We start from the raw sequence: 230,686 nt of genomic DNA, 5'->3' as shown, positions 1-230,686 counted from the left end.
TTTGAAATCTGTAGAGGCAGGTGCTGACATTATTGATACAGCAATTTCTCCATTTGCAATGGGAACATCACAGCCGGCTACAGAGGTTATGGTTGAGACATTTAAGGGAACAGAGTATGACACAGGCTTAGATCAGACATTACTTTCTGAAATCGCTGATTACTTCAGACCTATTCGCGATGAAGCGTTAGACAGTGGTCTGCTCAATCCAAAGAACCTTGGTGTAAATATCAAGACTCTTCTTTACCAGGTGCCAGGCGGTATGCTTTCAAACCTGACATCACAGCTTGCTGAGCAGGGAGCAGAAGACAAGTTCTATGATGTATTGGAAGAAGTACCACGTGTACGTAAAGATCTTGGTGAGCCACCACTTGTAACACCTTCTTCACAGATTGTTGGTACACAGGCTGTATTCAATGTATTGATGGGTGAACGTTATAAGATGGCTACAAAAGAAACAAAAGATGTTCTTGCTGGAAAATATGGAAAGACTGCAAAACCGGTTAATCCAGAAGTACAGAAGAAAGTTATCGGAGAGGATGCGGAAATCATTACATGCCGTCCGGCAGATTTGATTCCTGATGAGCTTGATACACTTCGTAAAGAGTGTGCACAGTACATTCAGCAGGACGAAGATGTATTGACATATGCATTATTCCCACAGGTAGCTATTGATTTCTTTAAATACAGAGAAGCACAGCAGACAAAAGTAGATGCAACAGTTGCAGATACAGAAAATGGAGCATATCCAGTATAAGAATAAGTAAAATATCAGGGTCGCTTTCGGTTCGAAAGGGACCCTTTTTCTTTGAAGAAAATATAGGTGATACAGACAAATATTTTAATTGGTAAAAAAGCAAAGAAATATGTTATAATAAAAATAATGTGGTTCAGGCTTGATATAATATCATATTAGAATAGATTTGCCTGAAAAGAGAATGAAAGAGAGGTAATTGAAATGAATCAGGTTGCAGATAGAATTGCAAATTTCCAAGAGCTTATGAAGAAGCATAAAATAGACATATATGTTGTTCCGACAGCAGATTATCATCAGAGCGAATATGTGGGGGATTATTTTAAAGAACGTGAATTTTTAACTGGCTTTACCGGATCAGCAGGAACTGCAGTTGTGACAAAAAATAGTACATACTTGTGGACTGATGGACGTTATTTCTTACAGGCAGCTACACAGTTAAAAGGGACAGGAGTTCAACTGATGAAGATGGGAGAACCAGAAGTTCCTACAATCGAGGAGTTTTTAAAAGCAAAATTAAAAGAAAATGAAGTTCTCGGATTTGACGGAAGAACCATTGGGCAGCAAGAAGGTGAACATTTTGCAGAAATCGTAGAAGAAAAGAACGGAAACATTATATATGAATATGATTTGGTAGGAGAACTTTGGAGTAATCGACCAGAGATGTCAAAGAAACCAGCGTTTTTACTTCCATTGAATTATGCAGGTGAAAGTGTAGAATCAAAACTTACAAGAATACGTAAGGTGATGAAAGAACATAATGCAACAATGCAGATTCTTGCAAGTCTGGATGATATTGACTGGATGCTTAATATGCGTGGTGACGATGTAGAGTATTCTCCACTGCTGTTAAGTTATGCAATTGTTAAAATGGACGAAGTGGAATTATATGTAGATGCGGAAAAATTAGATGAGGAATTAAAAATGCATTTACAAGATAATCATGTAAAAGTATATGCATATGATTCTGTTTATCAGAGAGTGAAGGAAATATCTGAAAGCGAGACTGTAATGGTAGATCCAAGACAGGTGAATTATGCTTTGTTTAATAACATTCCAAAAGAAGTTAAAGTTGTAAAAGAAGAAAATCCAATTATTCTAATGAAGGCGGTTAAGAACGATATAGAAGTTGAGAATATTCGAAATGCACATATAAAAGATGGCGTGGCTCATACAAAATACATGTATTGGCTGAAAAAACATGTTGGAAAAGAAAAGATTACAGAAATTAGTGCTTCAGATAAACTGGCAGCCTTTCGTGCAGAGCAGGAAGGATATTTGTGGCCAAGTTTTGGACCAATCAGTGCATATAAAGAGCATGGTGCAATCGTTCATTATTCTGCAACAGAGGAAACTGATGTGGAATTAAGACCAGAAGGATTGCTGCTTAGTGATACAGGCGGAAACTATTGGGAAGGCTCTACAGATATTACGAGAACAATAGCTCTTGGAGAGGTGTCAGCTGAGGAAAAGCGTCATTTCACAACAGTGGCAATTAGTATGCTGAAATTGGCTGGAACTACATTTTTGTATGGTTGTACAGGAATGAATCTTGATTGTATTGCACGTGAACCATTCTGGCGTCAACATTTAAACTATAACCATGGAACAGGACATGGTGTTGGATATTTAGCAAACATTCATGAGGAACCACAGCGCTTCCAATGGAAGTTTAATCAAGATAACAATCATCCGTTAGAAGAGCACATGGTGATTACAGATGAGCCGGGATTGTATATTGAAGGCTCTCATGGTGTGCGAATTGAAAATGAATTGCTGGTAAAGAAAGATGTGTCAAATGAATATGGTCAGTTTATGAAATTTGAGATGTTGACTTTTGTTCCAATCGATCTGGATGCAATTGATGCTACAATTATGACAACTGAAGAAAAAGAACTGTTAAATGCATATCATAAAGACGTTTATAGTACAGTTTCTCCATATTTAAATGATGAAGAAAAAGAATGGCTTAAGCTTTATACAAGAGAAGTTTAAATAATTAACATGAAAGAAAAAGAGGATTTCAAAGTGGTCGAAAACAGTACAAATGAATTGCAGATGAGAATAGAGGAAAAATATCGAGATCTCAGTAAAGGACAGAAACGTGTGGCGGAATATGTGCTGGATAATTATGATAAAGCAGTATTTTTGACTGCTGCGAGATTAGGAGAAGTAGTAGGCGTCAGCGAATCTACGGTGGTGCGTTTTGCAACACAGCTTGGATATAAAGGGTATCCGGAATTTCAAAAAGCATTAGAAGAACTGGTGAGGAACAGATTGAATTCTATTCAACGAATGAAAGTGACATATGGAAGAATTAGTCAGTCTCAAATTTTGGAAACGGTGCTTCAATCAGATATTGAAAAAATAAAACAGACATTGAATGGGATTGATCACTTAGCCTTCAATCAAGCGATTGATACTATTTTAAATGCAAGAAAAATATATGTGCTCGGGATTCGAAGTTGTGCACCATTGGCAGCTTTTATGAGTTTCTATTTGAATTTGCTTTGTGATAATGTAATTGCGGTAAATACAAACAGCTCAAGTGAGATTTTTGAACAACTGATTCGAATTGGAGAAGAAGATGTGATTATAGGGATCAGTTTTCCTAGATATTCTCAAAGAACATTGAAAGCATTGGAATTTGCCAGTAAACGCAAAGCAAAAATTATTACATTGACGGACAGTGTCCATTCACCGATAAATATATATTCTTCATGTAATCTGATTGCACGAAGCGATATGGCATCAATCGTAGATTCTTTGGTAGCACCATTGAGTGTGGTGAATGCATTAATAGTTGCATTATGTATGAAAAAACAGGAAGAAGTAATAGGAACACTTGAGACATTAGAACAGATTTGGGGTGAATACCAGGTTTACAGCGGAGATGAACTGAATCGCATCGAGGATAATTCTGAAGTGTAAGAGTACCTGTTAAATGTGGTATTCAAAGAAATATAGAAGATAGGATAATGGAAGTATATGAGTAAAGTAATAGTTATAGGAGGAGGAGCAGCCGGAACTGTTGCGGCAATTTTTGCAGCAAGAAACGGACATCGGGTAGAACTCTTTGAGAAAAATGAAAAAATTGGAAAAAAGTTATTCATAACTGGAAAAGGCCGCTGTAATGTAACAAATGCAGGAGATATGGATGCGTTATTTGATGCAGTAAAGAGTAATCCCAAATTTTTATACAGTGCTTTTTATAGCTTTACCAATGAACAGGCAATGGATTTCTTTGAAGAATTAGGCGTTCGATTAAAAGTGGAAAGAGGAAACAGAGTATTTCCTCAGTCAGATCATTCGTCTGATATTATTAATGCATTGAAGCATGAATTAGAGCGATTAGGTGTAGAAATACATTTATGTACTGAAGTAAAAGATGTACTGGTGGAACATGAAAAGTTTACAGGTATTGTTTTGAAAAATAGAAAGAAAGTTTCTGGAGATGCCTGCGTTGTTGCAACAGGAGGAATTTCTTATGCATCTACAGGGTCTACGGGAGATGGATATCGTTTTGCAGAAAAAACAGGGCATAAGGTAACGGAATTATATCCATCACTTGTGCCTATGGAAGTAAAAGAATGGTATGCAAAAGAATTGCAAGGATTATCGCTTCGAAATATCCAAGGGACAATTTTAGATGGCAATAAGAAATTATATGAGGAATTTGGCGAGATGCTATTTACACATTATGGCGTAAGTGGTCCGATCATTATCAGTGCAAGTAGTGTCGTCGGGAAAAAATTGCAAGATAAAGAACTTACACTGAAGATTGATTTAAAACCGGCACTAAGCAGAGAACAACTAGACCAGAGAGTTTTGAGGGACTTTGAAGAAAATAAAAATAAACAATTTAAAAACGCAGTAGATAAGTTGTTTCCGGCAAAACTTAAACCTATTATGATAGAGCTAAGTGGAATTTCGCCAGAGAAGAAAGTAAATGAAATTTCAAAGGAAGAGAGACTTTGCTTTGTTGATCTGATAAAGAATTTTAAAATGACATTAACGGGATTGCGTAGTTATAATGAAGCAATTATCACAAAAGGCGGAGTGAGCGTGAAGGATATTGATCCTGGAACGATGGAATCGAAAAAAATTTCAGGATTATATTATGCAGGAGAGGTATTAGACCTTGACGCATTGACAGGTGGATTTAATTTACAGATTGCCTGGTCCACAGGATATTTAGCGGGAATTTCGATACAATAAATATTAAGAAAGAGGAAGCAGAAATGGGATATAATGTAGCAATTGACGGCCCGGCAGGAGCAGGAAAGAGTACGATTGCAAAGCTCGTTGCAAAAGAAAAAGGATATATTTATGTAGATACAGGTGCAATGTACAGAGGGCTTGCAATTCACTTTATAAAAAAGAAAATTAAGGCTGAGGATATTAAAGGAATCGTTGAAGCCTGCAAAGATGCAGAAGTAAGTATCGCTTATGAAAACGGTGTACAGCAGATTTATCTCAATGGGGAAAATGTAACAACTATGCTTAGGACAGAAGAAGTTGGTAATATGGCTTCTAAAACATCGGCAATTCCGGCAGTACGTGAGAAATTATTAGAGCTTCAAAGAACACTGGCAAGAGAAAAAGATGTTATTATGGATGGACGTGATATTGGTACAAATATTCTTCCGAATGCAGATGTGAAAATTTATCTGACAGCGAGTGTTGAAACAAGAGCAACACGCAGGTACAAAGAACTTCTGGAAAAAGGGGAAACCTGTGTGTATGAAGAAATCGCGCAAGACATCAAAGAACGTGATGAACGCGATATGAATCGTGAGATTGCTCCATTAAAACAAGCGGAAGATGCAATTTTGGTAGATAGTTCAGAAATGACAATTGATGAAGTCGTAAAAACTATCTGCAGCTATTGCAAATAGGAGGAACGTATGGAAGTTATTCGTGCAAAAACAGCAGGATTTTGTTTTGGTGTAAAACGTGCAGTGGATACCGTATATGAACAACTAGAAAATGCTTCGGAATTTACAACGATATACACATACGGTCCGATCATTCATAATGAAGAAGTTGTAAAAGATATGAAACAAAAAGGAGTTATCGTACTTCAAAGTGAAGCAGAACTGGATGCATTGACAGAAGGAACGGTTATTATCCGTTCGCACGGAGTGGAGAAAGCAATTTATGACAAGTTAAATGCGAAAGGAATCAAGATTGTAGATGCAACCTGCCCTTTTGTGAAAAAGATTCATAATATTGTACAAAAAGAAAGCACAAAAGGAAATTATATAATTATAGTAGGAAACCCACAGCATCCGGAAGTAGAGGGGATTCGTGGCTGGGCCGGTACAAAAGTAGCAGTAGTACAAACGAAAGAAGATATAGAAAAGTTGATAATTCCGGAAAATGAAAAGGTCTGTGTTGTTTCTCAAACGACATTTAATTACAATAAATTTAAAGAATTAGTTGAAATTATTTTAAAAAAGAGTTATGATGTAAGTGTTTTAAATACAATCTGTAATGCTACAAAGGAGCGCCAGACAGAGGCACAATGCATTGCAGAAGAGGTGGATGCTATGATTGTGATTGGTGATAAACATAGTTCCAATACCCAGAAGTTATTTGAAATATGCAAAAACGCATGTAAAGATACGTACTACATACAGACACTTGACGATTTGGATATGAATCAATTAGGGTCAGTGGAAACAGTAGGTATTACAGCAGGGGCATCCACGCCCAACAATATAATTGAGGAGGTTCAAAATAATGTCAGAATTATCTTTTGAACAAATGTTAGATGAGTCATTCAAAACAATTCATAATGGAGAGGTTGTAGAGGGTACAGTTATCGATGTGAAACCTGAAGAGATTATCCTTAATATCGGATATAAAGCCGATGGTATTATTACAAAGAGCGAGTACTCTAATGATCAGTCTGTAGACTTAACTGAAGCAGTAAAAGTTGGAGATGCTATGACTGTAAAGGTTTTAAAAGTAAATGACGGTGAAGGTCAGGTGTTACTGACATATAAGAGACTTGCAGCTGAAAAAGGTAACGAAAGATTAAAAGAAGCTTTTGAGAACAAAGAGGTATTAAAAGCAACTGTAACACAGATCCTTGGTGGTGGACTTTGTGCAGAAGTTGAAGGTGCAAGAGTATTTATCCCAGCAAGTCTGGTATCTGATTCTTATGAAAAAGATTTGAGCAAATACGATGGACAGGAAATCGAGTTCGTGATCAGTGAGTTCAATCCAAGAAGAAACCGTGTTATCGGTGATAGAAGACAGCTTCTTGTTGCAGAGAGAGCTGAAAAACAGAAAGAACTTTTTGCAAAACTGAATGTTGGTGATGTAGTAGAAGGAACAGTTAAAAATGTAACTGATTTCGGTGCATTTATCGACCTTGGTGGTGTTGATGGTTTACTCCATATTTCAGAGATGTCTTGGGGAAGAGTTGAGAACCCTAAGAAAGTATTCCATGTAGGAGATACAGTAAAAGTTCTTATTAAAGATATCAATGATACTAAGATTGCACTTAGCCTGAAATTCCCAGAGACAAATCCATGGGCTGATGCTTCAGAAAAATTTGCAGTAGGTTCAGTAGTAACAGGTAAAGTTGCTCGTATGACAGACTTCGGAGCATTTGTTGAGTTGACACCAGGTGTTGATGCATTACTTCATGTATCACAGATTTCAAGAGCACATGTTGAAAAACCTTCAGATGTTCTTGCAGTTGGACAGGAGATAACAGCTAAAGTCGTTGATTTGAATGAAGCAGATAAGAAAATCAGCCTTAGCATGAAAGCACTTGAGAGTGCTGATGATTCTCAGGAAGAGACAGAAGAATAATTTTAGTTGTAAAAAGATATATACAATAGAAGAGGTCTGCTAGATCTTTTCGAATTCTTTGAAGAACGTAAAGGACCGGCATCCGTTAGGAGCTGGTCTTTTTTAATGCAAAAATGATGAAAAATTCACAATCTAAAAATAAACGAAAGCAGCTTTATGTACGTCAAAAGATACAAAGACTTATCAAAATATACTGGATTTTGTATACATAATTTAGTAAAATTGTGATTAACGTAAGGGAAAGGAGAAAAAAGAATGGGATTGTTAACATTTAAAGGTGGAATTCATCCAAATGATGGTAAAAGTCTTGCAAAAGATCAGCCAATTAAAGACGTGATTCCAACAGGAAAGATGATTTATCCATTGTCTCAGCATATAGGTGCTCCGGCAACTGCAGTTGTCGCAAAGGGAGATGCTGTGTTAAAGGGGCAGAAGATTGCGGAAGCAGGTGGATTTGTTTCAGCGCCAATCTATTCATCTGTATCAGGTAAAGTGCTTGCATTAGAAAAACATTTGAACCCAACCGGAAACAGCGTGGATTGTATTGTGATTGAAAATGATGGTGAATATAATGAAGTGGAATATTCTTGTCCAAAAGCATTAGGAGAAATGTCAAAAGAAGAAATTCTCGATAAAATTGGCGAAGCAGGAATCGTAGGTATGGGAGGTGCAGGTTTCCCAACACGTGTTAAATTGTCACCGAAGGAACCAGATAAAATTGAATATATTATAGCAAACTGTGCAGAATGTGAGCCGTATATTACGGCAGATTACAGAAGAATGCTTGAGAATACAGAAGAACTAGTAAGTGGTATGCGTGTTGTATTGTCATTGTTTGAGAATGCAAAAGGAATTTTTGGTGTAGAAGATAATAAAAAAGACTGTATTGAAAAATTACAGGAAGCGATTAAAGATGAACCTCGTATGGAAGTGCGCATTTTGCAGACAAAATATCCACAAGGGGCAGAGCGTCAGCTTATTTATGCTCTGACAAAGCGGGCAATTAATTCATCAATGCTGCCAGCTGATGCAGGATGCATTGTAGATAATGTGGAAACATTGGTAGGAATCCATAATGCGGTTATAAATGGAAAACCTTTAATGGAACGAATTGTGACTGTCAGTGGAGATGCTGTGGTACATCCGGGAAACTTTAAAGTATTATTAGGAACAAATCATCAGGAAGTAATCGAGGCAGCAGGTGGCTTTAGCTGTTCACCTGAGAAAGTGATTTCCGGTGGTCCGATGATGGGATTTGCAATGATTTCTCTGGATACTCCAATTACAAAGACATCGTCTTCTATTCTGGCATTTGAGAAAGATGTTGTTGCAACAAGTCCTGAATCAGCATGTATTAACTGTGGCCGCTGTGTAGAAGTCTGTCCTAGTCGGATTATACCATCCAGATTGGCAGATTTTGCTCAGCGATTCAATGAAGAAGCATTTTTGAAATGGAATGGACTTGAATGTGTAGAATGTGGCTCTTGCAGTTATGTGTGTCCGGCAAAACGTCAATTGAAACAATCCATTGGTGCGATGAGAAAAATTGCACTTGCTAATAAGAGAAAAAAATAGAGAGGTGAAAGACAGTGAATGAACAGTTAAAAGTATCATCTTCTCCGCACATTAGGGATAAGGTGACGACCGGCAATATTATGCTGATGGTAGTGATCGCACTGTTACCAGCAACTTTTTTCGGAATTTATAATTTCCGTCATGAACATGCATGGGTACTTGTGGTTGTTACAACTTTAACGGCGGTAGCTACAGAGTATATTTATGAACGATTAATGCATAAAAACATTACAATCAAAGATTTCAGCGCAGTTGTAACCGGATTACTACTTGCATTAAACCTTCCACCTACACTTCCTGTATGGATGGGAGCCTTAGGCTCAATATTTGCGATCCTGGTTGTAAAGCAGCTTTTCGGCGGGCTTGGCCAGAACTTTATGAACCCGGCACTAGGAGCCAGATGTTTTCTTTTGATTTCTTTTACAGGAAAGATGACGTATTTTGTATACGATGGTGTAACAGGAGCTACTCCGCTAGCTGAATTGAAGGCAGGAGAAACTGTTAATACAATGAATATGCTTATAGGAAATATTCGTGGAACAATCGGAGAGACATCTGTACTTGCAATCATGATCGGTGCAATGTTTTTGATTCTTCTTGGAATTATTGATCTTAGAATTCCGGGTACTTATATTGTAACATTTGTGATTTTCATTTCGATTTTTGGTGGACATGGTTTTGATCCGCAGTTTATCACAGCACATCTTTGTGGTGGTGGTTTGATGCTTGGAGCCTGGTTTATGGCTACCGATTATGTTACATCACCGATTACAAAAAGCGGACAGATAGTATATGGTATCTGTCTAGGTGTGCTGACTGGATTATTCCGTTTGTTCGGAGGATCTGCAGAAGGAGTTTCTTATGCGATTATTATCAGTAACCTTTTAGTCCCATTGATTGAAAAGGTTACTCTTCCAAAACCATTCGGTAAAGGAGGAGAAAAATAATGAATAAGATTATAAAAAATACAGGGATTTTGATGGCAATCACATTGGTTGCAGGAGCACTTTTGGGTCTGGTATATGAAGTTACAAAAACACCAATTGCACAGGCTCAGGAAGATGCAAAACAAGAAGCCTACAGAACAGTTCTTGCAGATGCAGATACATTTGTAAATGAAGAAGGTTTTAAAGAAAGTAAAGCTCAGAAAATTTTGAAAAAAGCAGGCTATGACAGCGATGATATTTCAGAAGTTGTTGTCGGACAGGATCGTTTAGGAGAAACTGTAGGATATGTTATTACTGTTACATCCCATGAAGGCTATGGCGGAGATATTCAGATTTCAGTTGGTATTGAGACAGATGGAACAGTAAAAGGTATTGAGATGCTCTCTATCAGTGAAACAGCAGGTCTTGGTATGAAAGCGACAGAGGCTGATTTTAAAGATCAGTTTAAAGATAAAAAGGTTGAAAAATTCTCTTATACAAAATCAGGAGAAGAAGGAGATGATAAAATTGATGCATTAAGTGGTGCAACAATTACAACAAATGCAGTAACAAATGCAGTAGATTCTGCGTTGGCGTATTTTCAAGAAGAGTTAGGAGGTAGTGTAAATGAATAAATATACAGAACGTTTATATAACGGACTAATCAAAGAAAACCCTACCTTCGTGTTAATGCTTGGTATGTGTCCGACATTGGCGGTTACAACATCTGCTATTAATGGTGTTGGTATGGGACTTTCAACAACAGTTGTATTGGTGTTATCTAATATGTTGATCTCCATGCTTCGTAAAATCATTCCGGATTCGGTGAGAATGCCGGCGTTTATCGTGGTAGTTGCTTCTTTCGTAACAATTGTACAGTTTCTTCTCGAAGGATTTGTTCCAAGTCTTTATGACTCATTAGGGTTATATATCCCTCTGATCGTTGTAAACTGTATTATTCTTGGAAGAGCAGAAAGCTATGCTTCAAAGAATCCGGTTCTTCCATCAATTTTTGATGGACTTGGTATGGGACTTGGCTTTACACTTGGTTTAACATCAATTGGTATTGTCAGAGAATTAATCGGTGCCGGAACACTTTTTAATTATCAGATACTTCCGGATTCTTATCAGCCAATCACAATTTTTATTCTTGCACCGGGGGCATTTTTTGTTCTGGCATGTCTGACAGCGTTGCAAAATGTAATGAAGAAAAAAGCGATTGCAAAAGGTGATCCAATTGCAGCAAAAATCGGATGTGGCGCAGGTTGTGAATCTTGTGGAAAGCGTTTGGAGTGTGGCGGTAGTACTACAATAGAGACAGATAAGAAAGAGGAGGAACAGAAATGAAAGAATTATTGTTAATTGCAGTAGGTTCTGCATTTGTAAACAATGTCGTATTGAGTCAGTTCCTTGGAATTTGTCCGTTCCTCGGTGTTTCAAAGAACACAAAGACTGCGGCAGGTATGGGAGGTGCCGTTATCTTTGTTATTACAATATCTTCCTTTGTTACTGGTTTGATCTACAAATTTATTCTTATTCCGACAGGCTTTGAATATTTACAGACAATCGTATTTATTTTAGTTATTGCAGCTCTGGTTCAGTTTGTAGAAATGTTTTTGAAGAAGGTTATGCCTCCACTATATAACGCACTTGGAGTATTTCTTCCATTGATTACAACAAACTGTGCGGTTTTAGGTGTTGCGTTGACAAATGTGCAGAAATCTTATTCAATTTTAGAAGGTGTTGTAAATGGAATTGCAACAGCATTTGGATTCCTTGTCTCAATTGTGTTGATGGCAGGTATTCGTGAAAAAATTGAATACAATGATATTCCGGAAGCATTTAAAGGAACACCAATCGTGCTTGTAACTGCAGGATTGATGGCGATAGCATTTTTTGGCTTCTCAGGATTGATTTAGGAGGGGAAATATGATTACAGGTATTATACTGGCGGCCGTTATTGTCGGCGGAACAGGATTGTTCATCGGTGTTTTCCTTGGAGTGTCTGGGAAAAAATTTGCCGTTGAAGTAGATGAACGTGAAGAAGCAATTCTCGGTGTACTTCCGGGAAATAACTGCGGTGGTTGCGGGTATGCAGGATGTTCAGGTCTTGCAGCAGCAATTGTAGCAGGAGAGGCAGAAGTAAGCGGATGTCCTGTTGGTGGTTCTTTGGTTGCAGCTAAGATAGGTGAAATCATGGGGGTTTCAGCAGACGGACAGGAAAAAATGACAGCATTTGTAAAATGCGCGGGAACTTGCGAGAAAGCACAAGATGAGTATGAGTATCATGGAGTGAGAGACTGTGTTATGGTTAATATGATGCAGGATGCCGGACCGAAAGGCTGTGATTACGGATGTCTTGGGTTTGGAAACTGTGTGAAGGCATGTCCATTTGATGCAATCCATATTGTAAATGGAATTGCAGTGGTAGATAAAGAAAAATGTAAGGCATGTGGAAAATGTATTGTTGCATGTCCAAAAAAATTGATTGAACTTATTCCATACAAACAGCAGACATTTGTACAGTGCAATTCTAATGATAAAGGAAAAGCTTTGATGGATGTCTGTGCAGTAGGGTGTATTGGATGTAAGCTGTGTGAGAAAAACTGTGAAGCAGGAGCTATAACAGTTACAAACTTTCTGGCACATATTGATGCGTCTAAATGCACTAATTGCGGGGTTTGTGCAGATAAATGTCCACGAAAAATCATTGTTCCGAGAAAAATTCCGGTATCTTAATAGTTTTGTAATTAAAATAATAGAAATAAAAAAGTCTTTGCCGTATAAGGTAAAGACTTTTTTATTTCTATTATTCCACTGTAAGAAGTTCGTAATCAGATGTGATAAAAATAGCTTTTACGTTATCTAACTGTTTGATTAATTTAGAGGCATCTTCGTAGCCAAGAGCATAGCAGGTCGTACTAAGGGCATCGCCGTCTACAGAGTTGTCAGAAATAATAGTTACTTGATAAAGATCATTTTGACATGGATAACCGGTAGAAGTATCCAGTATATGATGATAAATGGTGTCGCCTTCTTTGAAATAGCGTTCATAATTACCGGAAGATACAACGGACCCATCTGTAATTTCAAGTTGTGTAATGGGTTCATTTTGTTTGTCAAAAGGTTTTTGGATTCCGATATGAAAAGGCTGTCCATCGCAACGATTGCCTACTGCCAAAATATTTCCTCCTAGATTAATCAAGGCGTGATGGACGTTCATGCTGAGTAAATATTCCTTTAAACGATCAGCAATATATCCTTTGGCAATTCCCCCTAAGTCAATTTGTGCTTCTGAATCTAATAATGTTACAGAGTTGCCATTGAGGACAATATTTTGATACCCCACATGAGTTAATGCATTGGAAATATCTTCGCTGTTTGGTATTGTTCCACTATGTTCACCATTAAAGTCCCAAAGTTTACTGGCAGGAGCAATCGTAATATCAAATTTCCCATTTGAAAGTTTACAGTAATATAAAGCAGTTTTTAGAATATCGATGGTATCATCAGATACATTGACAGGATTTCCATGTGCGGAATTAATCTGAGCAATTTCACTTGTTGGAATTTCTGTGCTGAATTTATTTTCATATTCCTGACACATTTCTTTGCAGTTTTCTAACACATCGGGGGTGGCATCCCATGCCTGGATTTGAATGACGGTATCAAAATAAACACCAGATACTTGAATGAGTTCATCTTTTTTTTGAGAAGTACAACCAAAAATCGAACAAAAAGTAAAAAAAGTAAGTAACAATGCGATATATTTTTTCATATGCACCTCAAATTCTATTTCGTTATTGTATAATATAAAAAATACACTTTATTATAACGGAAAACAGAAAGTTATACAATCGAACATGTGGTTGCATTTCTGAAAATGCTGTGCTATGATGGTATGCAAGAGGTAGAATATGAAGAAAAAAGATTGGATATTGATTACTGTGATTCTTGCGATTGCAGGGATTTTTTTTGTCCTACATATAACAAGCGGCAGGACAGTACAGGGAAAAGCAGAAGTATATGTGGCCGGCAATATATATGGTACTTATGATCTTTCCAAGGAACAAAAGATTGTTATACAAGATTCGAATGTGCTAGTGATAAAAGACGGGAGGGCACAGATGGAAAGTGCAGATTGTCCAGATCAGATATGTGTAAGGCAGAAAGCTATTTCGAAAGAAGGAGAAAGCATTATTTGTCTGCCTAATAAAGTAGTGGTGTCGATTGTTGGTGGAGAAGAGAAAGAATTAGATGCTGTAACGAACTAGAAGGAGGCTGGCAATATGAAGAACAGAGTGGCTTATTTTGGTGTTTTTACGGCACTTGCTTTGATGTTTAGTTACATTGAAACTATGATACCTATTCAATTTGGAGTTCCCGGTATTAAATTGGGGTTTGCTAATATAATGATCGTAATTATGCTTTATAAAAGCAGTGCTAAGGAGGCTTTATTACTTTCAATTGTTAGAATTATGCTCTCAGGTTTTTTATTTGGTAATTTATCAAGTATTTTATATAGCATTGCCGGAGGTGTATTAAGTCTGGAAATTATGACGCTGTTAAAGAAGCAAGGCGGCTTTAGTGTAATTGGAGTCAGTGTAGCTGGCGGTGTGAGTCATAATGTAGGTCAGCTCATTGTTGCTATGCTGGTGGTTGAGACATATCAAGTGGGATATTATTTCCCTGTGTTACTTGTGGCAGGTGTTTTAACCGGATTGGGAATAGGAGTTGTATCACAAGAAGTTTTAAAGCGTATCAGGAACATTTGTTTTGAATAGAGGGAAAAGGAGTTCTATTTATATGATTTCTTATATAAGAGGAGAATTGGCAGCAGTTGAGAAAGATAAAATAGTGGTAGATGTGAATGGTGTGGGATGGGGAATTTATATGCCGGAACAGACAATGGGACGTTTACCGTCAATTGGCGAAGAAGTAAAAATTCATACCTATTTGAATGTGCGTGAAGATGCAATGCAGTTATATGGATTTTGCACGAGAGACGATTTAGAAATTTTTAAATTAGTTATTGGAGTAAGTGGCATAGGACCGAAAGGCGGATTAAATATTTTATCAAGTTTATCAGCGGATGATCTTCGATTTGCAGTGCTGTCCGGGGATGCAAAAGCGATATCAGCAGCACCTGGAATTGGGAAGAAGACAGCTGAAAAGTTGATCATTGAATTGAAAGACAAATTGAATTTAGAAGAAGTATTAGAAAACAAGGCAAATGGGGATGATTTTCAGGAGTCAAATACATCAGGCGGTACAAGTGAGATCCAATCAGAAGCGGTTCAGGCATTGGTTGCGCTTGGGTATGGAAGTACGGAAAGTCTTCGGGCAGTCAAGAAAGTATCAGCAAAATGCGAGACAGTTGAGGATGTGTTGAAGGCGGCACTCAAAAATTTGTTTTAGAACGACTGATGTTATTATGTTACCAAAGCACATATAGGCACTGGTCAAAATCTAAATACCGGCAAAGGTAATGACAGAGGGATAATATGGGAAAACGAATTATTACAACGGAAAATCTGGAAGAAGATATAAAAATAGAAAATAATTTGAGACCACAGTATTTGAAAGACTATATTGGTCAGGAAAAAGCAAAGAAAACACTGGAGATCTATATTAAAGCAGCAAAAGAACGTGGAGATGCCCTAGATCATGTGTTATTTTATGGTCCTCCGGGACTTGGAAAGACAACACTTGCTGGTATTATTGCAAATGAAATGGGTGTCAATATAAAGATTACATCTGGTCCTGCTATCGAAAAACCTGGAGAGATGGCAGCAATTCTGAATAATCTGCAAGAAAATGATATTTTATTTGTTGATGAGATTCATAGATTAAATCGGCAGGTTGAAGAAGTTCTTTATCCGGCAATGGAAGATTATGCAATTGATATCATGATCGGAAAAGGAGCGTCAGCAAGATCTATCCGATTAGATCTTCCTAAATTTACATTGGTAGGTGCAACGACAAGAGCAGGAATGCTAACAGCACCCTTGAGAGATCGTTTTGGAGTCATTCATCATCTGGAATTATATACAGAAGAAGAATTAACGACGATCATATTGCGTTCAGCAAAGGTGCTGGAAGTTGAAATAGAAGAAAGCGGAGCTGTGGAGTTGGCAAAGCGTTCAAGAGGAACTCCACGTCTTGCTAATCGTTTATTAAAACGAGTACGAGATTTTGCACAAGTAAAATATGATGGAGTGATCACAGAGGAAGTGGCAAATTATGCACTGAATTTGTTGGATGTTGATACGTATGGACTGGATCATATAGACAGAATGATCTTACTTACAATGATTGAAAAATTCCAAGGCGGACCGGTAGGACTTGAAACTCTGGCTGCATCTATAGCAGAAGATGCGGGAACGCTGGAAGATGTATATGAACCATATCTCTTGAAAAATGGATTTATACAGAGAACTCCGAGAGGAAGAGTTGTGACGGAGTTGGCATATAAACATCTTGGAATTGAGATATAATTTAAAAAATGGTTGGTTTTTGTGTTTATATAGTTTATAATAGCAATGAAGAAACGCAAGGAGGAAGCTATGAGTTCAGCAAAACATTTTACAGAAGTTTTAATAGGTGGAAAAGTATATACGTTAAGTGGATTTGAGGGAGAAGAGTATTTACAAAAAGTATCTTCTTATCTGAACCATAAAATTACAGAATGCACTAACAGTGAAGGATATCGAAAACAGAGTGCAGATACAAGAAATGTGCTCCTTGCTCTGAATATTGCAGATGATTATTTTAAAGCAAAAAAACAGGGCGATTCACTGGAGAGTGATATTGAACTGAAAGATAAAGAGATGTATGATTTAAAACATGAGTTGATTTCTGTTCAGATTAAGCTGGAGAATGCAGAAAAAGAACTGGCGAAGATGAAAGAAGAGAATAATGATCTGCAGATGCAGATTGTAAAATTGGAAACTGAGATGAAGAATCACAGAAAGTAAAATATAGTAGGCTGTCTGGTTCAGACAGCCTATTTAATATATCAACCATATATTGATATAGAAAAGGGAGTCTATATGAATTTAAAGTATGATTTAAATAAAAATCAAGACAGAAAAATAGAAATTCTTGCACCGGCGGGTTCCTACGAAAGCTTTCATGCTGCGATTGTGGCCGGAGCGGATGCAGTCTATGCCGGCGGACCTAAGTTTGGTGCAAGGGCATTTGCGGAGAATTTTACGGAAGATCAGCTTTTAAATGCGATTGATTATGCACATTTACATCAGAGGAAATTTTACCTTACAGTAAATACATTGTTGAAGGACTATGAAATTGAACAGCTTCCGGAATATCTGGAACCGCTTTATCAAAGAGGGCTGGATGCAGTAATTGTTCAGGATATGGGAGTTTTAAATGTAGTGCGGCAATATTTCCCGGATATGGACATACATGCAAGTACACAAATGACTGTTACAGGAGTAAATGGGGCACAATTTTTAAAAGAAAACGGGGCAGTGCGTGTTGTTCCGGCAAGAGAAATTTCATTGGAAGAAGTTCGTAATATAAAATCTGTAACAGGCATGGAGATGGAATGTTTTGTGCATGGAGCATTGTGCTATTGCTATTCCGGACAGTGTTTGCTTAGCAGTCTGATCGGAGGGCGGAGCGGAAATAGGGGGCAATGTGCTCAACCTTGCAGACTTCCTTATACAGTAGATGGAGAAAAAGGATATCTGCTTAGTTTGAAAGATATTTGTACTTTGGATATCATTCCGGATTTGATCGAGTCGGGAATTGATTCTTTTAAAATTGAAGGTCGAATGAAACGTCCGGAGTATGTTGCCGGTGTAACATCAATATATCGTAAATATGTAGATTTATATTTGAAAAATCCTCAAAAACCATATTGGGTGGATGATAAAGACAAAGAGATGTTAATGGATTTGTTTAACCGAGGCGGATTTCATACCGGATATTATAAACAGAAAAATGGCCGTAATATGATTACGATTCAAAAGCCAAATCATATCGGTGTTAAGGTTGGGACTGTGCTTTCTCAAAAAGGAAGAGAAGTTCAGATGAGAGCTCTGACAGATATAGCTGCAGGAGATTTGATTGAATTTAAAAATGAGGCACAGCGTTATACTACAGGAAAATCTTGTAAGCAGGGAGAAGTGATTACAATTCTTGCGCCAAAAGGAATAAGATTGTCTGTGGGTGAAGTTTTATATCGTGTTCAGAGTCCGGAATTACTGAATACTTTAGAGACATCGTATTCAGAAGGAAAGGTGATTGAAAAACTTTATGGATACATTTCACTGGAAGCAGGAAAAGCAGCAAAATTAGTAGTTTGTAAAGACGAATATAGCGTAGAAGTAGAATCGGGACAACAAGTTGAAGCAGCAAGCAGCCGTCCGCTCGATGAAGAGAGAATTAAAAAACAGCTACAGAAAACAGGAAATACGGAATTTGAGTTTGACGTGTTAGATGTCGAATTACATGGAGAAGTCTTTCTACCGATGCAGCAACTTAATGAAATGAGACGAAAAGCGTTAGAAGAATTAGAAAAAAAGATACAGGATTCTTTTCATAGAAAAACAGCCGAGAAGAAAGTTTTACAAGAAGAAATATTGGATACAGCATCGGTGAAACTCAGCAAGAAAGAGAATAAGCTGTCTGTTTTGGTTGAGACACAAGAACAATTAGAAGCAGTTTTAGAAAATGATAATTCAGTTGCATGTATCTATGTTGACAGTAATCTTGATAAAACAGGATTAGATGCGGAACTATGGAAAGGAATATCGGATAGGATTCATAAAAAGAATATAGAAGTATTTTTAGCAATGCCACGTATTTTTCGAAATCAGACGATTGATATTTTTGAGCAGGCATATGACAGTATTTTGACAAGATGCTTTGATGGAATGTTGATTCGAAGCATGGAAGAATATCAGTTTTTAAAATCAAAAAATTATTCGGGCAACATTCGTTTGGATTATAATTTATATATTATGAATAGATTTGCAAAGCAATTCTGGAAAAAGCAGGGTGTTATTTATGGTACAATACCGGTTGAATTAAATAAAAGCGAAATTGTTAACTTAGATTCAAAACAAGATGAGATGATTGTATACGGGTATATTCCGGCAATGGTGACAGCCCAGTGCGTGACATCTACGGTTCACGGGTGTAAAAAAGATTGTAAGATCACGATGTTAAAGGATCGATATCAGAATGAATTTCCGGTTAAAAATCAGTGTAGAGATTGTTATAATGTAATTTATAATACAGCTCCACTCTATCTGATAGATCTGAAAGAAGATTTGGAAGAATTAAATGCAGAAAGGTATCGCATTCAGTTTTCAATAGAAAACAAAGATGAAGTAAAGCAAATTCTGGAGCAATGTCACAGTATGTTTGGTGATCAAAAGGAAGATATGTTTATACAAAAGGAATCTATTACGAGAGGACACTTCAGAAGAGGGATTTCTTGATGGTTTTAGAGAAGATTGTTATTAGGCAGGTGGAAAAGTGGATAATATTATAATAGAACTTTCAAAATATATTATTATATTTTTGATGACTGCATATACATTTTCGTGCTTTTCTATCTTTGTACAAGAATACGAAGAGAGCGAAAGACACATTCTGATTCGTCAGAATATATTAATGTTTTTAATACATTTTATGGCTTATATGGTCATGTATTTAAAAACAGGAGAACAAAAGCTAATTGTTTTTTACGGATGTCAGGTTGTATATTTTATTGCAGTAATTGTATTGTATCGGATTATTTATCCGAAGGTGTCCAGTTTGATTGTAAATAATATGTGTATGTTGATCAGTATTGGATTGATTATGATTACAAGACTGGAGTTTGCGGATGCGGTAAAACAGTTTATTTATGCAATTGTAGGTGCAGTGATTGGACTTGTTGTTCCGGTTATTATTCGTAAGATGGAGACATTGATAGATTGGACATATATATATGCGGGTGTAGGATTTGCACTTTTGTGTCTTGTTGCAGTGTTTGCTGCAACTTCCGGGGGTGCAAAATTAGGATTTACGATTGCAGGATTTGGAGTGCAGCCATCAGAATTTGTAAAAATATTGTTTGTGTTTTTTGTTGCAGCGAGTTTGCAGAAATCAACAGATTTTAAAAATGTTTTAATTACAACAGCAATTGCGGCAGCACATGTACTTATTTTAGTTTTATCAACAGATTTGGGAGCGGCACTGATTTTCTTTGTCGTATATCTGGTTATGCTGTATGTGGCAACAAGACAACCACTGTATGCAATAGCAGGAGTAGGTGCAGGAAGTGTTGCGGCTGTGCTGGGCTATCGTTTGTTCGCACATATTAAAGTACGAGTATCTGTGTGGAAGGATCCGTTCGCTTCATATAACGAGGGCGGGTATCAGGTAGCACAGTCATTATTTGCGATTGGTACTGGCAGCTGGTTTGGAATGGGATTGATGCAGGGAAGTCCGGATTTGATACCGGTAGCAGAATCTGACTTTATATTCGCAGCAATTGCCGAGGAGATGGGACTGATTTATGCGTTATGTCTGATTTTGATTTGTGTAAGCTGTTATGTTATGTTTTTGAATATTGCAATGGAAATTAGAAATCAATTTTATAAATTGGTTGCACTGGGATTGGGAACCTGCTACATTTTCCAGGTGTTTCTGATGATTGGAGGAGTAACAAAATTTATTCCTTCTACAGGTGTCACTCTGCCATTGGTAAGTTATGGCGGGAGCTCAATGTTAAGTACAATGATTATGTTTGGAATCATACAAGGTTTGTACATAGTCAGAGAAGATGAAGTTGAAAAAAGAGAATTAAAAAGAGCAAGAAAAGAGAGAGTAGTAAGAAATGAAACGGGAAGAACGTCCAAAAAGAACAAAACAAAATTCGAAGAAGTCCCGAAACAAAGAATTCGCTAGAGTTACGTATATTTTTGTATTGTTGTTCCTTGCGTTGATGGGATATCTTGTTTATTTTAATCTTGTGCGTGCACAGAAAATTGTGAACAACCCACACAATGAACGACAGAACAATTTTGCACAACAGGTAGTCAGAGGTAATATTACAGATAAGGATGGAGTTGTGCTTGCAGAAACGCAAACAGATGAAGCGGGAAATGAATCAAGAGTGTATCCATATGGAGATGTGTTTGCACATGTTATAGGGTATGACTCCAGTCTTGGAAAAACCGGACTGGAATCAGTAGAAAATTTTGAACTTTTAACATCGAACGCATTTTTCTTAGAGAAGATAAGAAATGAGTTTCAGGATACAAAAAATATCGGAGATACGGTTGTAACAACGTTGGATGCCCAACTTCAACAAGCGGCATATGATGCACTTGCAGATAATAAAGGTGCGGTAGTTGTTTTGGATCCGGCTACAGGAAAGATACTGGCAATGGTGTCAAAACCGACTTTTGATCCGAATCAGATTGAAACAGAGTGGGATTATTTGAATTCGGATAGTGATAATAGTCCGCTTTTAAATCGTGTGACGCAGGGAGCATATGCTCCGGGATCAACATTTAAAATTGTAACAGCATTAGAGTTTATGCGAGAAAATCCAGATTATGCAAATTATACATATGATTGTCAGGGAGCTATTACTTGGGGAGATACTACAATTCATTGTTTTGCAAGTACTGTTCATGGGCTGGAAGATTTAAGAAGCTCTTTTGCAAATTCATGTAATTCCTCTTTTGCAAATATAGGGTTGTCATTAAATAAAACATCTTATAGACAAACAGCGGAGGAATTATTGTTTAATAAAAAACTTCCGTCGGTATTGGATTATTCCAAGAGTTCTTTTATGGTGGATGAGAATACAGGAGAAGCTGAGATAATGATGACAGCTATGGGGCAGGGAAACACCCTGGTCAGTCCTTATCACATGGCACTTATCACATCAGCAGTGGCGAATGGAGGAACACTGATGCGCCCATATCTGGTCGATAAAGTGACGAACCATACTGGTAATGAAATTAGTAAAAATGTACCAAAGAGTTATAAAAAGCTTATGACTTCAGATGAAGCGGCTCAGCTTAAAGAATATATGCGTGCGGTAGTAGAAGAAGGAACGGGAATGGATTTAAATTATGGTTCCTATACGGTTGCCGGAAAAACCGGAACAGCAGAGTACAGTATGGATGATGGTGAAAAAACCCATTCTTGGTTTGTTGGTTTTACCAATGTAGATAATCCAGAGTTGGTGATCAGTGTTATTATCGAAGGATATGATGGAAACAGTGGTGCAAAAGCAGTGCCGATAGCAAAGCAGATTTTGGATTCATATTATAACAGATAATGAAAGAGCAGGGAAAAGAATGCAGATTAGATGTTTTTGTGACTTATATGTTAGTGAACGATTTGAAAAAAAGAAGAATCAAGTGCTGAAAAAATTAATGGAAAGGAAATTTCAAACACCTTTTTACTTGATTACATTGGCACAGGGAGAACAGAATCATCTTGATATATATTCTTCTCTGCTGTTACAACAAGGAATTTATGATGATGAGACAATATTTATTGTCGGAATAGCCGAAGATTATACATCGGCAATGAATCTTGTTGAATGTATCACACAGGATACAGTTGAGAAAACCGGTGGTGTAGAGATTAGGTCGTATATATTAGAACAACAAAGAAGGTTTGAAGAAAGCAGAGGGTGAAAAATGCTCCATGTAATCTTGTTTATATTAAAGTTAATAGGGTACTTGATATTGGGAATTATAGTATTACTTGCTTTAATACTTACCGCAGTACTATTATCACCATTTTGTTATCAAGTGAGAGGCAAGTGCAATAAAGAAATAAAAAATCTTGATGTGCATGGTTCATTTACTTATTTGTTTCATCTGATTTCAGGGGAGATAAATTATAAAAAAGAGCAGTTTACCTGGAAAATACGTATTGCCTGGATACAAAAAAGTAACATTACCGAAATGGTAGATGTGAAAAAAGAAGATGTAAAGAAGATCGATATACCACAATCAGACAATGATAAAATATTGACTGCTATGGAAGAAAAAGAGGTAGAACAACCAATCCACAAGCCGAAGGCCGTAGTTCCAGAAACAAAGAAAGAGCATGTGCAAGAAGAGACTACTTCAGAAAAAAAAGCTGAAATCAAGTCAAAAAAAGAAAAAAAATCAAGTCTTTATGAAAGAGCAGTCTCTAAATTGCGGACACTTAGGTGTACAGTTCAAAAGGTTTGTGGTAAGATAAAATTACTTATTCAAAAAAAGAATACCTTAGTGGCATTTATAACAGAAGAAACACACGTGGCAGCATTAAAAAAGCTTATTTGTGAATTAAAGAAATTGCTGAAAAAATATTGTCCTAAAAAGGTAGAGGGAGATATCCATTTTGGGTTTGAAGAGCCTGATTTGACAGGAAAAGTTTTAGCAGTGCTTGGAATGATATACCCGTTGATTGGAGAACATTTAAATATCAGTCCGGATTTTGAAAAGACAGCTTTGGATGGGAGATTATTTATAAAAGGAAAAATCAGAATCTCAAGTATCGTAAAGATGGCATGGAATCTTATTTGGACAAAAAATGTCAGAATAACAATTGGAGATATTAGGAAATTCAGTTTTGATGAAGGAGGAGTACAAAATGGCTGATACAAATAATTTTAAAGATACAGTAGGTGCTTTGTTTAAAGGGATGGATGGAGTAGTATCTTCAAAGACAGTGGTAGGAGAGGCAATTCATACAGATGGAGTGACAATACTTCCACTCTTAGATGTTTCTTTTGGACTTGGTGCCGGTGCATTTGATAATGATAAGAAAGAAAGAACCGGTGGAGGAATTGGTGGAAAAATAACACCAAGTGCTGTGCTGGTGATTAAAGATGGAACAACACGATTGGTAAATATTAAGAATCAAGATACGGTAACAAAATTGCTTGATATGGTGCCTGGGATTTTAGATAAATTTACAACAAGAAAAGAAGACACTGTAACGGAAGAAGATGTTGCAGAAATGTTGGATGATGCAGAATAAAGACGGAAAGAACTGCATAAGCATAAATAAGAAGTGGATATGATAGATGGAATAGAATGAAACGAGTGATAGGGTTTGCATTTTTTTGTGCAGCAATAGGGATGATAATCTCATGGCTGATACCAGAGACTTTGTTTTTTCGTATAATGCTGTTTCTTGGATTTGTGATAGTAGGATACATATTATTCTGCAAATAAGAAACTAAAAAGGGGCATTGAACCGTTTGGTCATATGCGTGATATTAAAAAGAAAAGACTCAATATTCAAAGAGAATACTGAGTCTTTTTTAATCCGTGTCTGTAAAGCGGTCATTTACAACCCGCTCTGTCTGAAAACGATACTTAAATTAAGCACGTTCTACGCGTCCTGATTTCAGGCATGATGTACATACGTACATTTTTTTAGCTCCGCCTTCAGTCTGAACTCTAACAGACTTTACATTTGATTTCCACATTTTTGGTGATTTTCTATGAGAGTGACTTACGTTGTTTCCGAAGTGAGCACCCTTTTCACAAATAGCACATTTAGCCATCACAAACACCTCCTAACAATTTGAAATAGTCTATAATTAGACTCACAACACTGATATTCTAGCAGAAAGCTTCAATGAATGCAAGCGTTTTTTTGAATTAGTAATATTTATTTTTAATTTTCTCTATATTTTTTAAAGAAAGATGGTTCACAGAATATAGTTTTCATGCTAATATAATCATATCTGTATTAAAAAGTATAGGTTTGAAATCCATTTGAAATTGGAGGTATATAGAAATGAAAGGTAGTATGAGTACAGATCTGGGGATTATTACAATCAACCCGGAAGTAATTGCGAAGTATGCAGGTTCCGTTGCAGTAGAGTGCTTTGGAGTTGTAGGTATGGCAGCGGTGAATATGAAAGACGGTCTTGTAAAATTATTAAAAAGAGAGAGTCTGACTCATGGGATTCAGATTGAAATATCAGATGAGAACAGTTTAACTTTGAATTTTCATGTGATTGTTGCTTATGGTGTAAATATTCTGTCTGTGTCAGATAATTTGATGAATAATGTAAAATATAAAGTAGAAGAGTTCACCGGTATGACAGTCGATAAAATTAACATCTTCGTTGAAGGTGTCAGAGTGATTGATTAAGGAGGATATTGATCGTGGCAACGAATTCGATAAATGCAGAGCTGCTTACAAAGATGTTTCTTGCAGGAGCAGCAAATCTGGAAGCTAAAAAAGAATATATTAATGAATTGAATGTATTCCCGGTTCCAGACGGAGATACAGGTACAAATATGACACTTACAATTATGTCAGCTGCAAAAGAAGTACAAAGTTTGGAGTCTGCAGATATGACAGCACTTGCGAAAGCAATTTCGTCCGGTTCATTAAGAGGAGCAAGAGGAAACTCTGGAGTTATTCTTTCTCAGCTTCTTCGCGGATTTACAAAAGAAATTAAAGAACATAAAGAAGTAGATGTGCAGGCATTGGCATCAGCGTGTGAACGTGCAACAGCAACTGCTTATAAAGCGGTTATGAAGCCAAAAGAAGGGACAATTCTGACAGTGGCAAAAGGGGCGTCAGAGAAAGCCCGTGAGATGGCCGAGACAACGGACGATTTGGAAGTATTCATTCCGGAAGTTATTGCATATGCAAAAGAAGTTCTTTCTAAAACACCTGAGATGCTTCCAGTATTAAAAGAAGCAGGAGTTGTGGATTCTGGCGGACAAGGTCTTCTTGAAGTGTTGAATGGTGCATATGATGCTTTCCAGGGTAAAGAGATTGATTATAGTGCAATTGAATCCAGTGCAGGAACAACGATGGTTAAGCCGGATGCACAGGCACAGGCAGATATCAAATTTGGATATTGTACAGAATTTATAATTATGACAGAAAAACCATTTACAGAGAAAGATGAGCATGAATTTAAGGCTTTTCTGGAATCTATAGGTGATTCAATTGTATGTGTGGCAGATGAAGATATTGTTAAAATCCATGTGCATACAAATGATCCGGGACTGGCAATTCAGCGAGCCCTTACTTATGGACAGCTTTCGCGTATGAAGATTGATAATATGAGAGAAGAACATCAGGAAAAATTAATCCGTGATGCAGAAAAACTTGCAGCAGAGCAGGCAAAAAAAGAGCCACGTAAAGATGTGGGATTTATTGCTGTATCTATCGGTGAAGGAATGAATGAGATTTTCCGTGAGCTGGGAGTTGATTATATTATTGAAGGCGGTCAGACAATGAACCCAAGTACAGAAGATATGTTGACTGCAATTGATCAGGTCAATGCAGATCATATCTTCATTCTTCCGAATAATAAGAATATCATTCTTGCAGCAAATCAGGCGCAGGCACTTACAGAGGATAAAGATATTATCGTAGTTCCAACAAAGACAGTTCCTCAAGGAATTACAGCAATCATTAACTATGTGCCTGAAGAGGATGCAAAGGCTAATGAAGAGATGATGAAAGAAGAAATTCAGAATGTTAAGACGGGGCAGGTGACTTATGCAGTCCGTGATACACACATCGATGATAAGGAAATTCACGAAGGAGATATCATGGGTATCGGGGATGCAGGAATCCTTTCAGTAGGGCAGTCTGTAGAAGCAACAACAAAAGAAATGTTGTCGTTAATGGCAGATGAAGACAGCGAATTGATCAGTATTTATTACGGACAAGATATTCAGGAAGAAGATGCAGAGAAACTTGCATCTGAAATTGAAGAATTATATCCAGAAGCAGATGTGGATCTTCATTGTGGAGGACAGCCAATTTATTATTATGTGCTGTCAGTAGAGTAAAAAGTAAGACAGCTCTATAAAACAGAGATAAAAAGAGATTTAATGGCAGATCGGTTTTCTATATGAAGACTGATCTGTTTTAAAATATAAGGTGATATAAAAGATGAATGAGACAGCAAGGATCAGTACCCTGAAAGGAATTGGAGAGAAGACAGAAAAGATATTTCAAAAAGCAGGAATCTATACAATTGGAGATTTGATCAGATATTTTCCAAGAGGTTATGATGTGTATGAAGAGCCCGTGCCGATCAGTGAACTGGAAGAAGGAAAAACAATGACTGTTACCGGGAGCATTTATGGGAGAATCCAGGTGGGCGGAAGTCCCAAGATGCAGATTACAACAGTATATTTAAAAGATATTACAGGAACACTAAAGGTTATATGGTTTCGTATGCCATTTTTGCGAAATACATTGTCAAAAGCAGGGGTAATTACGCTTCGAGGGCGTGTTATCCGAAAAAAAGAAGGGCTTGTAATGGAACATCCGGAAGTGTTTTGCCCTGCATCCAAATATGAGCTGAAACAAGATACGCTTCAGCCGATTTATCCATTAGTTACCGGGCTTACTAATCACGCAGTGATGAAAGCAGTCAGGCAGGTGTTGGAAGAGTGTGATGTGGGAGAGGGAATCTTGCCAAAAGATATGGTGAGGGAATATCAGTTTTCTGATTACCGCCGGGCAATTTATGGGATTCATTTTCCGAAAGATAAAGAAGAATTTTATCATGCGAGAAAACGACTTGTCTTTGAGGAATTTATGCTGTTTATTCTTTCACTTCGTATGCTGAAAGAAAGCGAGGAACGTGCTTTAAATCCGTATTGTTTTCGCGAGCAACCGCAAATCGAGAAATTTTTAAGCAGTCTGCCATTTGAACTTACGAATGCACAAAAAACAGTCTGGAGAGAAATAAAAAATGATATAGCAGGAGTCCATGTGATGTCGAGACTTGTGCAAGGGGATGTAGGTTCTGGAAAAACTATTGTTGCATTGCTCGCAATGATGTATACAGGACTAAATGGATATCAGGCTGCGATGATGGCACCAACAGAGGTTTTGGCAAGACAACATTTTGAAAACATCAATCATATGCTGCAGGAATATGAGATTCCATTGAAAGTGGGGCTTTTGACAGGGTCTATGACAGCCAGACAAAAAAGAATGGTTTATGAAGAAGTTGAATCAGGTGGCATTCAGTTGGTTATAGGCACACATGCATTAATCCAGGAAAAGGTGATTTACAAAAATCTGGCCCTGGTCGTGACAGATGAACAGCATCGTTTTGGGGTAAAACAACGTGAAACTTTAGCAAATAAAGGTGTAAGTCCACATATTCTTGTGATGAGTGCGACACCGATTCCAAGAACTTTGGCAATTATATTGTATGGGGATTTAGATATTTCTGTAATAAACGAGCTCCCGAAAAATAGACTTCCGATAAAAAATTGTGTCGTTGATACGGGCTATCGCAATACAGCGTATCGGTTTATAAAAAATCAGATAGCACAGGGAAGACAATGTTATGTGATTTGTCCTATGGTTGAAGAAAGTGAGACACTTGAAGTAGAAAATGTTACAGATTACACGGAAAATTTGCAGGAGATATTGGGTGTAAACATTAAGGTACAATGTCTTCATGGTAAAATGAAGCAGTCTTTGAAAGATGAAATTATGGAAGCATTTTCAAAAAATGAAATTCAAGTATTGGTCTCAACAACTGTAATTGAAGTCGGAATCGATGTGCCGAATTCGACAGTCATGCTGATTGAGAATGCAGAGCGATTTGGACTGGCACAGTTACACCAGTTGCGTGGTCGAGTTGGAAGAGGAAAGTATCAATCATACTGTATTTTTATGAGTGCGTCAAAATCCAAAGAGACAAAAGAACGCTTGGATATTTTAAATAAATCAAATGATGGATTTTTTATAGCGAGTGAAGACTTGAGGCTTAGAGGTCCCGGAGATTTATTCGGAATCAGGCAGAGCGGTATTCTTGATTTTAAGCTTGGGGATGTCTTTCAGGACTCGCAGGTGCTTCAACAGGCAAGTGAAGTTGCAAATCTGATTCTGGAAGAAGATCCACAACTTGAAAAAGAAAAATATCAATCTTTAAAACAAGAAGTTCAAAAAATCATTCAGGGAGGAATGCTTGAGACAACACTGTAATAAAAAGATTTGAGTGTAGAAATTAAAACAGGTAAAAATTCCCAGTGTAAAAGTTTGAATCCTTCATATACTATGAGTGTAACAACACAGTTACAACAAAAAACGTAACGAAAAGAGAGTTACAAAAAGACGCAAAAGGAGGAAACAAACATGGCAAATCGTTCATCAAACAGAGCAGCTGTGCCAGAAGCGAAAGGTGCATTAGACAAATTTAAATATGAGGTAGCAAGTGAACTTGGAGTTCCGTTGTCAGATGGATACAACGGAGATCTGACATCAAAACAGAATGGTTCTGTTGGCGGATATATGGTTAAAAAGATGATCGAGCAGCAGGAAAAACAGATGGCAGGTAAATAACAACCATAGAAAATATGAAGAAAAGGCACTTAGGAATTGACCTAGGTGCTTTTTTCTGCTAAAATTCACCATGTTAGACAGGAGGAGTCTTATGAGAGTAATAGCAGGAAGTGCAAAACGATTACAATTAAAAACACTGGATGGGATGGAGACGAGACCGACGACGGATCGAATTAAAGAAACATTGTTTAATATGATATCCCCATATATTTATGACAGCATATTTTTAGATTTGTTCAGTGGAAGTGGAGGAATCGGGATAGAGGCGCTTAGCAGAGGTGCGAAAGAAGCGGTATTTGTGGAAAAGAATCCTCGTGCGATGGAATGCATTAAAGAAAATTTGAAATATACAAAATTAGATAAGAAAGCAATGACTATGACAAAGGATGTCATGACAGCTTTATATCAGTTGGAAGGTGAAAAAACTTTCGATTATATTTTTATGGATCCGCCATATGATCAGGAACTGGAGAAGAAGGTACTGTCTTATTTATCTGAATCAAATCTGGTTTATGAAGATACTGTAATTATTGTAGAAGCTTCATTGGATACAGATTTTTCTTATCTGGAACAGATGGGATTTCGGATGATTAAAACAAAAGAATATAAAACAAACAAACATGTCTTTATAGAAAAAGAGGGGAAACAAGAAATATGTTAAGAGCAATATATCCGGGAAGCTTTGATCCGGTTACAAATGGACATCTGGACGTGATTAGAAGATCTAGCAAAATGGTTGACGAATTGATTGTCGGAGTGCTGAATAATAATGCTAAAATGCCGTTGTTTTCTGTCGAAGAACGTGTTAGAATGTTAGAGGAAGTGACAAAAGATATACCAAATGTTCGGATTTATCCTTTTGATGGGTTGTTAATTGATTTTGCTGCCAAGATGGAGGCAGGGGTTGTAATTCGTGGCTTGCGTGCAATCACAGATTTTGAATATGAGTTACAGATGTCCCAGACGAATCACAAACTGAATCCGGACGTTGAGACCATATTTTTGACGACTAGTATAGAATATTCATATTTAAGTTCTACAACTGTAAAAGAAATTGCTTCTTATGGTGGAGATATTACACAGTTTGTGCCGGAAGCGGTAGTTGGAAAGCTTGAACAGAAGATGAAAGAAAAAAGGAGAGTATAATCATGAGCAGTCGTATTGAACAGATTATTGAAGAGATTGAAGAGTACATAGACAGAGATTGTAAATATCAGCCATTGTCTACTACTAAAATTATTGTTAACAAAGAGCATTTAGATGAATTGTTAAGAGAGCTTCGTATGAAAACACCAGATGAGATCAAACGCTATCAGAAGATTATCGCTAATCGAGATGCTATTCTGGCAGATGCACAGGCAAAAGCTGATGCTATGATCGAAGAAGCACAGGTACAGACAACAGAACTTGTAAGTGAACATGAGATTATGCAGCAGGCATATGCACAGGCAAACGAGATTGTAACACAGGCTACTGCACAGGCACAGGAGATTGTTGATAATGCAACATCTGATGCAAATGCAATTCGTATGGGAGCAATTCAATATACTGATGATCTCCTTTCTAATGCTGAGAACATTATTGGACATACTTTAGATAGCTATTCTACAAAATATGATGGACTGATTAATTCATTGCAGGAGTGTTATGATGTAGTGCGTTCAAATCGTGCAGAACTTGTACAGGATGATGGACTTGTTCCGGAAGATGTAGATGCATAGAAGTGCTCATAGTGATTTAAAATAGAGAGATCAGTATGAATTAAATTTTACAATAAAGCATACATAGAATACTGGCGGTCACTGCGGCTGCCAGTTTTTGTTTTGTGTAGGAATATATGGACAGACCGGTATCATGAAGCATACAATTAGTTTGGGCAACAGAGCAGAAACCGCCAAAGGCTGTGAGTCCTACACACAGAATATATCGTGTTTGGAATGAGAACGGAAGATTCGCAAGGAGTTTGAGTCCGTTTGTAATTTCAAGAGAAGAAAAGATTATCTGGAAAACAGGGGAACGGAATGGAATTTGCAGACAAAGTGTTAGCAAGACAGAAAAAAATATGATATATCCGCCTATTTTTAGAAGTGATTCAAAGCTATCAAGAACTGCAAGGTCAAAGGCCTCTATAGACCAGACTGGTTTGTGGAATGGAAAATGCTTATTTAAAGGTGTAAAATGATAGCGTTTACGTTCGAAAATACTGATGAGGTATGATGAGAAAAATAAAATAAAGAGCGTAGGGAACAAAAGTTTCTCTTGGTTTAATGTTTTAAGTACAAGATAATTCATAATAAAAGAAGGGCTTGTGTTGTTACAGAAAGACAACAAATAGCGGCCCTCTTCTTGTGAGATGAGCCCATCACGTACAAAGTCCGCAACTGTTTTCGCACCGAGAGGATAACCACACAAAAATCCAACCAGAATACAATAACTGGAAGGTTTGGATACACCGAATATATAAGAAATAAAACTGCCAAACATGTTTGTGATGTAGCAGATATTTTTTGTGGATAAAAGAAACGTGCTCAATAAGAGAAAAGGAAACAAAGTAGGAATAATAATGTGAAACCAGAGCAGGAGTCCGTTTGAGGCACCAAGTAAAACTGGCTTTGGGAAAATAAGCATAAATATAAATATGATAACAGTGGAAATACCAAGAAAAGTTTTTTGCATAAAGACTACTCCATTTTGATGACCTAAGAGAAAGTGGGTTGGTAAAGATATATGAAACAACTTGATTTTTTATGATTCCTGTGACACAATGAAATATGATATGATTATTGTATATACTGTAAAAAACAGTGAAAATAAAGACACGAGGAATGCAATAGAATGATAAAATTACCGGAAAAATTTGAGAATAAAATGAAAGAATTACTGCAGGATGAATATGACAAATATTTGCAGTGTTATGATGAACCGCGCTATTATGGACTGCGTGTGAATACAAATAAAATATCAGTAGAAGATTTTTTGAAGATTGCGCCATGGCCATTAACACCGGTTCCATGGATAGCGAATGGATTTTATTATGATGGGGATAAAATACAGCCATCGAAACATCCATATTATTTTGCCGGATTGTATTATCTTCAGGAGCCAAGTGCAATGACGCCTGCAAGCCGTATTCCGGTTGAACCGGGAGAACGTGTTCTGGATGTATGTGCTGCTCCCGGTGGGAAAGCTACAGAATTAGGAGCAAAATTAAAAGGAGAGGGTGTACTGATTGCCAATGATATCAGCAATTCAAGAGCAAGGGGGTTGCTTAAAAATCTGGAACTGTTTGGTATTGGAAATATGATGGTGATCAGTGAGGAACCGGGAAAACTTGTGGAATATTTTCCGGAGTATTTTGACAAAATACTGATTGACGCACCATGTTCCGGAGAGGGAATGTTCCGAAAAGATAAAAAGATGGTAAAGGCGTGGGAAGAACATGGGCCGGAATTCTTCTCTAAATTGCAAAGAGGTATAATTACACAGGCAGCAGCGATGTTGAAGCCGGGTGGAATGATATTATATTCAACTTGTACTTTTGATCCATTGGAAAACGAGAAAACAGTAGAATACCTGCTTGAGACATGTCCTGAGTTTAAAATTTGTGAAATGGAGGGATATGAGGGATTCTGTGAAGGAATTCCGAAATACGTTGAAGATCATAGTGAAGAATACCGTAAAACAGTTCGTATTTTCCCACATAAGATGCAAGGAGAAGGTCATTATCTTGCTTTAGTAAAGAAAGGTGATGACAATACAGAAAGAAAAAATGAAAAACCAGCAAAATCTAAAAGTGGGGCGAAAAAACTTCCGGAAGAATTGGAACAGTTTTTAAAAGAGCTGGCGTGGGATGTTGACAAATCTCGATTGGATATTCGCGAGGAGCGTGTTTACTATATGCCAGAGAATCTTCCGATGTTAAAAGGAGTGCGTTTTCTTCGTTCAGGACTTTTATTAGGAGAAGTGAAAAAGAACCGTTTTGAGCCAAGTCAGGCACTTGCAATGTGTTTAAAAAAGGAGGAATATCCACGCATATTAGATTTGCCGGTGTCGGACGACAGAGTAATAAAATATTTAAAAGGGGAAACACTGGATGTAGAAGATATTACTTCAAGGAAAGAAAAAGGATGGTATCTTGTATGTGTGGATGGTTATCCGTTAGGCTTTGGAAAACTTGCAAACCAGACGTTGAAGAATAAATATCTTCCGGGTTGGCGTTGGATGTCATAATAAGGAACACTTTTAAAGGCCGGTGTTAAGCATTTAAAGTAGGAGAAGAAAGATGAAAATTAGATTGGATAAGTATCTTGCTGATATGGGGAAAGGTACACGAAGTGAAGTAAAGAAAGCAATCAGTAAAGGACTTGTCCGGGTAAATAATGTGATTGTCAAAAAACCGGAAACAAAGTTGGATACAGATTCAGACCATGTTCTGTTTGACGGAGTTTTGGTGGGATATGCACAGCATGAATATTATATGTTGAATAAACCGGCCGGTGTGATTTCAGCAACGGAAGATAAACGTGAAAAAACAGTAATTGATTTAATTATAGAAAAGAAGAGAAAAGATCTTTTCCCTGTCGGAAGACTTGATCGAGATACAGAAGGATTGTTGCTTATTTCAAATGATGGTGAACTTGCACATAGACTTTTGTCACCATCAAAGCATGTGGATAAAGTGTATTATGCAAAAATTGATGGTGAGGTAACAATTGAAGATGTAGAGGCATTTCAACAAGGGGTTGACATAGGGGAAGAAAAATTGACTCGTCCTGCAAAGCTTCGGGTTTTAAAATCAGGAACACAGTCAGAAATTGAGCTTACGATATGTGAAGGTAAGTTTCATCAAGTAAAGAGAATGTTTCAAGCAGTAGGAAAAGAAGTAGTATATTTGAAACGTCTTCAGATGGGAACATTGATTTTAGACGAATCATTGAAGCCAGGAGAATATCGTGAATTGACAGAACAGGAGATTGCAGATTTATGTTTTTACCAATAAGTAAAGAAGATATGAAGAAGAGAGGATGGAAGCAGGTAGACTTCGTATATATAATTGGAGATGCCTATGTGGACCATCCTTCTTTTGGTCATGCAATTATAAGCAGAATATTGGAATCCAGGGGATATAAAGTGGGAATTATATCACAACCAGACTGGAAAGACAAAAATAGTGTAACAATTTTTGGAGAACCAAGACTTGGTTTCCTTGTGTCGGCGGGAAATATGGATTCTATGGTAAACCATTATTCTGTTTCGAAAAAAAGAAGACCGTCTGATGCGTATACACCAGGAGGTGTGATGGGAAAGCGACCAGACTATGCGGCTGTTGTATATGGCAATCTGATTCGTCAGACTTATAAGAATACACCAATCATTCTGGGTGGAATCGAGGCAAGTTTGCGCCGACTGGCACATTATGATTATTGGTCAGATAAAGTAAAGCGTTCTGTTCTTTTGGATTCAGGAGCAGATATGATTTCTTATGGAATGGGCGAGCGCTCTATTGTAGAGATTGCAGATGCATTGAATGCAGGGATCGAAATACAGGATCTTACGTATTTAGACGGAACGGTTGTAAAAGTGAAAGACCTTGATTCTATATATGATGCTGAGATTTTACCTGGTTTTGAGGAAATAAAGGAAAGTAAAGAAACTTATGCCAAAAGTTTCTACAAGCAATATTGCAATACGGATCCTTTTTCTGGAAAAAGATTGGTTGAACCATATAACGAACATTTATATGTAGTGCAGAATCCACCGGCAAAACCACTTACACAGATTGAAATGGATGATGTGTATGCACTGCCTTATATGAGAACCTTTCATCCGTCATATAAAAAAGATGGCGGGATTCCTGCAGCAAAGGAAATACAATTTAGTCTGATCAGTAACAGAGGGTGCTTTGGAGGATGCAGCTTCTGTGCATTGACATTCCATCAGGGACGTATTATACAGACACGTAGTAAAGAATCGCTGGTCCAGGAGGCAAAATTATGTATTCAGGAACCGGAGTTTAAAGGATATATTCACGATGTTGGTGGGCCAACAGCGAATTTTAGACAACCTGCATGTAAAAAGCAATTAAAATATGGGGCATGTACAAATAAGCAATGCTTGTTTCCGGAACCATGCAAGAATTTAGTTGCAGATCATAAAGAATATATTGATATATTGCGTACATTGAGAAGTCTGCCAAAAGTGAAAAAGGTATTTATTCGTTCTGGTATTCGATTTGATTATTTACTTGCAGATAAAGATCCGGCATTTCTAAAAGAACTCTGCGAATATCATGTTAGTGGACAACTAAAAGTTGCTCCGGAGCATGTTTCAGATGCGGTGTTGCAGAAGATGGGAAAACCGAAAAATTCAGTATATGAGACATTTACAAAGAAATTTTACAAGATGAATGAACAGCTGGGGAAAAAACAATATCTCGTACCATATTTGATGTCTTCTCACCCGGGTTCGACATTGAAAGAGGCGGTGGAACTTGCGGAGTATTGCAGAGATTTAGGTTATATGCCGGAACAGGTGCAGGATTTTTATCCAACTCCATCAACAATATCGACATGTATGTATTATACAGGATTGGATCCAAGGACAATGGAAGCAGTTTATGTACCGAAGAATCCACATGAAAAAGCAATGCAAAGAGCACTAATACAATATCGCAATCCAGCAAATTACAATCTTGTAAAAGAGGCGTTGGTTAAGTCAGGAAGAACAGATCTGATAGGATTTGAAGAACAGTGTCTGATACGACCTAGACAATTTGCAAAAGAAAAGCAGGATGCAGAGCCAAAACGTAAAGGCACAAACACAAAAAAGCAAAAAGCAGGGACTCGTACAAATTCAAAAAATAGAGTGGATTCCAAAAACAACAGAGTACGATCTGGAAAGCGAAACAAAACAGAGAAGAGACGATAGGAGGTTGAATATGAAAATAGCAATCGTTACAGGAGCTTCTTCTGGAATGGGAAGAGAATTTGCAAAACAAATTACACATTTCTATAAAAATCTAGATGAAATTTGGATAATTGCCAGACGAAAAGAACGGCTGGAAGAATTAGAAAAAACATTGCTGGTGCCAGTGAGAATATTTTGTGGGGATTTGCTTCATCCTCCGGTTTATCATGAATTAAGGACAGCGTTAGAGGAAGAAAAACCAGATATACGTATGCTGGTAAACGCGGCCGGATTCGGGAAAAGTGGACTAATAGAAGATATTTTAAAGGAAGATCAAAAAGTGCAATTAAAGATGATCGACCTGAATTGTATTGCGTTATCAAGAATGACATTTTTGTGTCTGGAATATATGAAAGAAGGAAGCAGGATTATTAATATGGCTTCTGCGGCAGCATTTTGCCCACAACCAGCGTTTGTTGTGTATGCTGCTACAAAATCCTATGTTTTGAGTTTTTCGAGAGGATTAAACCGAGAACTGAGATCACGCAATATTTACGTAACGGCAGTATGTCCCGGACCTGTAGACACAGAGTTTTTTGAAGTATCAGGCGAACTGGAAAATGTATTGAAAAAACTAACTCTTGTAAAAGCCACAAATGTAGTCAAAAAAGCACTGCAGGATTCAAGAAAGAAAAAAGAAGTTTCTGTTTATGGAATAGCAATGAAATGCGCCAGGGCAGGGGCAAAAGTAATTCCACATTCTGTGATATTAAAAGGAATGACGAGAAAGAAGTAAGGAGATAATATTACAAATGAAGAAAAGAAAAAAAGGTTCTCCGGGATATCTGGATTACAAAAAAAGAATGGAGATTCTTCGTGCAGTGATTTATTTTTCAATCGTTGCAGCAATCATATTATTGGGATACAGCCAGACCCATACGAAGAAGAATTTACTTACAGTGGTTGGGATTGTAGGATGTCTGCCGGCTTGTAAAGTGTTGGTCGGAGTGATTACAAGATGGCCATATCATTCTATTTCTATGGATAAGGCAAAAGAGATTACTCAGAAAGCATCTCTTCTTACTTTAGCATTTGATCTTGTTGTGACAAGTACAGAAAAAATTATGCCAATCGAGTGTGTTGTTATTTCAGGAAATAAAATATTTGGATATGTTTCCGATTCAAAAGTAGATTTGAATTATGCGGCGAAGCATATCAAAACCATTTTGAATCAAAATCAATATGAAGGATTAACAGTAAAATTGTTCGACCAGTATTCTGCATTCCTGGCAAGAGCAGAAGGCCTTAATAATATTCAGGCGGTTGAGAAAGATGATATGAAAGAGTATGAAGAGGGCATAAAAAATATTATTTTAAATATTTCTCTATAAAAGTAGATAAAGAAAAGGATACATTATGCAAGAATTACATGTGACAGAGAATGAAGCGGGGCAACGGTTGGATAAACTATTGGCTAAATTTTTAAATCAGGCTCCAAAAAGTTTTCTATACAAAATGATGAGAAAAAAGAATATTGTTTTGAACGGAAAAAAATGTACAGGAAATGAGAAACTGAAACAAGGTGACAGTATAAAATTATTTTTTTCAGATGAGACAATAGAGAAGTTTTCAGCAGGAACTTATGTAACGCCAAAGAAAGAAAAAATAAATATGCTTCCGATTATATATGAAGATGAACAGGTATTGCTTATGAATAAACCAGTAGGTGTATTATCGCAGAAAGCGAAAGATTCAGATGTATCTGCAGTTGAGATATTGATAAATTATTTAATGGAAACAGACCAGCTTTCCAAAGAGCAGTTTAGAACCTTTCATCCATCCATCTGCAATCGTCTGGATCGGAATACAAGCGGAATTCTGGTGGCAGGAAAAACATTACCGGCACTTCAGGAGATGAATCGTTTCTTTAAAGAGCGTACAATTGCAAAATATTATCGGTGTCTTGTAAAAGGCAGAGTAATAAAAAACGAAGATTATATCAAAGGATATTTGGTAAAAGACCAGAAAACAAACAAGGTAAGTATAACAAAGAAAGAGACCGGAGAAGGTATTTTAATAGAAACAGAATATTGTGTCATTCAGAGTAATGACGAAGTGAGTTTGCTGGAAGTGCATCTTATTACCGGAAAGACACATCAGATTCGAGCACATCTTGCATCCATAGGGCATCCTATTATTGGAGATTACAAGTATGGAGATAAGCAGATTAATGAGATGTATCGACAAGCATATGGACTAAAATCTCAGCTTTTACATGCATACCGATTGGAAATGCCGTCGTCGGATGGAAGTCTGGCATATTTAAATGATAAAAAATTTGTCGCAAAGCTTCCGGATCAATTTATTAAAATCTGTAAGGATAAGGGTGTGTTATAATGGGAACATGGAATTCCAGAGGACTTAGAGGATCTACGCTGGAGGATTTGATAAACCGGACCAATGAGCAGTATGAAGAATTGGGACTTGCATTGATCCAGAAGATTCCAACACCAATTACTCCGGTACAGATAGATAAAGAACATCGGCATATCACACTGGCATATTTTGATAAAATCAGTACAGTAGATTATATCGGTGCAGTGCAGGGGATTCCTGTCTGTTTTGATGCAAAAGAATGTAGTGCGGATACATTTCCGCTGCAGAATGTACACGAACATCAGATTTCCTTTATGGAAAAATATGAAAAGCAGGGAGGAATTTCATTTCTAATCATATATTATACGGCGAAAGATGTGCTGTATTATATGAGATTTGAAGAAATAAAAAAGTTTTGGGAGCGTGCAATGCATGGGGGACGAAAGAGCTTCCGGTTTGATGAGCTGGATTCCCAATATATTATTCAACAGAAAAACAGGGCGTTTATTCCGTATTTAAATTATGTTCAAAAGGATTTAGATACAAGGGATTGACATTCAGAAAGAAAATTCGTATAATAACGTAAGATTTTAGTGTTTTAGCACGATAAAGTGAAGGGGCAAAGAATTATGGAACAGAAATTACATACACCGGAAGGTGTCAGAGACATCTACAATTCAGAATGCAAGAAAAAACTGGCAGTTCAAGATAAACTACATCAGCTTTTGCATTTATACGGATATCAGGATATTCAGACACCTACATTTGAATATTTCGATGTATTCCGAAAAGAAATCGGTACAATTGATTCCAGAGAATTATATAAATTTTTTGATCGCGAGGGTAATACACTTGCGCTTCGTCCGGATATGACACCATCTATTGCAAGGGCGGTTGCAACATTATTTGAAACAGACCGTGTGCCTTTGCGTCTCTGTTATGTAGGTAATACATTTATCAATCGTACAAGTTATCAGGGAAGGCTGAAAGAAAATACACAGCTTGGAGCAGAGCTGATCGGAGATGATTCTATCGAAGCAGATGCAGAGATGATTGCGATGGTTGTAGATGGAATGAAACAGATAGGGCTTTCTGAGTTTCAAGTGAGTATCGGACATGTTGATTTTTTGAAAAGCCTGATGGATGAGACAAAATTGTCGGAAGAAATTAAAGAAGAATTATATTCATTGATCTTGAATCGTAATTTCTTTGGAGTAGAGGAAGTACTTGCAGAAAATCATGTGAGTAAAAAACTCCGTGATGAATTTCAAGTATTGCCTGAATTAATGGGTGGAGTAGAAGTATTGAAAAAAGCATCTGCTGTAGCTACAGACAATAAAGCAAAAAAAGCAGTTGCACGTATGCTTAAAATTTACAAGATCCTTGCTTTTTATGGAGTGGAAGATCATATTACATTTGATATGAGTATGTGTGGTAATTATGGGTATTACACCGGAGTTGTATTTAAGGCATATACATATGGAACCGGAGATGCAGTTGTAAGTGGTGGACGTTATGATCATTTGATTGAAAAGTTTGGAAAGCAGACACCATCGATTGGATTTGCAATTATTATTGATGAGCTGATGAGTGCACTTAGTCGTCAGAAAATTGCGGTTGAAACAGAAAAGACAAATCTTATTGTATATACAGACACCACATTAAAATGGGCCGTTTCTCTTGCAAAAGAATTCCGTCTCAGAGGAAAATGTATGGAATTAATAAAAAGAGAAGAACTGGAATCAAAAGAAGTTTATGTGGAGTATGGAAGACAGATGCATGCAGTTAGTTTAATGTATCTGAATGAAAACAGAACGATTACAATGGTGAACCTGCGGAGCGGGAAAGAACGAGTAATTGATGTAGCAAAGAGGACAAAAACAGAATCAAATTAAGAAATAGAGGGAACACAGATGAGATATTTAACATTTGCTCTGACAAAAGGACGACTTGCAAAGAAAACATTAGAGATGTTAGAAAGTCTTGGAATCACTTGTGAAGAAATGAAAGATAAGGATTCCAGAAAATTGATTTTTGTCAATGAAGAGTTGAAACTTAAGTTCTTCCTTGCGAAGGGACCGGATGTTCCGACTTATGTAGAATACGGAGCGGCCGATATCGGAGTGGTCGGAAAAGATACGATCGTGGAAGAAGGGCGTAAAGTACATGAAGTGCTGGATCTTGGTTTTGGAAAATGCAAGATGTGCGTATGTGGTTACGAAAGCGCACGAGAATTGTTGCAGCATCATGAGCTGATCCGTGTTGCCACAAAGTATCCTAATATTGCAAAGGATTATTTTTATAATAAAAAACATCAGACAGTTGAAATTGTAAAAATGAATGGCTCTATTGAACTGGCACCAATTGTTGGACTTTCTGAAGTAATTGTAGATATTGTTGAAACCGGAACTACGTTGAAAGAGAATGGCTTGGTCGTGTTAGAGGAAGTGTGCCCACTTTCTGCAAGAATGATCGTTAATCCGGTAAGCATGCGTATGGAGAACGAAAGAATTAATGAATTGATTACAAATTTACGTAATCTCTTACAGGAGGAGAAAAATGCGAATTGAGAAATTAGACGAAAATACAAAGAAAAATCTTCTGGAAGATCTTTTGAAACGTAGTCCGAACAGTTATGGTTCTTATGAAGCAAGTGTGCAGGAAATCCTGGATACAGTCAAAGAAAAAAGAGATGCTGCCTTATTTGAATATACTGAGAAATTTGATAAAGCAGTGATTAACGCACAGAATATTCAAGTGACTGAAGAAGAGATAAAGGAAGCTTATGAATGTGTAGATGAAGAGTTACTTAGAATCATAAGAAGGGCATTAAAAAATATTGAATCTTACCATGCAAAACAAATGCAGTATAGTTGGTTTGACAGCAAACCGGATGGAACAATACTTGGACAGAAAGTTACGGCTCTTCAACGTGTCGGAGTTTATGTTCCGGGTGGAAAGGCAGTTTATCCATCTTCTGTTTTGATGAATATTATGCCTGCAAAAGTTGCCGGAGTTGAAGAAATCATTATGGTGACACCTCCCGGAAAAGACGGAAAGGTAAATCCTACAACACTGGTTGCTGCAAAAGAGGCAGGAGCAACAGCAGTTTATAAGGTTGGTGGAGCACAGGCAATTGCAGCACTTGCGTATGGAACAGAGAGTATACCAAAGGTAGATAAGATTGTCGGACCAGGTAATATTTACGTCGCACTTGCAAAGAAGGCGGTATATGGACATGTAAGTATTGATTCTATTGCCGGACCAAGCGAGATTCTTGTTTTGGCGGATGAGACTGCAAATCCACGTTATGTCGCAGCAGATCTGCTCTCTCAGGCAGAACATGACGAACTGGCTTCTGCAATTCTTGTGACAACAAGTAGTGAACTTGCAGAAAAAGTATCAGCAGAGACGGACAAATTTATCCAGGAGTTATCCAGAGGTGAGATTATTCAGAAATCACTGGATAATTATGGGCATATTTTAGTTGCAGATACAATGGAAGATGCAATTGATGCTGCAAATGAGATTGCTTCAGAACATTTAGAGATTATGACAGCAAATCCATTTGATGCTATGACAAAGATTCGCAATGCCGGGGCTATTTTTATCGGAGAATACAGCAGTGAACCTTTGGGAGATTATTTCGCAGGGCCAAATCACATCTTGCCAACAAATGGAACTGCAAAATTCTTCTCTCCATTGTCAGTGGATGATTTTTTAAAGAAATCCAGCATCATTTCTTATTCAAGAAATGCGTTAAGTGAGATTCATGAAGATATTGAAAAATTTGCAGAAGCAGAGCAACTGACAGCACATGCAAATTCTATTAAAGTAAGATTTGAATAAAAGAGCTGATATTATTATTGTTAATAGAAATTAGTAGATAAGGAGATTATCTCAGTGGAAAAAAGAATCGGAAATTGTATAAGAAAAACAAAAGAAACAGATATTGCAATTACAATTAATTTAGATGGACAGGGAAAGAATCAAATTGATACAGGTATTCCGTTTTTTGATCATATGTTAAATGGATTCGCAAGACATGGCCTGTTTGATTTGGATGTAAAGGTAATTGGTGATCTCGAGTTGGATTGCCATCATACTGTAGAAGATACAGGTATTGTGTTAGGACAGGCAATCGCAGAAGCTTTGGGAGATAAAGCAGGCATTAAACGTTATGGTTCATTCCTGCTTCCAATGGATGAGACACTTGCACTTTGCGCAATTGACCTTTCAGGGCGTCCATATCTGAATTTCCAGGCGGAATTTCCGACAGAGCATATTGGTGGATTAGATACTGAGATGATCAAAGAATTCTTTTATGCCGTAAGTTACAGTGCAGCTATGAATCTGCATTTGAAAATTATGGATGGTGGAAACAGTCATCATATGGCAGAGGCTTTATTCAAAGCATTCGGAAAAGCGTTGGATGCAGCAACTATGGAAGAGCCTCGCATGAAAGACGTCTGGTCTACAAAAGGCAGCTTATAAGTTACTGCTTGGAGAGATCCAATAACAGTAACACTTATAAAGGAGTGGTAACATAACATGAGTTATAAGAGACTGACCCCATGTATTTTGATCGATGGGGGTAAAGCAGTTCGCTGGTTTGATGACAAAACAGTGATCGCAGAAGACGTAGTAGAATTGGCAAGGCAGTATAGCGAGCATGGTGCGGATGAGCTGCTTATATTTGATCTGTCCAATTTAGATGAAGAGCACGATATGACGATCGATCTGATGAAAAAGATAAATCGCGTCATTGGAATTCCGATGGTGGTTGGCGGGAATATTTCCCGACAGGAAGATGTGAAAAAAATTCTGTATGCGGGTGCAAAACGTGCAATGTTAAATATGTCAAAACCAATATCGGTAGAATTATTAAAAGAAGTGTCACAAAGGTTTGGCAAACATCGCATTGCTGTATCTATGAATGATTTTGATCAGCTATTTAAGCACCAGCATCTGATTGATGAATCGGCTTCAGAATTGGTATTTATGCATCGTTTGGATCTTGCATCTGTAGAGAATATTACAGATATACCATGTGTTGTTGTGACAGACACAATGGAACAGTCGGAAATTGTGAAAATATTAAAGTCGCAGGGTGTAAAGGGAGTGTCTGGTAAATTCATCAGTCAGCAGGATATGGATTTTAATCAGTTTAAAAATGTCTGTTTAGAAGAAGGAATACAGATGACTTCCTTTGAAAGTATGATGGATTTTTCAGAATTAAAATTAAATTCAGATGGTTTAATCCCAGTTATTGTTCAGGATCATCAGACAAATGAAGTGCTGATGCTTGCATACATGGATAAGGAAGCATTTGAGCATACGATGATGACCGGCAAAATGACATATTTTAGCCGGAGCAGGAAAGCACAGTGGGTAAAAGGAGAAACTTCAGGACATTACCAGTATGTAAAATCTTTAAAAGCAGATTGTGATAACGATACTCTTTTAGCAAGAGTACATCAGATTGGAGCAGCGTGTCATACTGGAAACAGAACTTGTTTCTTTAAGCCGATCGTAGGAAATGATGTCGAGCAAAAGAATCCACTTCAGATTTTTGAGGCAGTATATAATACGATTGTGGACAGAAAGAAAAATCCAAAAGAAGGTTCTTATACGAATTATCTTTTTGATAAAGGGCTGGATAAGATTTTAAAGAAAGTTGGAGAAGAGGCAACAGAGATTGTAATCGCTGCAAAGAATCCAAATCAGGAAGAAGTCAAGTATGAAATTTCTGATTTCTTATATCATATGATGGTGCTGATGGTTGAACGCGGGATCACATGGGAAGATATTACAAAAGAACTTTCTGAAAGATAGAAAAACGATTTGGACAGATAGTTCTAGTGAGCAAAAAAAAGACATAGTATGCAGTAGGGAATACTGTATGCTATGTCTTTTTTGGAGGTGTTATTTATGCCCGGTGAAACGGAAGAACGCAGAAAACAATTATTACACCAGGTGAGAGGAGTAAAGCAATATCAGGGATGGGATATTCCGGCAATACATCCGAGATATAGAAATAGCTATCAATCACTTTATGCAAAAGAAGAACGAACAGAAAAAAGTACTTTTCAGCTGAGATGCGTCATTGCAATTATATGTTTTGCCGGATTTGTATGGATGAAACAAGAGGATGTAAAGATTATAAGTGTAAATAGCACTCAGATTGTTAATCAGATTGGAAAAACGTTTTTACACAATTCTTTTATTGGACAGTAAAATAACAATTTGCTCAATCATAGTAAATTGGAAATAGAGGTTGCAAATTTCTCAACTAAAAGCTATGATTAAACAAGTGACTTTTACAAAAAATAAAAGGAGGAATTCATGAGAAAACTAGCATTAGATGATGAGATATTAATGAAAATCGAGAAGCCTGCCCGTTATATCGGAGGGGAAGTGAACTCGGTTATGAAAGATAAAGAGAATATAGATGTGCGCTTTGCCATGTGTTTTCCGGATGTATACGAAATCGGAATGTCACATCTGGGCATACAGATTTTGTATGATATGTTTAATCGTAGAGAAGATGTCTGGTGTGAACGTGTGTATTCGCCATGGACAGATCTTGATAAGATTATGAGAGAAGAACAGATTCCGTTATTCGCACTGGAATCTCAGGAACCTGTTAAAAATTTTGATTTTCTTGGAATTACAATTCAGTTTGAAATGTGTTATACAAATATTTTGCAGGTATTAGAATTGAGTCAGATTCCGCTTCATAGTACAGAACGAACAGAGGAAGATCCTATTGTGATTGGAGGCGGTCCGTGTGCTTACAATCCGGAACCACTTGCAGATTTCTTTGATTTATTTTATATAGGTGAGGGAGAAACAGTATATGATGAACTGTTAGATACATATAAAAAATGCAAGTCAGAAGGAAAGAGCAGAAAAGAATTTTTGGAAATGGCAGCCGGGATTGAAGGAATTTATGTGCCACAGTTCTATGCGCCGGAATATAACGAGGATGGGACCTTAAAAGCATTTCATAGAATAAATGAACATGCACCTGCAAAAGTGAGAAAACAGGTTGTTATGGATGTGACAGATACAACATATCCAATGAAGCCTGTTGTTCCATATATAAAAGCTACACAGGACAGAGTGGTTCTTGAAATCCAGCGTGGATGTATCAGAGGGTGTCGTTTCTGCCAGGCAGGTATGATTTACAGACCGGTTCGCGAACGTAATGTAGAGACATTAAAAGAATATGCAAGAACAATGTTAGATAGCACCGGACATGAAGAAATTTCACTGAGTTCGTTGAGCTCCAGTGATTATTCACAGCTAGAAGAACTGGTTAATTTCTTGATTGAGGAATTTCCGGGAAAAGGAATTAATATCTCACTTCCGTCACTTCGAATTGATGCATTTTCATTAGATGTTATGAGCAAGGTTCAGGATATCCGAAAGAGCAGTCTGACATTTGCACCGGAGGCTGGTTCTCAACGCATGAGAAATGTTATCAATAAAGGACTGACAGAAGATGATATTATCAATGGTGCAGGAGAGGCATTTGAAGGCGGCTGGACAAAAGTAAAGCTTTATTTTATGCTTGGTCTTCCTGGAGAGACGGAAGAAGATATGAAAGAAATCGCACATTTGTCAGAGCGGGTAGCAAGACGTTATTATGAGATTCCGAAAGAAGAACGTCATGGTAAATGCCAGATTACTGCAAGTTCTTCATTCTTTGTACCAAAGCCGTTTACGCCATTCCAGTGGGCACAAATGTGTACAGCAGAGGAATATATTGAACGTGCACATATAGTACGACATGAATTTCAGGAACAGTTGAACCGTAAGAGTTTGAAATACAACTGGCATGAAGCAGATTTGACTGTGTTGGAAGGCGTATTTGCAAGAGGTGATAGAAAAACAGCAAAAGTATTAGAGGAAGCGTATCGTTTAGGCTGTTTGTATGATTCTTGGTCAGAAAGCTTTAACAATGAGTTATGGATGCAGGCTTTTGAGAATACTGGAATCGATCCGGCATTTTATAATTTGCGTAAACGTGAGATGGGCGAATTATTCCCTTGGGATTTCATTGATATAGGTGTGACGAGAAAGTTCTTAGAAAGAGAATGGAATCGTGCCATGAATGGAGAGGTAACACCGAACTGCCGTCAGCAGTGTTCAGGCTGCGGGGCAGCACAGTTTGGAGGAGGTGTCTGTTATGAAGGCAAGAATTAAATTTAAAAAATATGGTGCACTTCGTTTTATCGGACATCTGGATGTTATGCGCTATTTTCAGAAAGTTATGCGCCGTGCACAAATTCCAATTGCATTTACGGGAGGTTATAGTCCACATATGATCATGTCATTTGCAAGCCCACTTGGAATCGGATTGACTAGTGAGGGAGAGTATTTTGACATTGAACTTACAGAGCCAATTGAAAGTGAAAAGGCTGTACGTCAGATGAATGAAGTTGGTGTAGAAGGAATTGAAGTGCTTAGTTTTCGTCAGATTGCAGAAGAAAAGAAAGCCACCGGTATGGCAATCGTTGCAGCAGCAGATTATCTGGTAGGACTTAGAAAAGGATTGTTTCCGGATAATTTAGAAGAACTGGTTCAAAATTTTATAGCGCAGGATCAGATTGAAGTTTTAAAACAAACGAAGAGAAGCGAAAAAGTCGTAGATATTCGACCGATGATCTATCAGATGAAAATGCAAAACAATTGTTCGGATTGTTTCGAGAGTCTGACAGATACCCGTGTGGTTGCACTTCAACTTGCGGCAGGAAGTGTAGAAAACCTGAAACCTGATTTGGTTATGTCTGCATTTTTGAATTTTGCAGAAATCAAAGATTCCGATGTAATGTGTGCATATCATCGAATGGAAATGTATGCAAATACAGCAGAAGAGGGACAACCGCGGAATCTGGTTTCCTTAGAGAACCTTGGAGAAGAAATTGTAGGAAAGTAGTGAAGAAGATGGAACGAAAAATTCTCATGACAAGAGAAGATGGAATTGTTTGGACATATTTTCAAGAGAATGATGAAATAATTGAAATTCATTGCAATGATATGGAGCAGGCAGAGCAACAAACTCCTGTGCTGGGAAATATTTATATTGGTAAGGTGCAGAATATTGTAGCCAATATCGGAGCGGCTTTCATTGATATTGGAGGCGTAAACTGCTATTACGATATGAGTCAGGCTGAGAATGCATTATTTACAAATAAAATCGGAAAGAAACCTTTGTGCATCGGAGATGAGCTTGTGGTTCAGATAAGCCGGGAGGCAGTAAAAACAAAGGCACCTACAGTAAGCAGTAATCTGAATTTTACAGGCAGATACGCAGTTTTGACATCGGGCAACACAAGAATCGGAGTATCTGCAAAGCTGGCAAAAGCAGAACGTGAAGAGTACAGGCGAAAGCTTGGAGATCTTGCAAATGAAGAATATGGGATTATTGTGCGGACGAATGCAAAAGATGTTCCATTTGATATTGTTCTAGATGAGATTGAGCAGTTGAAGAAACGATATGAATCAATTAAAGAGCATGCAGTACATAGAACCTGTTATTCTTGCTTAGAGATGGCTATGCAGCCGTATTTGTCAGGACTTAAAAATGTGTATACGAATGGTTTGTCAGAAATTCAGGTGGAATGCAAAGATTTGTATGAAGAAGTGCAGTCATATTTTGAAAAAGAACAGCCGGAATTGTTAGAAATATTACATTTTTATGAAAACGATAAGTTGTCGCTTTCAAGTTTATATAATTTGCATACAATCAGAGACAGGGCGATGAATGAACGTGTTTGGCTTAAGCATGGCGGATATCTTGTGATACAGCCAACAGAGGCACTGACAGTGATTGATGTGAATTCAGGAAAATGTGTTTCGAAGAAAAAGACGCCGGAAACTTATTTGAAATTAAATCTGGAGGCAGCGCAAGAGATTGCAAAACAGCTTCGACTTCGAAATATTTCAGGAATTATACTAGTTGATTTTATAAATATGGATGACGATGAATTGATGCAGCAGTTGATTAAAGAAATGCGTATTCTGTGTGGCAAGGATCCTGTTCAGACGACAGTGGTAGATGTAACAGAATTACAGCTTATGGAAATAACAAGAAAAAAAGTGCGAAAACCATTATATGAATGTTGGAGAAAAAGATGAGTAAGAAAGAATTAAAAACAAACGCAATGCGTTTGTTAGACCGATTAAAAATCCCATATGAATATGAAACTTATGAATGCGATGAATTTGTCAGTGGCGTGCAGACAGCAGAACAAATCGGACTGCCACATGAACAGGTATACAAGACATTGGTTACAACTGGTAAGAGCGGGGAGCATTATGTTTTTGTGATTCCAATAGAAAAAGAATTAAATCTCAAAGAGGCAGCAAAGGCGGTACATGAAAAATCAGTTGAAATGCTGCATGTAAAAGACATTACTAAAGTGACAGGATATGTTCGCGGCGGATGTACTGCAATTGGCATGAAAAAGCAGTTTCCGACAGTGATAGACAGTTCAGCAAGGAGTCTGGAAGAAATCTATGTAAGTGGTGGGAAAATCGGAATGCAGTTAAAACTTGCACCCGAAAATTTGAAAAAAGCCGCAAATGCAGAGTTCGCAGATATTATTTTTCATTAAAAAGTGGATTTACAACTTTGAATTTAGCAGTTATAATGTTGAATTGCGGATGCACCTTGCATTCATGAAGAAGTAAACCAATGCTTCCGAACAGGACAGGATGATAAAGTGTTGTAAGTATGTATACAACAGTACGTTGGAGGATTGAAAATGAAAAAAGTAGTAAAATTTGGTGGAAGTTCACTGGCAAGCGCAGAACAGTTTAAGAAAGTCGGAAAGATTATTCGTGCAGATGAATCAAGAAAATTTGTGGTTCCGTCTGCACCAGGAAAAAGATTTTCAAATGATATAAAAGTAACAGACATGTTATATAGCTGTTATGGAGCGGCAATCCGAGAGAAAAAATTTGTAAATCAATTAGACGATATTCGTGCACGATATCAGGAAATCATAGAAGGACTGGATCTGACATTATCTTTAGATAAAGAGTTTGAAACGATCCGTGAAGATTTTGGGAAGAAAATCGGCAGAGAGTATGCAGCATCAAGAGGCGAATTTTTAAATGGTAAGATTATGGCAGCATATCTCGGATTTGAATTTGTTGATGCAGCAGAAGTAATTCGGTTTAACGAAGATGGAACCTTTGATGACGACACTACAAATGAATTGCTTGCAGAAAGACTGAAAGAATCAAAAGGGGCTGTAATCCCTGGATTTTACGGAGCAACTGAAGCTGGAAGAATTGTTACATTTTCAAGAGGCGGTTCTGATATTACAGGTTCACTTGTTGCACTGGCTGTTTCGGCAGATTTGTATGAGAACTGGACGGATGTATCAGGATGCTTGATCGCAGACCCAAGAATTGTAAAAAATCCAAAGCCAATTGATACAATTACATACAAAGAACTTAGAGAGTTGTCATATATGGGAGCAAGTGTATTACATGAAGATGCTATTTTCCCAGTAAGAAAAGCTGGAATCCCTATCAATATTCGTAATACAAACGCACCGGAAGATAAAGGTACACTGATTGTAGAGGGAACATGCAGACAGCCTAAATATACAATTACAGGAATTGCTGGTACAGATGGTTTTGCTTCTGTGACAATTGAAAAAGCAATGATGAACTCAGAAATTGGATTTTGTCGTAAGGTGTTGCAAGTGTTTGAAGATAATGATATTTCTATCGAGCATATGCCATCAGGAATCGATACAATGACAATTTTTGTACACAAAGATGAATTTGAAGAGAAAGAACAGAAAGTGCTCTCAGAGATTCATAAGGCAGTTAAACCAGATCACATTGAGTTAGAATCAGATTTGGCATTGATTGCAATTGTTGGACGTGGTATGCGTGCAACACGCGGAACAGCAGGACGTATTTTTTCTGCATTAGCACATGCACATATCAATGTAAAGATGATTGATCAGGGCTCAAGCGAGCTTAACATCATCGTCGGTGTAAGACATGATGATTTTAAAAATGCGATTCGTGCTTTATATGAGATTTTCGTTGAAACACGAATTTAATACAATTAAGGTGGGATATTGAGAAATGAATATTTTGTTCTTTTTGAAGCCGAAGAATGACGTAGCATATATTTATGACTACTGTACGCTTCGGCAGGTATTGGAAACGATGGAATTTCACAAATATGCAAGTATTCCAATGCTGAATAAAGAAGGCGAATATGTTGGTACAATGACAGAAGGGGATCTTCTTTGGGGAATTAAGAACTATACTGATTTGAATGTAAAAAAATCAGAAACAATCTTTATTAAGGATTTTCCACGCAGGGCAGATTATGATGTAGTGCGTGCAGATTCTGATATGGAAGATTTGATAAAGAAAGCAATGAATCAAAATTTTGTTCCGGTTGTAGATGACCAGAATAAATTCATAGGAATTATAACAAGAAAGAGCATCATCGAGTATTGTTTTGAAAATATGAAGCAGATAGAAGAAACTAACTAAAAACGGAAGAATTTTTGATGAAAAATCTAAAGAATTTTACAGAACACTAGAAAAGAATTGACAGAGATTGTGAAAATAGTGTATATTAATATCGTTGTCATATAAGCGACAACGATATATGCTGCCTTGGCGCAGTCGGTAGCGCGTCGCCTTGGTAAGGCGGAGGTCGGGGGTTCAAGTCCCCTAGGCAGCTTTGAACTTAGCCCCGGAAACACTGATATATGCGGTGTTTCCGGGGCTTTTCATGCTATTATAATTTTTCGGAATCTAAAATGATTGTAAACGGGCCATCATTTATGAGAGAAATCTTCATGTCTGCACCAAAACTTCCAGTTTCTACGATGTCAACTTGTTCCTTGCACTTGGAGATAATATATTCGTAGAGTGCGTTTGCTTTGTCTGGATTGCCTGCATCTACAAAACTCGGGCGATTGCCTTTTTTACAATTTGCATAAAGGGTAAATTGTGAAATTAAAAGAAGTTCTCCGTTGACATCTGCTAAGGATAGGTTTGTCTTTCCGTTTTCATCTTCAAAAATACGAAGTCCAATCAGCTTGTGGATCAGTTTGTCGGCAATTTCTTCGGTGTCTGATTCGGCTACACCAATTAAAACCATAAAGCCCTTTCCAATCTGTCCAATGACCTTGCCATCAACAGAAACAGAAGATTCGGTAACTCTTTGTATTACAAATTTCATTTTAATAAATCCTCCTTTGGTAAAAGTAAAGCAATGAATATATTTTATCGTGTGCTGTGAAAAAAGTCTATAAAAACATGAAACATTTTGTTGCAAAATATAATTTGTAAGTAAGTAAAATACTAAGCGATTGTCCTAAAAATAAAAGGCTTTTGTAAGCCAGAAAGATATGGTGAGCATATGGAACATTTCGAACGAAACCAACTTATTCCTCTTCGTGATGCATTAAATTCTTTGATGAAATTTGTAAGGGAAATACCGAGTGTCGGAATTCCGCAATTTTATTGTTTTCTGGATTACATGAAGAACAATATTGAAATCTATTTATACGCCCCGATGGATGCAAATGAATGGGAAACGTTATTTTTGCGTTTAAAAGACATCTTGATCCGGGATTGGCGAGAAGCCAATCATAGCGTATGGGGAATTCCTGCTTTTGATTTATTAATAGGTGAACGTGAAAATAAAACAGAACTTTGTTTAGAATTCCTTCAATTAGTGTCGGTTATAGACGGGTTTTTCTGAAAATCATCTTGCTGTCATATCTGATTTATGGTAAAATCAATTGCAGATTTTACGATAGTAGGAGGCAACTATGGAGAACGAAACTGTTTCAAAAAACTTTATAGAACAGGAAATAGATAAAGACCTGGCGGAAGGTGTATATGATCATGTGTGTACACGATTCCCACCGGAGCCGAATGGATATTTGCATATTGGACATGCAAAATCTATTTTGCTGAACTATGGATTGGCGCAGGAATATGATGGGGAATTTCACATGCGTTTTGACGATACGAATCCGACAAAAGAGAAGATGGAATTCGTAGATTCAATCAAAGAAGATATCAAATGGCTGGGAGCTGACTGGAAGCAACATTTATATTTTGCATCAGACTATTTTGATCAGATGTATGATTGTGCAGTGAAATTGATAAAAAAGGGAAAAGCATATGTGTGTGATTTGACAGCGGAAGAGATTCGTCAGTATAGAGGAACTTTAACTGAAGCTGGAAAAGAAAGTCCATACCGCAACAGAAGTGTAGAAGAGAATCTTCAGTTGTTTGAAGAGATGCGAGATGGTAAGTATGAGGATGGAACAAAAGTACTTCGTGCTAAGATCGACATGGCATCACCAAATATTAACATGAGAGACCCTGTTATTTATCGTGTTGCACATATGACGCATCACAATACAGGAGATAAGTGGTGTATTTATCCGATGTACGATTTTGCACATCCAATTGAGGATGCAATCGAAGGAATCACACATTCTATTTGTACATTGGAGTTTGAAGATCACAGACCATTGTATGATTGGGTAGTAAGAGAATGTGAATTTACTATGCCGCCAAGACAGATTGAGTTTGCAAAATTATATCTGACAAATGTAGTGACTGGTAAGCGTTATATTAAGAAACTGGTAGAAGACAAGATTGTAGATGGTTGGGATGATCCACGTCTTGTGTCCATTGCAGCACTTAGAAGAAGAGGATTCACACCGGAATCAATTAAGATGTTTATTGAAATGTGCGGAATTTCAAAGGCACAGAGTTCGGTTGATTATGCAATGTTAGAGTATTGTATCCGTGAAGATTTGAAGTTGAAAAAATCTCGAATGATGGCAGTATTAGATCCTATCAAACTGGTTATCGATAATTATCCAGAAGGACAGATTGAATATCTGGACGTACCTAACAATCTTGAAAATGAGGAGCTCGGAACAAGAAAAGTACCATTCTGTCGTGAACTTTACATTGAACGAGATGACTTTATGGAAGAACCACCGAAGAAATATTTCCGACTCTTCCCAGATAATGAAGTCCGCCTGATGTCAGCATATTTTGTTAAATGTGTTGGATATGAGAAGGATGAAGATGGTAATGTTACAGTTGTACATTGTACGTATGATCCGGAAACAAAGAGTGGAAGCGGCTTTACAGGAAGAAAAGTAAAAGGAACAATTCACTGGGTAGCAGCACCAACAGCTCAAAAAGCAGAAGTGAGATTGTATGAGAATCTTGTTGATGAAGAGAAAGGTGTATACAACAAAGAAGATGGTTCTTTGAACTTGAATCCAAATTCATTGACAATTTTGAAAGAATGTTATGTAGAACCAAGCTTTCAGGATGCGAAAGCATATGATAGCTTCCAGTTTGTACGAACAGGTTACTTTTGTATTGATGCGAAGGATTCAACAACAGAGAATCTGGTGTTTAACCGCATTGTTTCATTGAAGAGTTCGTTTAAACTTCCAAAGAAATAAGGTCTATGAATGAATTAACAATTAGCTTACAGCCAAAATCAGGCAAGCCATTATATGAACAGATTTATTCGTATATCAAAGAGGATATTCAGAACGGACGTATGAAGAGTAGCGAGAAACTGCCTTCAACAAGGGCGTTGTGTAAATATTTAGAAGTAAGTAGAAGCACAGTGGAACTGGCATATGAACAATTACTTTCAGAAGGATATGTGAAGGCAGTACCTTATAAGGGATATTATGTAACAGATATTAAAGGATTATATCAGATTAAGAATAGTTCGAGAGAATATCAGGAGAAAGAACAGTCACAAAAGCGACAGTATTTGTATGATTTTACTCCTAATGGAGTAGATTTGAGAGGATTCCCTTATAATGCATGGAGAAAATTATCAAAGGAATGTTTGGCAGACGATAAAGCGGAAATGTTTCGGCTGGGAAACCCGCAGGGGGAATCGGGATTGAGAAATGCGATCTGTAATTATCTACATCAGGCGAGAGGAGTTAATTGCTCGCCTGATCAGATTATAGTAGGTGCAGGAAACGATTATCTATATATGGTTCTTACAACAATAATGGGAAATCACCACAAAATTGCGTTTGAGAATCCGACTTATAAACGAGACTATCAGTTGTTTTATAATTTATCATATGAGACATGCACGGTAGATATAGATGAGCAGGGGATGGATGTCTCAAAACTAGAACAGTCGAATGCTAATATCGCATTTGTTATGCCATCCCATCAATATCCACTTGGAATTGTTATGCCGGTAAAACGTAGACTAGAGCTCCTTCGATGGGCAGAAAAGAAAGCAGACAGGTATATTATAGAGGATGATTATGACAGTGAATTCCGTTATAAGGGGAAGCCTATCCCGGCATTACAAGGATATGATAATCATGAAAAAGTAATTTATGTGGGAACCTTTTCAAAATCTATAGCACCTGCAATACGTGTAAGTTATATTGTATTACCTCGCGTATTACTTCAACAATATTGGGAGAAAAGTGGATTTTTAAATTCAACTGTTTCAAAAGTGGATCAGTTTATATTGCAAAAATTCATTGAAGAAGGATATTATGAGCGGCATTTAAACAAGACAAGGGCTCTATACAAAGGGCGTCATGACAGATTGCTTGCATCATTAAAATGTCTAAGAACGCAGTTTGATATTTCGGGAGAAAATGCAGGTGTGCATTTGTTGCTACATTGTAAGAATAAAATGTCGGAGACAGAGTTGATTCAAAGAGCAGCAGATAAAGATGTGAAAGTGTACGGATTGTCAGAATACTATGTTAAACAACAGATGCAAAAACCGGCTACGATTCTTCTTGGATATGCAAATATGCAGGAGAAATGTATCGTTGAGGCAGTGCGATTGTTAAAAGAGGCATGGATAGAAAAAGACGCATAAAGTAAGTTTTCTTCTTACTTTATGCGTCTTTTTTTCGTAATTTAAAGGCTTTCATCTCTTTTTAAAGAAACATATTCCCGTTCTTTCACTGGCTGAAGATCGTTGTCTAAATCAAAATCGTCTTCTTCAAAAATATCATCTTCTGTATGCTCATGTGAAAAGTACTTTTTGAAAGCATAAACGGAAACACCAATACCTATTCCGGCGAGCAGACATCTAGAAAGCAATTTTATAAATTTATTCATGGTTTTGATCCCCTTTCAATCAGAAATAATCTTGAATCTTAATGTATTTTAATACTTTTTGGGGTAAAATACAATTCTTTCTTGGATTTTCTGTATAAGAGAATTTGCCCAAGCTCAAAAATCGTGCTATAATATGCGGTATTATATAAGGCAGATGAACTTAACAGGAGGAGAATAATGAATCATCCAGCGGTGAAAAAAGCGAAAAATAAAATACTAGAAATTGTCTTCAGCCGTACAGCATTAGTTTTATTATTGATTTTATTACAACTAGGAGCAATGTTTGTACTGTCTACAATTCTGCGGGATTATGCGGTATATGTGTATTCATTAGAGCTGATTGCTCAGATCTTAATTGTCGTATATATCATAAATGATAAAACATGTCCGGAATTTACATGCACATGGATGCTATTGATTTTAATCTTTCCTGTATTTGGATGTTTGTTTTATGTTTATGTAAAACTTGAACTTGGAACGAGGATGTTTGGCAAACGGTTGTGTGATGTTCAGATGGAAACCTGGCCGTATTTGAAACAACAAAAGGAAATTGTAGAAGAATTGCAGGTTAGTAAGCCAGCCAACGCAAATCTTGCCAGATATATGGCGAATCAGCTGCATTACCCAACATATCGCAATACAAAAGCAATGTATTTTAGTTGCGGAGAAGAAAAATTTCCGGAGCTTTTAAAACAGTTGAAAATGGCTCAAAAATATATTTTTTTAGAGTATTTTATTGTCGCGGAAGGATATATGTGGGAATCAATACTTGAGATTTTGAAGCAGAAAGTGGCAGAGGGCGTAGAAGTTCGTTTTATGTATGATGGTATGTGCAGCATTTCTCTGCTTCCATACAAATATCCGGAGGAAATCCAACGCTATGGTATTAAATGTAAAATGTTTAGTCCAATCCGACCGGTTTTGTCAACCGTACAGAATAACCGTGATCATCGTAAGATTTGTGTTATTGATGGAAAGGTAGGATTTACAGGCGGAATTAACCTTGCAGATGAGTATATAAATAAAAAAGAACGTTTTGGCTATTGGAAAGATACAGCTGTCATGCTTCAAGGTGATGCGGTGCAGAGTTTGACAATGATGTTTTTACAGATGTGGAATGCAACGGAGCTGCTTCCGGAACAGTATGAATCATATTTGACAGACATGTCAACAGAACTGAAAAGAGAATTAGGGTTTGTTATTCCATATGCAGATAGTCCATATGATCATGAAAATGTTGGTGAAGAAGTTTATTGCCATATTTTAAATCATGCCAAGAAATATGTGCATATTATGACGCCATATCTAATACTGGATCGCGAAATGCTGGATGCTTTATGCCGCGCTGCAAAAAGTGAAATCGATGTAAAAATTATTATGCCACATATTCCGGATAAGTGGTATGCATTTGCGGTGGCAAAGACATACTATGAAGAACTTATCGAAGCCGGAGTGAAAATATATGAGTTTACGCCAGGTTTTGTACATGCAAAAATATTTGTGTCCGATGATGATACAGCAACAGTTGGAACGATTAACTTGGATTATCGTAGTTTGTTTCTTCATTTTGAGTGCGGGACATTTATTTATAATAATCCAATCGTACATGATGTGGAGGCAGATTTCCAAAAGACATTGACGCAATGCGAAAGGGTATCAGTTGCAGATGTTAAAAAAATAAGTCCGTTTATGTTTATTTGTGGACGAGTATTGCGGTTAATTGCACCATTAATGTAAAAACCAGCAAAATTTCGTAAAAAAGATTTTACTTTGTTTGAAAAATATAGTATAATTCATTAGGTGGCTCATTAATAAGAGTACCTAATAAGAATTAAAAAGTTCAAATACGCAGGAGGATTTGATATGGTTAAAGCAGTGGTTGGAGCGAACTGGGGCGATGAAGGAAAAGGTAAGATTACCGATATGCTCGGAAAAGAATCAGATATTATCGTTCGTTTTCAGGGAGGAGCTAATGCAGGACATACAATCGTGAATGATTATGGAAAGTTTGCTCTGCATACTCTGCCTTCAGGTGTGTTTTATGATCATACAACAAGTATTATTGGTAATGGAGTAGCATTGGATATTCCAAAATTATTTGGAGAGATTCAGTCTGTAGTGGAAAAAGGAGTTCCGGCTCCAAAGATTCTTGTATCAGATCGTGCACAGATTGTGATGTCTTATCATAAACTGTTTGATGCTTACGAGGAAGAACGTCTGGCAGGAAAATCATTTGGATCTACAAAATCAGGAATTGCACCTTTCTATTCAGATAAGTATGCTAAGATTGGTTTTCAGGTAAGTGAATTGTTTGATGATGATTTGCTTAAAGAAAAAGTTGTTCGAATCGCAGAACAGAAAAATGTATTGTTGGAGCACTTGTATCATAAACCATTATTGAATCCAGATGATTTATATAACGAATTGATGGAATATAAGAAAATGGTAGAACCATATGTATGTAATGTATCGTTGTTCCTTCATAATGCAATTAAAGAAGGAAAGAATATTCTTCTTGAAGGACAGCTGGGATCATTGAAAGATCCAGATCATGGAATTTACCCAATGGTTACATCATCTTCTACACTGGCTGCATATGGTGCAATCGGTGCAGGAATTCCACCATATGAAATCAAACAGATTATCACTGTATGTAAAGCATATTCGAGTGCTGTAGGAGCAGGTGCTTTTGTAAGTGAAATTTTCGGTGATGAAGCAGATGAATTGAGAAAGCGCGGCGGAGATGGCGGTGAATTTGGAGCTACTACAGGTCGTCCAAGACGTATGGGATGGTTTGACTGTGTTGCTTCTAAATATGGATGCAGAATGCAGGGAACAACAGATGTTGCATTTACAGTTTTAGATGTACTTGGATATCTTGAAGAAATTCCGGTATGCGTTGGATATGAGATTAACGGAGAAGTGACAACAGAATTTCCTGTAACACATTTGCTTGAGAAAGCAAAACCTGTATACAAAGTACTTCCAGGTTGGAAAGAAGATATTCGTGGTATCAAAAAATATGAGGATCTTCCGGAAAACTGCCGTAAATACATTGAATTTATTGAGGAGCAGATTGGATATCCGATTACTATGGTCAGCAACGGACCAGGACGAGATGATATTATTTATAGAAATAAATAAGAATGCAAAAAAGTGTCAGAAGTTTTTCTGGCACTTTTTTTGCGGGGAAAATGCAGATTGATATTCTTATAAAAAATAATTTCCGGCATATTTTTATTGTTCGGCTAATATAATGATAGAGCTGAAGTAAAAAGGAGGAGATGTTGATATGCAGCAAAACAGCATGAAAATTAAACAAAAGCAAAAAGTCATTTCAACAGAAGAATATTTAATGAAAAAGGGATTGCTTTACCAAAATCGCTCAGAAGAGCAAATAAAATCCATAACAATACCTCAAAATTGTATTGTTATGGAATTGGAAATGCTATATGTGTAAAAAATCATTTTTCAGGAGAATCATCGGAATGCTTTGCTAAACGATAAATTAGAATATAAGCATATAATAAAATAGGTAAAATAATTGTGGAAGCAATAGCTGCCTTTAATAAATCTGATGTATAAGCTGAGTCAATCATTGCGAATACTAATGTACAGATATAAAGTCCTGCTAAGAGGATGGCACCTATCAGAGCAAATACCCGAGTTAATTTATGCATAGAATCAATCCTTTCTAAAAAGTACTGTAAGCATTATAGCTGAATTATCAAAAAAATACAAACGATTTTTGGGTATTATGAAGAACCTTTGAACGATAAAAGAAATATTTTAGTTGCAAATCATTGTGAATTGACATAGAATATTAAAAGATGAATTATTACTTAGATAAAGGAGTTAAATACGATGAGCGATAAAAGTTTATTAGAACAGTGGAGAGCTACTGCATATGATCAGAGCTTAAGCAAAACAGAATTGGAAAATTTCTGGAGTAAATATTTTACAATTGAGAAAGATATTTATGTAGAACTTTTAAAGAATCCAGACGAAGAGGTTCGTGGAACTTTAAAAGAAGTGGCAGCAAAATATGGACAGGATGTTATGACAATGGTTGGATTCTTGGATGGAATCAATGACAGTTTAAAAGTTGCCAATCCAATTGAGACAATGACAGAAGATACAGAAATTAATTTAGTATTTGATAAAGAATTACTTTATAAGAATATGATTGATGCAAAAGCAGACTGGCTGTATGGATTGCCACAGTGGGATGATATTTTTGATGAAGAAACAAAGAAGCGTCTTTACAGAGAACAGAAACAGTCAGGAACTATCCGTAAAGAGAAAAAAATTGGAAGAAATGATCCATGTCCATGTGGAAGTGGAAAAAAATATAAAAAATGTTGTGGACGTAATATCTAATTGTGCATAATATGATGTGAATCAAGACATAATAAGAGGGAGTTCAAAAAAAGGAGGAACTTTTATTATGCCAGATTTAAGATGTACCGTACAGACATGTGTACACAACCAACAATTTTTATGTGACCTGGATAGTATTGAAGTTGGAGGTCGTAATGCCAAAACAGTAGGTGAAACTTGTTGTGGTAGTTTTCAGGAACGGACAGGTGATTCGTATTCCAATTCCAGTGTGACAGGTCAGGCTTCAGATTTGACAAAGGTTGACTGTAAGGCGACAGAGTGTACGTATAACGAACATCGTGCCTGCCATGCAGGGAAAATCAGTGTAGAGGGAAGTAATGCATGTGATTGTGATGGAACAGAATGTGCGACATTTACATGCGATTGCTAAAATGATAAGTATGATTAATCCAGGAAGAAATTCCTGGATTTTTTATCTCCGTCGAGAAGACCACCACCTCTTCAGGTGGTGAGTAATGGTATATTTGATGTTATACTTTTGTTGACGTAATATCTTTGCCGCGTTATAATCTTCTTAATGCATAAAAATGAAGATTTCATGAAAGAAAGGGTGGCAATACGCTATGGACCAGTCAGCTGAGAAAGATAAAAATGTCACAAAAAAAGACGATAAAGTGAACGGAAAAGAAAAGAAAAAGTCTGTTGAGAACAGCGGGTACTATATTAATAGACCTAAATTTGGAAACAATGGACCTTCAAAATTGAAACAACAATTTAGTCAGGGGCTAACCCTGCTGTTGGTAGTTATAGTTTGCCTTTTGATATATTTTGCACTTTTACGATTGGAAAGGATTTCAAATGTTATTCATCTTGTTTTGGAAATACTTAAGCCTATAATATATGGGTTTGCGATTGCGTATCTTTTAAACCCAATTGTAAAAAAAGTAGATGAATATTTGATTCCATATATCAATAAACATTTTCCAAATAGTAAAAAAGCAACGCAGATTTCAAGAGGTACAGGTATATTTGTTGCGGTTGTTTTGTTGATTTCAATTATTACAGCACTGTGCAATATGATGCTCCCGGAATTATATAAGAGTATCTGGAATATGGTGTCCACGGTTCCAAGCCAGTTGAATACAGCAGTTAATCAAATTACAAAGATGATGTCAAAAGATACTACTACCGGACAGCTTTTTACAAATGTACTCATGCAGGCGACGGATTTTATTCAGAATTGGATGAAGACAGATTTATTAGAACAAGTTAATGTTGTAATGTCTAACCTGACAGTTGGAGTGATTAATGTTGTAAAAGAATTGTTTAACGGAATTATTGGAATCATCATTTCTGTTTATGTGCTTTGGGGAAAAGAAGTATTTTCCCAGCAGGCAAAAAAGATAATTTACGCGATTTTTAAACCAAATTCTGCGAATATGATCTTGCATCTGACAATTAAAAGTAATGAAATCTTTGGCGGGTTTATTATTGGGAAGATTATTGACTCCATTATTATTGGGATATTGTGTTTTATTGGTCTGAGTATATTAAAGATGCCATACACATTGCTTGTCAGTGTGATTGTAGGTGTGACAAATGTAATTCCGTTTTTTGGTCCATATATAGGGGCAATACCGAGTGCGATTTTGATCACTCTTTCAGATCCGATAAAGGGTCTGTACTTTTTGATTTTTATTTTGATTTTACAACAGATAGATGGAAATATTATCGGACCTAAAATTATCGGAAATTCGACAGGTTTGTCAGCTTTCTGGGTTGTGTTTTCGATTTTGTTAGGAGGAGGTTTGTTTGGAATACCGGGAATGATTCTTGGTGTGCCTACATTTGCAGTATTGTCTTATATTGTGACAATGCTTATAAATCATAATCTGGAGAAAAAGAATCTGCCGATAGAGGCATCGTGTTATGACGAGTTGAGTTATGTGGACACAGACGGGACATACGTTCATTCTGACAGAAATGAATTTAAAAAAGATAAAGGGGAATAGAAATGCCAATTCGAGTACAAAATGATTTACCGGTAAAAGAAATACTGGAACAGGAAAATATATTTGTAATGGATGAATATCGTGCGGCACATCAGCAGATACGTCCAATCAGCATCGGACTTTTGAATTTGATGCCATTAAAGGAGGATACGGAACTTCAGATACTGCGGTCATTGTCTAATACGCCGTTGCAGGTCGACGTGACATTTGTGAGAGTTAGCAGCCATGTTTCTAAAAATACTTCAACCAGCCATATTTATAAATTTTATGAGTCATTTGAAAGTATTAAGAATAAAAAATTTGATGGATTTATTATTACAGGGGCACCGGTAGAACAGATGCCGTTTGAAGAGGTTGACTACTGGGAAGAATTAAAAGAAATTATGGAGTGGACGAAAACAAATGTCACATCAACACTTCACTTATGCTGGGGAGCACAGGCTGGAATTTATTATCACTATGGGATTGATAAAGTGATGTTATCGGAAAAGAAGTTTGGTGTGTTCCCACATCATGTACGTGATCGTAAGATTCCGCTGGTGCGTGGGTTTGATGATATATTTTATGCACCACATTCCAGACATACGGAGGTTCCTTTAAAAGAACTGGAGGCCGATGATCGTATTAGAATCCTTGCTGATTCAGATGAGGCAGGTGTTTTCTTGTGTATGGCAGAAGAAGGAAAGCAGGTTTTTGTTATGGGACATCCTGAATATGATCGTATGACATTGGATACAGAGTATAAGCGAGACTGCGCAAAAGGATTGGATATCCAGATACCGGTCAACTATTATCCGAATAATAATCCGGATAATAAACCAAATTTGTTGTGGAGATCTCACGCAAATACTTTATATAGTAACTGGTTGAATTATTACGTATATCAGGTAACTCCATATAACCTGTATGGAGCACCGAATTTTAGCTGAGAGTGTACATAAACAAGGTAGAGTACTACGAGGAAAATATAATGGAAGATACATATTTTTCAGATAAAGTAAATGCATTAAAAACAGGTGTATTTGCCACGCTGAATCAAAAGAAAGCAGAACTTATCCAGAGAGGAAGAAAAGTGTATAACTTATCGGTCGGAACACCTGATTTTCCACCGGCACCGCATATTATGAAAGCAATGGAGGATGCATGCAAGAATCCGGAGAATTATAAATATTCGTTGGAAGACCGGCCGGAATTGTTAGAGGCACTTCAATTTCATTATAAACGTCGGTTTAATGTGAATGTTGAAAAAGATGAAATTACTTCAGTAAATGGTTCACAAGAAGGTATGGCACATATAGGAATGGTTTTGTGTAATCCGGGAGATACAATCCTTGTGCCAAATCCAGGGTATCCATTGTTTGAAACAAGTGGAATGATGGCTGATGCAAAGATAGAGTATTATCCGATAAAAGAGGAAAATGGATATCTGCCAGACTTGGATGCAATATCGGAAGAGGTACTTGCACGGACAAAATATATGATTGTATCATATCCGTTAAATCCGGTATGTGTATGTGCACCGGATGAATTTTATGAACGCCTGATAATATTTGCGAAAGAGCATGACATTATTATCATTCATGATAATGCTTATTCCGATATTATTTATACACGAAAACAAGGACGATCCTTTTTATCGTTTGATGGTGCAAAAGAGGTGGGAGTGGAGTTTTATTCCTTGTCAAAGTCTTTTAATCTGACAGGAGCAAGAATCTCTTTTGTGGTAGGAAATAAGCAGATTATAAATAAATTAAAGATTTTTCGTTCACAGATAGATTATGGGGTGTTTCTTCCTGTTCAATATGCAGCAATCGCGGCATTGACAGGACCACTTGATGTGGTAGAAGAACAACGTCAGGAGTATGAAAAGCGAAATAAAATGCTTTGTGGTGGTTTGCGCTCAATTGGGTGGGAGGTACCGGATAGTCAAGGCACGATGTTTGTGTGGGCAAGAATTCCGGAAAAATATAAATCATCTGTTGAATTTTGCTTGGATTTAATGGAGAAAACAGGCGTTATTGTTACACCTGGAAATGCTTTTGGCAGTAGAGGGGAAGGTTATGTGAGAATGGCTTTGGTAGTTGGAGAAGAAACGATTTCAGAGTTATTATCAGTGTTGGAAGAATCAAATATATTTTCAAAACAGATATAAAATATTTACAAGAAAGTATTTAATACGTTAGATGGGAGAATGGCAGTATGCAGCGAATTGCAAAATTTCATAAAGTAAGTGAAGAAAGATTCATAAATGACTGGAAGGATACTTTTGAGGAAACAAGTGAAGCAGAGATTAAAAAAATCTATGAGGATATCTTGTTACCTAAAAGAGCAACTGCAGGTTCGGCAGGATACGATTTCTACGCACCGATGGATATTTGTATTCAGCCAGGCGAGACAATAAAGATTCCAACAGGAGTTCGGGTTGAGATGGAACCAAATTGGGTTTTGAAATGTTATCCTAGAAGTGGGCTTGGATTCAAATTCCGTTTACAGTTAAATAATACGGTTGGCATTATTGATAGTGATTATTTTTATTCGGATAATGAAGGACATATTTTTGCAAAGCTTACGAATGATACAAATGAAGGTAAGATAGTACGGATTTTGGCGGGAAATGGTTTTATGCAGGGAATATTTGTTGAATATGGAATTACAGTAGATGATGATGTAACAGATATTCGAAATGGTGGATTTGGAAGTACTACAAAATAGAAAATAGATCGACTGTTGCAAAAAAAGTAATGCAACAGTCGATTTTTTAATTTTTATTGATTTTCATATAACTTCTTCCGGTGATTGTACGATTGAAAATAAGAAAACATGCGACGATGATACAACCGATAATAAAACCTATAATATTAAAACAAGCTGTCATAGTTAAAAGGATTAAACGCATGAATTTTAATGCATAACCAAGTTCGTAATTGGGCTGGGTGTAGTCTGCTACAGCAACAAAAGCCATGTATAGCATTACTTCAGAATTAAACCAGCCGGATTGTACTGAAAATTCTCCCATTACGATACCGGCAATCACACTAAGTGGGGTGCTTAGCATACTGGGCGTATTTAAGGCTGCAAGCCGTAAGCCATCAATCGATAATTCTAAGATTAAAAATTGATAAAAGAGGGCAATATTTACAGTATCTTGTACCACGACAAAGGAAAAAATATCAGGGAGCAACTCTAAATTTTGCATAAATAACAAAAATACAGGAGTTAAAAATACAGTTCCAAAAGAAATCAATGCACGTGAAAATTTCAGATAGATACCGGTGATTTTTGGAAAATAGTAATCATTTGCTTCTTCTACCATATCAAAGACAGAAGTTGGCAAAATCATTGCCGAAGGAGAATTGTCGACTAGAATTACAACTTTTCCTTCTAAAATACAGGCGGCAGCGGTATCAGGACGTTCAGAGAACTTAAATTTTGGAAAAGGGTTAAACCATTTCCGTCTGAACATTGCTTCTGCAAGGCTTTGCTGATTCATGCGAAGATCATCTACTTGCATATTTTGGAGGATGTTTTTGATTTCTTTAAGTAAGGGCTGGTTAACCCGGTCTTTCATATAGCAAATTGCAATATCTGTCCGAGAAGTCTGACCACCCTCTGTAATTTCCATAATAAGATGGGGATCGCGGATTCTTCTTCTGATTAAAGCTGTGTTAAATACAATTGTTTCAACAAAACCATCACGTGAGCCGCGAAGAGATTTGTCCTTTTCTGGTTCGCCAACATTCCTAGAAGGGTATGTCCTGCAATCAATTGCAAAGCAGAAAGAATATCCTTCTACAAATAAACATGTTATTCCTGAAAGAACATCCCTTATAATTTCATCGTAATCCTGTATGATGTCTATTTCTGCGTGTGGAATAAAGCATTCTGCAAATAATGTAGCATCAGAGGGTAGTTCATCTGCTTTTAATTTGTATAAAGAATCCAGTATTTTTAACAGAGTTTCATCTTTAGTAAAACCATCAATAAAATAGAAGACTGCTTGTTTGTCTGCGATTTTGATACTGCGGCGGATTATATCAAAACTTTCATGGATTGGAAGTGCTGTATCCATATATTTAATGTTTTCATTAAATGATGAAGTCATTTGCCCTTGAAATTTAGTAATCATAATATAAGCCTCTTTCTTTTGATTCATTACAATAATTATAGAATCCCCTCAGCACAAAAGAATTATTCGCTGTCTTTACATTTTGTAAAAGGTCTGTTATGCTTTATGAGAAGGATATTAAGAAGTATTAAAAAATCATGCTAAAAAAATAATTTACATATTGACATTTCAGGTGAAGTGTGATAAATTAATATCTGCATGAGGCAAAAGAAAGAAGAGTATCCACTCTCACCATAGCACAAGTGAGTGACTATTGGTTTGATATTGATGATTTTATCTTTTGAAAGATAGATGTATTGATTCGAGTGGAGCAGATTCACTCGATTTTTTTTGTTTCAGAAATATGTTTCGCAAACAAACAACCTAAAGGAAATTCATTTGACGGAGGTATACGACAATTAGCGATTTAATGATTAACGAACAGATTAGAGACAGAGAGGTTCGTCTGATTAGTGAAGACGGAGAACAGCTGGGAGTCATGTCAGCAAGAGAAGCTTTTAAGCTTGCACAGGAAGCAGAACTTGATCTTGTCAAGATTGCACCAACAGCAAAGCCACCGGTATGTAAGATTATCGATTATGGAAAATACAAATATGAGCTGACAAGAAAAGAAAAAGAAGCAAAGAAAAAACAGAAGACTGTTGAAGTTAAAGAAGTGCGTTTGTCACCGAATATCGATACAAATGATTTGAATACAAAGGTGAATAATGCGAAGAAATTCATCACAAAAGGAAATAAAGTAAAGGTTACACTTCGTTTCCGAGGAAGAGAGATGGCACATGTACAGCAGAGCAAGCATATTCTTGATGATTTTGCAGCTATGCTTGAGGATGTAGCAACAGTCGAGAAGCCGGCAAAGATGGAAGGTCGGAACATGAGCATGGTTTTAACTATAAAACGTTAAAAATAAAAAACAGAAGCAACGATAAAGGAGGAAATCATCATGCCAAAAATTAAAACAAATAGAGCGGCAGCAAAACGTTTCAAAGCAACAGGAACAGGAAAACTGAAAAGAAATAAAGCTTACAAGAGCCATATCTTAACAAAGAAGACAACTAAGAGAAAAAGAAATCTTAGAAAGTCTACAATCACAGATGCAACAAACGTAAAGAACATGAAGAAAGTTTTACCATATCTGTAAGATTTGAAAGTATTGAAGGAGGATTAAGAAATGGCACGTATTAAAGGCGGAATGAACGCAAAAAAGAAACACAATAGAACATTAAAACTTGCTAAAGGATATAGAGGAGCACGTTCAAAACAGTACAGAGTTGCAAAACAGTCTGTAATGAGAGCTCTTACATCTGCATACGCAGGAAGAAAACAGCGCAAACGTCAGATGAGACAGCTGTGGATCGCTCGTATCAATGCAGCAGCAAGAATGAATGGTCTTTCATACAGCAAATTTATGTATGGACTGAAACTTGCAGGTGTTGAGATGAACAGAAAAATGCTTGCTGAGCTTGCAGTAAACGATAAAGAAGGATTTGCAACACTTGCAGAAGTTGCTAAATCTAAACTTGCTTAATTTTAACCAGAATAAAAAAGAAAGGGTTCGATTTTCGATCCCTTTCTTTTTTTATTCTGGTTTTGATAATTGCTCTACAAGCTGAAAGATAAGAGTTTGATTGCTTTTGTCTAAACGTTCATATGCACGACATAATTGATAATTTCGCTCCGACATCTGCTTGTATTCCAGTTGATATTCCATGGTGTGACGGGCATCTGAATAACAAAGTATGTAGTCAATAGATACATCAAAAAATTTTGACAGATCAATTAAAATATCTGCTGGGAGAGAAGATGTTCCGTTTTCTATCCGGCTGATAGTTTGTTGAGAAACATTTAGCTTTGCAGCCAATTCTTCTTGAAGTATATTTCGTTCTTTTCGAAGTTCTTTTACACGATTCTGCACAATTTTACACTCCTTCATGTTATACTATCTATTTTATCCAATATTTTCCATTGTGCTATCCGATATAAGAGTATAAACATACTCATAGTTAATGTATAAAGAACAAATATAGGATTAATATACTACGAATCAAGAAACAAATGTTAAAATACAAACGGGTGATGAAAATGTTAAATAATACAATTGGAAAGAATATAAGACGAGTACGTGAAATAAATGATATGAACCAGGAAGAAGTTGCGGCACAATTGAATATTCGCCGGCAGACGTTATCTGCATACGAGACGGGCCGTTCTGTTCCTAATATTTATATTTTGCTGGAACTTGCATCGTTTTTTAGAGTATCAATTGAAGATTTGACAAGAAATGTAAAGTTATAGGTTGTCGGTTATTATGATATGATGTCAGTCTTGTAATGCATATAGAAAATGATGTATAATATAAAAGAGTTTAGTTTATTTAGTATCCGTAGAAAAAGATATGATTGTTTGTGGATACAAAATTTATAAGTTCAAGACAGATGAGGAGGCCGAAATAAGATGGAAGAAGTGACATGGTTTTTTGAAGATGAAGATGGCAAATGTGTGGCAAGTGTGCAATTGGGAATTGATGATATGAGATACGCTGTTCAATATTTGAAAAATGATGTAGAGAATGGAAGATATATACTTGGATATACAAAGGCTGATGGTAAAAGAAGAGTTTTTAAAGGTTCTCGACAAATTGTGAATCATATGTCTGATGACAAAAAAGAAATAATTCCGAATGAAGTAGTAGAAACAGAAGTGGAAAACATGAATAATAAAATAGTTGAATGAAAAAATGAGCAGAGAAAAAACTCTGCCCCTTTTTTTGCCCCTTTTTGCTAAATTGAGTAATAAAAAATCCCGAAAACACTGCAATTATCAGCATTTTTCGGGATAAGTTAAATGCGGAAGATGGGACTTGAACCCACACAAGCGCAATGCTTACAAGATCCTTAGTCTTGCTCGTCTGCCAGTTCCGACACTTCCGCATATGGTAAATAAGTACATGTAAAACAAATAATCTATGAAATAGATGCGGAAGATGGGACTTGAACCCACACGATCGCATTGATCACAAGATCCTTAGTCTTGCTCGTCTGCCAGTTCCGACACTTCCGCTTGTTTTGTTTTCGTAGCTGTACTCACGCCACGAATAGTATAATACAATGAGTTGAGAAGAATGTCAACACATTTTTTGATTTTTTTAAATTTTTTGAAAAATTTTTGAAATTACAAAAATAAGGAAATGTTCAATTGCTAATGAATATAATAATACTGTGGGAAAATAAAAAATAAAAAAATAAAGGAAATTTGAAAGTTTTGTCGAATATAATATTATGGAGAGTATACAAAGGAGGAGATCATGTATTATTCGGAAGAGCTAATAGAAGAAATCAGAATGAAAAACGATATAGTAGATGTCATTTCCAATTATGTACGACTTCAGAAGAAAGGAAGTTCTTATTTTGGACTTTGCCCGTTTCACAATGAAAAGTCCCCGTCTTTTTCTGTAAGCAGAGACAAGCAGATGTATTATTGCTTTGGTTGTGGGGCTGGCGGGACAGTATTTACATTTCTTATGGAATATGAGAATTATTCTTTCCTTGAAGCTGTTCAATATCTTGCAGAGCGTGTAGGAGTAGAACTGCCTAAAGAGGAATATTCAAAAGAAGCAAAGGAACGAGCTGATTTGAAAGCAACTTTGTTGGAAATCAATAAGATTGCTGCACAATATTATTATGTTCAGTTAAAATCTGAACGAGGTGCAGTTGCTTATGATTATTTGACGGATAGAGGACTTTCAAAAGAGACCATAAAATCTTTTGGGCTTGGATTTGCAACAAAGTATAGTAATGATCTGTACAATTATCTTAAACGTAAAGGCTATAGTGAAGAATTGATCCGCCAGGCAGGGCTGATTAATATTGATGAAAAAAATGGAGTTTATGATAAGTTTTGGAATCGTGTTATGTTTCCAATCATGGATGCAAATAGTCGAGTAATTGGATTTGGTGGCCGGGTTATGGGAGATGCAAAGCCAAAATATTTAAATTCCCCAGAAACAGCTGTTTTTGATAAAAGCAGAAATTTGTATGGATTGAACCGAGCACGTACATCGAGAAAATCATATTTCCTTGTTTGTGAAGGTTATATGGATGTTATTTCACTTCATCAGGCAGGATTTACGAATGCAGTTGCGTCTTTAGGAACTGCGTTGACATCAGGACATGCTTCATTGATCAAACGATATGTAAGTGAAGTATATCTTACATATGATAGCGATGATGCCGGTACGCGCGCTGCACTTCGGGCAGTACCGATTATGAGAGAAGCTGGGATTGCAGCAAAAGTTATCCGAATGGATCCATATAAGGATCCAGATGAATTTATTAAAAATTTAGGTGCAGAGGAGTTTGAAAAAAGGATTGAAAATGCCAGGAACGGCTTTATGTTCAGTTTGGAAATATTGTCAAAAAATTATGATATGGAATCTCCAGAAGAAAAAACAGCCTTTTTTCAGGAAACAGCAAAACGCTTAATAGAGTTTGAGGATGAGCTGGAGCGTAATAACTATATAGAAGCTGTTGCAAAAGTATATCGTGTAAATCCAGACAGTCTTCAAAAACTTGTCACAAAGACGGCAATTAAAGAAGGTTTGGCAAGTCCTACGAAGCGACCTAAAAATTTGAATCAAAATAAAGATTCAGTATTAAAAAAGGAAGACGGGAATAAGAGAGCACAGAAGATTTTGCTTACATGGTTGATTGACCAGCCTAAGTTGTTCCAGATAATTGAGGAGTATGTTACTCCGGAGGATTTTACAGAAACAATTTATCAAAAAGTAGCCGAATTATTATATGAGCAATATCATTTAGGAGAATTAAATCCGGCAAGGATATTGAATCATTTTACGGAAGAGGAAGAACATAGGGAAGTGGCGGCATTGTTTAATACTCGTATACGGGAGTTAACTACCGAGGAAGAAAAAGATCGTGCCATAAAAGAAACAATAATAAAAGTTAAGAATAACAGTATTGATCATCAAACAATGAATTTAAATCCAACAGATATGGTTGGATTACAGCGACTTATGGAGTCGAAGAGAAAGCTTCAGAACATTGGAAAGTTGCATATTTCTCTAGATTAAGGATAAAATAAAACAAGATATCTGTATGACGATGCAGATAGAGGAAGGAAGGACACATGGAAGATATTACACAGAAATTTTTAGAGCGCCTGAAAGAATTGGTTGCCCTAGGCAAGAAAAAGAAAAGTATTCTTGAAATTCAAGAAATCAATGATTTTTTCCGTGATATGGATTTGTCAACGGAACAAATGGAAAAGGTTTTTGAATATCTTGAAGCGAACAACATTGACGTATTACGTATTAATTCGGATGATGACGATGATGTGGATTTGGATGCGATCATGTCGGATGAAGAAGATGTAGATGTCGAGAATATTGATCTTTCAGTTCCGGATGGAGTTAGTGTAGAGGATCCTGTTCGTATGTATTTAAAGGAAATCGGTAAAGTACCGCTCTTAAGTGCTGAACGAGAGATTGAGCTGGCACAGCGCATGGAAGAAGGCGATGAAGAAGCCAAAAAAGAGCTTGCTGAGGCGAACCTTCGTCTGGTTGTCAGCATTGCAAAGAGATATGTAGGACGAGGAATGTTATTTTTAGATTTGATCCAGGAAGGTAATCTTGGTTTGATCAAAGCGGTTGAAAAATTTGATTACCACAAAGGTTATAAATTCAGTACTTATGCTACATGGTGGATTCGTCAGGCTATAACACGTGCTATTGCAGATCAGGCAAGAACAATCCGAATTCCTGTTCATATGGTAGAGACAATTAATAAATTGATTCGTGTGTCACGTCAATTACTTCAGGAACTTGGTCGTGAACCAACGCCGGAAGAGATTGCAAAAGAACTGGACATGCCGGTAGATCGTGTGCGAGAGATATTAAAAATATCTCAGGAACCAGTTTCTTTAGAAACACCTATCGGAGAAGAAGAAGACAGTCATTTAGGAGATTTTATTCAGGATGACAATGTTCCTGTTCCGGCAGAAGCAGCAGCTCAGACTTTATTAAAAGAACAGTTAGATGAAGTGCTTGATACTTTGACTGAAAGAGAACAGAAAGTTTTAAGACTTCGTTTTGGGATGAATGACGGACGTGCAAGAACATTGGAAGAAGTAGGAAAAGAATTTGATGTAACACGTGAACGTATTCGTCAAATTGAAGCGAAGGCACTTCGTAAACTTCGTCATCCAAGCAGAAGTAGAAAACTTCGTGATTATTTAGATTAAGAGGATATCATATGGAATTATCAAAGAGACTGCAGGCGGTTGCAGATCTGGTAACACCAGGATATACAATTGCGGATGTAGGCACAGACCATGCCTACATCCCAATTTATCTTGTGGAAAAAGGAATTGTTCAAAGAGCGGTGGCTATGGATATTAATGAAGGTCCGTTGGATCGTGCAACAGAACATATTAAAGAAAATAAATTGGAAAATCAGATACAAACACGTTTGTCTAATGGATTGCAACATTTACAAAAGGGTGAAGTGGACACAGTCATTCTTGCAGGAATGGGCGGAAATTTGATGATTAATATTTTAAATGAGGATTTTAATAAAACAAATTCCTTGAAAGAATGCATCCTGCAGCCACAATCAGAAGTGTTTAAAGTGAGAACCTTTCTTTTAGAGAAAGGCTTTTTATTCATAGAAGAGAATATGGTTTTAGATGATGGGAAATATTATCCGATGATGAAAGTAATTCCACCTGAAAAAATAGAAGAAATAAAACCAGCATTTTGGTCAGAGATAGAAATACGTTATGGAAAACTACTGCTGGAAGAAAAAAATCCAATTTTAAAGCAATTTCTCGAACGAGAGTCTGGCATTAGAAAAGATATTTTAAGTAAGTTAGAACAAGTAGAAGGCATACATATTTCTGAGCGAAAAGCAGAATTAAATCAAGAACTTTTCCAAATCGAGGAGGGGTTGAAATACTATGCAATGTAAAGAAATCATAGAAGCAATAGAAGAAAACTATCCGAAAGAGGCTGCATTAAATTTTGATAATGTAGGACTACAGGCAGGACGTAGTACAAAAAAAGTATCAAAAATACTTTTAGCTTTAGACGCTACTACTCCAGTGATAGAACTTGCAGAAAAACAAGATGTTGATATGTTGATCACACATCATCCGTTGATTTTTTCACCGTTAAAATCTATTACGGATCAAGATTTTGTCGGGAAGAGGATTTTACGTCTAATTCAGGATGACATAGCATATTATGCAATGCATACAAATTATGATGTACTGGGGATGGCAGATCTGTCAGAAGAAATATTGCAATTAAAAGAAACAGAAGTTTTAGATGTTACAGGAGAATTTTTCGGGATTTCACAGGGTATCGGTCGTGTCGGATTATTAGAATCAACTATGAGTTTAAGGTCTTTTTGCGATTATGTGAAGGAAAAATTAGTGCTTAGTAATATAAAAGTATTTGGAGATTTAGACAAGGAAATCACGAAAGTCGCAATTTCTCCGGGATCTGGAAAGAGTGAGATAGCAGTAGCATTAAAACATAATGTTGATGTGCTTGTTACAGGAGATATAGGGCACCACGAAGGCTTAGATGCTATGGAACAGGGACTTGCGATTATCGATGCAGGTCATTATGGAACAGAATATATCTTTGTAGATGATATGAAAAAATATTTATCACAGCGATGTCCGGGAGTTGAAATTATAACAGAACCTATATCACATCCATTTCAAGTTGTATAGGTGTGAGCAGGAGAAAGGTGAGTGCAAGATGGAAGAAAGAATGTGTAAAGTAACAGTTGATGATAAAGTTATTGAATATAAGGAAGGTACAAAATATCAGACAATAGCACGGGATTTTCAAAAGTATTATGACCATCAAATTGTACTGGCTGTTATAGGAGATAATCGCTTGCAAGAGTTGAGTAAAGCAGTGGAGGAAGACGTAAAACTAAGCTTTATTACAACTGCAGATAAAGCCGGGTTTGAAACTTATAAACGAAGCATGTGTTTTCTACTTGTAAAAGCGGTTCACGATATAGGAGGTCATGATAAGGTTGAGCGCGTTCGAATACATTTTTCAGTAAGTAAGGGATATTATTGTACAGTAGATGGTGAAATTACGATTAATGATGAGTTTTTAACTTGTGTTGATGCTCGAATGCATGAGATGGCAGAGCAGAAGATTCAAATAAAAAAGAAGGCGATACCAACTTCAAAAGCGATAGAACTGTTTCATAAACATAAAATGTATGATAAGGAGCAGTTGTTTGAATATCGTAGAGTATCTACAGTGAATATCTATAGTATTAATGAATTTGAAGATTATTATTATGGATATATGGTACCGGATACCGGATATTTAAGAAATTTTTCACTTCATTTATATGGGAAAGGATTTGTGATTCAATTTCCGACTATAAGCGACTCAGCGTATGTTCCTAAATTTGAACCTCGTGAAAAGTTATTTAAAGTTCAGAATGAGTCTATTGAATGGGGAGATTTACAGGGAATCGATACAGTTGGAGCTTTAAATGATATGATTACAAAGCATGATATGCGTGAAATCGTACTTGTTCAAGAAGCATATCAGGAACGTAAAATCGGAGAAATCGCAGAGCAGATTGCAGAACATCCAGAAATAAAGTTTGTGCTGATAGCAGGGCCATCTTCTTCCGGAAAGACGACATTTTCCCATCGCCTGTCCATTCAACTTAAAGTGAATGGACTTACGCCGCATCCGATTGCAGTAGACAATTATTTTGTAAATCGTGAAAATACTCCAAAAGATAAAGATGGTAATTATAATTTTGAATGCTTAGAAGCAATTGATGTAAAAAAGTTTAATGAAGATATGACAGCACTTTTAAATGGAGAAAAAGTATATCTTCCGATTTTTGATTTCAAGACAGGAATGCGTAACTATTCAACAATACCGAAAAAATTAGGTGAGAATGATATTTTAGTAATAGAAGGAATCCACTGCCTAAATCCAAAATTAACAGAAAATCTGAATGATAATAATAAATTTAAAATTTATATTAGTGCACTTACACAGTTGAATATAGATGAACACAATCGTATTCCATCAACAGATGGAAGATTGATACGTCGTATTGTAAGAGATGCTGAAACACGTGGAACTTCGGCCACTAAAACAATTGCAATGTGGAATTCAGTCAGAAAAGGAGAAGAGGAAAATATTTTTCCATTTCAGGAAGAAGCGGATGTGATGTTTAATTCATCCCTTGTGTATGAATTAGCCGTGCTTAAGCAATATGTAGAACCATTATTGTTTGGAGTTGATAAACATGCTCCTGAATATATTGAAGCGAAAAGATTATTAAAGTTTTTCGATTATTTTATAGGAATAAGCAATGAAAATGTTCCGACGAATTCATTGCTACGAGAATTTATCGGAGGCGGCTGTTTCCGTGTATAAATCAAAAAAACGAGTCTAAGTAATTTTTTCGTTGAGAAAATTGCCTGGACTCGTTTTTGGTATTAAATATGCAGTTGTTTAACAATCTTCTCAACTGAGATAAAATTTTTTGATTCCATCCAGACGGCTATGCATGTTTTGCAAAAGTAAATCTGCGATTGTTATGGCAGCCATGGATTCTACTACAACGACAGCCCGAGGAACAATAATCGGGTCATGTCTTCCTTTGATAACTAATTCTGTATTCTTCTTGTTGTCAGTGACTGTCTGTTGCGGTTGTGCAATAGAAGGAGTAGGTTTTATAGCAGTGCGGAAAATTAAAGTATCCCCATCACTCATACCGCCTAATACACCACCAGAATGATTGGTTTTTTTATGGATTTCGTTATCTTTCACATAAAAAGCATCATTATTTGTGCTTCCATTTAATTCTGCAACATGAAACCCGTCTCCAATTTCAAAAGCCTTTACGGCACCAATGGAGAATATTGCTTGTGCAAGGCAGGAATCGAGTTTATCAAAAACAGGTTCGCCGATTCCAACAGGAAGTCCCTCAACGCAACATTCAATAATACCACCGGCAGAATCTGAATTTTCAAGCATCTTATCAAGATATTCAGAGGCGTGTTTGGCAATCTCATTATTAGGCATATATAATTTGTTTTCATTAATTTCATTGTAATGATAGTCTGATTCATCAACACAGATAGGACCGATAGATTTTGCATAAGTGCAAATATGTATACCAAGTTCATCTAGTAAAGCAGATGCTACAGCACCGGCAGCAACACGTCCAATAGTCTCTCTTCCGGAAGAACGGCCTCCACCGCGATAATCGCGAAAGCCATATTTCTGTGTAAATGTATAGTCGGCATGTCCCGGTCGATATACAGAGGCAATATTACTGTAATCGCGAGAACGTTGGTCTTGATTACGTACCATCAAAGAGATTGGCGTACCAGTTGTATATCCTTCAAATACACCTGATAATATTTCAACCTGGTCTGTTTCCTGTCTCATAGTTGTGTATTTGCTTTGTCCTGGTTTTCTGCGATTTAGAAAAGCCTGTATATCAGATTCTTGAAGTTTCAGTCCGGCAGGACATCCATCAATTACAACCCCGATTGCTGCGCCATGAGATTCACCCCAGGTAGAAACTTGAAATAAACGTCCATATATTGAGCCACTCATATAAAATCTCCTCCTTATGTTTGTGGAATATTTCATTAAAAAACATATAGCTTATTATATAAGAAGAAAAATGAACATGCAATTACTAATTGAGATGAAATTTTTAAGAAAATTTGAATTTTGATAAAACCTCAAGATTTCACTGTACAATTGCAGAAATTCATAATATAATTGAGCCTAGATGTTGATTGATAAAAGGGGAGATACAACATGAAACAAAAAAAGATAACTAAAAGTGATAAAGAAAAGATAATCAACAATACTGATTTTAAAGAAACAGATGAATTCACAGAAGTTCAGGATGATGCATTTGAAGAAGTAGACGATGATTTGGAAAATGATGATGATGCATTTGAAGAGGTCGATGAAAGTGCAGAAACCGAGGAGAATGATTTTACAGAAGCAGATGTTCAGGGTGAAGAAGTTTCTGAAGAGGTAGAAAATGATAATATAGAAGAATGGGATGCTGAATCAGAAAATGAAGATTTATTTACATCCCAAGATGACTTCACAAGTGAGATTATAAATTTGGATGATAAGACAGATAAGGAAAAAAATAAAAAAGGGAAAAAATTATTGTGGATAACACTGGGATCAATAGCAGGTGTGATTGCAATTGTTTATTTGGGAATATCGATTTTCTTTATGTCGCATTATTATATAAATACCGAGATTAACGGTCATGATTTTTCTATGAAAACAGCAGCAGATGTTGAAAAATATATGAAGGATCAAGTGAAAAATTACAGTTTAACAGTGCTGGAGATGGAGCAGGCAGTCGATATCATTGAAGGTGATACGATCGATCTGGAGTATAAAGCATCCGATGAAGCCGAAGCTGCAATTAAAGACCAGAATGCTTTTTTATGGCCAACTGGTATTTTTTCTAAGAAATCTTGTCAGATTGAACTGGAGGTTTCATATGATGAGAGCAAATTGCAACAGGAGATTCAGAATCTGCAAACAGTAACGCGTGAACAAATAGAGCCTAAATCAGCATATCCTAAATTTGATGGGAATCAATTTGTAATTGAGCCGGAAGAAATAGGAACAGCGGTAGACAGAGATGTATTGAATGAAAAGATCAATCAATATATTACAGAGTTTAAGTCAGAGCTTGATATGGAAAAAGAAGGGTGTTATAAGAGACCTGTTTATACTTCTAATTCAAAAGAGGTAAAAGCGGCTTGCGATGAGATGAACAAGTACTTGCAGGCAAGTATTACATATACAATGACAGAGAATGTAGTTGTTGATAAATCTGTTATTAATAGCTGGGTAACAGTAGATGATAATATGAAAGTTTCTTTTAATGAGAATGCAGTCAGAGACTGGTTAACAGCATTCGGAGATAAATATGATACAGTAGGAGCTACTAGAACAATTACGACGCCTACAGGAAAAACAGTAGAAGTTTCTGGCGGAACATATGGCTGGTCAATTGATGAAGATACTGAATTTACAGCATTGACAAACAGTATTAAGAATGGAGAAGTTGTTACAAAAGAACCGGCATATTATCAGACTGCAGCATCACATAGTGCACAAGACTGGGGGGATACTTATGCAGAAGTAGATATTTCAGCACAGCATATGTGGTATATTTCAGGGGGTTCTGTTGTGTTGGAGACAGATGTCGTTACCGGGGAGCCGATTCCGGAAAAAGAAACAACCTTGGGAGTATATGATATTTTGGAGAAATCTTTAAATAAAACATTGGTTGGAGAAGATAATCCGGTTACCGGAAAGCCAATTTATGAGACACCGGTATCGTATTGGATGCGTGTCACGTGGAGTGGTATTGGTTTTCATGATGCGATATGGCAGCCTGCTTTTGGAGGAACACTCTATCGGGATGGATTAGGTTCACATGGATGTATTAACATGCCGCTTGATATGGCAGCAGCATTATATAATGTAATATCAGTGGGGACTCCGGTAATTGTTCATAATTAGGGAACTTATACATTTAAAGTTGTATTTCATGTTCATTTAGAATTATATAAGAAAAAGTAAAATAGGACAGCTTCTTTGAAAACAGCTGTCCTATTTTAGAAAGAGGAGATTATGTACGAGTTATTAAAAAAAGATGGGAAAGCAAAACGCGGTCGTTTTCATACAGTACATGGGACAATTGAAACACCGGTATTTATGAATGTAGGAACAGCAGCAGCAATTAAGGGGGCAGTGTCTACAGACGATTTGCGCCAGATAAAAACGCAGGTAGAATTATCTAATACCTATCATTTACATGTGCGCCCAGGAGATGAAGTTGTAAAGAAATTAGGTGGTTTACATCAGTTTATGAACTGGGACAAACCGATTTTGACAGATTCGGGCGGATTTCAGGTATTTTCTCTGGCAGATTTAAGAAAGATTAAAGAAGAGGGGGTGCATTTCCATTCCCATATCGATGGACGTAAAATTTTCATGGGACCTGAGCAGAGTATGCAGATTCAGTCCAATCTTGCATCTACTATAGCAATGGCATTTGACGAGTGTCCATCAAGTGTTGCAGATCGTAGATACATGGAAAATTCTGTTGCACGTACAACACGCTGGTTGAAACGATGCAAGGATGAAATGGAAAGACTAAATTCATTGCCGGATACAATCAACAAGCAACAGTTGCTGTTTGGAATAAACCAAGGCGGCGTATACGAAGATATTCGAGTTGAACACGCAAAACAGATTTCAAAACTGAATTTACCTGGATATGCGGTAGGCGGTCTGGCAGTGGGTGAAAGCCACGAAGAGATGTATCGCATTTTAGATGCAGTTGTTCCGGTATTGCCTGAAAATAAACCAACATATTTGATGGGGGTTGGAACACCGGCTAATATATTAGAAGCAGTTGACAGAGGGGTTGATTTCTTTGACTGTGTATATCCAAGCCGTAATGGACGTCATGGGCATGTTTATACGAATCATGGCAAGTTGAATTTGTTTAATGCGAAATTTGAACTTGATAATCGTCCGATAGAAGAAGGATGTCAGTGTCCGGCATGCAGAAGCTATAGCAGGGCATATATTCGTCATCTTTTGAAAGCAAAAGAAATGCTAGGTATGCGACTTTGTGTACTACATAATTTGTATTTTTATAACACAATGATGGAAGAAATAAGAGATGCTATTGATGCAGGAGAGTATCAGGCATACAAAAAGCGCAAATTAGATAATATGTCACAACCATTAGACTAAAAATATAAAAAATTATAAAAAGGCAAAGAAAAAACAAAAATTAACTTGAAGAATAGTTGATTTATGTGTATAGTAATAGTATTGCTTTTTAATATAGGAGGATATATCATGCAAGGAATTGGAATTATTTTAATTTATGTTGTAATTCTTGGTGCAATGTGGTTCTTACTTATGAGACCTCAGAAAAAAGAACAGAAGAGAATTCAGGCAATGCTTTCAACAATGGAAGTCGGAGATACAGTTTTAACAACAAGTGGTTTTTATGGTGTTATTATTGATATCTCAGAAGAGGATGTGATTGTAGAATTCGGTAACAATAAAAACTGCCGTATTCCAATGCAGAAAGCTGCAATTGCACAGCTTGAGAAGCCAGGAACATCTACAGAAGCATAAGTTAAAGGGGTGAAAAGTTAAGCTTTTCATCCTTTTTTTGTTACAGAAATTTATCGAATATTCACTTTTTATTGCTTCTTTTTTATAATTATGCAACACTTTTACGAATTAAAGGGTTGAAACGAAAGCAAAAATACGTTATTATAAGTACATTCGAGCAATTAAATGTAGAATATATGATCCGTGACAAACGGATAAACCATTTTATTTATGGAAGGGTGAAACAATATGAAACTGAAAATTGGTGTGATTAAAGGAGACGGTATCGGACCGGAAGTTGTAAATGAAGCAATGAAAGTGTTAGATAAAGTCGGTGTTGTATACGGACATGAATTTGACTATACACAACTTTTAATGGGAGGAGCATCGATTGATACATACGGAGTTCCGCTGACGGATGAGACAATTGAACTTGCAAAGAATAGTGATGCAGTATTACTTGGATCTATAGGTGGAGATGCTAAGACATCACCTTGGTACAAACTAGAGCCATCTAAACGACCAGAAGCAGGTCTGCTAAAGATTAGAAAAGCATTGAATCTGTTTGCAAATCTAAGACCGGCGGTGTTATACGACGAATTAAAAGGAGCCTGTCCTTTAAAAGAAGAAATTACAGAGGGCGGCTTTGATATGATGATTATGCGTGAACTGACTGGTGGCTTGTATTTTGGAGAACGTTCGACAAAAGAGAAAGATGGTGTTTTAACAGCGACAGATTCTCTGACATATACAGAAGATGAAATACGACGTATTGCAAAGCGTGGTTTTGATATTGCGATGAAACGTCGTAAAAAAGTTACGAGTGTAGATAAGGCAAATGTGTTGGATTCATCCAGATTGTGGCGTAAAGTTGTAGAAGAAGTTGCAAGAGACTATCCGGAAGTAACTTTAGAACACATGCTTGTAGATAATTGTGCAATGCAACTTGTGAAAAACCCACGCCAGTTTGATGTTATTTTAACAGAGAATATGTTTGGAGATATTCTTTCAGATGAAGCAAGTATGGTGACTGGTTCCATAGGAATGCTTGCCTCAGCAAGTCTGAATGAAACAAAATTTGGAATGTATGAACCAAGCGGCGGATCAGCACCTGATATTGCAGGAAAAGGAATTGCCAATCCAATCGCAACGATTCTTTCAGCAGCAATGATGCTTCGTTTTTCATTTGATCTGGATCAAGAAGCGGATGCTATTGAAAATGCTGTAGAGAACGTATTAAAAGACGGATATCGTACAATTGATATTATATCAGAAGGAAAAGTACAGATTGGAACAGCAGAAATGGGAGATAAAATCTGTTCATATATTACAAAATAGATAAAAGTCATAAAAAGAGAGGATGAATTGTCATGAGAAGTGATACAGTAACAAAAGGTATGCAGCAGGCACCACATCGTTCTTTGTTTAACGCACTTGGATTAACGAAGGAAGAATTAGAACGACCATTGATCGGAGTTGTAAGTTCTTATAATGAGATTGTTCCGGGACATATGAATTTGGATAAGATTACAGAAGCTGTAAAATTAGGAGTTGCAATGGCTGGCGGTACGCCAATTATGGTTCCTGCAATTGCAGTATGCGACGGAATTGCTATGGGACATATCGGTATGAAATATTCTCTGGTAACAAGAGATCTGATAGCAGATTCGACAGAAGCACTTGCAATGGCACACCAGTTTGATGGTTTGGTTATGATTCCAAACTGTGATAAAAACGTGCCAGGATTACTTATGGCAGCTGCAAGAGTAAATATTCCTACTATTTTTGTAAGTGGAGGACCAATGCTTGCAGGTCATGTAAAGGGCGAAAAAAGAAGTTTGTCAAGTATGTTCGAAGCAGTCGGTTCTTATGCAGCAGGCAAGATGACAGAAGAAGATGTCTGTGAATTTGAAAATAAAGTTTGTCCGACATGCGGATCATGTTCAGGAATGTATACAGCAAACAGTATGAACTGTCTAACAGAAGTTCTTGGTATGGGGCTTCCTGGAAATGGAACAATCCCAGCAGTCTATTCTGCAAGAATCCAGCTTGCAAAACATGCAGGAATGCAGGTGATGGAACTTGTGAGAAATAATATCCGACCAAGAGATATTATGACAGAAGATGCAATTTTGAATGCATTGACAGTAGATATGGCGTTGGGTTGCTCTACAAATAGCATGCTTCATATTCCTGCAATCGCACATGAGATTGGAATGGATTTTGAGATTGATTTTGCAAATGGAATCAGCGAGAAAACACCAAATCTTTGTCATCTTGCACCGGCAGGTCCGACATATATGGAAGACTTAAATGAAGCAGGCGGTGTTCCTGCGGTGATGAATGAATTAAATAAAAAAGGACTTCTTCATACAGATTGTTTAACAGTCACAGGAAAAACAGTTGGAGAGAATATTGCCGGAGCAGTAAATAGAAATCCAGAAGTTATACGCCCAATTGATAATCCATATACTCCAACAGGAGGTTTAGCAGTTTTAAAAGGTAATCTTGCACCGGATGGAAGTGTTGTGAAACGATCCGCAGTGGTTGATGAAATGTTGGTACATGAAGGGCCGGCAAGAGTATTTGATTGTGAAGATGATGCTATCGCAGCAATCAAAGGAGGTAAAATTAAAGCTGGTGATGTTGTTGTGATTCGTTATGAAGGACCAAAGGGTGGTCCGGGAATGCGTGAAATGTTGAATCCTACATCTGCAATTGCAGGAATGGGATTAGGTTCCTCAGTAGCACTGATCACAGATGGCCGTTTCAGTGGGGCTTCCAGAGGCGCTTCCATTGGGCATGTATCTCCGGAAGCAGCAGTTGGCGGACCAATTGCATTGGTAGAAGAAGGAGATATTATTAAAATCAATATCCCTGAGCTTTCTATTCAGCTTGATGTATCGGAAGAAGAACTTGCTGAAAGAAAATCAAAATGGGTTCCAAGAGAACCAAAAGTGAAAACAGGTTATCTTGCAAGGTATGCATCTATGGTTACATCCGGAAACCGAGGAGCAATTTTGGAAGTACCAAAAAATAATTAGGAGGTGCCTTAGGGTGCAGTTGACAGGATCAGAAATAGTAATTGAATGTTTAAAAGAACAAGGCGTAGATACTGTATTTGGTTATCCGGGCGGAGCAATTCTTAATGTGTATGATGCATTATATAAACATCGTTCAGAAATACGTCATATCTTAACATCACATGAACAAGGTGCTTCGCATGCAGCAGATGGATATGCAAGAGCTACGGGGAAAGTTGGAGTGTGTCTGGCTACCAGCGGACCTGGGGCTACCAATCTGGTAACAGGAATAGCAACTGCTTATATGGATTCAGTACCGTTAGTGGCTATTACATGTAATGTAGGGGTATCTTTGCTTGGTAAGGACAGTTTTCAGGAAATTGACATTACGGGTATTACAATGCCAATTACAAAGCATAATTATATTGTAAAAGATGTAAATGATTTGGCAGATACCATTCGGAAAGCTTTTGATATTGCAAGAAGTGGCAGACCGGGTCCAGTGCTGATTGATATTCCAAAAGACGTCACAGCAGAGAAAACAGAATACATAAAAACAGAGCCTGTAATGGCAAAAAAATCTGCTATAGAAATTAAAGAGGAAGATATTGATTTAGCAGTCTCAATGATTGAAAAGTCTGAAAAACCATTTATTTTTGTAGGTGGTGGAGCAGTGATCTCTAATGCCAATCAAGAATTGATGGAATTTGTAGATTTGGTGGATGCGCCTGTTACAGATTCATTAATGGGAAAAGGAGCATTTCCGGGAACTGATGAACGTTATTCAGGAATGCTTGGAATGCATGGAACAAAAGCATCAAATTATGGTGTAAGCGAATGCGATTTATTGGTTGTAATAGGGGCACGTTTTTCAGATCGTGTAACAGGAAACACGGCAAAATTTGCAAAAAATGCAAAAATTCTTCAGATTGATATCGATCCTGCAGAGATGAATAAAAATGTATTGATTACTGCAGGAGTTGTAGGAGACATTGCAGAAGTATTAAGTAAAATAAACAGCAAATTAAAACAGCAATCCCATACGGAGTGGATTAAAAAAATCAAAGATTATAAGCAAAAATATCCGTTAAAATATCATGAAGCCGGACTGACAGGACCATTTATAATAGAAGAAATTTATCGCCAGACAAATGGGGAGGCAATCATTACAACAGAAGTAGGACAGCATCAGATGTGGGCAGCCCAGTATTATAAATACAGCGAACCTAGAACGCTTCTTACATCGGGGGGCTTAGGGACAATGGGATATGGTCTTGGCGCATCATTAGGAGCCAAGATGGGATGTCCGGACAAGAATGTTATAAATATTGCCGGGGATGGATGTTTCCGTATGAATATGAATGAAATTGCTACAGCAGTAAGACATCAGATCCCAATTATTGAGGTAGTTATTAATAATCATGTTTTGGGTATGGTTCGTCAGTGGCAAAATTTATTTTATGAAGAGCGTTACTCGGCAACAGTGTTAAATGATAGCGTTGACTTTGTAAAATTAGCAGAAGCGATGGGTGCAAAAGGAATTTGTGCAACATCAAGAGAAGAATTCAAATCAGCTTTCGAAGAGGCATTAAAAGCAAATGTACCAGTATTGATTGATTGTCAGATTGACTGTGACGATAAGGTATGGCCGATGGTTGCACCAGGAAAAGCAATCAGTGATGCAATTGACGAAGATGATATGAAATAGAAATAAAAGCAGAAATAGGAGGAACAAAAAATGAGCAGAGTGTATAACTTTTCAGCCGGACCGGCTGTGCTTCCAGAGGAAGTGCTTCAGGCAGCAGCAGATGAAATGATGGATTATAAGGGAACAGGAATGTCCGTTATGGAGATGAGCCATCGCTCGAAACCATTTGAAGAAATCATTACAGAAGCAGAAGCAGACCTGCGAGATTTGATGGGAATTCCAGATAATTATAAAGTGTTATTCCTGCAGGGTGGAGCTTCACAGCAATTTGCTGCAATTCCGATGAACCTGATGAAAAATGGTGTGGCAGATTACATCATTACAGGACAGTGGGCAAAAAAAGCAGCACAGGAAGCAGAAAAATATGGAAAGGTAAACAGAATTGCTTCATCTGAAGATAAAGTGTTTTCTTACATACCTGATTGCTCGGATCTTCCAATCGATGATAATGCAGATTATGTATATATCTGTGAAAATAATACGATTTATGGAACTAAGTATAAGGAACTACCAAATACAAAGGGAAAAATTTTAGTAGCTGATGTTTCCTCCTGCTTTTTATCAGAACCGGTAGATGTGACAAAATATGGTGTTATTTACGGAGGAGTTCAGAAAAATATCGGACCAGCAGGAACGGTTATTGTTATTATCCGTGAAGACCTGATCCGTGATGACGTGCTTCCGGGTACACCTACAATGTTAAAATACAAAACACAGGCTGATGCAAAATCTTTGTATAATACACCGCCGGCATATGGCATTTATATTTGTGGTAAAGTATTCAAATGGCTTAAGAAAATGGGCGGTCTTGAAGCGATGAAAGAAAGAAATGAAAAGAAAGCGAAATTGCTTTATGATTTTCTGGATCAGAGTCAATTATTTAAGGGGACAGTTGTTAAAAAAGATCGTTCCTTGATGAATGTTCCTTTTGTAACAGGAAATGAAGAATTAGATGCTAAATTTGTAAAAGAAGCAAAAGCAGCCGGACTTGAAAATCTGAAAGGACATAGAACTGTCGGTGGTATGCGTGCCAGCATTTATAATGCAATGCCATATGAAGGCGTTGAAGCACTCGTTGCATTTATGAAAAAATTTGAGGAGGAGAACTTATAAGATGTATAATTATCATTGCTTAAATCCAATCGCACAGATTGGTTTAGATATTTTTAATGAAGCTTATCAGAAAACAGATGCAGTTGATAGTGCAGATGCAATTTTAGTCCGTAGTGCAGCAATGCATGATATGGAGTTCTCAACATCCTTAAAAGCTATTGCACGTGCAGGTGCAGGAGTGAATAATATTCCCTTAGATAAATGTGCAGAAAAAGGTATTGTTGTTTTCAACACACCAGGTGCAAACGCAAATGGCGTAAAGGAGCTTGTGATTGCAGGTATGTTGCTTGCATCCAGAGATGTTATCGGTGGAGTTGACTGGGTAAAAGAACATGAAACAGATGCAGATTTGGCAAAAGCAGCTGAAAAGGCAAAAAAAGCATTTGCAGGAACGGAGATACAGGGTAAGAAACTTGGTGTGATCGGTCTTGGAGCAATTGGGGTATTGGTTGCCAATGTAGCAGTACATCTTGGGATGGACGTGTATGGGTATGATCCATATGTTTCCGTAGATTCTGCATGGAAGCTTTCAAGAAATATTCATCATGCAAAGACAGTAGATGAAATATATAAAGAATGCGATTATATTACAATTCATGTTCCGGCTTTAGATAGCACGAAAGGGATGATCAATAGTGATGCTATTCAGTTGATGAAAGAAAATGTTGTTGTATTGAATTTTGCAAGAGATGTCCTGGTAGATACAAAAGCAATGATTAAAGCGTTGGAAGAAGGAAAAGTGAGACGCTATGTAACAGATTTTCCAATTCCGGAAATTGCAGGAGTAAAAGGAGCAATTGTAATTCCACATCTTGGAGCATCTACAGAGGAATCAGAAGATAATTGTGCTGTTATGGCAGCAAAAGAATTGCGTGATTATCTGGAAAATGGAAATATTACTCATTCTGTTAATTATCCAGATTGTAATATGGGAACAAAAGAAGAGAGTGGACACCGCATTACTATTCTTCATAAAAATATTCCAAATATGTTAGGTCAGTTTACAGCATTGCTTGCACAGGAAAATATGAATATTTCTCAGATGACTAACAAGAGTAGAAAAGAGTATGCATACGTTATGATTGATGTTGAAGCAGAAGTAACGCAGGAACTGGAAGAAAAATTGAATGCTATCGAAGGTGTTTTGAAGGTTAGAGTGATTAAATAATATCAACTTAATAAGAATAAAATTATAGGCAGAAGTATAACGGGGTACTTAGACGATGTTATACTTCTGCATTTTTATGCATTAAAGTGTTGACAAATATTGCATGATTGTATACAATTATACAAGAATGTAAATATACAAGAATACTTGCATTGGAAAGTAAACACATTACGGCTCCATCAGAATACAACAAAAGTTGCGTCTTGATGAAACTGTAATGACGTAAATGATTTATGAATTGGAGGAAAGCACAGATGGAAAATAGAAAAGTATTTATGAATAAGCAGACAAATCTTTTGGAACTAGAAGAACATATGTATCCGCTCGTGGATGTGGAAACACCAAATGTATTCCGCAATTTATTTCATTATGATGAGATTCCTAAGATTGCATTTAATGATCGTATTGTTCCTCATCATATGCCGGAAGAAATCTGGATTACAGATACTACATTTCGTGACGGACAGCAATCGAGAGCACCTTATACAACAGAACAGATTGTAACAATTTATGATTATTTTCATCGTTTAGGTGGACCGCAGGGAAAGATTCGTCAAAGTGAATTTTTCCTTTACAGTAAAAAAGACCGTGATGCAGTTTACAAATGTCTTGAAAAAGGATATAAATTCCCAGAAGTTACAAGTTGGATCCGTGCAAGCAAAAAAGATTTTCAACTGGTTAAAGATATTGGCTTGAAAGAAACAGGAATTTTGGTAAGTTGTTCAGATTATCATATTTTTTATAAGTTAAAAATGACACGACGTGAAGCATTGGAACATTATTTATCAGTTGTGCGTGAATGTATGGAAACAGGAGTGCGTCCGAGATGTCATTTGGAAGATATTACAAGATCTGACATTTATGGTTTTGTTATTCCTTTCTGTTTAGAATTGATGAAACTGATGGAAGAATATCAGATTCCGGTTAAGATTCGTGTGTGCGATACAATGGGATACGGAGTGAATTTCCCGGGTGCAGTAATCCCACGATCTATTCCAGGAATTATTTATGGATTGATGGTACATGCCGGCGTTCCAAGTGAGCTGATTGAGTTCCATGGACATAATGATTTCTATAAAGCAGTTAATAATTCAACTACTGCATGGCTTTATGGAGCATCCGGAGTAAACTGTTCATTATTTGGAATTGGCGAACGTACAGGAAATACCCCATTGGAAGCAATGGTATTTGAGTATGCACAATTACGCGGTACATTAGATGGTATGGATACAAGAGTGATAACAGAATTGGCTGATTACTATGAAAAAGAAATTGGGTATAAAGTCCCATCAAGAACACCATTTGTAGGAAAGAACTTCAATGTAACAAGAGCCGGAATCCATGCAGATGGAATGTTGAAAAACGAAGAAATTTATAACATATTTGATACAGATAAATTTTTGGGAAGACCTGCATTGGTTTCTGTATCAAATACTTCCGGAGTAGCTGGGATTGCGTATTGGATCAATGCTTATTATAAATTGCCAAAAGAGAGACAGGTCGACAAAACATCTATGCTTGTAACAACATTAAAATCATGGGTTGACAAACAATATGAAGAAGGTCGAGTTACGGTCTTGACAGATGAGGAATTAGTTGACAAAATAGATAGTATATGTGAGAAATTACATATTATATTGTAACTTGGGAGGCAACAAATAAGAATGGAAGATTATCAGGATCATTCCCTAAGCAGTCGTGTATTCCAGAAGATCCGAGAAGATATTATAAAAGGGAAATATCAGGAGCATGATGAATTAAGAGAAAATACCATCGGCAAAGAACTTGGGGTTAGTCGTACGCCGGTACGTGAAGCATTAAGACAGTTAGAATTAGAAGGACTTGTTACGATTGTTCCAAATAAAGGTGCATACGTGACAGGAATTTCAACAAAAGATGTAATGGATATTTATGCAATACGCTCTATGTTGGAAGGGTTGTGTGCACGTTGGGCAACGGAAAATATTACAGAAGAGCAATTGGATGAATTAGAAGAAATTGTATTACTTTCTGAATTTCATACAAAGAAAGAAGGAAGAAGTAATGCAGAGCAGGTGACGGTATTAGATGGAAGATTTCATACAGTGCTTTATGAGGCAAGCGGAAGTAGAATCTTAAGTCGTACAATGATTGATTTTCATAAATTTGTACAGCGCGCCAGAAAATCTTCGGTTATTTCTGAAGAACGTGCCAGAAAATCGATTCGAGAACATAAACAAATTTTGCGTGCGATTAAAGATAAAGATACAGATTTAGCGGAACAGTTGGCAAATGAACATATTATGCATGTGATTCAGAATTTAAAAAAACAAGGATATAACGAAACAGAATAGCTCTGGTTCAAAAAATAAAATGTTTGAAAAAAGAAAACATAGGAGGACGAAAAAATGGCAAAAATCAAAATGGCAACACCTATCGTTGAAATGGATGGAGATGAAATGACAAGAATTCTCTGGAAGATGATTAAAGAGAATTTGCTGGAACCATTTATTGAACTGAATACAGAATACTATGATCTTGGTCTGGAACATAGAAATGAAACAAATGATCAGGTGACGATTGATTCCGCAATTGCGACAAAAAAATATAAGGTTGCTGTAAAATGTGCTACAATTACTCCAAACGCAGCTCGTATGGATGAATATGATCTTAAAGAAATGTGGAAGAGCCCAAATGGAACAATTCGTGCAATTTTGGATGGAACTGTTTTTCGTGCACCAATCGTTGTGAAAGGAATCGAACCTTGTGTAAAAAATTGGAAAAAACCAATCACAATTGCAAGACACGCATATGGAGATGTATATAAGGGATCTGAAATGAAAATTCCTGCTGCCGGAAAAGTAGAATTGGTTTATACAACAGAAGACGGCACACAGACAAAAGAACTCGTACATGAGTTTGACGGACCGGGTATTGTACAGGGTATGCACAATATTAATTCCTCTATCGAAAGTTTTGCAAGAAGCTGTTTCAACTACGCATTAGATACAAAACAAGATTTATGGTTTGCGACAAAAGATACAATTTCTAAGAAATATGACCACACATTTAAAGATATTTTCCAGGAAATTTATGATGCTGAGTACGATGGAAAATTTAAAGAAGCTGGAATTGAGTATTTCTACACACTGATTGATGATGCAGTTGCACGTGTAATGAAATCAGAAGGCGGTTATATCTGGGCATGTAAGAATTATGATGGAGATGTTATGAGTGATATGGTTTCTTCTGCATTTGGTTCCCTTGCAATGATGACATCTGTACTTGTTTCTCCGGATGGATACTATGAATATGAAGCTGCTCATGGTACAGTACAGCGTCATTACTACAAACATCTGAAGGGCGAAGAGACATCTACAAACTCTGTAGCAACTATTTTTGCATGGACAGGAGCACTTAGAAAACGTGGTGAGATGGATGGAAATGCAGAATTGATGGAATTTGCAGATCGTCTTGACAAGGCAACAATTGATACAATTGAAGCAGGAGAGATGACAAAAGATCTTGCACTTATTACTACAATAGAAAATCCAACAGTTCTCAATAGTGAAGAATTTATTAAAGCAATTGCAAAAAGATTATAAATATATGAAAGACACCCAATCCGATGTGAGAGGGTGTCTTTTTATATATTAGGAAAGTGCTTTCCTAATATATAAAAATCGCTCCGCTAAGGATGCGCACTGCGGCGTACAATGTAGGTGTCGCAAGCGACCGCCGCAGGCGCAAGAATGTGCAAAGCACATTCTTTGTTACTGAAAGATATCTATTCTTCGGCTAAATCAGCCCATTGTTCATAAAGCGTTTCTAATTCTTCTTCATTTGAAGATTTTTCAACAGCAAGCTCCTGGCATTTTACAGAATTAGAATAAATATCTTCTTGTGTCATCAATTCGTCAATTTCCTGATTTCGTTTTTCTAAAACAGCAATACGTTCTTCTGTCTTTTTTAAATCATTTTTACGCTTTCGCTCACGAGCCTGTGCTTCTTTCTGCTCTTGCCAACTTAACTTTTGACCAAAAGGCTCCTGAGATTCAGAAGAAGTGTTTGGATTAGTAACTTTTGAGTTGGCAGAAGTTTCCGGAGAAACAGGGGCATATTTTGCAGTTAATTCCTCTTTCTTCTCAAGATAATAGTCATAGTTTCCAATGTAATTAACAAATGTCTGGTTTACCAATTCCAAAATACGTGAAGCAGTCTGATTAATAAAATAACGATCATGAGAAACGTATAAGATTGTTCCGGTATAATCATTTAAGGCCTGCTCAAGAATTTCCTTTGAAGTGATATCCAAATGGTTTGTAGGCTCATCAAGAATCAAAAAGTTTGCTTCGGAGAGCATTAATTTGGCAAGCGAAACACGACCTTTTTCACCACCACTTAAATCACGGATGAGTTTAAATACATCATCTGCAGTAAACTGAAAAGCAGCTAAAGTGTTTCGAATCTGAGTATTTGTTAGTGATGGATAGTCATCAGAAATTTCTTCAAAAATGGTCTTATTATCATGAAGTACGTGGTGCTCCTGGTCATAGTATCCGATCTTTACTTTAGAACCTAAAGTAAAAGCACCTTCATCGGCATCCAATACCTGATTTAAAATTTTTAATAAAGTTGTTTTTCCGGTTCCATTATCTCCGATGATTGCAACATGCTCACCACGTTTGATTTCAAATGAAATATCGGAAAACAGGGTTTGTGTCTCGAATCTTTTTGTTAAATGTTCAACTGTTAAAACATCATTACCACTGATACAAGATGGATTCAGTTCAAAATGCATTTCCTGTGTGGAATCCATCGGTTTGTCAATACGTTCTATTTTGTCAAGCATTTTTTCACGGCTTTCAGCACGCTTGATAGATTTTTCTCGATTAAAAGATTTTAATTTTTCAATTACTGCCTCTTGGTGTTTGATTTCTCTTTGTTGATTTAAATATTCTTTCATCTGTGCATCGCGTAACTGACGTTTTTTTTCGGCGTAATCCTTATAATTACCATTATACATACGAAGATGCCCTTGATCTATTTCAACAACCTTAGTTACGACTCTGTTTAAGAAAAAACGGTCGTGTGATACGATGAATACAGCTCCCGGGTAATTTAACAGATATGTTTCTAACCAGGATATAGAATTTAAATCCAAATGGTTGGTCGGTTCATCTAATAATAGGACATCAGGTTTGGTTAACAGAAGTTTGCCTAAGGAAACACGCGTTTTCTGTCCACCTGATAGCGTGTTGGCTTCTTTTGAAAACTCATTTTCTTGAAAACCAAGTCCTTTTAACACCCCTATGATTTCACTTTCATATGCATATCCGTTTTTGGATTCAAATTCAGACATCAAACGGTTGTAAGTATTCAAGCGAGTCTGTAATTCATCACCGGATAAGCCTTTTAATTCGTGTTCAATTGTACGAATTTGTTCTTCGAGTCTTATAATGTCAGCTTTTGCAGTTTTTAATTCTTCGTAAATACTATTTCCACTGATTAGATTTTGTTGCTGTGCAAGATAGCCAATTGTTTTCCCTTTTGTAAGAATAATATTCCCGCTATCTGTTGGCTCTTCGCCAATGATCATTTTTAAAATAGTTGATTTTCCGGCACCATTCACACCGACAAAAGCAACCTTTTCTCTATCTTCAATATGGAAAGAACCATCTTTTACAATGATACGTTCTCCGAAAGATTTATTTAAATTATGACATGCAAGTATCATATATACATCCTCCTATATTTAAGCATATCGTATTTATTATATCGAAATTTAGATAAAATACAACTAAAGAATTTAGGTTTTACAAAAAAATTCAGATAAAATAGTGTGAAAACCGTCAAAATATAAAAAAATTTTAGATAAATTACAAAAAAAGTATGTCAAAAGTTTGACTTTGTTAAAATAAAACTTTATAATAGATATAGTTTATATTTGGAGGACGATAAGTGTGGAGTCAAGAGGAATATCAAAGGCTGTTATTGGGAGACTTCCAAGATATTACAGATATCTTGGTGAACTCAATGAAGCCGGAGTAGAAAGAATATCATCAAGTGATTTAAGTAAAAAAATGCATGTAACAGCATCACAGATTCGCCAGGATTTGAATAATTTTGGTGGATTTGGCCAACAGGGATATGGTTATAATGTAAAGTATCTTCGCACGGAGATTGGCAAGATACTGGGATTGGACCAGAGTCACAATATGGTAATTATTGGAGCAGGTAATTTAGGACAGGCACTTGCAAATTATGCATCTTTTGCAAGAAACGGATTTATTTTAAAAGGAATCTTTGATGTGAATCCTGAATTGAAAGGAAAAGTGATCAGAGACATTCCAATTCGAATGATGGATGAATTAGAGACAGTTCTTCAGGAAGAGAATATTGATATTGCGGCACTCACAATTCCAAAAACAAAAGCGGTTGAAGTATCTGATATTCTGGTACGTAATGGTATTAAAGCAATTTGGAATTTTGCACATACAGATTTGAATCTTCCGAAAGATGTGATTGTAGAAAGTGTCCATTTATCTGATAGCTTGATGAAGTTGTCCTATAATATTACCCGATACAAAGAAGAACACGGGGAAGATTAGAAGTATCATAACGTGCAAAAGGGTTGTTTAATGCTTTTGCACGTTATTTGTATTTACGCGAGCAACGAGCCAAAGTCCGTGCTTGCACGAGACCTTGGCGACTGCCGCGATAACTTGAGAAACTCGCGAAGCGTGTTTCTCATAGTTTGGAGAAAATTATTTTATTTCGTGCTTTGAGAAAGGATGAGTAAAAATGAGATATTTGCCTACTGGAAATTGGATGCAAAAAGCTGACGCACACACGATTCATGAAATAGGAATTCCATCTCTGGTGCTAATGGAGAGAGCTGCATTGGGAATTGCTGAGGTTATAAAATCGAAAGTTCAGAAGAATAAAAAGATACTGATAGTTTGTGGCTCCGGAAATAATGGAGGAGACGGATTTGCAATCGCAAGATTGTTACATGATGAGAATTATTCCGTAGTAATTGCATTTGTTGGGAAAACAGAGTCAATGAGTGATGAATGTAAACAACAATATTGTATTTGTAAAAATATTGGGATATCGATAGAGACAGAAATTCCGGCGGGAGAGTATGGAGTGATAGTAGACGCAATTTTTGGTGTTGGACTTTGCCGGGAGATAAGCGGTAAATATGCTTCTGTGATAGAGTGTTTAAATGCAATGGAAGGATATAAAGTTGCGGTGGATATACCCTCGGGAGTCAGTTCTTTGGACGGAAAAATTTTAGGTATAGCGTTTAAAGCGGACTTGACGGTTTCTGTACAATGTGAGAAACTAGGAACTGTTCTGTATCCGGGAAAAGATTTTGCAGGAGAAGTAGTTGTAAAATCAATCGGTATCAATACAGAACTTTATCAAAATAATACAGAAATATGTTATACACTGGAACCGGATGATCTTTGCACATGTCTGCCGAAACGTGTGGCAAATTCACATAAAGGAACATATGGGAAAGTGCTTATGATTACCGGGAGTGAGGGAATGGCCGGAGCAGCATATTTAAGTGCAAAAGCAGCATATGTAAGCGGAGCAGGACTTGTTCAGATATATACTGCCAAAGAAAACAGAAGCATTCTTCAACAACTGCTGCCAGAAGCAATTATCTCCACTTATACAGAATATTCTGAAGAGGGATTGAAACAATTATTAAATTGGGCGGATGTTGTATGTATCGGATGTGGACTTGGTCAGGGAAAAACAGCAGATAAATTATTACAAGGGGTATTTCAATTCTGTAAAGTCCCATGTATTATTGATGCAGATGGAATCAATCTTTTATCTGAAAAGATGGAATTGCTTGAAAAAAGTACATTTCCGATAGCATTAACTCCACACATGAAGGAAATGACGAGACTTTTAAAGTGCTCGGTCGCAAAATTAAATGCAGATCGTATGAATATATTGACTGATTTTGTGAAACGGTATCCTGTTGTTTGTGCGTTGAAAGACGCTCGTACGCTTGTAGCAAAAGAGAATCATCCTTTATTTGTAAATACTGCAGGAAATAGTGCGATGGCAAAAGCAGGTTCGGGAGATGTTCTTGCTGGAGTGATCACAGGGCTTACAGCACAACATATGAATTTGTATGATAGTGTTGTGTCAGGAGTGTATCTTCATGCAAACGGAGGAGATTATGCAAAAAAAAGCTGTGGCGTTTACAGTGTACTGGCCCAAGATTTGATTTCAGGAATAAAAGATGTACTAAAGCAGGTAGAACAGTAACATTTGATATGGAGGAATAGAATATGAAACAATATACACGTGTGTATGCAAAAATTGATCTGGATGCAATTGCATATAACATGGAACAAATGAAGGAGCGAATCGGAACAGGAGCAAAGTTGGTTGCGGTTATTAAAACAGATGGATATGGACATGGTGCGATTCCGATTGCCAGAATGTTCGAATCAGTAGATTATGTATGGGGTTATGCGACAGCTAGTCTTGATGAAGCTGCTCTCTTGCGTAAGGCTGGAATTTGTAAGCCAATCCTTGTATTAGGGTGTGTATTTCCAGATCAATATGAGGATATGATCCGTTACGAAGTACGTCCTGCTACATATACAGAAGAAATGGCAATAGAAATATCAAAACAGGCTGTTAAATTAAATAAAACGGCATATTTGCATATTAAAATCGATACAGGAATGGGACGTATTGGTTTTGCAGTATCGGATGAAACGGCAGATATTGTTGAACAGATAAGTAAATTACCAAACATAAAAATTGAAGGAATGTTCACGCATTTTGCGAAGGCAGATGAAAAAGATAAAAGCTATACATATCAACAACATGAGAAATTTGTTTGGATGAAACAAGCACTGGAAGAGAGAAATCTGGAAATTCCATATATTGATTGTGATAATAGTGCTGGAATTATAGATTTTCCAAATATGAAGCACAATCTGGCAAGAGCAGGAATCTCTTTGTATGGAATGTATCCATCTGATGAGGTAAATAAAGATGCAATTTCATTAAAACCGGCATTAGAATTAATCAGTCATATTTCTTTTGTGAAAAATGTAGAAGCTGGTACTTCAATCAGTTACGGAGGCACATTTGTGGCACCAAAAGCAATGCGAATAGCTACAATACCTGTCGGATATGGAGATGGGTATCCACGTTCTCTTTCAAACAAAGGAGCTGTTTTGATTCATGGAAAACGTGCTCGTATTCTGGGAAGAGTTTGTATGGATCAGTTTTTAGTAGATGTTACTGATATCCCGGAAGCAAAATTTATGGATGAAGTTGTGCTGGTAGGGAAAGATCGGACAGAAACTATAACAATAGACGAGTTAGCAGAGCTTAGTGGAAGATTTAACTATGAATTTATATGCTGCCTTGGAAAACGAATCCCAAGAGTTTATATTCAGGATGGGAAAATAGTAGAACAGATTGATTATTTTGCATAGCAAAACTTAAAGTGAATACAATTACACAAAGAATTCTCGTTCCTGCTTTTAGAATAACTATAAAAAAAGCGGACATACTAATATTAAAATATGATGAGAATCGGAGTGTGGAAAATTTGGTTGTAAAGCGTGGAGATATTTACTATGCAGACCTAAGTCCGATTATCGGTTCGGAACAAGGTGGCGTACGCCCGGTCCTGATCATTCAAAATGATGTTGGAAATCGTCACAGTCCGACTATAATCTGTGCTGCTATTACATCACGTATGAATAAAGCAAAATTACCGACGCATATTGAAATTAGTTCAGGAAGATACCATTTAGTAAAAGATTCTGTTATATTGCTGGAACAGATTCGAACAATAGATAAGCAACGACTTCGGGAATATGTATGCCATGTAGACAGTAGAATGATGGGAAAGGTTAACCATGCAATTCAAATCAGTCTTGGTCTGGATACATAAACACTTTACAGATAAACCAAATAGTGGTAGTATAAACAAGATAATGTGTCATGTTGCCTAAGCAATTTGTCACACCGGAAAAGAAAAAAGAAGAGGAGAATGAGAAATGTCAGGACATTCTAAATTTGCGAATATTAAACACAAAAAAGAAAAAAATGATGCAGCAAAAGGAAAAATCTTTACTAAGATTGGTCGTGAACTTGCTGTAGCCGTTAAGGAAGGTGGCGGACCTGACCCGACTAGTAACAGTAGACTTCGTGATGTGATCGCTAAGGCAAAATCAAATAACATGCCGAATGATACGATTGAAAGAAATATTAAAAAAGCAGCTGGTGAAGGTTCAGGCGATAATTATGAACATATTACATATGAAGGATATGGACCGAACGGAACAGCAATTATTGTCAGAACACTGACAGATAATAAGAACAGAACAGCTTCTAATGTCAGAAATGCATTTACAAAGGGAAGCGGTAACGTAGGAACACCGGGATGTGTGTCTTTCATGTTTGATGAAAAAGGACAGATTATTGTTGATAAAGAAGAATGCGATATGGATGCAGATGAATTGATGATGCTTGCACTTGATTCAGGAGCAGAAGATTTCGTGGATAATGACGATAGCTATGAAATTCTTACAACTCCTGAAGATTTCAGTGATGTTCGTCTGAAATTAGAAGAAGCAGGAATTGCTATGGTGAATGCTGAAGTGACAATGATTCCGCAGACATATGTTGAACTGACTAAAGAGGAAGACCTTAAAAATATTCAGAAAACATTAGATCTTCTTGAAGAAGATGACGATGTACAGGATGTATATCACAACTGGGATGAGTAATATGAATGAGGGTACTGTATCGAAGGATATAGTATCCTTTTTGCTTGTCATATATTAAAAATGATATGTGAATAATGAGAATAGGTATATTTTAATAAATTCACTCCATACTATATAGAAAATGTAAGGAGGAATTTGGGGTAATGGACATATCTTTAAAAAATACATCTAAAGAAAATAAAGAAAGCAGGGAAGAAATCCGTGAAGAAATAAAGGAAACCGGAACACTTTGCTTAGAAAATGATAAACATCATCACAAAATCCAGATGATTACAATTATTGGAGAAATTGAAGGGCATGAGGCATTATCTGGAAATACAAAGTCTACTAAATATGAGCACATTATTCCCAGACTGGCACAAGTAGAGGATGATGAAGAAACAGAGGGGGTTCTTATTTTATTAAATACATTAGGGGGTGATGTTGAAGCAGGACTTGCAATTGCAGAAATGATTGCATCTCTTAGTAAACCGTCGGTATCTCTGGTACTTGGTGGAAGTCACTCCATAGGAGGCCCGCTTGCAGTTTCAGCAGATTATTCATTTATTGTACCAAGTGGAACAATGATCGTTCATCCGGTTCGTTCCAATGGAATGTTTATCGGAGTCTATCAAAGCTACCGAAATATGGAGCGTACACAAGACCGCATAACCAGCTTTATTTCAAAACATTCAAATATAAGTCAGGCAAGACTGGAAGAACTGATGCTTGATCCGACTCAACTTGTAAAAGATGTCGGAACTATGCTGGAAGGCCCGGATGCGGTGAAAGAAGGAATGATCAATGAAGTTGGCGGAATCAGTCAGGCATTGAATAAACTACATGAAATGATTGAAGAACAAAAAAAATAATGTTATACTATATTGAGTATGTTTAACACCAAGGGGGATGTATCATGGCTGCAAAGTCAACCAAGAAACGAAAGACAACAACCAAAAAACCAACTAAAAAACAGCAGCAGGAGAATGCTGCAATTCGCGATGAAATATGTATTTTATGCGTACTTGCTGTATGTATTTTGCTATTGATCAGCAACTTCGGCATTGGAGGTATGGTCGGAGAAGCTGTATCATCTGTGTTGTTTGGCTTATTTGGCTGGATTGCATATTTAATCCCTGTGCTTATATTTAGCGTGGTCGCTTTTCTAATCTCAAACAGAGGAAACAGCCACGCGTACATAAAAAGTATTGCATTATTTGTGCTCGTTGTATTGCTTGCAACATTGCTTGAACTTATTATGAATCCATACGACGCAACAGCAGGGCTTATGACATATTACCACCAGTCAAGTGTGAATCGAACAGCAGGGGGACTGTTTGGTGGATTTATAATGAAATTATTGTGTCCGCTTATCGGGAAAGCAGGAACCTATGTTGTTGTGATAGTTCTGGCAATTGTATGTGTTATCTTAATTACAGAAAAATCATTACTTCAGCCACTGGGGCGAAAGAGTAAAGTAGTATATGAGGATGCTAAGAAATTAAAAGAAACAACAGCTATAAAGTCAGCACAGAAAAGAGCAGCACAAAGGAAAGAAAAGACGGCAAGATTAGAAGCACAAACAAAAGAACAGCAAAGTACTGTATCGAAACCGACACAAAAACGCAACAAAAAAGTATCAGGTGTTTCGTTTGCTACAACATTGTTGGAAACACCTATACGTGGGAAGTCACCGGAACTTAAGGAATTAATCCCAGAAGAACCAGTAGAAGATATGACTATCAAACCATTGGATGAGATGCCGGAGCTTACAATAGAATCTCCATTTGATGATGTAGATGTGCCGGATATAAGCGAACCTGTTCCAGAGATAGAACCGATGGCTTGTAAAGAAGAAATTGCACCGATAGAATCTGTGTCTATATCAGAAGAACCGGAAGAGGCAGATATGACTGAAACAACAACTAAACAGACACGGAAACACTCATCACCGGAAGAAAAGGCGGCGGTAACAAAAGAGACAGAATCTGTGGAAGCAGCTGTTCAGGCACAAAATACAGCACCTGTTAAGAAGTATCTCACGCCACCATTAGACTTATTAAAAAAGGGAAAAGCATCCGGAGGCGATTCAAATGCACATTTGCGTGCCACTGCAATGAAGTTAGAGCAGACACTTTTGAATTTCGGAGTGAAGGTTCATGTGACAAATGCCAGTTGCGGTCCGGCTGTGACAAGATATGAACTTCAGCCAGAGCAAGGTGTTAAAGTCAGCAAGATCGTTGGGCTTGCAGATGATATTAAATTAAATTTGGCAGTGTCAGATCTTCGAATTGAAGCCCCGATTCCTGGAAAAGCAGCAGTCGGGATTGAAGTGCCAAATGAGGAAAATACAGCAGTAATGCTCCGAGATCTTTTAGAAGCACCTGAATTTCAGAAAAGTAAAGCAAAACTTGCATTTGCTGTAGGTAAAGATATTGCAGGAAAAGTAATTGTAGCCGATATTGCAAAAATGCCTCATTTACTTGTGGCAGGTGCAACGGGTTCTGGAAAATCCGTGTGTATCAATACAATTATTATGAGTCTTATTTACAAAGCAGACCCGGAAGATGTCAAATTGATCATGGTTGATCCAAAGGTTGTAGAATTAAATGTTTATAATGGAATTCCACATTTGCTTATTCCGGTAGTGACAGATCCTCGTAAAGCGGCAGGAGCTTTAAATTGGGCAGTTGCAGAGATGATGAAACGATATCAATTGTTTGCAGAATATAATGTACGTGATTTGAAAGGCTTTAATGAAAAAGTTTCAAATCTCGAACCAGCTGAAAATAATCCAAAAAAAATGGCTCAGATTGTTATTATTGTCGACGAGTTAGCAGATTTGATGATGGTAGCTCCAAAAGATGTAGAGGGTGCAATCTGTCGTTTGGCTCAGTTGGCACGTGCTGCTGGTATACATTTAATTCTGGCAACGCAAAGACCATCTGTAAATGTTATCACAGGATTGATTAAAGCCAATATGCCATCACGTATAGCATTTGCGGTATCTTCGGGTGTAGATTCTCGAACGATTATAGACATGAATGGAGCAGAAAAGCTTCTTGGAAAAGGAGATATGCTCTTTTATCCGACCGGTTATCCAAAACCAGTACGTGTACAAGGTTCCTTTGTTTCTGATAAAGAAGTTCAGCAGGTTGTAGATTACCTGATCAATCAGAATGGCGGGGCAAATTATAGTAGTGACTTAGAAGAACATCTAAGTAATGATAATTCCGTAGAACTTTCCGGTAGTACAGTCTTTTCCGGAAATCCTTCAGAAACGGAAGATAATCGGGATCATTATTTTGCGGATGCAGGCTTCTTCATCATAGAAAAAGAAAAGGCATCGATTGGAATGCTACAGAGAATGTTCAAAATAGGATTTAATCGAGCCGCAAGAATTATGGATCAGCTTGCAGAAGCACAGGTGGTAGGACCCGAAGAAGGTACAAAACCGAGGAAGGTATTGATGACCAAAGAAGAATTTGAGGAGTATTTAGGAACAGGTAAGAAGGAGGACTAGCAATGAAAACAGATATTCAAATTGCACAGGAGGCACAGATGCTGCCAATTAAAGAGGTGGCAGCAAACGCAGGTATTGCAGAGGATGATTTAGAATTTTACGGAAAATATAAAGCAAAGCTTTCAGAAGATTTCTGGGATAAGATTAAAGATAATCCGGATGGAAAACTGGTATTGGTAACAGCAATTAATCCAACTCCTGCAGGAGAGGGAAAAACAACAACATCTGTTGGATTAGGACAGGCATTTGCCAAGTTAGATAAAAAAGCAATTATTGCACTGCGTGAACCATCTCTCGGACCTTGTTTCGGAATTAAGGGGGGAGCAGCAGGTGGCGGTTATGCACAGGTTGTTCCGATGGAAGATTTGAACTTACATTTCACAGGAGATTTTCATGCAATTACATCTGCTAATAATCTGCTTGCTGCAATGTTAGATAATCATATCCAGCAGGGAAATATTCTTCAGATCGACCCACGACAGGTTGTATGGAAACGTTGTGTTGATATGAATGACAGAGTATTGCGTAATATTGTTGTAGGTCTTGGGAACAAGATGGATGGAATGGTTCGTGAAGATCATTTTGTTATTACAGTAGCTTCTGAAATTATGGCAATCCTTTGTCTCGCTGATGACCTTCAGGATTTAAAACGCAGACTTGGAAGAATCATCGTTGCATACAATTTTAACGGGGATCCTGTTACTGCAGATGATTTACAGGCGACAGGCGCAATGACTGCATTACTCAAAGATGCAATCAAACCAAACTTGATTCAGACATTAGAACACACTCCGGCCTTAGTCCATGGAGGTCCATTTGCTAATATCGCACATGGCTGTAACAGTGTGCGTGCAACAAAGATGGCTTTAAAAATGGCAGATATTGCAATCACAGAAGCTGGATTCGGCGCGGATCTCGGCGCTGAAAAATTCATGGATATCAAATGCAGAAAAGCAGGCTTAAAACCAGATGCTGTTGTTTTAGTTGCAACAGTACGAGCATTGAAGTATAATGGTGGAGTTGCCAAAGCTGATTTGGCAGAAGAGAATCTGGATGCACTGAAAAAAGGAATCGTGAATTTAGAGAAACACATTGAAAATATACAGAAATTCGGAGTACCTGTAATAGTTACACTGAATTCATTTATAACAGATACAGATGCTGAAAATGAATATATTCGTCAGTTCTGCGAAGAAAGAGGCTGTGAATTCGCACTTTCAGAAGTATGGGAAAAGGGCGGAGAAGGCGGAATTGCACTTGCAGAAAAGGTGCTGAATACATTGGAAAATAAAGAAAGCCATTTCCATACACTTTATGAAGATGAATTGTCTTTGAAAGAAAAAATCGAGAAAATTTCAAAAGAAATTTATGGCGCAGACGGTGTGGTTTATGAGCTGGCAGCACAAAAACAGATTACAAAAATAGAAGCAATGGGATTTGGCAAACTTCCAATATGTATGGCGAAAAATCAATATTCATTCTCAGATGACGCAAAGAAGCTGGGAAGACCAGAAAACTTTGATATTCATATTCGTGAAGTTTATGTTGATGCAGGAGCAGGATTTGTTGTTGCACTGACAGGTTCAGTTATGACTATGCCTGGACTTCCAAAAGTGCCCGCTGCCAACAATATCGATGTGTCTGAAGATGGAAAAATTACAGGACTGTTTTAAGGAGAAACAAAAACAATGCAGTTAATCGATGGAAAAAAGATTTCAAAAGAAATTAAGGATGAATTAAAAGAAGAAGTAGCCGTATTAAAGGCAAATGGAAAAGAAGTATGTCTTGCTGTTGTTCAGGTTGGGAACGACCCGGCTTCTTCAGTTTATGTAAATAATAAAAAGAAAGCCTGTGCTTATATTGGTATCGAATCAGAAAGCTATGAACTGGCAGAAGAGACAACAGAAGAAGAGTTATTGCTTTTAATTGAACGTTTGAATAAAGAAGAACATGTAAATGGAATACTGGTTCAGTTGCCACTTCCGGCACATATTGACGAAGATAAGATCATACGTGCTATTTCTCCGGATAAGGACGTAGATGGATTTCATCCAGTCAGCGTAGGTCGTCTGTGGATTGGAGAAAAAGGATTTTTATCTTGTACTCCGGCAGGTATTATTCAGTTATTAAAACGTTCCGGGATTACAATAGATGGAAAAGAATGTGTGATTGTCGGACGTAGTAATATCGTAGGAAAACCGATGGCTGCATTACTTTTGAGAGAAAACGGAACAGTTACAGTTACACATTCACATACAAATAATTTAAAAGATATTACAAAAAGAGCTGATATTTTGATTGTTGCAATCGGCAGAAAGCAATTTATAACAGCAGACTATGTAAAAGAGGGTGCAGTTGTTATCGATGTGGGTATGCATCGTGATGAGAATAATAAGCTTTGCGGAGACGTTGCGTTTGACGAAGTAGCAGAGCATACATCTGCAATTACCCCGGTTCCGGGCGGTGTAGGACCGATGACAATTGCAATGCTAATGAACAACTGTGTAGAAACAGTAAGAAAATAGGAGGAACCATTTATGAAATGTGCAAATTGTGGTGCAGATATTCCAGCTGGAATGCTTATATGTCCTGACTGTGGCACAGAAGTTCAGATGGTTCCGGATTATAATCCTTTAGATGATGTACTTACGCGTGAAGTAAAAGGTTCTGTAGAGGATGTGACACGCCCGTTGCCTAATAGCAGTGGTCAGGTATATCAGCAAAGAAATCGTTCAAGACAACAACCACAGAATTCAACGCGTGTATTGAGTCAGGGAGAGTTAGACCGTATCCGTTCAAATCAGATGCGGACATCTCAAAAAAGTAATTATCGTGGGAGAGATGCAGTTGGAGAAGAGAGAATCAGACCAACAGGACGCGATACAAGGACACAACAGACGAATTATAGAACACCGGATGAAAGACGACGTCAAAAAGCATTACGAATGCAGCAGGCAAAAAAGAAACGTCGAAATACGATGATCGTTATTATGGTTATTTTAGCTGCAGTTGGAATTAGTGGGATTCTTCTTTATCAGAATTCTTATTCGGGAACTTTAAACAAAGCAGAGAAAGCTTATCAGTCTAGCGAATATAGTAAAGCCATTCGGTATTACAATCTTGCAATTGCAAAAGATAATACGCGTGCGACAGCATATGTAGGACTATCAAAAGTCTATATTGCCCAGGATGAATTGGATAAAGCTGAAAACATGTTCTTAAATGCGATTGATTCACAGCCGGAAAATGCAGATTTGTATGAGGCTCTTGCACAATTTTATATCAAGACGGATCAGGCAGATAAAATTTCAGGTACTTTGGACGGCAGTAGCAAAAATATTTTAAAAGAAATGAGTGATTATGTTTCTGATATGCCGGAATTTAGTCTGGAAGAAGGAACATATACAGAAGTGCAACAGGTTTCCTTGTCTGGAAATGGGAAAATTTATTATACAACAGACGGAAATGAACCGACAACTGACAGTAAGTTATATACCGAGCCGATTCTGATTGAAGATGGTACGGTTGTTATAAAAGCAATTTGTGTAAATAAAAAGGGAATCCCTAGTCTGGTTGCAACAAAAACATATCAGGTTGAGATTCCAATTGAAGATGCACCAGCTGTTACACCATCTACCGGACAATATACTTCTGCAACGCAGATTAGTATTACAGTTCCGGAAGGATATACAGCATATTATACGATGGATAATACAACACCAACAACAGCATCAACGCAATACACCGGTCCGATCGACATGCCGGAGGGACAGACAATTTTTTCGGCGATTCTTGTCAACAAGAATGGAAAAACAACACAGGTCACGAAAAGAAATTATGTATTGAATTTACAATGATATAAAAAGAAATCTGCTGGATAAAAAAAAGAATCCTTCAGATTTCTTTTTATGTTTTTTAGTTTAAAAAGAGTAAAAATCGAATTATCCGCATAAACACAGGGATTTTAAGCAATATGAAACAAAAAATAAAAGAATTTTACCACTAATTTACTACGAATGAAAGAACCTTGATACGACAGAGAAAACAGCATAAATAAAGGCAAAATTGGCATTTCATACAGAATATGAGATGTCTTTTTTGTTGCTGTAATACAGTATAACTATTCTTTTTCTGCTTGATTATTAATCATTTTTTAGGACATGAATTGTCAAGAGCTTGTTGCGTAGCAATGTTTACACTCTTGATAATTTATGGAATAAAAAATATTCTGACAGATACTAGAAAAGTGATGACTACTCAATTTTCTAATGATATAATATGATAAATAATAATAGATAAACTTGAAGTGATTAAGGAAGTGTATGCCATGAAAAAATTTTTGAAAATAATGTTAATCATAATTGGAGCGATTTCTTTGATTTTTGTAGCTCTGATAGGGATTGGGTTATTTGTTGATGTTGAATATGATGACCATATTGAAAATGGTCGTTATACTTATGTTCCGGAAGAAGAAAATAAAGATAATGAATACGTGGAATTTACGATAAATGATTATGATAAAAATAATGCCAAGCTTGTATATTATGACACGATTGAAGAAGCTATTCAACTTTCCACTTTGAATGCTGAAAATGAGGAACTTTCGGTTCCTGCTGATTTTCTTAATCATGTTGATGAAACCTTGCATATATGGCAAGGCAAAAAATATGATACGATTTTCTATCGGGCTGGAAATGATAACGATGATATTCAAGGCTTAGTAATGTCTCGTTGTAAAAAGCAGATACAGAATGGGCATACACAATACGCATTTATAAATGCTACACCGGTTACAACGAAACGAGATAGAATTTTGTTAGATGATATTACAGAGCTTATTCACTCTTCTTTGAAATTAAGTGATTTCCAACAAGACTTAAACCCCGATTATCCAAGCAAGCGTTTTGTTTACGGCTATGCACATGATAAAGAAATCTATTCATTGGAAGTAGAAGGACAAAAACCGGACGGTGTAATTGAAATCAATGTATATGACAGAGTCATGTATCTATGGTATTACAATGACTTACAAAGTAACAAAAGAGGTGACTGTTTAAGCTATTCGGTAGATGTACCTAAATAAAATGACATTTTTACATAATACTATATTATTAGTTAGGCAGACGGAGTGATCCAGACACGGTGGCAGGAAAATCTTTCAGATTTTTCTGCCATGTCTTGCAAGTGGCTGGTTTACTTCGTCTGTGAGCGAGCCTGTGGCGAGCGAAGATTAAGCCCCCGTTATCTAACAAGGGGGGCACAAAAAACAAAAGACACTATACACTAACAGGCGGAAAACGCTGTATTTACAAGGCAAAACCGCATTTTATAAGATGTGATATAAAAAGTATCTATTTCACAAAAGAAAAACAATAAATTTAAACATTATAATATTTTAATTTTTGTGGTAATGATATGCAAACTTTTTAGGAGGGAAGATATGGATTGTAAAATGACTGATATTATTGCTATTATTTCAAGTATCATTGCTATTGGTTATTCAATTTATTCCATAATTACTAAAAGTTATATTCGTCAATACAACCTTGAAAAATTTGAACATTTTTCTTTAAATCAGAAGAAAGTTTGTATTGTTTTCAATTTTATTATGACACTTATAATTGGGATAAGTGGGGTGTATATATTGCTATTATACTTATTCTAATGGGATTGAAAGCATTTATGTAGCAAATAGCAAAATTTTATAAGTGAAACGAGGTACTCTATGGAAAAAAAGGAACTTATCAAACTATATTTACAAAATGTGGATAAAATGTTTGGATATGCCAACATGAACGCATATATTGATGAGCGATTAAAGAAGTATACGAAATACTGTCAAAGTAAAAAGCCAGAAGAACAGATTATTATATGGCTGAAATTATTGCATAAAAATTTCGGAAAAAAGATTGTTTATTTAGGAAGTTACTTAGCATTACAAGAAAAGGATATGAGCTATTTAAATAATGCGTTCAATTCGGCAGTAACATGGGGACAACTCACAATAACAAACAGCGGTTGCGACCATTCCATTCACGCTTGGAATATTTTACCACATATATTCTGTGCAAACCGCTTTCGTGACATTGAAAAAATATTTCCAAAAGAAAACGGACTTAGTAAGAATGGGTTAAAGTCTGCATGCAGTATCACAAATTTAGTGATGTATCTGTATTATCAAGAACCTATGTGGAAACAATATGTGATTGATGAAAGTAAAGAATTTCTTCAAAATAAACATACAGCAGAAGAAAAAGCTGTGATAAACGGTTTCCTTGCACTAATAGAAAAAAATTGGGAAAAATTCTCATTGGAATTGGCTAATCTCTGTAAAGCACATAGAAAATCAAAAGATTATGGAGAAAATCCATTTACAAGAAAAATTTCCTTTTTTGCATTTGGATTGTATAACTTTGCAAGATACTTGTATAGAGAAGAAGTTAAAAATATTACACTTCCTCAAAATGAATTTTTATTTGAGGATTTTAGAATTTATCAAGAAAGCACTAGTTGTCAAATAGGACAACCGTTTTGCATTTTTGAAGAACCGTTATTATTGTTGAATGATTTTGAAAAAATTGATTTACCGATTATGTATTTAACAGCAGGTAAAAAAAGAGTTTTGGATATTGAAAATTATAGGCAAGAAGTGGTAAAGAAAATACAAGCACTTCATAGCAATCAGAGCAGTTAGTCTTAGGATTGACTGCTTTTTCTATACGGATTTTTAATGATAGGCAATTATCAGTAAATGGTAGTTGCCTTTTTTGATTGGAGGAATTAAAGAATGAATGATAAAAACTTTATTGAAGAATTAAGACAAAAGCGTGAGGAATACGGAGTAACACAAACAAGGCTTGCTGTTGCTTGCGGTATCAGCCGTGAATATTACAATCGCATTGAAAAAGGGAAACAGCCATTGAATGACGAATTAAAAGGAGTCATAGAAAAACAGATTGAGCGTTTCAATCCACAAGAACCACTATTCCTGTTGATTGATTACTTCCGTGTTCGCTTTCCTACTACGGACGCATTGGCGATTATCCGTGATGTATTACAACTAAAACCCGATTATATGCTTTATGAAGATTATGGAAAATACGGATATGAAAGCAAATATGTTTTAGGCGACATCAATGTCATGTGTTCCATGCAAGAGCATTTAGGTGTTTTATTGGAACTGAAAGGCAGAGGCTGTCGTCAAATGGAAAGTTATCTATTGGCACAGGAACGCTCATGGTATGACTTCATGCTTGATTGTTTAACGGCAGGTGGTAAGATGAAACGGCTTGACTTGGCAATCAATGATAAAGCAGGAATATTGGATATTCCAAAGTTAAAGGAAAAATACAAGGCTGGCGAATGTATCTCCTACTTTCGTATGCAGAAAGATTACAGCGGTACGGAAAAATGTGGTAGCGATTTACCAAAGAATACAGGAGAAACCTTATATCTCGGTTCAACAAGCAGTGAATTATATATGTGTGCTTATCAGAAAAATTATGAGCAGTATGTCAAGAATAGCATAGAAGTTGAAGATACGGAGATTAAGAACCGCTTTGAAATACGCATGAAGAATGAACGAGCCTATTATGCGGTTGTAGATTTACTGACTTATCGGGACGCTGAACGCACTGCTTTTTCTATCATCAATCATTATGTCCGCTTTGTTGACAGAGAGGACGACAAGCCAAAAAATCAATGGAAAACAAATGATGATTGGGCATGGTTTGTAGGGGAAAACAGAGAACCGATACGCTTAACTACAAAGCCAGAACCTTATACTTTACAAAAAGCGTTGCATTGGTTACAAAGACAGGTTGCACCAACCATAAAAATGGTACAGGCATTAGACAGAGAAAATCATACAACGATACTAAAAGATATGATTGAACAGGCAGAACTTAAAGACAAGCATAAACACTTATTACAATTAGAAAAATCAACCATAGAAGAACGAATAGATACCGCTATTCCACAAGAGAATGACGATGTTTTAGAAAAGCAATAATTTATTTTATGGAGAAAGTTAAAGACAAGTTTAAAGCTAAATGCTACAATGTAAATATAGGTTATATAGATATAAAATATTTAAGTATTAAATGAGGTATAAATAATATGAAACAAATAATATTTATTTTTTGTATGATATTGATGTTAAGTTTCTGTGGGTGTACGAATGTTGGCTCAAATAGAAATGAGTATATGTCTAATTGGTTTAAATCGGAACAAGAAATATCAGATAATATGATGAAACAAATTATAGATTTATACAATGAAGGCAATGTAAAAGAATTTGAAAAATTGTTTTCACAAAACAGTAAAAAAGACATAGAGGATATAAATAAACAAATTTCTTCTTTCTTCGAATTTATTGATGGAGATATACAAGAATATTCTGGTGATTGTGCATCATCTAGTGAAAATAATAATGGAAATAAACGAATTGAATTAGACGGAATGTATCATATATCAACTTCTAAAAATGAATATTATTTGAATTTTTATATGGTCTATAAAGCTGATGATGTTCCCTCAGATATAGGACTATCCAAAATTGAAATTGCGACTGAACAAACTGTAAGCAGGGAAAACTTTATGTGGGATACATCAGAAAACGGAATATTTGTCGTGCGGGAATAAACATAGAATGATATGTTTGAAAGATAAACCAAAACAAAGTTGTGACACATACTTCCTCCTACTTTTTGTTTTTTAGCCATTTAGTTTAATCTGTTTTAATGAGTTATAAATAGAGATACCGTTATTTAAAAGAAAGAATAACGGTATTTTTTAATGCAATGGAAATTTTCAGATTTAGTCAACAAAGAGCTTTTTTCATTCCCTATGTTTATTAAAAGAAGAAAAACAAATTTTTTACAGAAATCTGCAACAAAACAGCTACTTGCGTACAGATATGGTGCGAGAAAAGGAAATCTAACTATTTTTGAAATGGGGTCATAAAATTTTTACTCGGTGTACAGACACGAAGATTAAAAAGAAATTGAAATTATTTTGAAAAATCTGCAACAAAACAAGGTTTCTATTCCTTATATGGAGTGAAGTTGAGGAAATCTAAACTTTTTTTGAAAATAGGTCATTAAATTTTGGCTTGCTGTCCCTATATGAAGTGAAAGACGAAAAAAGTTTTGAAAAAAATGTCGGAAAATCGAGTTAAGCGGACAGTATTATGCAGAAAGAGGAAATCACACTTTATTTCTTGATTTGTATTCAAACAGGCATTAGCTGTTGAGTGTTGATGCGGAAAGAGAAAATTATTTTATCCTCAACTTAACAATTTAAGGTTTCCGTTCCCTATATGGCGTAGAAAGAAAAAAGTTTAAGAAATGTGATACAAATAACGCTATTCTGTCCTGATATGGAGTGAAGAAAATATTTCATTCTATTGTTGGCAGTAACAGTATGGTTTGGGTAGTTAGGGTGTGAAAAGAAAAATAATCTTTTTTCATCACCAGCTTAACAAATGTACGTTTGCTATACAGATAGTAGTGAAAAAAGAAAAAATGTTTGAATTTTGGTTACATTTCCTCTCTTTTCCAACGCGGTATATAGGAGAGATGATTTTCTTCTTTCGTGTTCTTTGACAACTGAATAAAGCAGTCTGATACATTAGACAGACAGCGAGCCGTTGGAGCTGATACGCCATGACCTTTTCCCTTTAAAGCGAGCGGAAACTGTCAGCGTCCATGTAAAAGATTTATCCTCTTTTATCGCCATGACCTGTCCTGTCTGATAATGATACTCCCGTACAGCCACAGCTTGAGCGTTCAGAGCGTCGCACGCAATGGGTACGGCTACATAAGAACTATGCAGAGGTGGAACTCCTGTGGGCTATGATAAAAGCCGTCAGACTGTTTAAAAATCAAAAAAGAAAGGAGGTGCAGTTTTATGTATGATTTAAATACACCATTATGGGAACGCTACCTTATGACGATTGAGGAAGCGTCCAGTTATTTCCGTATCGGAGAGAACAAACTCCGCCGTATTGCAAGTGAATATAAAGACGAGTGTGTTGTGATGAACGGAAACCGTATGCTGATTAAGAAAAAGAAATTTGAACATATGATTGATAAATTGGAAGAAATCTAATGCAAAAGAGCTTTGTGCATGATATGATACTTATATGTCGTAACAAGGCTCTTTCAGTTTTGAAAGGAGTTTTGAAAGATGTCAGAAAAAAGACGGGATAACAAAGGTCGCATTTTAAGGACTGGAGAGAGCCAAAGGGCAGACGGCAGATATATGTATAAATATGTTAATCGTGCAGGCGAAACAAAGGTTGTGTATTCATGGAAACTGGTGGCTACGGACAGAGTACCGAAAGGAAAGCGTGATGATTTATCTCTTAGGGAAAAGGAACGGGAGATACAGCGTGATTTAGAGGACGGAATAGACACCAAAGGAAAGAAAATGACATTGTGTGAACTATATGCCAAAAAGACGGCACAGAGAATCAATGTCAAGAAGAATACACTAGCAGGGCGAAAATATCTCATGGACGCATTGAAACAGGACAAGCTGGGTTCACGAAGCATAGACAGCATTAAACCGTCAGACGCAAAAGAATGGGCGGTCAGAATGAAAGAAAAGGGCTACGGCTTCAAAACCATTAGTAACTATAAGCGTTCCTTAAAGGCTTCTTTCTATATGGCAATCGAGGACGATTATGTAAGGAAGAACCCTTTTGATTTTCAGTTAAGCGAGGTTATTGATGATGACAGCGAAAGCAGACAGGCATTGAGTGAGGAACAGGAAGAAAAACTGCTGTCCTTTCTCCAGTATGATACGGTGTATCAGAAATATTATGATGATGTGCTGATACTGTTAAAAACAGGCTTACGAATATCTGAATTGTGTGGACTTACTGTACAGGACTTAGATTTTGAAAATCATACACTCAATATCGACCACCAGTTATTACGCAATCAAGAGGGATATTATATAGAAACGCCAAAAACAAAGTGTGGCATACGAAAAGTTCCTATGAGCGAAGAAGCAGGAAAAGCATTTCAAAGAGTGTTGAAACGCAAAAAAACTGGAAAAGGGATTGTAATTGACGGTTACCGCAATTTCCTGTTTCTTAATCAGAAAGGTATGCCTATGACAGCTTGTTACTATACTTCTACATTGAGAAATATAGTAAAGAAATACAATAAGTACCATGATGAACCCTTACCGAAGATAACCCCGCATATATTAAGACATACGTTTTGTACACGATTAGCACAGAAAAACATGAACCCAAAGAACCTGCAATACATTATGGGACATTCCAGCATAATGATAACGCTGAACCTGTACGCCCATGCTTCACAGACAGGAGCAAACATGGAAATGCGAAGTCTGATAGCCTAGTAATTTACTACGAAATTTACTACGATAAAAAGACAAGATATGCAGATTTATGAGTGGTTATAAGAAGTATCTGCCAAAAAGAAAACACCGATAAAGCCTGTAAAATAGGGATATATCGGTGTTATAAGAACTTATGAAAAGATAATTAGAAATTTATTTTATGTTTAATTGAAAAACAGTAAAAGTAGCATGCATTTGAAACCTGATTTTTAGAACGGCAATTTTGAAAAAATCCAGTGTATTTATTACCAAAAATATAGAAAAAATTTTGGTGATAATTCTTCGCCTAATTTCCCAGATTGCCTTGTTTGAAAAGATTAACAGTGCTATAATATAAACATGTTAAAAAAATAACACATTGAAGGAGATGTAGTATAATGAGTCGATTTACATTACCAAGAGACATTTATCACGGAAAAGGATGTCTGGAAGAACTGAAAAATTTGAAAGGAACAAAAGCAATCCTCGTTGTAGGTGGTGGCTCTATGAAACGTCAGGGATTTCTTGACAGAGCAGTGAACTACTTAAAAGAGGCAGGAATGGAAGTAGAATTATTCGAAGGTGTTGAGCCAGATCCATCTGTAGAGACTGTTATGAAAGGTGCTGAAGCAATGCGTGCATTCCAGCCAGACTGGATTGTTGCAATGGGTGGAGGTTCACCAATCGATGCAGCAAAAGCAATGTGGGCATTTTATGAATATCCAGAAATTACTTTTGAAGATTTGATTACTCCATTTAGTTTTCCAGAATTAAGACAGAAAGCAAAATTCTGTGCAATTCCATCTACATCTGGAACAGCAACAGAGGTAACAGCATTTTCAGTAATCACAAACTATCAGACAGGTGTAAAATATCCACTTGCTGACTTTAATATCACTCCAGATGTTGCAATCGTAGACCCAGATCTTGTTGCAGGACTTCCTGTAAAACAGGTTGCATACACAGGTATGGATGCTTTAACACATGCTATTGAAGCATATGTATCAACATTGAATTGCCCATTCACAGATCCTCTTGCGCTGCAGGCAATTGAGATGGTTTTGGAATATCTTCCAGCATCATACAACTGCAATATGGTAGCAAGAGAGCAGATGCACTATGCACAGTGCCTTGCTGGTATGGCATTCTCAAATGCATTGCTTGGTATTGTACATTCTATGGCACACAAAACAGGAGCAGCATTCTCAACAGGTCATATTCCACATGGTTGTGCAAATGCTATTTATCTGCCATACGTTATCAAATACAATGCAAAAGATCCTGTAGCAGCTTCACGTTATGCTGAAATCGCACGCAGAATGGGACTGGAAGGTGTTTCAGAGCAGGCGTTGATCAATAGCCTTTGCAACAAAATTGATGAATTCAACGTAAAATTGAATATTCCAAAGACATTGAAAGAATTTGGAATCAACGAAGACGAATTCAAAGAAAAAGTTGCCAAGATTGCAGAGCTTGCAGTTGGTGATGCATGTACAGGTTCTAACCCACGTGCAATCGATCCTGCAAATATGGAAAAATTGTTAACATGCACATATTATGGTACAGAGGTAGATTTCTAATTTAATTTGCAAAAAAGGGGCGGGTGTCAGTAGAGCATCGGTCCCTTTTTTGTTGTGTGGTTGAAATCTTCACTTGCCAAGCTGAACCATATAGCGTATTATAGTTAAAGGGCGTTTTTTATTTCCGAACTAGGTATTGAGTTAGAAATGAAAGAGGAATAAGAGAAACCTAAATAAAAGGAGGAAGATCATGTATAAAATTTTAAAAGCAGAAAAACTGGCTGATAAGATTTTTTTGATGGATGTACATGCACCACGTGTTGCAAGTCACTGTCAGCCGGGACAGTTTGTTATCGTAAAGATGGATGATAAAGGAGAGAGAATTCCACTTACTATTTGCGATTATGATCGTGAAGCCGGAACAATCACAATTGTATTTCAGGAAGTTGGAGCATCTACGATAAAGATGGCTGATCTGAAAGAAGGAGACAGCTTCCGTGACTTTGTCGGACCACTTGGATGTCCATCAGAATTTGTTCATGAAGATCTCGAAGAATTAAAGAAGAAAAAAATCGTTTTTGTAGCTGGAGGTGTTGGTGCCGCACCTGTTTATCCACAGGTAAAATGGTTACATGCTCGTGGAATTGAAGCAGATGTTATCCTTGGTGCAAAGACAAAAGATATGGTAATTCTTGAAAAGGAACTGGAAGCAGTTGCTGGTAATTTATATGTAACAACAGACGATGGCTCTTACGGACGTTCCGGAATGGTTACAGCTACATTAGAAGATTTGGTTAGCAAAGAAGGAAAAACATATGATTTGTGTGTCGCAATCGGACCAATGATCATGATGAAATTTGTTTGTCTGTTAACTAAAAAATTAGAGATTCCTACAATTGTCAGCATGAACCCAATCATGGTTGATGGTACAGGAATGTGTGGAGCTTGCCGTCTTCAGGTCGGCGATGAAATTAAATTCGCATGTGTAGATGGACCAGAGTTTGATGGACATCTTGTAGATTTCGATCAGGCAATGAAGAGAAGTCAGATGTATAAGACAGAAGAGGGGCGTGCGATTCTGAAACTGCAGGAAGGTGATACACATCACGGTGGCTGCGGAAATTGCGGAGGTGACAACTAATGGCAGATGTATTAAAGAAAGTTCCTGTAAGAGAACAGGATCCAAAAGTACGTGCAACTAATTTTGAAGAAGTATGTCTTGGATACAATAAAGAAGAGGCAATGGAAGAAGCTGCTCGTTGTATTAACTGTAAAAATGCAAAATGTATTCAGGGATGTCCTGTATCTATCAATATTCCAGGATTTATTCATGAGGTAAAAGAAGGTAATATTGAAGAGGCTTATAAGATTATCGGACAGTCTTCAGCATTACCTGCTATTTGCGGACGTGTATGTCCACAGGAATCACAGTGTGAAGGAAAATGTATCCGTGGCATCAAAGGTGAGCCAATTTCTATCGGTAAACTGGAGAGATTTGTTGCAGATTATGCTTTGGAGCATGATATTAAACCAGTTGGAGCAGAAGAAAAGAACGGACATAAAGTTGCTGTTATCGGTTCAGGTCCTTCAGGACTTACATGTGCCGGCGACCTTGCAAAACTTGGTTACGATGTAACTGTATTTGAAGCACTTCACGAACTCGGTGGAGTATTGGTATATGGAATTCCAGAATTCCGTCTGCCAAAACAGAAAGTTGTAGCAAAAGAGATTGAAAAAGTAAAAGAGCTTGGAGTTAAATTTGAGACAAACGTTGTAATCGGAAAATCTACAACAATTGATATGTTGATAGAAGATGAAGGATTTGAAGCTGTATTTATCGGTTCAGGTGCAGGTCTTCCAAAATTTATGGGTATTCCTGGTGAAAATGCAAATGGCGTATTCTCTGCTAATGAATATTTGACAAGAAGTAACCTGATGAAAGCTTTTGATGATTCTTATGACACACCAATTTCAGCCGGACACAAAGTAGCTGTTGTAGGTGGTGGTAACGTTGCTATGGATGCTGCAAGAACAGCACTTCGTCTTGGTGCAGAAGTACATGTTGTATATCGTCGTAGTGAAGAAGAACTTCCAGCACGAGTAGAAGAAGTGCATCATGCAAAAGAAGAGGGAATTATTTTTGATTTGCTGAGAAATCCAAAAGAAATCAAAGTAGATGAGAACGGTAACGTAACTGGAATGACAGTTGTTAAAATGGAACTTGGAGAGCCGGATGCATCAGGAAGAAGACGTCCTGTTGAAGTTGCAGGTTCTGAATATGACATTGATGTAGACACAGTGATCATGTCACTTGGTACATCACCAAACCCATTGATTTCTTCTACAACTGAAGGGCTGGAGATTAATAAATGGAAATGTATCGTAGCAGAAGAAGAAACTGGAAAAACATCTAAAGAGGGTGTATATGCCGGTGGAGATGCTGTTACTGGTGCAGCTACAGTTATCCTTGCAATGGGTGCCGGTAAAGCAGCTGCAAAGGGTATTGACGAATATCTTAGCAATAAATAATTTAGAGAGAGTAATTTTGCACTGAATAATTTTAGATGCAATGCATAAAATAATTATGAGGATATAGGTTTTTCCTATATCCTCGTTTTTTGGACATTAGGGGATTTATATGAAGATCACATTGATTACAGTTGGAAAAATAAAAGAAAAGTATTTGAAAGATGCAATTTCAGAATATAGTAAACGTTTGAGTCGTTATTGCAAATTAGAAATCATAGAAGTTGCTGATGAAAAAACTCCTGATAACGCAAGTCAGATTGTTGAAGATGGAATTCGTGATAAAGAAGGAGAACGTATCTTAAAATATGTGAAAGAAGATGCATTTGTTGTTACTTTAGAAATCAAGGGAAGACTCTTGACCTCTGAAGAACTGGCTGATAAAATTGAAACTCTGGGTATTCAAGGGATCAGCCATATCATATTTATTATCGGTGGTTCAATAGGCCTTGGGAATGAGGTGCTAAAACGTTCAAACTATGCGTTGAGTTTTTCTAAAATGACATTTCCACACCAACTGATGCGTGTAATTTTACTGGAACAGATATATCGGAGTTATAGAATAATAAATCATGAACCATACCATAAGTAAGTCATTTAATAGATAAAAAATATAAGCAAAAGAAGAGGATTTTAAAACATGCAAGAAGCAACACAAGATATACAGGAAGAAGGCATGACATTCTTAGAAACTGTCACAGAAAAATTGAAACAGAAATTAGCACAGATTTATGAAACTCTTTTGGATGGACAAAAAGAGATAGATCAGATGCAAGAATATTTCTGGGATAATTATACAGAGATGGACGAATATGGTTATGAGTATTATGATAACCAACAGGCGTTACTGCAACAGGTAAATGCAAATCAGAATACATTGTCAATGAAACATCGACTTGAGTCTTTGTTAGATTCACCTTTTTTCGGACGTGTTGATTTTCTGTATGATGGAGATGAAGAACCCGAATCATTTTATATTGGCATTGCAAATTTTGCAGAAGACACTGGAAGGCAGCCTCTTATTTATGACTGGAGAGCACCGGTAAGCAGTTTATTTTATGATTATGATAAAGGCAATGCTTCTTATGAAGCACCGGCTGGAATAATTACAGGTGAAATTACAGCAAAAGGACAATATAAAATAAAAAAAGGTAAAATTATATATGCTTTTGAAAGTGATATGCTGATCGATGATGAAATTTTAAAACAAGAATTAGGAAGCAATGGCGATGTTCAATTAAAAAGCATTATTAGAACAATACAAAAAGAACAAAATGAGATTATCAGGAACACCAAGGATCAAATATTGATCATTCAGGGGGCAGCGGGAAGTGGAAAAACATCTATTGCTTTACACAGAATTGCTTATCTGCTATATCATGATCGTAAAAATTTAAAATCATCAAACATTTTAATTTTATCTCCCAATAGTGTGTTTTCTGATTATATTTCACATATTCTTCCAGAACTTGGTGAAGAGAATATTCAGGAAATGAGTTTTGATATTTTTGCTTACAAAGAATTAAAAGAATTTGTCTATGATTGCGAAGATCGCTATCATCAATTGGAACGGCAGTTACATGATTGTCCATCAAGTGAGATTCATCGTTACAGATACAAACAGTCTTTTGATTTTATCGGACAGATGGAAGGTTTTCTTGCTGTATTAGAAGATCGTTTGATTGATTTTCATGATATTGAATGGCGTGGATACCATAAGTCAGAAGAAGATTTAATCCAATTGTTTTATTTCAAATTTCAAGACACTCCGATTTTGGTAAGAATGGATGCAATTAAAGAATATTTTATTGATGAGATTGAAACCAGTATGGGACGTGATCTTAAGGAAGATGAACACATTTATTTTGATGAACTTTTTGATAAAATGTATCAGACAAAAGATTTGTATATTATTTATAATTGGTTTTTAGAAGATATAGATTCTCCAGTGTTACCAAAAGTGTCGTATGAACGTCGCATACTGAAATATGAAGATGTATATCCGATGCTCTATTTAAAATATCGACTCTATGGAAAGAAACAGCATCACCGTATTAAACATGTGGTGATTGATGAAATGCAGGATTATTCTTATTTACAGTATACAATTTTACAAACAATGTTTGATTGCAAGATGACGATACTTGGAGATAAGGCACAATCTATGGATGAACAAACACAAGATGTTCTTACTTTCCTGCCGAAAATATTTGGAAAACAAGTTCGGAAAATTATTATGAATAAGAGTTATCGAAATACAGTTGAAATTGCAAAGTATGCAGCAGGACTGACAGGTATTTGTGATTTGGAACTGTTTGACCGTCATGGAAAAGATGTAGTAGAAAAAACTTTTCTATCAGGAGAATCTGTAATTTCTGAAATTTTGAAAAATATTAATTTGGATAAATATGAAACAGCAGCGGTTTTAGCCAGAACAGAGGAGGAAGCTTTTGAATTATATAGTTTATTAAAAAGAAAAGATGAAAATGTTTCTTATATGGATCGAGATACATCTGTTTTTCAGAAAGGGCTGACGATCACCACATACTACCTTGCAAAAGGATTAGAGTTTGATCAAGTTTTCACTGTTCGTTCGGATATTGAAACAAATATGTCAAAACAGGCAGATTATATTTGTGCGACAAGAGCGTTACATGAGTTATATACGTATACCTTGGAAAATAATAAATAAAAAATCTTTGTTCATTCATAGAAAAGAAAGTTCTCTCATAGATTTTTTATAAAAAAGAATACGTGATCGTGTATATGAGAGCAAAGCAGAAGCAAGATCAGTTAAAGAATAAGATTACTTCTGTTACAGGAATGCCCGATGAGGTTATTTTAGGCGCATCGGTTATAAATATACTTGGATATCATAAGTTATATATAGAAAACTATCGTGGAATCCTTGAATATACTTCTTGCCTGATACGTATTCAGACAAAACAGGCACAAATACGTGTTGTTGGAAAAAAATTAAAAATAGAATATTATACAAATTTAGAAATGAAAATCACAGGAGATATTTGTTCGATAGAATTTTGTAAATAAGGAGTTTTCTATTGATACATTCAATCATTCAATATCTTCAAGGGTATTTGACTTTATGCGTGGAAGGAGACTCAGCAGAGCGCTTTTTGAATCTATGTTCTTATCATAAAATATATATTTGGAATGTAACTATTCATGACAATGTTTATGAATTACAAATAAGAATTAAAGATTTTCGAAAAATCCGCCCGATTGCCCGAAAAACGCATACACATGTAAAAATAAAAAATCGTTTTGGGTTTCCGTTCTTTATATATTCTCATAAAGTAAGGGGGTTCTTTCTTGTTGGAATTATTTTTTGTATCTGTTTGTTAAAAGAATGCTCCGCCAGAATATGGGATGTGCATTTCAGCGGAAATCAAGAACAGACTGCGGAATCACTAATGGATTTTTTGCAGACAATTTCTATATACCCTGGAATGCGTAAAGAAAAAATTGATTGTTTTGAAGTAAATAAAGCACTTCGTGAACAATATCCTGAGATTGTATGGGTGTCTACTTCACTAGATGGAAGTATTCTTCAAATTAAGATTAAAGAAAATGAAATGCGAAGAAATGACTTACCTTCATTGGAAGACGCAAAAGGGATAGACTTGATCGCAACTTGTGATGGAGTTATAACACAAATTATAACAAGAAAAGGAATTCCACTTGTACATGTCGGAGATCAAGTGAAAAAAGGAGATATCCTGGTATCTGGGAAATTGGAAATAAAGAATGATTCCCAGGAAATTATCCGTTATCAATATGAACATTCTGATGCGGATGTTTTTGCAGATACAATACAAGTATATACGGATAAAATTCCCAGGAAGTATAAGCAAAAACAGTATAATAAAAAAGAACAACGATTGACTGTCTTTTTTAGGATAAAATCCTGCTCTATTGAAATCGGAAGCCTGAGAAATTCCTTTTCGAATGTTGAAAAGGAATCAGTGGAATATCAGATTCAATTTGGTGAAAATTTTAAATTGCCGATTTATTATGGATATGCGAAGGCTAAGGGGTATCATTTTATACCCCAAAATTATTCAAAAGAAGAATTAAAAACAAAATTGAATTTGAATTTTGAACAATTTCTCCAAAAATTGGAAGAAAAGGGTATTCAAATAACAGGAAAAAGTGTTAATATACATTTATATGACGCTTTTGCATCGGCAGATGGAGCATTATATTTAAATCAGAAAATCACACAACCTGTCGAGACAGAAATGATGGAAATTGAAAGGAACGAACCGGAATGAGCTTATCGGAATTAAATATTGATATCCCGGCTGAACACGAAAAAAATGTGTTCGGCCAGTTTGATGTATTTGCGAAAAAAATAGAACGTACATTTCATGTAACATTGATCTTGCGAGATGGCATGATTAAAATTCTTGGTGAACAGTCACTGGCGCAGAAAGCATATCGTGTACTTAGCCAGCTTACAGAATTATCCCGCAGAGGAAATACAATCACAGAGCAAAATGTAAATTATGCAATTTCACTTGTGTTTGAGGGACAGGAAGAAGAAATTGTAGAAATAGATAAAGATTTAATTTGTCATACATTACAGGGAAAACCAATCAAACCAAAGACACTTGGTCAGAAAAAATATGTAGATGCGATACGGAATGGAATGATTACCTTCGGATTAGGACCGGCAGGAACTGGAAAAACGTATTTAGCAATGGCAATGGCAATCACTGCATTTAAGAATAATGAGGTGAGTCGGATTATTTTAACAAGACCTGCGATTGAAGCAGGAGAAAAGCTTGGATTCCTTCCAGGTGATCTGCAGAGCAAGATCGATCCATATCTACGCCCGTTATATGATGCATTATATCAGATTATGGGAGCCGAAAGCTTTATTAAAAATCAGGAAAAGGGATTGATTGAAGTGGCCCCACTCGCATATATGAGAGGACGTACTTTGGATAATGCGTTTATCATTCTGGATGAAGCACAAAACACAACACCTGCCCAGATGAAAATGTTTCTTACGCGAATCGGGTTTGGCTCCAAGGTTGTTATTACCGGAGACTCTTCGCAGAAGGATTTACCGGCAGGAAGTGTGTCTGGATTGGATGTTGCGGTAAAGGTAGTCAAAGACATTGAAGATATCAGCATTTGTACTTTGACAAGTAAAGATGTTGTGCGCCATCCACTTGTACAACGTATTGTAAAAGCGTATGAAGCATACGAAAATAAAAGTACTCGTTCGGGGAAAACAAATGCAAAAAGGAGAAAATCATGAGTTTATATATAGAAGATGAGAGCAGTATTACACTTCCGATTGAGACGGAATCAATTGCAAATCTTGTGGTAGAAGCAGCATTGGATTATATTCAGTGTCCGTTTGAAGCAGAAGTAAACTTGTTACTGACAGATGATGAAGCAATTCATGAAATGAATCAGGAATTTAGACAGGTAGACCGCTCTACAGATGTATTGTCTTTTCCAATGTTAGAATATGCAAATCCAGGTGATTTTTCAGAAATTGAAGAACAAGAAGATGCATTCAACCCAGAGACAGGAGAATTGATGCTTGGAGATATTGTGATTTCAAAAGAACATGTTCTTGCACAGGCAGAAGCTTATGCACATTCTCCAAAGCGGGAGTTTGCTTTTCTTATTGCACATAGTATGCTTCATCTATTTGGGTTCGATCACATGGAAGAGGAAGAACGTATGATAATGGAAGCAAAGCAGCGGGAAATTATGGAAAAAGTACAAATATTACGCTAACTGACGGAGGGGATGATGACGGATTTACAAAGTAATAAAAAAACAAAGAAAAAAGATGATTTTTTGATGCAGGGAGCAATATTGGCAATTGCAATGTTTCTTACAAAAATCATCGGAGTTGTATATAGAATTCCATTGACAAATATTCTGGGAGATGAAGGAAACGGATTCTATGGCTATGCATTTGAGGTTTATGCGATGGCCTTGATGCTTTCAACATTTAGTCTTCCTGTTGCAGTTTCAAAGTTAGTTTCGGCAAGACTTGCAATGCATCAGAAACGAAATGCGTTTCGAGTGTTTCTCGGAGCGTTGGCATTTTCAATTGTCGTAGGACTGGTTATCTCACTTTTAATCTTTTTTGGAGCAGGGGCAATTTCTACGCATATGATGGAATCTCCGCTCAGTGTATATGCACTTCGAGTATTGGCAGTAGGTCTTTTTATTGTTGCTGTTCTTGGTGTTCTTCGAGGCTATTTCCAGGGACTCGGCACTATGGTCCCAACTGCGATTTCGCAGATCATTGAGCAGATTATCAATGCAATCGTAAGTATTGCAGGGGCAAAAGTACTGTTTGATGTTGGGGCAGCAGCAGGTAAAAAATCAGGAGAAGAATTACTTGGTCCGGCATATGGAGCTGCCGGTGGAACTCTTGGAACAGTAGTGGGTGCATTTGCAGCGTTATTATTCTTGCTTTTTGCGATTTTCTTATATCGAAATAATATTCGTAGACAGTTAAAAAGTGATACTACTCGTAGAAAAGAAAGTTATAAGCGTATAATTAAAATCCTGTTAATTACAATTGCACCGATTATTTTCAGTACCGCAATTTATAATATCAATCAGATTTTAGATCTGACAATATTCAATAAGGTTATGGCAGCACAAGGCTTTACAGAGAAAGAGTATATGGCTTTACAGGGAATTTATACCGGAAAGTATAATACATTGATTAATGTGCCGCTTGCAATGGCAAATGGATTGGCTGCTTCAATTATTCCGAGTATGACAACAGCCGTTGCAGTGCATGACAAAAACCAGATTCATGAAAAAATCAGTCAATCGATTCGATTTACAATGATTATTGCAATTCCATGTGTTATTGGATTTATTGTACTTGGGTCTCCGCTTATGGTTCTTTTGTATAATGATACAAGCAAAACACCTGCAACATTGCTCGCTATTGGCTCGATTACGGTTGTCTTGTATTGCTGGTCAACTGTTTCAAACTCAATTTTACAAGGTCTTGATAAGTTATCTGAACCTGCTAAAAATGCAGGGATTTCATTGGTTGTACATTTGATCGCATTATTTATTATGTTAGTTGTATTAAAATGGAATATCTATGCGTTAGTAGGAAGTAATATTGTTTTTGCAATTTGTATGTGCCTGCTCAATGCACGTGCAATTCATAAAGCATGTGATTATCGGCAGGAAATTGATAATACATTTGTCAAACCATTGATTGCAGCATTGATTATGGGTGCAGTTACGTATCTTGTACATTTCGTTTTTGATCTTTTGGTTGGAGGGCGTTTTGCTGCAACATGTATTGCAATTTTATTTGCAGTGATTGTTTATGCATTTGCATTATTAAAACTCGGGACATTGTCAAATGATGATATCCGGGCATTACCACAGGGAGATAAGATTTTACATATTTGTAAAAAATTCCACCTGCTTCCAAAATATAGAATGTTATAAATTTAACTGAATAAGAAATAAAAAGAAGCCAATACTATATAAAAAAGGAGAGATCCTATGAGAAAATATTTTATTGGCTTTTTTTCTGCTATTTTAATAGTATTTAGTGTAATTACAGTAGGATATCAATTGACTTATAAGTATACGAATACGAAAGCTCAACAGAGTAAGGAACAGATGCTGACAGAGCATATTGAAAAATCAGGAAGCATCAGCACAAAAGGGGATGCTGTAAAAAATAACGGGTATTATATTTCATCCCTGCAAGGATATGTTGTCGTATATTGTGATGACCATAAAACAGTATATGAAGTAACAGATATTTCAATAAATTCACTGCCTAAAGACATACAGGAAAAAGTAATGAATTCAATGTATATTGAAAGTACAGAGGAGTTATATCAATTTTTAGAAAACTATTCAAGCTGAGACTAGAGAGACTAGAGAATTTTAACAGACGGGTAGACGAAATAAAAAAAATAGTGTAGTATAGTTATGTTTATGAGAAATTTACATGGAAAAGTAAAGTGAGGAATTACAATGGATGAGCGAAAGATAGCAAGGATTAATGAATTATATAGAAAATCAAAAGCAGAAGGACTGACAGAATCTGAGAAAAAAGAACAGAAACTTTTACGACAGGAGTATCTGGAGAGTATCCGCGGTAACCTGCGCAGTCAGTTAAATAATATCGATATCAAGGAAAAAGACGGAAGTATCACAAACCTTGGTGAAAAATACGGAAGAAAAATTGGAAACTAGGAAGGGTGTTTGAATTATGTTAAATGGACTTCCAGGGGATCCGGTTATGTTGTTGAGCGTCGTAAATACAAAATTACGAGATCATTATCACAATCTAAATGTGTTGTGTGACGATATGAACGTTACAAAAGAAGAGATAGAATCAAAATTAAATGCGATTGATTATTTCTATGATAGTAACCGTAATCAATTTGTTTAATGATAGGACAAAGGCAGGTTTGCGAAAAGTTATTTCGTAAGCCTGTCGTTTTATATATGATAAGTTTTATATATTTTATATATTAGAAAAGCAGTTGAAAAAAACCATTTTGTAACGTATAATATAATATCGTCTTAATATTGAAAGGAACATTGGAAAACGATGGAATATAATAATAATAAAGAAATAGAAAAAATATTAGAAGAGATTGATATAAGTGAAGAAGCACCAATTGAAGAGCCTATACGCCAGTATTATTTTATCAAAAAAGGAAGAGCGTATGTCACCAGGCTGAGTGAGAAATTAGGTCGTCCTCTTTATGTCTGTGTAAACACTTTTGGTTGTCAGATGAATGCAAAGGACTCTGAAAAATTGCTCGGTATTCTTGAACAGATGGGCTATAAAGAAGAAACAGATGAAAATAAGGCAGATTTTGTTATTTATAATACATGTACTGTTCGTGAAAATGCGAATCTGCGTGTTTATGGACGTCTTGGACAGCTTAACCGCATCAAAAAGAAGAATCCGCATATGATGATCGGATTATGCGGATGTATGATGCAGGAACCGGAAGTTGTAGAAAAGTTAAAGAAGAGTTACAGATTTGTTGATCTGATCTTTGGAACTCATAATATTTATAAATTTGCAGAACTAATCGTAACATGCTTTGAATCAGAACGTATGGTGATTGATATCTGGAAGGATACGGATAAAATTGTTGAAGATTTGCCGACAGATCGCAAGTATCCATTTAAATCTGGTGTGAATATTATGTTTGGCTGTAACAATTTCTGCAGCTATTGTATTGTACCTTATGTGCGTGGACGAGAAAGAAGCCGTAATCCGAAAGACATTATCCGAGAGATAGAGAAGCTGGTTGCTGATGGAGTAGTAGAAGTCATGCTTCTTGGACAAAATGTAAATTCATATGGAAAAAACCTGGATGAGCCAATGACATTTGCTCAACTTTTACAGGAGATTGAAAAGATAGAAGGGCTTGAACGTATCCGTTTTATGACCTCTCATCCAAAGGATTTATCAGATGAACTTATTGAAGTAATGGCACATTCAAAAAAAATCTGTAAACACCTTCATTTACCGGTTCAATCAGGAAGTACAGATGTCTTAAAGAAGATGAATAGAAGGTATACAAAAGAACAGTATTTATTACTGGTAGAGAAAATCAAAAAGGCAATTCCGGATATTTCACTTACAACAGATATTATTGTTGGATTTCCGGGAGAGACAGAAGAAGATTTTCAGGAAACGTTGGATGTAGTGCGCAAAGTGCGCTATGACAGTGCCTTTACATTCCAATATTCAAAGCGTACAGGAACTCCTGCTGCCGTACTTGAAGACCAGATTTCACCGGAGGTCATGAAAGATCGTTTTGATCGTCTGTTAAAAGAAGTCCAGACAATCTCAGCAGAAGTGTGCAGTGTACATAAAGGAACGATACAGCGTGTTCTTGTTGAAACCAAAAATGATCATGACGAGCATCTGGTGACAGGTCGTATGAGCAACAATCTGCTTGTTCATTTTCCGGGAGATGCTTCATTGATTGGAAAATTAGTTGATGTTGAACTCAAAGAATGTCATGGATTTTATTATATGGGAGAAATCGTTTCTTAAGAAAAAATTTTTCGGGCAATATTTTTACCAAAAACGTCCAAACTATGTAGCAAAACTATATAGGAGGACGTTTTTGTATGAAAAGATTAAAAGAATATACTGGATTGTGGGCTTTAGGCGGTATGTTATATTATGGAATAGAAGTGGTTTTTCGAGGCTTTTCACATTGGTCTATGTTTGTACTGGGAGGAATCTGCATGATGTTTTGTGGGCAGCAGGGAATGTGGACAAAGTGGGAGGACCCGTTATGGATGCAGGTAGTAAGGTGTTCAATCTTTGTTACAGCAGGAGAATTTATTACAGGAATTATTGTAAATAAATGGCTGAAGCTGAATGTATGGGATTATTCGGATCAGCCGTTTCATCTTCTTGGACAAATTTGTTTTGCATTCATTATTTTATTTTCCGGGTTATGCGTGATAGCTATTTATTTATCAGCGTATTTTTTACACTTTATTTGTGGTGAAAAAAAACCACATATCCATGTTTTATAAAAAGTCGAAAAATGCTATAATAAATTGGACTTCTTTTGAGATATATTAATTTGAATTGAAAGGATGGCGTAATAAGTGGCTGAAATGACACCGATGATGCAGCAATATATGGAGACAAAGTCTCAATATCCGGACTGCATTTTATTTTATAGATTAGGTGATTTCTATGAGATGTTTTTTGATGATGCATTGACTGCATCCAAAGAATTAGAAATCACATTGACAGGAAAGAATTGTGGGATGGAAGAACGTGCACCAATGTGTGGGGTTCCTTATCACGCAGTAGATGGATATTTGACAAAATTAGTATCTAAAGGATATAAAGTAGCAATCTGTGAGCAGGTTGAAGATCCAAAACAGGCGAAAGGCATTGTGAAGCGTGAAGTAGTGCGAATTGTAACACCTGGAACTATTTTGGATGCAGCCGCAATTGATGAGAGCAAGAATAATTATATTATGTGTATTGTATACATTGCGGATCGCTATGGATTGTCAGTTGCAGATGTAACTACCGGAGATTATTTTGTGACAGAACTGCCGGACGGACAAAAATTAAAAGATGAAATTTTTAAATTTATGCCGTCAGAAATTATTTGCAATGAATCATTCTATATGAGTGGAATGGATCTTGAAGATATGAAAAATCGACTTGGAATTACAATTTATTCATTGGAATCATGGTATTTTGATGATGAAATTTGTAAATCTAAATTAATGGAACATTTCAAGGTATCTTCGCTGCAAGGACTTGGGCTTGCGGATTATGATTGTGGAGTGATCAGTGCGGGGGCACTGCTTCAATATTTATTGGAAACACAAAAAAATGATCTGTCCCATATGACACATATCACACCGTATACGACCGGAAAATATATGATGCTGGATAGTTCTACAAGACGGAATCTGGAGTTGTGTGAAACTTTACGTGAGAAACAAAAAAGAGGTTCCTTATTATGGGTATTGGATAAAACCAAAACAGCTATGGGGGCTAGAACATTACGAAAATATATTGAACAACCGTTGATTGAGCGTACCGAAATAGAACGTCGTCTGGATGCTGTTACAGAATTAAAAGAAGAGGCTATTTCCAGAGAAGAGATCAGAGAGTATTTATCTCCTGTATATGACTTAGAAAGATTGATTACAAGAATTACGTATGGCTCAGCCAATCCACGAGATCTCACTGCTTTTTCAACATCATTGGAAATGCTGCCGGCTATCCATTATATATTAGAAGATATGAAATCCGACTTATTATGTGAGATTTGTAAAGAAATGGATACGCTGGAGGATTTATGCTCCCTTGTAAAATCAGCAATTGCACAAGAACCACCAATTGCTATGAAAGAAGGAAATATTATACGTGATGGCTACAGCGAGGAAGTAGATACGCTTCGTCGTGCAAAATCGGATGGAAAAACATGGCTTGCGAAACTGGAAGAGCAGGAACGTGAAAAGACAGGAATTAAAAACCTAAAGATTAAATATAACAAAGTGTTTGGATATTATTTGGAAGTAACAAATTCTTATAAAGAGCTTGTGCCGGAATATTATACCCGTAAACAGACACTGGCAAATTCGGAAAGATATATTACACCTGAATTAAAAGAACTGGAAGACACTATTTTAGGTGCAGAAGATAAACTCTATGCACTGGAATATGAATTATATTGTACTGTTCGAGATACGATTGCAGGAGAAGTTATCCGAATTCAGAAAACAGCGAAAGCCGTTGCAGCATTGGATGTGTTTACATCACTTGCACTTGTTGCAGAACGCAATAACTATATTCGCCCTACAATCAATGTTCAGGGAAAAATAGATATTAAAGATGGGCGACACCCAGTTGTAGAGCAGATGATTCCAAATGGTTCGTTTATTTGCAATGACACAGTGCTGGATGATAAAAAACAGAGGATTTCTATTATTACTGGTCCGAACATGGCCGGAAAATCTACATATATGAGACAAGTTGCCCTTATTGTGCTGATGGCACAACTTGGTTCTTATGTGCCTGCTTCCAAAGCAAACATTGGACTTGTGGATCGTATTTTTACCCGTGTCGGAGCCTCAGATGATCTTGCATCAGGACAAAGCACATTTATGGTAGAGATGACAGAAGTAGCTAATATTTTACGAAATGCTACAAGTAAGAGTCTGCTTGTATTGGATGAAATCGGTCGAGGAACAAGTACATTTGACGGCCTTTCCATTGCCTGGGCTGTTGTGGAATATATCAGTGATGCAAAATTACTTGGTGCGAAAACATTATTTGCAACACATTATCATGAGCTAACAGAGTTAGAAGGAAAAATCAACAATGTAAACAATTATTGTATCGCGGTGAAAGAAAAGGGTGATGATATCGTATTTTTGCGAAAAATTGTGAAAGGCGGAGCAGACAAGAGTTATGGTATTCAGGTAGCAAAACTGGCAGGAGTTCCGGATATTGTAATCAATCGAGCAAAAGAAATCGTAGAGGAACTGGCGGATGAAGATATTACTTCACGTGTCAGCGAAATTGCTTCCAGAGAGGCTGAAGCAAAGAAAAAAACAAAGTCTAAAAAATATGATGAAGTAGATATTGCACAGTTTTCTTTATTTGACACAGTAAAAGACGATGATGTTCTTGAAGAACTGAAAGCTATTGATGTAGGTAATCTGACTCCAATAGATGCCTTAAATACCATTTACAGACTTCAGAACAAATTAAAAAATCGCTGGTAAAAGGAGTACATAATGCAGCATATTCAAGTATTAGATCAGGTTACAATTGATAAAATTGCCGCTGGAGAAGTGATTGAACGACCGGCTTCTATTGTGAAAGAACTTGTAGAAAATGCGATTGATGCCGGAGCAACACATGTTACAATTGAGATCGAAGAAGGAGGGATTTCTTTAATCCGTATTACCGACGATGGAAGTGGTATTATGAAAGAAGATATCCGCAATGCATTTTTGCGTCATTCTACAAGTAAGATCCGTAATGTGGAGGATTTGCTTCACATTACATCTCTTGGATTTAGAGGAGAGGCATTATCCAGCATTGCGGCAGTTACAAAGGTGGAAGTAATCACAAAAACAAAAGAGGCTATACTTGGAACAAGATATGTAATTGAAGGTGGACAAGAGCTTTCATTAGAGGAAGCCGGATCTTCTGACGGAACAACTTTTATAATAAGACAGTTATTCTATAATGTCCCTGCACGACGCAAATTTTTAAAAACTGCAATGACAGAAGCAGGACATGTACAAGATTTGTTAATACGATTGGCATTATCTCATCCGGAAGTTGCATTTCGATTTTTAAATAATAATCAAGAGAAACTTAGAACTTCCGGAAGCGGAAAATTAAAGGATGTAATCTATAATATTTATGGACGTGATGTTGCATCTAATTTATTGGAATTAGATTATTGGCAAGGAGGCATTCATATTACAGGTTATCTTGGGAAACCTCTGATTACAAGAGGAAACCGTAATTTTGAGACATTTTTTGTGAATGGACGTTATGTAAAAAGTACGATGATCTCAAGAGCTGTTGAGGATGCGTATAAAGATTTTATGATGCAGCATAAATTTCCATTTGTAGTATTGCATTTTCAGGTGGATACAGAAACAGTAGACGTAAATGTGCATCCGACAAAGATGGAACTTCGTTTTCAGAATCAACAAGAAGTATATAAAACCGTATTTGAGGCAATACATAGACAATTATTAGAACCGGAATTGATTCCACAGGTGGAAGTTCCAGAACCACTGACATCACCTGTTCAAGAAAAAAAGAAGACTCCGTCACCGGATCTTAAGCTCGTAAGACGAGTAATGCCATCCGATTCAAAGGAAGCTGCAGCTTCGATTACGACAACACCGATAGATTCTGCAGCACCGACCGCATCAGAACAGGTGAAAGAGGAACCCCATAACGAAGATTATTTTATCCGTAAAATGAGAGAACGTGTTATGTCTTATCATAATCGGAATTCTTCGGCGGAGGTGAAAGATCAGAAAAAGATTTTCAGACCAGAGGAACAGAAAAAAAGAATACAGACTTCAGTTCATGAAGCTACAACATATAAGGTAAATGAGACACCGGTAATCCAGAAACCAAAGCAGCTGGATTTATTTGAAGAAAAGTTATTAAAACGGGAAACCCGGGCAGAATACCGGCTGATAGGACAAATATTTGATACATACTGGCTTGTTCAATTTCAGGATAATCTTTATATTATAGACCAGCATGCCGCGCATGAACGTGTTTTATATGAACGGACTTTAAAAGAAATGAAAAATAGGGAGTTTACATCACAGTATTTAAGTCCTCCGATCATACTGACACTTTCTATGCAGGAAGCAGAGCTGCTTAAGACACATAAGGAACGTTTTGAGCGGATAGGTTTTGAAATCGAGCCGTTCGGGGGCGAGGAATATGCGATACGTGCGGTTCCCGCAAATTTATTTAGCATTGCAAAGAAAGAGCTTTTTATGGAAATGCTGGACAATCTGGCAGATGGTCTTAGCACCAATATGACACCAGATATCATTGATGAAAAAGTAGCATCGATGTCATGTAAGGCGGCTGTAAAAGGAAATAACAGATTATCAGCACAAGAAGTTGACGCATTGATCGGTGAACTATTAGAATTGGAGAATCCATATCATTGTCCACATGGTCGTCCGACGATTATTGCAATGTCAAAAAAAGAGTTGGAGAAAAAATTCAAGAGGATTGTATAATATGAAAAAACCTTTAGTTATTTTAACAGGACCAACGGCTGTTGGAAAAACAAAAGCATCTATCGGTCTTGCAAAAGCAATTGGCGGAGAAATTATTTCTGCTGATTCCATGCAGGTCTATAAGCAAATGGATATTGGTTCAGCAAAAATAAAGCCTTCAGAAATGGAAGAAATTCCACATTATCTTTTAGATATCTTAGAGCCGGATGAAGAATTTCATGTTGTTCTTTTTCAGCAGATGGCAAAACAGGCAATACAGAAAATCTATGAGAAAGGGAAAATACCAATCATTGTAGGAGGAACTGGCTTTTATATTCAGGCGGTTTTATATGATATTGATTTTTCGGAAAACGAAAAAGATACGTCTTATCGAGAAGAACTGGAAAAACTGGCACAAACAAAAGGTGCAGAATATCTTCATGACCGTTTACGGGAAGTTGATGAAAAATCGGCACAGGACATTCACGCCAATAACGTAAAACGTGTCATTCGTGCATTAGAATATTTTCATCAAACCGGAGAAAAAATATCAGAGCATAATGAAGAACAACGAAAAAAAGTATCTCCATATAATTTCTCTTATTTTGTATTGAACGATGAGAGAGAACATTTATATGAGAGAATTAATCTTCGTGTGGATCAGATGATAAATGAAGGTCTGGTAAGAGAAGTACAGTCTTTAAAAGAAAAAGGTTATACAAGAGATATGGTTTCCATGCAAGGTCTTGGATATAAAGAAATGTTAGATTACTTAGACAATAAGTGCTCGTTGGAAGAGGCTGTTGAAATTATCAAGCGGGATACAAGACATTTTGCAAAGCGACAAATCACATGGTTTAAGAGAGAATCTGATGTTACGTGGATTGATAAAAAAGAATATGATTATAACGAAGAAAGAATTCTAAAAGCAATGCTTCAGGAATTGAAAGAAAGAGGAATTATAAATGAATACAATAATGGATGAAATGTATCAAAATTTAGGAATATCAAAAGCGGTGCTTGATGCCGGAAATAGAATCGAGCAAGAGTTGAAACCACGATTTGCAAATTTTGACAAGGTAGCAGAATATAATCAATTAAAGGTTCTTCATGCGATGCAAAAAAATCGTGTCAATGAAGGCTGCTTTCACTATGCAAGCGGATATGGATACAACGACCAGGGACGTGACACTTTAGAGCAGGTTTATGCTGATACGTTCCATACAGAAGCAGCATTAGTTCGTCCACAAATCACTTGTGGAACACATGCACTTGCACTTGCACTATCCGCAAATTTACGTCCGGGAGACGAACTCCTCTCTCCAGTTGGAAAACCTTATGATACTTTGGAAGAGGTAATTGGAATTCGTCCATCAAAAGGTTCTCTTGCTGAATACGGAATTACATATCGTCAGGTTGAGCTTTTGGAAGACGGTTATTTTGATTATCCGGCCATTGAGAAAGCAATCAATGAGAAAACAAAACTGATTACTATTCAACGTTCAAAAGGCTATCAGACACGTCCTAGTTATTCGGTAGAAAAAATCGGTGAATTGATTGCATTTGTAAAAAAGATTAAACCAGACGTAATTTGTATGGTTGATAACTGTTATGGGGAATTTGTCGAGACGATTGAACCAAGTGATGTTGGAGCAGACATGATAGTTGGTTCTTTGATCAAAAATCCGGGTGGTGGACTTGCACCAATCGGTGGATATGTGGCAGGACGCAGTGATCTGATCGAAAACTGTGCGTATCGTCTTACTTCACCGGGACTTGGAAAAGAAGTTGGAGCATCGCTTGGTGTAATGCAGTCATTTTATCAAGGATTTTTCCTGGCACCAACCGTTGTAAGCAGTGCCATCAAAGGAGCTGTATTTGCTGCGAATATATATGAACGTCTTGATTTTGGCGTTATTCCGAACGGCCGGGAATCCAGACATGATATTATTCAGGCAGTTGAATTAGGAACAGCGGATGGCGTGATCGCATTTTGCAAGGGAATCCAGGCCGCTGCACCAGTGGACAGTTTTGTAACACCGGTGCCATGGGCAATGCCTGGATACGACAGTGATGTGATTATGGCAGCAGGAGCATTTGTGCAAGGGTCTTCAATCGAATTAAGCGCGGATGGTCCTATTAAACCACCATATGCGGTATATTTTCAGGGCGGTCTTACATGGCCACATGCAAAGTTGGGGATTTTACAATCTTTGCAGCAACTTGTATCGGCAGGCATTGTAACAGAAGAACAATTAAAAAATTTGTAGTCAGAGGATAGATTAATGAGAGATGTCGCAGTAATCGGGGGTGGGGCAGCCGGAATGATGGCTGCAATCACTGCCGCACGTGAGGGAGCAAAGGTAACCATTCTGGAACATAAAGACCGAATTGGAAAAAAGATTTTATCAACCGGAAATGGGCGTTGTAATTTTACAAATACTTATCAGACACCTGCATGCTATCGTTCAGATAACAGAGATTTTGCATGGAATATCATTCAAAAATTTAATGTAGAAAAAACAATTTCATTTTTTAAAGAACTTGGGATTTATCCAAAGGATAGAAATGGCTATTTATATCCGTATTCTGATCAGGCGGCTGCCATACTGGAAGTATTACAGATAGAAGTTGCAAAATTAGATATTTGTGTCATGACAGAAATAAATGTTCTGGATATTCAACCAGTAAAAAGAGGAATTCGCATTACTACCGATAAAAAAACAATCACCGCAGACAGTGTTATTCTTGCTTGTGGATCAAAGGCAGCACCGGTGACAGGATCAGATGGTTCTGGATATCAATTAGCAAAACTACTTGGTCATAGAATCGTTCCGGTGCTTCCGGCACTTGTTCAGCTTCGATGTGCAGAGAAATTTTATAAAAGTATTTCAGGGGTGAGGGTTCAAGGAACTGTTGAAATTTATGCTGATGACATTTTCCTTGCATCGGATACAGGGGAAATCCAGTTGACGAATTATGGTATTTCCGGTATTCCTGTATTTCAGGTGAGTCGTTATGCGGCAAAGGCCCTATATCAAAAACAGTTAGTTACAGCTGTTTTGAATTTTATGCCGGATATGAATAAAGATGAATTTTTATCATTTTTACAAGAACGAATTACTTTATGCCCACACAAAACACTAGATGAGTTTTTTACCGGAATATTCCCTAAAAAGCTTTGTGAACTGTGGATTCGGCTTTCACGGTTGCCAAAAGAAATGAGAGTGGCTGACTTGTCCGGAGAACAACTTGAAAAATTAGTACTGTTGATCCAGCATTTACGAACACATATTATAGAGACAAATGCATTCGAACAGGCACAGATTTGTTGTGGAGGTGTTGATACGACGGAGATTAATCCTGATACTTTGGAATCAAACTATGTCCCGGGAATTTATTTCGCAGGAGAGCTTCTTGATGTGGATGGGATCTGTGGAGGATATAATTTACAATGGGCATGGTCAAGTGGATTTGTCGCAGGGAAGGAGGCAGTAGGAAATGCTTCGAATTAATCAGTTGAAATTAGCCCCTGATCATACAGAACAGGAGTTAAAAAAAGTATTGCTTATGACATTGCATTTAAAAGAAGAGGAATTGTTAGAATATCATATTCATAAACGTTCTATTGATGCAAGAAAAAAGCCGACTATTTTTTATTCATATGCCATTGATTTTCAAGTGAAAAATGAAGAACGTATTTTAAAAAAAGCAAAGAATAAAGTTCAAAAAGTTTCTCAAAAATCATATGGATTTCCAAAAGCCGGAACAATGAAGTTACGACATCGGCCAATTATAGTTGGAGCTGGTCCGGCGGGGCTTTTCTGTGCGTATTCATTGGCTTTGCAAGGATATCAACCAATCTTGGTTGAACGTGGGGCTCCAGTAGAAGAAAGAATGCAGGATGTAGAAAAATTCTGGAATACAGGAATTCTAAATCCAAAATCAAATGTCCAATTTGGTGAGGGCGGCGCAGGAACTTTTTCTGATGGGAAACTCAACACACTTGTCAAGGATAAATTTGGCAGAAATAATTTCGTTTTAGAAACATTTGTGAAGTTTGGAGCCGATCCAGCAATTCTTTATGAACAAAAGCCTCATATTGGAACGGATGTATTGGCTTGCGTTGTCTCAAATATGCGGCGTGAAATCCTTTCACTTGGTGGTGAAGTACGTTTCCATGCACAGGTAACAGATTTTATTTTTGATGGGTCCAAAAAAAGTGACAGACACTTAAAACAAATCATAATAAATAATTCTGAGAAAATAGATTGTGATGCTTTGATCCTTGCGATTGGACATAGTGCAAGAGATACTTTTCAGGTTTTATATGATGAAGGGATTCCTATGCAGGCAAAATCATTTGCTGTAGGTGTTCGTATTGAACATCCGCAAAAAATGATTCAGGAAGCACAATATGGAAAAGAAATGGCAGATTTATTTCCGGCAGCAGCATATAAATTGACGACACAATTAGAAAACAAAAGAGGCGTTTATACATTTTGTATGTGCCCCGGAGGATATGTTGTAAATGCCTCATCAGAGGATGGGAAACTTGCAGTAAATGGAATGAGTTATCATGATCGTTTAGGAGAAAATGCAAATAGTGCGGTAATTGTGACGGTTACACCACAGGATTATAAATCCGATTCGCCACTTGCCGGAATAGCGTTTCAAAGAAATCTGGAAGAACGTGCATATCAAATTGGTCAGGGAAATATCCCGGTACAGTGCTATAAAGATTTTTGTGACAATATACCAACAGAAAAACTTGGTGATATACGTCCACAGATGAAAGGAAATTATCGTTTAGCTAATGTCCGTGCTATTTTCCCGGATGAACTTGCCAAATCAATTGAACAGGGAATTTTAAATATGGATCATAAAATTCACGGGTTTGCAAGAGAAGATGCATTGTTGTCCGGTGTAGAGAGCAGAACATCATCACCGGTTAAAATTTTACGGGAAGAGTCCTTTGAGAGCACTTGTAAAGGCATTTATCCATGTGGAGAAGGTGCAGGATATGCGGGGGGTATTACTTCTGCAGCAATGGATGGAATGAAAGTAGCGGAGGCAATTATAAAAAAATTTGAGCCGTTTTCATCATAAGACGTTACAAAATTTTCACAATTTTTAATTTGGTGAAACTATACATCATTATTTTTTTGTGCTAAAATGAGTCGGTGTATATTATAATTTGTATCATCGGTAGAAAATACCATGGGAAAAATTAAAGAATTAAACACAGAAGAGCGCCCTTATGAAAAGTGTGAAAGATTTGGAGCAAAACATTTAACCAATATTGAATTACTGGCGGTTCTGCTTCGAACCGGAACGAAAGGGGAAAATTCGCTTCAGCTTGCTAAAAAAATATTATATCCAGATTCATTTAAAGGTGGAATTTTAAATATCCATCGATGGTCATATGAGCAGTTGATTCATATGAAGGGAATCGGGAGAGTAAAGGCAATACAAATTTTGTGTTTATCTGAATTGGCAAAACGTCTTTCAAAAGCTTCGGCAGAAGAAGAATTAAACTTTAATTCTCCTGAATCTATTGCTAGATATTACATGGAAGATTTGCGTCATGAGAAGCAGGAATATATGAAATTATTACTGCTTAATACTAAGACAAAATTAATTGGCGAGACAATTATTTCAAAAGGGACAGTCAATGCAGCTATTATTTCTCCAAGGGAATTATTTATAGAAGCATTGCAAAAAGGTGCCGTTTCTATTATATTGCTTCATAATCATCCAAGTGGAGATCCGACACCGAGCAAAGAGGATATTATCATTACAAAGCAGATACAAAAAGCAGGGGAACTGTTAGGTGTGAATCTGTTAGATCATATCATTATTGGAAATAATTGTTACGTCAGTATGCGCGAGAAAAAACTTTTTTAATTTAAATTTAGGGGAAGGATAAATAATGGCCGGAAATATTTACGGACTGGATTTGGGCACTTACGAAATAAAAGTATATGATGAAAGAAAAGATGAAATCTGGAAAGAAAAAAGTGCAATTGCAACTAAAAATCAAACGGAGATATTTGCAGTGGGAGATGAAGCATACGCTATGTATGAGAAAGCACCTCAAAATATCGAGGTACTATTTCCTATGCAGGGAGGCGTAATTGCTCGTTTTTATGACATGCAGAATCTTTTAGAGAATCTTTTAAGAAAAAGACAATTTTTCGGAAGTGAATATGTGATTGCAATTCCAACTGATATTACAGAAGTTGAAAAAAGAGCTTTTTACGATTTAGTGTATCATTCTTCTGCGCGAGCCAAGTCGGTTTCAGTTGTAGAGCGTGGAATTGCAGATGCAATAGGTTGTAAAATAGATGTATATCAGACAGGCGGGGTTATGATATTAAACATGGGTGGAGGAACGATGGAATTAAGTGTTCTTGCATACGGTGGTATTGTGATGAATCGTCTGTTAAAGTTTGGAGGAGAACAATTTGATCAGGAAATCATTAATTTAGTAAGACGAAACCGCGATTTTCTGATAGGAAGAAAAACTGCTGAGCAATTACGTAGGACATTCGGAATATTTAGTGAAGATACTGAATCTAAAATGCAGATTACCGGAAGAAATTTAATCCTTGGACTTCCACAGCGTACAGATATCTCCATAGGGTTAGTAAGAGCTGCTCTAAAAGAACAGATGGATGATTGTGTTGATGCAATTCAGACAATGATACAACGAATTCCGCCGGATGTTCTCAGAGAATTGAAAAAAAACGGGATTTATCTTACCGGTGGGATGGCGAATTTAAGAGGAATTGCAGAATATCTTGAAGAAAGCGTTGGCGTGCGCGTGTCTACAGTAGATTATCCGGAATTGTGTAGCATGAACGGACTAAGAGAGATTATTCAGGACAAAAAGAGATATGGACGCTTGACATATTCAATGTTAGACAAAGGGTATAGGTGGTTAGAATAATTATGAAGAAAGCAAAAAAAAATTCTCATAAAAATCGATATTGGCTGTTTGGATTGGCCTTGGTATGTATTTTACTTATGGTACTGTCTACATTTGCGGACAAAGTACGCGGACCTTTTAAAGTTATGGCGAATGTCACGGTGATTCCGATGCAGCAGGGAATCAACCATATCGGTGGATGGCTTGGTGACATGAATGACAATTTTAAAACACTAAAAGAGGTTCAGGCAGAGAACAAAAAGCTAAAAGAACAGGTGAATGATCTCATTACAGAAAATAATAATCTGCAAGAAGATAAATATGAATTGGAACGTTTGCAGGCACTTTATAAACTTGATCAGAATTACGCTGAATATGAAAAAGTGGGAGCACATGTTATTGGAAAAGATTCTGGAAATTGGTTCAGTACATTTACAATAGATAAAGGAAGCAAGGATGGAATTGAGAAAAATATGAATGTAATTGCCGGAACCGGTCTTGTCGGTATTGTTACAGAAACAGGTCCGACATGGTCAAAGGTCCGTGCGATAATAGATGATTCTAGCAACGTAAGTGCTATGGTTTTATCTACATCTGACCGATGCATTGTAGAAGGAGATCTTTCTTTAATGAGTGATGGTAAAATACGATTTGAACAGATGGAAAATAACGATAATACAATTAATGTAGGAGAACAGATCGTTACATCGTATATAAGCGACAAATACTTGCAGGGAATTTTGATCGGTTATGTAAGTGAAGTGAATGTAGATTCTAATAATCTGACTCGTTCCGGGTATATTACTCCGGCGGTTGATTTTAAAAATCTTCAAGAAGTTCTTGTGATTACAACAAAGAAATCATCTATTACAGAAAATAAGTAAAGGGGCAGGCAATATGAAAAAAAATAAAATTAAACGATTTATTGTAATGGTCGTCATTTTATTTATATCTTATCTTTTACAGTGTACAGTGTTTCAAAAACTAACACTTGCGTCCATAAAACCGAATCTGCTGCTAATTATAACAGCATCTATCGGGTTTATGCGCGGACCAAAAGAAGGCATGTTCCTTGGATTTTTCTCCGGATTATTGATTGATATTCAATTTGGTACAATGCTTGGATTTTACGCATTGACCTATCTTATTGTTGGATATATTAATGGAATGTTTCAGAAAATGTATTATGATGACAATATTAAGCTGCCACTTTGCCTGATTGCAGGAAGTGAACTTTTCTATGGTATTACAGTTTATTTATTTATGTTTATGTTGCGTAGTGAATTTAATTTCTTATATTATTTAAACCATATAATTATTCCGGAACTTATTTATACTATAGCCATTACTATTGGCTTATATCCATTGATACTTTTTATAAACCATAAATTAGAAGCAGAAGAAAAAAGGAGTGCAAGTAAGTTTGTTTAAGCGATTCATAAAGCGTATAAAAGAAAAGGGACATCAGTTAGTAGAGTCCAGATTATTTATATTGATTCTGTTATTTATTATACTTTCTGCGGTTCTTGTTGGTAGACTATTTTATCTTCAAATTGTAAAAGGCGAGTATTATCTCAGCAACTATAAACTTCAGATTCGAAAAACAAGAGAGATTGCAGGTACACGTGGAAACATCTATGACAGAAATGGAAATTTACTTGCATATAATGAACTTGCATATTCTGTTACTCTGGAGGATGATATTCCATCTGACGAGAATCGAAATACGACATTAAACCAGACATTGGAAAATGTAATCAATATTGTTGAAGCACATGGAGATTCTGTTATCAGTGATTTTGGAATTGTTTTGGATTCAGCCGGAAACTATCAGTTCTCAAAGACAGATGAAACTTCAAGACTTCGTTTTATTGCAGATGTCTATGGCAAAACATATGTAGATGACTTGACTGAAAAGCAAAAGAATGCAACACCGGATGATTTAATGCACTATCTTTGTACAGACGATATTTATGGATATGGTATTGATGATACGAGTGAGGATAAGGCTCACATACTAAAATTGGTAAATTTGCGTTATGCAATCAATTTGAATAGTTTTCAAAAGTATATTCCAACTGTTCTTGCTTCAGACGTCAGTGATGAGACTGCGGCAGCAATCATGGAAAATCTGGATATATTAGAAGGCGTAAATATAGAAGAAGAATCCTTACGTCGATATACTGACAGCAAATATTTTGCATCTATTATTGGATATACAGGAAAGATATCACAGGATGAATATGATTCTTTAGATAAAAAATCAAAAAAGAAATATTCATTATCTGACATCGTTGGTAAATCAGGACTGGAGCAGACACTTGACCAGACATTGCAGGGTGCAAAAGGAAGCAAAACTTTTTACGTGGACAGTGTAGGAAAAGTAACCGATGTTGTAAGTTATAAAGAACCAGGTGCAGGAAATGACGTTTATTTGACGATAGATAAGGACTTGCAAGAAGAAACGTATCAGCTGCTTGAAGAAAAAATAGCGGGTATTGTATTGTCAAAACTTCGTAATGTTATGAATTATGACCCTAGTACAGTAGACGATTCCAAAGAAATCATTATTCCGGTAGATGATGCCTATAATGCTTTTATTGCAAATGAAATTATTGATGAAGCTCATTTTTCAGCAGCCAATGCAGGGCAGACAGAACAGGAAGTATACGCTGTGTTTGCAGCGAAAAAAACGTCTGCTATTGAAAGTATTATAAATGAATTAAATGGTGGAACAGCATATAAAGATCTTCCGGATGAAATGAAAGCATATGAAGATTATATAGAACAAGTACTGCGAGATAAGTCAGGCATTCTTGTCGCAGATTCAATTGATACATCAGATGAAACATATCAGGCATGGGCAAAACAGGAAACAATCACACTAAATCAATATTTGAACTATGCGATTTCAAAAAACTGGGTTGATAGTTCAAAGCTTAGCAATTATATTTCGTCTGAAAAATATTCAGATGCATCTGAGGTGTATCAGGCAATTTTAAGATATTTACAAGATTATTTGAGTTCAGATATAAATTTCGACAAACTTCTCTATAAATATCTTATAAAATCAAGTGGAATCAGCGGAGCGCAGATTTGTGCAATCGTATATGAACAGGGAGTACTTCCTATGGATGAAGCTGCTTATAATGGTTTGCGTTCAGGAACAGTTGATTCGTATTCTTGGTTGTATAGTAAAATTCAAAATCTGGAGATTACTCCGGGTCAGCTGGCGCTAGAACCATGTACAGGTTCTGCGGTGGTGAGTGATCCCAATACCGGTGAAGTCTTGGCATGTGTATCTTATCCGGGATATGATAACAATCGCCTGGCTAACACAATGGATTCAGTTTATTATAATCAGTTGGTAACCGGACTTTCCAGACCATTTTATAATAATGCAACTCAGGAAAAAACAGCACCGGGATCTACTTATAAGATGGTTTCTTCTATTGCAGGACTGACGGAAGGCGTAATAACCGGAAGCACATACTTAAATTGTTCCGGAATTTTTGACAAGGTAACACCAAGTCCGAAATGTTGGGCATATCCAAATGCACATGGAGAACTGACAATCGTCGATGCACTTAAAGTGTCATGTAATAACTTTTTTTATGAAGTCGGATATGAACTGGGAACAGATGCAGAAGGAAATTATGACAGTGATCTTGGAGTAGAAAAGCTTGCAAAATATGCAAAAGAATTTGGACTTGGCGAAACAAGTGGATTGGAAATACCAGAGTCGGAACCGCAGATTTCGGACCAATATGCTGTACAGTCTGCAATCGGACAAGGTACAAACAACTATACAGTAAGTCAGTTGAATCGTTATGTTGCGACAGTAGCAAATCGAGGAACAGTATATAAGCTTACATTAATAGATAAAACAACAGATTCAAATGGAAAAATTATTAAAGAATGTGAACCAACTGTTGTGAATACCATGGATGAGATATCGTCTAATTCCTGGGATCTTGTACATCAAGGAATGATTAGTATGGTACAATATGATGCAACATTTAGCGGACTTGATTTTTCGATGGCTGGAAAAACAGGTACAGCACAGCAAAGTAACGTACATCCTGACCATGCACTATTTGTCGGATTTGCTCCGGCAGAAAAACCTGAAATTGCACTTGCTGTTCGTATTGCGAATGGATACAGTTCTTCTTATGCGGCAGAAATCGGCAGAGATATTGTGCGTGCAAAGTTTAACTTGACAGATAAGGGAGAACTGGTTACAGGACATGCTGCAGGTCTCGGAACAGCGATAGCGGGAGATTAAGAAATAAATTGCAGGAGGATTGACAAGAATGGGTGAGGTAATTGTCATTACATCAGGAAAAGGCGGTGTTGGTAAAACAACAACGACAGCAAATATCGGAATAGGACTTGCATCAAAGGGCAAGAAGGTTGTAGTCATTGATACAGACCTGGGGCTTCGGAATCTTGATGTTGTCATGGGCTTGGAAAATCGTATTGTATATAATCTGGTAGATGTGATTTCAGGTGGATGTAGGATGAAGCAGGCATTGATCAAGGACAAGCGTTTTCCAGAGTTATATTTACTTCCTTCGGCACAGACAAAAGATAAGTCAGCGGTGTCACCAGAACAAATGCGAAAGCTGATCAGTGAATTAAAGATGGAATTTGATTACATTTTACTTGATTGTCCTGCAGGAATTGAACAAGGATTTAAAAATGCAATTGCAGGTGCTAACAGCGCAATTGTTGTAACCACTCCGGAAGTTTCCGCTATTCGTGATGCAGATCGTATCATAGGTCTTCTCGAAGCGGAGGGAATTGCAAAAAAAGAATTACTGATCAACAAGCTTCGCGTTGACATGGTACGAAGAGGCGATATGATGTCAGTTGAAGACGTGACAGAAATTCTGGCAATTCCGCTTCTAGGAGTAATTCCGGATGATGAGCAGGTTGTAATTGCAACAAATCAGGGGGAAGCTGTAATTGGAGAGTCCGGTGTTGCGGGACAGGCATATAGTAATATTTGTCAGCGAATTTTAGGTGAAGAGATACCAATACCGGATTTTAACAGACCAGAAGGAATCCTTTCCCGCTTTAAACATATGTTTGTAAAAAATTAGGAGGCTGCAATATATGAGTGTGCCATCTGTTGAGATTGCAAAAGAAAGAGTACGGTCATTAGTTGTAGCCGATAGAATGAAATGTACACCTGATATAGTAGAGAAAATGTCAAATGATATATATATTGCAATTTCTAAATATATTGATATTAAACCTGAACAGTTAGATATCGAAATTTCAAGATCAGATATACATATAAAACTATAGGAGAAAAAAAGTGAAATTTTTTATTAAAAAGCTTAAACAGCAATATCATATACAAGATTATAATTTTATTTTAATTGCACTTGTTCTTGCAATATCTATTGTTGGAATTTTTGTTGTAGGAAGCGCAAAAGACTCATATCAATTTAAACAACTCCTTGGAGTACTTATTGGATTTGTTGCGATGGTGATTGTTTCATTGATTGATTATGAGTGGATATTAAAATTTTACTGGCTATTATACATCGTTAATTTAGTATTACTTGTAGCAGTGCTTTTATTCGGTGTTGATGTAAATGGTGCAACCAGATGGTTGAATTTAGGATTTATTCAATTTCAGCCATCTGATCTGACTAAAATTTTAATGATTTTATTCTATGCACAATTTTTAAAGAAACGACATCGGGTAATCAATGATAAGTGGACAATCATCCAGGGCGTTGCACTTATCCTTCCGTCTTTAGTATTGATTTACAAGCAACCTAATTTATCAAATACCATATGTCTGGGTTTATTGTTCTGTGTATTGATGTTTGTAGGCGGCTTGAGTTACAAATTTATAGGAACAGTATTGGCAATCGTAGTTCCAATAGCAGTGATTTTGTTTGTGATTGTTATACAGCCAAATCAACCGCTTCTTCATGGATATCAGCAAAACCGAATTCTTGCATGGTTGGAACCAGAAAAATATGAATCGGATGAAGCATATCAGCAGTTAAATTCTGTTATGGCAATTGGGTCAGGACAACTAACAGGTAAAGGCTATAACAGCGATGCGACAACCTCTGTTAAAAATGGAAATTTTATTTTAGAGCCTCAAACAGATTTTATTTTTGCAATTATTGGTGAAGAATTAGGATTTGTGGGTTGTTGTAGCGTCATTATTTTGCTATTATTAATAGTAATCAGTTGTATTTCTGTTGGAATGAGGACGAAAGACATAAGTGGAAAGCTCATTTGTTCCGGAGTAGCTGCATTGATTGGTATCCAAAGTTTTATTAATATCAGTGTAGCAACAATGCTATTCCCAAATACCGGAATTTCGCTTCCGTTTGTCAGCTACGGACAGACCTCAGTCGTCTGTTTCTATATAGGAATCGGACTTGTTCTTAATGTTGGACTTCAACAGAATAAATACCAGTAAGAGGAGTGAACTTGTAATGAATATCGGATTAGTAGCACATGATGCAAAAAAGAAACTTATGCAGAATTTCTGTATTGCATACAGAGGAATATTGAGTAAACATAATTTGTATGCAACGGAAACAACAGGTACGTTGGTTGAAAATGTTACAAACCTAACAATCCATAAATATCTTCCTGGACATTTAGGCGGAAAACAGATGTTAGGGGCGCAGATTGAACATAATGATATGGATTTACTTATTTTCTTTAGAGATCCATTAACATCACGTTCTCATGAACCGGATGTCAACGATATTGTAAAGTTGTGCGATATCTATAACATACCAATTGCAACAAACATTGCCACTGCAGAGGCTTTGATTCTTGCATTAGACAGAGGAGATTTGGATTGGCGTGAAATGTACAAATAAAAACAAAAAACAGACACAGAATTCTTATGATGCAGCAAGACGAAGAAAGGCATTGCGAAAAAGAAGACGAAGACAACAGCAGGTAGTAACCGTATTGGTTATTCTTATTTTATGTCTGACGGCTATAGGAATTGCATATTTAATCCATTCAGGATCTAAGAAAGATTATGTAATTGATTATGAGACGAAAAATTATAATAAAAGCCTATATAAAGGAGATACATTTGCAAAAGATTTATGTGTAACTTCAAACAATGTTTCATTGGAAGGCTATTCAGACGACGCTTCTTTGGGGGCTGCCGGTTTATTCGATATTAAAAATAATACAGTACTTTATGCCGACAATATTCATACACAGTTATATCCGGCTAGTACAACAAAAGTTATGACTGCTTATGTTGCTCTTAAATATGGAAATCTCGATGATATTGTTACAATAAGCGAAAATGCTGTGAATTTAGAAGCAGATGCACAAGTTTGCGGATTTGAAGCAGGTGATCAGGTATCAATGTATGATTTAATGAATGGTCTGTTACTTTATTCAGGCAATGATGCGGCATTGGCAATAGCAGAGCACGTTGGTGGAAGTGTAGAAGCTTTTGTTCAGAAAATGAATGAAGAGGCGAAGGCTTTAGGAGCAACTAATACAAATTTTGTTAATCCACATGGGCTTCATGATCCACAACAGTATACAACAGCTTATGACCTTTATTTAATGTTTAATGCATGCTCGAAGAATCCAACATTTATTGATATTATTTCCCAGAAATCATATTCTGCAACGATTACATCTGCTGATGGAGATCAGTGGACAACAGAGTGGATTCCTACTAATTATTATTCGGCCGGAGAAGCAACTCCGCCAGAGGGTGTGAATGTACTTGGAGGTAAAACAGGTACAACTGACGAAGCAGGATCTTGTGTTATTTTATATAATCAGGATATGGATTCGAATCCTTACATATCTGTAATAATGGGTGCAGATACAAAGACAATTCTTTACGATGATATGACAGCACTACTTGCTGCAGGGGTTGGAACTAAATCAGCAGAAAATTAATTTAAATACAGAAAAGATGCGGAATTATATTTAATCCGCATCTTTTTTAATGTAATATTCAAAAATATTATTCTGATGTATTTTCTATTCTTCCATACAGACTAATCAGATAGAGCCCGCATAATCCTACGAGCGTATAAATAATACGAGAAAGCCAGCTCATATTTCCAAATAAAAATGCAACCAAGTCAAAACGGAAAATTCCGATTAATAACCAGTTTAGTGCGCCAATGATTACAAGCGTCAAAGACGTGTTATCAAACCATTTCATTTAAATTCCTCCTTTTCCAATCAATACTCTTATTATTTGTTGAAACGCTGGAAATATACATAAAAAAATGTTATACTAGACAAGTTAATGAAGAATAAATTTACAGGATTTCATTTGAGGAGTCTGAATTGAAACGAAAAGTAAAGAAAACAATTAATATCCGACATTATAAAAATAAACAGGAAATGAATATAGGAATTGTTCTTTTTGCGTTTATTTTTATTTATCTTGTTGTTACAATTTTTACATATGCAACCGCAAAAAGAATATCTGTATATGAAGTACGCGAGGGAAGTATCGTAAAAGATAATTCCTATACCGGACTTGTGCTTAGAAAAGAGCAAGTATTTTATGCAGATGCAAGTGGTTATGTGAATTATTTTCAAGATGAAAATTCCAAGCTTCGAAAAGGTAATAATATTTATGTATTATCCCATAATAAGTTAAATATTCCAAGTGGAAATGATACAGAAGGCACCACGCTTACAAATGAAGAGCAAAATAATCTTATTTACAAAATACAGGACTTTAATGAAAGCTATACAAATGGACATTTTTCATCTGTTTATTCATTAAAAACAGAAATTAATTCGGCATTGCATGGTGCTGCGAATCAGTCAAAAACCTCACAGTTAGATGCAGTAATTGCCGGAAATTCAGATGTTATTGCTACATATCCAAGTGATTCAGATGGAATACTTGTTTTAAATGTAGATGGTTACGAAAATTTAACAGAAGATACTCTTAACAATAAAAATTTTGACAGAAGTAATTATGAGTCTACACAATTGACAGATCAGACAAAAATAAAGGCTGGTGATCCCGTATATAAAGTTGTTACAGACGAAAATTGGGATGTTTATATACAACTAGATAAAAAAACAGCAGCCAGTCTTGCAGGCATTCAGTATGTCAAAACGAGGATTAATAAGAATAATGATACCATTTTGGCAGATTTAGCAATTGTCAGAAAAGGGGACGACTATTATGGGCATTTGACTTATGATAGTGCAATGATTCAATATTCTAGTAGTAGATTTTTATCTGTAGAATTGATTCTGGATGATCAGAGTGGGTTGAAAATACCTAAAAGTGCAGCGATTGAAAAATTATTTTACACAATTCCAGGCGAGTACCTGACGACAAGCGGAAACAGTTCTTCACAGGGAGTGATGATACAAGATGGTGACTCTGTAAAATATCAAACGGTAGATATTTATTATACAGAAGCGGATGGAACTGTTTATCTAAATCCGGAAGCATTTGAATCTGGAACAGTTCTGATTAAGACAGGGGAGTCCGGAACTCAGGAAACATATTCATTAGGTGATCAAAGAGCTTTAAAAGGAGTCTTTTGTATTAATAAAGGATATGCCGTATTTAAGACAATTCAAATCCTTTGCGAAAACGATGATTATTATATCATTCAAGAAGGTACAGCTTATGGCTTGAGTAATTATGATCATATTGTTCAAGACGGGCACTCTGTTACAGAAAATGAAGTAGTATTTCAGTAAAAAAGATATATGGAGGTTTTCATAATGTTGAAAGAACAATTAAATGAAGTAGAACAAAATATCCAACAGGCTTGTGACAAAGTTTCACGCTCACGAGAGGACGTAACTTTGATCGCAGTAAGTAAAACAAAGCCTGTTTCAGTGCTTCAGGAAGCATATAACTTGGGAGTACGAGTGTTTGGTGAAAACAAAGTTCAAGAATTAACTGAAAAATACGAGGCACTGCCAAAGGATATTCACTGGCACATGATTGGACATTTACAGACTAATAAAGTAAAGTATATCATTGATAAAGTTGACTTGATTCATTCTGTGGATTCTATGAAGCTTGCAGAGACAATTGAAAAAGAAGCTGCAAAAAAGAATTTGATTGCAAATATTCTAGTAGAGGTCAATGTAGCAGAAGAGGAAAGTAAATTCGGGCTGAAAATGGAAGAGGTAATTCCTTTTATAGAAAAAATTTCTGCTTTTCCACATGTTCGAGTATGTGGCCTGATGACAATTGCGCCTTTTGTAGAAAATTCTGAAGAAAATCGTGAAATTTTCACGAATTTACGCAAATTATCTGTTGACATTAATGCAAAAAACATTGATAATGTTAATGTGAGCATACTTTCTATGGGAATGACCAATGATTATGCTGTTGCAATTGAAGAAGGTGCCACAATGGTTCGCGTTGGAACAGGGATTTTTGGTGCAAGAAATTATAATATATAAGAATATAAAGAAAGTAATGTATAAAAATATGTTGTGTATATCGCACAAGAAGGAGTGTAAACATGGGAGTGTTTGATAAGTTTCTGGACATCATGAAATTAAATGATGATTATGATGATGATTTCTATGATGAGGATGAGATGTATGACGATGACTATGAAGAAGAAAAACCTCATCGTTCATTCTTCGGGAAGAAACATACTAATAAAGAACCTGAATTTGAAGATTTTGATGCAGGAGAAGATATCGAGAATAAATTTACACCTGCAACAAGCAGTAAAGTAACACCGATGCGTCAGCCTGCATCCAGACGTGGAGCAAGCATGGAGGTTTGTGTAGTAAAACCTACTTCAGTAGATGATTCCAGAGAGATTACAGAGACTTTACTTGCAGGACGTACTGTTATCTTGAATTTAGAAGGTCTGGATCTTGAGATCGCACAGAGAATTATTGATTTTATTTCCGGTGCTACTTTTGCAATCAGTGGAAATCTTCAGAAAATTTCAAATTATATTTTTCTTGTAACACCTACGAATGTTGATATTACAGGTGATTTACAGGATTTACTTAGCGGTTCTATGGAGACATCCGCTGTGAGAGGCAGATTTTAATAAGGCAGAACAAGATGCAAAAAGAAGAACAGCTTCTGGAAAAGCATTTTATTGATTTATCCAGACAGGCATATCATCGTAATATTATTACATATTCAGATTTTTTGAATTTGAATGAACAGAATATTTTACATTCGATTCCGAAAGACAGGCTTTACACGGGGGTTATAGTTTTTGGAGGATATGATTTCGCAGAGCGTCAGATGGCAGCATTTATACCTGATGCTCTTTCTTTGCGTGATATTAAAGATTTAGATATTTTTCGATCAGAAATATCGGTCCTACATATTTCTCCTTTAAATAAGAAATACAGTGAAGCTCTGAGTCATAGAGATTATCTGGGAGCTATTTTAAATTTGGGAATAGAACGAGGGATGATTGGAGATATTCTTATTACTGATTCCGAGGCAATTGTATTTGTAAAGATGCAGATGCAGGAGTTTTTAACAGAAAATATAACTCGCATCCGTCATACTTCAGTATTAGCAACAATTGATGAATTAACGGATTTTCACTACAGCCCACGATATGAAGAAATAAAAGGCACTGTGGCATCAGTGCGTTTGGACAGTCTTTTATCGGTCGCATTTTCGTCTTCCAGAAGTAAATTATCAGGTCTTATAGAAGGTGGAAAAGTTTTTGTAAACGGGCGTTTGATTACTTCTAATGCATATCAAGTAAAAGAGCATGATATTATTTCTGTTCGAGGGATGGGAAAATTTGAGTTTATAGAAACACTTGCTTTTACAAAGAAAAAAAGAATTTATGTCTTAATACATAAATATGTATAGTTTAGGAGCTTGTATTATGCAGAATAAAAATAAAACTTTTCAAAGCTATATGTATGCTGTGCTCTGGTGTGTAATAGCTATTTTTATTGATCAGATTACAAAATGGCTTGTAGTACACAATTTAAAGGGAAAAGACAGTATTACAATAATTCCAAACGTTTTTGAGTTGCATTATCTTGAAAATCGGGGTGCAGCATTTGGAATGTTGCAGAACAAACAGATTATATTTTTAATCGGTGCAAGTATTGTTTTAATTGCAATCGGTTATTTGTATGGGAAAATACCGCATACGTCACGTTATTTTTGGCTTCGTTTTTGTGCAGTTTTAGTTTGTGCGGGTGCAATAGGGAATATGATTGATCGAATTCGACTCAATTATGTTATTGATTTTTTCTATTTTAGTTTAATCGATTTTCCAATTTTTAATGTAGCGGATTGTTATGTTGTAGTAGCTTGTGTACTCTTTGCAATTCTTGTTTTATTTTATTACAAAGATGAAGATTTTGCATGGGTAAGCAGAAAATAAAAAATAATTAGAGTTTATATAAAGATGGCATTACGTTTTGTAATGTCACTTTCTGTATTTACAGAATTATTGTAGTAGATTGGAGATGAAGAAGTATGGAAAAATTGTTCTTTACAATTGAAAAGGGCGGAGAACGTATCGATAAATATTTGTCAGAACAGCTTGAAGATATGACTCGTTCACATATCCAAAAATTAATCAAGGAAAATATGGTGCGGGTAAATGGAATGACTGTGAAATCAAATTTTAAACTTTCAGCTTCTGATCAGATTGAAGTAGAAATCCCAGAATTGAAAGAACCGGATATCCTTCCGGAAAATATTCCGTTGGATATTTTATATGAAGATCAGGATATCCTTGTAGTAAATAAACCAAAAGGTATGGTAGTACATCCCGCACCAGGACATTATACCGGAACGCTGGTGAATGCAATCATGTACCATTGTAAGGATAATTTATCAGGAATTAACGGAGTTATGCGTCCTGGTATTGTTCATAGGATAGATATGGATACAACCGGTTCTTTATTGATATGCAAAAATGATCGTGCTCATCAGGCTCTTGCAAAGCAGCTTAAAGAACATTCTATTACAAGAAAATATCACGCTATTGTTCATGGAAGATTAAAAGAAGATGAGGGAACCATTGATAAACCGATCGGTCGCCATCCAATTGACCGAAAAAAAATGAGTGTTCACTGTACCAATGGAAGAGAAGCAGTTACGCATTATCGTGTTTTGAAAAGATTTCAGCAATTTACTTATATTGAATGCCAGTTGGAAACCGGACGAACACATCAGATACGCGTGCATATGTCCAGTATCGGACATCCGATTCTAGGGGATCAGGTATATGGTCCTGCGAAATGTCCTTATAAATTGCAGGGACAGACATTACATGCAAAGGTACTTGGAATCACGCATCCAACAACTGGTAAATATATGGAATTTGATGCACCACTACCAGATTATTTTCAGGGTTTACTTGAAAAAATGCATTAGAACGAATATAATAAAGAGTATAGATGAGTTCGTGCATCAATACAGCGTAAAGGAGCGTGGCTAGTATGAAAACAAATACGATTATTACAATTGGAAGACAGTATGGAAGCGCTGGAAGAGAGATTGGTTATAAGATTGCTGAGGATTTCGGAATCAAACTTTATGATAAAGAAATGCTCGCCAGAGCAGCAAAGGAAAGCGGTATCTGTGAAGAGATTTTTGAAACTCACGATGAGAAGCCAACAAACAGCTTTCTCTATTCACTCGTAATGGATACATATTCTATGGGGTATGCTGGAAGCGCATATAATGATATGCCGCTCAATCATAAAGTATTCCTTGCACAGTTCGATACGATTAAGAAGATTGCAGACGAAGGTCCTTGCATTTTGGTTGGTCGTTGCGCAGATTATGCGTTGGAATCTTATGATAATGTAGTCAGCATATTTATTCATGCAGATATGGAGGCAAGAATTTCCCGTATTAGTCGAATTTATGATTTACCTGCCAATAAAGCAAAGGATCGTATCGTAAAGACAGACAAGAAGAGAGCAAGTTATTATAACTATTATACAAACAAGCGTTGGGGCGATGCGGATAGTTATGAATTATGCTTGAACAGCTCAAAGCTTGGCATAGAAGGAACAGCTAAAGCAATCGAACAATATGTACTGTTTAAGGAAGGTGTTTCTGATAAACAAATCTAATTTTATAATGTAAAGAATATTAAATTCAAGTCGAGCAGCCGCGAGACTTGGCGCGTGATTCTGGTCAGCGTAAGCTGACACATTCTTTACAGAATCACTGCGCATCCTCGCGGAGCGTTTATCTCAGTCGGAGATTGTACTCCCACTGAGATAAATTTGCTGTTACTCACCACCTAAAAGAGGTGGGAGTCTTCTCGACTGAGATAATAAAAGTGGAAGATAGGATAGCAGATGCTCCAGTTTCTTCCACTTTTATATTATTCTTCTCGTAATTTTACAGCTGATGCGGCTTGTCGGCGTCTATCCTCATCAATTGCTGCATAATGCTTTTTAGTAGTGTTTACATCTTTATGTCCTAAAACATCTGCAACAAGATAAATATCTCCGGTTTCTCTGTATAATGCAGTGCCATAAGTGCTTCGCAATTTATGAGGGGTAATTTTTTTGTTAGGAGTTATCTGGCGGGCATATTTTTTAACCATATTTTCAACAGCCTGGACCCCCATACGTTTTCTCTGAGTAGACAGAAATAGTGCATTTTCATTACCCGGAAGAGGGATTACGGTTTTTCTTGTTGTATACAGATAGTTCTTTAATGCATATTCGACTTCTTTACCAAAATATACAATCATTTGATTACCGCCTTTGCGGAGGACTTTAACTCCGTTATTCTTAAAATCTACGTCTTGTATATCTAAGCCAACGCATTCAGAAACACGAATACCTGTTCCTAATAATAATGTAATAATGGCCAGATCTCGATTTTTGGTCTTTTCATAGTAGGCTTTTTTCTGCCCACTTAATTTGTCACCGCCGTGTTCAACAAAATCGAGTAAAAGTGCAATTTCATCTGTATCAAGCCGAACAATTGCCTTCTCGTGTAATTTTGGCATATCTACGAACAATGTCGGATTTTTAGAAATCATTTGATGTTTAAAATAATAACTATAAAAACTTCGTAAAGCTGACATTTTACGTGAAAGTCCATTTTCAGTATTCGTAATCTGTTTTTCTTCGTCATTTTTATAAACTTTTAGAAACTCAAGATATTCTTCAATGTCTACAGGCTCTAATCGCTCCAAATCGGACGTTTCAAACTGGTCGACGGAGTAATTCTTATATAGTGGATTATTTTCCATTAAAAAGCGGAAAAACACGCGTATATCATATGCATAAGATATTCTTGTCTTAGCAGACGTGGTTGGTTCAATTGCCCGGAAATAATCTTTGGCAAAAGAAGGAAGCGTTTTTAATATTTCACGCAGTCTCAATGTATTATCGATATAAGTTTGTTCGTGATAAGATTTTTCAGCAGTGTTTTCAATAAAAGTTGGTGTATTTTGATTTTCAAGTTCTGATTCTTTCATAATGTTTAAACCCCCTTATTGATAGTAATATAGTTAGAATATAACATATTAAGTATATTTTGTCTATATCTATTGGAAAAATCGGTATTTGTCGTATAGATTGAATTCTATTGAAAAAGTACTCTCTTTTGAAAAAATAAAAAAACATAAGGAAAATACGTTCTGGTTTTGATGTGTATTTCCTTATGTTCTTAAATTAATTCTAAGTTAAGCAAATAACTTTTGTGCACTATAATTAATTGCAATTTTATCTGGAAACAATTTGAATACAATCTGGATCTACATTAGTCAAAGTGTCGCAGATGATAATCAGTTTGTTACCAGAATAGATTTGATTACTCTGCAGATGGTTTAATTCTCTCAGTTCTTTAATATATCTATCTATACTGTAACTTTCAGGTTTATACTGTTCGGCAATACTCCATAATGTATCACTTTCGCGAATCGTAATACTTTTATAGACTACCGGTGTACTTGAAATGGTTGTATTCGAATCTTTTGCCGATGTAATTACACTTCCAAATCCGGCCCAGGATACAGCAATCAATAAGAATGCTGTCATAACTGATAACATATTACCTTTTAATTTTCTAGAATGTTTCCTTTTATTCGTATGTTCTTTTCTCATATTACTGCACTCTCCTATTTATCAAAGCTATACAGAACGTTTGTTCTTGCTATAAATATAGTATACGACACGAACATATGTTTGTCAATGAAGCTTGCTATAATATTCGAACATATTTTCGCAACAAATGTTTGCTATTTCACTTTTCCTATGATACTATAAAAATAGTAAAACAGCCGGGAGGGGATTCGTATGGCACAGGGAAAAATCAGTAAAAAACAAGAAGAAATTTTAGAATATATCAAATCACAGATTCTGGAGCGTGGGTTTCCACCTGCAGTTCGTGAAATTTGCGAGGCGGTTCATTTAAAGTCTACGTCTTCAGTACACTCACATCTTGAGACATTGGAGAAGAACGGATACATACATAGAGATCCGACGAAACCACGTGCAATTGAAATTTTAGATGATACATTTAATTTAACAAGACGTGAGATGGTCAATGTACCGATAATTGGTCGTGTTGCCGCAGGTGAGCCATTACTTGCACAGCAGAATATTGAGAATTACTTTCCGATACCGGCAGAGATGATGCCTAATAAACAGACTTTTCTGTTACAAGTACAAGGGGAAAGTATGATTAATGCAGGAATCTTAAATGGTGATTATATCCTTGTACAACAGCAACAGACAGCGGATAATGGAGATAAGGTAGTTGCATTAATAGATGATGGTGCTACAGTGAAGACATTCTATCGTGAAGAGGGAATCATTCGTTTGCAACCAGAGAATGATTTTATGGATCCAATTATCGTGAAGGACTGTATCATTCTTGGTAAAGTGATTGGCGTGTTCCGATTTTTCAAGTAATGTATGAACGATTTTCAATAAGATACATAGAATAATTTATTGTTTATGAGAATAAAAATAACAGGTGTAACCATGAAATTAAAAGTATTCTTGGTCAACCTGTTATTTTTATTTATACAAAAACTTTTTGCTTCAGAGTGTATCCTTTCGCAAACATGATTTTTCTGTTTTTCGTAAAAATCGTTATCCTCTGTTTTAAGCAATATTTGCTTGTTTCAGACGATTAGTAATCTAAATAAAATCGGAATTTTATTTAGTTTGGAACTTGTTGTTGCTATCATAAATCGTTGAATTCCTCGATTAAAGAGGCTCATGATTTAGATTTTAATAACCCATTGCTTTAACAATATCATCGTCTTTTAGCTCAACACCGACTCTTATTTTTTCGATAAGATCTCGCTGCCAATCTTCTAGTTCGTCCACTCTCCATTCACTGATCTCTTGTGCAACGAAGCAGCGTTCCCTATCCCATATACTTTCTTGCTTATCCTTGTCTGTATATGGGATAGATCTGTAATATGTTTTCTCACTAAATTCATACTTTACATTGAAATATAGATATCGGAAATATTCTGTGTAATGTATTTCTTTTGGGATTTCTGCACCATAATATTTGCCGTTTACTTCTTTGTAATGATATAGCTTCTGTTCAGAAAGCCGTATGTCAAATAACTCTTCGATAGTTTTATCTTTGTCTTCCGGGTGTTCTTTAAAGTGCCTTTCCTGCCACTCATCAAATAGATCAAAAGTATATGGTTGTTCGAATAGTCTTGATGTTTCTTTGCCACATATTTTTTCGCCAAAGAAATCTGCGCCACTTCTAAAACGCTCTATAATCCTTTTGTCCCTATTTGTTAAGGGCTTATTCTCCTGTATTTGTTGCTTGAATCTATGTGCCATAGACAGTTTAAGACTCCATTTTGTATATTCTGTATGTTCTTTTTCTGTCCATTCCGATTCAGGCTTTTTGGATTTTATGACATCCGGTTTAAAATTTTTCATAATATATCCGGCATAGTCTGCGACCGGAATTGTTTTAGGTATTTCGTTATTTATAATTATATTTCCTCCACTTGCATTAAAAAAGCGCATTACCGGTTTTGCCAGTAATACGCTTCGTTTTGTTGGTTGGTTTGCTACAGAATAATTGTTTTTACAAATTATAGAAAAATGCTAGTTACTTCTGTACAGAGTGGATTTTATAACTCATCAAAAGCGATTTCTTTTCCATCTCTCCAGATTCTTTCTAAATCATAGAAAAGACGATTTTCACGATCAAATATATGAACGATAACATCGCCGAAATCAAGAAGTACCCAGTTACCATTGCTGTATCCTTCTCGTTGTTTTAAGGAATATCCTGCTTTGTGAAGTTCTTCCTCTACATTATCAACCAATGCCTGAACCTGGCTGGAGTTTGTACCATTTGCAATGATAAAATAGTCTGCTAAAACAGAGATTCCTTCCAGGTTGATGATTTTGATATCTTCAGCTTTTTTTTCATCTAAAGCATGATATGCGATTTTTACCATTTTTTTTGCCTGTTCCATTGTCTTCCTCCCTTTAACGCATTATTTTGAATAATACTCATATGTTTTTGCTGTCATTGGATCGATAGGTCTTTTTTGCCATTTTAAGTATTCTAATGTATTTTTGGCGCATAAACTTACTGCATGGTCAATGTCAATAAATGCTTCTTTTCTCACTTCAGTAAGCCCAGGGATCATTTTTCTGCCAGGTTCAATATAATCAGATAAATAAATTATTTTGTCCAACATACTCATATTTGGGCGTCCGGTAGTATGATAAAGAATGGCGTTAATTACACGTTCATTATCTACCTTATATTTTTCTTTGGCAAGGTAGGCTCCGAGTTTTGCGTGAATTAAAGGAAGAACTTGTAATTCCGCCTCAGATAATTCGATTTTGTATTTTTTACATAGCTCTACCTGTTCTTCAGGGGAAGTGAATTTCCCACAATCATGCAGTAGCCCGGCAAGCATGGCTTCTTGAATATCTTGTTCGTAACGCATTGCCATGGCAGCTGCGGTATACATAACACCCTTTGTATGACGATAACGATCAGGTTTTAATTTCTTTTCTAATTTTTCACTTATCTTGTCTAAATCCATTTTTGTTTTTTCCCTTTGTATCATACAATCTGTTTGATTTAATGTATTCATCTACGGCATCAGGAACCATGAAGTGTACGCTCAATCCTTTTGCTGCACGTCTTCGTATAACCGTTGAAGAGATTTCCAGAAGAGGAGCCTGTAATAATTGTATTTTGGCTCCATATATTTGTTTCAAATAATTGATCTGCATACGCATATCTTCTATATCCTTGTCGTCACGCATAGCGGCTAAAATTGTACAAGTGGGAAATATTTCCTCAAAATATCTCCAGTGCTCGATTGCAAACAATGAATCTGCTCCAAGAATAAAGTAAAAATCATCTTCCGGATATAATTCATTTAATTCTTGCATTGTCTTATAGGTATAAGAGTGCGAGTTTTCATTTGCTTCATGCAAACAAATTTTAAAATAAGGTATATTTTGAATTGCACGGCGAACCATTTCTATACGATGTCGTAATGCGTCTTTCATGTCTTCAGCTTTTTTGTGTGGTGGATTTCCGTTTGGAAGAAACCATATTTCATCCAGTCCAAAATCTTCATAGGCAAATTCGCCAAGCAGTAAATGTCCAATGTGAATTGGATCAAAGGTTCCACCCATAATTCCTATTTTCATCCGTTATCACCTATGGTAAAACAATTTTTTTCTTGTTGTCTTTTCCTTCTTTATAAAGAACAATTTTCTTTCCGATTACCTGTACAATTTGAGAGTGTGTACGTTCAGCGACCATCTCAGCTAATTCACGTGGATCATCTGCACAGTTCTGTAAAACACTGATTTTAATCAATTCTCTGGCTTCTAAAGCTTCTGAAATTGCCTGCGTAAGTCCAGGGTTCATACTGGATTTACCAATCTGAAAAATCGGATCAATTGTCATAGCAAGACCTTTTAAATAAGCTCTCTGTTTTGATGTCATTTTTATTCTCCTATTAATTTTAGTATATCAATTACGGGTTTCTTTTATTTGTAATAGTCAAATTGCAGACCATACATTTTTACAGTATCGCCCTCTTCTATTCCGGCAGCTTCAAGTTTTTCAAGGATACCGGTATCTTTCAAGAAACGTTGGAAGAATGCAAAACCTTTCTCTGAATCTAAGTTCGTATATCCAAGCATTTTTTCAATTTTAGGTCCTTCAACCACATACATATCATCCACTTTTTCGACAGTGTATGGAAGTTCTTCATAAATAAGTTCATCTTCTGGGAAGAATTCCTGCTCAAAAACAACAGTTTCAGTTCCAATCTTCTGAAGTTCCTCGCTTACATAATACAACAATTCCTGAATACCTTTTCCGGATACTCCGGAAATCGGAAATACTTTGATTCCCTTTGGTTCAAATTCTGCTTTTAAAAGTTCAACAGGGTCTTCATCTTCTGAGTAGATTAAATCTGTTTTGTTTGCTGCAATTACCTGTGGGCGTTTTGCAATTTCAGGATTATAAGCTTCTAATTCTGCATTGATTTTATAAATATCTTCAATTGGATCACGACCTTCAATTCCGGCAGCATCAACAACGTGGATCATCATTTTTGTACGTTCGATATGACGTAAAAATTCATGTCCTAACCCGACACCTTCGGAAGCACCTTCGATTAGACCAGGAATATCTGCCATAACAAATCCCTTTCCGTTTGGAAGGTCAACCACTCCGAGATTCGGATTTAATGTTGTGAAATGATAATTCGCTATCTTAGGATCAGCATTTGTTACTCTAGAAAGAAGAGTTGATTTTCCAACATTAGGAAATCCAATCAATCCAACATCTGCGATTACTTTTAATTCTAATGTTACTTCCATTTCCATAGCAGGCTGCCCTGGCTGTGCATATTTAGGAACCTGCATTGTAGCTGTTGCAAAATGCTGATTACCGAGTCCGCCTTTTCCGCCTTTTAAGATAATCTGGCGACGATTTTCACCTGACATATCTGCAACAACCTTACCTGTATTTGCTTCTTTGATTACGGTTCCTTCTGGAACTTTTAATACAACATCTTTACCATCTTTTCCGTGGCAACGGCGTTTTCCACCTTCTTCACCATCACCGGCTGCAAATTTTCTTTTATGACGATAATCATAAAGCGTGTTTAATCCTTCATCTACTTCAAAAATTAAATCTCCGCCTTTTCCGCCATCGCCGCCGTCTGGGCCACCATTTGCTACATATAATTCGCGTCGGAAACTTACATGACCATTGCCGCCTTTTCCGGAGCGAATCATAATTTTTGCTCTATCTGCAAACATCGCGATCACCTCTCTTATTTTTTTGTTATTTAGTATCAGTGTAACATACTTATATATAGTATCTGCAAGAAAATACTTTTTGAATATAAAAAGATTTCTGGCAGAGAAAAAAGGCAGGAAATACTTCCTGCCTTCATGAACTGATGATTATTCAGCTACTGGATAGATAGAAACCTGTTTCTTATCTCTTCCTTTTCTTTCAAATCTAACAACACCGTCAACCAGTGCGAAGAGAGTATCATCTCCTCCACGTCCAACATTCACACCTGGGTGAATCTTAGTTCCGCGCTGTCTGTACAGGATGTTACCAGCTTTTACAAACTGTCCGTCAGCTCTTTTGGCACCTAATCTCTTAGCCTCGGAGTCACGACCGTTCTTTGTAGAACCTACTCCTTTTTTATGAGCAAAAAACTGAAGGTTTAATTTCATCATGGTAGTTACACCTCCTCGAAAATAATATCAATATATGGCTTATAACTGTCATCTTCTTCCATGCTCTGTAAACCGAGAACCATGGATTTCATCAACAGTTGAGCATCATGTCCAGGAGTTTTTGTAAAACGAAATTCGATATTACCTGCATCTTCATCGCTAACACAACTTGTTTCATCCTCTGTAAAGGATTCAATTGAGTTTAATGTATTAATAATTAATACTGATGCAGCGGCGCATACGATATCATGACCATATTCATCATATCCTGCATGTCCAATCACATCAAATCCTGTATATGTCTGCTTTTCATCCACATAAATAGTTACATTAATCATAATTAAGCGTTGATCTTTTCGATCTTAACTGCTGTAAACTGCTGTCTGTGACCGTTTTTCTTATGGTATCCAGTCTTTCTCTTATACTTGTAAACAACAACTTTTTTTGCTTTTCCGTCTCCGATTACGGATGCAGTAACGGATGCTCCGTTTACAGTTGGGTTACCAACAACCAGTTTATCATTGTTTACTGCAAGTACCTGGTCGAATGTATAAGTTTCTCCAGCCTCTACACCAAGTTTCTCTACTTTAATGATATCGCCTTCGGCTACTTTGTACTGTTTACCACCTGTTGCTATAATCGCGTACATATGGCACCTCCTATTATCATTACTCGCCAGCTACGGTGTCTGTAAATACAGCTCTTAAACCTCGCTGTGCGGCATACTCATAGAATATAACATTCTCTTTATCATTTGTCAATACTTCTTTTTGAAAAAGTTTGTTTTGTTTTTTAGTAGCAGTTCAGATGAAATGGTGAACCGCTGCATTTTTGAATTTGTTTTACTGGCTTAAAAGTTTTCCGGCTTTTGTTCGGATGCGTTGAAGTGCATTATCAATCGTTTTTGGACTTTTATCAAGTAAATTTGCAATATCCCGATAATTTGTTCCCAGCATATGTAAATATAGTACCCGATTTTCCAAATCACTTAAGTTCTCTTTTAATTCCTCGATAAATGCTTCTGAAGATTCTTTCCCAAAATAAAGTGTTTCTGGATTATTTTCAACTTCAGGTTCAATCGTATCAATTAACGGAAGCGCTTTCTCGTCTTCATGATTTCCTTCATCATAAAGAGAAACATAGGAATTTAACGGGATATGTTTTTTCCTTTTTGATGATGCGATTGCAGAATACATTTGACGCGATACACATAGTTCTGCAAAACCGGAAAAGGACTGTCCGGCTTCAGAGTCAAAATCCCGAACAGCTTTGATCAATCCAATCATCCCTTCCTGGATAAGATCATCGTTATCGCCTCCAATCAAATACATTGCCCTTGCTTTTCGGCGGACCATCGATTTATATTTAATCATAAGATAATCCATAATCTCATCTTCACCATTTCTCAAACGGCGGATTAATTGTTCATCTGGAATCTTATTATATGTATTCATGAAACCAGTTATCCTTTCAAACTAATTTAGTCTCTGGCGAACAATTTCGTAGGCAAGTACACCTGCTGCCACAGATGCATTTAAGGAGTCGATTTCACCTTTCATTGGAATGCTTGCAATAAAGTCACATTTTTCTTTTACAAGTCTTCCAACACCCTCTCCTTCATTTCCAATAACAAGACCGATTGGTCCTTTTAAATTTAAACGGTACATGGATTCACCGCCCATATCTGCACATACGAACCAGAGTCCTTTTTCTTTTAATTCTTCCATTGTTTTTGCAAGATTTGTAACCTTTGCAACAGGAGTATAATTCAAAGCACCGGCAGAGGTCTTGGCAACTGTTGCAGTAAGTCCGACAGCCCTGCGTTTTGGAATAATAACACCATGCGCTCCGGCTAAATTTGCAGTACGTATAATCGCACCAAGATTATGCGGGTCTTCGATATTATCTAATAAAATAAGAAATGGATCTTCCCCTTTTTCTTCAGCCAGTTTTAACATGTCTTCCACTTCAGAATATTCATAGGCAGCTGCATATGCAATTACACCTTGATGTTTGCCTGTTGTAGAAATTTGGTTTAAACGATCCTTATTAACAAAGTTAATAATTGTGTCGTGTTTTTTAGCCTCTCTTATAATTGTACGTATAGGTCCGTCCTGACATCCATCTAAGACGAATACCTTATCAATCGGTTTGCCTGAGCGAAAAGCTTCCAGTACAGCATTTCTTCCTTCTACGACCAGAGTATGTTCACGATGGTCTCTGTCAAATTCTTTTTCGATTTTTTCTGACATGATCTTCTCCTTACTTTTCTTAATTTTCCAAACTGTCTAATCCTATTTTAATCAGTTCCATTAAGCGTGCATATCTCTTTTTCAGGTAAAGATAACCGACGAGTGCTTCAAATCCTGTTGCACGACGATAGTCGGTGATTGATTGATTTTTGGCCGGAGAAACAGATTTTGCATTTCTCCCCCTTCTGTAGACAGCATGCTCTTCTTCGTTTAAATGCTCCTGCATTGTACGCATCATCAACGACTGTGTTGAAGCCTGTACAAGATGACTGGTCTCTTCATGTAATTTATTTACTTGTTTGTTTCCGTTGTTAATAATCATACTTTTGATGATTAAATCATAAACACAGTCACCGATATATGCTAAAACAAGAGGTGAATATTGATTCACATCCACCTCTTTTAATTGGAGCACATTTTCAATACAATCGCGAAAATCCATTGTTATGCTCTTTTCCATTTTACACCTTCTCTTGTATCTTCTAAAATGATTCCTTTAGCTAAAAGTTCATCACGAATTTCATCTGCTCTGCCAAAATTACGTTCTTTTCTGGCTGCCTGACGTTCCTGGATCAATGCTTCAATATCGGCATCTAAAAGCTCTTCTTTTTTCTCAACTACAACACCAAGTACATCTGCAAGTTTTACGATCAACTCATATAAAGCCGAAACATATGCTTTTGAACTATCACCATTTGCAGTTGTATTTGCATATTTTACAAGATCAAAGATTGCTGCAATTGCATCAGCAGTATTAAAGTCATCATCCATTGCTTTTTCAAAGGCTGCGACATAGTTTTGAGTTTTTGTAAGTGCATCATCTTCAATGTCTGTAAGTGTCTCTGTCTTTGCATTATCGGCCAGGAATTTTAAGTTGTCAGTGGCAGTGATAATTCGATCCAATCCGCTTTTTGCAGCTTCCATTAGATCACTGCTGAAGTTCAATGGACTTCTGTAATGCGCACTTAACATAAAGAAGCGAAGTACCTGTAAATCATATTTTTCGCTGATTTCTCTAACTGTAAAAAAGTTGCCAAGTGATTTTGACATTTTTCTATTATCGATATTTAAAAATGCATTGTGCAGCCAATATTTTGCGAATTCTTTTCCATTTGCAGCCTCACTCTGAGCAATTTCATTTTCATGATGTGGGAATACAAGGTCTTCTCCACCGGCATGAATATCAATCTGTTCTCCTAAATATTTTTTCGACATTTCAGAACACTCAATATGCCATCCAGGTCTTCCCTCACTCCAAGGAGATTCCCATGCAGGCTCTCCCTCTTTTTTTGGTTTCCACAAAACAAAATCCAATGGGTCTTCTTTTTCATCTTCTCCGCTTACCAGAAGGGAACGATTACCTGAACGAAGATCATCTAAATTTTTATGTGATAATTTTCCATATTCTTTGAACTGACGTGTACGATAATATACAGTTCCGTTCTTTTCATAAGCATATCCTTTGTCAATCAGAGACTGGATCATCTCAACCATACCGCCAATTTCTTCTGTTGCAAGAGGATTTTTGGTAGCAGGTTTTACATTCATGCCATCCATATCTTTTTTACATTCAGCAATATATCTTTGTGAAATTTCCTCGGCTGTGACACCCTCTTCGTTTGCCTTTTTGATAATCTTATCATCGACATCTGTAAAGTTTGATACAAAGTTCACGTCAAATCCTTTATATTCAAAATATCTTCTGACTGTGTCAAATACGATCATAGGACGTGCATTTCCGATATGGATAAAGTTGTATACGGTTGGACCGCAGACATACATCTTAACTTTCCCTTCTTCTAATGGCACGAATTCTTCTTTTTGTTTTGACATCGTGTTATACAGTTTCATTTATATTTCCTCCTTGTTACTTTAACAGATACTACTGTATCTGAAATATCTATTGTTTTTTAATTTTTACAGTTTTGCTCTACACATTTTTTTAAGCGTTCTTCCATTGCAAGAAGCTGTTCGTGTAGTTGAAAATTGGCAATCTGCAATTCTCGGATATCATTGAGGACTGGATCTGGAAGATGTACCTGATCCAATTCTTCACAAGGTACTTTTTTGTCATCTCTTCGGACAATACGGCCAGGGACTCCGACTACTGTACAGTTTGGTGGAACTTCTTCTAATACGACAGATCCGGCACCGATTTTTGAATTCTCTCCAATAGTAAAGGATCCAAGTACTTTGGCCCCGGCACTGACCATTACATTATCTTTTAAAGTTGGGTGTCTTTTGCCTTTTTCTTTTCCGGTACCGCCCAGAGTAACTCCTTGATAAAGAGTAATATTATCTCCGAGAATTGCTGTTTCACCAATGATAACACCGCTTCCGTGATCAATAAACAATCCTTTTCCGATTGTTGCTCCTGGGTGTATCTCGATACCTGTTTTGCGAACAGCTCTCTGCGAAACCCATCTTGCCATAAAATAATGTTTTTTCATATATAGCTTATGTGCGACTCGATAACTCAGCATAACTTTAAAGCTTGGATACAGCAAGACTTCCAAATTTGATTTGATTGCTGGGTCACGATCTTTTACAACATTAATTTCTTCTTTAATGTAGGATATCATTCCCATAATTCTTTCCTCACTTTCATACAGAGTGTTTTCTTATATAGACGAAAAGAGTACTTCCCTAAATATATAAACAAGAAAGAATCCTGCTTGCAGGATTCTCCGCCTGCGACGGGTCGCTTCAGCGACATAATTCCTCTCCGCCGCAGTGCGATCCTGCCCGGAGGGCTTTTTTATGTTATAGGAACATTACGGAGTAATTTCCTATAACATAAAAAACTTCATCTCTAAACAAGAGACGAAGTTTATCCGCGGTTCCACTCTATTAAAAGAATTAATTCTTTCACTTATAACGTATAACGTCCGTTACCCGTATTTTGCTACTTGATTCACAAAATCAGCTCCCGAATGCACTTCACAAGGTTTCCTCTAAAACTGCTTTCAGCCGACGACAGTTTCTCTCTGATGAGTTAATTGCTTGTTACTCTTTCCGTTCTTTGCTTTTTATCTCTATACCGATACATTATATATTATGCAAAATTCTGAATTTTGTCAACAGATTCTCTTTAAACAACTTCATTTAAATAGATTCGATTAAGTGGTTTCAGCTTTCTTAGTTCTTCCGCCAAATGGTCTGTAAGTATTACATTTTCTTCTTTCGCAACTTCTTCGAGTGTTTTATAGCCAAATATGAAACTTGTCAATGCACCAATCGTTAAAACTCCTTCTGAATCTTCCGTTTCTTTTACATGGAGCACATTTTGCATATCAGAGCTATTTAAATCGTTATATATTTCCCATACCTTGCTGTTTTGGGGAAGGATATAATCCAGAATGGCAAAAGAGCAATGTAGTTGTTTGCCGGATTTTACTTTTAATGTCTTTAAAAACTGTTCAAGGTGTAAAATTCGAACCATAATGGTTGGCTTTTTTTCTTGAGTATCAATCAATGAAGCATAAATTTTTACATTACCGGAAATATTTTTCTCGGTTTTTAACTGGGCGACAGATTGATCCATTGCACTTTCGTATCCAGGAAGAAAAAACGGTTCCATAATTTCTAATCCGTCTTCCATCATATAAGTAAATATGCCAATCAATTTATCTTCTTCAAAAACCATTCGGATGCCACCAAGTTCACTTTGGCGTTCTAATAAAAGCGATTGATAATATGCGCTGTCTCGTAATGTACAGATTTGCCAGTTCTTCTTTATGTTTTCGGTGTAGAAAGCAGAAATCCTTTCACAATCAAAAAAAGTCGCCTCTACGCTTTTGTATCTATCTATATTCTTAACATCTGTCAGTGTTGTATGATTCTGATCATAAACAAAGCGAAAATCATATGGCGTGTAAATAGATTCTGCAGCAGGCATTAAAAATGTAAAAGGCTCTTTGCGTTTGTACATATCTGATAAACTTTGGCGTAAGAGAGTGCCCATATATCCTTTTTTTCGGTGAAGTGGTTTTGTTGCAACACCAACAATGTAAGATCCTTGGAATTGTGTATCTTCAAGTTTTAAGGTATATGGGTTTAAATGTAGCATGGAACAAATTTCCTGGTCATTTTCAATCACATATATTTCATTGTCTTTCGCTTTCATAAAGTAATAATAATCCAAAAATTCTTTGGAATCTTCATTGAAAATCTGTTCCCATAAAGTTCTTGTCAGATTATGCTCATTTGATTTTAGCTTTTTTATTTTCATAACCTTTTTACTGCTCCTTGTGACATCCCTGGCAATTGGTACATGCTTTGTCAAAAGTTACATCATAGCTGCTATAGTTTGTTAATTTCTCCAGTGCACAGATTGCCTGAGAAGAAATGCCCTCCCCGCTTCCGGTAAAACCAAGGCCCTCTTCTGTCGTTGCTTTAACATTTATCTGCTCTACCGTTATATTTAAAGCCTCTGCAATGTTTTCACGCATCTGGTCAATAAATGGTCGCATCTTAGGCTTTTGTGCAATGATAGTTGCATCAATATTTTCTATAATGTATTGATTTTCATCTAATAATTTTGCAACATGCTCCAATAATTTTATACTGGAGATTCCTTTGTATTTATCATCGGAATCCGGAAAATGTTTTCCAATATCTCCGAGTGCGGCAGCACCAAGAAGTGCGTCCATAATTGCATGTAAAAGGACATCTGCATCAGAATGACCAAGCAGCCCTTTTTCATAAGGAATTTTAACCCCGCCTAATATCAAATCTCTGTTTTCCACTAATTTGTGAACATCATAACCCATCCCTACTCGCATTTTTTATTTCTCCTCGTAATCTGATTCTGTATTATCCTCTTTGCTATCTTGTTTGAGTTCTTTCATACCTGCTTCCAGTTCGGCCGGTGATGGCATTGGTGCAGTGCGGCTTTGGGTGAGTACGCGTTGTCTGCGCTGTTCCATTTTTTTCAATGCAGCTTCGGCAGCTTCCTCACGTTTTTGCTCCTCCTGCTCGGCTTTTTTTGATGAAACCATTCTTTTGATGATCCAGATAGTATAACCGGCTCCAATGATAGCAAAGATGATTCCCATAAAAAGTTTAAATGCCAAATCGCTTGGGTGTGCAGCAAGTGTTTCCCTAATAAGATTAACACCGATAAATGCTAAATACATTCCCAGCATAAGTCTTAGAATATAGTTTGTCTTTTTGTTCATATCTCTATCCTCCGTTTTTCCATATCTGATATTTGGGATATGGCAATACATTTAAAGCTATTGTATCATGTAACATACTTTTTCGGCAATATAAACACGAAATGGTTCGGAATTTTGTTTCAAATTAAAAAAGGAATGGAAAAGAAAAAGACCTAGCACAATGCTAAGTCTTTTAAGTAGCGGAAACTGGATTTGAACCAGCGACACCACGGGTATGAACCGTGTGCTCTAGCCAACTGAGCTATTCCGCCATGGTATGTATATATTGAAACTCTATGGGACCTACAGGGCTCGAACCTGTGACCCTCTGCTTGTAAGGCAGATGCTCTCCCAGCTGAGCTAAGATCCCAAGAAACAATACTTGGCAAGTTCCAAAGAACTCACTAGGCTAGTATAACAACAATATTGTAAACTGTCAACATGTTTTAGCCAAATAGCGGAAACTGGATTTGAACCAGCGACACCACGGGTATGAACCGTGTGCTCTAGCCAACTGAGCTATTCCGCCATATATCTTACTGATAATCATTAAGGTTATGGGACCTACAGGGCTCGAACCTGTGACCCTCTGCTTGTAAGGCAGATGCTCTCCCAGCTGAGCTAAGATCCCTTATTATCAGTGATTGGTGCGTTTTTCTCGCAACCGACTTCGTTAGTATACAATTATATCCAGTAAATGTCAACACCTTTTTATAATTTTTTTGATTTTTCTAAAAGTATCTATATTTTCTACAATTTATATGCTTTATATATAGAAACGGGATGTATCTGACCCCTATTTATCAGATACATCCCTTGTTCTAAGTTGTACAATTTAAGGTTTTATTATATAAAATATTATTTAAAATATTTTACACCGGATTCAAATATCTTGAGGTCCTGTTCTCCATAAATATTAATAGCAACAGAATCTCCACGACGTTCGGAATGAGCCATTTTACCAAGTACTCTTCCATCTGGACTTGTAATTCCTTCAATCGCATAGTAGGAGCCATTTACATTCCATTCTTCATCCATACTGATATTTCCTTCTGGATCACAATACTGTGTAGCTACCTGTCCGTTTGCAAAAAGTTTTTCAATCCACTCATCATTTGCTACAAAACGACCTTCACCATGAGATGCCGGGTTAGTATATACACCGCCTAATTGTGCATTCTGAAGCCATGGTGATTTATTTGTAACAACTTTTGTATATACCATTTTAGAAATGTGGCGACCGATTGTGTTATATGTTAATGTTGGTGAATCTTCATTCTGTCCGACAATCTGTCCATATGGTACAAGACCAAGTTTGATCAATGCCTGGAATCCATTACAAATTCCAAGAGCAAGTCCATCACGTTCGTTAAGCAATTTTTCTACGGCTTCTTTGATTTTTGCATTCTGGAATGCAGTTGCAAAGAATTTTGCAGATCCATCCGGCTCGTCTCCGGCACTGAATCCACCTGGGAACATAATCATCTGAGCCTGAGAAATAGCCTTCTCAAATTCATCTACAGATTCACGAATTCCCGTTGCATCTAAGTTTTTAAATACTTTTGTAATAACCTTAGCACCGGCTCTTTCAAAAGCTTTTTTGCTATCATATTCACAGTTTGTTCCCGGGAAAACAGGAATAAACACAGTTGGCTGTGCAAGTTTATGGCTGCAAATATGAATATCAGATGTATTGAACAGGCGTTCCTTAATCTTTTCATCACTGCTTGCAGCAGATTTTGTAGCAAATACTTTTTCTAAAGGCTCTTCCCATGCTGCTTTGGCTTCTGCAAGAGTAATTTCGGCATCACCATATTTAAACAGTTTATTTTCGCTTACTCCACCGATTACTGTATAATCTACAGTTAATTTATTCAATTTGTCAGCATCTACTTCTGCTACAAGATCTCCGAAAGCAGGGGCAAAGGCATCAACGGCAGAGAGCTCTGAATTCAATTCTACTCCAAGACCATTACCAAATGCCATTTTACTTACAGCAGAGATGATTCCGTGACGATCAAGTGCATATGCAGATACAATAGCTCCATTATGGATATCCTCTGCAAATTTACCATATTGATCCATAATCTGCTCATATACAGGTAAATCATATTTGTTACGTTCTGCCTTGACAAGAATTAATTTATTGCCTGCTTTTTTCAACTCAGGTGTGATAATATCTTTTTCTGTTGCCATATCTACAGCGAATGATACAAGTGTTGGTGGTACATCAATATCCTGGAATGTTCCTGACATACTGTCTTTACCACCAATTGATGGAAGCCCAAATCCAAGCTGTGCATCATATGCTCCGAGAAGTGCAGCGAATGGCTGGCTCCATCTCTTAGGATCTTCTGTCATACGACGGAAATATTCCTGGAATGTAAAACGAATTTTTTTGTAATCTCCTCCGGCTGCTACAATCTTTGCAATAGATTCTACAACAGCATAAATAGCTCCATGGTAAGGACTCCAGCTTGAAAGATACGGGTCAAATCCGAAACTCATCATAGATACTGCATCTGTTGTTCCATTTAAAACAGGAACTTTAGCAACCATAGCTTGTGTCTCTGTCATCTGATATTTTCCACCGTGTGGCATAAATACAGAGCCTGCTCCGATAGAACCGTCAAACATTTCGACAAGTCCTTTCTGCGAACATACATTTAAATCTTTTAAAACGTCAAGCCATTTTGCTTTTACATCAGTTACTTCCTGTTTCTGGAAAACAGATTCTTCAAGTGATGGGATATCCACTGCTACATTTGTTTCCTGATGTGCGCCGTTTGTATCCAAAAATGCGCGTGAAAGATTAACGATTTCTTTTCCTTTCCATGTAAGAACAAGTCTTGGACTTTCTGTTACGACAGCAACTTCTGTAGCCTCAAGGTTTTCTTCTTTTGCATATGCCAGGAATTCTTCAACGGCTTTTGGATCAACAACAACGGCCATACGTTCCTGCGATTCGGAAATCGCAATTTCTGTTCCGTCTAAGCCGGCATATTTTTTAGGAACTTTATCTAAATCTACTCTAAGACCATCTGCCAATTCGCCGATTGCAACAGAAACACCACCGGCACCAAAATCGTTACATTTTTTAATTAATTTACTAACTTCTTCTCGGCGGAATAAGCGTTGGATTTTACGTTCTGTTGGTGGATTACCTTTCTGGACTTCTGCTCCACATGTTTCAATAGACTGCTCTGTATGTACTTTGGAAGAGCCTGTTGCACCACCACATCCATCACGACCTGTGCGTCCGCCAAGTAAGATGATGATATCACCTGGGTCAGATGTTTCACGAATAACAGCGCGTCTTGGAGCAGCTCCCAGTACAGCTCCGATCTCCATACGTTTTGCAACATAATTTGGATGATAGATTTCTTTTACGGCACCTGTTGCAAGACCAATCTGATTTCCATACGAACTATATCCTTTTGCAGCACCACGAACGAGTTTTTTCTGTGGAAGTTTACCTTTTAATGTCTCTTTGACAGAGACTGTCGGATCAGCGGCACCTGTTACACGCATAGCCTGATACACATAAGTACGTCCTGAAAGAGGATCACGGATCGCACCGCCAAGACAAGTTGCAGCACCACCAAATGGTTCAATTTCTGTAGGGTGATTGTGAGTCTCGTTTTTGAAGTTGATCAGCCATTCTTCTTCTACACCATCTACTTTTATTGGAACAACGATACTACATGCGTTAATCTCATCTGATTCTTCCTGATCCTGTAATTTACCTTCTTTTTTGAGTTTACGCATTGCCATTAATGCAAGATCCATCAGACACACAAACTTATCTTCACGACCTGCAAAAATTTCACTATGATCATTTAAGTATTGTTTATAAGTATTTTCAATAGGTTCTCTGAGATCTCCATCATCAAAACTTACTGATTTTAACTCTGTAGAAAATGTTGTATGACGACAATGGTCAGACCAGTATGTATCCAGAACACGGATTTCTGTCATGGAAGGATCTCTTTTTTCTTCATTTGCATAATATCCCTGAATATGCTGGAAATCTTTAAATGTCATAGCTAAACCAAGTGAATCATACAATGCTTTCAATTCCTCTTCTGGCATTTCTTTAAATCCATCAAAAATTTTCACATCAGCAGGCTCATCAAAGACAGTGACAAGTGTTTCTGGTTTGTCGAAACCAGTTTCACGAGAATCTACAGGGTTGATGCAGTGATGCTTGATGGCATCTAATTCTGCGTCTGTTATATCTCCTTCAATAACATAAGTTATTGCAGTTCTTACAACCGGACGCTCATCTTCTTTAATGAATTGCAGACACTGTTCTGCTGAATCAGCTCGCTGATCAAACTGACCTGGAAGAGATTCTACAGAAAATGCAGTTTCATTTTCTTTCATAGGAAATGTTTCATTATATAAAATATCAACAGGGGCTTCTGCAAATACGCCATGACAAGCTTTTTCAAAAGTTTCATCAGAAACATTCTCTATATCATAACGGATCAGAACACGAACACCTGTCACATCAGGTACTCCAAGATAATGTTTGATCTCATGACGCAACTCTTTTGCCTGTACTGCAAAATCAGCCTTTTTTTCAACATATACACGTTTTACATTACTCATATTGGTTCTCCTTTGCATGTAATCTATTTTCTACATGTCACTTTTCATTTCTATGTTACAATCCTATCACAAATCAGATAATAAGTGAAATTAATATAACTAAACTCATTGATAAGTTTTGCTTAAATTTGCACGGTTCTTCTAATTGCTTTTTTATAATTTTTACTTTATAATATAAGTATCTTTTATTAGGAGGACTAATTAATGATGGATATTAATTACGAATTGTATAAAGTATTTTATCATGTCGCGTCTACATTAAATTTTTCAGAGGCTTCAAAACAATTATTCATTTCACAATCAGCCGTCAGTCAATCTATAAAAACACTGGAGAAGAAATTAGATCAGACATTATTTATTCGTAGTACTAAGCGTGTACAATTAACACCAGAGGGCGAGATACTTCTCAGACATATTGAACCTGCGATGAATCTAATCCGACGTGGTGAGGCACAGTTGATGGATGCAGCATCTACCGGAGGACAGATTCGAATTGGTGCAAGTGATACAATCTGCCGTTATTTTCTTGTTCCGTATTTAAAAAAATTCCACCAGGATTTTCCAAATGCACATTTAAAGGTAATCAATCAAACATCTATTAAATGTGTAGAACTATTAGAAACGGGGCAGGTTGATCTGATTGTTGTCAATTATCCAAATAAATATTTAAGTAATGTCTCATCGATTAAGAAGATTCAGAAGTTCCATGATGTGTTTATTGCGAATCATTCTTTTGATTATTTAAAAGAGAAGAAACTTTCATATCAGGAGTTGTCAAAATATCCTATTTTAATGTTGGATAAACAAAGTACAACAAGCGAATTTTTACATCGATTATTCCAGCAGCATCATTTGGATCTTGTTCCGGAAATTGAACTTACAAGTAATGATCTTTTAATAGATCTTGCAAGGATCGGCCTTGGAATTGCATTTATTCCTGATTATTGTCTGTCCAGACAATCAGAAGATTTATTTGTCGTAGAAACTGAAGAATCACTGCCTGAACGTGAGCTTGTGATCGCATATAATGAGCAAGTTCCATTATCCAATGCGGCAGTAGAGTTTTTAAATTACTTTAATTAGAAAATTTTAATAAAAAAGAATGAAACAACTTTTGGATAAGCTGCTTCATTCTTTTTTATTAAATCATAGTTTGCTAAATGTTTCTTTTCGGATTACTCGCCTACAACTGCAATTCTCATTGTATTACTTACACCGTTTCTACCCTTCTCAACGTTAGGTGAAGGAATTCCTGCTGTCAATACAACAACATCTCCCGGCTCAACATATTTTTTTACAAGTGCAAGTTCAATTGCTCCTGTAGTAATATCTTCTGTTGTATCAAATTCTAAAGATTTCAATGGTTCTACGCCCCAGTAAATAGCCATTCTACGCATTGTACGCTCATTTGGTGTGACACCTAAAATTCTCTGCTTTGGACGAAGATTAGAAACAACTCTTGTTGTAGCACCTGAAACAGATGGTGTAATGATGCATTTTGCATTCAGATTTGATGCAGCAAGTACTGAAGAGTACCCAATTGCACCGGAAATACCAGTTTTCAAATGATTTCCAGACTGTCCAAGAAGCAGATCATAATCCAAGTGTTTTTCGGTGCTTTCGATAATGTGAACCATCATCTGTAAAGCTTCAATAGGATATTTTCCTGCTGCTGTCTCACCGGAAAGCATTACTGCGTCTGTTCCATCATATACAGCATTTGCAACATCTGTAACCTCAGCTCTTGTTGGACGTGGATTACGGATCATAGAATCTAACATCTGTGTTGCAGTGATAACTGTTTTGAAGTTATCATTACATTTATTGATCATCATTTTCTGAAGATATGGAACTTCTTCTGCTGGAATTTCTACCCCAAGATCACCACGAGCAACCATGATACCATCTGCTGCACGTATAATCTCATCAATATTTTCGATACCTTCTGAATTTTCAATCTTAGCAATGATTGGAATATATGGCGCATTGATAGATTTCAGATAAGCTCGAATCTCTAAAATACATTCTGCATTACGAACGAAGGATGCTGCAATAAAGTCAATATCCTGGCTGACACCAAATTTGATATCTTCTTTATCTTTTTCTGTGATGGCAGGAAGTCTTACTGGCACGTTAGGAACGTTCACTCCTTTACGTTCGCCGAGGTCACCACCATTAATTACTTTACAACGGATATCTTTTCCGGATTTTTCAATAACTTCCAATCCGATCAGACCATCGTCGATTAAAATAACTTTGCCGGCATCAACATCTTCAGCCAGTCCTTTGTAAGTAATAGATACACGATTCTCATCACCAATGATATCTTCTGTTGTGAGAGTAAATTCCATACCAGTTTCCAGATGTACTTTTTTACCATCTTTGAGAACGCCGGTACGGATTTCTGGTCCTTTTGTATCAAGTAAAATTGCAACATTTGCGTGTTCTTCTTCACGAATCTGCTTTAATAAGTCCATACGACCTTTATGTTCTTCATAATCTCCATGTGAAAAATTGAAACGAGCCACATTCATTCCATTTTTAACCAATCCACGCATAATCTCCGGATTGTTTGTATTAGGCCCCATTGTGCATACTACTTTTGTCTTCTTCATCTTTTCAATCTCCTTATAACACTATCTTTATTTCACATGTTCGTGTGTGAACAAATGATCCTGGCAATATTCGTAATTGCCATTACATTTTGAACAGAATCTGAATTCCAGATTCGGATCATCCAATTCTGTTCTGCCACATACTGCGCAACGATGTCTTGCCCCATTTGAATAAGTCATATGCGGGCGGGACTGTTTTTGATACTTTTTCTTTCGCATCTGCTGTTTCGGTGAATATCCTTTTTTGGTAGAAAGGAAAAATACAACAAAGTTTAATAATGATGCTGCGATTGCTACTTTTGAAATGAAATTTCCGGCAATAAAACCATATAGAATAAATACAGCATATAAAATAGCCATCCATTTCATCTTAATAGGAATAATAAAATAAAGTAACAGTTCCATATCCGGATAACTTACTGCAAATGCAAGAAAAATTGACATGTTAATATAGTATGTGCTGAAAAGCCCTCCATATCCTATCATGCCTGTGCCTGCAATAAAGTATAATGCAAATGCACCAATTACAGTAAATAAAATCCCAGAAAAAATATATACATTATACCGAAACGTTCCCCATGCCCGTTCCAGCGCAGTACCGAGAGAATAATATAAAAGTACAATAAAAATGATAGAAATCAAACTTCCGCTTGGGGGAACAAGTACCCAGGATATCACTCTCCAGACTTGTCCTTTCAAGATAAAGTATGGCTCTAGTGTAAGCCATTTAAACAAACCAGGCAAAAAATAATAAATTCCAAAACCGATAATGTATGCTCCAATTAAATACATCGTCAAGTTTGGAATTGCAAATCGTCCGAATTTCTTTTCTAATTTATCTAACCAATTCAAATGTACATCTCCTTTATGGATTATTTTCGTTCATATAACAAGATTGTACTTAAATACGTACAAATCCGATACGTGTATTGTACATTCCCAACGTGCGTTTGTCAAACAAAAGTATGTGAAGATTCTGTAAATAAGATAGGATTGAGAAAATTTTGTCAATTTTTTCTTTGGGAAATTGTTTTCGAAGGAAAACGTACAGCATAATGACGATTGTGTTTTTAAAAATCCTGTCGTATAATGTATGGTAGTGTTATTTTGCTTACACTATTTTAATAAGAAGTAACAGCTATAAAAATATAAGAAAGAGGATAATTATGAGTTTGAACAAATTATATACTTTGGGGATTGACATCGGTTCTACAACTGTTAAAATTGCAGTTCTTGATCAAGATAATGAAGTATTATTCTCTGATTATGAACGACATTTTGCTAATATTCAGGAAACATTATCTGATCTGCTTGGGAGAGCTCTTTATAAGTTGGGTCCAATACAGGTGTCCCCTGTCATTACCGGTTCCGGTGGACTATCGCTCGCTAAACATTTAGGAGTACCTTTTGTACAAGAGGTAATTGCTGTTTCAACGGCATTACAGGACTATGCTCCGCAAACAGATGTTGCTATCGAATTAGGTGGCGAGGATGCGAAAATCATATATTTTGAAGGCGGTAATGTAGAACAGCGTATGAATGGAGTCTGCGCCGGTGGAACAGGTTCCTTTATTGACCAAATGGCATCTCTGTTACAGACAGATGCTACCGGATTAAACGAATATGCTAAAAATTACCATGCATTATATTCAATTGCTGCTCGTTGTGGAGTATTTGCCAAAACAGATATCCAGCCACTGATCAATGAAGGGGCTTCCAAGGAAGACCTTGCAGCTTCTATTTTTCAGGCAGTAGTCAATCAGACAATCAGTGGACTTGCCTGTGGTAAACCAATTCGTGGTCACGTTGCTTTCTTGGGCGGACCATTACATTTCTTGTCAGAATTAAAAGAGGCATTTATCCGCACACTGAAGTTGGATGATGAACACATTATCGCACCTAAGCATTCGCATTTATTTGCTGCTATCGGTTCTGCATTGAATTCAAAGAAAGATGTGAAGGTATCTCTTCGTGAAATGCAGGAACGACTTGCCGCTAAAATCCAAATGGAATTTGAAGTGGATCGTATGGAACCACTGTTTGCATCAAAGGCTGAATACGATGCATTTATTTCAAGACATAATCAGCATCAAGTGCCAATGAAAGATCTTGCTTCATATAAAGGAAAGGTATTTTTAGGTATCGATGCAGGTTCAACAACTACAAAAGCCGCTTTGGTCGGTGACGATGGAACGCTTTTGTATTCTTTTTATCATAATAATGATGGAGACCCACTCGGAACAACGATTTCTGCTATTAAAGATATATATAGCCAGTTGCCGGAAGATGTAGAAATTGTACACTCCTGCTCTACCGGATATGGTGAAGCGTTGATTAAAGAAGCACTTCTCTTAGATGAGGGAGAGGTAGAAACCGTTTCACACTATTACGCAGCATCATTTTTTGAACCGGATGTTGACTGTATTCTTGATATCGGTGGTCAGGATATGAAATGTATCAAAATTAAAAATCAGACCGTTGATAGCGTACAATTAAACGAAGCGTGTTCTTCAGGATGTGGTTCATTTATCGAAACATTTGCAAAATCATTGAATTATTCAGTGGAAGATTTTGCACAGGAAGCATTATATGCACATAATCCAATTGATTTAGGAACACGTTGTACAGTATTTATGAATTCAAAAGTAAAGCAGGCTCAAAAAGAAGGCGCAGAAGTATCTGATATTTCGGCAGGTCTTGCATATTCGGTTATAAAAAATGCGTTGTTTAAAGTAATTAAAGTATCGGATGCATCAGAACTCGGAAAACATATTGTTGTACAGGGTGGAACATTTTACAATAATGCTGTATTAAGAAGTTTTGAAAAAATTGCAAATTGTGAAGCTATCCGTCCGGATATTGCCGGAATCATGGGAGCTTTTGGAGCTGCGCTTATTGCTCGTGAACGTTATGTTGAATGTGAAGGTACGACAATGCTTTCTATTGAGGATATTGAGGCCTTGGAGTATTCTACTACTATGACAAAATGTAAAGGATGTACAAATAACTGTCGTCTGACAATCAATCATTTCAGTGGCGGTCGTAAATTTATTACCGGAAACCGTTGTGAACGTGGTCTCGGAAAAGAAAAGGTAAAAAATAAATTACCAAACTTGTTTGAATATAAGATGCAACGTTATTTTGGATATACTCCGTTAAAAGCAAATGCAGCTGTGCATGGAGTGATTGGTATCCCTCGTGTTTTAAATATGTATGAGAACTATCCGTTCTGGTTTACATTGTTTACAAAACTTGGATTTTCTGTACTGCTCTCTCCTGCTTCTACAAGAAAAATATATGAATTAGGTATTGAATCCATTCCAAGTGAATCAGAATGTTATCCTGCAAAGCTTGCACATGGGCATGTACAATGGCTGATCAATCAGGGCGTAACGTATATTTTCTATCCGTCTATTCCATATGAAAGAAAAGAATTTGCTGATGCGAATAACCATTATAACTGTCCGATCGTAACATCGTATCCGGAAAATATTAAGAATAATATGGATCCAATCGTTCAGGGAGAGGTAGATTTTATTCATCCATTTTTAAGTCTGGAAAGCGAAGAAACTGTTGCATATAGAATGGTTGAGGAGCTTGGAGAAAAATTTTCAATTGATGAAAAAGAAATACGTGCAGCAGTTCATGATGCATGGGAGGAACTTGCAGCCTGCCGCAATGATATGCGAAAAAAAGGAGAAGAGACGATACAGTTCTTAAAGGAAACAGGAAACAGAGGAATTGTGCTTGCAGGTCGTCCATACCATATAGACCCGGAGGTTAATCATGGTATTCCAGAACTGATTAATTCTTATAATATGGCTGTTTTAACAGAGGACTCTATTTCACATTTGAATCCCGTAGAACGCCCGTTAAATGTAATGGATCAGTGGATGTATCATTCTCGTTTATATGCAGCTGCAAATTATGTAAAAACAGTAGATAATCTGGATTTGATCCAGCTTAATTCATTCGGTTGTGGATTGGATGCAGTAACAACGGATCAAGTTGCAGAAATTTTAACAAATTCAGATAAAATTTATACTTCCTTAAAAATTGATGAAGTAAACAACTTAGGTGCTGCAAGAATCCGTATTCGTTCTCTACTTGCTGCAATTCGTGTTCGCGAACAGAGAAATACAAAACGCGATATTAAGCCGGCATCAATCGATAAAGTTACATTTACAAAAGAAATGCGAGCAACATATACAATCCTTTGTCCACAGATGTCTCCGATTCATTTCGAGATTGTTGAGCCTGCATTTAAAGCAGCAGGTTATAAATTGGAAGTGCTTCCAAATGATAATAAACAGGCTGTAGATGTTGGCTTGAAATATGTAAATAATGATGCATGTTATCCATCACTTATGGTAGTAGGACAAATTATGGATGCTATTTTATCTGGAAAATATGATACCGATCATCTTGCAGTGATCATAAGTCAGACAGGTGGAGGATGTCGAGCTTCCAACTATATTGGATTTATCCGTCGTGCCTTAAAAAAAGCCGGATATGCAAATATTCCGGTTATCTCTATCAACTTAAGCGGACTGGAGGCAAATCCTGGATTTAAGATTACTCCTTCTCTTGCTCTTCGCGGAATTTATGGAGTTGTATTTGGTGATATTTTCATGAAATGTGTATATCGCATGCGTCCTTATGAAGCTGTGCCAGGCACAACAGATGCAATACATAAAAAATGGGCAGAAGTTTGTAAGAAATTTGTCTCAGAAGGATATCCTTCAAGAAGAAAATTCAAACAACTTTGCCGCAGTATTATAGAAGATTTTGATAACATTGAAACTTTAGATGTGAAAAAACCTCGTGTAGGAGTTGTTGGCGAGATTCTTGTTAAATTCCTTCCTGCTGCAAATAATCATCTTGTTGAATTACTTGAGGCAGAAGGCGCTGAGGCAGTTGTCCCGGACTTGCTGGATTTCTTACAGTATTGTTTTTATAATCAGAATTTTAAAGCATCACACCTTGGATTTAAGAAATCCAAAGCACGAATTGCAAATATAGGAATTAAAGTATTAGAATGGTTTAGGCTTCCGGCAACCGAAGCGTTTAAAGCAAGTAAGCATTTTAATCCACCGGCTCGTATTGAAGAGTTGGCAAATATGGCATCCGACATCGTATCTATTGGAAATCAAACTGGTGAGGGGTGGTTCTTAACAGGAGAAATGTTAGAACTGATACACAGTGGAGCTGGAAATATCGTTTGTACGCAGCCATTTGCATGTCTTCCAAATCATGTAGTTGGAAAAGGTGTAATTAAAGAACTTCGTAGATTATATCCGCAGTCCAACATTGTTGCGATTGATTATGACCCAGGTGCAAGTGAGGTAAATCAGTTGAACAGAATTAAATTGATGTTATCGACAGCAAATAAAAACTTAGAAAAAGAACAGGCATAAAAGATAGGAAGTTTCCCGAAATATAGTGGAAACTTCCTATTTTTTATTTCAATATTTAGAATTTGCGAAGCTCATCATTTTCATCATTTTGAGTGTTTATAATTTTTTTAATAATTGCATAATAGCCGAAATTATCGTTTACCTGAATATATACTCTGTCGTTTAGTTTATGTCCTAAAATTGCTTTTCCAAGAGGAGAATCAATACTGATCAATCCTTGAATTGAACTGCCTCGTACAGAAGTGACAAGTCTGTAGGTCTCTATTTCGTCATCATCTTCCATGTATAATTCTACAGTATTATTAATTCCGACTTCATCATCTTTTGAACTGTCATCGACAATAATGGCCGTTTTCAGCATCCTTTCCAGATAACGAATTCTGCTTTCGTTTTTATTTTTATCTTTTTTAGCAGCATGATACTCAAAATTTTCACTCAAATCGCCATGGGCACGAGCCTCTTTTACTGCTTCAATGGCTTCTTTTCTGACAACTAATTTTCTGTATTCAATTTCTTCCTCTATTTTTTTAACATCGCTTTTAGTTAATTTATCACGCATTTTAGATTCTCTCCTTATTTTTATCCTGCCAAAAGGCGGCTACAGTGTCAGTCACATGATTCAACTGACATAATTGGTACTGTTTCCATTCACGCGGAAATATAGCTTGATATCGATAGTCTAAAAATCTTACATCAAGTAATACAATAACTCCTTTGTCTGATTCTGTACGGATTACACGTCCTGCAGATTGCAATACTTTATTCATTCCCGGATATAAGTAAGCAAAATCAAATCCCGACATTTTTTTTGCATCAAAATATTGTTTCAATAATTCTCTTTCATTACATACCTGGGGCAGTCCGGTTCCAACAATAATTGCTCCGATTAAGCGATCTTCAGCTAGATCAATTCCCTCCGAAAAAATTCCTCCCATCACACAAAAACCAATTAAGGTTCTATCGTTCTGGCTTTCAAAACAATTCAAAAACTCTTCACGTTCAATTTCATTCATATACTGTGATTGAAGAATGCATTCTACAGAATTATTTATCGAAGATGCAGGAAGATTAACAAACTGTTCGTAAACCTCTTCTAACATGCGATAAGAAGGGAAAAATACCATGTAATTTCCTTGTTGGACAGATACAATATTTTGAATATATCGTGCGATTTTCTGATACATTTCAGGTCCACGCAATGTATATTTAGTACTCACATCCTCTGCCAATAAGAGAAGTTTATTTTTTTCTGGAAATGTAGATTTTGCATAAATTGCGTAATCATCGGGATTGACACTAAGTAAGTTTTTGTAATAAAAAACAGGTAAAAATGTTGCCGAAAAATAAATTGTACTGTTCCCATATTCTAAAAAGCGTTGTAGATTCGCTGCCGGATTTACACAAAATAATTTTAATTTAAAACGACCGTCTGGTTCCATTTCCGTATAGATTAAATAATTTTCATCCAAAATATCATGGATATTAATGAATGAACGAATCTGAAAATAAAAATCAAGAAGTGCATCTTTTTTTTCAGGAGAAGGCTGTTCATCAAAATAGTTTTCTATTTCTCCTAGAATATTTAAGCACTTTAAGGCAATGTGTGAAACATTATCTATCACTTGATATGTTTCACATTCACGTTTTAATGCCAAGAGTTGTTTATTACATTCATCCAGACGTTTTGCAAGTTTCGGGGCGTCACTTCGGAATATTTTTTTCATAGATAAAAAATCTTCTTTGTAAAGTGTAGCGCTATACATTTCCCGACCGCGCTCAACAAGGTTATGTGCTTCGTCAATTAAGAACAAATACTCTCCTGTTCCACCTTCTGAGAAAAAACGTTTTAAATGAGCGTCTGGATCAAACACATAATTATAGTCACAAATAATTGCATCCATCCATTCACTGACATCAAGTGACATCTCAAATGGGCATACATGGTATTTTCTTGCCTGTTCTTCTATAACTTCTCTCGTACATTCATCTCTTGTACTGATTAATTCAAATACAGCATCATTTACACGGTCAAAATGTCCTTTTGCATAAGGACATTCCTCAGGATTACAAATTGTTTCTTCGCATAAACAAATTTTTTCTTTTGCATTAATTGTGACAGATTTCCATCTTAATCCGTTCTTGCGAAGTATATAAAAAGCTTGCTCCGCTACGGTTTTTGTGATTGTTTTTGCTGTCAGATAAAATATTTTTTCTCCCAGTCCTTCGCCTATTGCACGAATAGCTGGGAAAATTGTAGCCATAGTTTTTCCGATTCCGGTTGGGGCCTGGATAAACAAATTTTTTTTGCGAAGTATCGTACGATATACAGAAGATACCACTTCATGTTGTCCTTCTCTATATGAAAATGGAAATTCTGTTTTTTGAATTGTACGATTACGTTCTTTTTTCCATTGAATTTGAAATTTTGCCCATTTTTCATATGCGTGAATTAATTCGTTAAACCATTTTTCAAGATCATCAAACAAAAAATTTTGCTTAAAACGTTTTATTTCTTCTGTTTCCAAGTGACAATATGTCATTTGCACATCAATATTCGTCAAATGTTGTTGTGTGGCATAGATATAGGCGTAACACTTTGCCTGAGCAAGGTGGACGCCTATCGGTTCTGTTATATGAGATAAATCGCGTATAGTTCCTTTTATTTCGTCTATGCAGATTCCAGAATCATTTTCAATAATACCATCTGCCCTTCCTTCAATCAAAAGTAAAAAGTCTGTACAAACAACTTCTGTTTTTAATGCTACTTCGGCATGATAATCTGCTCCCATTCTGCGTTGAATTTTCCGATGCAATCTGCTCCCTTGCAACATTGCATCCCTCTCCAGACTGCCAGATGTCCGATTGTCTATATCACCCGTCCGCAATATGAATTCTACTAGATTGCGGACGGAAATCTTTATGATAGGTTCTTCCATTATAATTATCTACTCTTCTGCTTTTTCTGTTCTTGCAATCTCTGAAATTGTTTTTGTGAGTCCTGCAATTCCTTGTAAATCTGATGGAATAATAATTTTTGTGGATTTACCGTCTGCTGCTTTTGCAAATGCCTCCAGACTCTTTAATGTTAAAACGGCATCATCAGCTCCGGCTGCCTTGATAAATTCAATACCTTCTGCTGTAGCTTTTTGTACAGAGCGAATTGCTTCGGCCTGACCTTCTGCCTCTTTGATCCGTTTCTGCTTTTCTGCCTCAGCTTTTAAGATTGCAGCTTGTTTTGCAGCTTCTGCCTCCAGAATAACAGATTCTTTTTCACCTTCTGCAACAAGAATTGTAGATTTCTTTTCACCTTCAGCACGCAGGATGGCTTCTCTTCGTTCACGCTCCGCTTTCATTTGTTTTTCCATAGCATCCTGAATAGCTTTAGGAGGCATGATATTCTTTAATTCTACTCTGTTTACTTTAATTCCCCATTCATCCGTAGCAATATCAAGTATTGTACGCATTTTTGTATTGATTGTCTCACGGGATGTTAAGGTTTCATCTAATTCTAAATCTCCAATAATGTTACGCAAGGTTGTAGCGGTCAGGTTCTCGATTGCCGCGATTGGATTCTCTACTCCGTATGCGTATTTTTTGGGATCTGTAATTTGGAAAAAGACAACCGTATCAATCTGCATTGTTACATTATCTTTCGTAATAACCGCTTGCGGTTCAAAATCAACAACTTGCTCTTTTAAAGAAACTCTCCTTGCTACTCGATCTAAAATTGGCATTTTGAAATGAATACCCACACTCCATGTTTCTTTATATCCACCAAGACGCTCAAGAACGTAGGCATGAGCCTGGGGAACAATCTTGACACATGAAATAAGTACGAAAAGTACAATAATTAAAATGATGATAAGTACTAAAAATCCAAACATTTTTATCCCTCCTGATATTTTTCAACAATTAATTTTACACCTGAAATTTCAACCACTTTTGCAAAATCTCCCGGATTTAAAATTTCTCCGGTATTTTTTGTACGTGCGGTCCATTCTAAACCATTAACGACAGCTGCACCCGTTTCTTCTAAATTATCTACTTTTTTTGTGATTTTAACCACTTTTCCAATTATTTGTTCATAATTGGTTTTTTCATGATGACAATTTATGTATTTCATAGCAAATGGTCTTGTAAATAATAATAAGATAAAGGATACAATTAAAAAGGATATAATCTGACACCATAAATTTAAACCTGCCAGACATATAATTAACGCTACTAAAGTTCCTCCTGCCATCCAGATCGTTGTAAGTCCGACAGTAATAATCTCAATGATTAAAAATACAATCAACAATCCAAGCCATATAAAAATCTCTTCTTTCATTTTACTCCCTTCTCTCTTATTCTGGTATATTGATCATAAGTATCATATTAATGATATCTTATTCTGTTAGTTCTAATTATACAATACTTTTATTATAAATGCATCGATTTTTCTTTTTCTCTACATTGTAGGGAAATTTTTTTGAATGGATTTGTACATTTTTACGAATAGTAAAATAATTCAATTGACTTTTATTGTTAAATATGCTAAAATAAACAAGTATTGTTCAAAGATAAGAACAAACATACTACTATTTTTTAAATTTTTATGGAGGGTCAGGCAATGACAGGTACAGTAAAATGGTTTAATAACCAAAAAGGGTACGGATTCATCTCAGATGCTGAAGGAAATGACGTATTCGTTCACTATTCAGGATTAGTTATGGATGGGTTCAAATCTTTAGAAGAAGGTCAGGCTGTTGAATTTGATGTAACAGAAGGCGCTAAAGGACCACAGGCTACAAACGTAGTAAAACTTTAATCAGATTTTTTTATGTACCTTTTAATTATATAAATTTATGACGAGATTTAATATTTATAATTTTTAAAAGCAAATAACAAAATGAGATTAATAAAAGAGCATCTTTCACGATGCTCTTTTTTGGTACGACTTGATTAACATAACGGATATTTATCTGTCAGTTTGGCAACCATTGCTTTTGCTTTTTCTACATTATCTTCGCTTTCTACTACAAGTGCAATAATTTCAGCAATCTTATCCATATCTTCTTCCAACATACCACGAGTTGTAACAGCTGGTGTTCCAAGTCTCACGCCACTTGTAACAAATGGTGAGCGAGGATCGTTAGGAATTGTATTTTTATTTGCTGTAATATGTGCATCATCCAAACGTTTTTCAAGTTCTTTTCCACTGATTTCTGTTTCAGATAAATCAATCAGCATTAAATGATTATCGGTACCGCCGGAAACAATCTTTATCCCACGTTTCATTAGACCTTCACTTAAAGCCTGTGCATTTTTAACAACCTGCTCCATATATTCTTTATATTCCGGTTTAAGTGCTTCTTCAAAACAAACTGCTTTTGCAGCAATAACATGCATTAACGGACCACCTTGAATACCAGGGAAGACAGCTTTATTGAAATTAAATTTTTTATTCATTTCTTCGCTGCACATAATCATACCTCCGCGAGGTCCACGAAGAGTCTTATGTGTTGTTGTGGTGGTAACATGTGCATAAGGAATCGGACTTGGATGTAATCCGGCTGCTACAAGTCCTGCAATATGTGCAATGTCAACCATTAAATAAGCCCCTACTTCATCGGCAATTTCACGAAAACGCTTAAAATCAATAGTTCTTGCATAAGCACTTGCTCCTGCTACGATTAATTTTGGCTTATGTTCTTTGGCGATTCGTAACACTTCATCATAATCAATAAATCCATCTTCATCTACGCCATAGTGAGCAACATCGAAGTATTTGCCGGACAGATTTACAGGTGAGCCATGTGTTAAATGTCCGCCATGATCAAGGTTCATGCCCATAATCTTATCTCCAGGTTCAAGCATAGCAAACATAACTGCCATGTTAGCCTGTGCACCAGAATGTGGTTGTACATTTACATACTCACAACCAAATAACTTTTTAGCACGTTCTCTGGCAAGATCTTCTACAACATCTACGCACTGACATCCGCCATAATATCTTTTTCCAGGATATCCTTCAGCATATTTGTTTGTGAGGGGGCTTCCCATTGCAGCCATCACTGCTTTGCTTACCCAGTTTTCAGATGCAATTAATTCGATATGTGAGTTTTGACGATTCATCTCGTCTTTGATTGCATTTGCAATCTCAGGATCTGTTTTTACTATTTCTTCAAAATCATACATAGTAGTTTCCCTCCATCTCTTCTTTTGTTCCCCATTGGAAACAAGTATAGCATATATTATCTAAAAGTCAAATAATGACAACTGATTACTTTGCGGTAAATCTCCAAATAATCCAAGGTCTGACATAAGATCAATAACAGTTTTACTAACCTTTGTTCTTTGTCTGAAATCATCTAACGACAGATATTTTCCATCTTTTGCAGCAAGTTCTACCGCTTCTGCTGCTTTATCACCCATTCCGTCAATACTTGCAAAAGATGGCATCAGCTTTCCGTCGATAATCTGAAAATCTTTTGCTTTTGCACGATATAGATCAATAGGCATAAATTCCAGTCCGCGGGCATACATTTCCTGAACCAGCTTCATATCTTTTAAAGTATCCTGTTCTTTATTTGTGAGACTATCGGCTCTTTTTCTGTAATCATTCATATAATAATTTAACTTTTCTTTGCCCTGGCACATAAGTTCATAAGAAAATGCATCGGCACGAATACTAAAATAAGCACCATAATAAGCGAGCGGATAATTAATTTTACAATATGCGATTCGATAAGCCATCATAACATAGGCAGCAGCATGTGCTTTTGGGAACATATAGCTAATCTTCTTGCAAGAATCAATATACCAGTCCGGTACATCTTTTTCCTTCATTGCAGTTTCCCATTCAGGCTTTAACCCCTTACCTTTTCGTACGCTCTCCATAATTGTAAAAGAAAGTGCACTATCTACTCCCTGATTGATCAAGTAAATCATAATATCATCACGAGTACAGATTGCAGTAGAAATCGTTGCCTTTCCTTGTTTGATTAATTCCTGCGCATTTCCAAGCCATACATTGGTTCCGTGAGACAGACCGGAAATTCGGATTAAATCAGATAATGACTGCGGGTTTGCATCTTGTACCATCTGAATAACAAAATCTGTTCCAAACTCCGGGATTCCAAGACTTCCAAGCGGACAGCCGCTGATATCTTCAGGTTTAATACCAAGTGCACTTGTATTATGGAACAACGAAATAACATCTTTATCATCCAGAGGGATTTTTGTTGCTACAAAAGGATTTTCTTCATTGTATTCATTTTCCAGAGCATCGGATGTAATATAATCCTCCAGCATACGGATCATGGTCGGATCATCATGACCGAGAATATCTAGTTTTAACAAGTTATGATCAATCGAATGATAATCAAAATGTGTTGTTATGATGTCTACAGTCATATCGTTTGCCGGATGCTGAACAGGTGTAAATTCATTAATGTTATGTCCATGAGGAAGTACAACAATTCCTCCCGGATGCTGTCCGGTGCTTCGTCGGATACCTGTACAACCCTGACTGATCCGCTCTATTTCGCAACGTCGTTTACGCATACCACGTTCTTCGTAATAGTTCTTTACATAACCGTAAGCTGTTTTATCTGCCAGCGTTCCGATTGTTCCGGCTTTAAAGGTATGCCCCTCTCCAAAAATAACTTCGGTATATTTATGAGCTTTAGATTGATACTCACCGGAAAAGTTCAAGTCAATATCTGGTTCTTTGTCACCTTTAAAACCAAGAAAGGTTTCAAAAGGAATGTCAAAGCCTTGTTTTATTAGTTTCTCACCGCATACCGGACAGTTCTTATCCGGCATGTCGAATCCACATCCTCCAGCATATGATTTTACTTCTTCAGAATCAAAATCACTATAATGACAATGTGCACAATAATAATGCGGAGATAATGGATTAACTTCTGTAATTCCGGCCATAGTAGCTACAAATGAAGAACCTACGGATCCTCGTGATCCAACAAGGTATCCATCCGCATTTGATTTCCATACTAACTTTTGCGCAATGATGTACATAACGGAATATCCATTAGAAATGATGGAATTTAATTCTTTCTCCAATCGTTTGGATACTGCTTCTGGTAAATCCTTACCATAGATTTCATGTGCACGGTTATAACAAATATCACGCAGATTCTGTTCGGAATTTTCGATGACTGGTGGACATTTGTTAGGATTTACCGGGGATATTTTTTCTATCATGTTTGCTATTTTACAAGGATTTTCAATTACAACCTCATGAGCCTTTGCAGAACCTAAATATTCAAATTCTGCCAGCATTTCTTCGGTTGTACGAAGAAATAAAGGTGGTTGGTCATCTGCATCACTGAAGCCTTTTCCCGCCATGATGATACGGCGGTACACTTCATCTTCCGGGTCAAGAAAATGCACATCACAAGTCGCAACAACAGGTTTTTTAAATTTTTCTCCAAGTTGTACAATCTGTCGGTTTATTTCCATCAAATCTTCCAGGGTGTTGATATTTGAGTACTTATCACTTGCAAGCATGAATTTATCATTTCCAAGTGGCTGGATTTCATAATAGTCATAAAATTCTGCCAGTCTGGCAACTACTTGTGGTGATTTTCCATTTAATATTGCCTGATATAATTCACCTGCCTCACAGGCACTTCCTATAACGAGTCCCTCACGATATTGGTTCAACAAACTTTTTGGAATGCGTGGACGTCGTGCATAATAAGTTAGATGAGATTCTGATATCAATTGATATAGATTGTATCTCCCAATATCATTTTTTGCCAGAATGATGATATGATGTGTTGGAAGCTTTCGAATCGAATTTGGATTCATATCACCGAATTGGTTAATTCCTTTTAATGTCGTTATATTGCGCTCCTTCAACATTTCAACAAACTTTACAAAGATTTCTGCAGTTGCGCCTGCATCATCTACTGCTCGATGGTGATTTTCTAAAGAAATTCCAAGTGCTTTTGCCACAATATTCAATTTATATTTTGATAAAGTTGGAAGGAGCATTCTGGCAAGAGCCACTGTATCTACAGATATAAACTTTGGCTCAATATCCTGATAACGGCAGTTTTGTTCAATGAATCCAACATCAAAGCTTGCATTGTGGGCAACAAGTACTGCGTCTTTTGCAAATTCCAGAAATTGTGGGAGAATCACTTCAATATTTGGATACTCCATAACCATATCATCTGTAATACTTGTTAGTTTAGTAATTTCAAAAGGAATTGGTCTTTCAGGATTTACAAAAGTACTGAATTTATCAACAATTTTGCCGTTGACAACCTTTACAGCTCCAATTTCGATGATTTTATCTTTTATGGCACTAAATCCTGTGGTTTCAATATCAAACACAACATAAACATCATCCAGTGTTTCATCTCCTGCTCCAACAGCAATTTCTGTCAGATCATCTACAACATAGCCTTCTACGCCATACAGTATTTTAAATGGATCATCTTTATCCAATCGTTCTATAAAGTGATTTGCATCAGGAAAAGCTTGTGCAATACCGTGATCTGTAATGGCAATTGCAGCATGTCCCCAATCGTGGGCACGACGGACAATATCCTGTGTTTCGGATACCCCATCCATATCACTCATTTTTGTATGGCAATGCAATTCTACACGCTTTACTGGACTTAGATCTTCTCTTTTCGTTGTAAAATCACCGATTTTTTTAATGCCGGTAACCGAACCGATAGATAATTCGCCATCATAACGATCAATTGTTGTTACACCTTTGATTTTTATATATGACCCCTTTTTTAAATCTCCAAGCAAATCAGGAAGTTGATCGTTACGAATAAACATTTTTACCATAATAGTATCAGTAAAATCTGTTACAGCAAACATTAAAATAGATTTTTCATTTCGGATTTCACGAGTTTCAAAAGTAATAATCTTTCCATGAAATGTAATTTCACCCATTTCTGTCTCGACGACATCCAATCGGATTGGTTCATCCTCAAAATCTTTACCATAGATAAGATTAGGATCATTCCCTTGTTTTAATGGGCGTATATAACCTTTCTTAAAATCAGATTTAAAACTTTTACGTTCATTACTATCATTCCCATTGTCCTTTGGTTTCTTATCAACAACAGCCTTTTGAGAAACCGGTGTGATTTTCTTTTCAGGACTGGATCCACCAGGTCCTTTTTCCTTCTCATCTCCATGAAGTTTACGGTTTCTTGCAAAAATAGCATCTATTTCCCTCTGAATACGCTGTTCATCATATTCCAGGTTTTTATCTTCTTTTTCTTTTTCCCGATATTCTATACGAATATCGGTCGGGATATGAAAACGTTGATTAAAAATCTCATCTAGTAATGATACGATTTCCTCTTTTCGTCCTTCTGAAACAATTGTATTTAATAATTCAAGACGCATGATTGAATTTGCTTCAAAGCTAATTTCTGCCTGTTCAAACATGCTTGCGGCAAGCACACTGATTTCTTTTAATTCTAATAAAATACTGTCATGATATTCAACCATTAGTGCTTCTGGCGTATATTGTTCGGAAAGCTGATAATCCTCTTCAATTTTGATCGCTACAGAGGTCTTACAAAACAGCTGCTTTTTAATGTGTTCTTCCATTCGTTTAATATAACGTTTTTGAATTAGATGCAGACTGAATAGATGGATATTTAAAAATTCCCTTGAAGAATTTGTTGTGATTTTTTTAATCTGCACATCTGCAAATAATTCTTGTATATCTTTTTCGACTTTTAATGTTGGAAATACCTCAAAAAATCTTTTGGCATTACTTACTTGTTCCAATTGTCTAACTCCCATCGAAGTGTATTCAAAAGTTCTGTTTCAGGAACTTTCTTTATAATTTCGCCTTTTTTAATCAACAAACCTTCTCCAATACCACCGGCAATGCCAAGATCAGCTTCTTTTGCTTCTCCTGGTCCGTTTACAACACATCCCATAACTGCAACTTTAATATCAAGTGGATATTCAGAGACCATTGTTTCAACTTGATTTGCCAATTCAATCAAGTTGATTTTTGTACGTCCGCAGGTTGGACAAGATACAACTTCAATTCCGCCTTTACGAAGTCCTAGGGTACGAAGAACTAATTTTGCAGTTTTAATTTCTTCTACAGGATCTCCAGTCAATGAAACACGAATTGTATTTCCGATGCCTTCGTGTAATATAATGCCAAGTCCTACAGAAGATTTGATATTTCCTGAATAAAGTGTTCCTGCTTCAGTAATTCCAACATGTAAAGGGTATGGGCATTGACTGGCAATTAATTCATGTGCTTTAACACACATCAACACGTCTGAAGATTTAATGCTGACAACAAGATTATCATAGCCCATATCTTCTATCATTTTCACTTTATCCAAAGCACTTTCAACAATTCCTTCTGCTGTAACACCGCCATATTTCTCTATTAATTGCTTTTCAAGTGAGCCACTGTTTACACCCACACGAATTGGCACATTATATTCTTTTGCTTTATCGACAACAGCTTGCACACGATCTTTTGATCCAATATTTCCAGGATTGATTCGTATTTTATCTGCACCATTTTCAATGGCCGCAATTGCCATACGATAATCAAAATGGATATCCGCTACAAGTGGAATATGAATTTGTTTTTTAATTTCCTTGATAGCCGCTGCTGCTTCTAATGTTGGAACCGTACATCGAATAATCTCACATCCTGCTTTTTCCAGACGTAAAATCTGTGCTACAGTTGCTTCTACGTCTTCAGTAGGTGTATTAGTCATAGACTGAATTGCGATTGGGCGATTTCCACCGATTATTACATCTCCAATTTTAATTTCCTTTGTCTTTTCTCTTAACATAGTTCCTCCTTTTTGAAATATCACTCGTTTTATTTCTTGATAGAAAAAACAGGGACGTTTCATATTCATCCCTGTTTATCTTTACTCTTTTTCAAATATTAACTGGCTGCCATATTCCCGGTCTGTCAGTGTCAGTTGATTCTGTTCCATATTGTAATCATATGTTCCATCTAACCGATCCAACGCCTGAGTAATCACATCCTCTGATATGCCTTCTGAATCCGCTGCCTTTTTTACAGCATCTGTATTGAGATGTAAACTAAAAGTTTTAGTTTTAGAATCAATATCATAATCCATAGAAACTGCAATTTGATTGCCATCAAATTCATCCGGCCATTTTATAATTGCTGTGTTATTCCCTTTGATTGTCATAATTAGATCACTGTCTTCGTAATCCCATGTTCCTTCCAATGGATTCATTGTGAACATGCGAATCAGGAAAAACACTGCAATCAAAATAATCACAACAGATGTGACAGACATTACACTTCGCCAAATAATACTTCTTGTATGATCATCATTTCTTGCGAGCATGTTCTCTTCTCCTCTAATTTGTTCTTCTTTAATTATACGGATTCTCGTATTTTATGTCAATCTAATTTCATTAAGCAAATATTGTTCCTAGAACGGTATAGGACAATACGGTCATAATAACTGTTGCAATTACAAGACCAAGAACAATGGCAGGAAAAGCCTTTCTAAAACGAATTCCCAATAATGCAGCAATCAAAGATCCTGTCCACGCTCCTGTTCCCGGAAGTGGAATGCCTACAAATGCTACTAGTCCCCAAAATTCATATTTTTCAATATTGGCACTCTGGCTCATCGCTTTATGTTCCAGTTTTTCAACTAAAGGTTTTAGTTTCTTTGTTCCTTTCATCCAATCAAAAATCTTTGTGATCAATAACAAAATGAATGGTATTGGAACCAGATTCCCAATAAAACAAATAGGAATAGCCTGCCACATAGGTACATCTAAAAGTGCCGGTCCTGCTGCAAGGAGTCCGCCTCTAAGTTCAAGAATTGGCACCATTGAAATCAAAAAAATGATGAATTCTTTCCCAACTTTTCCGCTAAGCCCTGCAATTAATCCATTTATTAATGCTTCTTTCATCTACTATCTTCCTCCATGTTCGGCAATATATTGTCTTAAGAAAGAAAAGAAAGTTTCCATCTCTTCTTTTGTACCAATTGTCACACGCAAATACTGTTCAATTCTCTCACTTCCCCAGTATCTGACGTAAATGTTGGCTTTTTTCAAAGCTGTAAATAGTTGTTCTGCATCCAGCTTTGGATGAGTTACAAAAATAAAATTGGCTTGAGATTCTGGATATTCAAATCCTAACTCTTTAAACTGCTCTTTGGCCCATTCTCTTGTTTCAACAATTTTATTTACAGTTTCTTTGAAATAAGTTTCATCTTTTACTGCTTCTGCTCCGCAAACAAGAGAAGTCTGGTTCATTGTATAAGAGTTAAACGAATATTTCACATCATTTAAATATTTAATCAAAGTTGGGTTACTGATGGCATACCCGATTCTCATACCAGCCATAGAGCGAGATTTTGAAAATGTCTGAACAACGATCAAATTATCATATTTTGAGATTAATTCCAATGCAGACTTTCCGGCAAAATCAATGTATGCTTCGTCTACAATTACGATAACATCCTGATTATGTCTGATGATATCTTCTACAAAATCCAGATTTTCATAAATTGCTGTAGGTGCATTTGGATTTGGGAAAATAACACCCCCGTTTTCTTTATAATAATCTTCTTTGCAAATATGAAAATCAGCATCTAATTTCTGACATTTATATGGAATGCGATATAAATCAGCCCATACTTTATAAAAAGAATAGGTAATATCCGGAAAAAGAATTGGCTTATCTGAATTAAAAAAAGTCAGAAAACACATGGATAATACATCATCTGAGCCAACTCCTACAAATACCTGATCTTTATCCACTTTGTATCGATCGGCCAGACATTGTGTAAGTAATTTGGCTGTCGGATCCGGATATAAGCGAAGTCGATCTAAATCCATTGACTGAAGTGCCTGTTCAACTCCTGGTGCCGGTGCATAAGGATTTTCATTTGTATTTAATTTAATTACTTTATTTTGTGGCTGTTCGCCTGGAATATAAGGCTCTACCTGGCGAATATTATTTCGTATATTTTCATTTAATCCCATGATTCCTTCCCTTTCCTATAGATTATATTGTTTAGCGAGTTTGGCAAATTCAGGCAATGAATTTACGATTGTCTCGTAGGATACACAATAAGCCATTCTTACATATCCAGGACATGCGAAAGAAGACCCCGGTACAATCAGTATATTATATTTTTTGGCTTCATTACAAAATTCTTTTTCATCATCAATCGGAGATTTTACAAATAAATAAAAGGCTCCTTCCGGTTTGATACAATCAAACCCTAGATTTTTTAATCCGTTATATAATGTCTCACGATTACGGTCATAGTAAGAAATATCTGTTTTTTCATTTAAACATGCTTTTACAACTTTTTGTTGTAAAGTTGGAGCATTTACAAAACCAAGAATACGTGTTGCCACATTGACTGCCCCGATTAGCTTTTCGCTGTCAGATGCTTCATCCGGAATTACAAGATAGCCGATGCGTTCTCCTGGAAGAGAAAGAGATTTACTGTATGAATAACCTACAATTGTATTTGCATAGTACTTTGTAAGGTAAGGTACTTCAACTCCGTCATATGCTAATTCACGATATGGCTCATCTGAGATTAAATAAATGTCTGTTCCATATTCTTTCTGTTTTTTCTCTAAAATAGCGGCCATTTTCTGAATTGTTTCCTCTGAATAAACAACACCCGTTGGATTGTTTGGGGTATTTACAATTATGGCCTTTGTTTTTGGAGATATTTTCTGTTCGAATTCATCTAGCTTAGGCTGAAAATTAGTAGTATTAGGAGAAACTTCTACAAGGACACCATCATAATTATCTGTATAACTGCGATATTCACCAAAATATGGAGCAAATGTGATGACCTCATCGCCTGGATTGATCAAGGATTTCAAAATGACATTTAGTCCACCTGCTGCTCCTACGGTCATGGTAATATTCTTGCTACAAAAATGTGTGCCAAAGCGGTCATTTAAAGAATCTGCGATAGCTATTCTAACATCTTCATATCCGGCATTACTGTTTGTATAACCATGTAAAACCACAGGATCTTCCTCGTCTAAAAGTTCTTTGATCGCATATTTAACTGCATCCGGAGCCGGAACATTTGGATTGCCAAGACTAAAATCAAATACATTTTCAGATCCGTATATCTTTGCCAATCGGTTACCTTCTTCAAACATTGCCCGGATTGCAGAACTATTTGCAACCATATTTTCCATTTTTTTTGAAATCATCTTTGTATCCTCCTATTTTTTTGTGACGAATCCTTTTTGTACCATAAATGCAGGCTGATACGATAATTTAGCTTTTCGAAGTCCGGCAGAACCGGCATCGTCTTCTCTATTTATATATGCATAATCTGTACATTCATGCTGAACAAACTGCTGATTAATCATTGGATAAGCACCGTCTACATCCGCAAAAGCCTTTTCGATATGAACAACAAATGTATCTTCACACATCGGCTCCCCAATTGTAAATGCTACAATATTTCCTTCTGCACGAAGAACACCACCTATAAGACCGAGTTCTTTATACAGGCGTAAGGAATTTAATGTTACACACATTTCTGCATTTTTCTCCATATCCTCATCGCATCCATTTTGCGTACGCCATTTTAAAGCCATTTGAAAACATTCTTCCACATTATCATCGTTTAATTGTTCATAGCTCCAGTCTTCATGCAGGGATTTAAATTTATTAATATGATTTCTTTTTCCATGTAGTTTCTTCCCTGCAAGAGTTATAAGTTTTTCTGAATCATATACATAATCAGCCTGATCCGGGTCGTATTGTATTTTATATACACCCGGATACCAACATTCCAGTTGTGCAAAGTTTTCTTCTGTTACATTATAAAACATAAGTGGAGTATTTTGGGTATCACTATATTGATTTAACCATTCAATTGCTTTATGAACAGAGTCATCATCTCCTGCAGGATAGGCAAAAAGAGCTTTTTCGGAATTGTCCTTGAAAACTAATGCGCCTTCAATAATGGCATACTCTACTTTATAGTGTCTGGACCAAAGATAAACATTTGCAAAAGTACGTTCACAGCTTCGGCTTGGTGATTTTTTTAAATAAGAGTAAATAATTTCTTGGTCTTCTAATTCAGGTCGTTTAAATTGGATTTTATCCATTCAAAAAATCCTTTCTTTTTGTGATAGCCACAAAGTTGTGGCCGGTAGTTGTTTAGTATATTGTCAAGTGCAAAAAGCAGCGGAAATCCCGCTGCTTAAAATGAGCTTATCGGATAAAGTTTGTTTTGATTTTCTCTTCACCCACCGGCATTTCAATACCTGCTTTTTTTCCTGCCTCGAGGCATTTCAAAAGCCATGCCATATTATTACCTAAAGTTCTCATAATCTGAATTCCCTCGGCATCCTGCTGCACTTCATCCGGTGTATTACCATGTACCATTGTCCAATAATTAGATGATACGACCGGCATCTGATGGTATGTAAAATATTTCATGATCACATCCAGTGTAGCAGTTGTTCCGGCTCTACGTGCAGATGTGACAGCCGCAGCTGGTTTGTGCAACATATCTTTTCCGGCACACGAACATAATTTATCCATAAATTCAATAATCTGGCCAGACGGAGATGCCCAATAAACTGGAGAACCAACAACTAATGCATCCGATTTGGCCATCTTCGCTGCTGCTGCTTTTACATTTTCCATGTCAGGATTGCCTGCCTGAAAAATTTCTGTCTCAATGCCCTGTTTCTCAAGCACTTCTGCAACAACTGTCAGCGCTGTATATGTACAGCCTGCTTTTCTTGGACTTCCATTTAATAATAATACTTTCATTCCAGTTCCTTCTTTCTGGTCTTATTTGTTTATTTAAAATAATATTTAATCTTCATTCATTTTTGCAAGTTTTGCAGTCTGGTCTGCTGCAATCAGACTGTCGATGATTTCATCAAGATCTCCATTTAAAATGGAATCTAATTTATGCAAAGTTAATTTGATTCTGTGGTCTGTTACACGTCCTTGTGGGAAGTTATAAGTACGGATCTTCTCAGAACGATCTCCTGTACCCACCTGACTTTTACGCGCTTCTGCCTCAGCATCGTGCTGTTTTGCAAGTTCAAGTTCATAGAGACGGGCACGAAGTACTTTCAATGCTTTATCTTTATTTTTTAACTGTGATTTTTCATCCTGGCATGAAATTACAATTCCTGTCGGGATATGTGTCAGACGTACAGCAGAGTCAGTTGTATTAACGCACTGTCCACCATTACCTGAAGCACGGAACACATCGAATTTACAATCGTTCATATCTAATTCTACATCCACTTCTTCTGCTTCCGGCATGATTGCAACTGTAATAGTAGATGTATGGATACGTCCGCCACTTTCTGTCTCTGGAACACGTTGTACACGGTGAACACCACTTTCGTATTTTAATCTTGAATATGCACCCTGTCCTGAAATCATAAATACACATTCTTTAAATCCACCGATTCCATTCTCGTTAAGTGAGATCATCTCTACTTTCCAACGGCGTCCTTCTGCATAATGTACATACATACGATAAACTTCAGCTGCGAATAAAGCCGCTTCATCTCCACCGGCACCGGCACGGATTTCCACGATAACGTTCTTTTCGTCGTTTGGATCCTTTGGAAGAAGTAAAATCTTCAGCTCTTTTTCCAGTTCTTCAATTCGGTTCTTTGATTCATTCAATTCTTCTTTTGCAAGTTCACGCATCTCTTCATCTGATTCTTCTTCTAACATCATCAGACTGTCTTCTACATTCTGCTTGCACTGTTTATATTCTTTAAATGCTTCAACAATAGGAGCCAGATCGCTTTGCTCTTTCATTAAATTGCGGAAACGAGTTGCATCGTTTGCCACATCCGGTTCCTGAAGTTCTCCCATTACTTCTTCATATCGGATTACAAGATCCTCTAATCTATCAAACATAATTTCCTATATCCTTTCTAACTTCTATCATATCTATAAAGATAATTCACCTCTTCGTATCATACACGCCTAATACAACCCGGTCAAGACCTGCAAGGTCTTTTTTTATCAGGACATCTCTAAATCCGGCATCTTTCATCATATTTGACACGTCTAATCCTTGATCATGTCCAATTTCAAATATCAAATACCCATCCGCTTGTAAATATTTTTCACTTTCAGAAATGATTTTTCGATAGAAATATAATCCGTCTTCCATTCCGTCTAACGCAAGCATCGGATCATGTTCTCTTACTTCTTCTTGAAGTGTTTTAATTACATCACTTCGAATATATGGTGGGTTCGATACGATCATCGAATATTTGTCTGTTATTTTGTCAAACAGATCGCTTTGAAGAAAGTCGACAGACAAATCCAGCGATTTTGCATTTTCTCTTGCCACTTCCAGTGCTTTATCAGAAACATCAACACCGGTTCCTGTAATTTGTTTCTTATTTTTCATGTAATACAAAATACTAAGTAAAATGCAGCCTGAACCGGTACACATATCCAATAGATTTACGGGGAACGAGATTTCTTTTAGTTTTTTTAAGGCAGTTTCCACGAGTATTTCAGTATCTTGTCTTGGAATTAATACATGTTCATTTACATGAAATTCCAACCCCATAAACTCTTGAACACCTGTTAAATGTTGAAGTGGAATATGCTCTGCACGTTTTTGAATCAGTTGCAGATATTGTTCTTGTTGCTTTTTGGGTACTGACTGCTGTGAATCAACAAAATAGCGTGCACGGGTAATACCTGTAACATATTCTAATAAATACCATGCATCCAGAGAACTTTCTTGAATGGATGCATTTTTTAGTATGTCAGTTCCTATATTATACAGCTCTTTTAATGTCATCTTTTTTCTCCAATTGTATCTTTCACTGTTATTTTCATCAATTTTACTTTAAATCTATTTTAAAGTTATCTTTCAAATATGCTTTCCAGTCAAAGACAGCTTCTACAGCCTGAATCGCAACCTCGATCATACTGTCATCCGGCTCCTTTGTTGTCAGATTCTGTACCCACATGCCAGGACGACTGAGGAGATTTATAATCGGATTCTCACTATTGCCTGCCAGACGGATGATTTCAAATGAAACACCGGCAATTACCGGCATCAATGCGATTCGGATTACAACACGAAGGACCTGGGATTTTGCAGTAATAAAAAAGCAAAAAATGATACTGACAATCATAACAAAAAACAAAAAGCTTGTTCCACAACGTTTATGTTGCTTGGAACTCTTTCTAACATTATCAACATTTAGTTCCATACCGTGTTCTATACAGTTGATACACTTATGCTCTGCTCCATGATACATAAATGTGCGTTGGATATCTTTCATGTGTGATACGAGTGATATGTACGCAAGGAATATAGCCAGGCGGATAATTCCTTCAATTACTGTCATCATGAAATGTGAGGTAATATAATTTTTCAAAAAATTGCTAAGAAAATATGGGAGAACCATAAAAATTGTAACCGCAAGTACAACTGAAATAATGATTGTCAGGTTCATAAAAATCTGGTCTTTTTTTTCTTGTTTGCGAATTTCTTCTGCTGTCATTACTTTTTCATCTGTCTCTTCATCTTCATAAAAAGATGCTGAATAAGTAAGAGTTTTCATTCCTAAAACCAGTGAATCAACAAAACTAAAAATTCCTCGTATAAATGGAATTTTCTTACCTGTTTCCCAGGGAATCACGCTTTTATATTTTTCTACGCTTACTTCAATTTCCTGATTCGGCTTTCGGACAGCAACCGCATATTTATCTCCGTTTCGCATCATAATCCCTTCAAGAACGGCCTGCCCGCCGATATTGGATGATTTCATATCATTTCTCCTGTCTGTTCTGTTGCTGTTACTTATATCTATTAAAATAAACAACACGACTGATAAATTTTGAAAAAGTCAGTCGCTTCTATGGAAGCCGCTGACCATAAGGGCTGTTGTTTACAAAATACTTGCAAACAAATTATTTATAAAATGATAAGAGGCTGAGATATATCTACCTCAGCCTGCATAACAAATTCTTATTTCATACCATATTTCTTGTTGAACTTGTCTACACGTCCGCGAGCCTGTGTAGCTTTCTGCTGACCTGTGTAGAATGGATGACATTTAGAACAAATTTCTACGTGAATGCTTTCGTTTGTAGATCCTGTTACAAATGTATTACCACAGTTGCAAGTTACTGTTGCCTGATGGTATTCTGGATGGATTCCTTCTCTCATGATTTTCACCTCTCTATTTAAAATATAGTTATTTACTCTCTAAACAGCTATCTCAGTATAGCATAACCTTTTTGTTGTTGCAAGTTTTTTTTGTAAGTTTTTAAATAATGTTTTTAAATAAATTTCTGACGGATTACTTTTTGTACTAATTCGGCGTTATTTGCTGTCCTGTCAAATGTATTTAACAGATTGTCCACTGCCTCATCTGCTTTTAGTCCATTTAAGGCCTTTCTTATAATATATACGGCATCCTGCTCGTCTTTTGTAAGTAAAAGATCTTCTCGTCTTGTTCCTGATTTTGGAATGTCAATTGCAGGGAATACACGTTTTTCCTGAAGCTTACGATCCAAAACCAATTCCATATTACCAGTTCCTTTAAATTCTTCGTATACAACATCATCCATTTTACTTCCTGTTTCAACCAATGCTGTTGCAAGAATTGTAAGACTACCGCCCTCTCTCATATTTCTGGCAGCACCAAAGAAACGTTTTGGCATATGCAGGGCAGCAGGGTCAAGACCTCCTGACAGTGTTCTTCCTGATGGTGGTACTGTAAGGTTGTATGCTCTTGCAAGTCGCGTAATACTATCGAGAAGGATCATAACATCTTTTCCGTGTTCTACTAATCGTTTCGCACGTTCAATGACCATTTCAGATACACGTTTATGGTGTTCCGGCAACTCATCAAATGTAGAGTAGATTACTTCAACATTTGGTCCGGCGATTGCTTCACGTATATCTGTTACTTCCTCAGGACGTTCATCAATCAATAAAATTAACAGATGCATATCTGGTTCTGATTTCTGAACAGACAGAGCAACTTCTTTTAATAATGTCGTTTTTCCGGCTTTTGGCGGAGATACAATCATTCCTCTTTGCCCTTTTCCTATTGGAGAAAGGAGGTCAACAATTCGCATTGCAGTACTGCTTGTTGCTTCCTCTAACTGGATTCGTTTATTTGGGAAAATCGGTGTTAAATCTTCAAAATTTGGACGCTTTGCAGCTTCGGCAGGTCGAATTCCATTAATTGTGGAAACGTAAAGCAGGGCACTGAATTTTTCTCCCTGTGTTTTAATTCGTGTGTTTCCGGTTAAAATATCTCCGGTTTTTAAATTGAATCTACGTATTTGGGATGGAGAAACATAGACATCATTTTCACCTGGAAGATAATTTTCGCAGCGAATAAATCCGTAGCCATCCGGAAGCACCTCTAAAATTCCATTGGCGGCTTTTCCACTATCCAGCTGTTCAATGTCGGTTGTTTCCTTTTTCTCCTTTAGTTCTTCTTTGATTTCCTCTTTTGCCTCTGTGTTTGCAGCCTCTTGTTTATCCGCAACATCCTGTGAAAGCATAGCATCGATCAAATCACTTTTCTTCATTGTAGAAATACCTTTCATATTTCTGGCTTTTGCAAGTTCTTTTAACGTTGCCAACGGCAATGATTCGTATTTTTCTCTTGTCATAAATACAATCCTTTCTTTTCATATGAAGTATAAAAATATGTTTCAAAATACGTCTTTTATATTAAATATTTGCTTTTGTAAATTTTCGGGAACTTTGGTCTGAATCGACTCAAATGAATTAAAGCTATTGTTAGTATACATCAACTGTTGCAAAAATAAAAGAGTTTTTTCAAAATTTAGAAAGGATTCCTCTCTTGCGTCTATTCTATAAGAGTGATATGATAATTTTCAGATACTATTATAATAAAGAAGAGGTACAAAAATATGACAAACAGCGAAAAAGCATTACAGATGCATGAACAGTGGAATGGTAAGATTGAAACAATAGCAAAATCGCATGTGAATTCAAGAGAAGATCTTGCCATCGCTTATACTCCGGGTGTTGCAGAACCTTGTAAAGTAATCGCACAAGATCCGGAAGCTGCATATAAATACACGATCAAATCCAATACGATTGCCGTTGTTTCTGACGGAAGCGCAGTACTTGGACTTGGTAATATCGGTGCTAAAGCTGCTATGCCGGTTATGGAGGGAAAAGCAGTTTTATTCAAAGAATTCGGTGGAGTGAATGCAGTTCCTATCTGTCTTGATACACAGGATACAGAAGAAATCATTCGTACAGTAGTAAATATTGCACCTGCTTTTGGAGGAATCAACTTGGAAGATATTTCTGCTCCTCGTTGTTTTGAGATTGAGGAGCGTTTAAAGGAACTTCTTGATATTCCTGTTTTCCATGATGATCAGCACGGAACAGCTATCGTTGTACTTGCCGGTATTATAAATGCGTTGAAAGTAACCGGTAAAGAAAAAGAGAATTGCCGTGTTGTTGTAAATGGAGCAGGTTCTGCAGGAGTTGCGATCACAAAACTTCTTTTAACATATGGTTTTCCTAATATCACAATGTGTGATATCAATGGAATTATCGGAAAAGACTCACCGAATTTAAATTGGATGCAGAAAAAAATGGTTGAAGTTACAAATTTGGAGAATAAAAAAGGAACTCTTGCTGATGCTTTAGAAGGTGCTGATATCTTTGTCGGAGTATCTGCGCCTAATATTGTTACAAAAGATATGGTAGCTTCTATGAATAAGAATGCAATTCTTTTTGCAATGGCAAACCCTGTACCTGAAATTATGCCTGATATTGCAAAAGAGGCTGGTGCAAAAGTTGTTGGAACCGGACGTTCTGATTTTCCAAATCAAGTAAATAATGTTGTTGCTTTCCCTGGAATTTTTAAGGGTGCTTTAGAAGGCCGTGCAACACAGATTACGGAAGAAATGAAACTCGCAACTGCTAATGCAATTGCAGGACTTGTTGCGGATGATGAATTAAATGAAAATAATATTTTGCCAGAAGCCTTCGATCCACGCGTGGCAGATGTTGTAAGTAAAGCTGTAAAGGACTTGATTTAATGAATCGCTGGGGTGAAAAACGTTATCATTCTATGGATTATGATCTAAAAGAGCTTTATGGAGAAAAAGTATATAAGATTACACTTAATGGTGGGATGACTTGTCCAAACAGAGATGGAAAAGTTGGCCATGGTGGCTGTATTTTCTGCAGTTCTGCAGGCTCAGGTGACTTTGCCGGGTCTGCCACCTGCTCTATCACAGAACAACTTGTCATGGGAAAAGAAAACTTAACAAAAAAACGACCCGTGCATTCATATATTGCCTATTTTCAGGCATTTACAAATACGTATGCCCCTGTAGAATATTTAAGGCGGATTTATATGGAGGCAATTCAAGATCCGGATGTTCAAATTCTTTCTATTGCAACGAGACCGGATTGTCTGCCAGAGGATATACTTCAATTATTAGAAGAAATCAATCAGATCAAACCGGTCTGGGTTGAACTTGGGCTTCAGACAATCCATCCACAAACGGCAACCTATATTCGTCGTGGATATCCGTTAGAAGTATTTGAAGAGGCAGTAAATAATTTGAGAAGACGAAATATTTCTGTGATCACACATACAATTTTAGGACTTCCGGGAGAAAATGAAGATATGATGCTTGAGACAATAGATTATCTTAACAAAATGGATATACAGGGGATTAAGCTTCAACTGCTTCACATATTAAAAGGAACAGATCTTGCCCTCGATTATGAAAAACAACCGTTTTGGAGTCCTACTATGGAGGAATATATTTCTCTGCTTGGAAAGTGTATTGCACGCCTTCGTCCGGATATAACCATCCACAGGTTAACCGGTGACGGACCAAAAGAATTACTTATAGCACCATTATGGACAAGTCAGAAAAGGACCGTATTAAATACGCTGCATCGTTATCTGAAAGAACAAGATATCTGGCAGGGAAAGGAGTATCATGTCTGAATCATTTACATTATACAAATTAATTATTCTTTATATGTTGGAAAAGGTAGATTTTCCATTAACCACATCCCAAATATCTGAATTTATTTTGGATAAGGGGTATACGAATTATTTCAAACTTCAAAGTACGATTTCTGAAATGCTGGATTCACAATTGATTTTGGCAGAGAATACCCACAATCGTACCTTATATCATTTAACAGAAGAAGGAAGTAAAACAATCGAATTTTTCCGCAATAAAATTTCACCGGAGATTCAACATGATATTGATGATTTTCTGGAAGAAAAAAGTTATGATTTGAAAGAGGAAGCTGCGGTAAAAACAGAGTATTATCTGACACCGAACCACGAATACGAGGTGCGATGTCAGATTGTAGAAAATGATTCCAGCCTCATTGATCTGAAATTGACTGTTCCCACAAAAAAAGAGGCTGAAACCATTGCAAATAACTGGAATATGCAAAGTCAGAGTGTTTATGCATCATTGCTCGCGAAGCTTTTGTAACCATTCTTTTGTTTGCTTTTCATGACCAAGATCGCCGGGTTCATAGAACCTGGCATTTTTTATCTCATCCGGTAGATATTGTTGATGTACATAATGATTTTTATAGTCATGTGCATATTGATAGCCTATACCATGTCCCAATTTTTGAGAACCTTTATAATGAGCATCTTGAAGGTGTGTCGGTACTGTTGTTTTTATATTTCGCACAGATTCATTTGCCAGCATAATAGCATTTACTGCGGAATTACTCTTTGGTGCAGATGCCACATATAAAACAGCTTGTGAAAGTATAATCTGGGATTCCGGCATTCCGATCCTTTCTACCGCCTGTGCGGCAGACACTGCAACTGTCAAAGCCATTGGATCAGCATTTCCCACATCTTCTGCTGCGCAGATCATAATTCGTCTGGCAATGAATTTAACATCTTCACCTGCGTAAAGCATTTTTGCAAGATAGTAAACGGCGGCATCAGGATCCGATCCACGCATACTTTTAATAAATGCTGAAATTGTGTCATAATGATTATCCCCAGTTTTATCATAGCGCACTACTCTCTTCTGGATGCATTCTGATGCAACATCTAGTGTAATATGGATCAATCCATCTTCACCTCGCGGGGTTGTCAAGATACCAAGTTCTACTGCATTCAAGGCACTTCTCGCATCACCACCAGCAATGTCAGCTAAAAACTCAATTGCGTCTTTGTCAATCTCCGCTTTATAGCTTCCCATTCCTTTTGTTTTATCATACACGGCGCGATGAAGTAGTAATTTGATATCTTCTTTTTTTAAAGCATGTAATTCAAATACACTTGATCTGGATAAAAGAGCTCCGTTTACTTCAAAATAAGGATTTTCTGTCGTTGCCCCTATCAAAGTAATGGTTCCATCTTCTACAAAAGGAAGCAAATAATCTTGTTGCCCTTTGTTAAAACGATGAATCTCATCGATAAATAATATTGTTTTCTTTCCATACATGCCGAGTAAATCTTTGGCTTCTTTTATGACCTCTTCCATGTCTTTTTTACCAGCTACTGTTGCATTGATCTGTTTAAATTCAGCACTGGTGGTATTAGCAATTACTTTGGCAAGTGTTGTCTTACCTGTTCCGGGTGGTCCGTAAAAAATAATTGAACCCAATTTATCAGCCTTGATCGCTCGGTATAATAATTTGTCTTTGCCGATGATATGCTGTTGTCCGACTACCTCATCTAATGTTGTCGGACGCATTCTGGATGCAAGAGGAGATTCTTTTTCTTGCTTGTTTTCTCTCATATAATCAAATAAATCCATATATATCTTCCTTTCACTTCTATACAGATAATTTTCTAAATGCAGAAATGTTTTAGTTTAGAAGTAATTTATCTACGGTAACAAACTGATACCCTTCTGCCTGAAGCAAATCTACAATTCGAAGTGCTGCAATTACAGAACTATTATAACAGTCATGTAACAAGATAATATCATTTTCTTTTGTATCCGTCACTACTTTGTTTACAATTTCATCCACATTTTCTGTAGTCCAATCTAACGGATCTACAGTCCACAACACCGGAATAATGTTCATTTTTTTCTCTAAATTTCTTTGCCAGCTGCCAAAAGGAGGCCTCATATATTCCGGCGCTTTTCCTATAATACTTTCTATAAGATCATTTGTGTTTTTCATTTCTTCATAAGCTTCTTCATCACTTAGCTTTGTAATCTCTAAATGATGATATGTATGATTTCCTATTAAATGTCCTTGCTCATACATTTGTTTTACAAGGTTTCGATTACTGTTTTGTTCAATATTTTCACCAATTAAAAAGAAAGTGGCATGCACATTTCTCTGCTTTAACCCTTCTAATAATTTAGGTGTAAACTGAGCATTTGGTCCATCATCAAAAGTTAATGCGATCATGGGTTTCTCAGTCTGTTCTTGTATGACTGCTTTGGTTTCCTCAAATTGTTTTGGAAATTGTCCTTTAGTTTCACTTGACTTTAAATTGAATTGTATAATGCCAAAATATTGCGAGATAAAAAGTACGGCAATAAAGTAGCTGACACTGATTATTTTCGAAAAAATTTTTTCGTATCTATTTATATGCATATGTCGTCCTTCTCGAATACATCTATTGTAATTATATGCAAGATATTTGGCAACTCATGAATCATATTGGTGTAAAGCAGTTCTTATATTTGATTTTTTCTATACTCAGATGGAGTCATTTTCATTTTGCTTTTAAATGCCTTGGAAAAATAGAGATTATTTTCAAAGCCTACGGAATAGGCAATACTCGCAATAGACAAGGATGTTTCACGTAGTAAATGTCTGGCCCGCTTAAGCCGGTATTCAATCAAATACTCTTTCGGGGATTGATTTTGTATAGCTTGAAATGAACGGAAAAGATAACTTCTGCTAATTCCAACATAAGATGCAACATCTTCTACGGTAATTGGATAAGAATAGTTTGTCGAAATATAATCTTTTGCCTGTTCTACATAAACCACTTGGCTGTTTTGTATGTCTTCTTCATGTTGTGCATAATGCATAAATGTAGACAATAATGTGTAAAGTGCTCCGGTCATTGCAACTGCTGATTCGTAATCGCTTCCTTTTACATCATAGATAATACCAAGTTGTTCCTGGATCAGATTATTGGGAAGCGTACCTTTTTTTATCCATGGATGCTTTCGCCTGAAATCAGTTGCTCTGATAATGGTGTCTGCATCTTCTCCCATAAATCCAACCCATGCATATTCCCAAGGATTTTGGCTGTCAGCATAATAACGTACTTCTGTGTCGGGATATAGTATAAAGGTATCTCCTGCCGATAATTGGATAACTGTTCCATTTACTTCATACCAACCGGTTCCCGAAATGATATGATGGATACAATAATGGTTTCTTACTCCGGGACCCCACTGGTATTCCGGTTCGCACAACTGATGGCCTACATTGTACACGGATAACGATCCAAGTAACTTTTCTCTTGCTTTAAAAGAATATTTATATGTGTTTAACATTTTAACACCTCTTTCTACTACTTCTTATTATAAACGCTCTCCTCTTTCCAAAGCAACATTTTTACATATTTTTGCACGGATTTTTTATATACTTTTTATCGATAGACCCGTATAATAAAATTAATACGAAAACAGAATATATATGTTTTGTAAAACGATTCTATCTGTTATAACGAAAGTGAGGATACTATATTATGCAGGAAAAACTTTTTGAAAAATTCAAAGAACTTTTTGGGGATACTTCGGATGCACGTCTTTATTTTTCTCCGGGACGTGTTAATCTTATCGGAGAACATACAGACTATAATGGGGGACATGTATTCCCGTGTGCATTAACAATTGGAACTTATGGTGTTGCCAAAAAGAGAAACGACAACAAAATTCATTTTTATTCTATGAACCTAGATAATTTTGGTGTGATTGAAGTAACTCTTGATGATCTTTCATATCATGCAGAATACAATTGGGCAAACTATCCTTTGGGTGTTGTGTGGGCATTTGCAGAGAAAGGATATACTCTGGATTATGGGTTTGATATGGTGATCTGGGGAAATATTCCAAATGGTTCAGGCTTATCCTCTTCTGCTTCTTTGGAAGTCCTTACGGGCGTTGTTTTAAAAGATTTGTATAATATCGATGCATTAACAATGACAGATCTTGCACTGATCGGACAATACTCAGAAAATAATTTTAATGGATGTAATTGTGGTATTATGGATCAGTTTGCTGTTGCAATGGGTAAAGCTGATAACGCAATATTCCTTGACACAAGTACATTGAATTTTGAATATGCTCCAGTTAAATTAAAAGATGCTAAAATCATTATTACAAACAGTAAGGTGAAACATAGTCTGGTTGATTCAGCATATAATACACGTCGTCAGGAGTGTGCAGATGCACTTGCTGCATTACAGACAGAGGTTTCTATCGAGTCTCTTGGGGATTTAGATATGGAAACATTCGAAAAATATAAATCGGTGATTGGTGATCCAATTAAAGAACAGCGTGCGAAACATGCGGTTGCTGAAAATCAGCGTACAATTGATGCAGTTGCTGCATTAAAAGCAGATAATATAGAATTATTTGGTCAATTAATGAATCAGTCTCACATTTCTCTGCGTGATGATTATGAGGTTTCATGTGAAGAAATTGATATTCTTGTAGATCTCGCATGGAATACTCCGGGAGTGATTGGTTCGCGTATCACAGGAGGCGGATTCGGAGGATGTACTGTCAGCATTGTTAAAAATGATGCTATCGACACATTTATCGAAACAATTGGTACAGCATACAAAGAAAAAGTAGGACACGAAGCCGAATTCTATACTGTAGAAATCGGTGATGGGGCAAGGAGGCTTGTATAATGGCTTTATATGAAAACATAAAAAAATTGGTACAATATGGTATTAATACTGGAATCACACCAGAGTGCGAACGAATTTATACAACGAATTTAATATTAGATTTATTTCATGAGAATAATTATGAAGATATGGATTGCGATTTAAGCAATCTAAATCTCGAAACAATTTTAAAAGAGCTATTAGATGAAGCATGTTCTCGAGAAATAATCGAAGACAGTGTTACATATCGAGATTTATTTGACACAAAACTTATGAATTGTCTTCTTCCGCGTCCGGCACAGGTTCAACAGACATTTTGGCAGAAATATCAGATTTCTCCTGAAACTGCAACTGATTATTATTATAAATTCAGCCAGGATAGTGACTATATTAGAAGATATCGTGTATCAAAAGATATGAAATGGACTGTAGATACAGAATATGGTACTTTAGATATTACAATTAATTTATCTAAACCGGAAAAGGATCCAAAGGCTATTGCCGCTGCTCGCAATGCTGCTACTGTTTCTTATCCGAAATGTCAGCTTTGTATGGAAAATGAAGGATATGCCGGACGTACAAACCATCCTGCACGTGAAAATCATCGAATTATTCCAATAACAATAAATGATACAAACTGGGGATTCCAATATTCGCCATATGTATATTACAATGAGCATTGTATCGTATTTAACGGGGAACATACACCAATGAAGATTGATAAAAATGCGTTTATCAAATTATTTGATTTTATTAAGCAATTCCCTCATTATTTCCTTGGTTCAAACGCGGATCTCCCAATCGTTGGCGGTTCTATCTTAAGTCATGATCATTTTCAGGGAGGTCATTATACTTTTGCAATGGCAAAAGCTCCAATTATTAAGCATTTTACAGTTGCCGGATATGAGGATGTGACGGCGGGAATTGTTAAATGGCCATTGTCTGTCATTCGTTTACAGTGTGCTGATGAAAAACGCATTATTGAACTTGCTGATCATATTTTGAACGTATGGAGAGGTTATACAGATGAAGATGCATTTATCTATGCCGAAACAGAAGGACAACCACACAATACGATTACTCCGATAGCTCGTAAACGCGGTGATTTGTATGAACTTGATCTTACTTTGAGAAATAATATTACAACAGAAGAGCATCCTCTGGGTGTATACCATCCACACGCAAATCTTCATCATATTAAAAAAGAAAATATTGGATTAATTGAAGTAATGGGACTGGCTGTCCTTCCTGCAAGATTGAAGGGGGAACTTGAAACTTTAAAACAATATATTTTAGAGGGAAAAGATATTCGTTCGAATGAATCAATTGAAAAACATGCAGACTGGGTAGAAGAATTCCTTCCTAAATACGCAGATGTTAATAAAGATTCAATTGATGAAATTTTACAGCAGGAAGTTGGAAAAGTCTTCTGTCAGGTTCTTGAAGATGCCGGTGTTTACAAGTGTAATGAAGATGGATTAATGGCATTCCATCGTTTCATTGAAGCGTTATAAACATTAAATAGTACTGTGATATCATAAAAATATCCGGATAATTTGTGAACAACAGATTATCCGGATATTGATTTTATTTCTTTTTATTTTTTTTTGCTTTTTTTCTTATGCTATATCCAAATGTTCCGAGTTTTTTACCTAACCCGAGATATTCTCCATGTGAATATGCCAACAGACCGGTATTATTCAGTTCAAACTTATTTTGTTCATTTAGATATGCCTCGTCTGCATGAACTGCTGTAACATTTGCTAAGAACATATGATGGCTTCCCAATTCTTTGATTTCAACTACTTTACATTCAATATTTACAGGTGATTCTAAAATCAAAGGACTATATTCCAGTGTTTCGGCCTTTACTTGATGTAGATTCATTTCCTTCCATTTGTCTACATCGCGTCCAGATTTTACTCCACAATAATCCGTAGCTTTTACCAATTTTTCTGTTGTCAGGTTGATGACAAACTCTCCGCTTTCTTTAATCATCTGATACGAATAACGTTCCGGTCGTACCGAAATATATACCATTGCCGGATTCGTGCAAATTGTGCCCGTCCATGCAACAGTAATAATATTTGTTTCGCCTTGTTTATTTCCAACACTAACCATAACAGCTGGAAGTGGGTAGAGCATATTCCCAGGTTTCCAAAGTTGTTTACTCATTATTATGTCTCCTTTTATTTACTGTTGCAATGCCTCAACAATTGCAGGTACGAGTTGTTTCTTTCTTGACACAACCCCTTTTAAATATAATGTATCTGATTTTCCGTTTAAGTCAAAAGCACTGATTGCCTTCTCTCTCGCTTCTGGACCCACACACAGCAATTCTGATGATTCTGTCATAATATTGGTAAGCATGAAGAAAATCATATCCAGGCGATGATTTTGCCTGATTTTATCTAATTCGGATTCAATTTGTGTTTTAATCTCCGTCAGCTCTTTAGCACTCATAGAGTTCACCTGACCAACGCCAAATACAGTGTCATTTACTGTAAACTGTTTGAAATCAAGGAAACAAATTTCTTCTGCACTTTTGCCCTGAAGATTGCTTCCCGCCTTAAACATTGCCTGAGCAAGCTCTTCCATGTTAATGCCGGCAATCTCTGCAAGTTCTTTTGCCGCATCTTCATCTAATAAAGTACAAGTTGGAGAACGGAATAATAAAGTATCAGAAATAATTGCAGAACAAAGTAATCCGGCAATTACAGGATTCACAGGTTTATTATATTCCTGGTACATCTGATAAATTATGGTTGCAGTACATCCTACCGGCTGATTACGGAAAACAACAGGACCGATTGTCTGAATACTGTTTAATCTGTGATGATCGATAATCTCCAATACATCAGCCTGCTCAATTCCATCGACAGCCTGGCTTTCCTCATTGTGATCGACGAGGATCACCTGTTTTTTACGGCAATTTAACAATCGTCTACGAGAAATAAATCCTTGAAAATCTCCATTTATATCTACGACAGGGAAATCACGATATTTTTTACGTGCCATAACTTCTTTTACATCATCCACATAATCTTTTGGATAAAAAGTAATCAATTCATCTTTTGTCATAAAATGGCGAACAGGAATACTTTGATTGATTAAACGTGCAACAGTAAATGTATCATGAGGGGATGCGATTACAACAATTTCTTTTTCTTTAGCCTGTTTGAGAATTTCATTTGGAATTCTGGCATCACCACAGACCACCATACAGCTTACATTGATATCAATAGCAAGCTGCTGTGCTTCGATACGATCTCCAAGGATTACCAAATCATCTTCATCAACAAAATCTGACATCAACTGGCGACTTGATGCTGCGATAGCGACTTTTCCCTTTGATACATAACTGTGTTCATTTCCGGAAATAATCTTGCCATCTATCGTTGATGCAATATTCCGATATTGTGTCTTTGATCTTGCAAGAATATTACTATCATATACATCCATATAAGATCTGGCAATATCTCCTACTGTGATCAAGCCTTCGAGTTTATTATTACGGCCAATAGGAAGGGTTTTGATATTCAGTTCTTTCATTTGTGCCCAGGCTGTTTTTATAGATACTGAACCATTTAAATTCTCAGCTCGTCTTAAATCTACATCTCTTACCTGTACACGCAGATCAGAAAGCAACTTAGGAACTTCAACTCCAAAATATTCTAATACATATTGTGTTTCTTCGTTTAAACGTCCTGCTCTTCTTGCAACATAATGCTTTCCTGTCAATTCTTTTTTTAATGCTGCATATGCAATTGCAGAACAAATAGAATCTGTATCCGGGTTTTTATGCCCTACGACATAGATTTTGTTTTCATTCACTTCTCGTGACATAAAATTCCTCCAGTTTTTACGTTCTTTTATTCATATTCTATCACGATTTTTTTACTACAACAACCGGAAGACATAAATCTGAGAGATGTTTTTCATTAGGTACAATCCGTTACAAAGAAGTTGTAATAATTGAAATAGCTTATTCACAGAGATTGTATTTTCTTTTATAAATATGATATACTTAAGATAATCTAATCGTATTTATTGCGAATTTAAAGAAAAAAGAGGTGCTACAATGAGTGAAGAAATGAAAGTAAATGAAGTGCAAACAGAAGAAACAATGGCTGATTACGAAGAGCATTTTGATGATGCCAATCCATGGAATCGTGTTTATAATTATTTGGAAAATAAAACCGTACTTCATGTAAAAGTAGAAGGAATTGTTAATGGTGGCGTTATTGTGATGATAGAGGGACTTCGTGGATTTGTTCCTGCATCAAGACTTTCTTTATCTTATATTGAAGATTTGGAAACATTTTTATTAAAAGACATTGATGTTCAGGTGATTGATGTTGATCAGGCAAATAATCGTCTTGTTCTTTCTGCCCGTGAACTGCTTAAAGCAAAAGAGAAAGAAGAGCGTGAAGCACAACTGGCTTCTGTGCAAATAGGATCTGTTATGAAAGGTGTTGTAGAGACACTTCAGAATTACGGAGCTTTTGTTAAATTGGAAAATGGTCTGTCTGGACTGGTTCACATTTCTCAGATATCACAAAAGAGAATCAAGCAACCCTCAGATGTTCTCAGTGTTGGTGATGAAATCGAAGTGAAAGTAATCGGAATCAAAGATGGAAAAATCAGCTTAAGCAAGAAGGCTTTAGAAGAAATTGAAGAAGAAATAGTGGAGGAAAATGTAGAAATTCCAGAAGCAGAAGAAATCGGAACCAGTCTCGGTGATTTATTTAAAAACATTCAGTTATAGGCATAGTCCTAAAAAGAGATATCCATATTTGTACAGTGTGCACTAATATGGATATCTCTTCTTTATTCATCTTTATGATTGCAGTGCCCGCCGCAATATTTACAATCTCCTCCACATTGAATCGATTTTCCATTCTTTTTATCTTTTATCATACTCTTAATAATTGCAATAACAACACATAATAAAATAAGACCTACAATTGCTGTTCCCATAGTTATACCCTCCTAAAAATCTTATATTCTGAAAAATGTATATTTTATTTCTTACATGGTTAGCATACTCTAACTGTTGTAATATGTCAAGTACTGTTTACAATTCTCGCTAATTCATGTTATAATTATTGCATACTATAAAAATCAGAGGTGAGTTATTATGATACATTCAAATGAATCTGCTGAAAATTATTTAGAGACAATTCTCGTCCTTAGCAAAACACTTCCTGTGGTACGTTCTGTAGATATAGCAAATGAGTTAAACTTCAAGAAATCAAGTGTCAGTGTCGCAATGAAAAAATTACGTGAAAGCGAACATATTACAGTAACTCCACAAGGTTATATTTATCTTACAGAAACAGGAAAAGAGGTTGCAAACAAAATTTACGAACGACATTTATTGCTCTCTTCATGGTTGGAACGACTGGGCGTTTCTCCAGAAGTTGCTGCTGAAGACGCATGCCGTATGGAACATGTTATCAGCACCGAAAGCTTTGAGGCTTTAAAACGCCATATCGCTCGATAGGCAAATTTTTATAATGGGAGCTTTCCTGTTATATAAAAGATACTCAAATCAATTTCCGAATAGAACAGGAATTTGATTTGAGTATCTTTTTTACAATCTACGCAACAGAAAGTACTTTATAATCTTTATCTTCTACTGCTTTTGTTAAAATTTCATCTGAAACATCTGCGGATAAAGTAACAATTGCAGTTCCCGATTCATGACTTACCTCAGCCATCTCAACCCCATCCAGTGCCTCTAATGCTTTCTTTACAGCTGCTTCGCAGTGTCCGCACATCATTCCTTCGATTTTCATTGTTTTCTTCATTTCTTTTTTCTCCTTTATTATTTTATTTTTTTGTTTCTTTTTTTTATCTTTTCTTGCATCGTAAATATTTACAAAATTTAGTCGCAACGCATTTGTTACCACACAAAAGCTTGATAAGCTCATAGCGGCTGCACCAAACATCGGATTTAATTTCCACCCAAAAACAGGATACCATAAACCTGCCGCTAATGGAATTCCAATTATATTATAAATGAATGCCCAAAATAGATTTTCATGAATATTTTGAAGTGTCGCCTTACTCATTCGAATTGCAGCAGGTACGTCTGTCAGCTTACTCTTCATCAATACCACATCCGCTGCATCAATAGCAATATCTGTTCCTGCACCAATTGCAATACCAACATCTGCTCGTGTCAATGCCGGTGCGTCATTAATTCCATCTCCTACCATAGCGACTTTTCCGTGTTGTTTTAATTTGCGGATGACTGCTTCTTTTTCATTTGGAAATACATCTGCTATAACACGGTTGACTCCTGCCTGTTTTCCGATTGCCTTTGCTGTTCGCTCATTATCACCGGTCAACATAACAACTTCGATCCCCATATTCTGCAATTCTTTTACTGCTTGAGGACTGTCTTCTTTTATAACATCTGCAACAGCTATCATGCCAATAAATTGGTTGTCAGTACAGAAAAATAAAGGTGTTTTTCCTTCTTCTGCAAATGTCTGTGCCTGTCGTTTTATGTCTGTAGAAATAATTGCATGAGAATTAATAAATTTTTCATTTCCGCCTGATACGAGTTTGCCGTTTAATCTTGCTGTTAATCCATTACCTGGAACAGCTTCGAAATCTTCTACATTTTGAATCGGAATATTATATTCTTTGCTTGCTGATAATATTGCATTTGCAAGGGGGTGTTCGCTCTTAGCTTCCAGTGCAGCTGCCTTTTCTAATAATTCGGTTTCTGATATGCCATCAGCAGTGATGATATCAGTTACGTGTGGTTCTCCACATGTAATGGTTCCCGTTTTATCCAACGCAATTATGTTAATTTTCCCAGTTTCTTCCAAAGAAACCGCCGTTTTAAACATGATTCCATTTTTTGCTCCGATTCCATTTCCTACCATAATAGCAACCGGAGTCGCAAGGCCAAGAGCACAAGGACAACTAATTACAAGAACAGATATTCCTCTTGCCAAAGCAAAGCCGATATCTTGTCCGGCAAATAGCCAGATTATTGTGGTTATAATAGCAATGCTAATTACCATTGGAACAAAAATCCCAGATACTTTATCGGCAATCTTAGCAATTGGAGCTTTTGTGGCTGCCGCATCACTAACCATCTGAATAATCTGAGAGAGTGTGGTATCTTCACCGACTCTTGTTGCTTCACAGGTAATAAAACCTGATTGATTTAATGTTGCTGCGGATATTGCATCTCCTTTTTCTTTGTCTACAGGGATGCTTTCTCCTGTTAAAGTTGATTCATTCACAGCACTGCTTCCACTGATTATTATACCATCCACAGGGATGTTTTCTCCTGGACGAACAACAAATATATCGCCTTTTTTTACCTGATCAATGGATACTTCCTGTTCTGCACCATCAACTAAAATAACTGCCTTTTGAGGAGCAAGTTTCATAAGGCTTTTTAATGCATCTGTTGTTTTTCCTTTAGAATGTGCTTCTAGCATCTTTCCTACAGTAATTAATGTTAAAATCATGGCTGCAGACTCAAAATAAAATTCATGCATCCATGACATTACTTCATCCATATCCATACGTATTTGTGCATTTGTCATTGCAAATAATGCAAATGTACTATACACAAAAGATGCACCGGATCCCAATGCGACAAGTGTATCCATATTTGGTGCTCTGTGAAGTAATCCTTTAAAACCACTGATAAAGAATTTTTGATTGATTACCATAATTGCAATAGTAAGTAATAATTGAATCAGTCCCATTGCAATGTGATTTTTACTAAGCCATCTAGGAATTGGCCAGTTCCACATCATGTGCCCCATAGAAAGGTACATGAGCGGAATCAAAAAACAAAGGGATATAATAAGACGTTGCCGTAGCTTTGGTGTATCTCTGTCTTTTAAAATGTCGTCTGCATCATCAACAGTATGTTTCCCTTTTTCACTACCTTTTTTTGATGCTCCATATCCCGCGTTTTCTACTGCTGAAACTATCATTTCAGCGGAAGCTGTACCTTCTACACCCATTGAATTTGTAAGTAAACTTACTGAACAATTGGTAACACCCGGAACCGCAGACACTGCTTTCTCTACTCGGGAACTGCAGGCAGCACAACTCATTCCTGTAATATTATATTGTTCCATATTTTCTCACCTCGTTTGTTGCAAATCCATTGTTCAATTATTTCATTAATTTCTGGAATGTATTTACCAGTTCGTCTATCGTTTCATCTTTACCTGCACGTATATCATCTGCTACACAAGTACGAATATGATTCGAGAGTAGAACTTTGTTGAAACTATTAAGTGCTGCATTTGCCGCTGATACCTGGATTAATATATCTGGACAATATGCATCTTCTTCTACCATTCTTTTAATTCCACGAATTTGCCCCTCTATTCGACTTAGTCGATTAATTAAATCTTTATACTCTTTTTCTGTACGTTTTTTTTTCTTATGACAACAACATTCATTTTTTTCATCCATATATATCATCTCCTTTACATCTCTACCAAGATTATATACCCCCACATGGTATATTGCAAGTCCTAAAAATATTTTTGATTGAAATATAAAAAAACATAGATTATAACTTTATCGAAATAATCCATGCTTTTTATAATAATTGGTAAATAAAATTAAAGTTCAATATCTTTTATATATGGATTTGTTATGTCAAAGAAACGTTCTTCTTCAACAGCTTCAGCCATTTTTGTGTCAATTGGCATCTTTCCTAACACTGGTACACCATATGATTCTGCAATCTCATCTATATGACTTTCTCCAAATATTTTGATTTCCTTACCACAATCCGGACATTTAACATAACTATAATTTTCTACAATACCTAATACTGGTATGTTCATTTGTTTTGCCATACCATAAGCTTTCTTTACGATCATCTGAACTAAGTCCTGTGGAGATGTTACGATTACGATTCCGTCAACTGGGAATGACTGAAATACAGTCAATGGAACATCACCTGTTCCAGGTGGCATGTCTACAAATAAATAATCAATATCATCCCATATTACATCAGTCCAAAATTGTTTTACAACGCCTGCAATAATTGGTCCCCTCCAAATAACAGGAGCTTCTTCATCATCTAACAAAAGATTAACAGACATAATCCGGGTTCCGTCTTTTGCAAGTGCCGGGAAGATTCCCTCTTCGCTTCCTTTAGCCTGTCCATGAATACCATACATTTTTGGAATGGATGGTCCTGTAATATCTGCATCTAAGATACCGACATTATAGCCTTTTTCTCTCATCATACGTGCAAGCGAAGCTGTTACAAAAGATTTTCCAACCCCACCTTTTCCACTAACAACACCGATTACACGCTTCACACTTGAATATGGATTTGCCGGTTCTCTCATATCGGTTTTTTTACTGCTGCACCCGTCTGCATGTGCACAAGTAGCACATGACTCTTCTGAACATCCCTGAGTCTTTGTCTCTTCTGACATATCATATACCTACACTTTCTTAAAAATATATATGGCATAAAGCCATTGTATCTTAATCTTCAAATATTTGACGTATACTGTCATAATGAAGAAAGATTCCTTGTTTTGCATATTGTTTTACTTCATCAATTGTTGCAATTGAAAATTCTGACACTTCTTTATCTTGAACTTTTACATCTTTATCGTCAAAATCTAAAATAAATTTATAAATGTCTACGAAATAATTATTTTTCTCTTCTGGGTTGATGCGCTTATAAGAAAAAGTGTAACCACCATCTGCGCTGGAAACATCAATTCCGGTTTCTTCCTTAATTTCTCTTATTATAGCATCCTTGGAATCCTCTCCTGCGTTCGCCCCGCCGCCTGGAACCTCCCACCATCCTGCGGCCCATTCTTTATCCATACGACGACGAGTGATCAGATATCTTCCATCCGGTCTTTGCAATACTCCAAGTACGGTTAAATGAAATTCATCCGGCTTCATGTTCCAGTCATTTCTTTTCATTGTCCGACCTGTTTTTTCTTTCTTTTCATTATAAATATCCCAAAATTCCATGCTTGATCTCCTCTCGTCTGTTGGTTTATAATCTGTTTTATTATATCACAATGAGCATAAAAAAACCACTGATAGCACTAAATCTAACAATGGTTTTATCATTGAAATCATTTTATAATGACTGAATCGCCAAAATTGTTACCCGATAGTCTTCATCTAATTTTTTTAACATCTCGGCCGTAACATTCTGTTTTCCGTCACGAAGAGATTCTGTCACAGCAATACTTGATTCGCTTAAATATCCGAGACCTAAATTCTGACATACGCCCTTTAAGGTATGTGCAGCACGGAAAGCTTCCGAATAATTCTGGTTATTCAAATTTTCATGCAACTGCTCGTAACTTTTATCATCTAAAAATTTGACTAAAAATCTTCGTATTAGGTTTTCACTCTGCAATCTTCTTAACACATCCTGATAATCACCGCCACATGATGTGTAACATTCTTCCAATGTCATTATATGTCTCCTCTATCCTTCTAATCCCTCTTTAATTTTGTCCATGAATTTTTTCTTGCCTTTGCCTTTATTCTTTTCTGTGGCATCAGTATCTGATGACTCCTGTTTTAAAGTATTACCGGCAAGCATATCGAATCTTCGCAAAGCTTCTTTTGCTTCAGCACTAAGTTTTTCAGGAGTCTGAATCACTAATGTTACATAATGATCGCCTCGTACCTGAGCATTTCGTAAAGAAGGAACTCCTTTTCCTTTTAAACGAACCTTAGTATCTGTTTTAGTTCCAGGTTTTACTGTATAAATAACATCACCATCTACAGTAGGAACGCGAATATCTGCCCCTAAAGCAGCCTGAGCAAATGAAATAGGTACTGTTGAGAAAATATGCATATCCTGTCTCTGGAATATAGGGTGACGAGATACATTTACTTCTACAAGTAAATCTCCTCTAGGACCGCCATTTACACCTGGCTCTCCTTTTTCACGAATCCGGACACTCTGACCATTGTCGATACCAGCAGGAATCGTAACTCGGATTTTCTTCTTGCTTGATGTATATCCTGTTCCGAAACATGAAGTACATTTTTCTTTAATAATTTTACCTGTTCCATTACAATTTGGACATGTCTGCACATTCTGTACAGTTCCGAAAAATGATTGTGACGAATAGACAACCTGCCCTTTACCGCCACATTTTGGACATGTTTCCGGGGATGTACCAGGTTTTGCACCGGTTCCGTTACATGTAGTACAAGGGTCTTTTAAAACTAATTCTAATTCTTTTTCACAGCCGGAAATTGCTTCCTCAAAAGTAATTCGAATGCTCTTGCGGATATTTGCGCCTTTCATTGGACTGTTTGAGGCACGGCCACCTCTTCTGCTACCACCGAAAATATCACCAAAAATGTCTCCGAAAATATCTCCAAAATCAGCTCCATTAAAATCAAAGCCACCGAATCCACCGCCGGCTCCACCTGCACCACCGTCAAATGCCGCATGACCAAATTGATCATATTGACGACGTTTATCTGCATCACTGAGGACGGCATACGCCTCAGAAGCTTCTTTAAATTTCTTTTCAGCTTCAGCATCTCCAGGATTCATATCTGGATGATATTTTTTTGCCAGAACACGATATGCTTTTTTGATTGCTGCATCATCTGCATCTTTGCTTACACCAAGCACTTCGTAGTAATCTCTTTTTGATTCTGCCATAATCTATACTACCTTTCATTTCTCTTACTAAGTTACATAAACGTTTACAATCTACCACAAACTACAAAAAATTGCAACGTGAAAATCTACGAAACCATTTGACCGGTTTCGTAGATAAAGTGTTACTGTTTACAAAATCTGTAAACAGTAACACATGTGTTTGTTTAAATGTATCAAACATTTTATTAAACTTCTTTATAATCTCCATCTACGACATCGTCACCCTGGAATCCTTCAGGAGCCGGACCTGCTTCAGGTGTAGGACCTGCCTGTGGACCTGCCTGACCAGCTGTCTGTTCATACATCTTTGTAAAGAGCTTCTGAGCACTTTCCATTAATTTGTCTTTTGCTGCTTTAATTTCTGCTACCTGCTCATCTGTAGTTTCTTCTGGAGTAGATTTAGCAAGCAAATCTTTCAATGCCTGACAATCAGCTTCTACAGCAGCTTTATCAGTTGCATCTAATTTATCACCGACTTCTTTAATTGCTTTTTCTGTCTGGAATACCATAGAATCAGCTTCATTTCTTGTGTCGATAGCTTCTTTACGTTTCTTATCCTGCGCTTCAAACTCAGCAGCTTCTTTTACAGCTTTATCAATATCAGCATCTGACATGTTAGATCCTGCTGTAATTGTAATATGCTGTTCTTTACCAGTTCCAAGATCTTTTGCAGATACATTAACGATACCATTTGCATCAATATCGAATGTAACTTCGATCTGTGGGATTCCACGTGGAGCCGGAGGAATTCCATCCAGTCTGAACTGTCCGAGTGATTTATTATCTCTTGCAAACTGTCTCTCACCCTGTACAACATTGATATCTACGGCTGTCTGATTATCTGCTGCTGTAGAGAAAATCTGGCTCTTCTTTGTTGGGATTGTTGTATTACGTTCAATTAATCTTGTAGCAACACCACCCATTGTTTCAATTGACAATGACAATGGAGTTACATCAAGAAGAAGGATATCTCCTGCACCTGCATCTCCTGCAAGCTTACCTCCCTGAACAGAAGCACCAAGTGCTACACATTCATCTGGGTTCAGAGACTTACTTGGCTCTTTGCCTGTCAGACGTTTTACTTCTTCTTGTACTGCCGGAATACGAGTAGATCCACCTACAAGAAGAACCTGACCTAATTCAGAAGCTGAAATTCCTGCATCTGAAAGTGCACGGCGTACTGGCTCAGCTGTTTTTTCAACTAAATCACGAGTTAATTCATCAAATTTAGCTCTTGTAAGATTCATATCAAAATGTTTTGGACCTTCTGCTGTTGCTGTGATGAAAGGAAGGTTAATATTTGTTGTTGTAGCTGAAGAAAGCTCTTTTTTTGCCTTCTCTGCCGCTTCTCTTAATCTCTGAAGTGCCATCTTGTCTGTAGATAAGTCTACGCCTTCTTTTGCTTTAAAATCAGCAAGCATATAGTCTGAGATCTTCTGGTCGAAGTCATCTCCACCAAGTCTGTTATTTCCAGCTGTAGATAATACTTCGATAACTCCATCACCAATCTCGATGACAGATACATCAAATGTTCCACCACCTAAATCGTATACCATAATTTTCTGCTCTTTTTCGTTATCAAGACCATAAGCAAGTGCTGCAGCTGTAGGCTCGTTAATAATACGTTTAACATCAAGTCCTGCAATTTTACCGGCATCTTTTGTAGCCTGACGCTGAGCATCGTTAAAGTAAGCTGGTACTGTAATAACAGCCTCTGTTACTTTCTCACCAAGATATCCTTCTGCATCTGCTTTCAGTTTCTGAAGAATCATTGCAGAAATCTCCTGTGGAGAATACTTTTTGTCATCAATTGTTACTTTGTAATCTGTACCCATCTCTCGTTTGATTGAAGAGATTGTTTTGTCTGCATTTGTTACAGCCTGACGTTTTGCCGGTTCACCAACAAGACGTTCTCCTGTTTTTGTGAATGCAACAACAGAAGGTGTTGTTCTTGCTCCCTCTGTATTTGCGATAACAGTTGGCTGACCACCTTCCATTACGGCAACACAACTGTTTGTTGTACCTAAGTCAATACCAATAATTTTTCCCATGATATTTGTCCTCCTAATTTATCATTCTAAATTTACTGATTTACTACTTCTAATTTGCTACTTTTACCATGCTGTGTCTTACAACACTATCACGGTATGTGTAACCCTTCTGGAATTCTTCTACGACAATATTTTCGCCGACCTCCTCATCTTCTACGTGCATAACTGCATTGTGAAAATCAGGATTGAATTCCTGACCAACAGCCTCGATTGGTTTCACGCCTGCTTCACCGAGAGTTGTCATTAACTGTTTGTAAATTTTATCCATCCCTTCCATGAAAGGATGTGATTTTTCTTCCTCTGACACAGCTGCCAGTCCGCGTTCAAAATTGTCCACGACTGGAAGAATTTTATCTATGATATCTTTCGCTCCTATTTCGTACATCTGTTTTTTCTCTTTATCTGTACGTTTGCGGAAGTTATCAAACTCAGCCATTTGACGAGTGAGACGATCTGTTAATTCTTCAATCTTTTCGTCTTTCTTGTCTTTCTTGTTCTTTTTACCAAATAATTTTTTCTCAGATTTTTCTGTCTCTTCTAATGCTTCATCTTCTGAAATTTCTTCTTCGGATCCATCAGCTTCAACAGCTTCTTCTGTTACCTCTTCAGATTCTTCTTCAACAGTTTGTGCGGCTTTTGCTTTTGCCTCTTCTACTGCTTCTTTTACCATATCTTCCTGACTCATTTTTCCCTCCACCAATTTTATTCTATATCCTGTTCGCTTAAATCTCTACGATTTAAAGTATCCAGTTCACTCTTTAATGTCTGCAATGTTTTCATTACATGTTCATAATCCATACGTTTCGGGCCAATAATACCGATTGTTCCACGCATTCCTTCGCCCAGCTCATAAGTAGCTGTTACAACACTGCAATCTTTCATTGTCTTGACTGGAGTTTCATCGCCAATATAAACTTGTATTCCTGTATTCTTTTCATTTGAAAGAGTTTCTGTAACCAGTTCTGCAAGTTGTTGCTTTTCCTCAAAGGCACTTATTATTTCCTGTGCACTCTGCTTATCACTTAATTCCGGATACTTAAAAATATTTGTCGCACCACATGTATAAATTTCCATATCATCTTCTACATGAATAATATCTGCAACAGCATCAAGCACATCACTGATTACTTTACTATGAATACCGGCCTGCTCTTTTAATCTGGCAATCAATCCAAGATTAATTTCCTCAATAGACATGCCATTGAGTGATGTGTTCAGAAGCATATTCAGCTTTAGCATCGTTTCATTGCCTAACTCTTCATCAACTTCGATAATCTTGTTTTTAATTACATTCCCCGTCATTACAATAACTGCAACAATCTGTTCTGGATCCACCTGTGATAATTGAATAAATTTCAATGTGTTCTTATGGTTGATCGGAGCAGAAATCATGGTTGCATAATTTGTATTATTCGCAAGCACTCTCGCTGCTTGTTTTAATACTTTATCAACCTTATCAGATTTTTCTAATACAACATTTTTCAAATCTGATAATTCTTGTTCCTTATCGGCCATCAACATATCTACATATAACCGATATCCTTTATCCGAAGGAATTCTTCCGGCAGAAGTATGTGGCTGGAAAATATATCCCATATCCTCTAAATCCGCCATCTCATTTCGAATTGTTGCTGAACTTAAATTCAAGTCGGTTGATTTCGAAAGAGTTCTTGAACCTACCGGTTCTCCGGTCTCAAGATAATTCTGGATAATTGCTTTAAGTATAATATGTTGTCTATCTGTTAATTCTATATCCATCTTCTTAAAACCTCCTCTTTCTTTGCTATTAGCACTCCACTTATTTGAGTGCTAACACCTTACAAGTAATAAGATATCACCTTGATTTCCGTTTGTCAACACTGTTTATCATTTTTTTATAGAAATAAAAATTTATTGTATATTTCTATAAAAAAGAAAAAACTCTGATATAAACAATCAAAGTTTTCCTGTTTTTATTAGTATTGATTTTAAAGTAAAAATTCAGATAGTACATAATTGCTGATATCCATTCCTCTGTGAGTAAGGAGCAGATTATCTTCTTTACTTATTATTAATTTATCTTCTTCCAATCTTTTTATTATACTTCCATAAACCTCTTCAATTTCCTTACCAAAAAACTTGTGAAACTTATTTTTTGAAATGCCAGCTGTTTTTCTTAATCCCAAATACATAAATTCTTCCATTTGATTTTCTAAGGTTAAGTATTCGCGTTCTATTTCAATCGCTTGTTTTTGATTAATGTTTTGAATATATTTATCTCGATTCATAACATGATTGAAACGGATTTGTTCTTGTATTTCGGAAGTATTTTTATTTTGAACGGAAATTAGAGATGCTGCACCGGCACCAAGTCCAAGATAATCCACTCTGTCCCAGTATCCAAGATTATGCGTACATTCTTTTCCGGGATATGCATAATTGGATATCTCGTAGCGGTGCATTCCACAACTTTCTAACATTTGAATGGTCATCTCACCCATTGTATATTCATCATCTTCGGAAGGAAGTTTCCAGTCACCCGCATCAAAAAGACCTTTATAATACCACTCATAGAACTTGGTTTCTTCTTCTAATATCAAGCTATATGCAGAAATGTGTTCAGGGTTAAGTGCCGAAATTTTTTTCAGTGTATTTTCCCAGCTTTTTAAAGTTTGTCCAGGAAGTGCTGACATAAGATCAATATTTCTATTCTTAAATCCTACTTGATCAACAGCTTCCCATGTATTTAGAAAATCTTTGTAAGTATGAATTCTTCCCAACATTTTCAATTCTTTATTTTCTGTTGATTGCAATCCGATACTTACACGGTTGATACCTGCCAGTTTATAGCTTCTTAATTTTTCAATGTTTATAGTTCCTGGATTCATCTCCATTGTAATTTCTGCAATAGGATCGATTGTAAAAACCTGATTTAGATTTTCAAAAATCAGGTTCATCTGTTCAGCTGTCAAAAGAGACGGTGTTCCTCCCCCGAGGAAAACCGTCTTTACTATATATTCTTTTGCAAAGTCTTTATAACGATTAATCTCTTTACATAAAGCCTGTACATAAGTATTTAATTCTTCTTTTGTTCCACTTGCGGAAAAGAAATCGCAATAATTACACTTTCTTACACAAAATGGTATATGGATGTATAATTCTAATTCTCTCTTCATATTAATCTTCATCTAATTTCAATACACTCATAAATGCTTTTTGCGGGATGTCTACATTTCCAACTTGACGCATTCTCTTCTTACCTTCTTTTTGTTTTTCAAGAAGTTTTTTCTTACGTGAAATATCACCACCATAACATTTAGCAAGAACATCTTTTCGCATTGCTTTAACTGTTTCTCTGGCAATTACTTTTCCACCGATTGCTGCCTGAATCGGAATCTCAAACATTTGTCTTGGAATTTCCTGCTTTAATTTCTCACACATTTTGCGTCCACGTTCATATGCATTAGAACTGTGGATAATAAATGAAAGTGCATCCACTTCTTCTTTATTAATAAGAATATCCAATTTGACAAGTTCTGAACGCTCATATTCTAACATCTCATAATCAAAAGATGCATAGCCTCTGGAACGAGATTTTAATGCATCAAAGAAATCATAAATAATCTCATTAAGTGGAAGGTGATAAGTTAATACAGCTCTTTTTTCTTCTATATATTCCATTCCCTGATATACACCGCGGCGTTCCTGACATAAATCCATGATTGCACCTATAAATTCAGAAGTTACCATTATTTCAGCTTTTACAATTGGTTCTTCCATATAGTCGATTTCAGACGGATCCGGCAGGTTCGTCGGATTTGTGAGTTCTATTAAATCACCATTTGTCTTATGTACTTTATAGATTACACTCGGTGCTGTTGTTACCAAATCCAGATTGTACTCTCTTTCTAAACGCTCCTGGATAATTTCCAGATGAAGTAATCCCAAGAAACCACAACGGAATCCAAAACCTAACGCAATAGATGTTTCTGGTTCAAATTGTAGTGCTGCATCATTTAACTGTAGTTTCTCCAATGCATCTCTCAAATCAGGATATTTCGCTCCATCAGAAGGATAAAGCCCACAATATACCATCGGATTTACTTTCTTATATCCCGGCAAAGGTTCTGCACATGGATTTTGTGCATTTGTAATAGTATCTCCAACACGAGTATCTTTAACATTTTTCAAGCTGGCTGTAATATATCCAACCATTCCTGCTTCCAGTTCATCACAAGGGATGAACTGCCCTGCACCAAAATACCCAACTTCAACTACATCGGCCACAGCTCCTGTAGCCATCATCTTAATCGGAGTACCTTTTCGCACACTACCTTCTTTGATTCGACAAAATACAATAACTCCACGATAAGAATCATATACAGAATCAAAGATCAAGGCCTGTAAAGGTGCCTTGGCATCGCCTACCGGAGCTGGTATTTTCTCAACAATTGCTTCTAAAACATCCTCTATATTAAGGCCTGTCTTTGCTGAGATCAAAGGTGCATCTTCAGCTTCAATTCCAATTACATCTTCTATTTCTTCTTTTACTCTCTCCGGCTCTGCACTCGGAAGATCAATTTTATTAATAACCGGCACAACATCAAGATCATGATCCAGTGCGAGATATACATTTGCCAATGTCTGTGCTTCTACTCCCTGTGCTGCATCTACAACCAAAATGGCACCATCGCAAGCTGCCAGACTTCGGGACACTTCATAGTTAAAATCTACATGCCCCGGTGTATCAATCAAATTGAAGATATATTCTTCACCATCCTTTGCCTTGTATACTGTTCGGACGGTCTGTGCCTTGATTGTAATACCGCGTTCACGCTCTAAATCCATATTATCCAAAACCTGTGCCTGCATCTCGCGATCTGTTAAAAGACCTGTTTTTTCAATAATACGATCTGCCAACGTAGATTTCCCATGATCTATATGTGCAATAATGCAAAAATTTCGAATTTTACTTTGTTCTATTCCTGACACTTTTCTTCCTCCAAATTTTATTTATTTTGTAAAATATGATGTCGCAGTTATATTCTTTTATTAATACAATTATTTTGATGAATATTTTATTATGAACAACTCCACCGCCAGATTATCCGTTAACAATCCTGTTTTTACACGTTGTTCGATATCTGCACTGTATTCCATAACCATTCTCAGTTCAGAGGTCTTAAAATATTTTGCCTGCTCCATGTATTTCCCAACTGCAAATGGATGTAATCCTGTTTTTGCTGCAATTTCCTTTTTGCTATATCCTTTATTTGCCAAATGTTTTACCTGAAACAACATGCGATATTGTCTGGTCATCAGAAAAAGGATTCGCATAGGCGGTTCTTTTAATGCAAGCAATTCATAGTATAAATCTAAGGCTTTTTTTTGTTGTTTTTCAGCGACCGCATTAACCATATCAAAAATGTGATTAGCAATTTGTGTAACACAGATTGCATCGACATCTTCTTTTGCAATGTCTGTTTTCTCCATAGTATAACTGAATAATTTTTCCAGTTCCTTTGTGATATTTTCCATATCTGTTCCGACTTTATTTAAAAAATAAAGTATCGTCTGTTCCGTAACCTGTTTGTTTTCGTTTCGAATCTTTCCTGCAACCCAACGTTTCAACGTACTTTCATCTTGAAATGGGAGTTCGACAACGCGTCCTTTTGATTTTACCGCCTTAAACAGTTTACTTCTTTTATCTATCTCATCTTCGACAAAGATATAGTATGTGGTGTCTGGCATTTCTTTTATATAATCTGCCAGATCTGCACCTGCACTTTTAAAAAAGCCGGTATTGTCAAATACGATTAATCTTCTTTCGGCAAAAAAAGGTAGTGTTTCAGATAAATCAATCACGGATTTAACATCCACTCCTTTTCCTTCAAAATGTGCAAAATTCATCGTATCGCCTTCTGGAAGCAATGCTTTTGTAAGACGATCCCGGTATTGTTTTTTTAAATACGCTTCTTCCCCGTATAAGAGATAAATTTGTTTAAATTGTCCTGTTTTTAAATCTTCATTTAAGCTTTTCATAACTTCTATATTATATCGGAAATACCTGCTTTTTGCAAAACATTTATTCTCAAGTTTTTTCCATTTGTTTTTATATGTATTGCCCCTTGATGTTGTGTATTATAGATAGTACATTTTTGCTTATTTAATCGTTCAAGAGTTTCTTGATGTGGATGCCCATATCGATTATTTACTCCTGCTGAAATTAACACAACCAAAGGAGAAGTTATTTCCAGAAATTTTTTAGGTGTAGAATTTCTCGAACCATGATGTGCAACTTTTAATATATCATACTTCCTTAAGCTTCCGCTCTCGATTAATTGCGTTTCCCCTTCTCCTTCCAAATCTCCAGTAAACAGCATATCGAAGTCATCAAATTTTAAATCTAAAACCATCGATGCTGCATTCCCATTTTCACCACTATAATTTTTTACCGGTCCAATACATGTTAATGTGAATGGTATATCTTTTTTATATTCTACGAATTGATGCCCCGCTGACATTATGATTACTTTGGTGCGGTTTTCTTCTGCCGTCGCGGATAAATCTTTTAGTTTGTCATCCCATACTTCCTTTACAGGCAATACCAGCGCTTTTATTTTTATATTTAATTTCTGGCTTTCTAACATTTCTTTAACTCCGTTTATATGATCTTCATCACCGTGAGATATGAAAATATAATCTAAACATCCAACACCTTTTGATTCCAAAAAAGGAATCAGACGATAAAGACCTACTTGTGATACATCTGTGCTGCCTCCATCTACAAGACAGTTAGTCCCGTTTGGGGTGCGGATAAAAATGCCATCCCCTTGTCCGACATCCAATATCGTAATTTCCAAATTTCCTTTTTTACGGTAGGACACACAAACAATTCCACATAATGCAATTATACAAACTACA

219 protein-coding genes, 7 tRNA genes and 1 other annotated feature (2 of these 227 cut by a window edge) are annotated in these 230,686 nt (G+C 36.5%); of the genes, 150 read left to right on the top strand and 76 right to left on the bottom strand.

Annotation, left to right across the window (positions count from 1 at the left end; genetic code table 11):
- The 13 genes from D8Q48_RS02500 to D8Q48_RS02440 all read left to right on the top strand — a co-directional run.
- Positions 1 to 757, top strand: partial view of an oxaloacetate decarboxylase subunit alpha gene (locus tag D8Q48_RS02500; RefSeq protein ID WP_022076469.1) — the 3' portion only. 659 nt of this gene lie to the left of the window's left edge; the window shows 757 of its 1,416 coding nt (coding positions 660-1,416); its start codon lies off the left edge, out of view; it ends in the stop codon at positions 755 to 757.
- A gap of 201 nt (positions 758 to 958) precedes the next feature.
- Positions 959 to 2,749 carry an aminopeptidase P family N-terminal domain-containing protein gene (locus D8Q48_RS02495; protein WP_121055272.1) on the top strand — a complete coding sequence of 597 codons (1,791 nt, stop codon included), beginning with the start codon at positions 959 to 961 and terminating at the stop codon, positions 2,747 to 2,749.
- Between the two features lie 63 nt (positions 2,750 to 2,812).
- The gene (locus D8Q48_RS02490; RefSeq protein WP_347562276.1) at positions 2,813 to 3,685 is read left to right on the top strand and encodes a MurR/RpiR family transcriptional regulator; all 873 of its coding nucleotides are present in this window, start codon (positions 2,813 to 2,815) and stop codon (positions 3,683 to 3,685) included.
- Between the two features lie 57 nt (positions 3,686 to 3,742).
- Positions 3,743 to 4,972 carry an NAD(P)/FAD-dependent oxidoreductase gene (locus D8Q48_RS02485; RefSeq protein ID WP_121055270.1) on the top strand — a complete coding sequence of 410 codons (1,230 nt, stop codon included), beginning with the start codon at positions 3,743 to 3,745 and terminating at the stop codon, positions 4,970 to 4,972.
- Positions 4,973 to 4,995: 23 nt separating this feature from the next.
- Positions 4,996 to 5,652: a (d)CMP kinase gene (gene cmk / locus D8Q48_RS02480; protein WP_117989899.1), complete on the top strand. Its 657-nt coding sequence runs from the start codon at positions 4,996 to 4,998 to the stop codon at positions 5,650 to 5,652.
- Positions 5,653 to 5,661: 9 nt separating this feature from the next.
- Complete coding sequence (gene ispH, locus D8Q48_RS02475) at positions 5,662 to 6,519, top strand: 4-hydroxy-3-methylbut-2-enyl diphosphate reductase (RefSeq protein ID WP_117989900.1); 858 nt, start codon at positions 5,662 to 5,664, stop codon at positions 6,517 to 6,519.
- Positions 6,500 to 7,582, top strand: coding sequence for a 30S ribosomal protein S1 (gene rpsA, locus D8Q48_RS02470; protein ID WP_117989901.1), 1,083 nt, complete (start codon positions 6,500 to 6,502; stop codon positions 7,580 to 7,582). The genes ispH and rpsA overlap by 20 nt, the downstream gene beginning before the upstream one ends.
- A gap of 255 nt (positions 7,583 to 7,837) precedes the next feature.
- Positions 7,838 to 9,157 carry an electron transport complex subunit RsxC gene (gene rsxC / locus D8Q48_RS02465; protein ID WP_117989902.1) on the top strand — a complete coding sequence of 440 codons (1,320 nt, stop codon included), beginning with the start codon at positions 7,838 to 7,840 and terminating at the stop codon, positions 9,155 to 9,157.
- 14 nt (positions 9,158 to 9,171) lie between these two features.
- On the top strand, positions 9,172 to 10,104 hold the full coding sequence (locus D8Q48_RS02460) for an RnfABCDGE type electron transport complex subunit D (protein ID WP_117989903.1): 933 nt from the start codon (positions 9,172 to 9,174) through the stop codon (positions 10,102 to 10,104).
- Positions 10,104 to 10,718, top strand: coding sequence for an RnfABCDGE type electron transport complex subunit G (locus D8Q48_RS02455; RefSeq protein WP_117989904.1), 615 nt, complete (start codon positions 10,104 to 10,106; stop codon positions 10,716 to 10,718). Before D8Q48_RS02460 ends, D8Q48_RS02455 begins: the two co-directional genes overlap by 1 nt.
- On the top strand, positions 10,711 to 11,430 hold the full coding sequence (locus D8Q48_RS02450; RefSeq protein ID WP_117989905.1) for an electron transport complex subunit E: 720 nt from the start codon (positions 10,711 to 10,713) through the stop codon (positions 11,428 to 11,430). The genes D8Q48_RS02455 and D8Q48_RS02450 overlap by 8 nt, the downstream gene beginning before the upstream one ends.
- On the top strand, positions 11,427 to 12,002 hold the full coding sequence (locus tag D8Q48_RS02445; RefSeq protein WP_022076458.1) for an electron transport complex protein RnfA: 576 nt from the start codon (positions 11,427 to 11,429) through the stop codon (positions 12,000 to 12,002). The genes D8Q48_RS02450 and D8Q48_RS02445 overlap by 4 nt, the downstream gene beginning before the upstream one ends.
- Positions 12,003 to 12,012: 10 nt before the next feature.
- A complete protein-coding gene (locus tag D8Q48_RS02440; RefSeq protein WP_117989906.1) occupies positions 12,013 to 12,822 on the top strand; it encodes an RnfABCDGE type electron transport complex subunit B in 810 nt (269 codons plus the stop codon).
- 70 nt (positions 12,823 to 12,892) lie between these two features.
- Here the strand turns inward: D8Q48_RS02440 and D8Q48_RS02435 are convergent, their stop codons facing one another.
- Entirely contained in the window at positions 12,893 to 13,861 is a 969-nt protein-coding gene (locus D8Q48_RS02435; RefSeq protein WP_117989924.1) for an FAD:protein FMN transferase, read from the bottom strand.
- Positions 13,862 to 14,000: 139 nt separating this feature from the next.
- Between D8Q48_RS02435 and D8Q48_RS02430 the strand changes: the two genes are divergently transcribed.
- From D8Q48_RS02430 to D8Q48_RS02380, 11 genes are all read left to right on the top strand, one after another.
- Positions 14,001 to 14,357, top strand: coding sequence for a NusG domain II-containing protein (locus D8Q48_RS02430; RefSeq protein ID WP_117988925.1), 357 nt, complete (start codon positions 14,001 to 14,003; stop codon positions 14,355 to 14,357).
- A 15-nt stretch (positions 14,358 to 14,372) separates the two neighbouring features.
- Positions 14,373 to 14,867 (top strand): Gx transporter family protein, encoded by a 495-nt coding sequence (locus D8Q48_RS02425; RefSeq protein WP_117988926.1) that lies wholly within the window; start codon positions 14,373 to 14,375, stop codon positions 14,865 to 14,867.
- Positions 14,868 to 14,889: 22 nt separating this feature from the next.
- Positions 14,890 to 15,501 carry a Holliday junction branch migration protein RuvA gene (gene ruvA / locus D8Q48_RS02420; protein ID WP_117988927.1) on the top strand — a complete coding sequence of 204 codons (612 nt, stop codon included), beginning with the start codon at positions 14,890 to 14,892 and terminating at the stop codon, positions 15,499 to 15,501.
- An 86-nt stretch (positions 15,502 to 15,587) separates the two neighbouring features.
- Positions 15,588 to 16,580: a Holliday junction branch migration DNA helicase RuvB gene (gene ruvB / locus D8Q48_RS02415; protein WP_022076452.1), complete on the top strand. Its 993-nt coding sequence runs from the start codon at positions 15,588 to 15,590 to the stop codon at positions 16,578 to 16,580.
- Between the two features lie 69 nt (positions 16,581 to 16,649).
- Complete coding sequence (gene zapA, locus D8Q48_RS02410; RefSeq protein ID WP_022076451.1) at positions 16,650 to 17,060, top strand: cell division protein ZapA; 411 nt, start codon at positions 16,650 to 16,652, stop codon at positions 17,058 to 17,060.
- A gap of 75 nt (positions 17,061 to 17,135) precedes the next feature.
- Positions 17,136 to 19,553, top strand: a complete 2,418-nt coding sequence (locus D8Q48_RS02405) for a U32 family peptidase (RefSeq protein WP_117988928.1) — start codon at positions 17,136 to 17,138, stop codon at positions 19,551 to 19,553.
- A 37-nt stretch (positions 19,554 to 19,590) separates the two neighbouring features.
- The gene (locus D8Q48_RS02400) at positions 19,591 to 21,009 is read left to right on the top strand and encodes an FtsW/RodA/SpoVE family cell cycle protein (protein WP_121055268.1); all 1,419 of its coding nucleotides are present in this window, start codon (positions 19,591 to 19,593) and stop codon (positions 21,007 to 21,009) included.
- Entirely contained in the window at positions 20,939 to 22,396 is a 1,458-nt protein-coding gene (locus D8Q48_RS02395; RefSeq protein WP_191855101.1) for a penicillin-binding transpeptidase domain-containing protein, read from the top strand. The genes D8Q48_RS02400 and D8Q48_RS02395 overlap by 71 nt, the downstream gene beginning before the upstream one ends.
- Positions 22,397 to 22,415: 19 nt before the next feature.
- Positions 22,416 to 22,760 carry a hypothetical protein gene (locus D8Q48_RS02390; protein WP_117988930.1) on the top strand — a complete coding sequence of 115 codons (345 nt, stop codon included), beginning with the start codon at positions 22,416 to 22,418 and terminating at the stop codon, positions 22,758 to 22,760.
- A gap of 3 nt (positions 22,761 to 22,763) precedes the next feature.
- Positions 22,764 to 23,717, top strand: a complete 954-nt coding sequence (locus D8Q48_RS02385) for a DUF2953 domain-containing protein (protein ID WP_117988931.1) — start codon at positions 22,764 to 22,766, stop codon at positions 23,715 to 23,717.
- Positions 23,710 to 24,099: a GerW family sporulation protein gene (locus D8Q48_RS02380; RefSeq protein WP_117988932.1), complete on the top strand. Its 390-nt coding sequence runs from the start codon at positions 23,710 to 23,712 to the stop codon at positions 24,097 to 24,099. Before D8Q48_RS02385 ends, D8Q48_RS02380 begins: the two co-directional genes overlap by 8 nt.
- Positions 24,100 to 24,445: 346 nt before the next feature.
- On the opposite strand, the gene rpmB is transcribed toward D8Q48_RS02380, so the two are convergent.
- On the bottom strand, positions 24,446 to 24,631 hold the full coding sequence (rpmB, locus tag D8Q48_RS02375) for a 50S ribosomal protein L28 (RefSeq protein ID WP_117988933.1): 186 nt from the start codon (positions 24,629 to 24,631) through the stop codon (positions 24,446 to 24,448).
- A gap of 236 nt (positions 24,632 to 24,867) precedes the next feature.
- Here rpmB and D8Q48_RS02370 point away from each other — a divergent pair, with 236 nt between their 5' ends.
- From D8Q48_RS02370 to D8Q48_RS02340, 7 genes are all read left to right on the top strand, one after another.
- Positions 24,868 to 25,227 (top strand): Asp23/Gls24 family envelope stress response protein, encoded by a 360-nt coding sequence (locus D8Q48_RS02370; protein ID WP_117988934.1) that lies wholly within the window; start codon positions 24,868 to 24,870, stop codon positions 25,225 to 25,227.
- 14 nt (positions 25,228 to 25,241) lie between these two features.
- A complete protein-coding gene (locus tag D8Q48_RS02365) occupies positions 25,242 to 26,894 on the top strand; it encodes a DAK2 domain-containing protein (RefSeq protein ID WP_121055266.1) in 1,653 nt (550 codons plus the stop codon).
- A gap of 103 nt (positions 26,895 to 26,997) precedes the next feature.
- Positions 26,998 to 29,058 (top strand): ATP-dependent DNA helicase RecG, encoded by a 2,061-nt coding sequence (gene recG / locus D8Q48_RS02360; protein WP_121055264.1) that lies wholly within the window; start codon positions 26,998 to 27,000, stop codon positions 29,056 to 29,058.
- 150 nt (positions 29,059 to 29,208) lie between these two features.
- Positions 29,209 to 29,415: an alpha/beta-type small acid-soluble spore protein gene (locus D8Q48_RS02355; protein WP_022076439.1), complete on the top strand. Its 207-nt coding sequence runs from the start codon at positions 29,209 to 29,211 to the stop codon at positions 29,413 to 29,415.
- Positions 29,416 to 29,506: 91 nt separating this feature from the next.
- A complete protein-coding gene (gene rsmD, locus D8Q48_RS02350) occupies positions 29,507 to 30,076 on the top strand; it encodes a 16S rRNA (guanine(966)-N(2))-methyltransferase RsmD (RefSeq protein WP_117988937.1) in 570 nt (189 codons plus the stop codon).
- The gene (gene coaD, locus D8Q48_RS02345; RefSeq protein ID WP_117988938.1) at positions 30,070 to 30,561 is read left to right on the top strand and encodes a pantetheine-phosphate adenylyltransferase; all 492 of its coding nucleotides are present in this window, start codon (positions 30,070 to 30,072) and stop codon (positions 30,559 to 30,561) included. Before rsmD ends, coaD begins: the two co-directional genes overlap by 7 nt.
- Positions 30,562 to 30,563: 2 nt before the next feature.
- Positions 30,564 to 31,136: a hypothetical protein gene (locus D8Q48_RS02340; RefSeq protein ID WP_022076436.1), complete on the top strand. Its 573-nt coding sequence runs from the start codon at positions 30,564 to 30,566 to the stop codon at positions 31,134 to 31,136.
- A gap of 40 nt (positions 31,137 to 31,176) precedes the next feature.
- Here D8Q48_RS02340 and D8Q48_RS02335 read toward each other — a convergent pair whose 3' ends face one another.
- Complete coding sequence (locus tag D8Q48_RS02335; protein ID WP_121055262.1) at positions 31,177 to 32,091, bottom strand: transporter; 915 nt, start codon at positions 32,089 to 32,091, stop codon at positions 31,177 to 31,179.
- A gap of 159 nt (positions 32,092 to 32,250) precedes the next feature.
- On the opposite strand from D8Q48_RS02335, the gene D8Q48_RS02330 reads away from it, so the two are divergent.
- The 20 genes from D8Q48_RS02330 (at position 32,251) to D8Q48_RS02235 (ending at position 51,430) form a co-directional block, all read left to right on the top strand.
- Positions 32,251 to 33,645 (top strand): RsmF rRNA methyltransferase first C-terminal domain-containing protein, encoded by a 1,395-nt coding sequence (locus D8Q48_RS02330; protein ID WP_330514189.1) that lies wholly within the window; start codon positions 32,251 to 32,253, stop codon positions 33,643 to 33,645.
- Between the two features lie 52 nt (positions 33,646 to 33,697).
- Positions 33,698 to 34,414 (top strand): pseudouridine synthase, encoded by a 717-nt coding sequence (locus D8Q48_RS02325; protein WP_117988940.1) that lies wholly within the window; start codon positions 33,698 to 33,700, stop codon positions 34,412 to 34,414.
- Positions 34,399 to 36,342 (top strand): YgiQ family radical SAM protein, encoded by a 1,944-nt coding sequence (locus D8Q48_RS02320; protein WP_121055260.1) that lies wholly within the window; start codon positions 34,399 to 34,401, stop codon positions 36,340 to 36,342. The genes D8Q48_RS02325 and D8Q48_RS02320 overlap by 16 nt, the downstream gene beginning before the upstream one ends.
- Positions 36,343 to 36,352: 10 nt before the next feature.
- Complete coding sequence (locus D8Q48_RS02315; RefSeq protein ID WP_121055258.1) at positions 36,353 to 37,117, top strand: SDR family NAD(P)-dependent oxidoreductase; 765 nt, start codon at positions 36,353 to 36,355, stop codon at positions 37,115 to 37,117.
- Between the two features lie 16 nt (positions 37,118 to 37,133).
- Positions 37,134 to 37,712 carry a hypothetical protein gene (locus D8Q48_RS02310; RefSeq protein ID WP_121055256.1) on the top strand — a complete coding sequence of 193 codons (579 nt, stop codon included), beginning with the start codon at positions 37,134 to 37,136 and terminating at the stop codon, positions 37,710 to 37,712.
- Between the two features lie 25 nt (positions 37,713 to 37,737).
- Positions 37,738 to 38,718 (top strand): RluA family pseudouridine synthase, encoded by a 981-nt coding sequence (locus D8Q48_RS02305; protein ID WP_121055254.1) that lies wholly within the window; start codon positions 37,738 to 37,740, stop codon positions 38,716 to 38,718.
- Positions 38,718 to 39,251 (top strand): Holliday junction resolvase RecU, encoded by a 534-nt coding sequence (locus tag D8Q48_RS02300; RefSeq protein ID WP_121055252.1) that lies wholly within the window; start codon positions 38,718 to 38,720, stop codon positions 39,249 to 39,251. The genes D8Q48_RS02305 and D8Q48_RS02300 overlap by 1 nt, the downstream gene beginning before the upstream one ends.
- A gap of 75 nt (positions 39,252 to 39,326) precedes the next feature.
- On the top strand, positions 39,327 to 40,592 hold the full coding sequence (gene hisZ, locus D8Q48_RS02295; protein ID WP_121055250.1) for an ATP phosphoribosyltransferase regulatory subunit: 1,266 nt from the start codon (positions 39,327 to 39,329) through the stop codon (positions 40,590 to 40,592).
- 18 nt (positions 40,593 to 40,610) lie between these two features.
- Complete coding sequence (gene hisG, locus D8Q48_RS02290; RefSeq protein ID WP_117988946.1) at positions 40,611 to 41,267, top strand: ATP phosphoribosyltransferase; 657 nt, start codon at positions 40,611 to 40,613, stop codon at positions 41,265 to 41,267.
- Complete coding sequence (hisD, locus tag D8Q48_RS02285; RefSeq protein WP_117988947.1) at positions 41,257 to 42,546, top strand: histidinol dehydrogenase; 1,290 nt, start codon at positions 41,257 to 41,259, stop codon at positions 42,544 to 42,546. The genes hisG and hisD overlap by 11 nt, the downstream gene beginning before the upstream one ends.
- Before the next feature lie 54 nt (positions 42,547 to 42,600).
- Positions 42,601 to 43,191 (top strand): imidazoleglycerol-phosphate dehydratase HisB, encoded by a 591-nt coding sequence (gene hisB, locus D8Q48_RS02280; protein ID WP_121055248.1) that lies wholly within the window; start codon positions 42,601 to 42,603, stop codon positions 43,189 to 43,191.
- 57 nt (positions 43,192 to 43,248) lie between these two features.
- The gene (gene hisIE, locus D8Q48_RS02275) at positions 43,249 to 44,532 is read left to right on the top strand and encodes a bifunctional phosphoribosyl-AMP cyclohydrolase/phosphoribosyl-ATP diphosphatase HisIE (protein ID WP_121055246.1); all 1,284 of its coding nucleotides are present in this window, start codon (positions 43,249 to 43,251) and stop codon (positions 44,530 to 44,532) included.
- 96 nt (positions 44,533 to 44,628) lie between these two features.
- Positions 44,629 to 44,934, top strand: coding sequence for a hypothetical protein (locus tag D8Q48_RS02270; RefSeq protein ID WP_117988950.1), 306 nt, complete (start codon positions 44,629 to 44,631; stop codon positions 44,932 to 44,934).
- Positions 44,935 to 45,042: 108 nt separating this feature from the next.
- The gene (locus D8Q48_RS02265) at positions 45,043 to 46,908 is read left to right on the top strand and encodes a TIGR03960 family B12-binding radical SAM protein (RefSeq protein ID WP_121055244.1); all 1,866 of its coding nucleotides are present in this window, start codon (positions 45,043 to 45,045) and stop codon (positions 46,906 to 46,908) included.
- The gene (locus tag D8Q48_RS02260) at positions 46,892 to 47,641 is read left to right on the top strand and encodes a TIGR03936 family radical SAM-associated protein (RefSeq protein WP_117988952.1); all 750 of its coding nucleotides are present in this window, start codon (positions 46,892 to 46,894) and stop codon (positions 47,639 to 47,641) included. The genes D8Q48_RS02265 and D8Q48_RS02260 overlap by 17 nt, the downstream gene beginning before the upstream one ends.
- 8 nt (positions 47,642 to 47,649) lie before the next feature.
- Entirely contained in the window at positions 47,650 to 48,843 is a 1,194-nt protein-coding gene (locus tag D8Q48_RS02255; RefSeq protein WP_117988953.1) for a ribonuclease E/G, read from the top strand.
- Positions 48,840 to 49,322, top strand: coding sequence for a Cys-tRNA(Pro) deacylase (gene ybaK, locus D8Q48_RS02250; protein ID WP_117988954.1), 483 nt, complete (start codon positions 48,840 to 48,842; stop codon positions 49,320 to 49,322). The genes D8Q48_RS02255 and ybaK overlap by 4 nt, the downstream gene beginning before the upstream one ends.
- 150 nt (positions 49,323 to 49,472) lie before the next feature.
- Positions 49,473 to 50,792: an aspartate kinase gene (locus D8Q48_RS02245; RefSeq protein ID WP_117988955.1), complete on the top strand. Its 1,320-nt coding sequence runs from the start codon at positions 49,473 to 49,475 to the stop codon at positions 50,790 to 50,792.
- Between the two features lie 25 nt (positions 50,793 to 50,817).
- Entirely contained in the window at positions 50,818 to 51,237 is a 420-nt protein-coding gene (locus tag D8Q48_RS02240; RefSeq protein WP_121055242.1) for a CBS domain-containing protein, read from the top strand.
- Between the two features lie 120 nt (positions 51,238 to 51,357).
- Positions 51,358 to 51,430, top strand: a tRNA-Thr gene (locus D8Q48_RS02235).
- A 57-nt stretch (positions 51,431 to 51,487) separates the two neighbouring features.
- On the opposite strand, the gene dtd is transcribed toward D8Q48_RS02235, so the two are convergent.
- Positions 51,488 to 51,934, bottom strand: a complete 447-nt coding sequence (gene dtd / locus D8Q48_RS02230) for a D-aminoacyl-tRNA deacylase (RefSeq protein WP_117988957.1) — start codon at positions 51,932 to 51,934, stop codon at positions 51,488 to 51,490.
- Positions 51,935 to 52,114: 180 nt separating this feature from the next.
- Here dtd and D8Q48_RS02225 point away from each other — a divergent pair, with 180 nt between their 5' ends.
- The 3 genes from D8Q48_RS02225 to D8Q48_RS02215 all read left to right on the top strand — a co-directional run bounded on the left by D8Q48_RS02225 (position 52,115) and on the right by D8Q48_RS02215 (position 55,615).
- Complete coding sequence (locus tag D8Q48_RS02225) at positions 52,115 to 52,459, top strand: hypothetical protein (RefSeq protein ID WP_022076414.1); 345 nt, start codon at positions 52,115 to 52,117, stop codon at positions 52,457 to 52,459.
- Between the two features lie 70 nt (positions 52,460 to 52,529).
- The gene (locus tag D8Q48_RS02220) at positions 52,530 to 54,200 is read left to right on the top strand and encodes a glutamine--tRNA ligase/YqeY domain fusion protein (RefSeq protein WP_022076413.1); all 1,671 of its coding nucleotides are present in this window, start codon (positions 52,530 to 52,532) and stop codon (positions 54,198 to 54,200) included.
- A 5-nt stretch (positions 54,201 to 54,205) separates the two neighbouring features.
- Positions 54,206 to 55,615, top strand: coding sequence for a PLP-dependent aminotransferase family protein (locus D8Q48_RS02215; RefSeq protein WP_117988958.1), 1,410 nt, complete (start codon positions 54,206 to 54,208; stop codon positions 55,613 to 55,615).
- 41 nt (positions 55,616 to 55,656) lie between these two features.
- Here the strand turns inward: D8Q48_RS02215 and D8Q48_RS02210 are convergent, their stop codons facing one another.
- The gene (locus D8Q48_RS02210) at positions 55,657 to 55,860 is read right to left on the bottom strand and encodes a hypothetical protein (RefSeq protein WP_117988959.1); all 204 of its coding nucleotides are present in this window, start codon (positions 55,858 to 55,860) and stop codon (positions 55,657 to 55,659) included.
- 177 nt (positions 55,861 to 56,037) lie between these two features.
- Between D8Q48_RS02210 and cls the strand changes: the two genes are divergently transcribed.
- The 3 genes from cls to D8Q48_RS17080 all read left to right on the top strand — a co-directional run bounded on the left by cls (position 56,038) and on the right by D8Q48_RS17080 (position 59,320).
- Entirely contained in the window at positions 56,038 to 57,597 is a 1,560-nt protein-coding gene (gene cls / locus D8Q48_RS02205) for a cardiolipin synthase (protein ID WP_118723704.1), read from the top strand.
- Between the two features lie 126 nt (positions 57,598 to 57,723).
- Entirely contained in the window at positions 57,724 to 59,004 is a 1,281-nt protein-coding gene (locus D8Q48_RS02200; protein ID WP_117988961.1) for an adenylosuccinate synthase, read from the top strand.
- A 148-nt stretch (positions 59,005 to 59,152) separates the two neighbouring features.
- Complete coding sequence (locus tag D8Q48_RS17080; protein WP_172696940.1) at positions 59,153 to 59,320, top strand: hypothetical protein; 168 nt, start codon at positions 59,153 to 59,155, stop codon at positions 59,318 to 59,320.
- A 4-nt stretch (positions 59,321 to 59,324) separates the two neighbouring features.
- On the opposite strand, the gene D8Q48_RS02195 is transcribed toward D8Q48_RS17080, so the two are convergent.
- Positions 59,325 to 59,540, bottom strand: coding sequence for a hypothetical protein (locus D8Q48_RS02195; protein ID WP_117988962.1), 216 nt, complete (start codon positions 59,538 to 59,540; stop codon positions 59,325 to 59,327).
- Positions 59,541 to 59,724: 184 nt separating this feature from the next.
- On the opposite strand from D8Q48_RS02195, the gene D8Q48_RS02190 reads away from it, so the two are divergent.
- The 6 genes from D8Q48_RS02190 to D8Q48_RS02165 all read left to right on the top strand — a co-directional run bounded on the left by D8Q48_RS02190 (position 59,725) and on the right by D8Q48_RS02165 (position 64,925).
- Entirely contained in the window at positions 59,725 to 60,240 is a 516-nt protein-coding gene (locus tag D8Q48_RS02190; protein WP_117988963.1) for an SEC-C metal-binding domain-containing protein, read from the top strand.
- A gap of 67 nt (positions 60,241 to 60,307) precedes the next feature.
- The gene (locus D8Q48_RS02185; RefSeq protein WP_121055240.1) at positions 60,308 to 60,631 is read left to right on the top strand and encodes a DUF1540 domain-containing protein; all 324 of its coding nucleotides are present in this window, start codon (positions 60,308 to 60,310) and stop codon (positions 60,629 to 60,631) included.
- A gap of 193 nt (positions 60,632 to 60,824) precedes the next feature.
- The gene (locus D8Q48_RS02180; RefSeq protein WP_118687763.1) at positions 60,825 to 62,213 is read left to right on the top strand and encodes an AI-2E family transporter; all 1,389 of its coding nucleotides are present in this window, start codon (positions 60,825 to 60,827) and stop codon (positions 62,211 to 62,213) included.
- Between the two features lie 2 nt (positions 62,214 to 62,215).
- Positions 62,216 to 63,142, top strand: coding sequence for a homoserine O-succinyltransferase (gene metA, locus D8Q48_RS02175; protein WP_121055238.1), 927 nt, complete (start codon positions 62,216 to 62,218; stop codon positions 63,140 to 63,142).
- A gap of 41 nt (positions 63,143 to 63,183) precedes the next feature.
- The gene (locus tag D8Q48_RS02170; protein WP_121055236.1) at positions 63,184 to 64,365 is read left to right on the top strand and encodes an aminotransferase class I/II-fold pyridoxal phosphate-dependent enzyme; all 1,182 of its coding nucleotides are present in this window, start codon (positions 63,184 to 63,186) and stop codon (positions 64,363 to 64,365) included.
- A gap of 47 nt (positions 64,366 to 64,412) precedes the next feature.
- The gene (locus D8Q48_RS02165) at positions 64,413 to 64,925 is read left to right on the top strand and encodes a deoxyuridine 5'-triphosphate nucleotidohydrolase (RefSeq protein ID WP_117988968.1); all 513 of its coding nucleotides are present in this window, start codon (positions 64,413 to 64,415) and stop codon (positions 64,923 to 64,925) included.
- Positions 64,926 to 64,971: 46 nt separating this feature from the next.
- Here the strand turns inward: D8Q48_RS02165 and D8Q48_RS02160 are convergent, their stop codons facing one another.
- Positions 64,972 to 66,339 (bottom strand): spore germination protein, encoded by a 1,368-nt coding sequence (locus D8Q48_RS02160; protein ID WP_121055234.1) that lies wholly within the window; start codon positions 66,337 to 66,339, stop codon positions 64,972 to 64,974.
- A 409-nt stretch (positions 66,340 to 66,748) separates the two neighbouring features.
- Between D8Q48_RS02160 and infC the strand changes: the two genes are divergently transcribed.
- From infC to rplT, 3 genes are read left to right on the top strand one after another with little or no spacing between them, the layout of a single operon-like run.
- Positions 66,749 to 67,243: a translation initiation factor IF-3 gene (gene infC, locus D8Q48_RS02155; RefSeq protein WP_022076031.1), complete on the top strand. Its 495-nt coding sequence runs from the start codon at positions 66,749 to 66,751 to the stop codon at positions 67,241 to 67,243.
- Positions 67,244 to 67,282: 39 nt separating this feature from the next.
- A complete protein-coding gene (gene rpmI, locus D8Q48_RS02150; protein WP_022076030.1) occupies positions 67,283 to 67,480 on the top strand; it encodes a 50S ribosomal protein L35 in 198 nt (65 codons plus the stop codon).
- Between the two features lie 30 nt (positions 67,481 to 67,510).
- Positions 67,511 to 67,867, top strand: coding sequence for a 50S ribosomal protein L20 (gene rplT, locus D8Q48_RS02145; protein WP_022076029.1), 357 nt, complete (start codon positions 67,511 to 67,513; stop codon positions 67,865 to 67,867).
- 51 nt (positions 67,868 to 67,918) lie between these two features.
- Here rplT and D8Q48_RS02140 read toward each other — a convergent pair whose 3' ends face one another.
- Positions 67,919 to 68,254 (bottom strand): helix-turn-helix transcriptional regulator, encoded by a 336-nt coding sequence (locus D8Q48_RS02140; RefSeq protein ID WP_243116198.1) that lies wholly within the window; start codon positions 68,252 to 68,254, stop codon positions 67,919 to 67,921.
- A 167-nt stretch (positions 68,255 to 68,421) separates the two neighbouring features.
- Between D8Q48_RS02140 and D8Q48_RS02135 the strand changes: the two genes are divergently transcribed.
- Both D8Q48_RS02135 and D8Q48_RS02130 read left to right on the top strand, forming a co-directional pair.
- On the top strand, positions 68,422 to 68,634 hold the full coding sequence (locus D8Q48_RS02135; protein ID WP_172696939.1) for a helix-turn-helix transcriptional regulator: 213 nt from the start codon (positions 68,422 to 68,424) through the stop codon (positions 68,632 to 68,634).
- Positions 68,635 to 68,793: 159 nt separating this feature from the next.
- On the top strand, positions 68,794 to 69,072 hold the full coding sequence (locus D8Q48_RS02130; protein ID WP_117988971.1) for a hypothetical protein: 279 nt from the start codon (positions 68,794 to 68,796) through the stop codon (positions 69,070 to 69,072).
- A gap of 112 nt (positions 69,073 to 69,184) precedes the next feature.
- On the opposite strand, the gene D8Q48_RS02125 is transcribed toward D8Q48_RS02130, so the two are convergent.
- Together D8Q48_RS02125 and D8Q48_RS02120 are read right to left on the bottom strand one after the other, a co-directional pair.
- A tRNA-Leu gene (locus tag D8Q48_RS02125) sits at positions 69,185 to 69,269 on the bottom strand.
- Between the two features lie 45 nt (positions 69,270 to 69,314).
- A tRNA-Leu gene (locus D8Q48_RS02120) sits at positions 69,315 to 69,399 on the bottom strand.
- 244 nt (positions 69,400 to 69,643) lie between these two features.
- Here D8Q48_RS02120 and dnaG point away from each other — a divergent pair.
- From dnaG to D8Q48_RS02095, 5 genes are read left to right on the top strand one after another with little or no spacing between them, the layout of a single operon-like run.
- Positions 69,644 to 71,428, top strand: a complete 1,785-nt coding sequence (dnaG, locus tag D8Q48_RS02115) for a DNA primase (RefSeq protein WP_121055232.1) — start codon at positions 69,644 to 69,646, stop codon at positions 71,426 to 71,428.
- 56 nt (positions 71,429 to 71,484) lie between these two features.
- Complete coding sequence (gene rpoD, locus D8Q48_RS02110; protein ID WP_117988973.1) at positions 71,485 to 72,597, top strand: RNA polymerase sigma factor RpoD; 1,113 nt, start codon at positions 71,485 to 71,487, stop codon at positions 72,595 to 72,597.
- 11 nt (positions 72,598 to 72,608) lie between these two features.
- Entirely contained in the window at positions 72,609 to 73,322 is a 714-nt protein-coding gene (locus D8Q48_RS02105) for a class I SAM-dependent methyltransferase (RefSeq protein WP_121055230.1), read from the top strand.
- On the top strand, positions 73,312 to 74,094 hold the full coding sequence (locus D8Q48_RS02100; RefSeq protein WP_121055228.1) for a Nif3-like dinuclear metal center hexameric protein: 783 nt from the start codon (positions 73,312 to 73,314) through the stop codon (positions 74,092 to 74,094). Before D8Q48_RS02105 ends, D8Q48_RS02100 begins: the two co-directional genes overlap by 11 nt.
- Before the next feature lie 28 nt (positions 74,095 to 74,122).
- Entirely contained in the window at positions 74,123 to 75,793 is a 1,671-nt protein-coding gene (locus D8Q48_RS02095) for a nucleoside kinase (protein WP_121055226.1), read from the top strand.
- Between the two features lie 90 nt (positions 75,794 to 75,883).
- On the opposite strand, the gene aroC is transcribed toward D8Q48_RS02095, so the two are convergent.
- Positions 75,884 to 76,984: a chorismate synthase gene (gene aroC, locus D8Q48_RS02090; protein WP_121055224.1), complete on the bottom strand. Its 1,101-nt coding sequence runs from the start codon at positions 76,982 to 76,984 to the stop codon at positions 75,884 to 75,886.
- A gap of 210 nt (positions 76,985 to 77,194) precedes the next feature.
- Here aroC and D8Q48_RS02085 point away from each other — a divergent pair, with 210 nt between their 5' ends.
- The 11 genes from D8Q48_RS02085 (at position 77,195) to D8Q48_RS02035 (ending at position 91,153) form a co-directional block, all read left to right on the top strand.
- On the top strand, positions 77,195 to 78,940 hold the full coding sequence (locus D8Q48_RS02085) for a L,D-transpeptidase family protein (protein ID WP_117988978.1): 1,746 nt from the start codon (positions 77,195 to 77,197) through the stop codon (positions 78,938 to 78,940).
- A gap of 111 nt (positions 78,941 to 79,051) precedes the next feature.
- Complete coding sequence (gene tgt, locus D8Q48_RS02080; protein WP_117988979.1) at positions 79,052 to 80,185, top strand: tRNA guanosine(34) transglycosylase Tgt; 1,134 nt, start codon at positions 79,052 to 79,054, stop codon at positions 80,183 to 80,185.
- Positions 80,186 to 80,293: 108 nt separating this feature from the next.
- Complete coding sequence (gene yajC / locus D8Q48_RS02075) at positions 80,294 to 80,578, top strand: preprotein translocase subunit YajC (RefSeq protein WP_117988980.1); 285 nt, start codon at positions 80,294 to 80,296, stop codon at positions 80,576 to 80,578.
- A gap of 228 nt (positions 80,579 to 80,806) precedes the next feature.
- A complete protein-coding gene (gene leuB, locus D8Q48_RS02070) occupies positions 80,807 to 81,895 on the top strand; it encodes a 3-isopropylmalate dehydrogenase (protein ID WP_117988981.1) in 1,089 nt (362 codons plus the stop codon).
- Between the two features lie 32 nt (positions 81,896 to 81,927).
- Positions 81,928 to 83,601: a dihydroxy-acid dehydratase gene (gene ilvD, locus D8Q48_RS02065; protein ID WP_022075116.1), complete on the top strand. Its 1,674-nt coding sequence runs from the start codon at positions 81,928 to 81,930 to the stop codon at positions 83,599 to 83,601.
- A gap of 13 nt (positions 83,602 to 83,614) precedes the next feature.
- Positions 83,615 to 85,288, top strand: a complete 1,674-nt coding sequence (gene ilvB / locus D8Q48_RS02060; RefSeq protein ID WP_117988982.1) for a biosynthetic-type acetolactate synthase large subunit — start codon at positions 83,615 to 83,617, stop codon at positions 85,286 to 85,288.
- Between the two features lie 30 nt (positions 85,289 to 85,318).
- Complete coding sequence (gene serC / locus D8Q48_RS02055; protein ID WP_117988983.1) at positions 85,319 to 86,401, top strand: 3-phosphoserine/phosphohydroxythreonine transaminase; 1,083 nt, start codon at positions 85,319 to 85,321, stop codon at positions 86,399 to 86,401.
- A 1-nt stretch (position 86,402) separates the two neighbouring features.
- A complete protein-coding gene (locus D8Q48_RS02050) occupies positions 86,403 to 87,569 on the top strand; it encodes a phosphoglycerate dehydrogenase (RefSeq protein WP_117988984.1) in 1,167 nt (388 codons plus the stop codon).
- A 254-nt stretch (positions 87,570 to 87,823) separates the two neighbouring features.
- Entirely contained in the window at positions 87,824 to 89,212 is a 1,389-nt protein-coding gene (locus tag D8Q48_RS02045; protein WP_117988985.1) for a 2-isopropylmalate synthase, read from the top strand.
- A gap of 21 nt (positions 89,213 to 89,233) precedes the next feature.
- Positions 89,234 to 89,902 (top strand): GntR family transcriptional regulator, encoded by a 669-nt coding sequence (locus tag D8Q48_RS02040; RefSeq protein WP_117988986.1) that lies wholly within the window; start codon positions 89,234 to 89,236, stop codon positions 89,900 to 89,902.
- Positions 89,903 to 89,956: 54 nt separating this feature from the next.
- Positions 89,957 to 91,153 carry an NADP-dependent isocitrate dehydrogenase gene (locus tag D8Q48_RS02035; RefSeq protein ID WP_117988987.1) on the top strand — a complete coding sequence of 399 codons (1,197 nt, stop codon included), beginning with the start codon at positions 89,957 to 89,959 and terminating at the stop codon, positions 91,151 to 91,153.
- A gap of 182 nt (positions 91,154 to 91,335) precedes the next feature.
- Here D8Q48_RS02035 and abc-f read toward each other — a convergent pair whose 3' ends face one another.
- Positions 91,336 to 93,285, bottom strand: coding sequence for a ribosomal protection-like ABC-F family protein (gene abc-f, locus D8Q48_RS02030; protein WP_121055222.1), 1,950 nt, complete (start codon positions 93,283 to 93,285; stop codon positions 91,336 to 91,338).
- A 226-nt stretch (positions 93,286 to 93,511) separates the two neighbouring features.
- Here abc-f and D8Q48_RS02025 point away from each other — a divergent pair, with 226 nt between their 5' ends.
- The 48 genes from D8Q48_RS02025 (at position 93,512) to D8Q48_RS01785 (ending at position 147,383) form a co-directional block, all read left to right on the top strand.
- Positions 93,512 to 94,159, top strand: coding sequence for a redox-sensing transcriptional repressor Rex (locus D8Q48_RS02025; protein WP_117988989.1), 648 nt, complete (start codon positions 93,512 to 93,514; stop codon positions 94,157 to 94,159).
- 193 nt (positions 94,160 to 94,352) lie between these two features.
- Positions 94,353 to 95,846, top strand: coding sequence for an NAD(P)H-hydrate dehydratase (locus tag D8Q48_RS02020; protein ID WP_121055220.1), 1,494 nt, complete (start codon positions 94,353 to 94,355; stop codon positions 95,844 to 95,846).
- A 23-nt stretch (positions 95,847 to 95,869) separates the two neighbouring features.
- Entirely contained in the window at positions 95,870 to 97,036 is a 1,167-nt protein-coding gene (gene alr, locus D8Q48_RS02015) for an alanine racemase (protein ID WP_121055218.1), read from the top strand.
- A 116-nt stretch (positions 97,037 to 97,152) separates the two neighbouring features.
- Positions 97,153 to 97,500, top strand: a complete 348-nt coding sequence (locus D8Q48_RS02010) for a type II toxin-antitoxin system PemK/MazF family toxin (protein WP_022076094.1) — start codon at positions 97,153 to 97,155, stop codon at positions 97,498 to 97,500.
- A gap of 106 nt (positions 97,501 to 97,606) precedes the next feature.
- Entirely contained in the window at positions 97,607 to 98,338 is a 732-nt protein-coding gene (locus D8Q48_RS02005; RefSeq protein ID WP_022076093.1) for a YebC/PmpR family DNA-binding transcriptional regulator, read from the top strand.
- 143 nt (positions 98,339 to 98,481) lie between these two features.
- Positions 98,482 to 99,189 (top strand): ATP-dependent Clp protease proteolytic subunit, encoded by a 708-nt coding sequence (locus D8Q48_RS02000; RefSeq protein ID WP_117988992.1) that lies wholly within the window; start codon positions 98,482 to 98,484, stop codon positions 99,187 to 99,189.
- 44 nt (positions 99,190 to 99,233) lie between these two features.
- On the top strand, positions 99,234 to 101,840 hold the full coding sequence (locus tag D8Q48_RS01995; protein WP_121055216.1) for a DNA translocase FtsK: 2,607 nt from the start codon (positions 99,234 to 99,236) through the stop codon (positions 101,838 to 101,840).
- A 2-nt stretch (positions 101,841 to 101,842) separates the two neighbouring features.
- Positions 101,843 to 103,513 carry a formate--tetrahydrofolate ligase gene (locus D8Q48_RS01990; RefSeq protein WP_117988994.1) on the top strand — a complete coding sequence of 557 codons (1,671 nt, stop codon included), beginning with the start codon at positions 101,843 to 101,845 and terminating at the stop codon, positions 103,511 to 103,513.
- A 15-nt stretch (positions 103,514 to 103,528) separates the two neighbouring features.
- A complete protein-coding gene (gene folD / locus D8Q48_RS01985) occupies positions 103,529 to 104,365 on the top strand; it encodes a bifunctional methylenetetrahydrofolate dehydrogenase/methenyltetrahydrofolate cyclohydrolase FolD (protein ID WP_117988995.1) in 837 nt (278 codons plus the stop codon).
- Positions 104,366 to 104,377: 12 nt separating this feature from the next.
- A complete protein-coding gene (locus D8Q48_RS01980; RefSeq protein ID WP_117988996.1) occupies positions 104,378 to 105,697 on the top strand; it encodes a chitobiase/beta-hexosaminidase C-terminal domain-containing protein in 1,320 nt (439 codons plus the stop codon).
- A gap of 470 nt (positions 105,698 to 106,167) precedes the next feature.
- On the top strand, positions 106,168 to 106,923 hold the full coding sequence (locus D8Q48_RS01975; RefSeq protein ID WP_121055214.1) for a hypothetical protein: 756 nt from the start codon (positions 106,168 to 106,170) through the stop codon (positions 106,921 to 106,923).
- Positions 106,924 to 107,280: 357 nt separating this feature from the next.
- The gene (locus tag D8Q48_RS17075) at positions 107,281 to 107,505 is read left to right on the top strand and encodes a hypothetical protein (RefSeq protein WP_040015610.1); all 225 of its coding nucleotides are present in this window, start codon (positions 107,281 to 107,283) and stop codon (positions 107,503 to 107,505) included.
- 60 nt (positions 107,506 to 107,565) lie between these two features.
- Positions 107,566 to 108,534: a hypothetical protein gene (locus D8Q48_RS01965; RefSeq protein ID WP_118494349.1), complete on the top strand. Its 969-nt coding sequence runs from the start codon at positions 107,566 to 107,568 to the stop codon at positions 108,532 to 108,534.
- Between the two features lie 93 nt (positions 108,535 to 108,627).
- The gene (locus D8Q48_RS01960; RefSeq protein WP_117459757.1) at positions 108,628 to 109,851 is read left to right on the top strand and encodes an XRE family transcriptional regulator; all 1,224 of its coding nucleotides are present in this window, start codon (positions 108,628 to 108,630) and stop codon (positions 109,849 to 109,851) included.
- Positions 109,852 to 109,958: 107 nt separating this feature from the next.
- Positions 109,959 to 110,483 (top strand): DUF5104 domain-containing protein, encoded by a 525-nt coding sequence (locus D8Q48_RS01955; protein ID WP_121055212.1) that lies wholly within the window; start codon positions 109,959 to 109,961, stop codon positions 110,481 to 110,483.
- Positions 110,484 to 111,749: 1,266 nt separating this feature from the next.
- Positions 111,750 to 111,950, top strand: coding sequence for an excisionase (locus D8Q48_RS01945; RefSeq protein ID WP_055065933.1), 201 nt, complete (start codon positions 111,750 to 111,752; stop codon positions 111,948 to 111,950).
- A gap of 78 nt (positions 111,951 to 112,028) precedes the next feature.
- Complete coding sequence (locus D8Q48_RS01940) at positions 112,029 to 113,216, top strand: site-specific integrase (RefSeq protein ID WP_117459754.1); 1,188 nt, start codon at positions 112,029 to 112,031, stop codon at positions 113,214 to 113,216.
- A gap of 377 nt (positions 113,217 to 113,593) precedes the next feature.
- The gene (locus D8Q48_RS01935; protein ID WP_117988997.1) at positions 113,594 to 114,775 is read left to right on the top strand and encodes an iron-containing alcohol dehydrogenase; all 1,182 of its coding nucleotides are present in this window, start codon (positions 113,594 to 113,596) and stop codon (positions 114,773 to 114,775) included.
- A 190-nt stretch (positions 114,776 to 114,965) separates the two neighbouring features.
- Positions 114,966 to 115,856 (top strand): sulfide/dihydroorotate dehydrogenase-like FAD/NAD-binding protein, encoded by an 891-nt coding sequence (locus D8Q48_RS01930; RefSeq protein WP_117988998.1) that lies wholly within the window; start codon positions 114,966 to 114,968, stop codon positions 115,854 to 115,856.
- On the top strand, positions 115,856 to 117,244 hold the full coding sequence (gltA, locus tag D8Q48_RS01925) for an NADPH-dependent glutamate synthase (protein WP_117988999.1): 1,389 nt from the start codon (positions 115,856 to 115,858) through the stop codon (positions 117,242 to 117,244). Before D8Q48_RS01930 ends, gltA begins: the two co-directional genes overlap by 1 nt.
- A gap of 109 nt (positions 117,245 to 117,353) precedes the next feature.
- Complete coding sequence (gene rlmH, locus D8Q48_RS01920; protein WP_121055210.1) at positions 117,354 to 117,833, top strand: 23S rRNA (pseudouridine(1915)-N(3))-methyltransferase RlmH; 480 nt, start codon at positions 117,354 to 117,356, stop codon at positions 117,831 to 117,833.
- Positions 117,834 to 117,881: 48 nt separating this feature from the next.
- Positions 117,882 to 119,933 (top strand): UvrD-helicase domain-containing protein, encoded by a 2,052-nt coding sequence (locus D8Q48_RS01915; protein WP_121055208.1) that lies wholly within the window; start codon positions 117,882 to 117,884, stop codon positions 119,931 to 119,933.
- A 74-nt stretch (positions 119,934 to 120,007) separates the two neighbouring features.
- Positions 120,008 to 120,292, top strand: coding sequence for a YabP/YqfC family sporulation protein (locus D8Q48_RS01910; protein WP_117989002.1), 285 nt, complete (start codon positions 120,008 to 120,010; stop codon positions 120,290 to 120,292).
- An 11-nt stretch (positions 120,293 to 120,303) separates the two neighbouring features.
- The gene (locus D8Q48_RS01905; RefSeq protein ID WP_172696938.1) at positions 120,304 to 121,536 is read left to right on the top strand and encodes a sporulation protein YqfD; all 1,233 of its coding nucleotides are present in this window, start codon (positions 120,304 to 120,306) and stop codon (positions 121,534 to 121,536) included.
- On the top strand, positions 121,533 to 122,531 hold the full coding sequence (locus D8Q48_RS01900) for a PhoH family protein (protein ID WP_117989004.1): 999 nt from the start codon (positions 121,533 to 121,535) through the stop codon (positions 122,529 to 122,531). Before D8Q48_RS01905 ends, D8Q48_RS01900 begins: the two co-directional genes overlap by 4 nt.
- The gene (ybeY, locus tag D8Q48_RS01895) at positions 122,528 to 123,022 is read left to right on the top strand and encodes an rRNA maturation RNase YbeY (protein ID WP_117989005.1); all 495 of its coding nucleotides are present in this window, start codon (positions 122,528 to 122,530) and stop codon (positions 123,020 to 123,022) included. Before D8Q48_RS01900 ends, ybeY begins: the two co-directional genes overlap by 4 nt.
- Positions 123,023 to 123,037: 15 nt before the next feature.
- The gene (locus tag D8Q48_RS01890; RefSeq protein WP_121055206.1) at positions 123,038 to 124,723 is read left to right on the top strand and encodes a polysaccharide biosynthesis protein; all 1,686 of its coding nucleotides are present in this window, start codon (positions 123,038 to 123,040) and stop codon (positions 124,721 to 124,723) included.
- Positions 124,724 to 124,780: 57 nt separating this feature from the next.
- A complete protein-coding gene (locus D8Q48_RS01885) occupies positions 124,781 to 125,152 on the top strand; it encodes a hypothetical protein (RefSeq protein WP_117989007.1) in 372 nt (123 codons plus the stop codon).
- 111 nt (positions 125,153 to 125,263) lie between these two features.
- Entirely contained in the window at positions 125,264 to 125,485 is a 222-nt protein-coding gene (locus D8Q48_RS01880) for a DUF896 domain-containing protein (protein ID WP_117989008.1), read from the top strand.
- A 16-nt stretch (positions 125,486 to 125,501) separates the two neighbouring features.
- Positions 125,502 to 125,684, top strand: a complete 183-nt coding sequence (locus D8Q48_RS01875; protein ID WP_117989009.1) for a DUF4250 domain-containing protein — start codon at positions 125,502 to 125,504, stop codon at positions 125,682 to 125,684.
- 162 nt (positions 125,685 to 125,846) lie between these two features.
- Positions 125,847 to 127,316: a tRNA (N6-isopentenyl adenosine(37)-C2)-methylthiotransferase MiaB gene (miaB, locus tag D8Q48_RS01870; protein ID WP_121055204.1), complete on the top strand. Its 1,470-nt coding sequence runs from the start codon at positions 125,847 to 125,849 to the stop codon at positions 127,314 to 127,316.
- Between the two features lie 77 nt (positions 127,317 to 127,393).
- Positions 127,394 to 127,810, top strand: a complete 417-nt coding sequence (locus D8Q48_RS01865) for a hypothetical protein (RefSeq protein ID WP_117989011.1) — start codon at positions 127,394 to 127,396, stop codon at positions 127,808 to 127,810.
- Between the two features lie 84 nt (positions 127,811 to 127,894).
- Positions 127,895 to 130,537 carry a DNA mismatch repair protein MutS gene (gene mutS, locus D8Q48_RS01860; protein ID WP_330514236.1) on the top strand — a complete coding sequence of 881 codons (2,643 nt, stop codon included), beginning with the start codon at positions 127,895 to 127,897 and terminating at the stop codon, positions 130,535 to 130,537.
- A gap of 12 nt (positions 130,538 to 130,549) precedes the next feature.
- A complete protein-coding gene (mutL, locus tag D8Q48_RS01855) occupies positions 130,550 to 132,547 on the top strand; it encodes a DNA mismatch repair endonuclease MutL (RefSeq protein ID WP_117989012.1) in 1,998 nt (665 codons plus the stop codon).
- A gap of 1 nt (position 132,548) precedes the next feature.
- Positions 132,549 to 133,511 carry a tRNA (adenosine(37)-N6)-dimethylallyltransferase MiaA gene (miaA, locus tag D8Q48_RS01850; RefSeq protein WP_121055202.1) on the top strand — a complete coding sequence of 321 codons (963 nt, stop codon included), beginning with the start codon at positions 132,549 to 132,551 and terminating at the stop codon, positions 133,509 to 133,511.
- The gene (locus D8Q48_RS01845) at positions 133,504 to 134,796 is read left to right on the top strand and encodes a methionine gamma-lyase family protein (RefSeq protein WP_347562275.1); all 1,293 of its coding nucleotides are present in this window, start codon (positions 133,504 to 133,506) and stop codon (positions 134,794 to 134,796) included. Before miaA ends, D8Q48_RS01845 begins: the two co-directional genes overlap by 8 nt.
- A 15-nt stretch (positions 134,797 to 134,811) precedes the next feature.
- Positions 134,812 to 136,041, top strand: a complete 1,230-nt coding sequence (locus D8Q48_RS01840) for an NAD(P)/FAD-dependent oxidoreductase (protein WP_121055200.1) — start codon at positions 134,812 to 134,814, stop codon at positions 136,039 to 136,041.
- Positions 136,028 to 137,635 (top strand): FAD-dependent protein, encoded by a 1,608-nt coding sequence (locus D8Q48_RS01835; protein WP_117989016.1) that lies wholly within the window; start codon positions 136,028 to 136,030, stop codon positions 137,633 to 137,635. The genes D8Q48_RS01840 and D8Q48_RS01835 overlap by 14 nt, the downstream gene beginning before the upstream one ends.
- Positions 137,636 to 137,746: 111 nt before the next feature.
- Positions 137,747 to 138,433, top strand: coding sequence for a DNA repair protein RadC (gene radC / locus D8Q48_RS01830; protein ID WP_121055198.1), 687 nt, complete (start codon positions 137,747 to 137,749; stop codon positions 138,431 to 138,433).
- A 25-nt stretch (positions 138,434 to 138,458) separates the two neighbouring features.
- Complete coding sequence (locus D8Q48_RS01825) at positions 138,459 to 139,478, top strand: rod shape-determining protein (protein WP_121055196.1); 1,020 nt, start codon at positions 138,459 to 138,461, stop codon at positions 139,476 to 139,478.
- Between the two features lie 2 nt (positions 139,479 to 139,480).
- A complete protein-coding gene (gene mreC, locus D8Q48_RS01820) occupies positions 139,481 to 140,341 on the top strand; it encodes a rod shape-determining protein MreC (protein ID WP_117989019.1) in 861 nt (286 codons plus the stop codon).
- Positions 140,342 to 140,354: 13 nt separating this feature from the next.
- Positions 140,355 to 140,888, top strand: coding sequence for a rod shape-determining protein MreD (gene mreD, locus D8Q48_RS01815; RefSeq protein WP_121055194.1), 534 nt, complete (start codon positions 140,355 to 140,357; stop codon positions 140,886 to 140,888).
- Complete coding sequence (locus D8Q48_RS01810; RefSeq protein ID WP_121055192.1) at positions 140,881 to 143,742, top strand: penicillin-binding transpeptidase domain-containing protein; 2,862 nt, start codon at positions 140,881 to 140,883, stop codon at positions 143,740 to 143,742. Before mreD ends, D8Q48_RS01810 begins: the two co-directional genes overlap by 8 nt.
- A gap of 28 nt (positions 143,743 to 143,770) precedes the next feature.
- On the top strand, positions 143,771 to 144,562 hold the full coding sequence (gene minD, locus D8Q48_RS01805) for a septum site-determining protein MinD (protein ID WP_117989022.1): 792 nt from the start codon (positions 143,771 to 143,773) through the stop codon (positions 144,560 to 144,562).
- A 13-nt stretch (positions 144,563 to 144,575) separates the two neighbouring features.
- Entirely contained in the window at positions 144,576 to 144,770 is a 195-nt protein-coding gene (locus tag D8Q48_RS01800) for a cell division topological specificity factor MinE (RefSeq protein WP_022075527.1), read from the top strand.
- A 10-nt stretch (positions 144,771 to 144,780) separates the two neighbouring features.
- Entirely contained in the window at positions 144,781 to 145,911 is a 1,131-nt protein-coding gene (locus D8Q48_RS01795; protein ID WP_117989023.1) for an FtsW/RodA/SpoVE family cell cycle protein, read from the top strand.
- A 16-nt stretch (positions 145,912 to 145,927) separates the two neighbouring features.
- Positions 145,928 to 146,323 (top strand): methylglyoxal synthase, encoded by a 396-nt coding sequence (locus D8Q48_RS01790; protein WP_022075529.1) that lies wholly within the window; start codon positions 145,928 to 145,930, stop codon positions 146,321 to 146,323.
- Positions 146,307 to 147,383, top strand: a complete 1,077-nt coding sequence (locus D8Q48_RS01785) for a D-alanyl-D-alanine carboxypeptidase family protein (RefSeq protein ID WP_330514172.1) — start codon at positions 146,307 to 146,309, stop codon at positions 147,381 to 147,383. The genes D8Q48_RS01790 and D8Q48_RS01785 overlap by 17 nt, the downstream gene beginning before the upstream one ends.
- Positions 147,384 to 147,450: 67 nt before the next feature.
- Here D8Q48_RS01785 and D8Q48_RS01780 read toward each other — a convergent pair whose 3' ends face one another.
- Positions 147,451 to 147,654 (bottom strand): DUF378 domain-containing protein, encoded by a 204-nt coding sequence (locus D8Q48_RS01780; protein WP_117989024.1) that lies wholly within the window; start codon positions 147,652 to 147,654, stop codon positions 147,451 to 147,453.
- A 128-nt stretch (positions 147,655 to 147,782) separates the two neighbouring features.
- Here D8Q48_RS01780 and D8Q48_RS01775 point away from each other — a divergent pair, with 128 nt between their 5' ends.
- From D8Q48_RS01775 to D8Q48_RS01745, 7 genes are all read left to right on the top strand, one after another.
- Positions 147,783 to 149,171, top strand: coding sequence for an HlyD family efflux transporter periplasmic adaptor subunit (locus tag D8Q48_RS01775; RefSeq protein WP_121055190.1), 1,389 nt, complete (start codon positions 147,783 to 147,785; stop codon positions 149,169 to 149,171).
- A 24-nt stretch (positions 149,172 to 149,195) separates the two neighbouring features.
- Positions 149,196 to 149,888: a YggS family pyridoxal phosphate-dependent enzyme gene (locus D8Q48_RS01770; protein ID WP_121055188.1), complete on the top strand. Its 693-nt coding sequence runs from the start codon at positions 149,196 to 149,198 to the stop codon at positions 149,886 to 149,888.
- Between the two features lie 62 nt (positions 149,889 to 149,950).
- Positions 149,951 to 150,499, top strand: a complete 549-nt coding sequence (locus D8Q48_RS01765; protein ID WP_117989027.1) for a cell division protein SepF — start codon at positions 149,951 to 149,953, stop codon at positions 150,497 to 150,499.
- A gap of 14 nt (positions 150,500 to 150,513) precedes the next feature.
- Complete coding sequence (locus tag D8Q48_RS01760; protein WP_121055186.1) at positions 150,514 to 151,290, top strand: YlmH/Sll1252 family protein; 777 nt, start codon at positions 150,514 to 150,516, stop codon at positions 151,288 to 151,290.
- Positions 151,291 to 151,306: 16 nt separating this feature from the next.
- On the top strand, positions 151,307 to 151,816 hold the full coding sequence (lspA, locus tag D8Q48_RS01755; RefSeq protein WP_117989029.1) for a signal peptidase II: 510 nt from the start codon (positions 151,307 to 151,309) through the stop codon (positions 151,814 to 151,816).
- A gap of 95 nt (positions 151,817 to 151,911) precedes the next feature.
- Positions 151,912 to 152,817, top strand: a complete 906-nt coding sequence (locus D8Q48_RS01750; protein ID WP_117989030.1) for an RluA family pseudouridine synthase — start codon at positions 151,912 to 151,914, stop codon at positions 152,815 to 152,817.
- 65 nt (positions 152,818 to 152,882) lie between these two features.
- A complete protein-coding gene (locus D8Q48_RS01745) occupies positions 152,883 to 153,524 on the top strand; it encodes a cytidylate kinase-like family protein (RefSeq protein ID WP_117989031.1) in 642 nt (213 codons plus the stop codon).
- Between the two features lie 257 nt (positions 153,525 to 153,781).
- On the opposite strand, the gene D8Q48_RS01740 is transcribed toward D8Q48_RS01745, so the two are convergent.
- Both D8Q48_RS01740 and D8Q48_RS01735 read right to left on the bottom strand, forming a co-directional pair.
- Positions 153,782 to 154,891: a tyrosine-type recombinase/integrase gene (locus tag D8Q48_RS01740; protein ID WP_117989032.1), complete on the bottom strand. Its 1,110-nt coding sequence runs from the start codon at positions 154,889 to 154,891 to the stop codon at positions 153,782 to 153,784.
- Positions 154,892 to 155,138: 247 nt separating this feature from the next.
- A complete protein-coding gene (locus D8Q48_RS01735; RefSeq protein WP_121055184.1) occupies positions 155,139 to 155,519 on the bottom strand; it encodes a LysM peptidoglycan-binding domain-containing protein in 381 nt (126 codons plus the stop codon).
- A 192-nt stretch (positions 155,520 to 155,711) separates the two neighbouring features.
- Here D8Q48_RS01735 and lexA point away from each other — a divergent pair, with 192 nt between their 5' ends.
- Positions 155,712 to 156,329: a transcriptional repressor LexA gene (lexA, locus tag D8Q48_RS01730; RefSeq protein WP_117989034.1), complete on the top strand. Its 618-nt coding sequence runs from the start codon at positions 155,712 to 155,714 to the stop codon at positions 156,327 to 156,329.
- 324 nt (positions 156,330 to 156,653) lie between these two features.
- Here lexA and D8Q48_RS01725 read toward each other — a convergent pair whose 3' ends face one another.
- From D8Q48_RS01725 to D8Q48_RS01620, 22 genes are all read right to left on the bottom strand, one after another.
- A complete protein-coding gene (locus tag D8Q48_RS01725) occupies positions 156,654 to 157,331 on the bottom strand; it encodes a hypothetical protein (RefSeq protein WP_121055366.1) in 678 nt (225 codons plus the stop codon).
- Positions 157,332 to 157,528: 197 nt separating this feature from the next.
- On the bottom strand, positions 157,529 to 157,879 hold the full coding sequence (gene rsfS, locus D8Q48_RS01720; protein ID WP_121055182.1) for a ribosome silencing factor: 351 nt from the start codon (positions 157,877 to 157,879) through the stop codon (positions 157,529 to 157,531).
- A 21-nt stretch (positions 157,880 to 157,900) separates the two neighbouring features.
- Positions 157,901 to 158,461, bottom strand: a complete 561-nt coding sequence (gene yqeK, locus D8Q48_RS01715) for a bis(5'-nucleosyl)-tetraphosphatase (symmetrical) YqeK (protein ID WP_191855100.1) — start codon at positions 158,459 to 158,461, stop codon at positions 157,901 to 157,903.
- Positions 158,439 to 159,080: a nicotinate-nucleotide adenylyltransferase gene (gene nadD, locus D8Q48_RS01710; RefSeq protein ID WP_117989037.1), complete on the bottom strand. Its 642-nt coding sequence runs from the start codon at positions 159,078 to 159,080 to the stop codon at positions 158,439 to 158,441. The genes yqeK and nadD overlap by 23 nt, the downstream gene beginning before the upstream one ends.
- Before the next feature lie 10 nt (positions 159,081 to 159,090).
- A complete protein-coding gene (gene yhbY / locus D8Q48_RS01705; RefSeq protein WP_117989038.1) occupies positions 159,091 to 159,381 on the bottom strand; it encodes a ribosome assembly RNA-binding protein YhbY in 291 nt (96 codons plus the stop codon).
- Between the two features lie 44 nt (positions 159,382 to 159,425).
- Positions 159,426 to 160,709, bottom strand: a complete 1,284-nt coding sequence (gene obgE, locus D8Q48_RS01700; RefSeq protein WP_117989039.1) for a GTPase ObgE — start codon at positions 160,707 to 160,709, stop codon at positions 159,426 to 159,428.
- A 147-nt stretch (positions 160,710 to 160,856) separates the two neighbouring features.
- Positions 160,857 to 161,141 carry a 50S ribosomal protein L27 gene (gene rpmA / locus D8Q48_RS01695; RefSeq protein WP_022075547.1) on the bottom strand — a complete coding sequence of 95 codons (285 nt, stop codon included), beginning with the start codon at positions 161,139 to 161,141 and terminating at the stop codon, positions 160,857 to 160,859.
- A 5-nt stretch (positions 161,142 to 161,146) separates the two neighbouring features.
- The gene (locus D8Q48_RS01690; protein WP_118687789.1) at positions 161,147 to 161,479 is read right to left on the bottom strand and encodes a ribosomal-processing cysteine protease Prp; all 333 of its coding nucleotides are present in this window, start codon (positions 161,477 to 161,479) and stop codon (positions 161,147 to 161,149) included.
- Positions 161,480 to 161,481: 2 nt separating this feature from the next.
- Entirely contained in the window at positions 161,482 to 161,790 is a 309-nt protein-coding gene (gene rplU, locus D8Q48_RS01685) for a 50S ribosomal protein L21 (RefSeq protein ID WP_022075549.1), read from the bottom strand.
- 193 nt (positions 161,791 to 161,983) lie between these two features.
- Positions 161,984 to 162,595, bottom strand: coding sequence for a sigma-70 family RNA polymerase sigma factor (locus D8Q48_RS01680; protein WP_117989041.1), 612 nt, complete (start codon positions 162,593 to 162,595; stop codon positions 161,984 to 161,986).
- 21 nt (positions 162,596 to 162,616) lie between these two features.
- A complete protein-coding gene (gene rlmB, locus D8Q48_RS01675; protein WP_022075551.1) occupies positions 162,617 to 163,393 on the bottom strand; it encodes a 23S rRNA (guanosine(2251)-2'-O)-methyltransferase RlmB in 777 nt (258 codons plus the stop codon).
- A 19-nt stretch (positions 163,394 to 163,412) separates the two neighbouring features.
- Positions 163,413 to 163,853: a ribonuclease III domain-containing protein gene (locus tag D8Q48_RS01670; RefSeq protein ID WP_117989042.1), complete on the bottom strand. Its 441-nt coding sequence runs from the start codon at positions 163,851 to 163,853 to the stop codon at positions 163,413 to 163,415.
- The gene (gene cysS / locus D8Q48_RS01665; protein ID WP_117989043.1) at positions 163,838 to 165,244 is read right to left on the bottom strand and encodes a cysteine--tRNA ligase; all 1,407 of its coding nucleotides are present in this window, start codon (positions 165,242 to 165,244) and stop codon (positions 163,838 to 163,840) included. The genes D8Q48_RS01670 and cysS overlap by 16 nt, the downstream gene beginning before the upstream one ends.
- 59 nt (positions 165,245 to 165,303) lie before the next feature.
- Positions 165,304 to 165,975 carry a serine O-acetyltransferase EpsC gene (gene epsC, locus D8Q48_RS01660; RefSeq protein ID WP_330514235.1) on the bottom strand — a complete coding sequence of 224 codons (672 nt, stop codon included), beginning with the start codon at positions 165,973 to 165,975 and terminating at the stop codon, positions 165,304 to 165,306.
- A 234-nt stretch (positions 165,976 to 166,209) separates the two neighbouring features.
- Positions 166,210 to 166,425: a binding site (T-box leader), on the bottom strand.
- Positions 166,426 to 166,484: 59 nt separating this feature from the next.
- Positions 166,485 to 167,624, bottom strand: coding sequence for a GNAT family N-acetyltransferase (locus D8Q48_RS01655; RefSeq protein WP_117989045.1), 1,140 nt, complete (start codon positions 167,622 to 167,624; stop codon positions 166,485 to 166,487).
- Positions 167,625 to 167,631: 7 nt separating this feature from the next.
- Positions 167,632 to 168,177 (bottom strand): 2-C-methyl-D-erythritol 2,4-cyclodiphosphate synthase, encoded by a 546-nt coding sequence (ispF, locus tag D8Q48_RS01650; protein ID WP_117989046.1) that lies wholly within the window; start codon positions 168,175 to 168,177, stop codon positions 167,632 to 167,634.
- A 3-nt stretch (positions 168,178 to 168,180) separates the two neighbouring features.
- The gene (locus D8Q48_RS01645; protein ID WP_117989047.1) at positions 168,181 to 168,573 is read right to left on the bottom strand and encodes a hypothetical protein; all 393 of its coding nucleotides are present in this window, start codon (positions 168,571 to 168,573) and stop codon (positions 168,181 to 168,183) included.
- Positions 168,574 to 168,750: 177 nt separating this feature from the next.
- Positions 168,751 to 168,824, bottom strand: a tRNA-Met gene (locus D8Q48_RS01640).
- A gap of 25 nt (positions 168,825 to 168,849) precedes the next feature.
- A tRNA-Val gene (locus D8Q48_RS01635) sits at positions 168,850 to 168,922 on the bottom strand.
- An 85-nt stretch (positions 168,923 to 169,007) separates the two neighbouring features.
- Positions 169,008 to 169,081 (bottom strand) — tRNA-Met (locus D8Q48_RS01630).
- A 29-nt stretch (positions 169,082 to 169,110) separates the two neighbouring features.
- Positions 169,111 to 169,183, bottom strand: a tRNA-Val gene (locus tag D8Q48_RS01625).
- Between the two features lie 227 nt (positions 169,184 to 169,410).
- The gene (locus tag D8Q48_RS01620; protein WP_121055180.1) at positions 169,411 to 173,166 is read right to left on the bottom strand and encodes a phosphoribosylformylglycinamidine synthase; all 3,756 of its coding nucleotides are present in this window, start codon (positions 173,164 to 173,166) and stop codon (positions 169,411 to 169,413) included.
- Between the two features lie 207 nt (positions 173,167 to 173,373).
- Here D8Q48_RS01620 and D8Q48_RS01615 point away from each other — a divergent pair, with 207 nt between their 5' ends.
- Entirely contained in the window at positions 173,374 to 174,249 is an 876-nt protein-coding gene (locus D8Q48_RS01615; RefSeq protein WP_347562274.1) for a LysR family transcriptional regulator, read from the top strand.
- A 92-nt stretch (positions 174,250 to 174,341) separates the two neighbouring features.
- Here D8Q48_RS01615 and pyk read toward each other — a convergent pair whose 3' ends face one another.
- Both pyk and D8Q48_RS01605 read right to left on the bottom strand, forming a co-directional pair.
- Entirely contained in the window at positions 174,342 to 175,781 is a 1,440-nt protein-coding gene (pyk, locus tag D8Q48_RS01610) for a pyruvate kinase (protein WP_117989050.1), read from the bottom strand.
- A 27-nt stretch (positions 175,782 to 175,808) separates the two neighbouring features.
- The gene (locus D8Q48_RS01605; protein WP_117989051.1) at positions 175,809 to 176,633 is read right to left on the bottom strand and encodes a rhomboid family intramembrane serine protease; all 825 of its coding nucleotides are present in this window, start codon (positions 176,631 to 176,633) and stop codon (positions 175,809 to 175,811) included.
- A gap of 314 nt (positions 176,634 to 176,947) precedes the next feature.
- Between D8Q48_RS01605 and D8Q48_RS01600 the strand changes: the two genes are divergently transcribed.
- Complete coding sequence (locus tag D8Q48_RS01600) at positions 176,948 to 181,198, top strand: 2-hydroxyacyl-CoA dehydratase (RefSeq protein WP_121055178.1); 4,251 nt, start codon at positions 176,948 to 176,950, stop codon at positions 181,196 to 181,198.
- A 55-nt stretch (positions 181,199 to 181,253) separates the two neighbouring features.
- Here D8Q48_RS01600 and greA read toward each other — a convergent pair whose 3' ends face one another.
- From greA to D8Q48_RS01580, 4 genes are read right to left on the bottom strand one after another with little or no spacing between them, the layout of a single operon-like run.
- Positions 181,254 to 181,757 carry a transcription elongation factor GreA gene (gene greA, locus D8Q48_RS01595; protein ID WP_117989053.1) on the bottom strand — a complete coding sequence of 168 codons (504 nt, stop codon included), beginning with the start codon at positions 181,755 to 181,757 and terminating at the stop codon, positions 181,254 to 181,256.
- Position 181,758: 1 nt separating this feature from the next.
- Positions 181,759 to 184,134: an ATP-dependent DNA helicase gene (locus tag D8Q48_RS01590; RefSeq protein ID WP_191855099.1), complete on the bottom strand. Its 2,376-nt coding sequence runs from the start codon at positions 184,132 to 184,134 to the stop codon at positions 181,759 to 181,761.
- A 9-nt stretch (positions 184,135 to 184,143) separates the two neighbouring features.
- Entirely contained in the window at positions 184,144 to 185,082 is a 939-nt protein-coding gene (locus D8Q48_RS01585; RefSeq protein ID WP_121055174.1) for an SPFH domain-containing protein, read from the bottom strand.
- A gap of 2 nt (positions 185,083 to 185,084) precedes the next feature.
- Positions 185,085 to 185,528, bottom strand: coding sequence for an NfeD family protein (locus D8Q48_RS01580; protein ID WP_117989056.1), 444 nt, complete (start codon positions 185,526 to 185,528; stop codon positions 185,085 to 185,087).
- A 282-nt stretch (positions 185,529 to 185,810) separates the two neighbouring features.
- On the opposite strand from D8Q48_RS01580, the gene D8Q48_RS01575 reads away from it, so the two are divergent.
- Entirely contained in the window at positions 185,811 to 186,008 is a 198-nt protein-coding gene (locus tag D8Q48_RS01575; RefSeq protein WP_022075845.1) for a cold shock domain-containing protein, read from the top strand.
- Between the two features lie 134 nt (positions 186,009 to 186,142).
- On the opposite strand, the gene glyA is transcribed toward D8Q48_RS01575, so the two are convergent.
- The 14 genes from glyA to rho all read right to left on the bottom strand — a co-directional run bounded on the left by glyA (position 186,143) and on the right by rho (position 202,865).
- On the bottom strand, positions 186,143 to 187,378 hold the full coding sequence (gene glyA / locus D8Q48_RS01570; RefSeq protein ID WP_121055172.1) for a serine hydroxymethyltransferase: 1,236 nt from the start codon (positions 187,376 to 187,378) through the stop codon (positions 186,143 to 186,145).
- Between the two features lie 60 nt (positions 187,379 to 187,438).
- Positions 187,439 to 191,974 carry a PolC-type DNA polymerase III gene (locus tag D8Q48_RS01565; RefSeq protein WP_121055170.1) on the bottom strand — a complete coding sequence of 1,512 codons (4,536 nt, stop codon included), beginning with the start codon at positions 191,972 to 191,974 and terminating at the stop codon, positions 187,439 to 187,441.
- Positions 191,962 to 193,017 carry a flavodoxin-dependent (E)-4-hydroxy-3-methylbut-2-enyl-diphosphate synthase gene (ispG, locus tag D8Q48_RS01560; protein WP_121055168.1) on the bottom strand — a complete coding sequence of 352 codons (1,056 nt, stop codon included), beginning with the start codon at positions 193,015 to 193,017 and terminating at the stop codon, positions 191,962 to 191,964. Before ispG ends, D8Q48_RS01565 begins: the two co-directional genes overlap by 13 nt.
- 81 nt (positions 193,018 to 193,098) lie before the next feature.
- Positions 193,099 to 193,551 carry a hypothetical protein gene (locus D8Q48_RS01555; RefSeq protein WP_121055166.1) on the bottom strand — a complete coding sequence of 151 codons (453 nt, stop codon included), beginning with the start codon at positions 193,549 to 193,551 and terminating at the stop codon, positions 193,099 to 193,101.
- 70 nt (positions 193,552 to 193,621) lie between these two features.
- On the bottom strand, positions 193,622 to 194,131 hold the full coding sequence (locus tag D8Q48_RS01550; protein ID WP_117989061.1) for a small multi-drug export protein: 510 nt from the start codon (positions 194,129 to 194,131) through the stop codon (positions 193,622 to 193,624).
- A 3-nt stretch (positions 194,132 to 194,134) separates the two neighbouring features.
- Positions 194,135 to 195,211, bottom strand: a complete 1,077-nt coding sequence (hisC, locus tag D8Q48_RS01545) for a histidinol-phosphate transaminase (RefSeq protein WP_121055164.1) — start codon at positions 195,209 to 195,211, stop codon at positions 194,135 to 194,137.
- 15 nt (positions 195,212 to 195,226) lie between these two features.
- A complete protein-coding gene (locus tag D8Q48_RS01540; protein ID WP_118687799.1) occupies positions 195,227 to 196,417 on the bottom strand; it encodes a pyridoxal phosphate-dependent aminotransferase in 1,191 nt (396 codons plus the stop codon).
- Between the two features lie 12 nt (positions 196,418 to 196,429).
- On the bottom strand, positions 196,430 to 197,326 hold the full coding sequence (locus D8Q48_RS01535; protein WP_121055162.1) for a phosphatidylglycerol lysyltransferase domain-containing protein: 897 nt from the start codon (positions 197,324 to 197,326) through the stop codon (positions 196,430 to 196,432).
- 106 nt (positions 197,327 to 197,432) lie between these two features.
- Entirely contained in the window at positions 197,433 to 197,999 is a 567-nt protein-coding gene (locus D8Q48_RS01530) for a flavodoxin family protein (RefSeq protein ID WP_117989065.1), read from the bottom strand.
- Between the two features lie 45 nt (positions 198,000 to 198,044).
- Positions 198,045 to 199,118 carry a peptide chain release factor 1 gene (gene prfA, locus D8Q48_RS01525; protein ID WP_118687801.1) on the bottom strand — a complete coding sequence of 358 codons (1,074 nt, stop codon included), beginning with the start codon at positions 199,116 to 199,118 and terminating at the stop codon, positions 198,045 to 198,047.
- Between the two features lie 46 nt (positions 199,119 to 199,164).
- Positions 199,165 to 200,022, bottom strand: a complete 858-nt coding sequence (gene prmC / locus D8Q48_RS01520; RefSeq protein WP_121055160.1) for a peptide chain release factor N(5)-glutamine methyltransferase — start codon at positions 200,020 to 200,022, stop codon at positions 199,165 to 199,167.
- 43 nt (positions 200,023 to 200,065) lie between these two features.
- Complete coding sequence (locus D8Q48_RS01515) at positions 200,066 to 201,001, bottom strand: DUF1385 domain-containing protein (protein ID WP_118687803.1); 936 nt, start codon at positions 200,999 to 201,001, stop codon at positions 200,066 to 200,068.
- Positions 201,002 to 201,201: 200 nt separating this feature from the next.
- The gene (rpmE, locus tag D8Q48_RS01510) at positions 201,202 to 201,402 is read right to left on the bottom strand and encodes a 50S ribosomal protein L31 (RefSeq protein ID WP_022075962.1); all 201 of its coding nucleotides are present in this window, start codon (positions 201,400 to 201,402) and stop codon (positions 201,202 to 201,204) included.
- A gap of 113 nt (positions 201,403 to 201,515) precedes the next feature.
- Positions 201,516 to 202,865, bottom strand: coding sequence for a transcription termination factor Rho (gene rho, locus D8Q48_RS01505; RefSeq protein WP_118687980.1), 1,350 nt, complete (start codon positions 202,863 to 202,865; stop codon positions 201,516 to 201,518).
- A gap of 264 nt (positions 202,866 to 203,129) precedes the next feature.
- Here rho and D8Q48_RS01500 point away from each other — a divergent pair, with 264 nt between their 5' ends.
- The 3 genes from D8Q48_RS01500 to D8Q48_RS01490 are packed head-to-tail and all read left to right on the top strand — an operon-like array spanning position 203,130 to position 205,709.
- Positions 203,130 to 204,278, top strand: coding sequence for an NADP-dependent malic enzyme (locus D8Q48_RS01500; protein ID WP_121055158.1), 1,149 nt, complete (start codon positions 203,130 to 203,132; stop codon positions 204,276 to 204,278).
- Positions 204,278 to 205,204, top strand: a complete 927-nt coding sequence (locus tag D8Q48_RS01495; protein WP_121055156.1) for a TIGR01212 family radical SAM protein — start codon at positions 204,278 to 204,280, stop codon at positions 205,202 to 205,204. The genes D8Q48_RS01500 and D8Q48_RS01495 overlap by 1 nt, the downstream gene beginning before the upstream one ends.
- On the top strand, positions 205,197 to 205,709 hold the full coding sequence (locus tag D8Q48_RS01490) for a DUF4364 family protein (protein ID WP_022075958.1): 513 nt from the start codon (positions 205,197 to 205,199) through the stop codon (positions 205,707 to 205,709). The genes D8Q48_RS01495 and D8Q48_RS01490 overlap by 8 nt, the downstream gene beginning before the upstream one ends.
- Here the strand turns inward: D8Q48_RS01490 and D8Q48_RS01485 are convergent.
- From D8Q48_RS01485 to D8Q48_RS01475, 3 genes are all read right to left on the bottom strand, one after another.
- Positions 205,686 to 207,002 (bottom strand): replication-associated recombination protein A, encoded by a 1,317-nt coding sequence (locus D8Q48_RS01485; protein WP_117989072.1) that lies wholly within the window; start codon positions 207,000 to 207,002, stop codon positions 205,686 to 205,688. The genes D8Q48_RS01490 and D8Q48_RS01485 overlap by 24 nt on opposite strands.
- Positions 207,003 to 207,054: 52 nt before the next feature.
- Positions 207,055 to 207,798, bottom strand: coding sequence for a polysaccharide deacetylase family protein (locus tag D8Q48_RS01480; protein WP_117989073.1), 744 nt, complete (start codon positions 207,796 to 207,798; stop codon positions 207,055 to 207,057).
- Between the two features lie 83 nt (positions 207,799 to 207,881).
- Positions 207,882 to 208,715, bottom strand: coding sequence for an AraC family transcriptional regulator (locus D8Q48_RS01475; RefSeq protein WP_117989074.1), 834 nt, complete (start codon positions 208,713 to 208,715; stop codon positions 207,882 to 207,884).
- A gap of 194 nt (positions 208,716 to 208,909) precedes the next feature.
- Here D8Q48_RS01475 and D8Q48_RS01470 point away from each other — a divergent pair, with 194 nt between their 5' ends.
- Positions 208,910 to 210,079, top strand: coding sequence for a galactokinase (locus D8Q48_RS01470; RefSeq protein WP_117989075.1), 1,170 nt, complete (start codon positions 208,910 to 208,912; stop codon positions 210,077 to 210,079).
- Complete coding sequence (gene galT / locus D8Q48_RS01465; RefSeq protein WP_121055154.1) at positions 210,079 to 211,572, top strand: UDP-glucose--hexose-1-phosphate uridylyltransferase; 1,494 nt, start codon at positions 210,079 to 210,081, stop codon at positions 211,570 to 211,572. The genes D8Q48_RS01470 and galT overlap by 1 nt, the downstream gene beginning before the upstream one ends.
- 73 nt (positions 211,573 to 211,645) lie before the next feature.
- Here galT and D8Q48_RS01460 read toward each other — a convergent pair whose 3' ends face one another.
- Positions 211,646 to 212,233: a flavin reductase family protein gene (locus D8Q48_RS01460; RefSeq protein ID WP_117989077.1), complete on the bottom strand. Its 588-nt coding sequence runs from the start codon at positions 212,231 to 212,233 to the stop codon at positions 211,646 to 211,648.
- 18 nt (positions 212,234 to 212,251) lie between these two features.
- The gene (locus D8Q48_RS01455; protein ID WP_117989078.1) at positions 212,252 to 213,904 is read right to left on the bottom strand and encodes a putative manganese-dependent inorganic diphosphatase; all 1,653 of its coding nucleotides are present in this window, start codon (positions 213,902 to 213,904) and stop codon (positions 212,252 to 212,254) included.
- Positions 213,905 to 214,139: 235 nt separating this feature from the next.
- On the opposite strand from D8Q48_RS01455, the gene D8Q48_RS01450 reads away from it, so the two are divergent.
- Entirely contained in the window at positions 214,140 to 214,826 is a 687-nt protein-coding gene (locus D8Q48_RS01450) for a S1 RNA-binding domain-containing protein (RefSeq protein ID WP_117989079.1), read from the top strand.
- A gap of 62 nt (positions 214,827 to 214,888) precedes the next feature.
- Here the strand turns inward: D8Q48_RS01450 and D8Q48_RS01445 are convergent, their stop codons facing one another.
- Complete coding sequence (locus D8Q48_RS01445) at positions 214,889 to 215,038, bottom strand: FeoB-associated Cys-rich membrane protein (protein ID WP_117989080.1); 150 nt, start codon at positions 215,036 to 215,038, stop codon at positions 214,889 to 214,891.
- 163 nt (positions 215,039 to 215,201) lie between these two features.
- On the opposite strand from D8Q48_RS01445, the gene D8Q48_RS01440 reads away from it, so the two are divergent.
- The gene (locus D8Q48_RS01440) at positions 215,202 to 215,564 is read left to right on the top strand and encodes a metal-dependent transcriptional regulator (RefSeq protein ID WP_117989417.1); all 363 of its coding nucleotides are present in this window, start codon (positions 215,202 to 215,204) and stop codon (positions 215,562 to 215,564) included.
- Positions 215,565 to 215,661: 97 nt separating this feature from the next.
- Here the strand turns inward: D8Q48_RS01440 and D8Q48_RS01435 are convergent, their stop codons facing one another.
- The 13 genes from D8Q48_RS01435 to D8Q48_RS01375 all read right to left on the bottom strand — a co-directional run.
- Positions 215,662 to 218,181 carry a heavy metal translocating P-type ATPase gene (locus D8Q48_RS01435; protein WP_117989081.1) on the bottom strand — a complete coding sequence of 840 codons (2,520 nt, stop codon included), beginning with the start codon at positions 218,179 to 218,181 and terminating at the stop codon, positions 215,662 to 215,664.
- Between the two features lie 37 nt (positions 218,182 to 218,218).
- On the bottom strand, positions 218,219 to 218,524 hold the full coding sequence (locus D8Q48_RS01430) for a metal-sensing transcriptional repressor (protein ID WP_117989082.1): 306 nt from the start codon (positions 218,522 to 218,524) through the stop codon (positions 218,219 to 218,221).
- Between the two features lie 152 nt (positions 218,525 to 218,676).
- Complete coding sequence (locus D8Q48_RS01425) at positions 218,677 to 219,507, bottom strand: Mrp/NBP35 family ATP-binding protein (RefSeq protein WP_117989083.1); 831 nt, start codon at positions 219,505 to 219,507, stop codon at positions 218,677 to 218,679.
- Positions 219,508 to 219,559: 52 nt separating this feature from the next.
- The gene (locus tag D8Q48_RS01420; RefSeq protein WP_117989084.1) at positions 219,560 to 220,063 is read right to left on the bottom strand and encodes an NUDIX hydrolase; all 504 of its coding nucleotides are present in this window, start codon (positions 220,061 to 220,063) and stop codon (positions 219,560 to 219,562) included.
- Between the two features lie 112 nt (positions 220,064 to 220,175).
- Positions 220,176 to 220,520, bottom strand: coding sequence for an Hpt domain-containing protein (locus D8Q48_RS01415; protein WP_117989085.1), 345 nt, complete (start codon positions 220,518 to 220,520; stop codon positions 220,176 to 220,178).
- A gap of 12 nt (positions 220,521 to 220,532) precedes the next feature.
- Entirely contained in the window at positions 220,533 to 221,732 is a 1,200-nt protein-coding gene (dnaJ, locus tag D8Q48_RS01410; RefSeq protein ID WP_117989086.1) for a molecular chaperone DnaJ, read from the bottom strand.
- Between the two features lie 185 nt (positions 221,733 to 221,917).
- Positions 221,918 to 223,783: a molecular chaperone DnaK gene (dnaK, locus tag D8Q48_RS01405; protein ID WP_117989087.1), complete on the bottom strand. Its 1,866-nt coding sequence runs from the start codon at positions 223,781 to 223,783 to the stop codon at positions 221,918 to 221,920.
- Positions 223,784 to 223,832: 49 nt separating this feature from the next.
- On the bottom strand, positions 223,833 to 224,468 hold the full coding sequence (gene grpE, locus D8Q48_RS01400; RefSeq protein WP_117989088.1) for a nucleotide exchange factor GrpE: 636 nt from the start codon (positions 224,466 to 224,468) through the stop codon (positions 223,833 to 223,835).
- 17 nt (positions 224,469 to 224,485) lie between these two features.
- Positions 224,486 to 225,541 carry a heat-inducible transcriptional repressor HrcA gene (hrcA, locus tag D8Q48_RS01395; RefSeq protein ID WP_117989089.1) on the bottom strand — a complete coding sequence of 352 codons (1,056 nt, stop codon included), beginning with the start codon at positions 225,539 to 225,541 and terminating at the stop codon, positions 224,486 to 224,488.
- A gap of 209 nt (positions 225,542 to 225,750) precedes the next feature.
- Positions 225,751 to 226,938: a radical SAM family heme chaperone HemW gene (gene hemW, locus D8Q48_RS01390; RefSeq protein ID WP_121055364.1), complete on the bottom strand. Its 1,188-nt coding sequence runs from the start codon at positions 226,936 to 226,938 to the stop codon at positions 225,751 to 225,753.
- A gap of 1 nt (position 226,939) precedes the next feature.
- Entirely contained in the window at positions 226,940 to 228,754 is a 1,815-nt protein-coding gene (gene lepA / locus D8Q48_RS01385; protein WP_121055152.1) for a translation elongation factor 4, read from the bottom strand.
- 69 nt (positions 228,755 to 228,823) lie between these two features.
- Positions 228,824 to 229,804: a DNA polymerase III subunit delta gene (gene holA, locus D8Q48_RS01380; RefSeq protein ID WP_121055150.1), complete on the bottom strand. Its 981-nt coding sequence runs from the start codon at positions 229,802 to 229,804 to the stop codon at positions 228,824 to 228,826.
- A 5-nt stretch (positions 229,805 to 229,809) separates the two neighbouring features.
- Positions 229,810 to 230,686 carry the final stretch of a DNA internalization-related competence protein ComEC/Rec2 gene (locus D8Q48_RS01375; RefSeq protein ID WP_121055148.1) on the bottom strand. Its footprint extends 1,430 nt past the window's final position, so the window shows 877 of its 2,307 coding nt (coding positions 1,431-2,307); its start codon lies beyond the right edge, outside the window; it ends in the stop codon at positions 229,810 to 229,812.

This window comes from Ruminococcus sp. B05 (assembly GCF_003628495.1).
Lineage (GTDB): Bacteria > Bacillota > Clostridia > Lachnospirales > Lachnospiraceae > Schaedlerella > Schaedlerella hominis.
Note: the sequence above shows the minus strand (reverse complement) of the source record. Positions and strands in the feature narration are given on the sequence as shown.

Excerpts from the sequence above, each read along its gene's own strand:
- D8Q48_RS02495 (WP_121055272.1), top strand. The coding sequence starts at position 959 with ATGAATCAGGTTGCAGATAGAATTGCAAATTTCCAAGAGCTTATGAAG.
- D8Q48_RS02490 (WP_347562276.1), top strand. The coding sequence starts at position 2,813 with ATGAGAATAGAGGAAAAATATCGAGATCTCAGTAAAGGACAGAAACGT.
- D8Q48_RS02485 (WP_121055270.1), top strand. The coding sequence starts at position 3,743 with ATGAGTAAAGTAATAGTTATAGGAGGAGGAGCAGCCGGAACTGTTGCG.
- cmk (WP_117989899.1), top strand. The coding sequence starts at position 4,996 with ATGGGATATAATGTAGCAATTGACGGCCCGGCAGGAGCAGGAAAGAGT.
- ispH (WP_117989900.1), top strand. The coding sequence starts at position 5,662 with ATGGAAGTTATTCGTGCAAAAACAGCAGGATTTTGTTTTGGTGTAAAA.
- rpsA (WP_117989901.1), top strand. The coding sequence starts at position 6,500 with ATGTCAGAATTATCTTTTGAACAAATGTTAGATGAGTCATTCAAAACA.
- rsxC (WP_117989902.1), top strand. The coding sequence starts at position 7,838 with ATGGGATTGTTAACATTTAAAGGTGGAATTCATCCAAATGATGGTAAA.
- D8Q48_RS02455 (WP_117989904.1), top strand. The coding sequence starts at position 10,104 with ATGAATAAGATTATAAAAAATACAGGGATTTTGATGGCAATCACATTG.
- D8Q48_RS02450 (WP_117989905.1), top strand. The coding sequence starts at position 10,711 with ATGAATAAATATACAGAACGTTTATATAACGGACTAATCAAAGAAAAC.
- D8Q48_RS02445 (WP_022076458.1), top strand. The coding sequence starts at position 11,427 with ATGAAAGAATTATTGTTAATTGCAGTAGGTTCTGCATTTGTAAACAAT.
- D8Q48_RS02440 (WP_117989906.1), top strand. The coding sequence starts at position 12,013 with ATGATTACAGGTATTATACTGGCGGCCGTTATTGTCGGCGGAACAGGA.
- D8Q48_RS02435 (WP_117989924.1), bottom strand. The coding sequence starts at position 13,861 with ATGAAAAAATATATCGCATTGTTACTTACTTTTTTTACTTTTTGTTCG.
- D8Q48_RS02430 (WP_117988925.1), top strand. The coding sequence starts at position 14,001 with ATGAAGAAAAAAGATTGGATATTGATTACTGTGATTCTTGCGATTGCA.
- D8Q48_RS02425 (WP_117988926.1), top strand. The coding sequence starts at position 14,373 with ATGAAGAACAGAGTGGCTTATTTTGGTGTTTTTACGGCACTTGCTTTG.
- ruvA (WP_117988927.1), top strand. The coding sequence starts at position 14,890 with ATGATTTCTTATATAAGAGGAGAATTGGCAGCAGTTGAGAAAGATAAA.
- ruvB (WP_022076452.1), top strand. The coding sequence starts at position 15,588 with ATGGGAAAACGAATTATTACAACGGAAAATCTGGAAGAAGATATAAAA.
- zapA (WP_022076451.1), top strand. The coding sequence starts at position 16,650 with ATGAGTTCAGCAAAACATTTTACAGAAGTTTTAATAGGTGGAAAAGTA.
- D8Q48_RS02405 (WP_117988928.1), top strand. The coding sequence starts at position 17,136 with ATGAATTTAAAGTATGATTTAAATAAAAATCAAGACAGAAAAATAGAA.
- D8Q48_RS02395 (WP_191855101.1), top strand. The coding sequence starts at position 20,939 with ATGAAACGGGAAGAACGTCCAAAAAGAACAAAACAAAATTCGAAGAAG.
- D8Q48_RS02390 (WP_117988930.1), top strand. The coding sequence starts at position 22,416 with ATGCAGATTAGATGTTTTTGTGACTTATATGTTAGTGAACGATTTGAA.
- D8Q48_RS02385 (WP_117988931.1), top strand. The coding sequence starts at position 22,764 with ATGCTCCATGTAATCTTGTTTATATTAAAGTTAATAGGGTACTTGATA.
- D8Q48_RS02380 (WP_117988932.1), top strand. The coding sequence starts at position 23,710 with ATGGCTGATACAAATAATTTTAAAGATACAGTAGGTGCTTTGTTTAAA.
- rpmB (WP_117988933.1), bottom strand. The coding sequence starts at position 24,631 with ATGGCTAAATGTGCTATTTGTGAAAAGGGTGCTCACTTCGGAAACAAC.
- D8Q48_RS02370 (WP_117988934.1), top strand. The coding sequence starts at position 24,868 with ATGAAAGGTAGTATGAGTACAGATCTGGGGATTATTACAATCAACCCG.
- recG (WP_121055264.1), top strand. The coding sequence starts at position 26,998 with ATGAATGAGACAGCAAGGATCAGTACCCTGAAAGGAATTGGAGAGAAG.
- D8Q48_RS02355 (WP_022076439.1), top strand. The coding sequence starts at position 29,209 with ATGGCAAATCGTTCATCAAACAGAGCAGCTGTGCCAGAAGCGAAAGGT.
- rsmD (WP_117988937.1), top strand. The coding sequence starts at position 29,507 with ATGAGAGTAATAGCAGGAAGTGCAAAACGATTACAATTAAAAACACTG.
- coaD (WP_117988938.1), top strand. The coding sequence starts at position 30,070 with ATGTTAAGAGCAATATATCCGGGAAGCTTTGATCCGGTTACAAATGGA.
- D8Q48_RS02340 (WP_022076436.1), top strand. The coding sequence starts at position 30,564 with ATGAGCAGTCGTATTGAACAGATTATTGAAGAGATTGAAGAGTACATA.
- D8Q48_RS02335 (WP_121055262.1), bottom strand. The coding sequence starts at position 32,091 with ATGCAAAAAACTTTTCTTGGTATTTCCACTGTTATCATATTTATATTT.
- D8Q48_RS02330 (WP_330514189.1), top strand. The coding sequence starts at position 32,251 with ATGATAAAATTACCGGAAAAATTTGAGAATAAAATGAAAGAATTACTG.
- D8Q48_RS02325 (WP_117988940.1), top strand. The coding sequence starts at position 33,698 with ATGAAAATTAGATTGGATAAGTATCTTGCTGATATGGGGAAAGGTACA.
- D8Q48_RS02320 (WP_121055260.1), top strand. The coding sequence starts at position 34,399 with ATGTTTTTACCAATAAGTAAAGAAGATATGAAGAAGAGAGGATGGAAG.
- D8Q48_RS02315 (WP_121055258.1), top strand. The coding sequence starts at position 36,353 with ATGAAAATAGCAATCGTTACAGGAGCTTCTTCTGGAATGGGAAGAGAA.
- D8Q48_RS02310 (WP_121055256.1), top strand. The coding sequence starts at position 37,134 with ATGAAGAAAAGAAAAAAAGGTTCTCCGGGATATCTGGATTACAAAAAA.
- D8Q48_RS02305 (WP_121055254.1), top strand. The coding sequence starts at position 37,738 with ATGCAAGAATTACATGTGACAGAGAATGAAGCGGGGCAACGGTTGGAT.
- D8Q48_RS02300 (WP_121055252.1), top strand. The coding sequence starts at position 38,718 with ATGGGAACATGGAATTCCAGAGGACTTAGAGGATCTACGCTGGAGGAT.
- hisZ (WP_121055250.1), top strand. The coding sequence starts at position 39,327 with ATGGAACAGAAATTACATACACCGGAAGGTGTCAGAGACATCTACAAT.
- hisG (WP_117988946.1), top strand. The coding sequence starts at position 40,611 with ATGAGATATTTAACATTTGCTCTGACAAAAGGACGACTTGCAAAGAAA.
- hisD (WP_117988947.1), top strand. The coding sequence starts at position 41,257 with ATGCGAATTGAGAAATTAGACGAAAATACAAAGAAAAATCTTCTGGAA.
- hisIE (WP_121055246.1), top strand. The coding sequence starts at position 43,249 with ATGAGTTATAAGAGACTGACCCCATGTATTTTGATCGATGGGGGTAAA.
- D8Q48_RS02270 (WP_117988950.1), top strand. The coding sequence starts at position 44,629 with ATGCCCGGTGAAACGGAAGAACGCAGAAAACAATTATTACACCAGGTG.
- D8Q48_RS02265 (WP_121055244.1), top strand. The coding sequence starts at position 45,043 with ATGAGAAAACTAGCATTAGATGATGAGATATTAATGAAAATCGAGAAG.
- D8Q48_RS02260 (WP_117988952.1), top strand. The coding sequence starts at position 46,892 with ATGAAGGCAAGAATTAAATTTAAAAAATATGGTGCACTTCGTTTTATC.
- D8Q48_RS02255 (WP_117988953.1), top strand. The coding sequence starts at position 47,650 with ATGGAACGAAAAATTCTCATGACAAGAGAAGATGGAATTGTTTGGACA.
- ybaK (WP_117988954.1), top strand. The coding sequence starts at position 48,840 with ATGAGTAAGAAAGAATTAAAAACAAACGCAATGCGTTTGTTAGACCGA.
- D8Q48_RS02245 (WP_117988955.1), top strand. The coding sequence starts at position 49,473 with ATGAAAAAAGTAGTAAAATTTGGTGGAAGTTCACTGGCAAGCGCAGAA.
- D8Q48_RS02240 (WP_121055242.1), top strand. The coding sequence starts at position 50,818 with ATGAATATTTTGTTCTTTTTGAAGCCGAAGAATGACGTAGCATATATT.
- dtd (WP_117988957.1), bottom strand. The coding sequence starts at position 51,934 with ATGAAATTTGTAATACAAAGAGTTACCGAATCTTCTGTTTCTGTTGAT.
- D8Q48_RS02225 (WP_022076414.1), top strand. The coding sequence starts at position 52,115 with ATGGAACATTTCGAACGAAACCAACTTATTCCTCTTCGTGATGCATTA.
- D8Q48_RS02220 (WP_022076413.1), top strand. The coding sequence starts at position 52,530 with ATGGAGAACGAAACTGTTTCAAAAAACTTTATAGAACAGGAAATAGAT.
- D8Q48_RS02215 (WP_117988958.1), top strand. The coding sequence starts at position 54,206 with ATGAATGAATTAACAATTAGCTTACAGCCAAAATCAGGCAAGCCATTA.
- D8Q48_RS02210 (WP_117988959.1), bottom strand. The coding sequence starts at position 55,860 with ATGAATAAATTTATAAAATTGCTTTCTAGATGTCTGCTCGCCGGAATA.
- cls (WP_118723704.1), top strand. The coding sequence starts at position 56,038 with ATGAATCATCCAGCGGTGAAAAAAGCGAAAAATAAAATACTAGAAATT.
- D8Q48_RS02200 (WP_117988961.1), top strand. The coding sequence starts at position 57,724 with ATGGTTAAAGCAGTGGTTGGAGCGAACTGGGGCGATGAAGGAAAAGGT.
- D8Q48_RS17080 (WP_172696940.1), top strand. The coding sequence starts at position 59,153 with ATGCAGCAAAACAGCATGAAAATTAAACAAAAGCAAAAAGTCATTTCA.
- D8Q48_RS02195 (WP_117988962.1), bottom strand. The coding sequence starts at position 59,540 with ATGCATAAATTAACTCGGGTATTTGCTCTGATAGGTGCCATCCTCTTA.
- D8Q48_RS02190 (WP_117988963.1), top strand. The coding sequence starts at position 59,725 with ATGAGCGATAAAAGTTTATTAGAACAGTGGAGAGCTACTGCATATGAT.
- D8Q48_RS02185 (WP_121055240.1), top strand. The coding sequence starts at position 60,308 with ATGCCAGATTTAAGATGTACCGTACAGACATGTGTACACAACCAACAA.
- D8Q48_RS02180 (WP_118687763.1), top strand. The coding sequence starts at position 60,825 with ATGGACCAGTCAGCTGAGAAAGATAAAAATGTCACAAAAAAAGACGAT.
- metA (WP_121055238.1), top strand. The coding sequence starts at position 62,216 with ATGCCAATTCGAGTACAAAATGATTTACCGGTAAAAGAAATACTGGAA.
- D8Q48_RS02170 (WP_121055236.1), top strand. The coding sequence starts at position 63,184 with ATGGAAGATACATATTTTTCAGATAAAGTAAATGCATTAAAAACAGGT.
- D8Q48_RS02165 (WP_117988968.1), top strand. The coding sequence starts at position 64,413 with ATGCAGCGAATTGCAAAATTTCATAAAGTAAGTGAAGAAAGATTCATA.
- D8Q48_RS02160 (WP_121055234.1), bottom strand. The coding sequence starts at position 66,339 with ATGATTACTAAATTTCAAGGGCAAATGACTTCATCATTTAATGAAAAC.
- infC (WP_022076031.1), top strand. The coding sequence starts at position 66,749 with ATGATTAACGAACAGATTAGAGACAGAGAGGTTCGTCTGATTAGTGAA.
- rpmI (WP_022076030.1), top strand. The coding sequence starts at position 67,283 with ATGCCAAAAATTAAAACAAATAGAGCGGCAGCAAAACGTTTCAAAGCA.
- rplT (WP_022076029.1), top strand. The coding sequence starts at position 67,511 with ATGGCACGTATTAAAGGCGGAATGAACGCAAAAAAGAAACACAATAGA.
- D8Q48_RS02135 (WP_172696939.1), top strand. The coding sequence starts at position 68,422 with ATGTTAAATAATACAATTGGAAAGAATATAAGACGAGTACGTGAAATA.
- D8Q48_RS02130 (WP_117988971.1), top strand. The coding sequence starts at position 68,794 with ATGGAAGAAGTGACATGGTTTTTTGAAGATGAAGATGGCAAATGTGTG.
- dnaG (WP_121055232.1), top strand. The coding sequence starts at position 69,644 with ATGTATTATTCGGAAGAGCTAATAGAAGAAATCAGAATGAAAAACGAT.
- rpoD (WP_117988973.1), top strand. The coding sequence starts at position 71,485 with ATGGAAGATATTACACAGAAATTTTTAGAGCGCCTGAAAGAATTGGTT.
- D8Q48_RS02105 (WP_121055230.1), top strand. The coding sequence starts at position 72,609 with ATGGAATTATCAAAGAGACTGCAGGCGGTTGCAGATCTGGTAACACCA.
- D8Q48_RS02100 (WP_121055228.1), top strand. The coding sequence starts at position 73,312 with ATGCAATGTAAAGAAATCATAGAAGCAATAGAAGAAAACTATCCGAAA.
- D8Q48_RS02095 (WP_121055226.1), top strand. The coding sequence starts at position 74,123 with ATGGAAGAAAGAATGTGTAAAGTAACAGTTGATGATAAAGTTATTGAA.
- aroC (WP_121055224.1), bottom strand. The coding sequence starts at position 76,984 with ATGAGTGGCTCAATATATGGACGTTTATTTCAAGTTTCTACCTGGGGT.
- D8Q48_RS02085 (WP_117988978.1), top strand. The coding sequence starts at position 77,195 with ATGAAACAAAAAAAGATAACTAAAAGTGATAAAGAAAAGATAATCAAC.
- tgt (WP_117988979.1), top strand. The coding sequence starts at position 79,052 with ATGTACGAGTTATTAAAAAAAGATGGGAAAGCAAAACGCGGTCGTTTT.
- yajC (WP_117988980.1), top strand. The coding sequence starts at position 80,294 with ATGCAAGGAATTGGAATTATTTTAATTTATGTTGTAATTCTTGGTGCA.
- leuB (WP_117988981.1), top strand. The coding sequence starts at position 80,807 with ATGAAACTGAAAATTGGTGTGATTAAAGGAGACGGTATCGGACCGGAA.
- ilvD (WP_022075116.1), top strand. The coding sequence starts at position 81,928 with ATGAGAAGTGATACAGTAACAAAAGGTATGCAGCAGGCACCACATCGT.
- serC (WP_117988983.1), top strand. The coding sequence starts at position 85,319 with ATGAGCAGAGTGTATAACTTTTCAGCCGGACCGGCTGTGCTTCCAGAG.
- D8Q48_RS02050 (WP_117988984.1), top strand. The coding sequence starts at position 86,403 with ATGTATAATTATCATTGCTTAAATCCAATCGCACAGATTGGTTTAGAT.
- D8Q48_RS02045 (WP_117988985.1), top strand. The coding sequence starts at position 87,824 with ATGGAAAATAGAAAAGTATTTATGAATAAGCAGACAAATCTTTTGGAA.
- D8Q48_RS02040 (WP_117988986.1), top strand. The coding sequence starts at position 89,234 with ATGGAAGATTATCAGGATCATTCCCTAAGCAGTCGTGTATTCCAGAAG.
- D8Q48_RS02035 (WP_117988987.1), top strand. The coding sequence starts at position 89,957 with ATGGCAAAAATCAAAATGGCAACACCTATCGTTGAAATGGATGGAGAT.
- abc-f (WP_121055222.1), bottom strand. The coding sequence starts at position 93,285 with ATGATACTTGCATGTCATAATTTAAATAAATCTTTCGGAGAACGTATC.
- D8Q48_RS02020 (WP_121055220.1), top strand. The coding sequence starts at position 94,353 with ATGAGATATTTGCCTACTGGAAATTGGATGCAAAAAGCTGACGCACAC.
- alr (WP_121055218.1), top strand. The coding sequence starts at position 95,870 with ATGAAACAATATACACGTGTGTATGCAAAAATTGATCTGGATGCAATT.
- D8Q48_RS02005 (WP_022076093.1), top strand. The coding sequence starts at position 97,607 with ATGTCAGGACATTCTAAATTTGCGAATATTAAACACAAAAAAGAAAAA.
- D8Q48_RS02000 (WP_117988992.1), top strand. The coding sequence starts at position 98,482 with ATGGACATATCTTTAAAAAATACATCTAAAGAAAATAAAGAAAGCAGG.
- D8Q48_RS01995 (WP_121055216.1), top strand. The coding sequence starts at position 99,234 with ATGGCTGCAAAGTCAACCAAGAAACGAAAGACAACAACCAAAAAACCA.
- D8Q48_RS01990 (WP_117988994.1), top strand. The coding sequence starts at position 101,843 with ATGAAAACAGATATTCAAATTGCACAGGAGGCACAGATGCTGCCAATT.
- folD (WP_117988995.1), top strand. The coding sequence starts at position 103,529 with ATGCAGTTAATCGATGGAAAAAAGATTTCAAAAGAAATTAAGGATGAA.
- D8Q48_RS01980 (WP_117988996.1), top strand. The coding sequence starts at position 104,378 with ATGAAATGTGCAAATTGTGGTGCAGATATTCCAGCTGGAATGCTTATA.
- D8Q48_RS01975 (WP_121055214.1), top strand. The coding sequence starts at position 106,168 with ATGAAAAAATTTTTGAAAATAATGTTAATCATAATTGGAGCGATTTCT.
- D8Q48_RS17075 (WP_040015610.1), top strand. The coding sequence starts at position 107,281 with ATGGATTGTAAAATGACTGATATTATTGCTATTATTTCAAGTATCATT.
- D8Q48_RS01965 (WP_118494349.1), top strand. The coding sequence starts at position 107,566 with ATGGAAAAAAAGGAACTTATCAAACTATATTTACAAAATGTGGATAAA.
- D8Q48_RS01960 (WP_117459757.1), top strand. The coding sequence starts at position 108,628 with ATGAATGATAAAAACTTTATTGAAGAATTAAGACAAAAGCGTGAGGAA.
- D8Q48_RS01955 (WP_121055212.1), top strand. The coding sequence starts at position 109,959 with ATGAAACAAATAATATTTATTTTTTGTATGATATTGATGTTAAGTTTC.
- D8Q48_RS01945 (WP_055065933.1), top strand. The coding sequence starts at position 111,750 with ATGTATGATTTAAATACACCATTATGGGAACGCTACCTTATGACGATT.
- D8Q48_RS01940 (WP_117459754.1), top strand. The coding sequence starts at position 112,029 with ATGTCAGAAAAAAGACGGGATAACAAAGGTCGCATTTTAAGGACTGGA.
- D8Q48_RS01935 (WP_117988997.1), top strand. The coding sequence starts at position 113,594 with ATGAGTCGATTTACATTACCAAGAGACATTTATCACGGAAAAGGATGT.
- D8Q48_RS01930 (WP_117988998.1), top strand. The coding sequence starts at position 114,966 with ATGTATAAAATTTTAAAAGCAGAAAAACTGGCTGATAAGATTTTTTTG.
- gltA (WP_117988999.1), top strand. The coding sequence starts at position 115,856 with ATGGCAGATGTATTAAAGAAAGTTCCTGTAAGAGAACAGGATCCAAAA.
- rlmH (WP_121055210.1), top strand. The coding sequence starts at position 117,354 with ATGAAGATCACATTGATTACAGTTGGAAAAATAAAAGAAAAGTATTTG.
- D8Q48_RS01915 (WP_121055208.1), top strand. The coding sequence starts at position 117,882 with ATGCAAGAAGCAACACAAGATATACAGGAAGAAGGCATGACATTCTTA.
- D8Q48_RS01910 (WP_117989002.1), top strand. The coding sequence starts at position 120,008 with ATGAGAGCAAAGCAGAAGCAAGATCAGTTAAAGAATAAGATTACTTCT.
- D8Q48_RS01900 (WP_117989004.1), top strand. The coding sequence starts at position 121,533 with ATGAGCTTATCGGAATTAAATATTGATATCCCGGCTGAACACGAAAAA.
- ybeY (WP_117989005.1), top strand. The coding sequence starts at position 122,528 with ATGAGTTTATATATAGAAGATGAGAGCAGTATTACACTTCCGATTGAG.
- D8Q48_RS01890 (WP_121055206.1), top strand. The coding sequence starts at position 123,038 with ATGACGGATTTACAAAGTAATAAAAAAACAAAGAAAAAAGATGATTTT.
- D8Q48_RS01885 (WP_117989007.1), top strand. The coding sequence starts at position 124,781 with ATGAGAAAATATTTTATTGGCTTTTTTTCTGCTATTTTAATAGTATTT.
- D8Q48_RS01880 (WP_117989008.1), top strand. The coding sequence starts at position 125,264 with ATGGATGAGCGAAAGATAGCAAGGATTAATGAATTATATAGAAAATCA.
- D8Q48_RS01875 (WP_117989009.1), top strand. The coding sequence starts at position 125,502 with ATGTTAAATGGACTTCCAGGGGATCCGGTTATGTTGTTGAGCGTCGTA.
- miaB (WP_121055204.1), top strand. The coding sequence starts at position 125,847 with ATGGAATATAATAATAATAAAGAAATAGAAAAAATATTAGAAGAGATT.
- D8Q48_RS01865 (WP_117989011.1), top strand. The coding sequence starts at position 127,394 with ATGAAAAGATTAAAAGAATATACTGGATTGTGGGCTTTAGGCGGTATG.
- mutS (WP_330514236.1), top strand. The coding sequence starts at position 127,895 with ATGACACCGATGATGCAGCAATATATGGAGACAAAGTCTCAATATCCG.
- mutL (WP_117989012.1), top strand. The coding sequence starts at position 130,550 with ATGCAGCATATTCAAGTATTAGATCAGGTTACAATTGATAAAATTGCC.
- miaA (WP_121055202.1), top strand. The coding sequence starts at position 132,549 with ATGAAAAAACCTTTAGTTATTTTAACAGGACCAACGGCTGTTGGAAAA.
- D8Q48_RS01845 (WP_347562275.1), top strand. The coding sequence starts at position 133,504 with ATGGATGAAATGTATCAAAATTTAGGAATATCAAAAGCGGTGCTTGAT.
- D8Q48_RS01840 (WP_121055200.1), top strand. The coding sequence starts at position 134,812 with ATGAGAGATGTCGCAGTAATCGGGGGTGGGGCAGCCGGAATGATGGCT.
- D8Q48_RS01835 (WP_117989016.1), top strand. The coding sequence starts at position 136,028 with ATGCTTCGAATTAATCAGTTGAAATTAGCCCCTGATCATACAGAACAG.
- radC (WP_121055198.1), top strand. The coding sequence starts at position 137,747 with ATGGGAAAAATTAAAGAATTAAACACAGAAGAGCGCCCTTATGAAAAG.
- D8Q48_RS01825 (WP_121055196.1), top strand. The coding sequence starts at position 138,459 with ATGGCCGGAAATATTTACGGACTGGATTTGGGCACTTACGAAATAAAA.
- mreC (WP_117989019.1), top strand. The coding sequence starts at position 139,481 with ATGAAGAAAGCAAAAAAAAATTCTCATAAAAATCGATATTGGCTGTTT.
- mreD (WP_121055194.1), top strand. The coding sequence starts at position 140,355 with ATGAAAAAAAATAAAATTAAACGATTTATTGTAATGGTCGTCATTTTA.
- minD (WP_117989022.1), top strand. The coding sequence starts at position 143,771 with ATGGGTGAGGTAATTGTCATTACATCAGGAAAAGGCGGTGTTGGTAAA.
- D8Q48_RS01800 (WP_022075527.1), top strand. The coding sequence starts at position 144,576 with ATGAGTGTGCCATCTGTTGAGATTGCAAAAGAAAGAGTACGGTCATTA.
- D8Q48_RS01790 (WP_022075529.1), top strand. The coding sequence starts at position 145,928 with ATGAATATCGGATTAGTAGCACATGATGCAAAAAAGAAACTTATGCAG.
- D8Q48_RS01780 (WP_117989024.1), bottom strand. The coding sequence starts at position 147,654 with ATGAAATGGTTTGATAACACGTCTTTGACGCTTGTAATCATTGGCGCA.
- D8Q48_RS01770 (WP_121055188.1), top strand. The coding sequence starts at position 149,196 with ATGTTGAAAGAACAATTAAATGAAGTAGAACAAAATATCCAACAGGCT.
- D8Q48_RS01765 (WP_117989027.1), top strand. The coding sequence starts at position 149,951 with ATGGGAGTGTTTGATAAGTTTCTGGACATCATGAAATTAAATGATGAT.
- D8Q48_RS01760 (WP_121055186.1), top strand. The coding sequence starts at position 150,514 with ATGCAAAAAGAAGAACAGCTTCTGGAAAAGCATTTTATTGATTTATCC.
- lspA (WP_117989029.1), top strand. The coding sequence starts at position 151,307 with ATGCAGAATAAAAATAAAACTTTTCAAAGCTATATGTATGCTGTGCTC.
- D8Q48_RS01750 (WP_117989030.1), top strand. The coding sequence starts at position 151,912 with ATGGAAAAATTGTTCTTTACAATTGAAAAGGGCGGAGAACGTATCGAT.
- D8Q48_RS01745 (WP_117989031.1), top strand. The coding sequence starts at position 152,883 with ATGAAAACAAATACGATTATTACAATTGGAAGACAGTATGGAAGCGCT.
- D8Q48_RS01740 (WP_117989032.1), bottom strand. The coding sequence starts at position 154,891 with ATGAAAGAATCAGAACTTGAAAATCAAAATACACCAACTTTTATTGAA.
- D8Q48_RS01735 (WP_121055184.1), bottom strand. The coding sequence starts at position 155,519 with ATGAGAAAAGAACATACGAATAAAAGGAAACATTCTAGAAAATTAAAA.
- lexA (WP_117989034.1), top strand. The coding sequence starts at position 155,712 with ATGGCACAGGGAAAAATCAGTAAAAAACAAGAAGAAATTTTAGAATAT.
- D8Q48_RS01725 (WP_121055366.1), bottom strand. The coding sequence starts at position 157,331 with ATGAAAAATTTTAAACCGGATGTCATAAAATCCAAAAAGCCTGAATCG.
- rsfS (WP_121055182.1), bottom strand. The coding sequence starts at position 157,879 with ATGGAACAGGCAAAAAAAATGGTAAAAATCGCATATCATGCTTTAGAT.
- yqeK (WP_191855100.1), bottom strand. The coding sequence starts at position 158,461 with ATGGATTTAGACAAGATAAGTGAAAAATTAGAAAAGAAATTAAAACCT.
- nadD (WP_117989037.1), bottom strand. The coding sequence starts at position 159,080 with ATGAAAATAGGAATTATGGGTGGAACCTTTGATCCAATTCACATTGGA.
- yhbY (WP_117989038.1), bottom strand. The coding sequence starts at position 159,381 with ATGACATCAAAACAGAGAGCTTATTTAAAAGGTCTTGCTATGACAATT.
- obgE (WP_117989039.1), bottom strand. The coding sequence starts at position 160,709 with ATGTTTGCAGATAGAGCAAAAATTATGATTCGCTCCGGAAAAGGCGGC.
- rpmA (WP_022075547.1), bottom strand. The coding sequence starts at position 161,141 with ATGATGAAATTAAACCTTCAGTTTTTTGCTCATAAAAAAGGAGTAGGT.
- D8Q48_RS01690 (WP_118687789.1), bottom strand. The coding sequence starts at position 161,479 with ATGATTAATGTAACTATTTATGTGGATGAAAAGCAGACATATACAGGA.
- rplU (WP_022075549.1), bottom strand. The coding sequence starts at position 161,790 with ATGTACGCGATTATAGCAACAGGTGGTAAACAGTACAAAGTAGCCGAA.
- D8Q48_RS01680 (WP_117989041.1), bottom strand. The coding sequence starts at position 162,595 with ATGAATACATATAATAAGATTCCAGATGAACAATTAATCCGCCGTTTG.
- rlmB (WP_022075551.1), bottom strand. The coding sequence starts at position 163,393 with ATGTCAGAAAAAATCGAAAAAGAATTTGACAGAGACCATCGTGAACAT.
- D8Q48_RS01670 (WP_117989042.1), bottom strand. The coding sequence starts at position 163,853 with ATGGAAAAGAGCATAACAATGGATTTTCGCGATTGTATTGAAAATGTG.
- cysS (WP_117989043.1), bottom strand. The coding sequence starts at position 165,244 with ATGAAACTGTATAACACGATGTCAAAACAAAAAGAAGAATTCGTGCCA.
- epsC (WP_330514235.1), bottom strand. The coding sequence starts at position 165,975 with ATGATATCCTACATTAAAGAAGAAATTAATGTTGTAAAAGATCGTGAC.
- D8Q48_RS01655 (WP_117989045.1), bottom strand. The coding sequence starts at position 167,624 with ATGAAAATAAAAAAGCTAAAATCAAATGAGCATAATCTGACAAGAACT.
- ispF (WP_117989046.1), bottom strand. The coding sequence starts at position 168,177 with ATGCGAGTAGGGATGGGTTATGATGTTCACAAATTAGTGGAAAACAGA.
- D8Q48_RS01645 (WP_117989047.1), bottom strand. The coding sequence starts at position 168,573 with ATGAACAAAAAGACAAACTATATTCTAAGACTTATGCTGGGAATGTAT.
- D8Q48_RS01620 (WP_121055180.1), bottom strand. The coding sequence starts at position 173,166 with ATGAGTAATGTAAAACGTGTATATGTTGAAAAAAAGGCTGATTTTGCA.
- D8Q48_RS01615 (WP_347562274.1), top strand. The coding sequence starts at position 173,374 with ATGGATATTAATTACGAATTGTATAAAGTATTTTATCATGTCGCGTCT.
- pyk (WP_117989050.1), bottom strand. The coding sequence starts at position 175,781 with ATGAAGAAGACAAAAGTAGTATGCACAATGGGGCCTAATACAAACAAT.
- D8Q48_RS01600 (WP_121055178.1), top strand. The coding sequence starts at position 176,948 with ATGAGTTTGAACAAATTATATACTTTGGGGATTGACATCGGTTCTACA.
- greA (WP_117989053.1), bottom strand. The coding sequence starts at position 181,757 with ATGCGTGATAAATTAACTAAAAGCGATGTTAAAAAAATAGAGGAAGAA.
- D8Q48_RS01590 (WP_191855099.1), bottom strand. The coding sequence starts at position 184,134 with ATGGAAGAACCTATCATAAAGATTTCCGTCCGCAATCTAGTAGAATTC.
- D8Q48_RS01585 (WP_121055174.1), bottom strand. The coding sequence starts at position 185,082 with ATGTTTGGATTTTTAGTACTTATCATCATTTTAATTATTGTACTTTTC.
- D8Q48_RS01580 (WP_117989056.1), bottom strand. The coding sequence starts at position 185,528 with ATGAAAGAAGAGATTTTTATATGGCTTGGATTGTTGATTGTATTTTTA.
- D8Q48_RS01575 (WP_022075845.1), top strand. The coding sequence starts at position 185,811 with ATGACAGGTACAGTAAAATGGTTTAATAACCAAAAAGGGTACGGATTC.
- glyA (WP_121055172.1), bottom strand. The coding sequence starts at position 187,378 with ATGTATGATTTTGAAGAAATAGTAAAAACAGATCCTGAGATTGCAAAT.
- ispG (WP_121055168.1), bottom strand. The coding sequence starts at position 193,017 with ATGTTAAGAGAAAAGACAAAGGAAATTAAAATTGGAGATGTAATAATC.
- D8Q48_RS01555 (WP_121055166.1), bottom strand. The coding sequence starts at position 193,551 with ATGCTCGCAAGAAATGATGATCATACAAGAAGTATTATTTGGCGAAGT.
- D8Q48_RS01550 (WP_117989061.1), bottom strand. The coding sequence starts at position 194,131 with ATGAAAGAAGCATTAATAAATGGATTAATTGCAGGGCTTAGCGGAAAA.
- hisC (WP_121055164.1), bottom strand. The coding sequence starts at position 195,211 with ATGGGATTAAATGAAAATATACGAAATAATATTCGCCAGGTAGAGCCT.
- D8Q48_RS01540 (WP_118687799.1), bottom strand. The coding sequence starts at position 196,417 with ATGATTTCAAAAAAAATGGAAAATATGGTTGCAAATAGTTCTGCAATC.
- D8Q48_RS01535 (WP_121055162.1), bottom strand. The coding sequence starts at position 197,326 with ATGGATAAAATCCAATTTAAACGACCTGAATTAGAAGACCAAGAAATT.
- D8Q48_RS01530 (WP_117989065.1), bottom strand. The coding sequence starts at position 197,999 with ATGAAAGTATTATTATTAAATGGAAGTCCAAGAAAAGCAGGCTGTACA.
- prfA (WP_118687801.1), bottom strand. The coding sequence starts at position 199,118 with ATGTTTGATAGATTAGAGGATCTTGTAATCCGATATGAAGAAGTAATG.
- prmC (WP_121055160.1), bottom strand. The coding sequence starts at position 200,022 with ATGACATTAAAAGAGCTGTATAATATAGGAACTGACATACTAAAAAAT.
- D8Q48_RS01515 (WP_118687803.1), bottom strand. The coding sequence starts at position 201,001 with ATGAAATCATCCAATATCGGCGGGCAGGCCGTTCTTGAAGGGATTATG.
- rpmE (WP_022075962.1), bottom strand. The coding sequence starts at position 201,402 with ATGAGAGAAGGAATCCATCCAGAATACCATCAGGCAACAGTAACTTGC.
- rho (WP_118687980.1), bottom strand. The coding sequence starts at position 202,865 with ATGACAAGAGAAAAATACGAATCATTGCCGTTGGCAACGTTAAAAGAA.
- D8Q48_RS01500 (WP_121055158.1), top strand. The coding sequence starts at position 203,130 with ATGACAAACAGCGAAAAAGCATTACAGATGCATGAACAGTGGAATGGT.
- D8Q48_RS01495 (WP_121055156.1), top strand. The coding sequence starts at position 204,278 with ATGAATCGCTGGGGTGAAAAACGTTATCATTCTATGGATTATGATCTA.
- D8Q48_RS01490 (WP_022075958.1), top strand. The coding sequence starts at position 205,197 with ATGTCTGAATCATTTACATTATACAAATTAATTATTCTTTATATGTTG.
- D8Q48_RS01485 (WP_117989072.1), bottom strand. The coding sequence starts at position 207,002 with ATGGATTTATTTGATTATATGAGAGAAAACAAGCAAGAAAAAGAATCT.
- D8Q48_RS01480 (WP_117989073.1), bottom strand. The coding sequence starts at position 207,798 with ATGCATATAAATAGATACGAAAAAATTTTTTCGAAAATAATCAGTGTC.
- D8Q48_RS01475 (WP_117989074.1), bottom strand. The coding sequence starts at position 208,715 with ATGTTAAACACATATAAATATTCTTTTAAAGCAAGAGAAAAGTTACTT.
- D8Q48_RS01470 (WP_117989075.1), top strand. The coding sequence starts at position 208,910 with ATGCAGGAAAAACTTTTTGAAAAATTCAAAGAACTTTTTGGGGATACT.
- galT (WP_121055154.1), top strand. The coding sequence starts at position 210,079 with ATGGCTTTATATGAAAACATAAAAAAATTGGTACAATATGGTATTAAT.
- D8Q48_RS01460 (WP_117989077.1), bottom strand. The coding sequence starts at position 212,233 with ATGAGTAAACAACTTTGGAAACCTGGGAATATGCTCTACCCACTTCCA.
- D8Q48_RS01455 (WP_117989078.1), bottom strand. The coding sequence starts at position 213,904 with ATGTCACGAGAAGTGAATGAAAACAAAATCTATGTCGTAGGGCATAAA.
- D8Q48_RS01450 (WP_117989079.1), top strand. The coding sequence starts at position 214,140 with ATGAGTGAAGAAATGAAAGTAAATGAAGTGCAAACAGAAGAAACAATG.
- D8Q48_RS01445 (WP_117989080.1), bottom strand. The coding sequence starts at position 215,038 with ATGGGAACAGCAATTGTAGGTCTTATTTTATTATGTGTTGTTATTGCA.
- D8Q48_RS01435 (WP_117989081.1), bottom strand. The coding sequence starts at position 218,181 with ATGGAACAATATAATATTACAGGAATGAGTTGTGCTGCCTGCAGTTCC.
- D8Q48_RS01430 (WP_117989082.1), bottom strand. The coding sequence starts at position 218,524 with ATGGATGAAAAAAATGAATGTTGTTGTCATAAGAAAAAAAAACGTACA.
- D8Q48_RS01425 (WP_117989083.1), bottom strand. The coding sequence starts at position 219,507 with ATGTCAGAAGAGACAAAGACTCAGGGATGTTCAGAAGAGTCATGTGCT.
- D8Q48_RS01420 (WP_117989084.1), bottom strand. The coding sequence starts at position 220,063 with ATGGAATTTTGGGATATTTATAATGAAAAGAAAGAAAAAACAGGTCGG.
- D8Q48_RS01415 (WP_117989085.1), bottom strand. The coding sequence starts at position 220,520 with ATGACATTGGAAGAATGTTACACATCATGTGGCGGTGATTATCAGGAT.
- dnaJ (WP_117989086.1), bottom strand. The coding sequence starts at position 221,732 with ATGGCAGAATCAAAAAGAGATTACTACGAAGTGCTTGGTGTAAGCAAA.
- dnaK (WP_117989087.1), bottom strand. The coding sequence starts at position 223,783 with ATGGGAAAAATTATTGGTATTGACTTAGGTACAACAAACAGTTGTGTT.
- grpE (WP_117989088.1), bottom strand. The coding sequence starts at position 224,468 with ATGAGTCAGGAAGATATGGTAAAAGAAGCAGTAGAAGAGGCAAAAGCA.
- hrcA (WP_117989089.1), bottom strand. The coding sequence starts at position 225,541 with ATGGATATAGAATTAACAGATAGACAACATATTATACTTAAAGCAATT.
- hemW (WP_121055364.1), bottom strand. The coding sequence starts at position 226,938 with ATGAAGAGAGAATTAGAATTATACATCCATATACCATTTTGTGTAAGA.
- holA (WP_121055150.1), bottom strand. The coding sequence starts at position 229,804 with ATGAAAAGCTTAAATGAAGATTTAAAAACAGGACAATTTAAACAAATT.